Genomic DNA, 230,686 nt, shown 5'->3' with positions numbered 1-230,686 from the left:
CGGAGGGTTGTCCTTATTACCATCATATATATAATTGCTATTGCTGAATTTTAGAATTCATTATTTCGAGCCGCGTTCCGTGCCGGCTTTCATGCGTAATCTGGCGATGAAATCGAGAACTGGACGCTTGGTTTTGCTGATAAGGCCGATGACTTCTGCACCAATTTGCAGGAAGAACACCATAACAAAAATAACGACGAACGTAACCCAGTTAGCATTATACATAGCAGCAGACGACTGAATGATCGCTAGTACACCAAAGAATGCAGCGATAGCGTAGATAATCAATACAGTCTGACGGTGAGAGAAGCCCAGCTCACGCAAGCAATGGTGCAAATGACCTTTGTCTGGCGAGAAAATAGGTTTCTTCTGTCTCCAGCGACGTACAATGGCAAACAAGGTATCTGATAACGGAACACCGATCAGAATGAGTGGTGTTAGGAACGAAACGATCGCAACTTGTTTGAAACCTAGGAGCGAGAGCAAGGCGAGACTGAACCCGAGAAAGAGTGCCCCGGAATCACCCATGAATATTTTGGCCGGATGAAAATTAAAGAACAAGAAGCCAATAATGCTACCCAATAGCAATAAGCATAGAAGTGCAACGACGACGTTACCCATCAGGAACGCCATAACCGCAATCGTAGCGATGGCAATCGCTGACACACCTGCCGCTAGACCATCGAGTCCATCGATCAGGTTAATTGCATTCGTTACCCCAACAATCCAGATAATGGTGAATGGGATAGCTATCCAGCTCTCCACGGATGAATAGGAACTAAAAGGTATATTTGCAAACTCCAATTGAATGTTAAATCCAAATACTACTACACACGCTGTAACGATCTGATATACGAATTTTAATTTGGCTGGTAGGTCAAAACGATCGTCAAGAGCTCCCAGCAGTAACGTCATGGTGCCGCCGACGAGAAAGGCTTTGACGAAATTCACTTCACGAACAGAGAAGGTCTCGGGAATGAACGGTAGGAGTACAAAAAATGCGATAACAAAAGATAGATAAATACCCAACCCACCGAGTCTTGGCATAATACGCGTATGAACCTTGCGCGCATTAGGCACGTCAACAGCGCCGACCTTGATAGCAAACTTCTTCACGAGTGGCGTCAGCCCTACTGCCAAACCCATTGCCACAATAAACCCAATGGTGTAGATAATCCACATGTATATTTCAACCCCCAATTATTCTTGCCGGAATGAATTATACTCCCTTTAATAAGAAACACCAACCCCGCATTTAAGCAATATTACGCTGTTTTATGCGAAAATTCAATCATTTAGCCCATTTTAGTAATGTTTTCTCGTTCGCGCAACACCCAGAGTACAAATTTCGGTAGGGCAAGCATTCTTCTAAATCGAGTAGGTTCCTTCAAAAGTCGGTACAACCACTCTATTCTTAGCTTACGAAAGAACATAGGCGCTCGTTTCGTCTTTCCAGAAATTACATCGAAGCTGCCACCAACACCCATGATAATTGGAACTGATAACGCGGCTTTGTGTTTAGCAATCCACGGTTCCTGCGTATCCGCACCTCGTGCTACAAAGAGAAGGTCAGGCGATGCCTGTACAATTGCATCAATTACTTCTTGATCCTGGTCGGGGCCAAAATATCCGTCACGGAAACCAACAATTTCAGTGTCCGGATATTGTAATGTCAACCGCCGAGCTGCTTCTTGAATAACTTCTGGGGCGGATCCCAGCAAGTAAACTTTCCAGCGGCGGCGTTCTCCTTGCTTCATTAACTCATGAAGCAGATCGAACCCCGGCACCCGTTCAGTTAACGGATCACCGCCTATTTTGGCGGCCCAGACCACGCCGGTCCCGTCCGGTACGATCAAATCGGCTTGCTGCATCATCTTCTTGTAAGCCGGATCTTCCTTCGCCGCCATCACCATGATCGGATTTGCCGTAATGATCTGATGTGGTCGTCCCGAAGATACAATCTCGGTCAGATAGGAGACCGTATCCTGCATGCCAAACTTACAAAACGGGATACCAAACACGGATACAGTAGGTACGCCTTCCACTGGTTTTGCATTCACTTTGTTCACGTCGCTCATCCTTTGCTCCGTAAATATTCAATGATACTCCGCGCCGGAATTCGTGACTCTGCCTTCAGCTCCGCAATTTGCGTCGCATGAGCCGCACGCCACGCTTCCCCCTCTACTAAGAGGTGTTCACCTTGTTGAACTATATTCTGAGGATCAACCTCTTGGCTTGTCCCAACCGGTATGCTCCCGATTCGACCCAGAAAATGATCGATCTTCGGATCATAAGATATACCCAACATAGGTACATTTTGCGAGGCTGCATAGATCAAACTGTGAAGTCTCATCCCAATGAGCAGGCTACAACGACTAACTTCACGCAGCATGTCTTGGGGATGCTCCATTTCGGATGCAATGCTGACTCTGCTTCCATTTCCCTTCACATCTCCGATTAACTTCATCATATAACGTGAAGCCTCATCATCTCCTGGAAAATAGAACGGCAAGAACCGGATGTGGACTGGGGTGCGCAGGCTGAGTAATCTCAGCCCTTCAGCCAGTTCAATTAATTCTGTACGTTCCGGATTCCAGTGACGTACGGAAACTCCAATCATCGGAAGTCCTCCAGCAGAGAGTTCTTGTCTCAATGAATCTTCAGAACTCTTAGGAAGTTCTAAGCCCATTACAGGATCGGGAACTACTTGAATGTTATCACTTTGAATTCCCATGCTATGAAGTAATTCCGCAGATTCCACATCACGCACTGAAATATATTTACAACGCCGGAACACCGAAGCAATCATCCTGTGGTACAGCTGTCGATTGACCGGACCAATGCCTTGAGCGTATATAAAAGTAGGCTTTCTCATCCATTGAGCCAACTTGATGACACCCAGATAATAAGGAATCGATTTTGCACCCGTCGCGTCCTGCAAGAGACTTCCGCCTCCGCTGATCAGACCGTCGCTGTTCTTAATAGCGTTCCTAACCTCACCGAGTTTCATCCGGTGGACTGATCTCACACCATATGTCCGAGTAGTCCACTCAGGATCTATGGATAGGACGACTGGTTCTATTTTCACCCCGGTAGCTCGTCCTTCCTCCTCTAATGAAGTCAGAATGGATTTCAATACCGCTTCATCCCCGCTATTCCGAAATCCGTAATAACCGGATATTACTATCGTTTGAGTAGACGCGGTGACCATTTATCCCAGCACCTTTCAATGATATACCACACCAAGGTAAGCACTAATCCGAAAATCATGCCCAGACCCAAACCAAGCACACCACGAATCAAGGAAATGACTGCTGGCGTATGGATATGTGCAAATGTATCAACCATGGACAACTGACCAATTACCGCGATAATCATTACATAAATGGCAGGGCGGTAGCGGAAAGCAGCGAATATACCCACAAAGAACAAAGGATGAGCAAACAAAAATTCTTTGTTCCGTGGACGTACACCAAATGTATTCTCTAAGAAAGAACGCAGCGTTGCTTCGCCAGGAAGTAGGCTTCCCCCGTTACCTGTACGGGATAGATAAAATAATCCAGCCACACCTACGACTGCAATAACAACAACCCATAATAATGTAATGTGCATCTGCAACCATCTTTGAATTTCCTGCCAGACCGACTTCCCAAGGTAAAGGAATACGTATACAGCAGTAAGCAGGATCGGCACAAAGTGAAGCAGGCTGACACCTCGGAACTGATTAAGAACCAAGCTGTACGTAATATTGTTAAGTAATGCGATAACAAACGGAACTGCTGCAAGCGATATGATCGATGTCTTCAGATATAGAACGACAGTGTGAGCCAATCTACGTCCTGCTGACATATCTGGTATGGTCTCATTTACTTCCCTGATCTTCCGGATGGCCAATACCATAGCAATCGTTGGTGCACTAGTAGCAACCAGCAACGCTAAGGCTTGTTCAAGCAAGGTTGGTTTCAATACGTACAAACCTGCTGAGCCAACTAGACCCACAGCAAAAGAAATCAAAGTAAGCGGCGGTATAAATAATGAAACCAGCAGGGCGATAAACGCTACGCCACCCAAGACAACAAGGGCCTTCAGGTACTTCTGCCATGAAGAATCTACCACTTTAAATGCCTCTGCTTGTCCTAGCTCAAAGCCGTTATCCTGAATGGACGAAATGGCATTGCCCGGTTCAACCAGTGAGCCAATCAAATTATCAATCGGATTCGTGATTGTTGCCTTAGCTACATCCTTATTAGGGGAGGCATTTAAGTAAATCATGCGAATATTCCGATCCTTCGTAGCTAATACAAACTTATCAGCTAATTTCAACTTGTCCATGTTAGCGTCGGTATCGGGCAAGGAGAAGAGCCGAACCATATTGTAGTCTGTTAAATAGGCTAATTTGTTGAGCCCTTTTTGAGGGGCCTTCAAATTCTCTATAGTAACAAGCCCAATATCATGTTTCTTGAGCAAGTCAGCGAAACCTTGGAGGCTATTCATCGACTCATTATCTCTATAGCCCTTTACTGCATCTCCATCAAAAAGAATACGCTCTACACCGTTCTCCTTATAATAAGCCAGAAGCTCGTCTAGATCTGCCTGATTATAAGGAATATTGTCAGTCATACGGGGGAGGATGTTAAATCCTTTATCTCGTAGTTTGGCAATAGCTATCGGATCTGGCTGCATAGGTTTGAGGATGGCTTCATCATAACCTATTCCAAGGACTAATCCTGCTTGATTTCCATACGTCCAAGGGCTGACAGATACATTCAAGTCCTTGAAGGTCTTCTCGATAATCGGGCGAAGTTGCTGCTCATTATCCGAGCTTGTAAAAGCTATATACGTCTGGTTTGCGTTATCTGAAACAACAGACTGTTGCATTTTTGCTACATCTAGAGTATTGAACATCATAATCCGTCTAGCTTTGGACATTTCGTCAAGCGTGCTTTCAAACACCGCCATTGTGCCAACGCCGGCCTCTTTCAAACGGTCCAACTGTTCGTCCATAAACGCCGCGGGATTCCCATTATACGACGATATGTCCAGCAAACCGCGATAGTTGAAAACAAACTCAACTTTCTTCGCAGACGATTCCGTCTGAACCCGTTGATATATCACAGGCAAAGAAGCAACAATTCCGACTACTACCAACAACCATAACCATTTGCGGGAAGCGTTATTCCACCGCTGCCAACTCCGAATCACAAATGTACCTCCTCAATATAATTCCAATATAATTACTTTAAAATATGACAACACCATAGGTAAGCCCAGCCATACCATACATCTTGGCCTGGCTGGGCTTGCTAGTACTAGGCGTCTACACGTCCCAGCACTTCCTCCTGAAGTCCGGCAAGCCGGGCCTTAGCATCCTCATTCGAGGTGCCGCGCACAGCAAAATAGAATTTAATCTTTGGTTCTGTACCTGAAGGACGAAGCGTAAACCATGAACCGTCTTCAAGTAAGAATTTCAGCACATTCTCTTTTGGCAAACCATCTAATCCTAATGAGTAATCAAGTACATCCGTTACTTGAATCCCAGCAACTTCCTGTGGTGGATTGTTACGGAAATCAGTCATTAAGGCAACGATTTGAGCAAGACCGTCTTTCCCTTTCAAGGTGCGAGAGCTCAACGCTTCACGGTAGTAGCCAAAAGTAGCATATAGCTCTTCCAGTACATCGATTAACGTCTTGCCTTGGCGTTTATAGAATGCAGCAGCCTCACAAATGAGCGTGGACGCTACAATAGCATCCTTATCACGTGCGTAATTACCCGCTAGATAACCATAGCTTTCCTCATAACCGAACAAATAAGTATATTCACCGGAATTCTGGAACTCATTCATTTTCTCGCCGATATATTTAAAACCAGTCAAAGTGTTAAATACAGTCGCACCATAATGACGAGCGATCGTTGCGCCCAGTTCACTAGTAACAATCGTCTTCACTACTGCTCCATTCGCTGGCAGCTTACCTTGTTCTTTCAACTGGCTCAATACATAATGAACGAGAATAGCACCGGATTGGTTACCAGTCAAAATTTCATATTCTCCATCTGCATTTTTAACTACGGCACCCATACGGTCCGCATCTGGATCCGTACCGATTAGAATGTCAGCTCCAACCTTTTTCCCTAGCTCAATCGCTAACGTAAACGCTTCGCGTTCCTCAGGGTTTGGAGACTTCACCGTCGAGAAGTTCGCATCGGGCAATTCTTGCTCCTTCACAATATGCACTTGGGTGAATCCGAGTTTGTCTAATGCACGGCGTACAGGGACATTACCTGTTCCGTGTAGCGGTGTAAACACAACAACAACATCCTGTGCTGCTCCAGCAGCCATCAACTCACGGTTAACGCTAGTTGCTGCAACTGTCTCTGCAAAATCCTCATCCTCAGCTTCTCCAAGCCATTGGATCAGACCTTGTGTTTCTGCTTCTTCTTTAGTCAAGCGTTTCACTTGGGAGAACGATACTAATTCTTGAATGTTCGAAATTACATTCTCAGCTTCATGCGGTACGAGTTGGCCACCTGAAGCGTTGTACACTTTATATCCATTGTACTCCGGTGGGTTGTGACTCGCTGTCACAACGATTCCCCCCGTAGCTTCTAGTTTGCGAACGGAGAACGACAGCTGAGGTGTTGGACGAAGGGATGGGAACAACTTAGCAACAATCCCGTTACCAGCCAATACTAGTGCAGCTTCTAGTGCAAACTCAGGTGAGAAATGGCGGCAGTCATGCGCAATAACAACGGAAGGACGTCCTTCTTTATCACCATGCGCCTCGAGAATATACTTTGCAAACCCTTGAGTTGCCAGCCCAACTGTATATCGATTCATCCGGTTACTTCCGGCACCAATTACACCACGAAGTCCCCCAGTTCCAAATTCCAAATCACGATAGAAACGATCTTCTAGTTCAGCCGGATCATTATCCAGTGCACGAAGTTCTTGCTTCGTGTTCTCATCAATGGAAGGGTCTTGCAACCAGCTCTCCACTTTTTCTCTAATGGTTGGATTAATTTCTGACATGGTTTGTTTCTCCTCCTATATATTATTGACTAGTAATACTAATGGATATGTTGTAGTTGCATAAACTACACTTAATTTCTCGAAAACTCTTACTTTACACAGTTTAATTGTACAAACTACATCTAAACAAGTTAGATTTGGTGTTTCAAGAGTCTAACTTCTGCATTAACTGTATATTGTACAACTATTTCCATAGCAAAAGAGTTTCACTCTATTTTAACTGTAGTTTATACAACTATTTGGCTGACATGTATTGGGCCCCTTGTGGACAAGGAGCGAGGTGATCGGGCGTCTAAATATAGCCAGAACTTTATTGACACGCTAGAGCACCTCATGCACCTTAAGACAAAGCAAACATAATCTCGCCTTCAGCGACAACCTTGTCTTCAACTTTAGCAACCGCCCGTCCTTTGCCGAAGGTTCCCTTAAGACGGATGATTTCCACTTCAAGACGTAACACATCTCCAGGAACAACCTGCCCACGGAAACGGAAACCATCTAAGCTGGCAAGAAATCCGATCTTACCACGATTGCTTTCCACACATAAAATAGCGACGGCTCCAACTTGAGCAAGTGCCTCGGTAATCAGAACGCCAGGCATTACTGGGTATCCAGGAAAATGACCCGCAAAAAACGGTTCGTTAACTGTCACATTCTTAATGCCTACTGCTCTTTTGCCTTCCTCGAGCTCAATAATGCGATCCACCAGCAAGAAGGGTGGACGATGGGGAATAATCTCTTGAATTTGTTTTGAATCTAACATATGTACTACCCCTTTCATATTTTATCCACGAACCGCTCGTTCCGTATAAAAAAACTACAGGACGGTCACACTGTAACTATCCTTCGCATCTGCAGAAGCGAAGGTTAAGATAAGGGGCTTATCTGAATGCAGCCAAAGGTCGCGTCCAGATTAAGCCCTTTGAACATTAACTTACGTTTAAACCACATAATAGCCCATCATCATTATACATTTTCCTCGTTTAAAAAGAAAACTCCCGTTGCCGGGAGTCCGTGAACCAATTATTGTTATTATGGAGCAAAGACCAGATCGAATACATGCTTCCAAGTCTCTAAATCCGTAATACTCCCTACATCTTGTTTGCCAAGCACGACATAGCCTACAACAGCACCCACAAACAGCGCCAAGACAAGAAACAGTACGATTAGTACAAATTTCAATATTCCGACCCATGCCGGTCGTTTATCGGGAGCTTGCTTAGGGACTTTCTTAGGAGCTCTCTTGGGAGCTGAGCTTCTCTTCTCATTCATGAACTTTCCACCTATCCGCGCAGGTTATTCGCCAAGTTCATCATGGTATCACTGGAAGTGAGCGCGCGGGCCGCAAGCTGGTAAGCTCGTTGCACCTGCACCATATCCGCCATTTCCTTCGTGAGATCAACATTCGATTTCTCTAGCGCACCCTGTCTAATATGAGCAACTTGTTGCTCCTCTGGCAATCCCCATATATCAGTAAGTATATCATCTACATTGGAACCAGGAGCCAATACAAACAAGTTATCATCCTTCTGTATCAAAGCATCTGGGCGTTGTACAGATACCAAGTGAATAGTACCGATCGCAGTATCTGTATTCCCGACTTTTGCTGTAATGTTGCCATCCCGGTCTATTTGTAACTTAGAACCAGAAGGAACCTCAATGCGATCCCCTTCTACATTTAACAAATAGTGTCCCCGATTGGTTACCAAATAAGCGGTTTCTGGATCCTCAGGATTAGGTTGTAGTTGAAAATCACCTGCTCTTGTATAAGCTTGCACTCCACCTTCAGCTTGTACTGCAAAGAGCCCATTCCCCTCAATAGCGAGGTCTGTAAGATTTCCCGTATCTACGATCGATCCTTGAGAGAAGTTAAGCGTTGCGGTTGTCGCCTGTGCACCGAATCCCAGGTTGAATCCTGAAGGAGTTGCACGCCCTGGTAGCTTGAATTCAGAACTTTGTTCTTTGACGCGAGTCAATGTATCCTCAAATGATGCTTCCTTACGTTTGTATCCAACTGTATCTAGGTTTGCCATATTATCCGAAATCATATCCAACCGTTGTTGGATTCCACTCATGGATACCATGGCGCTAATCATGGAGTTATTCATAGGGCACCTCCTGTATTAATCGATAGTAGCATTATACCTTGCCAACTTCGTTAACCGCTCTATCCAAAGTTTTGTCGTAGTATTGAATAATCTTCTGATTGGATTCATACGCCCGTTGTGCTGCCAGCATATCTACCATCGCTTGAGTCGGATCTACAGTAGAGGATTCCAGATACCCTTGACGTAACTCGGCAGCATCTGTAACTTGCAAATCTCTGATGTCGGCAATATTCTCGTTCTCGGCACGGAATACCCCGTTCCCCTCACGAACCAGCTCTTGCGGACGATTTACAACTTTGATCCCCATAGCAATATTTAGAGGTAGTCCATCCTCAAATAGCTTACCCTTACTATCCACTGTTAACGTATCAACCGATCCATTTAATACAATTGGATTACCCGCTGAATCTAGCACACGATAGCCTTGAGATGTTCTCAACTCACCTGCTGAATTCACAGTAAAGCTGCCATCACGTGTATAACGAACGTTGTCCTTATTATCCATAATAGAGAAGAAAGCCCCCGGACGGTAAGTCACTTCCCCATTTGCATTCACATATTTACCTGAAGCATCAAAAGCCATAGCTTTGCCCGTATCAGGATCAACAAGATCCAGGCTGGATATTAGGGAGAAATCCGTGTTGTTGCCCGTCTCTCTAAGATCGCCTTGTCTGTATGACGACAAACTCTCTTCCGCAAATACCCCTGTAGTCAGTTTCCCGATCTTACGAGAAGCAGGAGACTCCTTATCACCTACAAGTGAAACCATCATTTCAGGAAAAGAGTGGGCCACACTATCAACCTGTTTGTATCCCGGTGTATTCAAATTCGCGATATTCTGTGTCACCGTATCATGACGCCGCTGCTGCGTGACCATCCCCGCTGCTGCGGTATAGAGTCCTCTTAACATGAAAAACCCTCCAGACATAATGACTATTGTCCGTTATTCGAACACCGTCACGTCAGTTTACATTCCTACATTATATATCGGCGAATTAGAATTTTTTCTTAATAACCCGGTCCAAATTGTCGAGCATAATACCTGTTCCCTTAACGACGCAATGCATTGGATCTTCCGCAATCAGCACGGGCACACGTAATTCTTCAGCCAGTAGCTCGTCCAATCCGTTCAGTAGAGCACCACCGCCAGTAAGTATTACACCTCGATCAATAATGTCCGCTGACAATTCCGGTGGTGTACGCTCAAGCACTGACTTAGCAGCAGTTACGATAGAGGTTACTGAGTCTGCCAAAGCTTCTTGAATTTCTCTTGAAGTAATCGTAACCGTTAGAGGAAGACCCGAGACCATATCCCGTCCACGGATATCGAGTTCGGCTATACGACCCATTGGATGCACCGTACCAATTGCAATCTTGATATCCTCTGCAGTCCGCTCTCCGATTAACAGCTTGTACTTTCCTTTAATATATTTAATAATGGCAGCATCAAACGTATCACCGGCGACTTTAATAGACGAAGCCGTGACGATGTCTCCCATGGAGAGCACCGCCACATCCGTCGTACCGCCACCAATATCAACAACCATGTTGCCACTCGGCTCATAAATATCCATACCCGCCCCAATTGCAGCGGCCTTTGGTTCCTCTTCTAGATAAACTTCCTTAGCACCACAGTGTTCCGCCGCTTCGCGGATCGATTTCTGTTCGACAGAGGTAATGTTTGTAGGTGCACAGATGAGAACACGAGGACGACTGTACCAATTTCTTCCGCCGACACGATCGATGAAATATTTCAACATCATTTCAGTAATTTCAAAATCGGCAATAACCCCGTCTCGAAGTGGACGAATCGCGACAATGTTTCCTGGTGTACGACCGACCATTCGTCTGGCTTCTTCACCGACAGCTAGAACGCGTTTCGCGTCACTATCAATAGCCACAACGGATGGCTCGTTGAGTACAACTCCCTTTCCTTTGACATGAATAAGCACATTAGCTGTGCCCAAATCAATACCGATATCCTTGCTCATCGTCTGTTGCTCCCCCAAAGCGTATTTTGTAACACTAGAAAGCCTTATATGGCTATATGGCAAAAGTTTCCCATCATTAAGAGGTTGTTATTCTACAAATGCTGCAAAAATCCTTTATAATTCGGGAGCCATGGATAAATTTCCACATTCTTGTACCATATTTTAAAATACCATACTTTGGGGGGAGTGTTCAATAACGATCCTGTTACGACATGAACTTATTACCTACTCATTAATTAACCGAGCTAATAACCTCTCTCTTCGTTTGCCCTTTTTTCTTGTATTTGATCTTTGTCGCCTCTCCTCCTCGTAGATGTCTAATCGACTTGTGATATTCGAGAATGTGCTTCACCTGATCTGCTAAATCCGGATTGATCTCCGGCAAACGCTCGGTCAAATCCTTATGCACCGTGCTTTTCGATACGCCAAATTCTTTGGCAATGGTCCGAACCGTGTGCCGAGTCTCCACGATACAGCGACCTATTTTTATCGTACGTTCCTTGATGTAATCGTGCACGCTCCCGCCTCCCTACTCGAGATAGTTTGGTACATTATATGAGGGGCGTGCCCATATATTCTTTGTTTCCAAGCATGACAAGCCTAGGCGAGGCCATTTATTTTTACAAATGAAGTGATCTCCCTTGATTTCATGGGCTGATTTGAGTAGAAATTGAGACGTTTGGACGGCACAAAAAAAGAAGCGGAGAGCTTTGGCTCTTCGCTTCTTCACACTCTAGATTAATTCTTCGGAAGTACAGATGCCGGATTGACCAATTCACCATTCTCATACACAGCAAAGTGTACGTGAGTGCCAAGGTCTTTCTCCTGCTCATTACGTCCAGCGGTAGCAATGGTATCTCCTTGCTTCACTTCGTCGTTCAGCTTCACCTTTACATCCGCTAAACTTTCGTACACGGTTTTCAGGTTGTTCGCATGCGTAATTTCTACGACAAAACCGAGCAATGGATGTTCTTGTACCGAAGTAACCTTACCACCTAATGCAGCAGTTACTCCAAAAGGCTTGTCATCTTCACGTGCCAGGTCAATCCCGGTATTTGGAGTGAAGGTGTCTTTGTACTGAACTAGCGCAGCTTGATGATCCTCAGCTGAGCCATCCTTCTCATAGAATGGTTTGACAATCGTAACATCAGCTACCTTAGCTACTGGCCATGCCAGGTCTTCATAAGTGGCGAGCGTCTCGACTGACTTACCGTCTTTGTCTTCCGCTTGGCCCAGCGTATCGCTGTCACCTGGAAGATTCAAAGAATCTGTAACACTAGCGGGGGTCGAATCCATTGGCTTTTGGCTAGCATCCTGGTAGACCCACACTAAGGTTAGTATAATTGCCGCTGCCGCCACATATGCTGCCGGGTATACCCATCTCTTTGACAACAGTCTTTTCCATGCGGATACCGGAGCTACCGGCTCTCCCATTCCTTTTTTAGGAGATTCCCCATGGGGTTGATTTTTTTGATTTTGTTCATTCATTTAGCATCACCTCAATAACCAGTGTTACCGGGTGCGACTCTTTTATACTTCGTTTATATCATTTTTTTGAAATATTAACTTTTGAGGATGTGAGAGGCTTGCCGAAAAGATATCCCCGTATAATAGTGTTTGAGAATTTGCGTGCAAGTATACCCTTCTTTAGCCATGCCATTTGCACCCCACTGGCTCATTCCAACTCCGTGTCCATAACCGTAAGTTGTGATATTTACATTTTCCCCGTCTAGCGCTAGCGTAAATTGACTGGAACGAAGTTTCAACTTTTCTCTCACTTCTCGACCTGTAAATACTTTTCCGCCGATAGAGATGTCCTTCACTTTATGTCCGGTAGTAACTGATAGAATCTTAAATAGCTTGTTCATCGTACGAGTCTCTTGCTCTACGCTAGTCGATGCCGATCGTGCTGGGACTCGCAAACCTAACTTGCCGAACATCTCACTTATTGGTAGTGTCACGGTTTCTTTGAAGCCTGGGTCTATGGTAGCTTCCCATGGGCTTGGCACACTGCGGAGGTAAGGGATTTGGGTGGTCCAGTACTCTTCCGAGTTCTCTGTATATCCTCCACTGGCGGAGAAAAAGGAAGCCGTAATCGGCTGGCCCTGATAGGTCATGATCAAGCCGCTTGTCTCTTGGACCGCTCGCTCAAGCTTGGCCAATTGCTCTGACTTGCCGCTTAACACCCACTGCTCCAGATCTTGCTTAGACAAATAAGCTTGATGGGCAACAGTATCGGTAACGTCCGCATCCAATGCAGGAACGCCGCTAGTATCTCCAGCTGCTAAGCGACGAATGATAAATGTTCGTGCTGCGATCGCTTGTGCTTTTAGTGCTTCTAGTTCAAACTCCGCTGGCATCTCGGCAGCCAGCACGCCTGTCACGTATTCTTCGAGCGGCAGGGTCTCGACGACGCCCGTATGTGTAAGATGGACGCGTACCGAGAGTTCCGGTGCCATAGGCACGAGGAAGGAGGGCAGCAGGGCCTTGGGAGCGGTGGCCTTCGCCACAGGCCCCGCTTGCACCGGCGCGGGCGGCCGCGGCGTGCTCCGGCTGGCGAGCAGCGCCGGCAGCAGCACCGCGAGCGCGGCGAGCGCCGCCAGAGCGGCCGCGAGCCTCCCGAAGCTCCTTCCGCGCCTGAGGCGGAAGGAACTTCGAAGCGGCGGCTGCGCGTGCGCGGGTGCAGCCGCGTGGGCCAGGCGCGCGGGCCGGGGCGGCGGCTGCACCGAGGCCGGGGCCGGGGCCGGGGCGGATAACCCGGCCGGCAAGGCGGGCTCCCGGGCCGCAGGCGCAGGCGCCGAGCCCACGCCCGCTTCGCCACGCGGCGTGGCTGTGCGCGGCGAGGCTGTATGCGGCGAACGCCTATCGCCGCTACTTCTATTTTGCATCAGCCTTGTATCTTCGAGCCGTTTCTCCTCGTTCACTACTTTTAAATGCGAATGATCCCTTGCTTCCGCCCCAGATACTATGGGGCTAACCTGTTCCTCTTTTCTGCGAGCCGCCAGATTTATTTTCAAAGGAGAGCCCTTGTGCTCCATTTATCCTTAACCTCCATCCAATTCATGCTGCTGTTGCTAGCTTGCTCTCATCAATTAGCTGACTCACGTGACCCTAGCGTTTAAGCTCCTTATATCTTTTGTTCGCTATACTTATAGATATGAGATTCTCTCTTTTGATAGAACTCAAAACAATCAATCCACACATCAATAGGAAAACTAATCTCTCACTTACTTGATCAAATATTTAATTGCACATACTACAACTAATTCTGATGTCCATTCGGTTTCGATCTCTTTTAAATACATAAATTACACTTAAAAAGTATGTATTCCGAAGTACTCTCTATTTACCTCGAATATAATTGCACTTTATACATCTATTTATGAATCAACGCCCCTATCTCCAAAATTAACTGCACTAAATGCAACTAGCTGCTCACTTCGAGTCTCATAAAAAAAAGACCAACCCGAGGAACTCGAGCTGATCTGATTTTTTATCACTCAGCATACTCATAAAACAAATAAAAAAGACCATACTTCGCAGTATGGTCTAATCGATAATTAAATGAAGAATTATTTCTGAATTCAAAATGTTCTGTATGCAGTTTAATGTGTGTTCGATTACGCCCAGGTTGGTTGAATCTTAAGTACAGGACGTTCCTCTTGTTGAGGTTGCAGTACCTTTCCAGATTCAACAGCTGGTTCTTCCATCGAGATGCGCCAAATGTCCGCTCCCAGTCCCGATAGCTTCTCAGCCAAATGAACATAGCCACGATCAATGTGATGAGTTCCACTCACTTCAGTTGTACCATCAGCCACTAAGCCAGCAATAATCAACGCCGCACCAGCCCGTAGGTCTGTAGCGCACACCTTAGCTCCACTTAGCTTCGCACCTCCGGTGACAATAGCCCCACGGCCTTCTACCTTAATCTCAGCGTTCATCAGACGGAACTGATCAACATGCATGAATCGGTTCTCAAATACGGTCTCAGTGACAACACTCGTGCCTTCCGATACCAGCAATAAAGCCATCATTTGAGATTGCATATCAGTCGGAAATCCTGGATACGGTAGTGTCTTCACATCAACTGCTTTCAGAGGCTTATCAGCACGGACACGAATACCATTCTCTTGCGCGTCTATACTTACGCCCATTTCCTCCAGCTTTGAAATAACGGGTCCCAGATGGTCTGCAATAGCCCCTTCTACAAACACGTCACCACCAGTCATAGCAGCTGCTATCATAAATGTGCCTGCTTCTACCCGATCAGGAATAACCGTATGCTCTACGCCATGCAACTTCTCAACGCCTTCAATCCGGATAACCCCTGTACCTGCTCCGCGCACAATAGCGCCCATGCCGTTCAGATAATTAGCCAAATCAACAATTTCAGGCTCTTTGGCAGCATTCTCAATCACAGTTGTTCCTTCGGCTAAAGTCGCAGCCATCATTATATTCTCCGTTGCACCTACACTTGCTACATCCAAATACACCTTAGCCCCACGTAACCGGCCTTCAGTTTTCGCCTCAATAAAGCCTTGACCCAGGTTGATCTCTGCACCCATGGCTTCAAAGCCTTTCAAATGCTGATCAATTGGACGTGTTCCAATTGCACAGCCCCCTGGTAACGAGATCCGAGTATAACCCGTGCGAGTTAACAAAGGTCCCATGACAAGAAATGATGCCCGCATTTTCCGTACCCATTCGTACGGTGCTTCACAAGAAGCGATGTTCTGTGCATTTACCATAATGACTTCTCGGTCATATGTAACATTCGCTCCAAGCGATTCTAACACTTTATTAATGGTCATCACATCATCAAGGGGAGGTGCATCACGAATAATGCTGATCCCTTCCTCACCTAACAAAGACGCTGCGATGATCGGTAGCACTGAATTTTTAGCTCCGCTTACTTTAACGTTCCCGGCCAAAACATTGCCACCGCGGACGATAAATTTGCTCATCTTGGTTCCCTCCGCGCGTTCATTTTCATCTGATTCCTTAATTTGGAAAAGATATCCGCTCGTTCACTAAATTTCATCATATCACCCATGGTTAAAGGCGCACAATGTCTTGTCATTGTCGAAAAAGTGCGCATTTCAGAGGAAATTGCCCTCTTCTAATTCGTAGATCCTAAATAACGTATCATAATCCCTATTCTTCATTGTTGACACATTGTTTTGATGTTATTCGACATTTTCAGCTGCCATATCATAGTCTAACACACTTTAACCAAAGACCTGGAAATTAAAACAAATAACGTAGCATTTGTGTATATCCCAAGTAATCCATGATAAAAGAGGCCACAAAATGCCCAAGTACTACAGAGAGCAGCAATTGGAGCAACTTGCCCTGCGGTCCCTTCGGATGACGTATGAACAAATCCAGCTTGAGATTCTGCATAGCCCACCAAGACAAGGCAATGCACACCAGTGATATGAGAATTGCCGTAAGGCCACTCACACCGACCTGAGCAGATACTGACTCGACTGGATTCACATGTACTTCCTCCCTGTCACGATTATATCTATGCCGCCAACCCGAAATCGGTTAACACTCTCTAAATATATTGGTCAGCACTCTGTAAAAATATAGACCTTATTTATCATACTTGGCAAAGTGACAATAATCCAGCTTTTCTTTTACATGAAAGTGTTTCCAATTCGATAAATCGTAAATTTTTTTTATAAAAAAGGTTTTTTAGGAAGGATAAGCCTATTCTTTGTTTCTTTACGTTAGGTTCTACACGGAATATGCTTTCTCCTTCATATTTCAACCTTAATTTTCCTAGTAACGGCAAATCAAGATTATTAAAGTTTTTCATATAGAAAAAGCCGGACACCTTTCAAGATGTCCGGCTAACTCTTAAGACTACTCCTTGGACTTGCTTGATACATTAATCCGAGTTATAGCTCTTTGTAACGCAAGCTCGGCACGACGATGGTCGACCCGATCTTGATTACTACGAGCAGCTAGCCGCCGTTCAGCACGTTCACGAGCAGCAACTGCCCGTTCGACATCAATCGCCTCTGGCAGTTCGGCACTTTCCGCAAGAACGATTACTTTATCACTCTGAACTTCGACAAAACCACCATGTACCGCAATCGACAAGTTTCTGCCTTCCGTCTTAACCACGATTGGAGCGACTTGAAGCGGTGTCACAAGTGGAATATGACTTGGTAATATCCCAAGCTCTCCTTCTACTCCGCGAACAGACAAGCTGTTCACTTCATGTGAGAACACCACGTGCTCCGGTGTAACAATTTCTAATAAAAAGGTGCTCATATTCATCCCTCCTGTTCGTGGGACAGTTCATTTCTGAAGCATCCGCCTTAACGGTGCGAATTACATTGTTTTTGCTTTTTCCACAGCTTCTTCAATAGTACCTACGAAGAGGAATGCTGCTTCTGGAAGATTATCATGCTTACCATCCAAAATTTCTTTGAAGCTACGAACAGTTTCAGCGATCGGAACATATTTTCCTTTCAAACCTGTAAACTGTTCTGCAACGTGGAATGGTTGCGACAAGAAACGTTCAACCTTCCGTGCACGTGCAACGAGCAATCGATCATCCTCAGACAATTCATCCATACCAAGGATAGCAATAATATCTTGAAGCTCTTTATAACGAGCCAATAGACGTTTTACAGCCTGAGCAACATTGTAGTGCTCTTCGCCTACGATTTCTGGTGCCAACATCCGAGAGCTGGAAGCCAGTGGATCTACGGCAGGGAAAATCCCTTTTTCGGAAATCTTACGCTCCAAGTTAGTCGTAGCATCAAGGTGAGCAAACGTTGTTGCTGGAGCCGGGTCAGTATAGTCATCCGCAGGAACGTAAATCGCTTGAATCGAAGTAACAGAACCTTTCTTCGTTGAAGTGATCCGTTCTTGAAGTTGACCCATCTCAGTTGCAAGTGTCGGTTGGTAACCTACCGCAGATGGCATCCGTCCGAGAAGGGCAGATACCTCAGAACCGGCTTGTGTGAACCGGAAGATGTTATCGATAAATAGCAACACGTCACGGCCTTCTTGATCACGGAAATATTCCGCCATCGTCAAACCTGTCAAGGCTACACGAAGACGCGCACCTGGAGGTTCATTCATCTGACCAAAGACCATTGCTGTTTTGTTAATAACACCGGAATCCGACATTTCGTGGTATAAATCGTTACCCTCACGAGTACGCTCGCCTACACCGGCAAACACGGAAATCCCGCCGTGCTCTTGAGCGATGTTATTGATTAACTCCTGGATAGCAACGGTTTTACCTACGCCGGCACCACCGAAGAGGCCGATTTTACCGCCCTTAGCATAAGGAGCAAGCAAGTCGATAACCTTAATCCCAGTCTCCAAAATTTCGGATTGCGTAGACAATTCTTCAAATGAAGGTGGTTGACGGTGAATTGGATTTCTAACATCCGTAGCCGCAGCACCTTTATTGTCGATCGTTTCACCTAGTACGTTAAATACCCGTCCAAGTGTCGCTTCGCCTACAGGGACGGAGATTGGTGCTCCTAAATCTAGCACCTCAGTTCCGCGTACAAGGCCGTCCGTTGTGGACATAGCGATACAGCGAACCTGATTGTCGCCCAGATGAGTGGAAACTTCCAGAATCAGATCTTCTCCACCATCCTGCGCGTCTTGTTTCAAAATTTTAATAGCGTTGAAGATTTCCGGCAGTTGTCCACGTTCAAACTCAACGTCAACGACCGGACCCATTACGCTAACAACGCGTCCTTTGTTCATCTTAGTTTCCCTCCTAGAAAGTCCCTACTATTAACTTTGCGCGTTCGCTCCAGCGACAATTTCCGTAATTTCCTGGGTAATTGCCGCTTGACGTGCACGGTTGTAAGTCAGAGTAAGCTCACCGATCATTGTCGTCGCATTCTTCGTTGCGCTGCCCATAGCCGTCATTTTCGCGCCAAGTTCACTCGCTTTACCTTCCAAAAGGGCGCCAAATATGAGAGTTTCCGCATATTTCGGCAAAAGAACTTCCAGTACCCCTTCAGGCGACGGCTCATATTCATAAGTCGCCGTCACACCGTGTTGATCAACACGATCGAATGGTAGCAAACGTTCAACGGTTGGAACCTGCGAAATCGCGTTAATGAATTTGCTATAGCAAATATAAACTTCGTCATACTTCTCTTCTTCGAAGCCTTGAACAGCTGCGTAAGCCAGAGACTTGATGTCAGCAAATTTGGGAGTATCAGATAACTCGGTAATTTCGCTCACAATGGGAAGATCCCGGCGGCTGAAATAATCCCGACCTTTACGTCCAATTACGAACAATCCATACTCCGATTTAGAAGAGTGACGACTGTTCAACTCATCCATTACCTTACGGAGAACGTTAGTGTTGTAACCACCAACAAGCCCTCCGTCAGATGTGATCACGATATAAGCGGTACGTTTCACAGGACGAGAGACCATCATCGGATGCGAGACCCCATCACTACCAGCTGCGATACTGGAGACAACCTCTCTCAACTTCTCAACATAAGGCCGAGAAGCCTGAGCTTTCTCCTGCGCTTTTCTGAGTTTAGCTGACGCTACCATCTCCATCGCTTTCGTAATTTGACGGGTATTCTGAATACTCTTGATCTGACGCTTTATTTCACGAATCCCTTTTGCCATGATTTCACCACCTTCAAACTTTGGTCAGAGACCAAAGTTAACTTCGAAAGCATCTACTTAAGTTTTGGCAGAGGCCAAAACTAACATCGTAAGCATAATCCTAAAACTTTGGTCAAAGACCAAAGTTAACTTCGAAAGCAACAACCCTGTTTGGCCGAGAGCCAAAATGGATATAAACTTTATAGAAACTTAAGGAATAGACCTTTGTGACTTAGAAACATCACCAAGAACCGGCATTTCAGCACCGCGCCAAAGCCGGTTCATGGAATTATTTTGCGGAAGTTGCAAAACCTCTTTTGAACTTCTCAATCGCGTCCTTCAACTTCGCTTCATTATCAGCAGTCAAGTCTTTGGTATCCACAATCGATTGCAGTACATCAGCATGCTGACTATCAATGAAAGACAAGAATTCAGCTTCGAAGCGATGTACGTCAGACAATGCGATATCGTCCAAGTATCCTTTTACTGCTGTGTACAGACTAAGAACTTGTTTCTCAACCGAAAGAGGTTGATTCACGCCCTGCTTCAGGATTTCCATCATCCGGGAACCACGAGTCAAACGCGCTTGTGTTGATTTGTCGAGGTCAGAACCGAATTGGGAGAACGCTTGAAGTTCACGATACTGAGCCAAGTCCAAACGAAGTGTACCCGCTACCTTCTTCATCGCTTTAATCTGAGCGGATCCACCTACCCGGGATACGGAAATACCGACGTTGATCGCCGGACGTTGACCGGAATAGAACAAATCGGACTCAAGGAAAATCTGACCGTCTGTAATCGAGATAACGTTTGTCGGAATGTACGCCGAAACGTCAGAAGCTTGGGTCTCAATAAATGGCAACGCCGTGATGGATCCTCCACCCAGCTCGTCGCTCAATTTTGCGGCACGTTCTAACAAACGGGAGTGCAAGTAGAAGACATCCCCTGGGAATGCTTCCCGACCCGGTGGACGACGAAGCAGCAAGGACAATTCACGGTAAGCCGCTGCTTGTTTAGACAAGTCATCATAGATGATAAGTACGTGCTCACCTTTGTACATGAAGTACTCAGCCATACTTACACCAGCATAAGGAGCGATGTATAGAAGCGGTGACGGATCCGAAGCGGCAGCCGTTACGACAATCGTATAATCTAGAGCTCCATGACGACGAAGTGTTTCAACTACGTTTACAACTGTGGATTGCTTTTGTCCAATAGCAACGTAGATACATTTCACGCCATTGCCTTTTTGGTTGATAATTGTATCGATAGCGATCGCCGTTTTACCTGTTTGGCGGTCACCGATAATTAGTTCCCGTTGACCACGACCGATTGGAACCATCGAGTCAATCGCTTTAATCCCCGTTTGCATCGGTTCGTGTACCGATTTACGGTCGATAACACCAGGTGCTTTGTTCTCTACTGGACGGAATTCCGTCGTAGCAATTGGACCTTTGCCGTCTACTGGCTGACCAAGTGGATTCACTACGCGACCAAGCATAGCTTCACCAACTGGAACCTGCATGATTTGACCCGTACGTTTTACTTGATCGCCTTCGCGAATTTCGGTGTAAGGTCCCAAGATTACAACCCCGACATTACTCTCTTCCAGGTTGAGCGCAAGACCAAATACGCCATTTTCAAACTCAAGCAATTCGTTGGCCATGGCGTTCTCAAGTCCGTGGACACGGGCAATACCGTCACCAACTTGAATAACGGTGCCGACCTCGGACACTTCAATTTCTGATTTATATTGTTCGATCTGACTCTTAATCAGTGTACTGATCTCTTCAGGTCTGATACTCAAGTGTTTCACCCCTATCTACAGTGCTTGTCTTCGAAAAGACTTCTCAAGCCGTTCCAACTTAGTGGATAAACTGCCGTCATACAGCGTGTCGCCAATTTTGACTTTCATTCCGCCGAGCAGCTCGCTATCAATTACATTCAGAACACGAATCTTCTTCTTCACAAGTGCGCCGAACTCGCTTTCGATCGAACGTTTCTCCTCATCAGAGAGAGGATAAGTCGAATAGACCGTAGCATCTGCCTGCCCTAATGCGTCACCCGCGATTTTTATATAGCTAGCTAAAAGCTCCGGTAAAATATCAGTTCTTCCTCTTTCTACCAGCATTTTAGCTAAAGAAACTACAGGACCTGAAAGCTTGCCTTCCAGTACACCTCCGAGTACTTCCCATTTCACTTGTTCGGAAATGTTGGGACTCAATATGAACATCTGAACCTCATGATCTTCGTTCACCGATTCTACGAGAGCTCGAATCTCCAGTTCAACCTCAAGTGTACGCCCTTCTTGAGCAGCAATCTCATACAAAGCTTTAGCATATCTTCTCGCTACGACAACTTCGCGGCTCATGATTTGCTACCTACTTCACCGAGATATTTGTTCACAAGCTTCTCTTGTTCTGCCGGATTGCTTTCGATTTCGCGTTCGATCAGCTTAGAAGCGATACTTACAGAGTAAGATCCAATCTCAGTACGAAGAGTTTCAACGGCTTTGTTACGCTCACTTTCGATATCACGAACAGCCTCGTTTTTCAAACGCAATGCATCAGCCTTAGCTTGTTCAAGCAAATCACGAGCTTGTTTGCTGCTGCTCTGTTTGGATTGTTCAATAATTCCAAGGGCTTCTTGACGAGCTTGTTTCAGAGCATCCTTCTGCTCTTCAACGTATACGTTCGCCTGTTCTCTTGTTTGCTTGGCTTCATTTAATTGACCCAGTACCAACTCGCGACGTTGCTCCATAACTGCAAAGAGTTTACCGAAAGCATACTTGTTAAGTAGCCAATAAAGAATACCAAACGCAATCATCGTAATAAGAATATTCTCCCACAGGATTTTCACCGATGTCACTCCTTTCCGTTAACACTACTGACATTTCTTGTTAAATCTCACAAAACGAAGGCGCGGATGGCATCGGCCCTCCCCGCCAAACCGTAACAATATTAAGAGAACATAATCAGGAACGCAATTACAGTTGCGGCAAGCGGAATAACTTCGACGATACCTACACCGATAAACATTGTTGTTTGCAATGCGTTACGTGCTTCTGGTTGACGAGCGATTGATTCTACCGTTCTACTCACGATTAGACCATTACCAAGACCTGCGCCAAGCGCACCCAAACCAACTGCAATTGCTGCTGCCAAATACTCCAAACCCATTTTTAATTTCCTCCTTTAATTGTTTGCATTTATTGATAGTTTACTAAATCTCTATAAGATGGGCTAATCAGCTCTTCTAATAAAGATTGCTAATGCTCTTCTTCATGAATCGTATACTGTGCGATATATACCATCGTCAGTATTGTAAATATATAAGCTTGCAATGCTCCGACAAATATACTGAAGCCTTGCCATACGCCCATAAATGGTATTCCAATGTAACCTAGTTTCATAATTACCGCGATGAGAACCTCACCCGCAAAGATGTTGGCATAAAGCCGGATAGCCAATGCGATCGGCTTCGACAAGTTCTCAATAATGTTCAACGGCAAGAAAATTGGGAACGGTTCAACAAAATGCTTGAAGTAATGCTTTGTATTGTTTTTCATCCCGAGATAGTTCATCAGTATAAAAACAATTATGGCTAGTCCCGCAGTCACGGAAATATCGGCTGTTGGTGACTTCCACCACATAATCTCCGCATGTGCTCCATCCGCAAGCCCTTTTGTCGCTTCAATCAGGTGTCCAAACACGGACACTTCATGATGTGCCTCAGTAATAATACCGAACGGCAATCCCAAAAGGTTCGATACGAAGATAAACAGAATCAGTGTTAGTCCCAGGGACAGATATGGTCTGCCTTTCTTCAAGTCCATCGCGCTGCCGATAAGCCCTTGCACAAACTCAACAACCCATTCCATAAAGTTCTGCATCTTGGAAGGATTCTCAACCGACAAGTTAGCTACAGCTAACCGGCACATGACGAATACGATAAGCATACTAACCAAAAGCATTACGACGGCAGATATATCCAGATGAAATCCGCCAAGCATAATAATCGGTGCGTCATGCATGTATATGTATTCACCCCTTTCCCGTTTGAGATGTTTACTCTTTGCTTCGAAGACCGATGACTATACTGACCGGAATGGTTAGCAGTTGCGGAATGAACAATCCGATAATAATAGTTTCCAACGAAAAATGTTCAATCTTCACACCAAACATAACCACCAGCAATGTCATACACAACCTAGTCAAGAAACCAAGACTAAGGCTTTTCTTCTCTGTAGTGACTACATAATTAACAAGGCCTTGAACTTTCCTGGATAGGTAACCCAAATTAAACAATCCGATCAACAGTCCCAGAATAAACCCGGCAATGTGCAATTTGTAGTCCGGGAGTAGAGCCCATCCAAGAAACATGACGGATAACAATAGCAATGTTACCCTATTCACGACCTTAACAATGGAGTTCATATCAATCATCCACTCTGCTCCCCCATTGAATCTGTAAATTAGGTTCAAGTGCTGATAAATGAAGTATTAGTTCAAATATGAAAAAACCAACAATTTTACCCTTTTTTCATACCAAGTAACCCCAACTCATTTTACTGAATATGACGACTTTTTGTCAATGTAAGCGTTAAATTCAGAAATAACATAACTTTATGACATACGTCACAGATAAATTGAAAAACCGTACAGTATAACTGTATGCTATCTGGTTAAAAAACACAATTCTCGTTCATTTCATTTTGTGAACTTTCTGTGAAAATTCTCAGGACGTTCGTTTATAATTCCGAAATGGTGACAAATAGCGTTGACAATTCTTTCTGATGCTTTTCCATCTCCATACGGGTTTGCGGCCCGGCTCATGGAATTATAAATCTCTTTGTCGCTGAGCAACACCTTTGTCCGCTCATACACCATCTCCTCATCCGTGCCTACAAGTTCTAACGTACCTGCCTCTACACCTTCAGGACGCTCTGTTGTGTCACGAAGCACAAGTACAGGAACGCCAAAAGATGGCGCTTCTTCCTGCATACCGCCAGAGTCCGTAAGTATAAGATGGGTGTGAGCATAAATATTATGAAACTCCACCACATCAAGAGGCTCGATAAGTTTGATACGGGGATGATTCCCCAAAGTTTCATAGGCGGGCTCTCTCACCGCTGGACTAGGATGAACCGGATAAACGATCGCCACATCTTCAAATTCATCAGCGATCCGCTTGACTGCACGGAATATATTCAAGTGCGGTTCTCCCTGCGATTCACGGCGGTGAGCCGTCATGAGAATAAGCCGCTTTCCGGCGGCCCAATCCAGCACGGAATCACTATAATTCGGCTGTACTGTATATTGAAACACATCCGTAACCGTGTTGCCTGTGATATATATACTTGACTCTGGCTTATTTTCTTTCCTTAAATTTCCAGCAGAAACCTCTGTAGGGGCAAAATGCAAGTCAGCAAGTACCCCGGTCAACTGCCGATTCATTTCCTCAGGAAATGGGGACAATTTGTTCCAGGTCCGAAGTCCTGCTTCAACATGCCCAATTTTTACTCCTTGTAAAAAGGCAGCGTAACTTGCCAGGAAAGTAGTTAACGTATCGCCATGAACCAATACAATATCAGGTTTGGCTTCACGAAGAACGTTCTCCAAGCCCTGGAGAACGCGTATAGTAATTTCATTCAAACTCTGGTTAGGTTTCATCACATCTAAATCGTAATCTGGAACTATCTTGAACACATCGAGTACCTGATCCAACATTTCACGATGCTGAGCCGTAACACAGACAATGGATTCAATATGCTCTGGATGTTTCTCCAATTCAAGAATGAGAGGAGCCATCTTGATGGCTTCGGGTCTAACTCCGAAAATCGTCATTACTTTAATTTTTGACATGATATATCCCTTCCTTGACTATTTTGTTCCGTATAAACGGTCGCCTGCATCACCAAGTCCAGGGATAATATATCCGTGATCGTCCAAATGATCGTCCATTGCAGCAACATAAATATCTACATCAGGATGAACAGCATGAACTGCTTTGACACCTTCTGGTGCAGCGATCAAATTCATCATTTTAATTTGTGTACAGCCGCGTTTCTTAAGCGCATCAATTGCCGCAATAGCAGAACCACCTGTTGCTAACATAGGATCAATAACGATCAATTCACGCTCTTGGACATCAGTTGGTAATTTAATATAGTATTCGACAGGTTGAAGCGTCTGCGGATCACGGAATAGACCGACATGACCAACTTTAGCTGCTGGAAGCAACTTCAAGACTCCATCTAGCATACCTAGTCCTGCACGAAGAATCGGAATGAGTCCGAGCATCCGTCCCGATATAACACGCGCCTGTGCTTCAGCAACCGGGGTCTGTACCGTGATCGACTCTAAAGGAATATCTCTCGTAATTTCATAAGCCATCAATGTAGCGACTTCATCCACCAATTCACGAAAATCCTTCGTGTTGGTCCGCATATCGCGAATGAAAGTCAATTTGTGTTGAATCAAGGGGTGATCGCATATCACCAATTTTTCCATAGTTTGTCCCTCCGGTAATTAAACTCAGTCTTCTCGTTTTTCATTAATGATGCCCAAATCCTATCTATTATATCACTGTATTTTTATGATTGCTACGAACTGCAACTGGCCAATGACCGCTCTTTCCGTCCATATAACGAAGATTTAACGACAAATAGCGCTCCTAATCTAGAAGCGCTATTTGTCATGCTAGTCTACTTATTCATTTATGGAGTTTCATCCTTCGTATCCAGCAGTTGCTGTCCACCCATCTGCATCGAAGCCATGGCTTCTTCAAGCGTCTTGGTACCACCCACTACTTCATTCAATTCCGTGTTAATAACCTGTTTTAGTAGATAGAAAAAATCATCAGGTGGTAATGCATAATAATCAGCAGGCATCCTTTTATCTTGAGGCTCTAGTGTGTAGAAAGCCTCTAACCGTCTCCCGTCAGGATTATAAATATATTCTGTTCTTGTAGATGGAGAAATCCCACTCGTTTTTGATCTTACCTTAGCCAATTCTTCACCATTAACTAATTTGATAAATTCCCAAGCAGCCTGCTGTTGGGTAGATTCAGCATTAATGCATGAAATATCTATAAGATTATAAGGATACGAATCACGACTTGATTCATTCACCGGCGCCGATGCCAAATCCCAATTAAAAGGCTTTGCCGAATTAAGATTGTTATTCATGTAATAATAAGGTTCTACTGTCATAGCACTGGTGCCTTGTACGAATGGATCATCATAATTCCCCGGTTCTAAGTCAGGCATCACTACTGCTTTTGATTGATAAGCATCGATCACCGTCTCAAAAATCTTCTTGTATGATTCCGTATTGATCGTCATTTTCATGTCTCTAACATTATACCAACCTAAATTGCCACTCGCCGCTAAATTCTCAACTAACACAGCCATATTTCTGATGTAAAGCCCACTCCCCCCATCCTCCACCGGGAACCGCTTCGCTAGTTCAATGATCTCCTGCCATGTCATCTTGTCTTGGGGATAAGGAATCTGGTATCTATCAAACAAGTCCTTATTGTAATAGATTGCTTCCGACGTGAAGCTTGGAGGAAGTCCATAGAGTTTGCCTCCTCCTACCCCTCTAAGAAGCTTAAGAAATTTGGGATTGATTCCATCGAGTTTAAAAGCTTCATTCTTAAGTATAGAGTCCAAATCATATAGCTTATTCTCCTGAATGAGCTGTTCATAATCCTGAACGTTTAACATCAGAACATCAGGTTTTTCAGCTTCCATTACTTTAGTCATGTTACTTCCGAAATAATTGACTATCTTTATGTCGACATTGGGAAATTTGGTATTAAACTTATCCCCGTAATCTCTCCTAACCGCATCCTCTTGATTCATGGTCATGATTGTCAATGTCGCCTTCATATCCGAATTACCTTCATACTTGATGGCTTCTTTGCCCGAAGAACACGCTGTAGAAAGAATAGACAATAGCATGGTTGCTACTAGCAAAATAGAATATCTTCTTTTCACCCATACATCCTCCTCTAAGGTTATCCGAATGCAAGCGCTTACCTAATAAGGTATGTTGTTACCATCTGGTAAGTATATACCGGAAATTATACCCTTCAAATGTTATAATTTCCTAGTATACATATTTACATTATCTGGGGTAAATTTCTCTAGATTAATATTAAAAAGGCCAACCAGCACAATCTGGTTGACCTAATAATATAGACTAATGACCTATCCTCAACAAGCAGTGAGATCTTATTCGTAGCTAAGTTCAGAGTATATCGGGAATTTATTCGTTAGCTCCTCAACTTGCTTACGAGCTTCAGTTAAGATGGCTTCGTCTTTAGAATTCTTCAATACGAGAGCAATGATCTTACCGATTACTTTCATTGCTTCTTCATCCATTCCACGTGATGTCACAGCCGGTGTACCGATCCGAATACCACTTGTAACAAATGGACTCGTAGGATCGAACGGAATGGCATTCTTATTCACTGTAATGCCGATAGAATCTAGAACATGCTCAGCGTCTTTACCTGTAATGTTTAAATTACGAGTATCGATAAGCATTAAATGGTTGTCTGTACCGCCAGATACAAGGTTCAATCCTTCTGAAATGAGGGACTCAGCCAATACACTGGCATTTTTCACAACATTCTGTGCATACGTCTTAAAGGACGGCTGTAATGCTTCACCTAGAGCAACAGCTTTGGAAGCAATAACATGCATCAACGGACCACCTTGTGTTCCAGGGAATACGGCCTTGTCGATAGCAGCTGCCCATGGTTGCTTACACAAGATCATGCCGCCACGTGGACCACGAAGCGTCTTATGTGTTGTTGTTGTCACGAAATGAGCGTGTGGTACTGGATTCGGATGAAGCCCCGCTGCAACTAGACCAGCGATATGTGCCATATCAACCATGAAGAGGGCACCTACATCGTTTGCGATAGCCGACAATTTTTCAAAGTCGATGATACGCGGATAAGCACTAGCTCCAGCCACAATCAGGCGAGGACGATGCTTAAATGCAGCTTTACGAACTTCATCATAATCGATGAGGAAAGTGTCTTCCTGTACACCGTAAGAGACAAAGTTATACAACAATCCAGAAGCATTCACTGGGCTACCATGCGTAAGGTGACCACCGTGTGCCAAATTCATGCCAAGCACAGTATCTCCTGGTTTAAGTGCAGTAAGGTATACGGCAAGGTTAGCCTGTGCACCAGAGTGAGGTTGTACGTTGGCATGATCTGCACCGAACAGTTCCTTGGCACGATCGCGAGCGATATCTTCTACGATATCTACATGCTCACAGCCACCATAGTAGCGTTTACCTGGGTAGCCTTCCGCATATTTATTCGTTAATACGGAGCCCATAGCCTCAATGACAGCTTCGCTCACAATGTTCTCTGAAGCGATTAATTCAATGTTGTTCCGTTGACGCTTCAGTTCCAAATTCATCGCCTCAAGTACTGCTGGGTCTTGCTTCTTCAAGTTATTCATAGTTCAATAGTCCTCCTTATATTTAAATGAAATTGTCTACTGACATTCTTGTGAATCTTGTACTTCAGGGAGAATATAAACGGCACGTTCGCCGCCGATCAACTTCGGCCGCGTCCAGGCCGCAGTAACACGAGCCTTACCAATGGTTCTGCGAGAAGGACGAAACGGAACGGCTACGCGCCGCAAATGCATGCCGATCAATGTCTCTCCGATGTCGATGCCAGCATGCGCCTCCAGGCTTTCTGCCAAACAAGGATCTTTAAGGTTTCTGTAGGCTACTGCTGCCATCGATCCACCCGCCTTGGGTACAGGTACCGCGTTAACCTCACAGAGCCTCAGCTCTTCAAGCAAACTTCGCTCCACAACAAGCGCTCGGTTCAGATGCTCGCAGCATTGAAAAGCTACGTTGAATCCGTACTTGGTCCTCACACTTTCAATTCCCAAGTACAATTCCTCAGCAATGCTCTCCGCCCCTCCTTTACCAATAGTAGCCCCTGCCACTTCACTGGTGCTAGTACCAATGACTACAAGATGACGGGTTCCTAACTTTGCCGCTACTACTAATTCCTCCAGTACTTCAGCAACCTGTTCCCGGACGTTTCCCAGATCCTGGTCTGTTTCCATAATGACAAGCTCCTTTCCTTCAGAAGAGTCGCACCTTTTGTAGAAGTCTGTCCTTATTATACCAAACAGTCTCGCAAGGAAATAATAATCTTCGAAGGATATCCTAATGACGAAAAAAGAGCAGGACGCAAAACATGCGTCGTGCTCTTTGCCCAGGCGACCGGCCGATATTCCGATGCTCCATCGTGGTTTCATCCACTCTCGTCGCCAGTTACATCGGATCTAAGAATCTATACTTAGAATAAAACATAGAGGAGACAATTGCAACCCGATTTTATGCCTAATTCACGGTATCCCCTAAAGGAGATTATCCTTCTTCAGCTTATCGAGTAATTTATCCAGCGCAGCGGCAATTTCATCTGCCGTCATATCGTAATCCGCTCGCGACCCTCCAAACGGGTCCGATATATCATATACCGGTATGTTTCGCAAAAGCTGATTAAGACGATTACTCTTTACTTCATCCAAAGTATTACCAAGCACTTTACTAAGCTCAAACTCGGCAATTAACTGATGTAATTCCTCCTGTTCAGCAAGAACAGTTTCGTTATCTTCTACGTATTCTTTTAGTGCATATGTTTTGTCTGCCGCAGCAGGAAAATATTGAATAACATGACGTTTATGACCTTGTGTCAAAGTAAGGATCAAGTCTGCCCACTCTGTAAGCTGCCCGTGTAGCGGTTTCGATGTCATGTTATCGGCAATCCCCTGACTCTTAAGCACGGCTTCAGCATGTCGTGAAATCGGGGTCCCATTAGACGCGGCTACGCCTGCGGATGTCACCTCCACATTTACTCCACGTTCCCGTGCCAGCTTACGCAGCAGTCCTTCCGCCATTGGGCTTCGGCATGTATTCCCCGTACAAACAAACAAGATTCTCATGACGTATTTTACCTCCAAGGTTGACTGCTTTGTACCTATCACATTTTATAACAGGTGCATACATTCATTTTATCAAAAGATAAACATTAGACCAAACGCTAGTAGAATAGCTCCACCGGCTGCTTCGCCGTAATCCCCTAGACCCCGGCTCATTTTGCGTCCCAAGGCTAGTCCAAGAACCGACAACAACCCACCCACAAAACCAAAGCTCAGTACAGATAACCACAAATTGCTATGGAACATCCCTAATGAGACACCAACCGAGAAAGAATCAATACTTACGCTGAGTGAGAATAAGAGTACGCCCAGAAATGAGCGATGATTGATCGACTGAATTCCACTACCCTTTATAGAGCTTACAATCATGTGAGCGCCAAGCAGAAATAATAATCCCCCAGCAACAAATCTTGCATATTGACCTAACAGTCCACCTACATACTGTCCAGCAAAAATGCCCAGTAACGGCATCAGCATGTGAAAAAGAGAAACGGCACTCCCGATACGAATAGCGTCATTTCGGCGGACTCCCTTCATTCCAATTCCAATACCAAGGGAAAAAGCGTCCATTCCCAATGCGACTGCAATTAGCATGATCGTTACCAGTTCTCCTAATTGTTCAAATGCGACTGCCATATAGCGATTCCCCCATGTCTGATTGTTAGTACAACCATATGCGGACAAGGGGAACTTCATGCCATTACTCTTCCTCACCTGGCTCGAGGATACCTGCTTCTAGATAATTAATGTACTGTCTCATCTTACCTGCAACAGTCCAATTTATTTCACCACTCTCGAACAGCGCCTGAACTTCGTTACGTTCAGCTTGGATGGCTTTGATCTTGAGTTCATTCTTGCGCTGATTGAACACATCTTCACTCTCAAATTTCCCAAAGCTAGTTTGCATCCGCTCAATGGATTCATTGTACTTAGCAATGACAGATTGAGCTGCTTCCCTGTTCTTATCATTAATCAACTCATGAATTGCTGCTATAGCAGCTTTGGATGTCTGAATTCTCACTTTCCGGAGCTGTTCAAAATCATCCATTTTCCCCTGCTTCTTAGGTTTCGTAATAGCGCGTTTAGAAAACATACGCCGTACACGTAATAACGTAACCGCCATTTGCATTTTAGAGCGGCTAGACATCACCTGTTCCATTTGATCAATGATCTCTTGAACTTGAACGGCCAATTCACCCGAGATATCACCATTGCTCAGCATGTTTTGGATTTCTTGACGTTCTGCTTGAATCCCCGCGTAACGTATTTTAAGTTCCAACCTGTTTTGCTTGGTGTCGGACCACTTTTCACCCGATCCATTCTGCAGCTTCGTTAATTCCCTCTTATACTCTGCAATGACAAATCCAGCAGCCATTCGATTCTCATCATTCGTCGCCTCACGCACCGCGTTAATCCCGGCTTGTATAATTTTGATCCGTGCCTTCTCTTCAAGATCGCCCTTCTTCTCACTCTCTGGACTCTTGGAGAGAATAGGCAACACGATACTTGCAATAACTAAAGAGAATAATATAACCCCTGCTGCTAGAAAAATAATGAGATCACGTTCAGGGAAAGGACTGCCATCCTGTAACACGTATGGAATAGAGAACGCAGCGGCAAGTGTCACCGCACCACGAACACCTGATAACGAGAGCAACACGGAAGAGGTTAACTTAGGCTTGCCCATCTGTTGCCCACTTCCCATAAGCCATGAGCCTTCCCAGAATACATAGACCCAAATAAAGCGTAATAATATCAAGCCCACCGAGATGATACCGATAAAACCAATAACTTGTAAATTACTATAGTCCGGACTTTGAAAAATCGTAGTTGTTGCATTCGGAATTTGTAGACCAAGGATAACAAATACAAGACCGTTTAATATGTATAAAATAACCGACCATGTATTATGAGACACAACCCGTAGCTCTGCTTGGCTCGATTCCGTATGGTCTCGTTCAATAGCATGGACAATGCCACCTGCAACAACGCCCAGAATTCCCGATAACCCTAGATGTTCCGTGACTAGGAAAATGACAAATGGCGTCAAAATTTGAAGCAACATATGAATAGTAACGTCTTCCATACCTAGTCTACGAATGAAAATGCGTAGCCAGACAATCAGGAAGGATACAATCGCCCCGCATATCAGCCCCCCAAGCGCAATCCAAATGAAACTGAGTGTAGCTTGTGTCAGAGAAAATACACCTGTTACCATAGCTGCCACTGCAAATTTAAAAGCAACTAGACCGGAAGCGTCATTCATTAATGACTCTCCCTCAAGCAACCGTAGAATCCCTTTGGGAAGCGAAATTCGGCCAGCTAAGGCCCCAACTGCCACGGCATCCGTTGGTGATAGAATCGCGGCAAGCGCAAATGCAGCTGGTAAAGGAATACTTGGGATCAACCAATGAATGAAGTATCCCCCAGCAAATACCGTTACGAACACTAGTCCAAGCGCAAGCAACAAAATCGGGGAGCGTAAATTCCACAGCTCCTCCCGTGGAGTTCGCTTGCCGTCATTATAAAGTAATGGCGCAATGAAAAGAACCATAAACAATTCGGTATTAAGCGTCATGTGAAGTCCTAGTGGCAACAGCGCAAACAAGGTTCCAAGTGCAATTTGAAATACAGGAACTGGAACGCTGGGAATAAATCTATTTAGAACGTTTGAAACACCAATGAGAGCCAACATGATTAGAACGAGTTCAAACATTTCCATCTTTACGACCTCCCCCTATGGTGTACTTTATTTAAGCGAGTGTTCAAAAAGTCAGATTTTCAGCACCAAGGCTTAAGCTTACGAAGCAGCGTTTTTTCAAAACGCCTCAGAAGATTGAATGAAGATAGGGACTGAGGAGCGGAGCTACACGTTTTCGGAGAAAACGACTTCGGAAGCATTCGCTAGCAAAACCTACGTGAGCACCTGAAATGTTTCCGTAGGGAACATACCTCGTAAGCATATGCTTAGCCCGGCTGAATTCAATATTCGATGTTGAATCCACTTCTTGATAAGCTTCGTGATCAAAAGATGACTTTTTGAACAACCTCTTTAAACGTCGATTACATTGTGGCCCGCCGCTTTCAGCAGGCGGTTCATGATGGCTGCACCGAGGCCTTCCTCTGGACAGGCCTCGGCCATAATGAACGTGACGCCGTCTTCATCTAGACGGCGGAGCGCTGCATAGAGACGGTGCGCAGCCGTCTCTAGCGAGTCTAGGCTGCCGAGTGAGAGCATCGTCTCGGCATGATAGAGCGAGAGATGCTCGTCGAATGCGAGCAATCCCGTGGTTTCCCCGCGCGCGGCAGCTGCATCGAGCGCGGCCTGGATATGGGCCGCCACCGCCTCGGGCGCGGCCCCTTTCACTATGCGCATAGCCCCGCGGGGCGCATAGTGGGTGTACTTCATGCCCGGCGAGCGCGGCGCCGGGCTACCTGGCTGGGCCTCGCCCGAACTTTGGAGGGCGAGGTCCAGCTTAACGCCGCCCGCCACTACGCGGGCGAGCTGTTCCGCCGTGATCCCGCCGGGGCGGAGCACGGTCACCGTCCCATCCTGGCTGACTTCCACCACCGTTGACTCCACGCCCACTCCCGTGGGCCCGCCATCAACGATGCCGTCGATCAAGCCGGCCAAATCCTCGCCCACGTGGCTTGCCAGCGTTGGGCTCGGACGTCCCGACCGGTTGGCGCTTGGCGCCGCCACCGGACATCCCGCTGCAGAAATCAACTGCAGCGCCACATCGTGGGCCGGCATGCGTACGGCCACCGTGGACAGACCAGCCGTCACACGTGATGAGACGGCACCTGGCATCGCTGGTAATACGAGCGTCAGCGGACCAGGCCAGAACGCCTCCATCAGTCGCCGCTGCGTCTCATTCACTTCAGTGACTAGCCCTTCCAGCTGTACCATATCAGCTATATGTACGATTAACGGATTATCAGAAGGTCGCCCTTTAGCGGAAAAAATACGTTCCACCGCCTCTGTGTTCGAAGCATCGGCTCCAAGTCCATACACCGTTTCCGTCGGGAATGCTACCGTTCCCCCTGACGCTAATACTGCAGCTGCTTCCTCAATAGCTGTATGAGCCTCAACTAACGACGAAGTCTCACCTTCCACTTCGTTGAGCTCCGTTACATCCCACCACTGGGTATCTCTCGGCTCGGTACCTATCATTTTATTATGGTTATTATTCATCATCCATCATCCCAAGCTTTCATTATTATCTTCAACAGGGGTAAACCATCATACAAACCCTGTCCGCAATATTTCCCCTACCTAGCCGGTCCCATCCAAAAACAAACAAATTATAACATGAAATACCTCTTGAATGCCCATCCTATCCGGAAAGGGTGGTTCTACAAGCAGCCTCATTCAGACGTAACCCAAATCCAAATGTAGGTATCCCTGCGAGAAAGCTCTGCTCTTGATAGCAGAAGTCTAATTGCATAAAGTGCAGCTCTTGTCCATGCTAGCTTGATTTCCATCGATTTAGTTGCATTACCTACACTTAATAGGCAGATATCACGCAACTATCTCTATCTACTCAGAAATTAATTGCACTTTGTACATCTACTCTAGAATTCCTCTCCACTTCTCCCTAAATTAACTGCACTAAATACATCTATTCTCTCTTGGCATGGGAGTCTTACATGTCCAAAAAGCCTGCTGTGCACTACGACACCCAAGGGTCTCGCAATATGTACAGCAAGCTTCTTTCAAGTCCCAAAATGAACTATTAGGCAAACAGACCGGAAATCCAATCCCAGAATTCTACTAGCTTGTCCCAGATGAAGAAACGAACCTCCGTATCCTTCGGCTCTACGGACGAAGCGGATGGTGCCTTATCATCCACAGCATTCTTCACCGCAGCCCCGTCTTTCGCAACGGCATCACCACTACCTGCGTCGACGAAACATAGCGGTGGGAATAACACGCACCACCAATTCTTCCCTAGCCCTTCACCAAGCGTAACGCGAAGTGCTTCGTAATTTCCCGCAGGATAGACTGCTCCTCCATACATTTTGGTTGGAAACGGAACAACTCCTAATTCTACATTGTAGCTATAATTTTTACCGCTGCTCTCTAGCGTATCATTTACTTGTTCTTTAATAGACTGTAGATGAGTGCGAATGATTCGGCGAGCCTCCTCCAAATCTTGAGGGTTCTCCAGTTCACTTACCCAACCGTTCATCTGTTCCACAACTGCATCACGAACACGTCGTTTAACAACTTGATCTGAAACTTCATCCGAATTCGCCAAAATTCTAAGCCGAATGGAATCCTGTGGAATAATACCTTCAGCGACAGCTGTATCTATCTTTTGAGCTTCCCAACACATCACAAGAATCATAAAACTAAAAATGATAAGTGCTACTTTCTTTCTCATCCTTGCCGCTCCCCCTAACAAAACTACTGATGTCTATCAGTATGTCCGTTTAAGAGAAACGTAAACCTATGAATCTAGTAAAGTGAGTATAAAAAGTCTACTATTTAGAATTAAATATCCTGAAACGAGCAGGCAAGATACTAGGAATGTCATCTTCCTCGTCACCATGTATACGAATACTCATCGCGAGTCCGATACTCGCCATGTTAATAACTAGAGAAGTACCACCGTAGCTAATAAACGGTAGCGTGATTCCTGTCAAAGGCATGAGTCCGATAAACATCCCAATATTCTCAAAAATTTGATACAGTAGCATGGCAACAATACCAACGATCATATAAGGTCCACATCGATCCCTACATTCAAGCGCGATTAAAATCAACCTGTGAATCAGTACGAAATACAACAGTAATAATACCGAACTACCGATAAAGCCAAATTCTTCAGCAATGACTACGAAAATCGAATCGGAGTAGGTTAACGGAACACGTTCTGACTGTACCGTCTCCCCTTTCATATATCCTTCCCCGGTCATGCCGCCTGAGGCGATAGCCAGCTTAGCATTCTTAGTATGATAAATCGCCTTAGCTGTTGCTTTCTCTGGCGCTAACCACGGATCAATCCGCTCAATCCAGTGTTCACGTCCGATCTCCACAAAGAAGTTATACACTTCATCATGATATATCTTATATGCACTAATCCCACCGATAAGCGAGCCTATAAATATGGCAGCAGCAATGAGAGCGTGAATATATTTAACATTACCGATCCACAGCATACCTGCCAAAATAACAATATAACTAAGCGCATTTCCTAAATCATTCTGCGCCATAACTGCAGCAAAGGGGATAAACGTAAACAGACCTAAAGGCACAACATCCCGCCAAAATTGCAACTGATTCTTGCGTTTACGAACCAGTATGAATCCTAAAAAAATAATCAGGAACAGTTTAAATAGCTCAGCTGGCTGCAAACTGAGTCCACCCGGGAGCGTTATCCATCCCGTCGCATTATAGTACGTATTCCCGACAAACATAACCACGACTAAAAGTCCGACACCTGCGATATAAATGACGGGGGCATATTTTACAAGTAGCCTAAAATCAATGAGGGAAAGAACTAAAAAAGCCAGAAATCCAACGACATAATACGCAATCATCCGGAGATGATAGCCTTGATACTGAGTATTCTCCGTCGCACTATATAACACCACAATGCTGATTCCCATCAGAAGCAACAATATGATTACAATTGCGATATCGATTTTTTTAAGTTTATTTAGCATATGTCACTTCTTTTTCATAGTATTCTTGTTGGGTAATATTCGTACAGGACCAGAGCAACACGTAAATAGATCTTAAATCATAACCCGATCTTGTTTCTTACTCTCCACAGGAAGAGGAAAATCATCCACTTCTTGGCCATATAACTTAATGCTTAAGACTAGAGCCAGACTAACCATATTAAGAATTAACGAGGTTCCTCCATAACTAATGAAAGGAAGTGTTATTCCTGTTAAAGGCATCAGACCAATGAACATGCCGATATTCTCAAATATTTGATAAAGAAACATCGCAACGATCCCCGTAATAATTAAGGGTCCCGCTCGTTCACGGCACTCCAATGCAATCAGAATCAAACGATAGATCAGAATAAAATACAACAGGATAAGTACTGATATACCTACAAACCCAAATTCTTCACCAACTACGACGATGATAGAGTCTGAATAAGTATAGGGTACCATCGCCGATTGTACCATATCCCCCTTCATGTAACCTTTACCAAACATACCTCCAGATGCAATAGCCAGCTTCGCATTCCTTGTATGATAGGAAGCATCTTCACTAGCTTCACTTGGGAGTAGCCATGGATCAATTCTGTTCAAATAGTGTGCTTTATTGGTTTTTTCAAGTGCAGCGACAATCTCATCGTGATGGGATATATAAGTCTTTACTCCACCATAAAAGGTCAGTGTAACTAAACCCAAAATAATTAATGTATGAGAATACTTAATATTTCCTACCCACAGCATACCAACCAAAATAATTAAGTAAGCAAGTCCATTTCCAATATCATTTTGTTTCATTACTAAAGCAAAAGGGATCAGTGTAACAAGTGCCAACGGTACAATGTCTTTCCAAAAAGAAAGTCCGAGTTTAGATTTCTTCATCAATAACGCGGCTAGAGACAGAATTAATACAATCTTAAATAACTCGGCCGGTTGTAGGTTAAGTCCTATCCCCGGAATCTTTATCCAGCCCTGCGCCCCGTTCAGTTCAGCTCCTATAAATAAAACAACCACCAGGAGTAACATACCAGCCATGAAAATAAACACGTGATACTTAAGGAGTATCCGGTAATCAATCAGGATCACACCGAAAAAGCAGATGAATCCAAGAATATAATAAAATACCATGCGGGTATCAGAACCTTTAAATTTCGGCCAAGCAGCTATTCCGCTATGAATAAGACAGACACTAATCCCCATGAACAACAATAAAATAATAACAATAGACCAATCAATTCTCTTCCATTTACTAATCATGAATGGCTCCTCTTAAAATTTCATCGTTATTCATACGTCAGTTCAATTCGTACGATATCTCTATCGTACACCATCTTAACATACATGAACAAGTTAGCTCACAGATCTGAAGTAAACGAAAAAAACTCCTCGCAAAAGAGCTAGCTGCAAGAGGAGTTTATGGTTCAAAAAATTGCAATACCAAGCACATGTCTATCGATTCCAGCAAAATCGCGAACAGTTATAATCTCCTGCCATATCCCCGTGCTCCGAAGTAGCTCCGCAACAGCTTCTGCTTGACCCATACCAAGTTCAAATCCAATCAGACGGGGCGGTTGTTGCAGCAATCCAAGCTGCTCCATCATCACCCGATAAGGTGCGAGACCATCTGGCCCCCCATCCAATGCTCCACGCGGCTCATAATCACGAACTTCACGCTGAAGCTCTAAGATGTCCGCCGCCGGAATGTACGGCGGGTTAGATACTACGATGTCCAGCGACTCGCCCTTAAACGGTTCAAGCAAATCTCCTTGCTTGAACTCTACATCTAGGCCGAGTCGCCGGACATTGTCCTGCGCCACCGCAAGCGCATCCGGCGAGATATCACTCGCCGCGAGTTGCCATGACGGGCGCAGGTGCGAGAGTGCAGCGGCGATTGCGCCGCTGCCTGTGCCGATGTCGGCGACCCGTGGTGCGCCGCCGGGCCAAAGGCGATCGCCCGCCTTAGCGATCGCCTCAACAAGCAGCTCCGTTTCGGGCCTAGGAATGAGCACAGCCGGCGTGACCCGGAAGGTCAAGCCGTAAAATTCCTGTTCCCCGATAATATACTGCGCTGGCTCACCCGCTGCCTTGCGGCGGATCGCTTCTTCCCACGCATCCTTGCGGTCTTGTGGGAAGGGATCGCGGAGTGCCGCCAAATAAGCGGCGTTCGTAAGCCCAAGCACATGACGGAGCAATAGCTCCGTATTAGATAAGGGCTCACTCACGCCTGCGGCTTCCAAAAAAGAAGAAGCCTCTCTACGGGCTTCTGAAATGTTGAGCGCTCCAGATAGAACATATCCGTCACCGTTCAAAATGTTATTCTCCTTTATCCATCATTTCTGCTTGCTCAGCTAAGGTAAGCGCCGAAACAAACTCCGTAATGTCTCCATTCATCACTTGATCCAATTTATGAAGAGTCAACCCGATCCGATGATCAGTTACGCGGCTCTGCGGGAAGTTATACGTACGGATACGCTCACTGCGGTCTCCTGTACCTACCTTACTCTTCCGTTCACCAGCATATTTTGCTTCCTCTTCCTGACGCATCATATCCGAGATACGTGCACGAAGCACCTGCAAAGCTTTGTCTTTATTGGAGTTCTGTGATTTGCCGTCCTGACACGTTGCCATAATTCCCGTAGGAATATGCGTGACCCGGACAGCTGATTTCGTCGTATTAACGGACTGACCACCCGCACCACTGGAACAGAACGTATCGACACGAATATCTTTATCGTGAATTTCAATATCCAGTTCCTCAGCTTCTGGCATCACGGAGACCGTTGAAGTCGACGTATGAATCCGTCCACCCGATTCAGTAGCTGGAATCCGTTGCACACGGTGTGCGCCACTCTCAAACTTCAGTTTGCTGTAGGCGCCCCGTCCATTAATCATAAAGATAACCTCTTTAAAGCCACCGAGATCACTCTCGTTCGTATCCAAGACATCCACTTTCCAGCCCTGAGTATCAGCAAAACGCGTATACATGCGGTACAAATCAGCCGCAAACAACGCTGCTTCGTCGCCACCAGCAGCCCCACGGATTTCCACAATTACATTCTTATCATCATTCGGATCTTTAGGAAGTAGGAGAACATGGATTTTTTCTTCCAATTCAGCCTGACGTCCAGTCAGATCATCGATTTCCATCTTAACCATTTCGCGCATTTCATCATCTAACTTCTCCGCCTGCATTGCTTTTGCGGCTTCAAGTTCTTCAACAACAGTCTTATATTCAACGAATGCCTCATAAGCAGGTTGTAAGTCCGATTGTTCCTTTGAATAATCTCGCAATTTCTTCGTGTCGTTAGTTACATCCGGATCACAAAGCAACTCACTGAGTTTCTCATAACGTCCAGCTAGGGATTGTAGTCGATCCAACAAGGGAGATCACCTCTCTTTACTTAACATGACAATTTCCTAAAAAAAGCCGTCCCTCCCCATTCAAGCAGGACAAGGATAAACGACTTTTTATTATAGCATACTTTTTAACCTCTGAATAGAAGTTGCAACCCACTATAATATGATTTTTTTCTTGATCGGTTACTACGGTCATATACATCAACAATTAACGCGACCATAAAAAAACAAGCAAGCTCACCGATAACGGCAAGCTTGCATTATATCCTAAAGCTCCGACGTTATCTATACATTGAACCGGAAATGCATAACATCGCCGTCTTGCACGACATAATCTTTACCTTCCAAACGTAGTTGACCACGTTCTTTAGCGACATTCATCGTACCCGCTGCTGCCAAATCCTCAAAAGACACAACCTCGGCACGGATAAATCCACGCTCAAAGTCCGTATGAATCACACCCGCTGCTCCTGGTGCCTTTGTCCCTTTACGAATCGTCCAAGCACGTACTTCTTGCACACCAGCAGTGAAATACGTATATAAGCCAAGCAAACGGTAAGCCGCAGTGATTAGACGGTCAAGACCAGACGCTTCCAAACCTAGCTCCTCTAGGAACATCGCCTTATCTTCGCCTTCCAGCTCAGCAATTTCAGCTTCTACTTTGGCACTAATCGGTACGACTTCAGCATTCTCCGCTGCAGCGAATTCTCTAACTTGTTGTACAAACGGATTGCTATCCGCTTCCGTAACCCCATCCTCGCTTACGTTCGCAGCATATAGAACAGGCTTAAGTGTCAACAAATGTAGATCACGTACAATCGCTTTTTCATCATCCGTAAGTTCTATGCTACGAGCAGGTTGGTCGTTATAAAGCGCCTCTTTAACACGTTCTAGCACTTCTACTTCTTGCGCATATTGCTTGTTGCCGCCCTTCATATTTTTGCGAGAGCGATCAATCTTCTTCTCTACACTGTCCAAATCAGCCAGAATCAATTCGAGATTGATCGTCTGAATGTCGCTGATCGGATTGATTTTACCATCAACGTGGGTAATATTCTCGTCTTCGAAACAACGTACAACGTGTACGATGGCATCAACTTCACGGATATGGGCCAAAAATTTGTTACCCAATCCTTCCCCTTTACTTGCGCCACGCACGAGTCCAGCAATATCAACAAATTCAAATGCAGTAGGTACCGTACGATTCGGAACAACAAGCTCCGTCAATTTATCAAGGCGCTCATCTGGAACCTCTACTACACCGACATTGGGATCAATCGTGCAAAATGGATAGTTCGCGGATTCAGCCCCCGCTTGCGTTATTGCATTAAACAGGGTGGATTTCCCTACATTTGGAAGTCCGACAATTCCCGCTTTTAAAGCCATATCTATGACAACTCCTCATTATTTGTATTGACTCATCTTCTTCAACCATAGTACATATACCCCGTCTATTTTTCAAGGAGGTTCCGCAAATATTCCCATACATTTAAACTTGGAACATTTCAACAGTTGCATATAATACAACTTAATTAGGCCAAGTCACCTAGTGCTTCACTTTAGTTGTACAAGATACATCTAGCCGCTTGAAACCCGGGGTGTGCAACTATGAAACAAAAGAAAGAAGAAGGTGCTTCATGACCGAAGCCCCTTCTACTTATAGCCGTTTAGACATTACGATGTCCGTAATCTCGTAGCCAACTTTCTGATATAACTGAAATGCTCTTTGGTTATGTCCAAACACATGAAGCGAAATTTTATCCACTCCCTGCTGTCTTGCCGCCTCATCTAGAGCAGCCATGGTCGCTTTACCGTAACCCTTACCTTGGTATTGTTCATGAATAAGAATATCGTAGATAAAAGCATTTCGTCCTGTTGGATCTTCGGTGATATTAAACCACAAGTATCCGACCGCAACCTCATGACCTTCTTCTTGCACCCATACCGTATAAAGAAAGGCATCCTTTGTATCCTTACCTTCCGGAAGGTATCTCTCAAACGATTCCTTGGACAGAGTCAATGCCTCGTCTTCACTCCAAGTACCTGCTTCAACCTTATCCTTCGCATAATCTTTCACAGCACCGCTCAAGAACACTTCATATTCATGGTCACTCATTACTTTCAATTGAACCGTAGCCATCTCATCATCCCCCATCAAAGTTCTACTCACGCCGCACAAGTCGCTGGGTGCCACAGAGCGCCGGAATATCCCCGGCGCCGATCCCAAACATGGCGGTGCGCAGCTCGAACTCAACGCGCTCCAAGAGCGCGTCAAGTCGCTCCTCCGAATGCACCGCCGGTTCAAGCAGCGCCCGACCGAATCCGGCCAGGTCCGCACCCAGCGCAAGCGCCTTGGCCGCGTCCACGCCGGTGTTCAGGCCGCCGCTACCGATGACGGCGGCATCAGGAACCGCCGCCCGCACTTCGCGGATACATTCGGCGGTTGGGATCCCCCAATCCGCGAAAGCCTCCGCGGCCACGCGGCGCACAGGATCCGCGCTGCGGAACTTCTCGACTTGACTCCACGACGTTCCGCCCGCTCCTGCTACATCAATAAAGGCTACACCTGCTCCACGTAGCCGTTTCGCCGTCCCTCCGTCGATGCCCCAACCGACTTCTTTAACGCCTACAGGAATAGGCAAGCTACGGCAAATATCTTCAATGCGGGACAGTAACCCGCTGAAAGCTTGGTTACCTTCCGGCTGAAATACTTCCTGCATACTGTTCAAATGCAATACCAGCATGTCCGCTCCGGAAATTTCCACGGCACGCATACAATCGGCGGCTCCAAATCCGTAATTCAGCTGGACTGCGCCCAAATTAGCAATAATCGGAATAGTCGGAGCTTTACGGCGCACTGCAAATGTTGTAGACAATTCATCACGCTCTACTGCCGCTCGAACGGAACCTACACCCATGGCCCAACCACGTCGCTCCGCTGCCTCTGCAAGGCGATCATTAATCATGGCAGCTAGCTCGCTGCCACCCGTCATGGAACTAATTAATAACGGGGTCCGAACAGGTGCACCTAGAAATATGGTGTTCAAACTGATCTCATCAAAGTTCAACTCTGGTAAGGCATTGTGCCGAAATCTATATTTTTCGAACCCTGTGCTGATCCCCTCCGCACCGACTTCTTCCTCCAAACAAAGACGGATGTGTTCCGTTTTGCGTCCCGCTATGTCGTCCACGATACCACTCCTCCTTTTACTTCAAACTGTCAACTTATAGCGATATATAATCTCCAACTCAGGTAGCAATCAACGTATTTATAACAGTGGTGAAAATAAACGTGCCGCAGATTCCATTAATCGAACGATCATTTTTTTCTGCTTAAAGGAATGGATATCTATCAATTTGGTCGAGATCAGATCTCGTTCAAAATCCTTCACAACTTTGGCTACACTATCACTTTGAACAAGCAGTGCGTTTACTTCAAAGTTTAAGTGGAAGCTACGCATGTCCATATTCGCTGTGCCAACTGTAGCAACCTCCCCATCTACAATAAGCAGCTTGGAATGCAGAAACCCCTTCTCGTACTCGTATATCTTAACTCCTGACTCTAACATTGCAGGGAAGTAGGAATGTGACGCCAGAAAAGGTAACCATTTGTCAGGCTTGGCTGGGAATAAAATACGGACATCTAATCCAGCTAGCCCTGCTACTTGTAATGCTGTGAGGATGTCTTCATCCGGGATGAAATATGGCGTTGCAATCCACACTGATTTCTTGGCTGTTGTAATCATCGAGAAGAATATATTCTTGAGTGTCCGGCTCTCATTATCCGGCCCACTCGGGATAATTTGTACCGCCCCACTGCAGCCTTGTTCGAGCTCTGGGGATAGGTACTCAATGTCCATAATCTTTTCACCAGTTACATACTGCCAATCCTGTAGGAAAATGATTTGCAACGATCTAACGGCCTCACCTTTCACCACCATATGCGTATCGCGCCAGAAACCGTAGGTCTTACTACGGCTCAAGTATTCATCCCCTACATTCAAACCACCAATAAATCCCGTATTGCCATCGATCACGACAATCTTACGGTGATTCCGATAATTCACACGGCTGGATAGAGCCAGAAAGCGCACCTGTCCAAAGATACCAACCATAACACCTGCATCCTCTAGTTCTTTAATAAACGATTTAGGCATACCTATGCTACCTACAGCATCGTACATAAATCGCACCTTCACACCTGCACGAGCCTTCTGAATTAAGGTCTTCTGTATTTCTCGACCAATGTCATCCGCACGGTATATGTAATATTCCATATGAATATGATGCTCCGCCATTTTCAATTCTCTCAAGAGCGAAGAGAACGTCTCCTCACCATTCGTTAGGACTCTTGTTCTTGTCGCCATGGAGAACGGTGTACGAGCCGTTCGCTGTGACATTTGCAGTAGTCTTTGCTGACCTGGAGTGAAATTCGATAAATCCCGTGGAAGCTTGCTTCCCATATGGTCAATCATTTCATAGCTCTTACGATCTTCCTCCGCCTTCTTATCAAATTTCCGGCGTTTGAAATAATTTTGACCCAGTAGAAAATAAAATAGAAGTCCAACCACCGGCAACAAAGCAAGTACTAAAATCCAAGCTACGGTGCTTGATGGATTACGATTCTCCATAAAAATAGCGAACCCGATCGTTACTACCGTCAGAGTCTGAAATATACTAATCAGAGTCCCGCCAAAGTGTCCGAAGACGCCGAATCCAAAATAATAAAAGGCAAATAAAATTGCCGCGATTAATAATAATTGTAATCCACGTCTCATACTTATGCTCCTCTTCACTGAGTTGATTCGTAATTGATTATATCTTACATGAATGGCAGGTTTCTTCCTAGCCAAATTATATTCCACATTACAGATTTGCTAACCATCTTAAATTTGTAATATAATCTTCCTGACTAATCGGTCATATTGAGAACTCCTAAGTCAGAAAGGGCGATGAATATCTATTGTCATCTAAGTCAGGGGATAAGAAAAATCTGATATTAAGAACGGCGATGCAGCTATTTGCTGTAAAGGGAGCATCCGCTACATCCATGCAGGAAATCGCCGAAAGCTGTGGGATGTCCAAGGGAAGTCTCTACCTGCAATTTAAGTCGAAAGAGGAATTGGAGAGCAGTGTATTTGATTACTGTTTCGAGCTTCTTCAAGATCATCTTCTTCAGGTGGAACGACAACTTGAATTGAGTCCGAGAGAAAAATTATGTAATCAATTTGAAGTGTTGCTGAATTTGGTTGTTGAACTTCGTGAATTTTTGATGATGCAGATTAAAGATTGGATTACAAATGGTGACCCTAATCGTAAGCATGATTACATAATGAAGCATAATGCTCAGTTACTGCGCTTCAGTAGGGAAAAGCTTATCAGTGTATACAGCTCAGATATATCACCCTATATAGCGGATATCCTTATGCTTGCGCACGGGATGATTACTTCTTACGCCCATTTGTTATTTAATCCTCAGATTTCTATCGAAACGTCTCGGTTAGCGCACCATCTTGTGGATGTCATCGATGTTGTTGCTGCTAGGTTTCTACAGGATTGCCCGAAGCCGCTCATATCAGAGGAGACTTTATCTGGTTTGGGTCAGGAACAGCCTTGCAATGTGCAACCTAAACGCCATCCACTACAGGTACTCAAAGAACTGAAGACCTTATCTGAAAGTCTGATTGTCGATCCATTGGAGAAGAAGCAGGCTATCGAATCACTAGAAATTCTAGAAGACGAAATTATAGCGCTTCGTCCACGCCAAGTCATCATTAATGGCATGCTGGGCAATTTAAGTGCATTCTCCTCCTTAGAAGATTATCTTCTAGAATTAAGAGTTTTATTACAACCCTATTTAAACACACATTAGTTGTGAAAGTTTATCTAATCATCTATTGAAACACAAAAACTAGAGAGTATAAAGAGAGGAGCAGAAATCAACGTATGAAAAACCTGATTCAATTTTCACTTCGCAACAAATTTGCGATCTGGCTTCTGACTATTATCGTCACCGCTGTAGGACTATACAGTGGCTTGACCATGAAACAGGAGACCATCCCGAATATCAATGTCCCTTTTCTTAGTGTAACAGCTATTTATCCCGGTGCAGCACCAGAAGGTGTCGTTCAAGACATCACCAAACCATTAGAGCAGAAGCTGCGTAATGTTGACGGTGTGAAAACATTGACCTCAACCTCAATGGAGAATGCTGCATCATTTTTTGTGGAATTTGATTATGACACCAATCTAGATAATGCTACTGCAGCCCTACGCGAAGCGTTAAATGATGTGAAGCTTCCCGACGGTGCACAGAAACCACAAATTACTAGATTCAGCATGAATTCGATGCCGATCATTTCCCTTAGCTTATCAGATAACAAATCCAGCGATCTGGAGAATTTGACTAGAACCGTTGAGACAGATATCAAACCGCTTCTAGAAGATCAGGAGGGGGTTGCCTCCGTTCAAGTCTCTGGTCAATTTGCTAAGGAAGTTACCTTAAAGTTCGATCAAGCTAAAATGAAGGAGCTTGGCCTTAGCGAAGATACTGTCAAAGGAATCGTACAGGCATCTGCGCTCCGTGTACCACTCGGTCTGTTTGAGATGGAAGAATCTCAGAAAGCGATTGTCGTTGATGGAAACATAACAACTGTTGAAGACTTGCAGAACCTTGCCATTCCAGTTATTCCTAGTTCAACTCAAGGTGCTACCCCAGGAAACGCTGGTAATACAGGCACTTCTGTATCCACAGGAGCACCTGAAGCGCCCACAGGAATGGCGATGGGAATTCCTACGGTAAAGCTTAGCGACATTGCTAAAATCGAAGTTATCGGTCAAGCTGAATCGATCTCCCGTACGAACGGTAAAGAATCGATTGGTATCCAGATTGTAAAATCTAATGATGCCAATACAGTCGACGTCGTTAACCTTGTTAAGGACAAAGTCGAGGAGCTACGACAACAATATCCAAATATTGATTTGACGGTCCTCATGGACCAAGGTAAGCCGATAACGGATTCCGTCAATACCATGTTGTCCAAAGCCGTATTTGGTGCACTATTCGCTGTACTTATTATCATGATCTTCCTACGTAATTTACGTTCAACTATTATCTCGATCATTTCCATCCCATTATCTTTGCTAATCGCCGTTCTCGCACTTAAACAGATGGATATTACGCTTAATATGATGAGCCTTGGGGCAATGACCGTAGCCATAGGTCGGGTTGTCGACGATTCCATTGTCGTCATCGAGAACATCTACCGCCGAATGTCTCTTACTGGTGAGAAGCTAAAGGGAAGTCAGCTAATAGTAGAAGCTACTCGTGAAATGTTCCTTCCGATTATGGCTTCAACGATCGTCACAATTGCCGTGTTTGTACCCCTTGCTTTCGTTAGTGGTATGGTCGGCGAATTATTCAAACCTTTCGCATTGACGATGGTATTCGCACTACTTGCTTCCCTACTGGTGGCTATTACTTTAGTCCCTGCATTAGCACATACATTATTCCGCAACGGACTGAATAAGAAACATGATCACGATAAGAAACCAAAGGGTCTTGCTCGCGTATATCAACGAGCACTTAACTGGTCTCTCTCTCATAAACTGATTACTTTTGGCTCCGCTGTCGTTCTGTTAGTCGGAAGCTTGTTCCTATATCCTCTCGTTGGTGTTAGCTTCCTGCCTGATCAAAGTGACAAGTACGTTATGCTTACGTATTCTCCTGCACCCGGGGATCGCTTAGAAGACGTAGAACAAAATATGCTTAAGGCAGAAAAATATATTTTGGATCAACCTGATGTCGAGAAAATGCAATATTCCGTTGGAGGAAGCAGCCCGATGGGGATAGGTTCTTCTAACTCAGCACTCTTCTATATTTCTTATAACGAAGACACAAAGAAATTTAACACAGTCAAAGAAGAACTCGTTAACGGTTTGAAAGCGCAAGTAGACAAGGGAACTTGGGGCGACATGTCCGAATTGATGTCAGGAGGATTAGGTGGCAGTTCGCTCAGCGTAAACGTGTTCGGCGACAGCCTGGAGGATATCAAACCTGTATCCGAGCAAATCCTCAAATGGATTGAAGCTGATACTGACAAATTCGAGAAAGGCTCCACCAGTCTCGCTGAAGCCTATGGTCAATATACACTAGTTGCAGATCAACAGAAATTAAGCTCACTTGGTTTGACTGCTGGACAGCTCGCTATGAAGCTAAGTCCATTACATGAACGTCCCGTTCTAACAGAAGTATCCGTCGACGGGAAAGATCACAAGGTATATATTGAAACGGACTCCAACACTTATTCAAGTATTTCAGAGATCGAGAATGAAACCATAACGTCTCCTCTAGGCATACAAGTACCAATTAAAGAAGTTGCGAAGGTTGAGAAAGGTAGCTCTCCAGATTCAATCATGCGCATTAACGGTAAAATGGTCGTAGAAGTAAGTGCAAAAATCACATCCAACGATGTGAATAGCGCTTCTAGCAGTCTGCAAGACAAGATCGACAAAATGGATAAACCTGATGGAGTAACGGTTAAATTCGGTGGTGTCACCGAGCAAATTAACGATACTTTCGGGCAGTTAGGTCTTGCCATGGCAGCAGCCATAGCGGTTGTCTACTTTGTTCTTGTTGTCACTTTTGGTGGAGGCTTGGCACCATTCGCCATCCTATTCTCATTACCGTTCATTGTTATCGGTACAATGATAGCATTACTAATTGCTGGCGAAACATTAAATGTATCTGCACTCATGGGTGTTCTCATGCTCATAGGGATTGTCGTCACCAATGCCATCGTGCTGATCGACCGCGTTATTCACAAGGAGCGCGAAGGATTATCTACGCGCGAAGCCTTGCTGGAGGCAGGCGCAACACGTCTTCGCCCAATTCTCATGACGGCGCTCGCCACTATTGGCGCACTATTACCGCTTGTCATGGGACTAGAGAACAGCGCCGGAATCATTTCACGTGGACTGGGTATTACCGTTATCGGTGGGCTCATAAGTTCAACCCTGTTAACACTCGTCATTGTTCCGGTAGTTTACGAATTCTTGATGAAATTAAGCCGCCGCGGAAAAACTTCGCAAAAGGCAAATTAATAAGAAAACCTAAAAAAGGGACTATCCATGGGATAGTCCCTTTTGCATCGCTAACTCAAACAGTTATCACTTCACTACAAAACCATCTAGCTCTTGCTCTAGTCTTGTTCAAATCACTACAGCAAAACTCTCCCGCCAAGCTTGAAGTTGCTTCAAATCCTGAGCCAAAAACTCCTTAATCAACAGTGCCAACCCTGTATACAATGGACTAGTTGTATTAGCCGCTAAATCGTCAGAAAATTGAGGTGTCCATTTCAGTAGATGAGATTCAAGGAACACGATCTGAGTATCCACCAGCTCAAGACAGCTTTGAGGTAAATTCCCCTTATTTAGCATTCCTTCTGCCAACACCGCCATAAACTCCAACTCTAGCGCAATATGGTCATCGCGTTCACCGTTCAGTTTATTAAAAACTACACCGCTCTGCGCATAAATCGTTCCGATCTCCGAGATACAAGCAAATGCGTCTGCACCTTCTGTTCTTGCTCGGTAGACCGCTTCACACGAGGCTAGCTTCGCATTATGTCCCATAAAAAGACGTTCAAATTCTTCCGCTTCTGCATAACACACCTTACGGAAATCCTCTTCAGCAATACTCGCTAAATAGGACTTCAATAATCTACCGCCTTCGCTTATTGGAATAGCATCTCTCAGCTCAACCACGCCGCGCCATTGTGCAATCAAAGACATACGTGGCGGACGGCCTAAAAAGTCCATCAGCAATTGGTATACCCATCCTCTTAAATCCAACCAACGAACTTGCTCAGTAGCTGTCTCAACAGGATTATTGATCAACATGGTCATCTTCGTCATCTCCCTGATTATTTATATCTAGTATGGTGAAGCAGTAGAACTTAGAATTGCTGCTGTATTACAAAAAAAAGATGATCCCCCTCATGTCGGAAATCATCTAATCCATATACCCGACACATGATTAAGGGGAACCATATATCGCTAATTACATTGTATCTCAAAATGAAAGCGCTTTATGTGATATATTTGACAAATTAACTAACTATTTGTACCCAAGCACCCACATTGTAATATAAGATTTTAACCAATTAAGAGCATGGTTTGATTAGATTCGGGGCTATAAGCCAAGCTTTTTGCAGAATTGTTGCTAAATTTGAAAAAAGATCGTTTGTATCCCCTTTCATCTCTGTGTTACATTTGGAACAGAATTACTTCATGATGACATGGACACGGTCGGAAAGGAATGGAGCGTTTGCAGAATAATACGAAGAAGTCTTCCTCTTCTTTACTGCCTTTAGGGCTACTAAACTTTTTCATTTACGGCACGATGGTCATATTCGCAGCATTCTTCCAATTATATTTACAGGATATCGGTTTGGACAAGCTAGAGATTGGTAGCCTAATGGCGATTGGACCCATCGTCTCTTTACTAGCCCATCCGTTCTGGAGATATTGGAGTGACCGAGAAGGAAATTTAAGAAATACTTTATTAATTATCATGATCGGTCTATTAATTACGATTCAGTTTGTTTTCAAGGTAAATACATTCCATATGCTGTACTTCAGCATGATTTTACTTTATTTTTTCCAAAGCCCCTTGCTCTCGCAAACCAACAGTCTCATTCTTGGGTATGTTGAAGGAGCTGAACAGAAATTTAAAATGTACCGTTTATGGGGTTCCTTAGGTTGGACCTTTGTAGCTTTGGCCGCTGGACCTATCATTGACTCCGTAGGACACTATGGAATCTCTCTCCTTTTTAGTGTCATGCTGATCATTGCAATTGGTTCTACGCTGCTCCTACCGAGCATCAAACATACAACGAGTACCCCTTGGTTAAAAACCACGGATATTCGGCGGACCCTACATAACCGGTACTTCATAGCTTTCATCATTTTTGGAATGTTCGTTTCCATCCCCAATGCAATCAATTCCACTTTTATGCCGCTATTTATTAGCGATCTGGGTGGTTCCCGATTACATGTTGGTGGTGCTATCTTCTTGTCCACTCTATTCGAAGCCGGTGCGTTTACGCTATTACATCGTTTCCTTAAGCAGAAGATCACCTACCTCATGGGCTGTATTACCCTGGTAAGTCTACTGTTCGCTTTCCGATGGTCTCTGATGTCTGTGGCTACCACACCAATGCAGATTATCTTAATTCAAGTATTGCATTCCGTTACATTTGGTGGTTTCTTCTATGTGGGGACACGGTTAACCGCATTATTCCTGCCCAGACCGATCCGCTCTTCAGGACAAGCTGTCTTCGCATTTGCCCTCAGTGGATTAGCAGGAGTCTTTGCCGGATTTATTGGGGGTTGGATATTCCAGAACTTCGGCGCTGTTATCATGTACAAAACAGGAATGATATTAACGCTATGTGGTGTAGGAGGATTTGGTGCGATGTGGTACCGAATTTATAAGAATGGTTATTCGCCTAACATTACGCATAAAGAACCATAATCGACGAAACATTAGCCCAGGCTCTTGAAAGGAGACTGGGCTTTTTTGTTGCGATGAATAAATTATTTATTTACCTGCGTTTTCCGATATTGCTTATTCGCTTTTAATGCAAAGATCAAATATAAAACAATAAGAACAGGGAAGAAGGCCCATAAATATCCTCTTATAATGACAAATGGTGTTTCAAAGAGAAATGATCTCCAAAAATGAACTCCAACTTTATCCCATAAACCAGGTGTATAATACAATAATTTCGGATTCAGCAGAGCTTTGCCATCGATCGTATTCGTTGAAACTAGTGCCACAAAAATAGGAATGAAGCAAGTGGCTAACGCGAGCCACATTTGCGATAATCTTTGATATCGACCGGCCTTGGAGTCAGCATCCGAGAAAATATCTTCACTTCCGTTCTCATTTATTTTTCTGAAATATTGAGCTCCCGAATTTTTTGTTCCTGCAATATGCTCCCAACCACTATCTTCAAAAAGAGTACAGTAATCCACAAAGTCTTCCTGTTTTTTAAATGTACGGTAATCGATTTTAATCGTCGTATTGTCAGGATTTGCGGATTGAAATCGATACAAGCTGGAACTCGATTTCTTTACTAGTTGATAACCTTGCTTGGCCATCTCATTAAGCCATTGTTCCTCTTTCTCGAAATTAATGAAACATTTATACTTCTTCACGGTTCTTCCCCTCCAATCCTCATCCCAAAATATCTTTCGTAACCTCAATCATGTGATTCATTCTGGCAACGTCGAGCCGTAGTATTTCTTTGCCTTTCTCTGTAATGACATAAACTTTGCGCCGGGAATCTTCACTTCGGATAGGCTGTATTAATTTTTGCTTCACTAGGTTTTCAATTGCTCCATAAAGCGTACCTGCCGCCATTCTTACCTGCCCGGCGCTTAGTTCCTCCACCTTTTGCATAATCAAATATCCGTGAGCTGGCTCCATTAAAGCTAAAAGAATATAATAAACGGTTTCTGTCAGTGGTAAATTTTTATCTCTGGTCATGCCCAACCTCCTTATGTACTCAGTCTCGCTTTATAAAGTTGTACTGTATAGTTATACTATATACAGTTTGACTGTATATAGCAACAAAAAAATTATCCCTTAACTCTTCAAATCGAAGGAGTAAGGGATAACCTCGTTTAATCTATTTATTTTGCCAATTGGAATGAACTCTTCAGCGAGACAATCAAGTTGAATACGGGATGCCCTGGGGTCGAATATTTGGAATCAACATTGAAGTAGCCATGCCGGAAAAATTGGAACTTATCCTGTGGCTCCACGTCCTTCATTCCCGGTTCAACAAACCCTTGCACAATTTTCAAGGAATCAGGGTTGATCAAATCCATGAACGTCTTCTCTTCGAGATTATCTTCTTCCGTTTCCTCCAGAATGATCGGTTCATACAACCGGAACTCAGCAGGCACGGCTTGACTTGCCTCAACCCAGTGGATGGTTCCTTTCACCTTACGGCCTGTAAATCCACTGCCACTCTTCGTTTCAGGATCGTAAGTACAATGGATCTCAGTCACATTACCTTCCGCATCCTTAATAACATCATTACATTTGATGAAATAAGCATTCTTTAGACGAACCTCGTTACCAGGGAACAACCGGAAATATTTATTCGGTGGATTCTCCATGAAATCTTCACGCTCAATATAAATTTCGCGAGAGAATGGAATTTGCCGATTCCCCATCTCTGGGTTCTCAGTATTATTCTCCGCTTCAAGCAACTCGGTTTGTCCTTCCGGATAGTTGGTGATGACCACTTTGAGCGGGTCGAGTACCGCCATCGTGCGTGGAGCTTTCAATTTGAGATCCTCGCGAATGAAATGCTCCAGCATCTTCAGATCGATGGAACCGTAGGCTTTGGAAATACCCGTTTCAAAGATAAAGGCTTTGATCGCCTCTGGCGTGTATCCACGACGGCGAAGGCCTGAGATCGTTGGCATCCGAGGATCATCCCAGCCATCCACGACACGTTCGTCAACAAGCTTTTTCAGCTTTCGCTTACTCGTAACCGTTTGTAGTAGGTTTAATCTGCCGAACTCATATTGATGCGGTACACTCGGCATCTCTGTTTCAGCGATTACCCAGTCATAAAATGGACGTTGGTCCTCAAACTCAGTGGAGCAGAGCGAGTGAGTCACGCCCTCAATGGCATCCTCCAGCGGATGCGCAAAGGTATACATGGGGTAAATGCACCATTTGTCACCGGTATTATGATGCGTCGAATGGAGTATCCGGTAGATAACTGGATCACGAAGATTAATATTCGGAGAAGCCATATCGATCTTAGCACGAAGCACTTTCTCGCCATCTTCGAACTCTCCAGCACGCATCCGAGCAAACAAATCTAAATTCTCTTCAATCGTCCGATCGCGATATGGGCTGTTCTGTCCTGGTTCTGTCAATGTCCCACGCGTCTCACGAATTTGATCCGCACTTAGGTCATCTACAAAAGCTTTGCCCTTCTTAATTAAAATGACAGCACGCTCATACATTTCCTCGAAATAATCTGAGGCAAAACGCAACTCTTCCCAATCAAATCCCAGCCATTTCACATCTTCTTTGATGGAATTAACGTATTCTATATCTTCCTTTGCTGGGTTCGTATCGTCAAAACGCAGATTCGTCTTACCACCAAACTCATCAGCCAGCGAAAAATTAATCCAGATCGCTTTGGCATGTCCGATATGCAGGTAGCCGTTAGGTTCTGGTGGAAAACGTGTAACCACAGTCTGAACTTTGCCGCTTTCTAAATCTTCAGTAATAATATTTTTAATAAAGTTAGGAGGTGTAGTGTTATGCTCCATGGGTATCAACCTTTCCATTCATTGAATATCTGCTATGTTTCCCGATTTTTCTTCTTATAAATATACCGATATCTTCACAATAGTTCAATGCCCGTTAATCGTTGGTACAAGTATACGTTAAAAAGTCAGGTTTTCAGCACCGAGAAGGTTGGATGAAGCTAGGGACTGAGGAGCGGAGCGTAGGCAAAACCTACGTGAGCACCGGAAGGCCCAGCTGAGTTCAAGATTCGATGTCGAATCTACTTCCTGTTATACTTCGTGACCAAAAGATGACTTTTTAACAACCACATCAAGTAATCGGACACCACATGAGGATATCGTCGATATACTGACCATCCAAATAAAACTCCCTTACAAGTCGACCTTGCTCCTGAAATCCACAGCTTTTATAAAAAACAACTGCTCCAGGATTTGTAGCTAATACACGAAGGGATAGTTTACATATCCCCTGTTCAGCAGCCATTATTTTGACGGCTTCCATCAATTTGCGACCTATGCCTTGCCTCTGATAAGAGGGATGAATGGCAATATTGAGGTCATATACATGACTGTTACTTGGTAACGGTGTCGGAGGGTCAAACCCCAAATATCCGCATATATCGTCGCCAATCCCAGCTACAAGTTGGCTCCCTGGTGGGCATTTCTGCAAATAATGCTCCCTAGAATTCCAGACAATCTGCGCAGGAGTAGAATGCTTGTCCCAACAGAGTGCGTCAAGCTCCATGAGCGCAGCCGCATCGCGGATTTCTGATAATCTAATCCACACTTGGTCTGACATGATGCTCGCCACCATCCTTCCTATCGATCCATCTTTACTGCCCTCCATTATACACCTGATTGACCCTGTCATACATCAGATCGTACGGAAAGCGGTATATCTCCAACATGATTACTGCCCCGATTTACGAATGAGTGGACAATGAATGATCCCACTGAAAGTACCGCGATAAAGACAGCTAAACCTGCTACAGGAACCAGTCCATTCCAGTCAAATAACATTCCCATTGTATAGGGACCAACCACTCTACCTGCCGATCCTATGCCACCAACCACTCCCAGATAGAAGGGGGCTGATTTCCCGGTCCGCTCCGCTATGAAGGAAGGTATCGCCGGGGAGATGAGCATTTCTCCAAATGTAATGAGAACCATCGCGAATATAAAACTTGGATATGTATGAAAACAAAGAATCGTAATATAACCTAAAAGATAAAATATGGCACTAGCCGTCATTTGCGATTCTGCGGAGCCTGTAAAGGTACGTTTCAACCATAGAATGAACGGTTGCCCAACGAAAATGAGCACCCCATTTAACGTCCACAATATACTATAATTCCACTCCGGCATACCCTTCAGAATCGTAAAGGGAGATACTCCATTATTCCATACACTATTACCTAGCCAGATGCAGAAAGATCCTAGACCCATAAACAAATATATTTTATATTGACCAAGTAGTTTCCACGCCTTTATATCCTCTGATGAATTTTTACGTTTTTCCAAATTCAGCTCACCCTGATTCTGCTGAATCTTATTCAAATAAACCAAGAAGAACAGCGCAAACACTGCTGAGATCGAGCCATTTATAATAAAGCTGAGGTTATACGAAATACTGGCCAGAAACCCGCTGACCGCAGTCCCGATTGCCACACCAATATTGTTAGCCACGTATACCACATTAAATAATTCTTCCCGACGTTCTACGAAACGGAATCCAATAAAAGCCTGAATTGCAGGCATCGACAATGAGTTGAAAAAACCAACCAATCCCATAAAAAACATAAATACATACCAATGTCCGCTGACGTAAGGTAGAGTGAGTAGAGATACAGCGCTCATACCTAACGCACCAACAATCAGCCTCTTCACTCCTACGCGATGATAGAGTGCCCCTCCAAGCAATTGCCCGAAAATACCACCCAGCGACATTACCAGGATTACAAGTCCGGCATCCGTCACTGTTCGGCCCAACTCTTTGAATACAAACATCGTGATTAAAGGCCACATCAAAGAGCCCCCGGCTGAATTCACTAGACTCGCAACCAGAAATACTTTGACTTCACGTGGATAGGATTGTAGCCATTTCATATTTATCTCTCTCCCCCCGTTAGATGCAACGGATAGCACTTTATAATGTCAAAAAAGGGGCCTATGTAAGGCCCCCATAACGTGTATATAACCGTAATTGCTGAATATACATGCTGCCCAGATTATGATAGTATCCCTTAAAAAAGAAGTCTAGGCAAGTACTTTTAGCACCGCTTTACATCAACAAAAGTAGAGAAAAAAATCCTCCCTGCGCTGAGTCTAGCTCTTGGCAGGAAGGACTATATATACCAAAGTCTTGTTACTTTGTTACGGATGTTGTTGCATTTCCATGTTGATCAGCCGTTTTATCAGATGCAGCATCTTTCAAGTAGGCTGTCCAGTAAGCTCCTGCTACAAATATCCCTCCGCCCACTAAATTGCCGAGCCAGACCGGAACGAAATTTCTCAAATAATCGCCCCAAGAGAAGTAACCTTCAAAGATCGCCGCTGGAATAAGGAACATATTAGCCACGACGTGCTGAAAGCCAATAGCAACGAATGCCATCGTCGGAAACCAAATTCCAAGAATTTTTCCGCTCATGTTGTCAGCCCCGTAGGATAACCATACTGCCAAAGCTACCAACCAGTTACAGCCAATACCTGAAATGAAGGCTTGAAGAAAGCTGTCATCCAGCTTATGGCCTGCCATATCAACTAGTTTATCTAAATAAGCTCCACTTGAAGTCAAGCCAACGACATGCCCAAAGAAGTACGCTACAAACAATGCTCCAACAAAATTGCTGATGGTAATCAGCACGATATTTTTAAACATCTCACCTGTTGTAATTTTCTTACTCATACGTGCTAACGGAACTGCCATCATATTACCTGTTAACAGTTCGCCACCAGCTAGCAGTACCATGATCAAGCCCACCGGGAACACAGCCGCACCGATAAAGCTTGCTATACTTCCCCATTCTTTAGGAGCACTACTGATAACTCGAATATCTAGCAAAAACCCAAGAGCAATAAAGGCCCCACCTAGGAATCCTAAAATTAAAACCGTTAACAGCGGGTTGTGCGCCTTCTTTACCCCATTTTCCACGGTGATCGCAGCAATCTGCTGAGGTTTGTAATAAGCCATGGTCCAATCTCCTTTTTGCCGAATGTCTATTTAATAGTATATTATAATCTCAAATATGATTGTATCGCGGTAGACATCGCCCGAAAAGTAACAAAGATCACGTTAACGCTTTCATTTAAGTGAATTAATTCACATCAATTACACATAAATCAACTTATTACATCGTGATGAACCTCAACTAACATCACACGGCCAGCTGTACTATTTGCTCTTTACAGTTGGCCGATGATCGTTAGTTCACCATAAACATTAGTTAAGCATGTGACACTTCACGCGATGGCACCGCTGGCAATGCTCCAAGACCTGCGCTATTCAAGAAATTCCATGGTTTGTTATAATGCGGTTGGAAGAAGAAATCGACAAATGCAAGCTCCTCCATCTTCATTTTATTCTGAATACAAACTGAGATCGTATTGATTGATTGCGTCAAATCCACCTTAGACATGATTTGTGCACCAAGTATTACTCTCGTGTCTTTCTCATACACTACCTTTAGCATGAGCGACTCGTGTGTCGGCATAAACTCAGGACGATAATGATCATTTATAAGTACGGCTTCTGCCTGTATCCCTGCAAGGGCTGCGGCTGTTTCCGTCATTCCAGTACCAGCGATGTTGTCTTCATAAATTTTAATTCCGGATGTGCCTTGAGTTCCCATATATTTTATCGTCGGGGATACCAAATTTCGAGCTACCAGTGTCCCCATACGAACCGCATTTGTAGCCAGTGGGATATAAGCATTCTTCCCCGTAGGATTATAGCGTATAGCACAGCTATCCCCAGCAGCATATACATCACGCTGACTAGTCTGCATATATTCGTTGACAATAATCGCCCCATTGTCCATCATCTCAACTTGTCCCTTTAGCAGCTCAGTATTCGGACGGAAACCGATACAAAGGATAACAAGATCGGCTTCGTATTGACCTTGATCAGTAATGACCTTACCTACTTTACCATCTGCTCCTTCAAATCGTGTTACTTTCTCCCCAAGTGCTAACGCAATGCCGTGATCACGTAAAGAGGCTTCAATCTTATCCGTATATTCAGGATCTAAATATTTACTAAGAATTCGATCCTCTGCGTCAATTAATGTGACTTGTTTACCATTCATTTGGAATGCTTCCACTAATTCTATGCCGATATAACCAGCACCAACAACAACAATATTACGTGCATTTTGTGCCTTCTCAATGATCGTATTAGAGTGATTAAAATTCTTGGAGAGTACAATGTTCTCTAATTCAATTCCTTCAAATTTCGGTATAATAGGCCAAGATCCTGTCGTAACAATTAGCTTGTCGAACGTCTCCTCCAATTCCTCACCTGTTTGTAGGTTACGTGCAGTAAGAGTTTTTAGAGAAGTGTTCACCGAGGTTACCTCATGCTGCATCTTCGTTGTTACTCCTAGTTCCGCAAGCTGCTGAGGGGAAGAATAGAATAGTCCGCTAGCATCTTCAACTACACCACCAACATATAACGCAATTCCACAAGACAAAAAAGATATATTATCATTTCGTTCATACACTGTAATTTCTGCCTCGGGGTACAATTTAGCTGTGTTTACAATAGCGGCAGTGCCTGCGTGAGTACATCCAATAACTGCTACTTTCATCATTTCATCCTCCTCTAAGATCCCTCAGTTACAGGGTCATGATGCCAAAAAATTATATTGTGAAATCGTTCACTTTGAAGCGTGTAGCAATGTGAAAAAAATCACCTTATATATGTATTATAATGTGATATTTATCACATTGCAAGAAAACGAGCACAGTTGGCAAAATGTTCATATGAAAAAGGCCACTTCCATTTGGAAGCAGCCTTTTACTGGATTATCATTTCATTAATTGCCAGACACCGGTACGGCATCATAATATTCTTCTAAAGTAATTCCTCTTTCAGCGATACTCGCCGCGATTTCTTTACCTACATAACGTAGATGCCACGGTTCATACTTGTAGCCTGTGATAGACTCTTGTCCATCCGGATAACGGATGATGAATCCATACTCCGTTGCGTGATCAGCAAGCCAATTGGCTTCCTTCGTACCGCCAAAACAATCCTCTGCCGCACATTTCCCATCACTACCTGATACGTCGATGGCGAGTCCCGTTTCATGTTCACTATGACCTGGTACAGCGCTGTAAGTTTTGGCTTTCTCTTCTCCGTCCCTCGCCACATATTGATTAAACAGTGTTGTCTGTCTACTATGGGAGCGATAAGCTGAAACACCAGCTAGATAGACGCCATCTTCCTCCGCGCCAGCAAACATTTCCTCCAGAGCCTTTGCAGCTTCTTTACGCATCATACGTTTCTCGATCTTCTCTTTAAAGGTAAACCTTACGTCTGGATATACCAAATCTGTAGGGTCGTAGTCATCCGGTAGGGCAAACTCCTTGTTCACCAACACCGCTATACTCTCAGGGTCAGTTGCCTCTGTTAGATCGGGTTCCTTATTCACATCAGGTGCCGAGGTCTGCTCCCCTGAAGAGGAATTACCATTTTGACCAGGAGTTGTGTTCGTTCCATCATTCTCTCCATTCTCAGGAGTAACGACATTTCCTTCACCCGTATCACCGGATTCACTCACATTTGTGCCGTTCACAGGTTGCGTCGAATTCTCATTCTTCTTACCACATCCAGCTAACAAAACAACCGCTACTAAAAGAATCAGGACCGTAGTTAGTGGCTTCAATCCCGCTCCCTTAACACCAGGTGCTTGAATCATCTTTCCTTTCTTTCTCCACAACAAGTTAATCCATTTGCTCAAGGTCGGTTCCCCCCTAGTTTCTCACCCTAAGCCACACATGTAACTTCTGGTTTTGTTCTATATATCCTTATATTCAATTAACGTCCGTTACGGCCTCCGCGCTCATTTCCACCATTGCGTCCACTACCTTGTCCACGTCCTGCGGAACCCGTTGATCCACCTTGACCGCCACGTTTGGCACCATCTGGTCTACTTTGTCCACGTCTTGCTTCACCTTGACCAACAGGGCCACGGCCTTCGCTACTACGACCTATACGGCTCTCGCCACCACGACCACCGCTACGACCTCCACTCCGTCCTTCGCCGCGTGTTCCCGCAGTGGATGAGCTGGAATTGCGCCGTCCACGAGAGTTGTCGTTACCTCCACGTCTGGATCTCTCCCGACCTGCTGGCTCACTCTTCGTCCGGCCTCCAGATCTATTACCCTCGCGAGTTCCAGCCGAAGCACTTCCTGTACGTTCTACATTCGTGCCGTTAAGGCTACCCCCTTGTCGCTCTAACCGCAGAGAAATTCCGCGCTCAATATTCCGTAGTGCTTCAATGTCCCGCGGAGAAGCAAATGTGACGGCAATACCCTTCTCCCCAGCGCGACCTGTTCGGCCAATCCTGTGAATATAACTATCCGCATCCTGCGGAATATCGTAATTGAATACATGAGTCACACCCTCAACATCGATACCCCGGGCAGCAACATCCGTCGCGACTAACAATTCCAACTTCGCTTCACGGAAAGCGCGCATAACCTGCTCACGCTTGGACTGTGATAAATCACCGTGCAGCTCGTCAGAAGCAAAACCAGCTTCCTGCAGCGCTTCATTAAGCACACTGGCCCGTCGCTTAGTCCGGCAGAATATAACGGCCAAATAAGGACGGTTACTGCGGATCATTTCGATAAGCGCTTGTTGTTTTCCCCGATCTGTCGTTTCAACAACAATTTGCTTAATACTATCCAGCGTTACACGAGACGTCTCGGCGATACGAATATCCTTCGGCTGATCCATATAGGTCTTCGCCAATCTCTTCACGTTATCTGGCATCGTTGCAGAGAATAACATCGTTTGACGATTTCTTGGTATCATACGGATAATACTTTCTACTTCTGCCAAAAAGCCCATATGCAGCATTTGATCGGCTTCATCCAATACCAACATTTTGATAGAACCTAGTGTAAGTGACCCGCGACGTAAATGATCCAGCAAACGGCCCGGTGTACCAATGACTAATTGCGTACCATTCTTCAGCTTACGAAGTTGTCTTTCTACATCCTGTCCTCCGTATGCAGCTAGGATAGACAGACCCTCTTTGGCATTCGTCAGCTTACGTGCCTCAGCCGTAATTTGAATTGCCAGCTCGCGTGTAGGCGTAATAATCATAGCTTGTGCGTCTTTACGATCCACACGGATCTTCTCAATGATAGGCAACAAGAATGCCAAAGTCTTACCTGTTCCCGTTTGAGCTTGGGCGATAACATCCTCACCCGACAGCAAAGCTGGAATAGCGGCCTCTTGGACCGGCGTAGGCTTTACGATGCCTTGTTTCTGTAATATATCAAGTAGGGCGGGGGAAAGGCCCCATTGGTTAAATGTTGTCAAAAGTACTCACCTCATATTTTGATAGATACGACTACTCGCATCTTCGTGCGCCTTTGTCCGTTAAAGAACGTGTTCAAAAAGTTAGATTGTCAGCACCAGAGTCTATGCTTTCGAAGTTGCGTTTTTTCAAAACGCTCGAGAAGGTTGAATGAAGATAGGGACTGAGGAGCAGAGCGTAGGCAAAACCTACGTGAGCACCTCAAATGTTTCCGCAGGAAACATACGACGAAATCGTATGCTAGGCCCGGCTGAATTCAAGATTCGATGTCGATAACACTCCATGATTTACTTCGTGATCAAAAGATGACTTTTTGAACTACCTCTTAAAAAAGAATGGTCGAACAAACAGGACCTCCCCTATTGTAACAGAGATTGCCCTGAAATACTTTGTAGCGTTGTAGAATGATACCGGTAATCTAGTTAAAACCTTCCCGACTTGTATATCGAATACAGCAACCAGATAACCATAAACGTAGCTACAACAAACCCAATTTCAATGGCAGGGAAGTCCCATAATAGAGTAGGCCTTCGTGTTAGTGAAGAGCCCACAATCAAACCAACCATAATAATACTAAAGGCTAAAAGTACGATGCTAAAAGATAACCGATTCCCGATCTGGTCCATTTTCCTCAGAATATGTTCCAATTCAGGTACATCCATCTCCACCTTAACTTTGCCTTTACTAAGTAGATTGGATAATCTCCTTGCTTGATGCGGTAGCTCGCTTATAGATTCCGCAAATTCACTGGCACCACTAAGTAGCTTTTTGTTGATTCGACTTGCACTATACTTCTCCCGAAGAAGCTTGCGACCAAAAGGCTCAGCCAGATCAAGGATTCGCAGCTGCGGATCTAAACTTAGTGCGACCCCTTCTACTGTCAGTAGTGCCTTTGCCAGCAGGAGTAAATCCGGTGGTAAGATAATACCATGTTGCTGAGCAGTAGCGAACAGATCCTGCAGCGCTTCACCGATGCGAATCTCGGAGAATGGAAGATCGTAATATTGATCATGCAATCGTTCGAGGTCCATCCTCAGTCCCGCTTCGTCCTCGTTGTCGCCAAGCAATCCCATTCGTTGAATTGCTCGTACCATCCCACTTGTATTACGCTGCATTAGCGAAATAACAAGTGAAGCGAGGTGGTCCTTCATTTTTGAATTCAACCGTCCGACCATTCCAAAATCAATAAACGCTAAATCACCGCTTGGTGTAACTAACAAATTACCAGGGTGTGGGTCCGCATGGAACACCCCTCCGATAAATATCTGCCGAAGCATGGCGTTAACAAGCCTCTCGGCAATTTCCTTAGGATCAACCTGTTTATACTCTTGCTCTTCGGAAAGTCGTTTCAAATGAATTCCTTCCACAAAGTCCATCGTCAATACTTTGGATGAAGTACAGTACCAATGAATACTAGGAATATAAATCCCCTTACTATCGTGTAGCTGTCTGCGAATTTTCTCCGTATTCCGGCCTTCATTACTATAATCAAGTTCCGCTATAATTGACTTGGAGAATTCATCGACCATCGCAGGAATTTGATATCGAACGATCCACGGCCAATGTTTCTGCGCCATGCTAGTCAAATGTTTGAGAATATTCAAGTCCTGCTGAATCAGGGCTGCAACACCTGGGCGCTGAACCTTAATTGCCACCACTTCACCGGTTAGCAGTGTTGCCTTATGAACCTGCCCAAGCGAAGCGGCAGCCAAAGGTATTTCTTCGAACTTTTCAAGCAGTTCATCTATCGGAATATCAAGCTCACTCTCTAGAATCTTAATGGCTTCTTGTGCCGAAAAAGGCGGCACTTGATCTTGTAACTTAACAAGTTCGGAGATGATATCCGCCGGAAGTAGGTCCGTACGGGTGCTAGCTAGCTGTCCCACTTTAACAAAAGTAGGCCCAAGTTCTTCAAGCACAAGACGAATTCGTACAGCTAACGTTAAACTCTCATGTTCACTTTTCCTCATCCGGTGGAACGGGGCTGACAATAGTTTCGTTAATCCAATTCCCTCCACAATATAACCAAAGCCATGGCGCCCTAGCGCCATGGCAATTTCCCGATAACGGCCGGTTTGCCGAACAAAGTTGCCCATGGCTTACGGCTGCTGGAGTTCAGCTACTTTGATTTCTAATTCAGCAACGCGCCTTGCGAGCTCCTCGACTTCTTTGGCAGAGGCAAGTCCCATATGCTGAAGCGTAGATTGGACCTGTTCATTCACCAATTTTTTGAGCCTCGTCTGCTCTTCCGCTCCTCTGTCGATTAACCGCTCCACAAATTGTTTAGACTCCGCAGGCTCGAGCTCACCCCGCTTCACCAAATCATCAACCAGGTCTTCCACCTTTTCCTTACTAACGATAGTTAGACCCCATCCTAATGAAATAGCTTTTTTCAACAAATCGGTCATGATTAACCACCCACCCTTTCCAAAATATGATCCTATAGCTTATACCCTATAAACCAGATTTTAGTCATGATGATCACAAAAGATTACTTTAGCTTGGACATCTCGCTGCCCATTTTGCACTTTGGAGAACTAATTTACGGTATTCCGGATGCTGAAACGCAGCCTGATCACGTCCCGGCAATAGATATACTACACGACCTAAGCCGTAAGCATGCGCCCATGCAGCGGGATGCCATTCTCCATCTAGATTATATTCCATAAGAATCGTTGTTTCATTAAATGGATCAAACTCAAAGCGATAAGGTTCATCTGAGATTTCAAATGGCTCGATGTCCTGCATGATATCATGCTCTGGATCTGTAATTCTCATATCCAATTTGCAAAATGACGGATGTACTGTATTTTTGGCCCCAATCATTTGAGCCAGTTCATACTTCTTCTGCAGCACAATGCCGTTATGAAGAACCAGCAACCCACCACCACCACTAACAAAGGACAATAGTCCAGCCGCCTGCTTTGAAGATACTTTCTCTGCCCAACTATCGTGATATGAAATACATAAATCAAAAGCTTCTATATTCCCTAGCTCGAGCATTTGTTTGTTCTCACTACACTGAACCGAAAGGGAATCATGTAAAATGTGAGTGATCTCTTCATCAACACCCTGAAGAGGATGAAATTTCGGATGGGTGTAATCCCCAATCAAAAGTGCTTTTTTCTTATTCGTCATATTAATGTCCTCCTATAACCTAAACCTGTTCACCGGTTGAGTCCGCTGACCTTTCTATAGATAAGGGCTGGGCTTCACCGGCATAATAACGAGTTAGCTCAATCATCATGCTGCCCATTCGTTCTTCCATAGGGAAGAGCACACGGGGAACCCCTGCCTCATATAATCCCTGTGCTGTTACTTTGCCTACCGCAACAGCAATAACTGGGCCATGCAGCATATTAATCAGTTCAGGCAAACACTGCTGTTTGTTAGCATACTCCAGCAGGAACCTAACTTGTGGGCCGCTTGTAAAGGTAACAGCATCAACCTTGCCTTCCATAATATCATACAGGAGCATTTCAAGCGCTCCCTCTGGTGGTGCTATATGGCGATAAGGAAGAATGGGAGTACATGTCGCCCCTTGATCCTGTAACCAATGGACTAAACGAGGAGCAGGATCTCCATGAAGCTGCAACATAATGGTTTTGTCATGTAAATCATATGCAGAAAGTCCACGAATCAAACCTTCCGTACTGCCATCATCATCACGCACCATAGGCGTCAGTTGACGCTTCTTCAAAGCGTTAGCTGTCTTATAACCCCGTGCCGCGATGGATGTCACTCTTAGGTTGTCCCAAAGTTGCTGAACTACTTCCATATCCTCTGCCATATCGAACATAGCCTCGAGTCCCATACCTGTTGTAAATATCGACCAGTCCGGAGGAGAATTTACCCATGAGAGTATGGCATTGCGAAGATCGATATCATCTAGAAGCACGGTTCCTTGTGCAGGTCGATACAACGGGATTCCACCCAAGTTTTCCACTAGCTTCCCCAATTCCTCTGCCCGACGTGGCCCTGTTAATGCAATCCTTTTACCTTCCAATCTCCGTGGCATAATACTCCCCCTGTATTCAACTGATTTAATATATGTAACTATCCCCTAGACTACTTAACCTAGCTCCAGCTTAAACGACACAAGAAGTGAAGTAAATAACAGAAAAGCCGTTCATCAATGATGATGAACGACCACTTTAAGTTGATAAGCTATAAGTAAGTGTTCAAAAAGCCAGATATTCAGCACCAAGAAGGTTGGATGAAGCCAGGGACCGAGGAGCGGAGCGTAGGCAAAACCTACGTGAGCACCAGAGGGCCCGGCTGAATTCAAGATTCGATGTCGAATCCGCTTCTTGATATGCTTCGTGATCAATAGATGGCTTTTTGAACTTCCTCTATAAGAATTTACTTAATCTGCTAAGCGATATCCTACACCACGTACAGTTGCAATATATAATGAATCGGCAGCGCGATCTCCCAGTTTCTTACGTAAGCTCTTAATATGAACATCAACCACGTTGCTTCCACCTAAGAAAGAGGTTCCCCACACTTGCTCCAACAATTCCTCACGCGAAAGGACACTACCTTCTTGTTCCAGAAGTTTAATCAATAGCTCATACTCCGTCTTCGTCAATTCAATCTTGTTCCCACTACGATAGACAGACATTTTCTTGCGATCTATCCACAGATCTTTGTAGATAGCTGGGGATGTACCTTCCAGCAAACGAGATGAAGAAGAGCGTTTCTCTCCACTTCGAATAATACGTTGAACATGATAGAGAACTTCCTGCGGGCGGGCAGGCCAAACCAACAGTTCCTGATTCATCAACCCTTGATCCAAACGAGCGAGCATCGATTCCTTCACTAGCATTAAGGAAGGAATTCCCCCTGTCTCCTGCTGTACTAAAGATTTCATTGCGATTTGTTCTTCTCTACTACCATATGGAGTTAGGTCAAAGATCAATAAGTCCGCAGCCAAGGCGTTACGAATCCCCTGCTCCCAGTGATGAAACACTAGAACATCAAAGCAACCATCCGATAGGTCCCGTACCAATTCGTGAATTTCACTCGGAAACGGGCTAACGATAATGACACGTTGTGTAACCGGACATGCGTTCATTTCAACAACAGATTGCTCCTGACCCATCGTGGATGCATCCATATCAACTGGATGTCGAAACGGTGTAATGTTCCCAGCAGGATAATCTGAATCCTTTATTTCTTCTGCTGACACGCTGGACACACCCCCCCGAATACGACATGAGCATGATGCACATCATATCCAGTCTCTTTAGAGACTTCGTTGGTCCAGTCTTCAGGAACTTTAGTCATTACCTCATCGACATGTCCACATATCTCACAAAGAATGTGTTGGTGATCATCCAACTTGGCGTCATATCGGCTGGCAGCCTCTCCCAGCTTCAATTCACGAACCATCTCTTTATCCACCAAATATCTTAGTGAGTTATACACTGTACCATAGGCAAAATTGTAGCCTTGCTCCACCAAACGGTTCATCACATCTGCCGCCGTCGGGTGATCATGCGTATTACGAATCACATCATATACGGCCTTGCGTTGTGTGGTTAAATTCAAAGCTCTCATTATATATATCATTCCCTAATGTATTATATTTTTAATTTAGAATTAGTATAAGTCTTATTTCATAATGCGTCAATGGGCTGATCTAACCTGTAATGTCTCCTTTCACGCATGTTCGTAGAACATTTTTCTCATACTATGAATAGTTCGTTCGATAAATATGCATCGATGATTACTTTCCATACCAAAAGGAGGAGCACAGCTTGAGGAAAGATCTACTTCAAAATTTGCCTGCTTTACCCCAATTCCCGGAATCGTTGTGGAGAGAAACCTCATCTCTACCTACCTTTCCGAAGTTAAGTAATGACATAAAAGTGGACGTTGCTATAGTCGGAGCGGGTATAACCGGCATTTCCACAGCTTATGTATTAACAAAAGCCGGTCTAAAAGTTGCGGTCCTAGATGCAGCTACGATTCTTGATGGGGCAACTGGCTATACCACCGCTAAAATAACCTCCCAACACGGAATGATGTACAGTAAGTTGATCCAGCATTTTGGTGAAGAAGCAGCCAAGCTGTATTTCGAAGCCAATGAAGAAGCGCTTCAATTCATTAGAGATACCGTAAAGGAGCATGAGATCGAGTGCTACTTGGAAGAGGAGGATGCTTATCTATACGCAGACTCTGATGAACAAGCTGAACAATTGCAGCAGGAATGGCAAGCATATGGGCAGCTTGGACTCCCGGGTGAATGGGTAGACACTGTTCCTGTTCCACTAACTATCAAGGGAGCCATCAGACTCAGAAATCAGGCTCAATTCCATCCCCTTCTCTACTTACGTGCCCTAACAGACTACATTACCACGCATGGTGGTTCATTATATGAACATACCTTGATGGAAGATTATGCGGAGCAAGGTGAAGATGAACGGCTTCAATTAAAGACTCAAAGTGGCCATATGATCTCCTGTAATCACGCTGTATCAGCATCTCACTTTCCGTTCTTCGACGGGGGTTCCTTGTATTTCACAAGGTTACATGCCGAACGATCCTACGCTATTGCCCTGGAAGCGAGAACTCGTTTTGAAGGGGGAATGTACATCAATTGTGGTGAACCAAAACGCTCCTTACGATCTGCCAAAATGAATGGTAAGCAAGTTATTCTAGTTGGTGGAGAATCTCACCGAACTGGAGATAGTCAGTGCACACTTCGTCATTACGAAGAGCTAGAGAAGTTTGGCGGATCATTATATGACCTAACCGGCATTCCATACCGCTGGTCTACGCAAGATCTCATTACGATTGATGAAGTTCCGTATATCGGTGTTCTTAACTCCAGACATCCTAATGTTTACGTAGCAACTGGTTATGGGAAATGGGGTATGACCACTGGAACACTCGCAGCACATCTGATTCACGATTTAATTCTCGGTAAAGATAACCGCTACGCGGAATTGTTCACCCCATCACGGTTCAAGATGAATCCTAGCATTAAGAACCTCGCGGTTCAAAATGCTACCGTGGCGAAAGAGCTAGTCTCCGGGAAAATAGGAACGGTATATATGAAACCAGATGATCTAAGGGCTGATGAGGGTAGCGTAGTTAAGCATTGCGGCAAAAGAGCAGGAGCTTATAGAGATAAAGAAGGTAAACTATATCTAGTGGATACTACTTGTACGCACCTTGGCTGCGAAGTGCAGTGGAATGATGCGGAACGATCTTGGGATTGCCCATGCCATGGATCAAGATTTGATTATAAAGGACATGTATTGGAGGGACCCGCCACACAAGATCTGAAAACACTAACCCCACAGCTTGAATTGTAGAAATGCTTCTAAATGCTTCCTACAAGTCTCATTAATCACAGCGCTTTAACGAGATAAAGTTTAGTTTTCCGAGTAGAATATAAATATTAATTTTTGTGCAAATTCACGCACAAACCGAACAATGGATGTTAGGTGTTTCCATATGAACCGCTTACAACCAAATTGTCACGAACGTTTATTAAACTACGGTCAATAACATCTGGATTTTGCGTATCTTTAATTGTATAATCAGAGTGGTCATACAGGCACTTCATGGTGCTGATTATGTTTTACACTCTGAAGGGGGAAAGTATAAATGAAAAAATCAATCAAACTAACTATGGTAATGCTGCTTGCAGTAACCCTAGTCTTGTCCGCTTGCGGCAAGAAGAACGAAACTGGCGGTAACGGAGCAACTTCCAACATTAAAGTTGGGATGGTTACTGACGTAGGTGGCGTTAATGACAAATCGTTTAACCAATCCGCTTGGGAAGGTCTTCAATCCATTAAAGAATCGGATGGAGTTAAAGTTGAGTACTTACAAAGTACTAAGGCTGATGATTACGTAACGAACCTTAATAAATTTGTAAAAGGCGGCTACGACCTCACTTGGGGTATTGGTATGAGCTTGGAAAAAGACATTAAAACAGTAGCCGATCAAAACAAAGATGCCAAACTGGCGATCATTGATGCCGTTGTTGATGCACCTAACGTTAAATCTGTAACTTTCTCTGAAAATGAAGGTTCTTTCCTTGTTGGTGTAGTTGCAGGTCTAACTACAAAAACCAATAAAGTCGGCTTCATTGGCGGAATGCAGCTTCCAGTTATCGAGAAGTTTGCAGCTGGATTCCAAGCAGGGGTCAAAGCCGTTAATCCGGATGCCCAAGTTATGATTAACTACACAGGCGCTTTCGACAAACCTGACCTAGGTAAAACACAAGCAGCAACTTACTATAATGATGGAGCAGACATCTTATTCCCAGCTGCTGGCGCTACAGGAACTGGTGTTTTCAATGAAGGTATCGCTCGTAAAAAAGCTGGCGCAGATGTTTGGGTTATTGGAGTCGACAAAGACCAATCCCTTGAATTTGGTGATGAAATCACTTTGACTTCCATGATCAAACGTGTAGACGAAGCTGTAAAACGTGTAAGTAAACAAGTTGTTGACGGTACGTTTACTGGTGGAACTGAAACGCTTGGTTTGAAAGATAATGGTGTAGGTATTGCTGATACTTCCAGCAAAAACGTTTCTGCAGAGATCCTTGCTAAAGTAGAAGATTATAAAGCAAAAATCATCAGTGGTGAAATCGTTGTTCCTGAGGCTCCAACTAAATAAGTTCTATTCCCAGCATTAGAATAATCAAATATAATTAATGACAAGGCTAGTTACTACAACTGGCCTTGTCGTTTGTTAAAGACCTGCTAGATGAAATCTAATAGAAGGGTGATCCTTATGAATGCATCCAACCCTGTCGTCGAGTTGAAATCCATTACAAAACGTTTTCCGGGTATTGTCGCTAATGATTCCATCAGCCTAAAACTGCATAAAGGTGAAATTCACGCCTTACTTGGTGAGAATGGAGCCGGAAAGTCCACGCTGATGAACATCCTGTTTGGGTTGTACCAACCGGATGAGGGTAGCATTGAAATCGATGGCAAGCCAGTTCAAATCGACAATCCAAATAAGGCCATTGAATATGGGATCGGAATGGTTCACCAACATTTCAAGCTGGTCCAACCTTTTACCGTAACTGAGAATATTATTCTGGGAATGGAACCTAAGCATGGAATCAGCCTGGATCATAAATCAGCCGCAACCAAAATTAAGAACTTATCAGAGCAATATGGATTAAAAGTCGATCCCTATGCCAAAATCCAGAACATATCCGTTGGTATGCAACAACGGGTTGAAATACTAAAAACATTATATCGCGGTGCACAGATTTTGATTTTTGATGAACCGACGGCTGTTCTTACACCCCAAGAAATTACTGAATTGATGGATATTATGCGACGGTTAGTTGCTGAAGGAAAATCTATCATTCTCATTACTCATAAATTGAAAGAGATTATGCATATTTCTGATACGGTGACCATCATTCGTCGTGGTAAGGTAATCGACACGGTCAAAACCTCGGAATCCAATCCTAGCCAGCTTGCTGAGAAAATGGTTGGAAGAAATGTTACATTTAAAGTGGATAAGCAGCCAGCAGAACCGGGAGAAACAGTGATGTCGGTGAACGATATCCAGTTAAAGCGTAAGGATGGGGTATCCGTCTTAAATGGCCTGAGTTTTGACGTAAAAGCTGGGGAAATCTTAGGGATTGCCGGTGTTGATGGTAATGGTCAGTCTGAGTTAATCGAAGTGATCACCGGATTACGCAGTCCTGATCAAGGTTCCGTTAAGGTTAGTGGCAAAGAAATCGCAGGTCGTACACCTCGATTTGTGGCTGAAAGCGGCGTCGCCCATATTCCAGAGGATCGACACAAGCATGGCTTGGTGCTTGATTTCTCGATGAGCGAGAACTTTGTACTTGAAACCTACTATAAAGACCCGTATAGCAAACGTGGATTTTTAAACTTCGATGCCATTAAAAAGCAAGCCCAACGCCTGATCGAACAATTTGACGTAAGAACACCGGGAATTACGACTTTAGCGCGTTCTTTGTCCGGAGGTAATCAACAGAAGGCCATCATCGCACGGGAAATTGATAAAGATCCCGATGTTCTGGTCGCTGCTCAGCCTACGCGTGGTCTAGACGTTGGTGCTATCGAGTTTGTACAAAAGCAATTAATAGCACAACGAGATAAAGGCAAAGCCGTGTTGCTGATTTCTTTTGAACTTGATGAAATCATGAATGTGTCCGACCGGATTGTGGTCATTTATGAAGGTAAAATTGTCGGGGAAGTCTTGCCAGAGCAAACCAATGATCAAGAATTAGGTCTGATGATGGCAGGTAGCCTTGCTGCTGGAGGTCAAAGAGGATGAATAAAATATTTAAGATTTTCTCCAGCAGCATTGTTGTTCCTATAACGGCTATTGTGATGGGACTTATTGTTGGAGCAATCATTATGCTTTTCGGAGGATATGATCCTTTATTAGCATATCAATCACTATTCTCGCAGGTGTTTGGAAATCTGTATGATTTCGGGGAAACTCTTCGTGAAATCACCCCCTTGATATTAACGGGACTGGCTGTAGCATTCGCCTTCCGTGCAGGTCTGTTCAATATTGGTGGCGAAGGACAATTTATCATTGGGATGACTGCTGCATCGTTTATCGGTATCAAATTGTCTGGGCTTCCTGCAATTATTCATGCTCCACTCGCTGTAATTGTAGGTGGGATCGCCGGTGGTTTATGGGCAGCGCTCGCTGGTTATATCAAAGCAAAACGTGGGGTCAATGAGGTCATCACAACGATTATGCTGAACTGGACAGCCCTGTATCTAGGGAATTATGTTGTTATGCATTTTCTTCTTCTTCCAGGACAACAACGTTCTGAAGACCTTCCAGAAAGCGCTTCTATCACTATCCAATGGATATCGGACCTATTCAGCAATGCTCGAATTCACTGGGGGATGCTCCTCGCTGTATTAGCAGCAGTATTCTTCTACATTTTCCTCTGGAAAACAAAGCAAGGGTACGAGCTACGTGCAGTTGGTCTCAATCCTCATGCAGCGGAATATGCAGGGATGAATGTAGGTAAAAATGTTGTAAAGGCGATGTTTATAAGTGGAATGTTCGCCGGACTCGCAGGAGCTTGTCAAGTACTCGGCGTGTTCCACTATCAATCCGTTCTGTCCGGAACACCGGGTATAGGATTTGATGGAATTGCTGTAGCTCTAATCGGTATGAATCATCCATTCGGAGTATTGCTAGGTGGAATCTTGTTCGGTGTACTAACGTATGGTTCTGCCGGAATGAGCTTCGGCGCTGGTGTTCCACCAGAGTTGATCCGAATCGTTATCGGCTCCATTATTTTCTTTATTGCTGCACCAGGTATCGTACGTTTCGTGCTTAAACCCCTTTACCTCAAACGTAAGAAAGGGAAGGTGTTGTAAATGGATTGGGTAACTACACTCGGTCAACTGATGAACACGACGCTGGTATTTTCTACAGCACTCATCTTTGGGGCCTTGGGCGGCATCTTCTCGGAGCGTTCCGGGGTTACGAATATCGGTATTGAAGGATTAATGACATTCGGTGCCTTCGCGGCAGCAGTTAGTACACACTTTGCCGGAGAGGCTGGTATGGGAGTAGCTTCGCCGTGGATAGGTCTCATCACTGCTCTGATCGTCGGGGTTCTCGCTTCACTCATCCATGCCCTAGCCTCCATTACCTTCAAAGCGGATCAGATTATCAGCGGTATCGTCATTAACTTCCTGGCAACAGGAAGTACACTCTATATGGTTAAGCTTATTTTTCACGGTGACGGCGAGACTGCTCTGCTTAAGAATGTATTCAATAAAGTGGCGATCCCTTGGCTTTCCAAAATCCCAATTATCGGTGAGGGCTTATTTCACAATTATCCTACTACCTATTTGGCGATTATTCTTGTGTTTGTTGCTTACTTCGTTCTATTCAAGACGCCATTTGGACTACGTCTCCGCGCAGTAGGGGAACATCCTAGTGCAGCGGATACGGCGGGTGTGAATGTTAAGCGCATGCGTTATATTGGTGTAATGATCAGCGGAGCCTTAGCGGCTCTTGGGGGAGCAACAGTAACACTCACAACAACTAGCACATTTGCTCACAACACCATTTCAGGACAAGGCTTTATTGCTATTGCTGCGATGATTTTCGGTAAATGGAATCCGATCGGCGCCTTTGGTGCTGCTGCATTCTTCGGTTTCTCGCAAGCCATCCGTAGCTATGTATCGCTCTTTGCCTGGTCAAACAGCATACCTCAAGAATTCATTTACATGCTTCCGTATGTACTAACTATTATCGTGCTTGTCGCTGCAGTAGGACGGTCACGTGCCCCTTCTGCCCTTGGAGAACCATACGATCCAGGGAAACGATAGGCATAGAAATGAATAAATTACAGCCGCTTGAGCAGCGCGTAGTTGATACGTTGCTGACAAGCGGTTTTTCCATTTGTGTGACACACTATATTGTATTAATCAGTACTGCGTGATATTATATAATCCAATACTAATTATTGTTCAGTAGTGTATATAAATTAACTAAGAAAATGAGGCGATGTTCTTTGGATATCAATATCCAATTCAAGAAAGGCGCCTTGGAACTTTGCGTGCTGGTGCTTATTCATGAACGGGACCGTTATGGGTATGAATTAGCCCAATCTGTATCTGAACATATCGAAGTTGCAGAGGGAGCTCTCTATCCATTGCTAAGAAGACTAGTCGTTGAGGGCTATTGTACTACTTACTTACAGGAATCTACGGGTGGTCCCCCGCGTAAATATTACAGACTGACATCTGCAGGAGAAATTCATATGAAAATGTTGGTGATCGAATGGAAACAATTCGTCAAAAGTGTGTCGACTTTGATCGAGAAAGGAACGCAACATTCATGAACAAAAGTCAATTTTTAGGCCTTCTACATTCCCATTTATCCGTTCTTCCACCTGAAGAATGCAATGAGCTTATGGAAGACTATGAAGCCCATTTTGCTTTTGCCCTTCAGAATGGTAGAACTGAAGAAGAGGTTATTCTCGAATTAGGCCACCCTGAGGAATTAGCGAGAGAAGCCCTTGGTAATCGATTCATTCCCAAAGAACCCGTCTATTGGTTTGGGGGACAAGAGGCACCCACTCCCGTGCGGCCACAAGTACCAGAGGTATCACTTCGTAATGGTTTTATGAAATCTATGGTCTATACTGGACTCTTTTTTGTAGATATCATCGTTGTCCCCTCGCTACTTGCGCTGTGGTCATTTTGGATATGCTTTCCAATCGTCGCCTTTGTTGGTATTATTAGTCCAGTACTATTGGGTCTAGATTATTTGACTGACGGGGTGTTTTACCCGGCTAAGGGATATGCTGTAATCGCACTTGTAGGTATCGGAATCTTGTTCACTATCGCCTCAAAAAGTACATTTAAGGTATTCAAGGATATGAGCCTAGCTTTTAAAGCATGGCATACACGGACAGTGAAGGGGGCTCTACGACATGAATAAAAGAAATTGGTCATTCCTTGCCGTCATCTTCATCGTGCTCGGTTTCGCGGGCATGGCTTATCAAGGATTCAAGTTTGGGGATGATCTCCCTTCCTACAATCACAAATGGGTATTTGACGAGCGAGAACTCAAATCACTAATTGTAGATAGTGACTACAACATCGATATGACGTTCATTGATAGTCCCGATGGCACGGATTACATTGAAATAAGCGGTGCAATGGAGCAGGAAACCATCGATAAACTGCAAGAAACAAAACTTTCTGAAGGCACATTAAACCTGCAATTAAAGGAAAATTTCCACATAAGTTTTCTTTCTATAAACTTTCAGTCATCCAAGCAGAATATAACCGTTGCGCTTGCCAAAGGAGAATCCTTGGATTCTATTGTGGCAGATCTAAGATCTAATAATGGATACTTTACAAACCTAAATGGTCAAAATATTGAGCTTAAGACTTCCTCCGGTAATATTCATGCGAGTTCGATCACTGGGCAAGAGATAAAATTGAAGGGTTCCTCTGGTGATATTAAAGCTACTCAAATCAAGGGTAATACCACCGCCTCGGTCACTTCAGGCAATATTAGAATAGACGATGTTACGGGTTCACTCAGTACCCATACTACATCAGGCAATATAACAGTCGATCAAGTTCAGGGGTTTGTCGATGCATCAGGGACCTCCGGCAACATCAAGTTTAGCAATTTCACCGGAGACGGAAAATTCAAATTGACTTCCGGTAACATCAAGATATCCGATCAACGATCCGATTCTCTAGATATTTCCATAAGTTCGGGCAATGTCTCGCTGTCCAAGGATCCAGAGTTCCAAGGCTTCTATGACCTCAAGACCACTTCAGGTAATATTAAAGCGCCTGAATCTCCTAGAGTAACGGATGATGTGATCAAAATCCGCGCCACTTCAGGTAATATTAAGATTAGTAATTAATCATCTGAATAATCAAAGAGGCTGAACTTGGTAGTGTGCTCTACCCTGGTTCAGCCTCTTTCTATATCTATTCCTCTGTAATGATACATCCGATTACCTTGCGGTTGAACGATCCAGTCGCTTCTCTAATCGATTCTGCAACGTCGATAAGACGGTGCTGAACAATAGATAGATGAGCGCAGCTTCAGAATATACTAGCAACGGCTCATAGGTTGTTGACGTGATTTGCTGGGCCTTACGAAACATCTCTGTATAAGTCACCATTGCCGCAAGTGAAGTATCCTTCACAAGACTGATAAATGAATTACCGAGGGAAGGCACTGCCACACGTGCAGCTTGAGGTAAAATGATAAACCGCATCGTCTTCATGCGTGTCATACCTAAAGAATAAGCAGACTCCCATTGCCCTTGATCAATAGACAAAATTGCAGCTCGAATAATTTCCGATCCGTAAGCCCCCACACTAAGCGTAAAACCGATAACCGCTGCCGGAAAAGGGCCTAACGTAACACCAACGGCCGGAAGACCATAGAAAATAATAAACAATTGCACAAGTAACGGGGTTCCCCTAATGATCCAAACATAGAAGCGTGCGATCAAGCGTAGTACCCTCCAGCCTGAAAGACGGGCAATTGCAGTAAGTATAGCTAGTGTTAACCCCAATACAAACGAAATAAGCGTCAATGGAATAGTAAAAGCCACCCCGGCTTTTAACAAGGGTAGCAAAGAATCGATAAAAATTTGTAGTTTTCGATCATCCATATTATTTTGATACATCCTCACCAAAGTATTTCTTGGATATTTCAAGATAAACGCCATCGCTCTTTATATCTGCAAGTGCTTGGTTAATGGCTCCAACTAATTCCGTATTGCCCTTTTTAAATAATGCTCCACTCTTTGCAGCATCAGGTAACTCATCGACCACCTTTAAGGCCACATCCGGCTTCTGCTTCTTCAAGTCGAGGTAAGACAAGTTATCATTCACAGTAGCATCAATTCGTTTGGAGAGTAACAAGTCGATCGCTTGGCTAAATCCCTCCGTTGCAACGATCTCCGCTCCATTCTCTTTGGCAATATCCGTTAAGTTGCTGGTGAGGGATTGCCCTGCCTTCTTCCCTTTCAAATCGGCAAACTTAGTGATATTCGTATTATCTGTAGGAACGATCAGTACTGCCCGGGAAACGATATATGGATCGGAGAAATCGTACTTCTCTTTCCGATCATCACGAATCATCACTTCGTTAAATACCGCATCAAACCGATTCGCATCCAGTCCCGCAAATATTCCATCCCATTGTGTCTCAATAAATTCAGGTTCTACACCAAGACGTTTAGCTACTTCTCGAGCAATTTCAATATCAAAACCGGTCAACTTTCCATCCGTATCGTGGTACGTAAACGGCGCATAGGTTCCTTCTGTTCCGATTCGAAGTTTGCCACTCGCTTTAACTGCTTCTAGAGAATTACTCTTTGTGTTATCTGGCTGAACCCCAGAGCCCTCATTTGCAGCTTTGTTGTTATTCTCGTTGCTTACGCAAGCGGCAAGTAATGTAGTCAGAACTATTGTTAGTAGCAGTAATGTTATTTTCTTCATCTTTATCAAATCCCCAATCTACTTTAATTTGGCTTGATTTATATATCTGAACCGCATATACTTTTAATATCTTTATTAAGAGGAGGTGGGTAGAGTGGATCGCAAATATGCATGGAATCGTGTTAGCCAGTTGCCGATGGCAATTTTTGGCATCGTTCATGATTTATCCTGTGATGGGATAAGTATGTCCATTTTCACTAACTCGATATCCAAACAAAATTGCGAAATGCCGCTCCTACCTTAACCTCACGGACGTAGTTCTCTGTGTGTAAGAAGGCTGCAGATTTCCTGCAGTCTTTTTTTGTTGTTTTAGGTGACTTTCGGTGCAGCGGCATAGGCCGAAGGAGAAATGAAATCATGATGATTCAATGTCAAAATATTCAGAAATATTACGGTGCCGAACTGGTACTGAGCGATATATCGTTCGAAATAAAAAAAGGTGAAAAGGTCGGACTCATCGGACGAAATGGTACCGGAAAGACCACACTGATGCGATTGCTCATGGGGAGTGAAAGTCCTGACCAGGGCTTACTTGCGATCTCTAAAGATGCCCGGATTGGCGCCTTGGCACAAATCCCTAATTACAGCGATCAAGCAACTGTCTACAGTGTTTTACAATCGGCCTTTAAGAACTTGCTCGATGCTAAAGATCAGATGCAACAACTTGAAGCAGAGATGTCTGCTGGCTCTACTAGCAGTGGGGAGTTGCTGCTGGAATCCATGCTTAAACAGTACGGTCGTCTGCAAGAAGTCTTCGAACGGGGTGGCGGTTATGAAATCGAATCTACCATTGAACGAGTCACAAGCGGGTTAAGCATTCCTTCTAGCCAATATGAACGTCCTTTCTCCTCCCTATCTGGTGGTGAGAAGACCAAAGTTGGACTCGCTGTGATCCTGTTGCAGAACCCGGACATCTTGCTACTGGATGAACCCACAAATCACTTGGACATGGCAGCAATCCAATGGTTGGAGTCCTTCCTACATCAATTCGAGGGTACTGTAGTGGTCATTTCACATGACCGTTATTTTCTAGATACCGTTGCCGGGAAGATCATTGAAATCGAGGACGGCGAGGCTTTCACCTATTACTGTAATTACAGTTCCTATAAGGTAGAGAAAGAACAAAAACTACTTCTACAGTTCGCCGATTATCAGGAACAGCAAAAGAAGATCAAGAAGATGCAGGACACGATAAAGCAGCTTATAGATTGGGGTAATCGTTCCAATCCACCCAATCCGGGCTTTCATCGACGGGCTGCATCGATGCAGAAGGCACTGGATCGAATGGTCAAGTTGAAGCGACCTATTCTGGAGCGTAGAGCTATTGACCTTCAGCTTCAGCAGAGTGACCGATCAGGGAAGGATGCCCTTGTACTTGCAGACGTTGGGAAATCCATAAGTGAACGACGGTTATACAGCGATGTAAATGTTAAGCTACGTTACGGTGAAATGGCCGTATTGATTGGTGCCAACGGAACAGGGAAAACCACTTTGCTCAAAAGTATTATTGGGATGGATTCCCCAGACGAAGGTGAGATCAAGCTTGGCTCCCGGGTAGAGTTCGGTTATCTGGCCCAGGAATCAGCACCTTCTGATCATGAAGAGACGGTACTGCAATATTTTCGCAAGGAAATTGGAATGGAGACTGGAGAGGCACGTAATCAACTTGCGCGGTTTCTCTTCTATGGTGCCGATGTCTTTAAGAAGGTCCGTAGCCTTTCCGGTGGTGAATGGACACGGTTAAGGCTGGCTATTTTAATGCACCAGCAACCTAATTTATTGCTATTCGACGAACCAACGAACCACTTGGATATCGATTCCAGGGAGGCACTTGAAGAAGCGCTTGAGGATTATCCAGGCTCATTACTGGCTATTTCTCATGATCGTTACTTCATCAATAAAATTGCAGGACAGATATGGTCGCTTGAGAACGGACAAATGAATGTGTACTTAGGTAATTATGATAGCTATCAGGCTGAACTGGTTAAGAAACACTATGTGAGTACGCCCTCTACTAACGATACGGTTAAAATAATTAAAGACAATTCGAGGAATATCTCTTCCAAGCAGATCAATCCGGCTTCACTCGAGAAACTAGAGCGAGATATCGGGGAAGTGGAGCTATCGATTGCCACGATTGATGTCACTATGACTCAACCAGAGGTCGTCTTTGATGCACAGCAATTAAGTCTGTTACAAGCTCAGCGGGATGAAGCTCAACAGGTGCTGGATGAATTGACAGAAAAATATTTTCAAATGTTGGAAAATGATGTAACATTGTAAGCTCTGAAAACGTTGAAAATAACGTGGCTGTTTCAAAACTTTTTCGCTAAGACGAACAAACAGGTAATAATTAGGGATATTTTGGATGAGTATATACTATGAGCTAAAAAAGAACGGAGTTGAGCTAATTGTTCTCACTGTCAGATGTACGTCGACCCGCCAAGATAGCGTTGCTTGGGATGATAGCCTTTGTAGGGATAGTCTCTTGCATTATCGTCCTTGTCTATAACGACTATTTTCTACTGGGAGATCCGATCAAACCAAATAATGACGATGTTAAATATATTCAAACGTCTCGCCTCCTCTTGAATGAGGGGGTGCTGGCGTATAATACAAAGGACAAACCTTCCGCATTTATTATGCCTGGACTACCGTTTATCTTATCGGGATTTATGGCTGTGTTTGGGCAAGATCAAGGCGGGGTGATCGCCTTTCGTATATTCCAATGCCTTCAGCAGGCTCTCTGTATTTATTTAATCTTCTGGATTGGTAGGCGTATCTTTAATACGCGAGTCGCTCTGATTGCCTGTGCAATAAGTGCATTATATCTTCCCGATTATTTCTCTTCGGGGGTCATCTTATCAGAGACGACATTCCGGACTTTGATCTTGTTGCTTGTCTGTGTAACGATCTTAGCCATAGAACGCAATAAAACTGTCTGGTACCTGCTGATTGGTATCCTGACCGCTGCAGCAGCCTACCTTAAGCCCCATGCATCGCTCTATCCCGCCGTATTCCTCGTGTTATGGTGGAAATGGAAGATTCCTTGGAGAGTCATGCTGAAATATACCCTATTGATGGCTGCCGTTTATATCGTGTTACTAACACCTTGGTGGATTCGTAACTGGGTTACATTTCACGAGTTCATTCTGTTCACCAACTCTGGGGGAAGCCCCTTTTTACTTGGCACTCGAATTTATGGACAGCTTCCACCCGCTGGTTTCTTTGAGGCTTATCCGCAATATGAACCGGAGACCTTGTTTCAAGGGTCGGATAGCACTGCCATTCAGAAGGGACTGGATATCATATCCTATGGATTCCGTCACGAACCACTGAAATATGCCTATTGGTTCACTATCGGAAGATGGGTAGAACTCTATTTCCATCCTTTCTACTCACGACCGATATGGCCTGTATCGAGACCACTTATGAATGTGCTGCAAATTGTACTTATGTTAATCAATATGGCTGGTATCGTGTGGGCTCTTTTGAAACATAACTTTACACGGCTGCTTCCGCTTCTTCTGGCATTAGGTTACTTCACGGTTATCTATTTGCCTTTCGTCGCATTTAATCGCTATGGTTATCCAAACATGGTCCTGTTGATATTGTTTGGTTCGTATTTTATTGACCAAGTAGTTACTATCTTCAGCAAAAATCGCCCTGACCGCTTAGAAGGAAGGAGGACAACTACTTCATGAAGACTCTAGTTATTATCCCCGCATATAATGAGGAAGGCAGTATCGCCTCTGTCATTCGGGATATTCATAGGTTCGCGCCGTCTGTTGACATTGTCGTCATTAACGACGGCTCTACTGATCGCACAAAGCAACGTGCGACAGAAGCTGGCGCAAAGGTACTTACACTCCCCTATAATGTCGGCATTGGCGGTGGTATGCAAACTGGCTATATCTACGCTAAGCAACATGGCTATGAAATTGCTATCCAAATGGATGCTGACGGACAACACCTCGCCAGTGAACTGCCGAAGCTAATTGCTCAGACCGAGCAATATGATCTAGTGATCGGATCAAGGTACGTAGAAAATACATCGTACCGTTCTTCTCTTCTGAGACGAGTCGGGATGGTCTTTTTCTCAAACTTGGTTACCCTGGTTACCGGGCAACGCTTCACAGACACGACCAGTGGCTTTCGCGCCGCAGGACCTAGGGTGATCGACTTATATGCTAAATACTACCCCATGGACTACCCAGAAGTAGAAGCGCTCATTTATCTCAAGCGTAAGGGTTGCCGGATTACCGAGGTAGCTACAGAAATGCGAAATCGCGAAACCGGAAAGTCATCAATAACCCCAATCAAATCCGTGTATTATATGGTGAAGGTGACATTATCCGTCCTCATGAGTGCAATCCGTTATGATAGAGCGGCGGTGTCTAAATAAAATGGCTATTTATGTTCTATCGGTCTCACTTGCATTCGCCTTTTTACTAATCGTTCTAGAGCTCGTACGAAGACAGAAGCTAAAGGAACAGTATTCGTTGCTCTGGATTCTATTCAGTGTGACACTACTTATTATTTCTTTTAATGTATCCTTTATCGAATGGATCGCAGACAAACTCGGTGTGAAATACGCTCCCGCCATTCTGTTCCTATTTGGACTTCTATTCAGCTTCGCATTGATACTTCACCTGACGATTGTGATCACCAGACTGACAAGCCAAGTATTACGTCTGGCTCAAGAAGTAACTATTCTGAAGGAGCGGGAGGTCCCTCATGGACAAAATGATTAGCTATCTGCTCTTACTAGGGAATATTCTGTTGCTCGTGACCGGTCAAGTCCTATTCAAGATCGGGCTGGGACGATCCGGTGGACTCCATTGGGACAAACTCATAACGTCTCCTGCAATCATTGGTGGCTTGATGCTCTACGGGATCGCTACCCTGCTCTGGTTCGCAGTTCTGACACGACTACCGCTTAGCATTGCCTATCCAATGCAAGCTTTTGCTTATGTTCTCTCCATGATTCCCGCTTACTTTTTATTCGGGGAAGACATTACAGCGACCAAAATAGCAGGTGTCGCCGTCATCCTGTGCGGTGTATATCTACTTGCCAGATAATCTTTAGCATTCTAATTGTTCATAACAAAGGGCGCCCCTATTCGGGAGCGCCCTTTGTTATTTCTATCGATTGTTTAGGTATTAGTGTTATCCTACCTCTAGATCAAAACCACCCTTGGAGAATTGGCTATTGTATAGATCAGCATAGAAGCCGCCTTGCTCTAACAATTCTTCGTGAGTTCCCTTCTCAATAACAGAACCGTGGTTCATCACGAGGATAAGATCGGCATCCTTGATTGTTGACAACCTATGGGCAATAACGAAGCTAGTTCTGCCCTTCATCAGTTCATTCATCGCCTTCTGGATGAAGACCTCTGTACGTGTATCAACACTGCTTGTCGCTTCGTCCAGGATGAGAATAGCTGGATCAGCAAGAATAGCACGTGCGATCGTTAGAAGCTGTTTCTGACCTTGGGATATATTCGATGCTTCTTCGTTCAGAATCGTGTCATAACCCATAGGAAGGGTACGGATAAAGTGATCCGCATGCGCCATTTTAGCCGCCCGTACGACATCTGCTTCTGTTGCGCCCTCTCGGCCATAAGCTATGTTATCACGGATCGTACCGTTAAACAGCCACGTATCCTGCAATACCATTCCAAACAAACTCCGTAAATCTCCACGTTTCATATGAGCGATGTTCACGCCATCGACAGTGATCGCCCCATCATTTACTTCATAGAAACGCATTAATAGATTGATCAATGTTGTCTTACCAGCTCCAGTTGGACCTACAATCGCGATCGTTTGACCTTGGGAAGCCGTGATATTCATATCTTCGATTAGCATATTCTTACTGTCATATCCAAATTTCACATGTTCGAAAGCTACGTTGCCATGTGGATTCTCCAAAACAATGGGATTTGTCTTTTCTGCCACTTCTTCCTCTTCGTCAAGAATTTCGAAGACACGTTCAGCCGAAGCTACCGTTGATTGAATGACGTTCGCAATATTTGCTGTCTGAGTAATTGGCATCGTGAATTGTCTGGAATATTGAATAAACGCTTGAATATCCCCGACGGTTATTCTTCCCTTGGTTACGAGGATACCCCCAACAACCGCGACAAGTACATAACCGATATTACCAATGAAGCTCATGATAGGCATAATGACACCGGAAATAAATTGCGCTTTCCAACCGGCTTCATATAGACGGTCATTAATTTCATCGAATTGCTCCAGCGATTTGCGTTCACGTCCAAACGCCTTAATCACCTTATGCCCCGTGTACATTTCTTCTACATGTCCGTTAAGTTGACCCAGTTCCTTCTGCTGTCTAATAAATTGCTTCTGTGAACGCTTAGCGATCGATGTGATCGCAATGACGCTAAGAGGCAACGTCAGTATTGCAATTAATGTCATCAGTGGACTAATGGTCAACATCATGACAATTACGCCGATGATAGTCAGAACAGCGGTAATAAGTTGAGTCATACTTTGCTGCAGTGTTGAGCTAATATTGTCGACATCATTGGTTACCCGGCTTAGAATTTCCCCGTGTGTCCGTGCGTCAAAATATTTCAGAGGTAGGCGTGATAACTTGTCATTTACATCTCGACGTAAATCGTAAACTGTCTTCTGGGCCACGCTAGCCATAATATACTGTTGGAAATAACTGAATAGCGCGCTGAGCAAATATAGTCCAAGCAAGATCATAATAATTTGCCATACGTACTGGAAGTCAATCTCCGCTCCAGGAATCCCCTTCATTTTCCCGATAATGCCTTCGAACAATTTCGTAGTTGCCTTACCCATAACTTTAGGACTCACAATGCTAAATATCGTACTCAGAACTGCCATAAGCAATACGGCAGATAATTGCAACTTATGGGGACGCAAATATTGAATCAAACGTTTTAACGTACCCTTGAAGTCTTTGGCCTTCTCAACAGGTCTTGACATACCACCTGCTGGACCACCTGGGCCTCCATGTCCGCCGCCTGGTCCGTGACCGCCTTTGCCCATGTTCCCACTCTTATTTTGCTGGCTCATGCGATCTCCTCCTCTGAAAGCTGCGAATACACGATTTCTCTATACACGTCGCAGGTCTCCATCAGTTCTTGGTGATTGCCAATACCCGCAACTTGACTCTCATTCATTACGATGATGCGGTCAGCATCCATTACGGTACTAACCCGTTGAGCAACAATAATAACCGTAGATTCCATGGTTTCTTGCTTCAATGCAGCACGAAGCTTAGAGTCGGTCTTGAAGTCAAGCGCTGAGAAGCTATCATCAAATATATAAACTTCCGCTTGTCGTACCAAAGCACGTGCGATCGATAGACGCTGTTTCTGTCCACCAGAGACATTAGAACCACCTTGGGCGATCACAGATTGGAAGCCTTCTTCCATTTCGGCGATAAAATCAGATGCCTGCGCGATTTGAGCAGCGTGTTGCACTTCTTCATCGGTTGCATCTTCTTTACCGTAACGAATATTCTCGTTAATTGTACCTGTGAACAACACAGCTTTCTGCGGAACAAGACCAATCTTCTTACGCAGCTCCTCCTGTGACATATCACGAACATCAACGCCATCCACTAACACGCGGCCACTATCGACTTCATAGAATCTTGGAATAAGACTAATGAGGGTAGATTTACCTGACCCCGTTCCGCCAATAATTGCCGTCACTTCACCCGGCTTAGCGCTGAAAGAAATATCTTGTATCGCAGGTTGCTCTGCGCCAGGGTAACTAAAGGTCACATTATCAAACTCAACATAACCTTTCATGCCAGAAGTCCCCTTCAGAACCTCAGCATCCTTAATAACTGGTTCCATATCCAGCACTTCGTTGATCCGAATAGCTGAAGCTGATGCACGAGGAATAAGTACAAACATCATGGACACCATCACGAGTGAGAACATAATCTGCATAGCATATTGTAGAAATGCCATGAGATCGCCGACAGCCATATGCCCACCATCAATGCGTATTCCACCGAACCAGATAATGGCTACAGAAGAGAAGTTCATAACAAGCATCATAATCGGCATCATTAGCGCCATAATTTTGTTTACTTTGATCGATGTATCGGTCAAGTCGAAGTTTGCCACCTCGAACCGTTTCTTCTCATGGTCAATTCTGTTAAATGAACGAATAACACGGATCCCGGTTAATCCTTCACGCATAACAAGGTTTAGCTTATCAATCTTTGATTGAATCGCTTTGAAGTATGGAAGTCCTTTTCTAGCAATAAGGAAGATCGCCAGAGCAAGCACAGGGATAACCACAATAAATACCAGAGATAAGGTTGCATCTTTGGATACTGCCATGATGATCCCCCCAATGCATAACATCGGAGCCATAATCATCATTCGCAGAATCATAATAAGTACTTGCTGCATTTGAGTAATATCATTTGTTGTACGTGTTATCAACGAAGCCGTTCCAACCTTGTCAAACTCCTCAAGAGAGAAATTCTCCACGTGGTTGAATACCTTACCACGCATTAATTTACCAAACCCAGATGCTGCCTTCGAGGAGAAATAACTCGCTCCAATGGAGCAGGCCATTCCGCCCAGTGCTACAAGGAGCATGAACGAACCAATCTTCCAAATATAAGTTGTATCACCTTTCACAACCCCTGTGTCAATAATATCTGACATCAGCGTCGGTAAATACAACTCAGAAAGTGACTGGAAGAATACCAGCACTAGCACCGCAATGACCAGTAAACGGTATGGTTTTAAATTTCGGAAAAGCTTTATCATTTCCCATCATCTCCACTTTCTCTTAATCAAACGTTGCGCTCTTCTTTCTGTCTCTCTAAGATATATTGGTGCACTTGTTCCAATAGCTCTGCGAGTTGAGCGCTTTTCTCTTCTCCTAAAAAATTATAAATACCTTGAAATCTCTCCTTCAAAGACCCAATGGCCTTGCGGATGAACTCTTCACCTGTTTCAGTCAATTGAACACGTACGACTCTCCGGTCTTCTTGATCGTTAAGACGCAATACTAGACCATTTGACTCAAGGTTTTTAATTAAGGGAGTTATCGTAGGTGAAGTAACACCCATCAAGGAACTTAGTGTAGATATGGTAACGCCTCTAGGATCAGTACGAAGACCCTGCTTAATAAAAAATAACACTCTAACCTCACTAAGTTTACAATTCCCGTGGGGCTGGGGCATTTTATGCCACTCTACCCGTCGTAAGCTGTTGAATGCGTCCAGCAGTCTCTGGGCTTTTAGATCGTCGCCCATGATCACAATTTTCATTCCTCCTTATTTATTTATACAGTTTAATAATTAGTAAACCTATTTATTCGTAAGGCTAATTATAAAAGCCTAAATATCCAAAGTCAACCGCCTCAAGACTGAGTAAAAATGGTTTAAAAAAACCTGGCGGAAGTTCCGTCAGGTCTTCATTAGGTACTACTAGATGTATGCGCATCCACTTTGTTTCCATGCGGTTACACAAACTACAACTATAGGATGGTCATCTTCCCGGGGGTTACTTTGCTTAATTAATTCCATTCGGTAAAAATGGGAAAACATCTCCGTGAAGCTGAGTCAAACTTTTAAATGCATATCCTTGGCGGCGAGCCTCATCGATTATTGACCCCAATGCCTCCGTATTGTCCTTGGAAACAGAATGAAGTAGAAGAACTGCACCTGGATGCAACTGAGAGACCACTTTTTGATAAGCATAAGAAGAGCCCTTCTGCTCCTTCGGATCCCAGTCCTTATAAGCCGCTGACCAAAAAACATTCGTATAACCCAGCTCTTTCGTGTACCGAAGCGTTCTTTCATTGAAAATACCCCGAGGCGGGCGAAGATAAGTCATTTCAGAATTACCCGTTAAAGCAGCAACCCCCTGCTTGACTGACTCTAGTTCCTGTTTGATCTTAGCATCCGATATCGTTGTCATATCAGGGTGGCTCCAAGAATGATTACCAATTAGATGGCCTTCTGCCGCCATTCGTTTGACCAGTTCCGGTTGATCCTTCACATAGTGCCCCGTTACAAAAAAGATAGCTGGCACCTTTTTCTGCTTAAGTGTATCTAGAATCGAAGCAGTATACCCATTCTCATACCCGTTATCGAACGTCAGGAACAACTCTTTACGGGTCGTATCTCCCAGAAAAATGGCACCGTGTTTATCAACAATTGGTTTGAACCCCTCTTCATTAATGGAAGGAAGCTTTCCGTCTACACTTCTCTTGAAGCCAAAATGATAAGCGCCATCGGCTGCGGAAACTACGTTGTCTCCAGCCAATGGAACAAGGCTAAAGAGAAAACAGGCCATCACCGCCGAAATCAAGGCACATTTCATACTGCATTCTCCCCTTAAAATCTTATAGTGTTCGTACTCTGCTTACTTTCTGCCTCTTTGGCTAGTAATATACATAAAACCGCCACGATTTCCCGTGGCGGCTAAATAAGAAGAATTAAACTTTATGATTTATTTTGCTTGCCCAATTCGCTGTGCCGATGACCGTATAAGAAATAAACAGCTAATCCAAGGGCCATCCAAATAAGGAATGCAATCCAGTCCGGCATGCTCAGCTGCTGCAACTCCAGTAAGCACAAAAATCCCGGTTCCGACGACACATCCAACGCCAAGCATGGTTAGATCAAATACGCCAAGTTCTTTTTTTAAAGTTCCTGCTCCTGAGTTACTTTTCTCCTGTAGCATAGAGGAAATTGTTTTCCTTCTAATAAAAGCTCATCTAAGATGTCCCCTAATTATTTTTTTCGAATGACGCACATTTCCTGCTAGTCTCCGATTTTCACAGTATAAAAATATACCTTATCTCAAATTGCATTTGAAGTACTAAATTCACCTAGCCCTTGTCGGACAACACATTCTCAGCAAATCGAATCCATTCTCTCGTCGCAAATGACAAGTACCTATCATCTCGCCAGATAATACCAAGCTCCCACGGAATTACGGGTTCAACTAAAGGAATGATCCGCACATGCTCCTCGTCAATTTCGCGACAGATGGTCTCAGGTAACAATGTAATACCTAGGCCTACGGCTACCATTTGGCTGATTAGATCCCATTGTGAGCTTTCATAGATCACATGCGGTTGAAAGCCGAGCTTGACACATTCTGCAATAATTCGATCATGGAGCGTAAAGTCTTCCCGGAACAGGACAAAAGGATCCTCGGATAACTCAGACAACTTAGCTTCCCTATTTACCGCAAGGCGATGCGTAGGATGAACAACTAAATTGAGCTTCTCCTCCACAAAAGGAATATTACTTAAGCCCTCCTGCCCCGTAGGTAATACAGCAACGCCCACATCAAGCAATCCATTGGCGACGTCTAATTCGACTTTCTTCGCCCCATCTTCAAATAATTGTATTTTGATGTCCGGATAACGATTGTGAAACTGTCCGATCACCTTGGGGAAGAAGCTAGCTCCTACCATAGGAGGAAGGCCAATACGGATGTGACCCTGTTTCAGATTTCGTAAGTCATCCAATTCGGCATTGAGGTTATGAAAAGAAGTTACAATCTGTTGTGCCTGATTCACAATAATTTGTCCTGCGTCCGTTAGCTGTATTCGCTTGCCACTTCGTTCAAACAATACAACCCCGAGCTCTTCCTCCATGCCTTTGATCGTTTTGCTAATTGTAGGTTGAGTAATATAGAGAGCATCCGCAGCCTTGGTAAAACTTTTGAGCCTGGCTACTTCAATCAGATATTGCAATTGACGAATATCCATTAGAAATCTCCTCTGCATTATCTATAGATAAATGGAATGTTATATATTCAGTATATTCATTTTACTCATGAAAACAATTGCTGTATTGTTTTCATTACAGACATTACAAGGAAGTGAAGCAACATGAATACAGTAAAGATTATAAGTAAGGGCGTTTTCCAAGTTGCAATTCTTTTCTTTGTATCCATAGCTATGAACAAATTATCTACTCTACTCCATTTACCGATCCCCGGATCGATTCTTGGCATCATTGTATTATTCACATTACTAAAAACAAAAATGATCAAGCTAGCCTGGGTCGAGCAAGGAGCCAACTGGCTATTAGCCGAGTTGCTACTCTTCTTCATCCCTTCCGCTGTTGGCGTTATGAAATATATACCGATGCTAGAGACCGACGGAGTACGAATCCTGATCGTTGTCATTTCTAGTACCTTGGTCGTTATGATATCCTCAGGCCTTATCGCCGTTAGGATTTCAAAAAGAAAGGATAGTAAGGCCCTATGATAACCGGAATGTTATATCTCATCTTCACACTTGCTATATACTTCGTTTCCAAACAACTATATAAAATTCGGCCGAGAGTTTACTTGTCACCACTACTGATTACTCCACTTTTCTTAATTATTGTTCTCATGTGGAACCAAATCCCATACGAGACTTATAACCAAGGTGGAAAATGGCTCAGTGCGATGCTGCAACCTGCAACGATTGCCTTTGCTATACCGCTCTACAAATATTATGACGTATTGAAGAAACACGCTGTCGTCATTCTGGTCAGCGTATTATCAGGCTCCATAGTGGCTATGTTCTCTTCCGCATTCATTGCAGAATGGATGCATCTTGACTCTACACTGGTCAGCAGCCTAATCCCACGTTCTGTAACGACACCTATCGCCATGAATGTATCACAGACCATCGGTGGTGTTCCAAATATCACTGCTGTTTTCGTCATCATTACAGGTCTACTAGGAACTGTAATTGGTCCAATGGTTATGAAATTATTTCGTATCGAGAATGAAGTTGCTCGTGGTGTACTATTTGGAACAAGTGCACACGGGACGGGAACATCAAAGGCTTTTGAGCTAAGTTCATTAACCGGAACAATTTCCAGCATTTCGATGATTTTGGCCGCCTTATTCACCTTAGGCGTGGCTCCCATGCTGATTACAGTATTAATAAAGTAAGACTAACAACATGGTTCCTCTTAATTCAAATAGTTTTCTCCGTATGGACCCTGCCTGAAAAGGCAGGGTCATTTTTTTATAAATACGACAAGAAAAAGCCCCGAGTTAGTCGGGGCTTTAAACAGCTTACATTAATCTGTGATTGTAACTGGATTACCGCTCAACGCTGATTCCAGGGCAGCGCAGGTAACCCTTTGCGTCTTCACCGCATCGACATAATCAGACAGTATTTGCGAGGTATCCCCCGTCCGTAAGGCGTGAATAAACGCTTCTGTTTCGGATACATATGGATTATTCCCACTTGTAAATGCCGTTCGAACCCCTTCTTCGATCACTTCAAGCCGATCCTGATTCCAATCCAGGATGCCTCCGTCTGTGTACAGACTCAATCCAGACTTACCTACACCACCAGGAAGAATACACGTATTCGAAATGTTAGCCACAGCACCACTCTTCAGCTTCAAAGTTACCGTACCAACATCAGGTACATTGACGTTCTCATATTTACTTTGAACGACACGATTGCCATACGCCGCATACACTTCTGCAACCTCACCAACCGTATATCGAAGCAAGTCGACGATATGCGTCGTCTGTTCGATAAACTGACCACCTGATCCTTCTTGTCTTCTCCACCAAGCTACACCAGGCATATCCCCCATCCAAGTACCGAGTGCCATACCGATCGTACGCCCCTGTAACAATTCCCTTAATAGTTGGATGGACTCTTTATATCTAAAATGATAACCGACGGAATTAATGAGTGGTTTCTGGTTCAATTGATCCAGAATGCCAACTGGAATATCCAAATTCATCCCAAGTGGCTTCTCTACAAAGAACGGAATCCCCCTCGTGATCAATTCCGCTTCGATCTCACCATGCGACATAGGCGGTACACAAATGTAGACAGCATCCAGCTTCTGCGCATCTAGCATCTCAGTCAGCACTGTATAACTCTTGGCTCCAGGATAAGCAGAGGCCATGTTCTGAGCTTTCTCGATGCTTGTCCCACATATCGCTGCAACCTGTACATCTTCCATCCCAGCTAGAATATCTCCATGAACCTTACTAAACCAGCCTGTACCAATAATACCGATGTTCAAGGACATTATCGTATTCCTCCTAAACGTATTGAAGTTATGTATCATAGAATATGCACCAAGCAAAACTTACTTCGTAAGCATCAAGCTTAGTTCTTAATACTTATCGTAGCGCTTACGAAATTAATTCACAAGAGCACTTCCCACTAGAAAGCTTCCGACTTTCAATAGAACTTACACCTACTTTGGGACTATTCCGCCTGCATACAAAAAAAGTGAACAGCCATGTACCACGCGCTGGTCACTTTTTTACGATGTTCATCATCTATCATTATGCCCAGGGAACCTGCATTTCAGGGACATAATTGTTCGCATAATAACAACTATGCTTGTCCGCTTTGCATCTTTTCTTAATTCGTGTAGATTCATTTACAATTTCCTCTTCACTCTCAAACTGTCTCCATTCATTCGTAACGACGGCGATTGAAATACCGACCAACGGAATTTTCTCCATTTCACCCGCTCGGTTCTCAGTCAACACATACTTCTGCCGCAAATGGATGTCACTATAAAACGATCCAATCATATCGTCAAAATGCTCGATGATCGACTGACTAAGTTGACGATAATCGTGATGGTTCACGATAGCAACGAAGTCATCGCCCCCAATATGCCCGACGAAGCTATCTGGCTGATAAATAAACCCTTTGAGGATTGTAGCCGTAGCCTGAATCAACTTGTCCCCTGCGCTAAAACCATATATATCGTTATAAGCCTTGAAATTGTCCAAATCAATGTAGAGCATACTAAACTGCTCCCACTCTAGAACCTGCTTCAACTTTTCCCTAATCGATAGATTACCGGGAAGCCCTGTAAGTGGATTTAGAAAAGTGGCGATTTGCGTCTGGATCTCTGCAAAATTTAATAGCAGATTACGAATACTAACAACACCATAAAACTCATCGTTTCTCGTTACGATCACATAATCATACAGTTCCTCTTCCGGTCTGTTCATCGCGAGTTTGCTCACCTCAGTAATAGAATGTCCATATTCAACAACAAGCGGCTCTTGCTTCATGATCAAATCGATCGGTCTGCCCATATATATGTTGTAACCATAAAGTGTACCCATTGTCTGATAAAATCGGGCTCTCATCACCAAGGATAATTGACTACCTTCTTTTCGAATGACAACAACCCCTTGTAACTGAGGGTTTTCTTTGAAGATTTGATTCACATGTTCACATTTTGTATCTTGAGGCACATGCGGAATTAACTCTGCAATCTCCCCGATCTGTGAAATCATTCAGATCCCTCCCCCTATGCTACAACCATAGCTCATAAATACTAACCCTATGTTAAAGCAATATTAATTTTTTGAACAAACCAAGTCTTTTTTTCTCCAAAATTTTCAAGTATAACCTTACATCGTTCGTAAAGTTCATCTCAAATAGTCATCAAGTTCATCTAAATAAAGATTTGTTTATATCTTACATAAACATTACAATTAGAGTTAGAGAAATCGTGAAAAATAGAACAAACTCATATGGAAGGTGGAGTCAATATCATGGCAATTACGCAAGAGTCAAAACCAACCCTTGATACTGCAAAACAATATGTTAACGAGGTATACGAAACGGTTAAGAAACGCAATCCTGGTGAGAGCGAATTCCACCAAGCAGTAAAGGAAATTCTTGATTCCCTCGTACCTGTATTTGCAAAAAATCCGAAGTATCAAAACAATGCCATCTTAGAAAGAATTGTTGAGCCAGAGCGTTTGATTACTTTCCGAGTGCCTTGGGTTGATGATCAAGGTAACGTTCAAGTAAACCGTGGCTTCCGCGTACAATTCAACAGCGCTATCGGACCATACAAAGGTGGCCTACGTTTCCACCCATCTGTTAATGCCAGCATTATCAAATTCCTTGGTTTCGAGCAAATCTTCAAGAACTCCCTTACAGGTCAACCTATTGGTGGCGGTAAAGGTGGATCTGACTTTGATCCAAAGGGTAAATCCGATAATGAAGTTATGAAGTTTACACAAAGCTTCATGACTGAGCTGTCCAAATACATCGGTCCTGATACAGACGTACCAGCTGGTGACATCGGTGTAGGCGCAAGAGAAATCGGCTACATGTTCGGTCAATACAAACGTCTTCGCGGTGGTAATGAAGCGGGCGTACTAACAGGTAAAGGCTTAACTTACGGCGGAAGTCTGACACGTACTGAAGCTACAGGCTACGGTCTGGTCTACTTCACACAAGAAATGCTTAAAACAAAAGGCGAAAGCTTCGAGGGTAAAACGGTTGTTGTCTCCGGTTCCGGTAATGTATCGATCTATGCGATTGAAAAAGCACAACAACTTGGTGCTACCATCGTTGCATGTAGCGATTCCAACGGATACATCTATGATAAAGATGGTATCAACCTTGAAACAGTTAAGACATTAAAAGAAGTAGATAGAAAACGGATCAAAGAATATGTAAATAATCATCCGTCAGCGCAATACTTTGAAGGCTGCGAGAACATCTGGACTATCCCTTGTGATATCGCATTGCCATGCGCAACACAAAATGAAATTAACGAAGAATCCGCTAAGATTCTAGTAGCCAATGGCGTGAAATACGTTGCTGAAGGTGCTAACATGCCTTCCACTTTAGAAGCTATTGAAGTGTACCTGAATAATGGAGTATACTTCGGACCTGCCAAAGCTGCAAACGCTGGTGGAGTTGCTGTATCCGCATTGGAAATGGCACAAAATAGTGCAAGACTTGCTTGGACCTTCGAAGAAGTAGATTCTAAACTAGTCCAAATCATGCAGAACATCTACAACAACTCAGTGAATGCAGCTGAAGAATATGGTCACGCTGGAAATCTCGTTGTTGGTTCCAACATCGCTGGCTTCTTGAAAGTTGCCGACACAATGATTGCTCACGGAGTTGTGTAAGCTGGGCTGAATCCACTAGGAATATAATATAAGGAGCTATCCCACGAGTAGTTATCTACTAGAGGGATAGCTCCTTCTTATTTAAGCAAAGAGTTTACTTATGACATAACCAAGCTTAATTTTTACTCCAAATCGCTATTTGGTAAGCCGAACATCGGCGATATGTCTTTCAAGAACTCGTAGAACAGCTTCTCCGTTGGAGGAAGTTCGCGGCTCAAAGGAATAATCACACCTACATCGCGGGAGACCTGTGGTTCAGTAATAGGAATGCTCACAATGGATGATGGTATGTACTCACTTATAGCAATTTCCGGTAACACCGTCAGTCCAAGACCCGCAGCAACCAAACCTTTGATTGCATCCAGATCATCACCTTCAAACGTTACCTTCGGATGGAAGCCTAGGTTGGCACAAGCCTTCACGACCAGCTCCCTTAATACAAACCCTTCAGGGAACAACACAAACAAATCATCCTTTAAGTCATTTAGCGATACGGAAGATTGTTTGGCAAGTTTATGACTAGAAGGCATTAGCGCCATAAATTTCTCTCGAAATAGCACCTCGCTTTTCACCTGGGAATCATGATGTGGCACTGGCCCCATAATCGCCAAGTTCATGTCGCCTTTAACAACCCATTCAATAAGCTCTTTATAAGAACCATGCTGCAATTGAAAATGAACCGCTGGATAACGATCACGAAAAGCAGAAACGACGCTTGGGATCATATGAGCCGCTAAGCTACTTGGAAAACCGATACGAACTGTACCCCGTTCAGGATCCAGAAATTCACTGATCTCTTGTTGGGCATTCTCCATTACTTTCATTAAATGTTCCATATGCGACAGAAATAATCGACCAATCGGTGTCAACTTCACTTTACGCCCTTCGTGAATGAACAAATCTACACCAAGCTCTGACTCCAGTTTAAAAATCTGTCTACTAACAGCCGACTGTGATACATGTAAGACATAAGAGGCCTCTGTCACATGCTCCAGCTTCGCCACTTCAATAAAATATTGAATCTGCCTCAGTTCCAACTTGTCACCTCCTCCTCTTACCATACCTGATCTTGCTGCTATTCATGTAGCTGATAATGAACAAGATGCTAATTTTATTGTAAATACTTCCACGTCATGTAATATTATTATTCCCCATTATATAGGCTAAACAGCCGGAAGAGAAGCCACTTTAGCGGAACTACAAAAAAACACTTATAACTCCACTCTAGTGGCGCTACAAGTGTCTCTTATTGTCTTCATTGATACAATGATTCTATAAAGAGCTTAAACCCCTGGACGATCCAGAGCGTATAAATTACGATATCTAGGTTCTCGCTCCATCAATTCGGCATGTGTACCCCGCATGAGAATAACACCATGCTCCATAAAAATCACTTCATCCATGCATTCGGCACCAACCAAATGGTGAGTAACCCAAATCAATGATTTCCCTTTAGTGGTACTGAAAATCGTTGACAGCAACTCCCGCTCCGTACGAGGATCGAGCCCTACTGTAGGCTCATCAAGGATGAGTACCGGATTATTTTGCAGCAAAATACGCGCTAAGGCAACACGCTGCCGTTCCCCTCCAGAGAAACGTTGGCCTGTCTCACGCATCGGCGTATCCAGCCCAGCCGGAAGAGATCGAACTAACTCGTCAAGCTGCGCTGACTTACTCGCCTGAATAATCTCTTCCTCCGATGATTCTGGACGACCCAACCGAATATTGTTTGCAATTGTCGTATCAAACAAATGTGGGCGCTGGTTCAATACAGAAATCACCTTTGAGATATCATCGCCGTAATTCATAGCAGGAAGGCCATTAATTGTAACCGAGCCACTAACTGGAGCGATAGCACCTTGAATTAGCTTCAGTAATGTAGATTTACCTGCACCACTGCGGCCAATAATCGCGATCCGTTTGCCCTGGGGAATATCCAAAGACACGTTATCAACAGAATTGGCATCATCCGAACTATAGGCAAACTTCACATTTCGCAGTTCCAGCGAGACACTGCGGGAGGCCTTGCTAAGTGCTTCTTGGCTTACGCCAGCTTCTGCCCTATTTTCAGTTAAAGATTCATTCCCTTGACCATCCTTTGATACGGAGGACTCCATATTAGATGATCCTGAAATACGATCCAACCTACTCAATGATTCCCGGTACTGAGGAATCCGTTCCATCGCTTCTGATACAGGAAGAAAGGCATCGGCAAGTGGAAACACGATTAGCACGAAGGCTACGATAAAAGTAGGATCAATGCTCCCAGCCGCCGCTTGTCCCGCAGACCAATACACCATTGAAACAACAATCGCAGCGACAACCATTTGCCCTATTAAGCTTCTCCATCTAGCCCAAGCCCGTAATCTTTGTTCTTTGCGAGCCACAATTTCTTCATCCCGCTCATACGATTCCACAAACTCCGCTTGTCGGCCACTGATTACCCAATCACTAATCCCCATCACAGCATCCGTAAGCTTCTGATAAAGTCCATTTCGCTCACGCTTCACTGCGATATTCGTTGCTCTAGTAAGCTTCAATGAGATATAGGGAAGTACAGCCACCAGAATGAAGATATAGATTGCAACTAAACCTGCGAATACAACATCAAACCCACTGAGTCCAATTACAGCAGCCGCATAAAGAATCAAAGCCACTAAACTTGGAAACACGGTGCGGATATATACATTTTGTAATTGTTCTATATCGTCAGCTAAGACGCTTAGAAGGTCTCCGGTCCGATAGCGTGAAGAAATAAACAACGCTTGCGGCTCAAGAATTTTATATAATTTGACTCGCATTTTCGATAAAATACGCAGAACCGTATCGTGTCCAACTAGCCGCTCCACATAATGAATGACCGCCCGACCAATACCAAACGTTCTCACACCAACAATCGGTACATATACCATGAGAATATTGTATGGCTGCAGCGACGACTTGGAAATTAAGAATCCAGAGGTGAACATGAGCATTGACGCAGAAAGTAGTGTTAGTGCACCCAAAATCAAATAGAGTGCAAACCGCCCACTATAGACCCGAAAATAAGGTCTTATCCATTGCTCCTGCTTCATTGTATCCCCTCCTGCTGTATGGCTATCAAATGATGATAAGCCCCTTTTTGGCCAATCAACTGCTCATGAGTTCCGATCTCCACCACGCGCCCTTGCTCCATGACGATGATGTAATCCATATCCCGCATCCAGTGCAATCGATGAGTAGCTAAGAATACCAGCTTATCCTCAAACAATGGCAACATCGTATCCTTTAGTTCATATTCCGTTTCGATATCCAGATGTGCGGTTGGCTCATCGAGCAAAATAATTGGACGCTCACTGAGTAGAGCACGGGCAAGTGCCACACGCTGCTCTTGGCCACCGCTTAGATCACGTCCACCCCCACCGATAACTTCATCATACCCGCTAGGTAATCCGCGAACTAATTGACCCAGCCCTGCAGCTGTAGCGGCTTGCTCTACAGCTTCGCGCGAAGCATTCGGTGAGTAGAAGCTTATATTATCACGTAGGGAACCACTAAAAATATATGGATTCTGCGGAATGTACGTTATTTGCTCCCGCCAAGATGAGTGAGTCAAATCGCCCACCGAGGCACCATTTAATTCAAAGCTTCCTGAAGTCGGGCGTAGAAAACCACCTAGTACATCGATCAGCGTTGATTTGCCGGCTCCACTTTCACCAATGATCCCAATTTTGCCTACAGCGCCTATCTTCAAATCAACACCTTCCAGGGAAGGCTTCCCGTCCGCTTCATGACGCACACCAACTGAGGACAAGGTTAATGTACTCTCTGGCGTCCAGGCCATAGGGCTTCCACCCAGGATTGCCGCTTTCTCAGCTGCTTCCTTCTCCGCCGCATCGATAATGGCTTCCATCGCTTCTCCCGCTTCTTTCCCATCCAAGGTGGCGTGATAATCAGCACCTACCATTCGCACGGGGAGGAAATACTCCGGTGCCAAAATCAGCACGGTTAGTCCCGTGAGTAGCGTCATTTTACCATCAACAAGGCGAAGTCCTAAACTGACGGCGACGGACGCAACGGATAACATCGTGAAGAAGTCCAGTGCGAATGAAGACAAGAAGGCAACTCGAAGTGTCCGCATCGTAGCCGAACGATAGGAATCGCTGACCCGATCGATGGAGTCGCTATGTTGCTTACTGCGTCCTAGAAACTTCAGCGTCTCCAACCCTCGTAATGAATCTACGAAATGATTGGATAACACCCGATAAGATTCCCATTGACGATCCATTTGCTTACGGGCTGTCATACCGACTAGAATCATAAAGATGATGAGAATCGGCATCGTGATCGTCAGAATGATTCCTGACTCCACATCCTGCATAAACACATAAGCCAAGATCAATATTGGTGTCATCCCTGTCGCCAACATCCGCGGTAGAAATAGCTCCAAATAATTACGGAATTTCATCACGCCTTCAATCACTAGCGTTACTAAATTCCCCGTGCCTTCCTTACCCGCATAACGAGGACCTAGCTGAAATAACTTTTCCATAACCTGCTTACGTAAATCTCTACCCGTTTGCTCTGCAAATTGATAAGCGACCTTCTGCTGAAGTAAGCTACATGCCTGCCTAACTATAAAAGAAAGCAGGAACAACCCGATCCCGCCGAGTTGCTCCTGCAGCTTAGCACCGCCAAACAGGGCGGAGAGAACCTCCGCCAGCCATTTGGCCTGCATGATAATCATGATACTTTGGAGGAGGGTCGAAACAGCCATGACCACAAGAACCGATTTGATCCCCGCCCATTTCATTAAGCCGCGTCCCATTAGTATTCTAGATGCTCCTTCTCGTGAACCCGTTTATGGAAGACAAAGTAGCTCCAAATTTGATATCCCAACACAAAAGGTAGTAGGGTCAGTGAAACAATGGTCATTACTTTAAGGGAATACTGACCTGAAGCTGCGTTATCTATCGTCAAAGAGAAAGCATCACTAATTGAGCTAACCATCACACGCGGGAACATGCCAATAAAGACAGAGGAGAAGCCCAATGCAATTAGTGCTCCGGTCATACCAAATGCCCATCCGTCTTTCTTCTTCGATATAAATCGACCCGCAAGCAGGAACACTACAACACCGAGAATTGCAATCACACTAAGTAGTAACCCACGAACCTCAAATACATCGGTTTGGAAGTATGTCATTACACCTAGCACCACGAATAACGCAGCTTGCGGAATGAGCAATTTATGAGCTAATTTGCGAGCACGCTCCTGCAAGCTTCCTGTCGTCCGCAAAGCTGTATACAATAAACCATGTACAAGACATAACATCACAACGGTGATTCCACCTACTAATGTATATAGGTTCACCATATCAAATAATCCGGCCTTCATTTCCATATCAGCATCAATCGGTAGGCCCTTCATCATGCCGGAGAATACGACACCAAGCAAGAACGGAGGCAGTAGACTACCTAGAAAAATGGACATATCCCATGTTTTCTTCCATTTCTCGTTCCCCACCTTTCCCCGGAACTCAAACGCGACACCCCGAGCGATCAATGCGAGTAATAATACGACAAGTGGTGTGTAATAGCCACTGAACATCGTAGCGTACCAGTTCGGGAAAGCTGCGAACATCGCGCCCCCTGCTGTAATTAGCCATACCTCATTTGCATCCCAAAAGGGACCAATCGTATTAATCAGTACTCTTCGCTCCATATCGTTCTTAGCTAAGAATCGCGTACTCATTCCGACCCCGAAATCGAATCCTTCCAGAAAGAAAAAACCTACAAATAATACTGCAACAAGTACGAACCAGAGCTCATTAAGAGACATGGTAACCCTCCTTACCAAATGGATCTGCCGAATGTTCATCATGACTATCTTCAGCAAATGGACCCTTCTTAATAACTTTGACGAACAAGTATACCATGACAGCTCCTAGTGCTGCATAAATCGTTGTAAAACTGATGACTGAGAATAAAATTTGCCCTGAAGTAACACTAGGCGAGATACTGTCTTTCGTTTGCATAAGCCCAAATACTGTCCATGGCTGACGACCAAACTCCGTCATAACCCATCCCGCTGTATTCGCGATGAACGGCAACGAGATCGACCATAGCATTAGTCTGTAATACCATTTGTTTGGAGATTCTAATTTTTTGCGTTTCATCAGATATATACCCCATAGACCAAGTACAATCATCAAAGATCCAGCAGCAACCATGATCCGGAAACTCCAGAACGTAGTGCGCACAGGTGGAATGTAGTTGCCTGGTCCATAAGTTTGTTCATATTCCGCTTGAAGCTCATTGATCCCTTTAACTTCACCATCGAAACTACTGTAGGACAAAAAGCTGAGCAAATAAGGAATTTGGATCTCGAAGTTATTTTTTCCACTGTCCGAATCAATATGGGCGTAAACCGTCCAAGGCGCAGGATCACCACTCTTACCCCACAAAGCTTCAGATGCGGCCATCTTCATTGGCTGTGTCTTCACCAAATATTGCGCTTGCTGGTGACCGAACAATGCTGTACCAAACGAAGAAATCAGACCAATAATAACGGCAATTTGGAATGATTTTTTGAAAAATTTCACGTCTTGTTTTCTCAATAATTTATAGGCACTGATACCCGTAATGAGAAAAGCCCCGGTTGCAAACGCACCAAGTACGGTATGCGGGAATTCCACCAGAAGCTGACCATTGGTTATCAGCGCGAAGAAATCGTTCATCTCTGCACGTCCGTTGTTGATCTCAAAACCAACCGGATGTTGCATAAACGAGTTAGCTGCTAAAATCCAGAAAGCTGAAACCGTAGTACCTATCGCAACGAGCCAAATGCAGAGCAAATGAACGCGTTTGGATAAGCGATCCCAACCAAAAATCCATAATCCGATAAATGTTGACTCCATAAAGAAAGCAAAAAGCGCTTCGACTGCGAGCGGCGCACCAAATACGTCACCCACAAACCTTGAGTAATCCGACCAGTTCATACCGAACTGGAATTCTTGAAGAATACCTGTTACGACCCCTACAGCAAAGTTAATCAGGAACAATTTCCCCCAGAACTTCGCCATACGTTTGTATTCTTCTTTCCCCTTTACAACATACATGGTTTCCATAATTGCAATTAGCAACGCCAGGCCAATGGACAGTGGAACGAAGAAGAAGTGGAAAATCGTTGTGACTGCAAATTGAAGGCGAGCAAGCATGATTGGATCCATAATATTCTTCCCTACTTTCTATCTTTGTTTATCTATTGTGAATTCTATCACGGAAATATTAAAACGAACGTCATAAAAGTAATAATTTTGTGACAAGAATCACATGATTAATGTCACTGATAATAAAAAAACTCAATATTCCGCGTCGTAGCGCGGTTTTCTCCACCTTGAAGTTTATGAAATTATTGTGAACAGCCCCGTTTAACGAAGTAAACGAGGCTGCGATATTGGGGTTCACACTTATTACATCTGAGCTCCACGCTGTAACATTTTCGGGGAAAAGGCCCACTTCCATGCAAATAGATTCGCAAGCACCAACACAATCATATACCCATAAATTCCATAATTAAAACTCAGCGCTAGCCAATGAAGTAATGCGAATCCAACTAGTATAAGCATAAATGGAATCATTCGTATGCTTTCCGTCTGCTGTCCTCCGCCAGTTGGTTCTGAGAAAGGAAGCGCTTTTCCCATATATGCGAAACAAATTACGGGATAGAGAATGAAACTTAAGACTACCACGATCATATCAGGGATTATTGCTTGGCCGAATAGAAATAAAAAGATACAACTATTCAGTAAAAATAAGGGCAATAGCAGGCGGACAATGCAAGCTTTCAGAGCACCCCTATAGATAGGTGCATGATCGCTTATCGGAGCGGCCTGATAAATCCAGGCAGCCTTGTATTTGCTAGAATACCTCATCATCATGACTACGCTCGGGACTAACATCGCGCAGAAATAGATTACTAGATACATTTGGGTACCCGCTAGCCCCTGAAGTCCATTCTTTGAGATACCACTAAACAGATATATATATGGGAATATAATCGAAAAACCCAGGTTAGGATATACTTTAAGCTTAAACTCCCGCTCCTTCCCCATCATCATCCAAGCAAATCGGAAAAACACCTTTTCTTGTGTTTCTTTGCATACTAAGTTTGTAATGCCCTTCAATAAAAAGCCATTCTTTTTCCGACTCCGACCACCGGGGTCTGACAGCTTTTGAAGATTTCTCTCCAGGGAAGGCATGAGTTTAAGATAGATAAGGAAGGCTGCAATCGGAACAAATAGGGCCAACAATGAAAACACAATAAATAAGGGTTCTCGAGCACCATGAAGTAAAGTTTCAAAGGATGCACCAAACCACACAGGTGGGAGGAAAAACTGCCACCACTTGGGCTGAAATACAACGCCCATATCAACGATACCAAATAACCGTACAAGCAGCTGATAACCAAGCGTAATTCCGATCGTCAGGCCGATTTGCACGTAGTTGATCATATCTTTGAGTTTCTCTCCGTCAAAGAACTTCAATACCGCTAAATATACTAACGCAGTAATAACAACGATTAACATATCCATAAGAATAATCTCAATCAAAAACACGAGGAAGAACCATATGCCATGCTTCACTAAGCCCACGATTAATGGGATAGCTGTAATGGCTCCGGTAAGGAAGAACATATAGATCAGGATATGCATGGTTTTGGCCATAGCTATTGTCTTACGATCAACTGGCTTGGTAGATAATATATTACGGTCACGAATATCTAGCAGCACGGAGGAAAAGTCGGAAATGAGTGAGGTCAGCAACATGAACATAAAGACACCGAACAACAAACTCATCTGAAAAATATAATTTTTCCCCATGAGAATAAATGGTATGCTCACCAGTCCAAATAGAATATATAACCATAATGACTTTACGAAATTATTACTAGTCTTCGTAGAGTTATCATCATTACTTGCATCCTTCTTCGAAGACTTACCAATGACCGTTGGTACTCTTCTGGCATCCATCGTCAGTTTGACCTGAAGGATGCGCCGCATAACGGGGTAATTCACTCCCGATTTCTGAAACAATCCACTAAACTTGTCCAACACCTTCAGTGAACGATAATCTCTCATCTGCTACACCTCTTGCACTATGGACACGAATTGTTCCGCGATATCTCGGTGTTCATTAAATCCGGTTAATTGATTAAAAATTTGCTCAAGTGAACCTTCATGGCTTTGCTCTTTCAGTTCTTCAAAACTACCGTCCGCAACAATCCGCCCGCCATCAAGTAATATAATTCGACTACTGATCTTCTCAACTACATCCATGATATGTGAGGAGTAAAAGATCGTCTTTCCCTTGGCTGCGAGTAACGCCAACATTTCCTTGACGACCATAACACTATTGGCATCTAAACCACTTAAGGGTTCATCCAAAAATAGAATATCCGGGTTATGCAATAAGCTTGAAATAATCAACACTTTCTGTTTCATCCCTTTGGAAAAGGTTGCAATTCGGGCATCATATACGTCTTTTAGCCCAAAACTCTCCATCAATTTGCGCCCCTTCTCCTCTGCAGCTTCTGCAGTCAACCCATACAACTCACCTATAAATGATAAATATTCCCTTGCAGACAATGTATCGTACATCTCTGCAATTTCCGGCACATATCCGATACGTTTCTTATACTCTACCCCACCATCACGTGGACTTTGTCCGAGTACGCTTACTTCACCACTAAAGCCTTCTACCAGCCCTAGCATTATCTTAACCGTTGTACTCTTACCTGCACCATTCGGGCCAATGTATCCTATGATTTGACCTGGATATACTTCCAGATCCACGCCGTTAAGTACATATCTATCTCCATACTTCATTCTGAGGTCAGCCATTCGGATTACTGGTTCATATGTATTAGTCACTATCACAACTCCTCCCTAAACTACTCCTAGTTTACCATAATTTCCTTAGGGTATTGGTGCTTCAACAGTAAATCAGATCAAAAAAAACGAAGCTCTCATCCTACAGAGAGCTTCGCCTTCTATTACATTTATATTAAACTACTGCCATGCAGTAGGTAATTTAATTACTCACTCTTCGGAGCACCTGACATAAATCCACTGATATCAATACCAAGTCCTTTAGCAAGACGCATACCATAATCTACATCGGCACGGAAGAAATTGCAGATCGCACGAAGCTGAATCTCCTCATTAGTCGCACGAAGATCATTCAACATGTTATCGATCAAATGATCACGCTCCTCCGGTGTAAAGCTGCGATACAGTTCCCCTGCTTGGGTAAAGTCGTCCGTCTTCGCAATTTTCTGACGTCCTGCTTCTCCCTTCAATGGCATAACACTGTCACGGTAAGTTGGATCTTCCTTTGGACTGCTATCCAGACTATTGGGTTCATAGTTAACTGGAGAAAGATCCTGGTTCACATTCATAGCACCATCACGCTGATGGTTTCTTACCGCTGCATACGGGCAATTGACTGGAATTTGCAAGTAGTTTGCTCCAAGACGATAACGCTGGGTATCCGGATAAGAGAACAATCGACCCTGTAGCAACTTATCTTCCGATGGTTCGATTCCTGGAACCATGGTACTAGGTGAGAATGCCGCTTGTTCTACTTCAGCAAAGAAGTTTCCTGGATTCCGATTCAATGTCATTGTACCGATTTTCTCTAGTGGATAATGATCTTCTGGCCATACTTTGGTTGGATCCAGTGGATCAAAGCCCCATTTATCCAGGTCTTCTACTGGCATTAGTTGCACGTGTAATTCCCATTGTGGGAACTCCCCATTGGCAATATGTTCATGAAGATCACGAGTTGCATGGTTGAAATCATTTCCTTGCACGACCTTAGCTTCTTCAGCAGTTAAATTGACAACGCCTTGCTTCGTTTTCCAAGTGTATTTCACATAAATTGCTTTACCTTCAGCATTGATCCACTTGTAGGCATGGACACTGAAGCCATCCATCTGACGGTAATTGGCTGGTGTTCCGTTATCCGATAATAACCAGGTCATCATATGCGTTGATTCCGGGGTCAACGTCATGAAATCCCAATAACGCGCTGGATCCTGAATGTTCGTATCAGGAGCTGGTTTCAAGGAATGCACCATGTCCGGGAATTTGATCGCATCACGGATAAAGAATACCGGTAGATGGTTACCTACAAGATCATAATTGCCTTCTTCAGTATAGAATTTCACGGCAAATCCACGCGGATCACGCGCCGTCTCTGGGGAACCTGTACCATGAATTACTGTAGAGAAACGTACAAATACCGGTGTCTCCCGTCCCACTTCCTGAAGGAAATGTGCACGAGTATATTGGGACATATCTCGCTCTGCCACAAACACACCATGAGCACCAGCACCACGCGCATGCACTACGCGCTCTGGAATTCGTTCGCGGTCAAAATGGGCAATCTTCTCAAGTAAGTGATAATCCTCAAGTAGCGTTGGTCCATTCTGTCCTGCTGTACGTGAATTTTGATTGTCTCCTACGGGTGCCCCTTGATTCGTTGTTAATCTTTCTTTCATATATTCACAGCCTTTCAAATTATTTAATATTGGATTTAGACTTAATCTAAGTTCTATAGTAAATTTTATCATGCATGCTTGCTGTTTTGCATGAAGATTTTATGAAAATAATATGAATAATACTCCCATCCGATTCCTCCCTTATCATGTCTTGTTCTATAACTATTCGGTTTAAATCAACCTCAGCACAAAAAACAAGCAACTAACGCAATTCTCGTCAGTTGCCTGTCAGCTGGGGACAGGTTCACGGCCCCTTGTCCCTGCTAAATTCTATTACTTAATGCCTTCTTGAACCCCATTCCCATACTCCGCTAACAGCAATTACAAGTGGATCAACTCACGTTCTAGGTGCGTTTTTTTGGTGCAATCATCACTCCAGCACCGATAGCAATCAACGCGATAGCTAGGACCGGTTGCCCGAAGATGACACTGTTGTAAAGTGCTCCGAAGGAGAACACAGCAAAAAATAGCAGCGACAATCCACCCAAGATGTTAATCGGTATCAGTAGCCATTTATTCCGATTTGTGAACCAATAAAATTCAAACAAGCCCACCGCCGGAGCTGCTATGAATCCTGGCCACAAGTATTGCCAACTATCAAACAAAGTTGCAAGCTGGCACACGATCCCAACGGTAAATAGAATGCCTCCTGGAATCAAGAGACCTGATCCTCTTCGACCCGTCATTGAGAAATACATCCAATGAAAGAACAAACCGAGCGGAATGACAAATATGGTTGGCCAAAAATTACCGAACAACGTACCCGCGTCGACAGCTTCCTTTCGGAAGAAGAACAAGTATATGCCAAGTAGGACTAGAAGTGGGCCGAGCCACGATCTTTTATTCATCTTACTTTCTCTCTCCTTTGCCTATGTAATAATCTTCCTATATCATACTATATTCTGACTGTATATTCTTCGGTCTCTAGGGGAGATAATTCCTAGACCTAAGTCCAGTTTCATTGGCGAAATCTTGACAGGTATAAATTCTGTAAAAATGCTAAATCCTAACGAAATACTCAAGGCCTATTTTTAATAACTAAGAGATAAAAAGGGGGTGTAGAGATGGTAAATAAAAGACAAGATCAGAACAATCACTCCGAGCAGGAGGAAGTTGACAATCAAACCATTTCCTCTTCTGGAACTAGTGGAGCAGGAGGAAACGGACGCCTGAGCCAATTCAAGAATCATAGCACCCAAGAAGGGGATACTCCAAATGAGTTCCTGTCCAGCGAAGAGTGAACGTAATTAAAAAATAGAGGCGCTCCCAGTTCAGTTGGGAGTCGCCTCTATTTTTACTTTTGCGTACCGTGCGGCTTGCTCGGAAGTTGTCCGGTGGGATTGCCTTTACCATTATGTTTTTTGTTCTTTTCTTGCTTCGCCTGTGTGTCATGAATCTTCTCTACAAAATCATGTAGGTTTTCCATAGGTCTTGGCCTCCTTTACGGGTGGTTTCTTCCCATGGTTACTATGCCCTATTCTTTAAATTGTCATTAACACCGCAATCCCCAAGGCGGCAATACGCGCAACATTACTCAGCACGAAATTTTTCACAGCAAGTCCAAAAGTATGTTGCTTTGTTGGATGAGCCGCGAATCGCCCAATATTGTTATGTACTGGGATAACCGTACAAAGGACAAGCAATAGAATGAATGGATTTACTCCTAAGAAGTAGAGCACGATCAAATCTAGGTAGGACGCATAATACATAAATCTAAATAACAGGAGTGCATTCGATTTGCCAATATAATGAGGCAGCGTATACCTCTTATTCTCAACATCATCCTCTACGTCACAAATATTATTCGCGAGCATAATGTTCGCAATGCATAGAATAGCTGGAATCGAGATGAAGAATACAAGTAGCACCTCCATAAGCTGGATTTGCAAGCTGACAACTCCATTTAGCAAGGTCAGCGAAGCAAGCCCATCTGAGGCGTGAATGAAAGTTGAAACAAAGATAATTACAAAACCCATAAATAGACCGGAGAATATTTCTCCAAGCGGCATTCTTGAAATGGGGATCGGGCCAAAGGAATAAAGAATACCCACTGCAAATGACAGACCTCCAAGTAACAGAACAAGAAGACCCGACTGTATGACTAACATAATACCTGCTCCAATAGCAAGCAATAATAGCCCAATAATCAACGCAAGCACTCTAGATGGCTTCATGTTATATTTAACTATTGCATTATGTACCTCGTAACCATAGCCTTTCTTCTTAACTGCCTTATGATAATCAAAATAATTATTGATCGCTGTAGTAGCCATATCAAAACTGAGCAGTGAAAGAAACATCAGTCCAAAGCTATAGAGCTGAAATTCATGAAACCGAAATACTGCATACACTGTACCGATAAAAAAAGGGATCATACTTGCCACTTTAGTTCTTAATTCTACTAATTCAAAAAATTTCTTCATTATCAAGTTCATCATCCTCATGAAGTATTGAAAGATATATCTAAAATGATGATATCTAATTTTCAAAGCATTATCTAGGGAAACTTGTCACAACAATCTAATTACTACATTACCTAATTATAGCCTGTTCCATCCCTGCACTATTCTATTTACTAAAACCATAACCATTTTAATTACAAAAAAACGAGCCCATTACTGGGCTCAATTTTTGCTATAGGCGATATTACCATATGCTTTGTGTTCGTAATCATTATTCTTCTTAGCGTCATACATAGCCCCATCCGCTTGTTGAATCATTTCCTCTAGAGTGCTATTTCCCTGGAGTGAAACACAAATCCCGATGCTTGCCCCAGCCGTCAGACTGAACCCATTATAAACAAATCCCTCAGTCAAGCTAGCTCTAATACGGTCAGCCACCCTAACTACTCGCGATTCATCCATTTCAGTCAACAGTACAACAAACTCATCTCCGCCTAGACGGCATACCGTATCCTGTTCACGCACAAGCTCCAACATGCGATCAGCTATATCCTTCAGCAATAAATCTCCAACAATATGACCATAAGTATCATTCACATCCTTGAAATTATCCAGATCAATGAACAATACAGCCAACGGAAAATGACCGCGCTTACTATATTCTTTAAATCTAATATTTAACAACGTACGGTTAGGCAATCCTGTTAGCTCATCATGATAAGCCAAGAACTGTATACTCTCTTCCATTTGTTTACGCTCCGTAATATCAATCAGAACACCTTCAAGTCGGGTCAAATTATTCAAATGATTGAACTGTGCCCTGCCGCGATTCTGAACCCACTTGATCTCCCCATTAGAACAAATGATTCGATATTCCTTGACCATGTCGGTATGTAATATCATCAATTCCTTCTGCCCCGAAACGAATAGATGCTGATCATCGGGATGGATAATCGCACGGAACTGCTCAGGATCTTTCCTAAACGTCTTAACATTATAGCCCGTAATTTTCTCAAAACCTTCCGAGACTTCAAACTGCATCATGTTCAAATCATACGTCCAAATTCCAACGGAAACGTCTTCTAATATCGTTCTAAGTTGATCCTCACTATTCTCTGCCCGATACCACAATCTCCTTGTCTCTTTGGTGCATATCACAGAAAAAACCAATATGAAAATGCCCAAAACAATAATATATGTCAAATGACTGGGACTTAATTCTTGGAAAATTTGATTCTCAAACTTATAGAAAAAGTAGCTACTTAACAACAAATAAAGACATCCAGACAACAGAACTGCTCGTAAATCAAGATAAAACAAACATATTAATGGTGCGATGCTTAGAAAAATATACCGAATCAAGTTAGGATCAACTGATATCAAAAGGTAAAAAAATAAAAACAGAAAACTTATTGTCAATAGCATGGTAAACTGCGGCCAGCGTCTGAGATACACAAACAGCGCCAACACCGACAGAAGAACCAAACCGATCGGCAAAGTTATATCAGGTAAACTTCCCCTTACTATTAAATTAACTGTGAAGCCCACTATGTAAAAAAACAATAGTAACTTCAACATCCATACATTCTTCTGATGTATCCGTTCCATCTCTCTGCGCATTGTCTTCACTCTTTCCCTAATATAGGAACAAAGAACTATACCTAAAGTAATAGTATACTAAATAGTAATCTTTTGCCATATCATTATCCCGGTATTAGCCAATTTATAGCAGAAAAAATTAATTTATAGATTATGCTCAATCCAACTAAACGAAGTAAAATTTGCCAGTAACTGCAGCATAAGTTACAATTTAAATATTGAAGTAATTAACTATCTGTCCATTTTTTTCTCATAATAATTAAGGAGGTATCGTTGATACCTAATGAAAATTTCAAGAAAATACATTTACTTATGTGCAGCTATCCTTCTCTTTATAGGAGCTGGGCTCTATTTTTACTGGAAATTAGAACCATCTCAACACTTTCGCAATACAGATATTCCTGTACTGGCTACACCGGATCAGAATATGAATACGGAATCTCCAATCCCCACCCCACCTGCACAAGACACCTCGAATAAAACTGACGCGGATAAGGAACAATCCAGCTTCAATATTCTACTTCTGGGAACAGACGCCAGAGACAACGAGGCCTCCCGGACTGATGTCATCATACTAGCCCATGTAAACCCCACCAAGAAGACCATCAATCTAATCTCTATCCCAAGGGATACAAGAGTCAATCTACCAGGTATCGGTTACACCAAAATCAATCACGCCCATGTACTAAGCGAGTTAAAGGGCGGGGAACACTCTGGAACAGAAGCATCCATTCAGGCAGTAAGTAATTTATGTTCTACTACTATTAATTATTATGTAAAGACGAATTTCGCAGGATTCGAGCATTTTATTGACACGATTGGCGGGTTAGATATCCACCTAGATGAAACGGTCAAGTTTACTTACGTGGATATGATACTTGAGGCTGGGGATCATCACTTAAATGGCACTGAAACACTGAACCTCGTTCGGGAGCGAAAATCTCTTTCTGAGGGAGATACAGGCAGACAAGCGAATCAAGCGTTGGTACTCAAAACATTAGCATATACCCTGCTCCAACCAAAGAACCTAAAGAATCTCCCTTCCCTCATCAGTCAGGTCAAAGAAGATATCTTGGATACTAATCTAAGTGATAGCGATATGATCAGTCTTGCTTGGATGGTTCAAGGAATTACAGAAGATCAGTTCCAATACACTCAATTTCCCGGGCAAAGTGGTAAAGAATTCGATCCAGTCGTAAAAACGAAGTTGTATTATTGGATGCCCGATATGGAGACATGGGCCAATGAATCCCAGAAACTATTAGGAGATTAAGAAATGAAACCGACTGTTAATATAAAATTTTTCTCTCTATTCATGGTAACAACTATTCTATGTGGTTTCATATTCTCATTCCCTGTTAAGACGTCTTGGGCAAAAGAGAACGATACTCCCTTTAGCGTAAACGTCAAGAAGCAAGGAGCAAAGGGTGATGGAGTATCCAATGATACTGATTCATTCCTCCAAGCACTTGAACTTGTTGCCAAGCATCCAGTTGGTGGGCAAGTCATTGTTCCTACAGGAACTTATTTGATCGACCTAGCTGAACCCTTATATGTAAATAGTAATGTTCAAATCATCGGTACCGGAAGCCCTACCCTCTCATTTAAGAACCTTTCTGGCAAAGAGGAGTTTGGTTATGAAGCGTTCTGGGTCACCGGAAACAACATAACCATCAAAGGAATTGTCATTGAGGGAAACAATAAATTAATACGTGGGATTGGCGTTCATAATGGGGCTCAAAATATTACTATTACCAACTGTACAATCAAGAATTTTACGCAACCTGCCGATACCCAAAGCCCACATTATAACGCCATAGTCTCCGGTATACTCATTTACGGTAAAACCATTGGAATAACGATTTCTAATTCTATAATCACTGGTATTTCCGCTATCCATCAGACAACACCTGTTGCACGCGGGATCATGATCTGGAGCGAACCGGATCAACCCTATGCCAAAGAGGTTCAAATCAACGGTAACACCATCTCTTACATTTCACCAAGGGAGGACGCCGACGGTATTTATTTTGATAAAGCACCAAGCGGAAGTATCCTTTCAAATTCTATTATCGAAGGAAACTCATTTCATCATGTCGGTAAAAGGGCAATCAAAATCAGAGCAGCAGGGGTCTCCATAAAAAATAATCATATTACCAACTCATATAATGGTAATAATCCTTATACATTCTATCCTATTGATAATTTTATTCCACAAGATATGTTCTCAGCTATTTCGGTCTATGCTAGTCATGTCAGCGTCACAGGAAATACTATTGACGGGGTAGGTAGTTACTATTCGGCAATTGAGGCTGATATGGGTACGTTGACTGACATCGTCATTGATAATAACAAGATATCCAATGGGGTGAATTCAAACATTAGCGATACCAACGGTATACGACTTGGAGATATACGCAACTTTGTCATTTCTAACAATATCATTAAGAATATGCGATCGGGCATTTTCTCCCCTATTAGCTCAATTCAGCATGGGTCCATTTCGCGAAATACCATTTCAAATGTTGAATTCGGTATTCTTTTCTTAGCTCCTACCCTCTCCTATACTGAATCAAAAGTGAAGGTACAGAACAACACGATCTCTGCACATCAGGACAAAATTATATCTATCCCTAATTTGGATTAACGGTTATCCGGAACTTATCAATATGATTCTTTTACCGCAGCGATCTCTAGTTGTGATTGTTGCAAGTACTTCTCTATACTTACCTCAGTTTCGCTTGTCGCTGGGTCCAATCCTTTGGACTGATCCCGTTGTAGAACCACAAGGATCGTCTGAAACAAAATTTTCAAGTCTAGTAATGGGGAATAGTTCTTGATGTACATCATGTCGTAACGCAATTTATCGGACGGTGAAGTCGTATAATTAGCCATGACTTGTGCAAGACCTGTCACCCCCGGTTTCACCATTAAACGGTAGGTGTAATGAGGTAATTCTTCCTTAAACTGCGCAACAAAGAACTCGCGTTCAGGTCTTGGACCCACCAAGCTCATATCTCCACGGATTACGTTTAACAACTGCGGTAATTCATCAATCCTTGTAGCTCTTATAAACTTCCCTAACCTCGTTATTCGAGAATCCGTAGCGCTAGCAAGAATCGGACCTGTACTCTTCTCCGCATTATCGACCATACTGCGAAATTTCAACACCTTAAATATTTTCTCATGCAAGCCAACACGCTCTTGAACAAACAGCGCTTTGCCTGAAGATGTAGCTGGAATTACAATGAGCATAAGTAGTAAAACGGGTGAAGTGATAATGAGTAATAAAATTGAAATCACAAGATCGATTCCCCGTTTGGCGAAGCGTTCCCAAAGTGTCAATTCTGGAGGCATCATGGAATATACCATTAAATCATCGATTTGCTGCAACTCAGCCTTCATCAAATACAATTCATAAAAGTCAGGAATCATAAGTACTTCGATATTTCGTTGTCCTGCCGAACGAATCAATCCCGTTTTGACAACGGCTGGAATTTCATGTCCCAGAACCAAGATATCAATTCCATCCCATGACGTAACAGATAGCTCCTGATGATGATCATTGGATACGAGTAGCACTCGCTGAATATCGAACCAAATTCCTCCTTGATCCCGTAGCTTCTCCAACGTCTTAACCGAAGAAGCATGTCCATTTACAACGAGTAACGCTCGCTTCTTACCTATTCCTTTGGTCTGTACGAAGAACAGTAACAATCGAAGGGTAAATGTCAAAGCAATTTGGATAATAAAGGCGATGATAACCACGCTTCGCGGTAGAGTGAAGGTTTTTAGCCAATAATGAAGCACAATTAATTCAACAACAAAGATAAGATGGGCTAACATGAGATTGGATAACCATTTCATAGGCTTTTGGCGACCTGCAAAATCATATAGATTAAAGAAATAATAAGTGATAGCCGTCAATAAACCTAGCCACGGGCCATAGTAAAAGAAAGAGTCCCATTGCTGAGCGGGTACCATTCCTTTGAATTTGATATTATAAGCGAGTAAATAACTCACATATATGAAGAGACAATCCAGAAACAGTACAAAAACCTTTGATCCACTAAATCGAATCAGTTTAATCACAATATCATCTCCACTTTACGAACTCTGTGATACTACCCTAGGTTCATATATGCTTGTCCACTGTTCTATAATGACATCCATATTAAAATACTGATCAACGTAATTACGGCCCCATTCTCCCATTTGCCGTAAGGCTGTAGGGGAATGTGACATTAATGCATTCATGTGATCACTTAAATGCTGACTATCATTAGGCTTAGCCAAATATCCGTTTGATCCCTCATGAACAACCTCTTTATTCCCTCCTACATCTGTTGCAACAATAGGAAGTCCACTGGCGCAAGCCTCCAAGAGAACCATGGGTAACCCTTCCCATTTCGATGACATCAAATAGGCATCCGCTTCGCTCATTAAGGAAGCTATATCTCTTCTTAAACCTAGAAATTTAACCTGCTGCTGTACTTGTAACGTATGACATAACTGCTCTAGAGCCTCGCGATCAGGGCCAATTCCGGCGATTAGCAGCACACTGTGAGGATGCTGTTTCAAGACTCTGGAGAATGCCGTTATCATGTTCTCATAATCCTTCACGGGTGCGAGCCTACCCACTGCTAACCAAACAAACTCATCACTACGTATGCCTAATTCCTGACGAACATGTCCTTCGCAATCAATAAGACCCTTAAATTGATCTACTACAATGCCATTAGGCACTAGTTTTATCTTATGTTTCGGAGCGACACGAATATCGATATATCGATTTACTGCTTCCTGGCTCACATTCGTTGTCAATTCACACAGGGGGTCAGTTAGCCGATAAAGTAGTTCTCTTAACCTTCCACCTTCATTAATATTATGAGCCGTACAAATGAGAAGTGGCATTCGCACAAACAATCTAGTAATCCGAGCCAATAAATTAGCATGAACTAAATGACTGTGGACAACATCTGGCTGAAAGCGAATAACCAGACGTCTAAATCTGGCAATGGCACGCGGGTCGGGGATCCCTTTGCTCATATCTAGTGAATATACTTCAACACCAAGCTCTTTCAACTCATCCAGATACGCAACCGGTTGAATCATACTTACTAGAGCAAGCTCATAATTTCTAGATCTAAGCCCCCTACAAAGGTGCATAATTTGGCTTTCGGCTCCAGCATAATCAAAACTTGTAATTAGAAATAATACCCTGGGCATGACTCTCTTCCCCCACTCTTTTGTTATTTGGTATCAAGGCTAGTGCTACTATTGAAATCAGTACATACTCGAAATTAAATCCAAAGTCCCCGCTTATTAGTGCTGTTCCGAGAGTCTGGAATAATAGCGCAAGAAGAAGACCGTTTCTTCGGGAAACCCAGATAGAGTATAGATAAGCAAAAGACCATAAGAGCAACCCGACCACTCCCATCTCACTGGCGATTTCCAGTACGACATTATGTGGAAAGTCCCTGGCAATCGGAGGAGTTACACTCCCCAACCCTCCACCAAAAAAGGGGTGATCCGTCCATTTATCAATTGCTTTACGCTGCAGGTCTAATCGACCGATAAAGTTATTATCACCTTGTAGCTCAGCCCGATCAAAGAATACGCCAAATCGGCTCCCGCCAACCCACTGATCTATCTCTCGCGAATACTGGGATGCTGTGATCACACCTGCTAGCAATATGAATATAGATATCACCACATATTTAGATAAGTGCTTAAATTCTCCATGCTTATATCTCTTATAGATGAAGAAAACAAGAACGATCAAATTAGCAATTACGAAGGCTACAATCGGTCCCCTTGATTGGGTTGCTAGAGCTGAGACGGTAGCGGCTGTAATCGTTATGATACGAATGTATAGAGGTATTTCCCGCCTCCATAGGCACACGGTGATTGTAATCAGCGACATCCGAGCATTTAATATCGGATTGCTACCTGGTAGAGATAACCTTCCAGGATACTCAGGTGAATACTCCCCTAAGAGTAAATGAACTAGTGCGAAGATTAATCCAAACAAAGCCAATGTTTTCCAAGAAAACTTGCCGTATTTCTTGTATAAGATATAGGCGTATATCCCTGGAATAATCGCATGGATAATCAGGATCGCTTCTTTTGACAGGCCCGCTGAACCATACGTGGTCCAAGCTAAAGAAACGATGCCGTACAGTAAAACAATGAACCATAACCAGATGCCGCCATCGCTTAATATTTCCCTCGCTTTTCTATCTTTACTGAACCAAGCGATTACCACTGGAATCAGCGGTACAGCGATTAATAGGAACAACGCATTTCCTGGCATTGCTAACTTATAGAAGTAACCAAACATGTCAAAATACAGGCAAAAACCAACAACATAGGCTGCATCTATTTTGACCTTCTTATACAGAAGATACTGGATAATAAAGATACCCATGCTTACCATCAACAGGAGCAACAAGATAACATGAATACTCACTTTCTGCCGCCGTTTTGCACAATATGCTTCATATAATCCACCCTAACAGCTTCTTTAACTACAGTATCCAGATGTGCAACTTGGCTTCGTTCCACACGTTTCTTATGCCACGCTGTAACGAATGTTCTAATTTCTTCCTGATTATTTCTCGTGTTATCCGGAGTATTGGGAATCTCCAGAATAAATGGAACCTGCTCTGGAAAATCCGTATCCGAGTAGCCAATAATTATTGGCAAACCATAAGCTAGATATTCCCTGACTTTTAGCGGCGAGGCTTCCTTCATTTGATTGCGGTACAAAGCTAGGGAGCCGATAGCAACATCCGCCTTTAACATTAAAGGCTCATATTCACGCCGGACCATACGTCCGTGAAAAGTCATATTATTCGGCAATTGACCTCCTATATCAGAGGATTGAATGCCTACAATATCAAAATGCCAATCCTGATTCATTTCCGCTAAAGCGACAATAGAATCTACCCCATGCCAAGGTTGGCCGGGCGTTCCAATAAAGAATAGCCGAATTCTGTCTTCAACCGTAGGTTCGGCAGGGGATACACCAGCCATGGCGAATCCATTGCCGATCACGACCTTGTCCCTCACATAGCGACTATAATGTTCTTCCTCTGCAATTTCCCCACTAACAAATACGAAACCCGTTGCAGCCCGAAGAACCATAGCACGGGTAAGCTGATGGTAGAGATACCTAGCTTTACCTCCAAATCGCATTTCGGTCAAATCATTTGAGTTGATTTCAAGTATTGATGGAGTGCTGCGTAATAATGTAGGTAGAGCAAAATAGTAGAGATCAAACCGATGGTATACGATATCAGGCTGCCATTCTTTCACTTGGCTAATCAGTTTACGGAATGCGGAGAAACGAGTTAATCCGGCACCGTAGGTCTGCGTCACCAAACGCAATTCAGGTAGATCGTCCTTCCACTCTGCTTCCCATCTATTTGTAAATAGAAAAAGAGTTACTTCGTGCCCAAGGAGGTTCCATTCCGTAATCTGACTAATTACTTTCTTAAATACGCCACTGTCAGGCCCGTCATTCCAATGAATCAGATAAGCAATTTTCATAGATTCCCCTTCTTCACGATTAGCGTTACATCAATTGCTCTATACACGCCTGATAGAGTGTAAGATGACTTGAACGTACTAAATAACTGTTATGCCACAATATGGTGAAATCCCCATTATATTTGGTGCACTGATGTCGATATCGACTTATAGCATCAAAAGCTTGCTCCATGTTCAACCCTGCATACTCACGATGAAGAAGCGTCTGCTCCATAACGATCAGAGGGCGTTCAATAAGCTTCAACGGTTGTCGAGTTAGTAGATTGAAGACTGGATATGGGTAACATACGCCGCAACGGAACCCTGGCATGTCCGAATAACCTAATGTACTATCATATTGAAGTCCGGCGTCTTCCCAGAATTGCCAAGTATCTGGAGCCCTCCATCTTAAGAAATGCTGCCTTCCACCCCAATTGTCTTGTACTATATTAGCGGCCTCAGCTGCGTGGCGTAGTCTATCAAATTGATGCTTAATTCGGTGACCTGACAGATAGGTCTGATAACTTGGATGGAGTCCGATCTCATGTCCCCGTTCATGAATGTTACGCATTAACTTCCCAATCTCAGGATCATCCAAACTGTAATTCCCATCTATCCCCGGTTCCGTCTGTTCCGTAATAAAATAAAAAGAGCTGCGGATGCCAGCTTGTTCACTTTGATCCATTAGCCAGTTAAACGTATTGAATGGATCCCTGTTCAGATTGGTTCTATTACCCCAGAGCATCCTAGCCTTCTTGAAGCCCATCTCAAACTGCCTACGACGTACAACATCGGCCAGACTCTCTTTGGCTATACTCAATCGACTTCGATTAAAAATAAAAAAAGGATAATCCACATCATGGCTGATCACATATGCGTGTTTTCTGATTTTACGAGTTAATCCAGGCCACATTCGCTTCATTAACGACCATAGTAATTCGGTATATTCATTTACGATCGGATAGTCTAAGAAGCCTTCACGATATGCTAAGGAATGCTTGGCGGAGAATCGATCATGTTGATCCCGATCTGCGATGACTACTTCTTCATATCTGGTTAACATGAAGAAGCAGCTTCCAAATACATCCACCCTACAGTGAATCATTTCACTATCCATATCAATCCAATGCTTATCTTCACTAGAAACTCCATAAATGACTGGGAGGTCAACTCCAACCTCCTCGATCACCATCCTATCCAATGGAGTTGAAGGCAATGAATCCAAAGTAAGCCATAATGCCTCTTCCGTTTGCAACAGGACATCCGAGAGAATTAGCTTATGTTCATTCTCTTCTGACATTGTCATTTCTAGATCAGAACGTTCTTCACATTTGAGTACAAAGGGAATCCCCAGAAATTCCTCAAGAATAACACGATAGATGTATTCTCTTTCAGGCAAATGCGATAATGGACAGCGTATAAGTAGCATATCTATATCCCCCTCTCCACCTCTTGAGTCTCCTCCTCGAGATATCGATACTTCTTAATCGCAGTCCAAGACATTCCAAAGTGGATTATATAGCCAAGGGTTGCCGCAGTACTGAAATACATCACCGCCGTTACAGCATCCTGGCCTGTATACTTCGCCAGTAATATCGCACCTAGCACAATCGTCGTACGGATAATCTCCCGGTATAAATGTAGGTCTTGTCTCTCCATGACATCAATCGTTGTACCAACGGAATTGGCTACAAACTGACTAAGATACATAAAACCAAGGATACGAACAAATTGACCTGACTTCTCCCATTCATTTCCGAATAAGAACGAGAAGGTCGAAGGGGCAATAAATACCATAACCAGAACGATAGCAACGCCAATCAAAAATACATTACGAGCAGTTTTTATAAATAGTGGATACATTTTATGAGGAGAATGTAACATGTATTGCGAAGACTCTGACAAATAAACACTCATTACAGATGTCGTGATAAGAGTCATTGGAGAGCCTAAAATTCGTTGACCCAAAGCAAACCAACCCGCCACTTGCGGCCCATAAAACGCAGCTAATAGAATCGTTGGCAAATAGATTCCCAAACTATTTAGTAAATTAGAAGCAGTCGAAAACATCGGAAATCTCCGATAGCGATAAGCACTCTCCTTTATCTCTTCTCTGGTGACCTTTATAGATTGCTTATCGATATCCTTGCGCCACAATCGCCATTGTGGGATTAATCCACCCAATCTACCAATAACATCCCCAATGATCAGACCTAGAGGACCCATACCAATACCGCTAAATATCAGTTGTGAGGATACGAGTGATATACTCTGTGTATACTTAGTCCGAGAAATCTGTTTAAAATATTTCTTCCGTATCGACCACGCATTGAGGATCTGATAGATGCCCCCGAATAGTAAACTAAAGAAAAAAAATGCGAAATACTCTTTAATATCCGGTTCATTTGTCCATACAGATAAGGGGTTGGCTAGGAAATAAACTCCGATTCCACCCAAAAGGCTAACGAACACACATATCCGTAGAGATAGACTTAATATACTGCTTGCTACACGGTCTTCTCTTGGCAAAGTAATCGCGTTCTCGTACGAAAAAGATACCAGCATAAGCATAATAGAGATAATGGAGGTATACATTGAGTACACACCATACTCAGAAGGATTATAGAATCGAGTTATTAAAGGAAGTGTCAATAAAATAAGGATCTGACTGATCACAGTTCCTCGTGCGAGAACTACAACATTCCGAAAGAAGCTATCCAAGGTAAATTTTTTTAAATACTTCAGCATCATCGTTCCTAACTATTGAAGTGCTTCTTTTATTTTTCCAGCGATATATTGCTGGGTTGAAGCCTCAATTTGCGGCCAAATCGGCAAGGATAGTACCTCAAACGATAATGTTTCGGCTACACTCATACTTGCATTTATAGATTCATAAACAGGAAGTTTATGGACTGGTACAGGATAATACACCATGGAACTGATACCATTCTCCTCAAGCTTAGCTTGCAATTCATCCCGTCTACCGTTCAATACTCTCAGGGTATATTGATGGTATACATGTCTAGAATAAGACACTTCCTCAGGCAAAATAATACCTTCCACGTCCCCCAATAGCTCTCTATAACGTGCAGCAGCCTCACGTCGGCCTTCATTCCAAGGATCAATATGTGGTAACTTAACTCCTAATATCGCCGCCTGAATCTCATCAAGCCGTGAGTTAAATCCAATCAGTTCATTGTAATATTTCTTCTTAGATCCGTGGGTGCGAAGCATCGCTGACTTTTCTGCTAGCTCTTGGTCGTTCGTGACTAGAAGTCCACCATCACCATAGGCACCTAAGTTTTTAGATGGAAAAAATGAAAAACATCCTATATCTCCAATAGTCCCAACTTTACGCCCTTTATATTCGCCCCCAAAAGCTTGAGCAACGTCTTCTACGACGATGAGGTTATGTTGTGCAGCGACCGCGAGAAGAGGATCCATATCTGCGGATTGACCAAACAAGTGGACTGGAATAATTGCCTTGGTTCTCGAAGTAATGGCGGATCCCAGTAACTGAGGGTTAATGTTATATGTATGAGGATCAATATCTACAAATACCGGAGTCGCTCCGATCCGACTAATCGCTTCAGCACTAGCAAAAAATGTGAATGGTGTCGTGATAACCTCATCACCTTCTCCAATGCCTGCAGCAAGAAGTGCGATAACCAAGGCATCTGTTCCAGAGTTCAGCGTGACGGCATATCGGACTCCCAAGTACTCGGCAACATTTCGCTCGAATTCTTTCACTTTTGGTCCCATAATAAATGCACCTTGATCTAGCACATCTTCTATTGCGTTCAAAATTTGTGGTTTCAAGTCCTTCATTTCATAACTTAGATCCAGTACAGGAATTCTCATGGTGGTAGATTCATTACGTTTGGTCATCGTCTACACATCCTTTGTTTTACGTACTATATCTTGATTTCGTTCGTATTCTCGGTCGCAATCATGGCACACGGATTTCTGGTCACGGAAGGTTAGGGTACTTCCACATTCACATACCCACCCCATACCCTTTGCTGGAACACCAGCCACTAGAGAATAAGCAGGTACATCTCTATTCACTACCGCCCCCGCTGCCACAAATGCCCATTCTCCAATCGTCACGCCACAGACAACAGTTGCATTGGCTCCAATCGAAGCGCCACGTTTGACTACTGTAGGTCGATAATCTTCACTTGTGTTACGTGGGAATGCAGATCTTGGCGTACGAACATTTGTAAATACCATACTTGGTCCACAAAAGACAAAGTCCTCTAGAATAACGCCCTCATATACCGAGACATTATTCTGAATTTTCACACTATTTCCAATCGTGACATTCGAAGCAACATATACATTCTGTCCCAGACTGCACTGTTCCCCAATTATCGTTTTCGGAGAAATGTGACTGAAATGCCACACCTTCGTCCCTTCGCCAATGCTTGCTCCTTCATCAATAATTGCTGTAGGATGTGCCCAATGATTCGTCATGCTTCCCGCTCCCCGCTATAACAAATGATATCTCTCTGGCTTCGTATTAAACTTCATCGCATTACGAGTATCGAATAAACTTTTGGATTCGCGGCCTATCATCTCAAAATCAAATTGAGAATGGTCAGTAGCGATAACCGTTATATCCGCCTCAGCAACTCGTTCTTCTGTCAATTCAATACATTCATAGTTTATTCCGCGGTATTTGAACGTAGGGACATGAGGATCGCTAACCCAAACGATTGCCCCTCGCTCCTGAAGTAATTCAATCATTTTGAGCACAGGAGACTCCCGATAATCATCAATATCCTTTTTGTAGGCGACACCAAGTAAATACACCTTTGACCCTCGAATAGGTTTCCCATCCTCATTCAGGATCTCACCAATCTTCTGAACCACGAATTCTGGCATGGAATTATTGATTTCTCCGGCAAGTTCAATTAAACGGGTATGGTAGTTATATTCTCTCGCTTTCCAAGTTAAGTAGAATGGATCAATAGGTATACAATGCCCACCCAGCCCTGGACCAGGATAAAATGCCATGAAACCATAAGGCTTCGTCTTCGCCGCATCGATCATTTCCCATACGTTTATACCCATACGATTACATAAAACGGCCATTTCATTGGCAAGTGCTATATTAATATGACGAAATGTATTCTCGTAGATCTTCTCCATTTCAGCGACGGCTGGACTGGATACAACGTACACCTCTCCATCTAGAACCTGTTTGTATAGCTCCTCGGCCACTTTCGAACACGCCTTCGTAACACCTCCGACTACTTTAGGTGTATTCTTGGTGTTAAATAACTTATTCCCTGGATCAATGCGTTCCGGAGAATAGGCTAAGAAGAAGTCCTCGCCGCATTTGAGTCCTGTTGATTCCAATATAGGTCTAACTAGCTCTTCTGTCGTTCCTGGATATGTCGTACTCTCCAATACAATCAGCATGCCAGGATGAAGATATTTTGCAATTTCCTGTGTTGATTTCTCTACATAGCTGGTGTCGGGTTGCTGATAAATATCAAGAGGTGTAGGTACACAAATGGCCACCGTATCCACCGTACTTAAAAATGAATAATCTAAAGTAGCCTCTAGAAGTCCACTATCGACCATACCTCTCAAATCCTCATCGATGACATCCCCAATGTAATTGTATCCACTGTTCACCATGTTGACTTTTTGCTCCTGAACATCGAAACCAATGACATGGTAACCTGCTTTCGCTTTTTCAACCGCCAACGGTAATCCGACATAACCAAGACCGATAACCCCAATCACTGCCGCTTTATTATGTAATTTGTTCATTAGTTCTGCGCTAAGATCATGAGTTTTGAACACTTCTCTATTCATGGATATCCCCCGATCTTATTAACAATACAACTCCGCTTTGCCCTTCGAGACGATGTCAACCACCAACTTGACTGCCTCCCGGCCGTCTTCTAACGTAATATCAGGTTCTATACCCTCTTGAATCGCATGGACTAGATTTTCTATAATACGCTGATGGCCTGAAACCCCAAACGGATCTAAATCTACCTCTTGAATTACTCGATTAATTTCCTCTTCCGTTATGGAGGCACTCTTCCATTGTTTGATCCAATTTGCCGTTCTGCCACCAATAACTGCATATCCATTCTCACCAAAAACAGAAATAGTTTCTTCTAAGTTTTGTTCATAAATGGTTGTGGTAGCCTCAACAATACCGAGAATGCCATTACTAAATCTAAGTACGGCAACTGCCGTGTCCTCAGCTTCAATATCACGAATCCGCGTATCTACAAATGACTTGATCTCAGCCACTGGACCAAACAACCAAATTAATAAATCCAAACTATGAATCGCTTGATTCATCAATACTCCGCCATCCATCGCATGCGTTCCTCTCCAGGAGGCTTGATCATAATAAGCCTGACCCCGGTTCCATCGCACAGCCACGTTCACGTGGCTAAGCTTGCCGAACGCATCCCGACTTAATGCATCCTGCAAATATCGAATAGCTGGGCGATACCGATTTGGATGAACAACTGTTGCCTTTACTCCATTTCTTCGCACAGCCTGGGTTATTGCATCGACATCATCCAGAGTTAATGCCATCGGCTTCTCGATCACGAGATGCTTACCTGCATTTGCCGCTTCTACCGCTAGCCCAGTATGTAATCCGCTTGGAGTACAAATACATACGACATCGATTGGAAGTTCTTGCTCCAGCATATCTGTCATGTTAGAGAATACAGGAACATTATTCCTTTCCTTCAGTTCAGAAAGCCTTGCTATATTCGTATCACAAAGTGCAGCCAACTTAGCCCCTTCAGTCATAGCAATGGCCTCAATATGCTTATTTGCAATATGACCGCAGCCCACAATAGCAAAATGAATCATAATCGCCCTCAACCCCATCACAGAATATATGCTTTGTTCGTCAATATATTAACTATAAATGTTGTCCGTTTTATCTTTGCGAGAACTCTTATGTAAGGACCTTCTTTTTTCCAAGAAAAGTGCAACGCTAAGGCCTGCAAAAAGGCCAATAAAGCTTCCTATCGCTAAATTAAATAGTTTCTTGGGACTTACTGGTATGGATGCATCCTCCATGTTGGCATAATCCAACACAATTACATTCGCGCTCTGCACAATTTTCCTTGATTTCTCAATAAACGATTCAGCGAATGCATTGGCAATTGCTACGGCATCCTTAGGATTATCATGAGTAGCAGATAACAAAATGACCAAAGTTCCTGGATCTGTTCTGACCGTAACTCGCTTAAGAAGTTCAAAGACGGTTTCGGAAGTCTCCAACTTCTTCTGTGCTTCGATTGCAATAAAACGACTCTGTATCGCATCTTCATAAGTCTTGGTTAACATTTGGCTTGCCAAAAATTCGTTATACGTCCCTGATTCGTTCGAAGCAATGGTCGCAACAAGACTAGCAGTTGCCAGATATTGCGGTTTAACCATGCTATTAACTAAAAAAACGCCCCCCACACACAATAGAAGCGTAAATCCAAACGCAATAAAATGCCGACCAATTACCCGCACTAGATTAAAGATCTCCAAATGTTTATTCACCTCAAACTAAAGTTACTCCAGTTACCGAACGAATCAATGCATAAAATTTTATGCAAAAAAGCTCCCCACACTTCATTGTCTAGGATAAAAGTCACCTGGAATTCATACTTATATTAACACAAAATAGAATACTTGGAATCCTCTTTTTTCCTTTTTATATTATATTTCTCTAATTATATAAAATAACCAATTTCACTAGAATTATATGACAAAAAAGACCCTTTTTCGATTAATCTCGAAAAAGAGTCTTTACTATAAAACTAGCTAGATTAACTGATCACTTCTACATTGACGTTCGTCTTAGCCAATTGAACGTTAAAGGCTTTGCCCTTAATTGTATTGTTACGAAGAACAATATTCTTTTGAGTACAATTCTCCACATATGTTGTTAAATCGATACCGCCTTGTGTGGCTTGAATCACATTGCCGACGATGGATCCCTTCTCAGCATTTTGCCAGGTCCAAATCCCTTTATCGGCGTTCTCAATTTGATTGTTAACGATACTAAAGTCTTTAGTGTTCCCTAATCGAATAGCCGTAGTTCCAACAGTAGAACTCTTAGCTCCCATTGTAATTTGGTTACCGTCAATCTTTACGTTATTAACCGTTTGCCAGGAACTCACTTCGATTGCAGCATAATAACTTCCTACGCCACCAATCGTATTATTCTTGATTGTATTGTTAGATCCATATACGCTTATACCCGCATACATATCAGGAGCCTGCTTGCCTTTATCATTTCCAGCATAATAATAGTTGTTCTTCAGATATGAATTAACGATACGATTATCTCTAACCGTAATACCTTGTGCATAAAGCTTAATAGCACGTTTCGCATTGTTATCAAATACGTTGTTAGCAATTAGACTATTTGTGTCTTGAGCCTTATCATTCTCAAGATTTCTATCTTCATAATAAATTCCATCACCATCATCAGCAGGACCAATATGATGGATATGAGAATTCGTAATAGATACGTTAGTCCCTACTTTTTCGTTCGATCCCCATGATGTCGTTACGTATATTCCCCTTGCAATAAGACTATCCGCTGTTAAGTTCACCGCCGAGATATGACTCACTTCCGTATTGTCTATCGTAATACGATCCGTGTTGCCGTATATCATAACCCCCGTCACAATTCCCGTATAATATTCACTCTGCGAATCTTTGCTATGAGTTGCATTTGAAAGGATACTATTACTCACTTTGATTGCTGAGCTGCCCGGGTCAATAACCAATATACGATTCACAGCCATATTACCATCCAGAACGATACCTTCGATTTCAATATCATGTCCATGTAGCCGCATCAGTTCCCAGCCAAAGTTATTATCGTTGGCTTTGATGATCGAGCTTGTACCATCGCCAAGTATCTTCGTTAAACTATTAACTAGTAAAGTCTTTGAAGGATTAATCATATAAGTTCCTTTTGGAAAATATACCGTCGCCCCGTTGCCATCTACAGAATCTAGTATTTGTTGAATGGCCGCCGTATCATCACTACGTCCATCTCCCTTAGCACCGTGGTCCTTCACATTGATTATATTCTGATTCGAGCCCGCTGAGGCTTGAACTGTATAACCAGGAGTACTATAAAATATGCTGATCATTATGGTAATTGCTATTACAGCTATTCTCTTAAAATAACGATTCATCATATCAATCACTCCAAATTCAATATGGATAAAAAAATAAGAAGATCCCTGTTCCAGGATCTTCTCAGTTTCATCCTGAAAACTTTCGGGAACTGGCTGGCATGTGATCTCTCACGAAGCCCCTTTAGTTTTGCGTCCCACACTTTCATGCGGTTTGCCATTTCGTAGCTTTCATATTCAATTTGAAATTACTAGCTTCAAAAATTATTTCGTAGAAAGAAAAAAAGAACCTCATTAACATTTGTCATGTCAAAGGTTCCTCAAAAACAGAACCTGAGCGTTTTGGAAACTGGCTAGCATGTGATTTCTCACGAAGCCCCTCTAGTTTTGCGTCCTATGCTTTCACATAGTTTGCCATTTCGACATATCAGGTGTAATAAAATTAGTAATCTATGGATAAATAGTAGCATGTAATCTATGAATCTGCAAACCTATTTTTTAAAATTTCTATATATAAACCCTAAAATATACAATTACCCTAAATAATCATAGATTTGTTTCACGATACTAACAGAAGCTTTTCCATCACCGTATAAATTGTCGATATAGGGTCCGCATTGATGGGCAGAAATGATGGCATTCAAGTCCATTGTTAATGGATCAACTAATGTGTTCCACCCACTCTCAACAGTCTCAACCCACTCCGTCTCATTACGCAATGTAAAACAAGGAACTTTAGCGAAGTACGCTTCCTTTTGAACGCCTCCAGAGTCCGTGATAATGGCTTTAGCATGGCGCTCCAACAGCAACATTTCCAAATATGAAACGGGAGGTATAAATCGAATATTACCCGAGGTTGCATCCTTTTCTATCAATTTCAAATCTCTCAACATTTTCTCAGTCCGTGGGTGAATCGGAAATAATACTGTCTCATTAAGAGCCAAGAGCGAATGAATAATGGCTTGCAATCGCGCAGGGTCATCCGTGTTACCAGCTCGATGTATCGTGCTAAGATAGTAGTTCCCTTGATGTACCCCAAATGTATCTAGCTTGTACTTTTCTTCTGTAAGATTATAGTTATGTAGTACAGCATCGTACATGACATCACCTACCAAATGCACACCCTTCGTGATATTTTCAGCCTGTAAATTTCTTACAGCCGATTCCGTAGGGGCAAACAACAAAGTAGACACATGATCAGTTAGGATTCTATTAATCTCCTCAGGCATCTCTTTATCATAGCTTCGCAACCCCGCCTCAATATGAAACAGTGGAATATGAAGCTTACTCGCCGCTAGAGATCCAGCCAAAGTAGAGTTGGTATCCCCATATACTAGAACAGCAGAAGGTTTCGTTTCCTCAATCAATCGCTCTATTTTGATCAATATATCGCCCGTTTGCTTACCGTGAGACGCAGAACCGACACCTAAATCGTAATCGGGACGTGGGATATGAAGCTCCTCAAAAAAGATTCCCGCCATATTATGATCATAGTGCTGACCTGTATTCACCAAGACTTCCTTATATCGTTTCCTTAATTCTCTGGATACCGGAGCAGCCTTTACAAACTGGGGGCGTGCACCAACAATCGTCATAATCGTCTTCATAGCCCTAACCCACCTCGCTCATTAATTGTTATGGAGCTGTCTTGTGATTTGAAAACAGCCTCCATATATATAGGAGTAACTTCATTTAACACTTTCAATACGGAATATTTCTCCGTTAACAGATCCCGTCGCTTACCGATTTCTTCACGCAGCAAGGGACTAGCGTAAAGCTCCAGAACCCGTTTAACGAATGCATTCTGGTCGTTCAATCCAATTAAGAATCCATGAACTCCCTCTTCTACTAGATCACGATTACCTCTTACGTTCGTAGCTACTACTGGAAGACCTGAAGCGATAGCTTCCATAATATTAACTGGTAATCCTTCTTGCGTACTGGATGAGACGGCAATATCGGCTAAAGAATAAATCTTGTCCATGTCCTTCCGATGGCCCAAAAATGTGACGGTATCCGTCAGATCCATTTCATGTGTCATTTTCTTGTAGTACTCCTCCAAATCGCCTTGCCCAGCAAGCAATAATTGTAGATTTGGAATGTGTTGCTTCAGTTGTCGTACCACCTCGAACAGCAGACTCTGATTCTTACGCTTACTTAGCTCAGCAGCATAAATCAGTACAAATTTATCCTGACCAATCTGATATGCCGACCGTAACTGCCGTTTTTCTTCAGCGGATACCGGTCTAAATTTGTCGAAATCGATTCCGACACCATGTACGAAGGTGATATTCTTAGCCTTGAAATGCCGACGTAAGACCCGAGTGTAATCCTCTTCATTCATTGTAATCAGGTAATCTGTGTATCGAGAAAGCATCTTCTCCACTGGATAATAGACTAACCAGTTAATTGACGAAGCTCCCGTAAAAAAATGAAACCCATGTGCCGTATAAATGACTTTTGTCCCACGTCGACGGGCTTTCCGAGCAGCAAGGCGTGTTAAAACTCCACCCATCGGTGTATGGCAATGAATAATGTCGTATTCATTCTTGTCTATAATTTTTTTCAATTCTATGTATGCTCTAAGGTTGTCCAACTTAAAAGGAGATCGCTGAATCGAAATGTTAAATTGTTTCTCTACGTATGGAACCGATGATTCCCCATGGGTCGCAGCATGAACTTCCCACCCCTGTTCTTTGAACCACCGCAAGTAAGGTTGGTGAAATGCAGTCAAATGGGATACCACTGTAGCACAGAATAAAACTTTCTTGGACACTCTGATCCTCCACCAATCAATTTAATCAACTCAGATCCACCCAAAATAACTAACGATGACGGATCGCCAATCCCGCTAGATCTCGGTATGACAATCGGTCACAACTAAATATATCAGCGGCAATTCAATATTACAATACTGACCATTTATAGTTAAATTTGAATGCCTGATAGATTACCATTTTGATAATTACCCTATTATATGAGATTTCTTCTTTAATTTCCTTGAATTGGTTTACAATATTTGCCTTACCATATATGATGAATCTAATAGACATTAACTCAACTTATTCGTTAGAGGTGACATTGTGAAAGTTTTAATAACCGGTGGCTATGGTTTTATCGGTTCATTTGTTGCGGAAAAGTTCTATCAAGAGGGTCATGATGTGATCCTTATCGATAACATGTCATCCGGAAATCTCAAAAACATTCAATATCAACATACATCCTATATTATTGATGTTGAGAGCCCCGCTTGCGAGTCCATATTCGAACAACATAAAATCGACGCTGTTATCCATCTTGCTGCGCAGATCAATATCGTTACTTCCATGGAAAACCCCTATGCCGATACCAAATCCAACATTCTTGGATTAACGAATATACTCCAACTATCCGCAAAATACCAAGTCAAAAAATTTATCTTTGCCTCTTCAGCTGCTGTATATGGGATGACTGATGAAGTCCCTTTGTCTGAGACCTTACACTGTCGTCCTGTGTCACCATATGGCATTAACAAACTGCTCGGTGAATATTATTGCGATAAGTGGAGCGAGCTTTACAACCTAGATACCCTATGCTTTCGATTCGCCAATGTGTATGGCCCACGCCAAGGCTCAGTCGGCGAAGGCGGCGTTGTCTCTATCTTCATGGAACGACTCCGTAACGGACAGGAACTACAGGTTTATGGTAGCGGGGATCAAACCAGAGACTTCATCTATGTAGAAGATATTGCCGACGCTATTTATACCGCCACCTTAGATCATTCTTTACAATCAGGAATCATGAACCTTTCTACGAATACGGAAAGTTCCGTGAACGACTTGATTGAAATTTTATCCAAGCTTCAACCACTCCCTGGGGTAGTTAATATGAGTCCTCGGCCTGGCGATATATTCCGCTCGACTTTGGATAATAGCAAACTACGCAGTGCCATGAATTGGGAACCTAAATTCAGTCTTGAGCTTGGACTCCGTAAAACTTACGAGTGGCTTATGCAATCAGATAATGTAACTCCACGTTCAGCAGATCCAGTAACCAGAAATGATTCATCTTTAAATGAAGCACATATTCAGAATGAACTCATCACCTCTTCCTTATCTCGCCATATTCGTAGCCTATATCTCAGTCAAAGCGAGCATTATTTAGAGGGAACTCCCGTACTCAAAACAGACATCTTCGATGCTGTTATTCGTTCTAGGGAACAGGCTAAGAAAAAATTTAATACGGACTATACCCTACTATCTTTGTTAAATTATGTTCCTTATGACGATAAATTACTGTACAATATAGAGAGCTATTTGCGCGAGACCGACTATATCGGTTTAACTCAGGATGGCGAACTACGCATTTTGTTATCCAATGCGCCCTTCAAAGAAGCATCAGTCGTAGTAGAACGTTTGAAGCAACAATCTATTGAAGCTATCATCCATCTAAGCTCAGACATACAATATAGTTAATTGCGATAGTGCAAGATTAAGGCAGAGAATTATTTTTACGAAAGGAGATCTCCATTCAGATAATGATTGAGCAAACACCTCTAGCTAGATGGGCAGAATTCAATCGTCAGAAATGGCAGTGCACCGTCATGAACACCCAGTTTCAGACCCCTCAGTCTGAGGCTTATGGTGAGTGTTTATTTTTTTTGAATAAACGTAACAACTTCTTCCTTCCACCTCAGAATCCTTATCATCCGATCATGTTCCACACCTCTTCAACCACTAAGCCCTACCGTATAAATAAGCAATGGCATATTGTTGCGAATCAGATGATTGATAAATTGCTTAAAGTACGCGGGTCTGTGATCCTTAACTTACCTCCAGACATTTCCGACATTCGTCCTTTTACATGGCGGGGATTTAGAGCGGACGTTAAATATACATACTGTGTTGATCTTCCGTATTCACTGGAACAGGCAAGTAAAGCCATACGTAACAAAATCAGAAAGGCGGAAGCAGCGGGTTATCGATCTATTAGGTCTGATAATATGGAGCACGTATATCAGTGCTTGATTGAAACCGAGAAAAGACAAGGGTTCAGTCACCAATTGTCCGTTCAAGACCTGATACTTGCAAGAGATTTAATGGGCGAAGACGCCTTCCGTTGCTACATTTGTTATTCAAAAGATAATGAGCCCGTCAGCGCAAATATCTCTTTAATCCTAAATCAATCCCAGGCGATCGGCTGGATTGCAGGATCCAAGAGTGCACATCTCTCTGGTGGCGTTGTACAACATTTGCAAGCCTATGAATTCAAAGATCTGGAGTCGATTGGAATTACTAGATTCGACTTCACTGGAGCAAATATTGCCTCCATTTCTGAATCCAAGTCAGATTGGGGCGGAACTCTGGTTCCCTATTACGTAATTAAGAAACCTGGCTTAAAGGAAGTATTACGCGCTGGACGATATTGGTATTACTTCATAAAAAGGCTATCCCAGAAGTAGATTCATTCTACTAACGGGATAGCCTTTCTTTGTAAAATAAATTTTTAGTATTTTAAGGGATGAATTGCTGTACGATACGAACCACTTGCCCATCCTTGATGGTTATATGATAAGGAAATTGACTTAGATCAATCAGTTCATTATGCGAGAAGATTTCTCCGAATTTCTCCAGACTAATGAGTTCATTCCATTGGATATCCATATCTTCCAAATTTCCAGTACGATCATATATCTGCATGAGTACTTCAGCATCTTTAGCCACAGGATAACGAGTCAGTTGCTCATCGTCGTTCACAATATAATATCCATCGGGAGGGCCATCGATTCCCGCATCAGGCTCATTCGCTTGAAAAGCCACTTCTGCTGCTTCACCTTCATACCATTGGATAGGGTCCACAGTTACCGTTCCGCCATCCTTATTTATATTTAATTGATCAATATACACAGTCAACGTGCTAGTACTAGCTCCCTGCGAAACAGCGATATCATCTGGCTGTGCCGCTCGCAAACCCGGTGTAAGAAACGAAGACATAGCAACAATCAGGACTAATGGCATCAATACTTTAATCAGTTTCTTCATCATCATGTTCCGCCTTTCTGGTGTTCGGTCTCTTCATATTTCTATTATATGATTTGGGCTCAGAAAAAGGGTCACAACAAAGTTAAAACGGATTACAAAATCTTTTTAAATTTGAACAAGAATACCCTAGATCCATCCACCAGTACGCTGATTTGTTAAATAATTTGTAGAATTTTGTCGGTAACATTTGGTACAGTGGACTTATACTACTCATAATATCCCGCTATATTTAAAATCGGAGGAGAAAAACAATATGATCAGCAACAATGCACAAAGTAAGACCGCCTTAATTACAGGTGCCAGTCGAGGGATCGGAAAGGCAATCGCCTTAGAATTTGCCAAGGCAGGTATGAACGTGATCATCAACTACTATGGGGATGAAAAAGAGGCAGCGGATGTGAAGCGTCAGGTGGAATCCCATGGAGTCCGAGCAGAGGTTCTCCCCGCAGACGTTAGTGATTCTTCCCAAGTGCGAGACATGTTCGTCATGGTAGATGAATTATTTGGCAAGCTGGACATTCTCGTAAACAACGCCGGGATCGCACAAACCGCTAAAGTTACGGAAATGACCGATGAACAATGGGATCGCATGATTAAGATCAATCTATACGGAACATTCAACACTTCACGCGAGGCTGCACGCCGAATGGTGGCACAAAGGTCTGGTAAAATCATCAACGTAACCTCTGATCTAGCCAGTCAAGGAGCTGCGGATTTGTCGCATTATGCTGCAGCAAAAGGCGGTATCACAGCCTTCACCAAATCACTTGCTAAAGAGCTCGCCCCTTACATACTTGTGAATGCAGTTGCTCCTGGAGGTACATTTACAGATATTCGTTCCTCATTAGAAGAAGGGCACGATAAAAATGAAGCTCATTATTTATTAGGGCGTCTTGCTTTCCCTCAAGAGATCGCTAGATCGGTCATGTTCTTAGCATCAGATGACGGAAATATTTATTCCGGTCAAGTACTTGGTGCGAACTGTGGTAGTGTAATGAACGGATAGTTTGTGCCAAATATGAAAAACAGGGTAGAATCCTTTCGGATTCTACCCTGTTTCATTTTAGTTACTTTTCTATTTTCGAGTATAAACTTTGTAGCGGGTGTTCAATTTTGATATGATAAGAATAGTAATATATAAAAGAAAGTAAATAACATAAATAATGTGCGTACTCTCGAAGCATTTTTTGCATAAACTCTACTTTCGGAAGTAACGCTAACAAAACTTGAAGGAGGCCACACATACAATGAGCCCAGACCATTCTGTAAGTCAGAACCTTACTCCTAAGCTTTCAGATATTCCTGTATCCATTCTTGATCTCGCGCCGATTACAGCAGAAGGCACGGCAGCAGACTCGCTGCGAAATACCCTTGATCTAGCACAACATGCTGATCAATGGGGATACAACCGATACTGGCTAGCCGAACACCATAATATGCCGGGTATCGCAAGCTCAGCTACATCAGTTGTTATCGGGCATGTCGCAGCGGGAACAACCAGAATAAGAGTAGGTTCCGGTGGAATCATGTTACCCAACCATTCCCCACTGGTCATAGCGGAGCAATTTGGAACACTGGAATCCCTGTTTCCTGGACGTATTGATCTTGGACTTGGAAGAGCCCCGGGATCAGACCAACTAACGTCTCAAGCATTGCGGCGTGGACCTGGAAGCAATGGAATGGACTTCCCAGAACGATTAAATGAACTTCGCAACTATTTCAACCCACCCGCGACTGGATCCTCTACGAGAGTTAGAGCGATCCCTGGCGAAGGCTTGAACATTCCAATTTGGTTGCTTGGGTCCAGTGGTTTTAGTGCAGAGCTATCCGGAAGACTTGGCTTGCCGTTTGCTTTTGCCAGTCACTTCGCTCCTGAATATTTGCTACCTGCTTTGGAAATATACCGCAGTCAATTTCGCCCATCTGAGGCATTAGCACAACCTTATGCTATGATTGGTGTAAGTGTTATCGTTGCCGATAGTGATGAGGAAGCGCGTAGACTAGCGACTTCACAAGAGCAGCAGTTCCTGAATCTGATTCGCGGACGTACAGGCCCGTTACAAGCACCGGTAGACAATATGGATACCCTTTGGAATGCCCAAGAGAAGGCTATTGTACGCAGTAAATTCAGTTATGCGGCAGTCGGAAGCCCAGATACCGTCCGTAAGATCTTGGAATCTCATTTACAGGAAACGGGTGCCGATGAAATGATCGTATCCGCTCAAGTATATGATCATAAGGCTCGTTTGCGCTCTTACGAGTTGTTAGCCGAAATGTTTAATAAGAAATAATTTATATATGTATCAAAAAAACACCGTGTATTGCTTAGTTAGTTGGCAATAACACGGTGTTTTTCCAAGTCTCAAAACTAGGCTAGTTCCTCATACTTTATTGTATTAGGACCGTTTGATACAATTAATAATCATAAAAGAGCTGCACTGTCTGTTACCCCATCTCAAATATATAAAGGAAGAAGCTGAGCACATTGAAAGAAGAATTGATCCGCAGATTTACCTCCTATGTACAAGTCGACACACAATCAAATGAAGATCAGGAGAGCTGTCCCTCAACCCCCGGACAATTAACACTAGCTCATCAACTGGTGGAAGAGCTGGGCGCCATTGGGATGCAAGATATTAGTATAGACGAGTATGGTTATGTCATGGCTACACTCCCTGCTAATACACAAAAAGAAGTACCGGTCATCGGATTCCTTGCACATTTAGATACGGCTCCAGATTTCAATGGCGCTAATGTATCTCCACAAATTGTCGAGAACTATGATGGCGGAGACATTATTTTAAATCAAGCACAGCGCATCGTGTTGTCACCCAAGAACTTTCCAGAGCTTCTTACATACAAAGGTCAGACGTTGATTACAACCGACGGAACTTCGCTGCTCGGGGCTGACGACAAAGCTGGAATCGCTGAAATCATGACCGCAATGGCCTATCTGAACGCACAGCCTGAAATCAAACATGGCACTATTCGGGTTGCTTTTACCCCTGATGAAGAAATCGGCCGAGGTCCAGAACGCTTTGATGTAGCAGCATTTGGGGCTAAGTACGCTTACACCGTAGATGGTGGGCAACTGGGTGAGCTGGAGTATGAGAGCTTCAACGCGGCCTCGGTAAAAATATGGTGCAAAGGAGTTAATATTCATCCTGGCTCTGCCAAAGGAACGATGATTAACTCCGCCAAAATTGCTATGGAGATCCAACGTCGTCTGCCTGCAGAAGAAGCACCCGAATCAACTGAGGGGTATGAAGGCTTCTATCATCTGGAATCCATACAAGGAAATGTAGAGCAAACCAAACTCCAATATATAATTCGAGATTTTGACCGAGATCGATTCGAAGAGCGTAAAGCTAATGTGCAGCGTATTGTGGAGGAGTTAAGAGGTATTTACGGTGAGGACAATCTCATTTTGGAGATGAAGGACTCGTATTATAATATGAAGGAAAAAATCGAACCTGTGATCGAAATCGTGCATATTGCCCGTGATGTTATGGAGGGTCTTGGCATCGAGCCTATCATAAAACCGATTCGCGGGGGTACAGACGGCTCCCAGCTTTCCTATATGGGACTTCCCACACCAAACTTGTTCGCAGGCGGAGAGAATTTCCACGGTAAATTCGAATATGTATCCGTTGAAAGTATGATCTATGCGAGTAAAGTGATCGTGGGAATTGTGGAGCAATTTGAGCAAAGAGCTTAAGTGTGAGGATAATTAAAAGGGGTGCTCCGATAGCCATTTACATGGTCTTTGGAGCACCCTCTTTTTTTAGCGTTAGAAAATAAGACAAGGAACCTATCCCTAATGAGCGACGTCTTCTATTGTTGTATGAACAGCGATTTTCTGTTCTTTACATACTTGCTCGAACCAGCCTTCCGGTTTCTTGTTCGTGATGACTCCTGTTGCCCGCTGCAATGGAATGATCGTAAACAGCGCACTTTTCTCGAGTTTGCTCTGGTCGAATACGGCATAAACTTGACTCGAACGTTCGATTAGAAGTTGGGCAATACGCGCCTCCAGCTCGGAATGCATCGTAAATCCATGAGCTTGAGAGACTCCATCTATACCTAGAAACATCTTCGTGATGTTGATCTTTTCAATAACGCTCTCCGCGAGCGGACCGCTAAGTTCATAGCTCTTAGCACGCATGACGCCGCCAATGACAACCACTTGAACGCCATCTGCATCCGCTAATTCAGAAGCGATATTCACCGCATTGGTGACAATCGTGATGTTCCGTTTCTTCTTCAAAGCTCTGGCGATGAAAAACGTCGTTGTACCTCCCGTGAGGCAAACGATGTCGCCTTCTTCTACCAGTTCGGCAGCCACTTCAGCGATTCGTTCCTTACCTTGCCGCTGAAAAAAACGTTTATCTGCAAAGGGCAACTCAGATGTTGTCTGCATAAGTGAGCCTTCATAGATGGCTCCCCCAATTGTCCGAATGATTTGCCCTGATTTCTCTAGCAAATCGAGATCGCGACGTGCGGTAGCTTCCGAGCACCCTATGGTCTCGATCATTTCTTGAATTGATACTTTACCATGCAATTTAATGAGTTCCAGAAGTTTGGACCTGCGTAACTCACTCTTTGAGTATTCCATAACTCTCTCCTTTGATGACTTGACGTCATCCATGCTAATCCTAATTTTGGAGGATGAAGGGCTAAATTGCAAGTGAGTTCGAGGGAATTGCAATAACCGCTACTAGCTACTTACACTTATAGGGCTGCGACTTGTACTTGTTTAACGTAATCTTGGAAAAGCGCATAATCGAAATGACCTGCTTTATCTGACATGGCATTGGCAGCCGCGACGGCTGAAGCTATGCGCAGCTTCTCAGCGGGAGAGTCTCCACGCTCTTCGGCATAGGCCATACCTGCAACAAATGAATCACCACAGCCAACTGTATTTACAGCCTGAATGGTTGGTGGAGTGATATGATATCCTTCACCATCAATAATAGCAATCGATCCACGGCTACCTAGAGTGACGCACACTTGAGCTATTCCCTCTGCTGCTAGTTTGTGCGCTGCCTCAGCCCACTCGGTTGGGGCTAGTTGATCTCGTCCTAGGAATGCAGCTAATTCATGTTCATTTGGCTTAACAAAATAAGGCTGAGCTTGTAGTCCACTATTCAGGGCCGCTCCGCTTGTATCCAGGAATACGCGTGCATGAGTTGACTTCACGATGTCGATAAGATCAGCATACAATTGGGCAGGTGCACCTGGAGGCAGGCTACCGGATAGGACGACAATACTCGATTGCAGTGCAAGTCTGTGTACCGTTTCTTTGATGTCCTTCACTGCTACTTGGTCGACAGACGGACCCTGTTCAAGTAACTCTGTTGAGCTTCCATTTGACTCATCGATAATATTTAAGCAAACACGTGATTCTCCAGGTACACGAACAAAGGAGGTTTGAATCCCCCTGTCCATCAGACTATTCTCAATAAATGAGCCACTACTACCTGCGATAAATCCAGTCGCTGCTACCTTACCACCAAGAAGCGAGATGACTTTAGCGACATTAATCCCTTTGCCACCGGGTTCGGCAATTTGCCGGGAGACGCGATGCACGTGTCCCGGCCCGAACTGACTTACATAGTACGTTTTATCGATGGCCGCATTAAGCGTAACCGTTGTAATCATTTCACATCGCTTGCTTTGCCGATACATCCACAAAGCTCCATTTTTTCAATCGCCAGACGCTTCACAGCTTCTTTGGCAGGAACCATATATTTACGTGGGTCATTCTCTTCCGGATTGGCAGCAAATACGTCTTTAATCGCATTCGAGAACGCGATACGTAATTCCGTAGCAACGTTCATTTTGGACATACCTAGAGCAACTGCTTTTTTCACCTGCTCAGCTGGAATTCCTGATCCACCATGCAGAACTAATGGAACATCAACGGTCTCAGCAATTTTTGCGATACGATCGAAGTCAATGTTTGGCTCGCCTTTATAAATACCATGAGCTGTACCGATTGCTGGTGCAAGTGTAAGTACACCTGTACGCTCAACGAACAATTTGCAATCCTCTGGGTCAGCGAGCATCGCTTCGTGATCAGCCACGACGATATCATCCTCAACACCGCCTACCTTACCAAGCTCAGCTTCTACGTTAACACCTACGGCACGAGCAAGTTCCATAACTTTAAGCGTACGTTCCACATTTTCTTCAAATGCAAACATAGATGCGTCGATCATCACCGAAGTATATCCTGCGCGGATACATTGAACAATTGTATCGAAATCTGTGCAGTGATCCAAATGCAAAGCGATTGGAAGCCCTGTACGATCAGCCGCAACCTTAGCAGCTGCTGCGATATAGTCTGGACCTAAGTGCTTAACTGTTCCAACAGTAGATTGAATGATAAGCGGGGAATTCGTTTCAACCGCAGCTTCAACAACCGCTTGCAGCATTTCCAAGGTATGAACGTTGAAAGCACCCACAGCGTATTTGTTTTTACGGGCAATTTGCAGCATTTCAGTAGATGAAATAAGTGACATAATAAGTTCCTCCTAAAAGTTTTGTGAGCATATGCTTCAATGGTTATCCTTCGAACAAAACTTGCATCGTAAGCATAGGCTTAATTTTGTGCCAGTAAGACTGGCTCTATATGGTGTAATTGATTAACCTTGTTTATTTCGATGTAATGCCCAAAGCGCACTACCGATGATCCCTGCATTGTCATTTAACTCTGCACTTTTGATAGCAAAATGATTGCGATAATCCTGCAGTATTCGATTATTTAATTCTTCTTTCATCGGTTCAAAAATATATTCGCCGGCTAATGCGCCCCCTCCACCAATCACAATGACATCAGGTGAAAGTGTCGGAACGACCCATGCGAGTGCACGTCCAAGTTCACGTCCCGTTTGTGCAAGGACATCACGTGACAACTCATCGCCTTCCTGACATGCACGGGATACATCGCTAGAGCGAATATCGTTTACATCTGCAAACCACTCCGTAAGCAAGCTTGCTTCGCCTTGTTCGATGCGGGTCCGAGCTTGCTTGGCGATCCCGGTCGCAGAGACGATCGTTTCGAGACAACCAATTTGACCGCAGCCACATTTAAAGTCCACATGATCGAGTGGTACATGTCCGATCTCGCCTGCCATGAAGCGATGTCCATGATGTATCTCTCCACGTTGTACAAACGCTGCTGCTAGCCCCGTGCCGATCGTAACGCCGTACACAAAATCATGTCCGCGGCCAGCACCTGCAATCGCTTCGCCATATATATACAGTCGTACATCGTTATCAATAAAGACCGGCTTACCAGTAAGTTCTCTGAGCTTAGCCGCCACTGGAACCTGATTCCAGTTCAGATTAACTGCCCGGACGCTAACACCTGCCTCGGGATCAACGAGCCCCGGAATGCCTAAACCTATGACTTCTAGATCTTCAGCAGCAATTCCGGCTTCTTCCCTAAGCTGTTCAAGTGTCACAGCGATACTCTCCAAAATAGCCCCCGCGCCTCTTTCAGGGGAGGTCGGGTATTTCCGTTTAAATAGGACATTACCGAGTTCATCTAATAAGCCGCATTCAATATTTGTACCACCAACATCAACGCCAGCTGCATATTTCAAAAGATGATCACTCCTCTCACTCTTCACATAGGATTAGGACTCACAATCAAAAACCCTACTGCCCTGCACAAATGTTTGGCATACTTTAAACTGCTCGTTCACAATAATAAGATCGGCATCCTTACCCAGCTCAATGGTTCCCTTCGTGTCTTGAACGCCGATTTGTGTAGCAGGATAAATCGTTAGCGCGGGAACAAGATCAGCGATGTCCATTCCTGTGAACTTCACGGCGTTAGCCAAAGCCTCGATCATCGTCAGCGAACTACCGGCTAAGCCACCTTCCGTTCCGTCTTCTTGCTTCAAATAGACTTTGCCTTGTTTCATGATGACAGGCAGTTTACCAAGCACATATTCCCCGTCGGATAGGCCCGCCGCACACATGCTATCTGTAATCAGAAGAACTTTTCCCTCCGGCTTTATGTCAAAAGCCCATTTGATCAGACTAGGATGTACATGAATGCCGTCGCAAATCATTTCAACCGCTAACTGATCCAACATGAGAGAGCCACCGGCCGCACCTGGTTCTCTATGATGTAACGGCCTCATTCCATTGAACAGATGGGTGACTTGTTTAGCTCCCCACTCCGTTGCCCTCTTCATCGTTTCGTAATCAGCATCGGTATGGCCTAAGGAAATAACGACGTCCTTATCCACGGCATGACGGATAACTTCTTCCGCATGATTCAATTCAGGAGCAATCGTCATTAACTTGATCGTTCCTTGCGAAGCTGACCAGAAGGCATCGAATTCTTCAATAGAAGGCTCACGAAGATCGGCAGGATTCTGTGCTCCACATCTTGATGGATTCAGAAAAGGACCTTCTAAGTGAGCGCCTAACAAATTCGCCCCATCAGGTTCACGCTCTTCCTTCATCGCTGTAGCAATACTATCCAGCGCGGAGATAATCTCCTCATGTGTCGCAGTAAGTGTCGTTGCTAATAAAGAAGTTGTTCCATTGGATGCATGAAATCGGCACATGCCGTGGACATGCTCCGTATTTCCCAACATGGCATCGTAACCACCACCGCCATGAACATGAATATCAATAAATCCCGGTAGCAGAAGCCTACCGTGAGCATCCACACTCACCTGTGCGTTACTCTCGTCTTCTAAAGAAGTTACAGAATCCATAATTTTCGAGATCTTGCCATTTTCAATAAGTAAGCTACCGTTCTTAATCCAGCCCTCAGGCGTTAAAATGTCTGCGTTATAAATTCGTGTCACTTTATGCTGCATCAACATCTCCCCCTATTCATGTGCGAGTCTTGGCTGATTTTTTATTTCATTTTCATGATCATAATAATCTTATTAATTGATTTTTTCAATCTTTTTTTGATCATATCGATAAAATAAACAAAAATATCTACGTTTTTTGCCGCAAATACGCCTTATATGATCATATTATGATTATAATTTTCTTTTTATGATTGAAATAATTACAAATTTGATTTACAGTTACAATACAAACATTTATCTAGGAGGCTATTATCCATGAGCTTAACTTATAGCGAAATTAAGCAACAATATACGGCTTTACAACAAACCTATGATTACATGCTATCTAAAAGACAAGAAATCGTTACCTTTGTACAATCACAATCCATCACTTCCGTTACCTTTGTTGGCTGCGGATCAAGCTACTGTCTAAGTGAATCTGCTGCGTTCTCCACACGATTGCGTGCAGGACTCCCAGCAAGCGCATTGGCTGGTGGCGATCTCATGCTTAACCCAGAACGGTACCAAGCTTTATTAGAGAACACTTTATTGGTAGCGCCATCGCGCTCTGGTAGCACAAGTGAAGTCGTTGAAGCACTTCGACTGCTTCAAACTGGTAAACCTATGGCTGTAATGACACTTTCTTGTGTAACGGATTCTCCACTGTCCAAACAGGCGAATCTATCACTTGAACTACCTTGGGCATTTGATAGTAGCGTCTGCCAGACTCGTACCGTAACCAATCTTTATGTAGCTAATCTGATGTTGACTGCTTTCATTGGTAACGATGAAGTCGTTATTGCTGATATCCAAAAAGCGATTCATCAAGGCGAAGCTTACATGGCACGTGTTGAAAATGACATTCGCAAAGCAGCCGATTTCGCCTGGACGAATGCCGTTGTGCTTGCTGATGGTGAACTTCAAGGCCTCGCTTCTGAGGGCGCTATCGCTTTGACTGAGATTGCTAAAGTTCAAGCACATTCCTACCATCTGCTCGATGTTCGTCATGGTCCGATGGTCACTGTTGGACCGGACACACTTGTGATCGCAGCGATCACCGGTAATGGAACTGACCATCAACGCAACCTGATGCGTGATATTAAAGGCAGAGGCGCGAAGATCATTGCTTTCGCTGATCACGCTGACGCAGTAGCGACAGAACACGTTGATCTTGCGGTTATCTCCGACAACACATTGGATGTTGCCGTACAAGGTATTCCATTTATCTTCATCCCGCAAATCGTCGCTTTGACTAGTGCTGATCGCCAAGGTATTAACCCTGACCAACCCGATGGTTTGGTTGCTTGGGTCAAACTATAAGTTAGCTACAACAAAAAGAACCTTCAGGGAAACTCCTGAAGGTTCTTTTTGTGTTGCTACCAACTACACAAAATTTCTTGTATCATTATTTCGGCCTATCTTATAAGCCGCAATTAGAAAGAAGACAACGGCAAAGGCAAGTATAACCACGAGATTAAACCATATACTGCTGAGGCTCTCTCCAGACTGCAGTTTGTTGATCGATTCCAATACCCAGCTTTGCGGCAGGAATTGAGCAATTCGTTGAAGGGGCTCCGGCATAATACTCATAGAGAAGAAACACCCAGAGAGGAGGCAAGTCGGTACGATGATCAGATTCTCCATCGCTCCTGAACCAGCCGAGCTTTTAGCAAAAGAAACGATAGCAAGAGAGATACTGACGGATACAAGTGCGAATAGAGTTAGTAAGCCAATCATCTCATGTATCGGAACACCCGGGTCCAGATTAAATACATATCGCATGATGAACAAGGTAACGACAATCTGAGCAATGATGACGATCAAATTCACGATAATATTGGAAAGCAAATACGTCCTTGCGTGGACGGGAGAAGATAAAACACGGAAGTACGTCCGATTCTCGCGATTTTTGAGCATTAGCTCCGATAAATTCACTGCAGACATCATCATGAACATGATGAGAAAACCAATGGATTGATAGCTCATTTCCTTTGTAGTGGAGGTATCATTCACAGCTCGAGTAGTTATCTTAAAATCTGCTCCCTGGTAACGATCGTATAACTCTTTAAATTTTGCTGCATCTCCTCCGGCTATTTTACTAATGGAAGTAACATTATCTATATATCCATACAACATAGATTTCATATAAGACGTTACCGTAGCGCCTTTCACCGACTCGATGGCAATATGGTTAGGATTACCCATAAGTACGCTTTCCGAGTAACCCGAATCAATCACTAGGCCACTGTCAAGCTTACTCGCGGCTAACTGTTGCTCCAATTCACTCTTGGTAACATTCACAAGCTTTACATTATCCAGACCCTGCACAAAACCGATGGTATCTACTGCGATCTGCTGACTCCCATCCCCATTAACAACTCCCACTGTGAGCTCTCTCGATCCTTGAGATCCATAAAGGAACATGGATAGTAGAACTCCCGCTATCGGAAGGCCAAAATACAATATCAGAGCGGAACGTTTACGAAATGTGGTCCGCAGTGTGCTTGTGACCAGAAACCATAGTTCATTCCACATTTACAATCCCTCCCTGCGTTTCATCATGATAATCGATACTCCAATAAATAATACGGATAAAGTCATATTCAGTCCGATGACAGGCCAAGCGGCGGACAGTGTATCTCCATAAATGACTTGTGTCAAAGCATGGTTTGCCACGCGAATCGGAGACAACTGAATTATTTTGCTCATGATGCCCACTCCTGTGTCATCACCTATTGGAAAATAGGCCCCACCGAAGATAGAGGCTAGTTGAACAATTAGCATCATCATCCCATTTGCCCCGCTTTTTAGTAGATAACCTCCTGCCAGCCCGAAGCTGATCGCCATGATGACTAGCGACAGTAGGACTAACAGCACGATTCCCAAATGAGTTCCCCAATACGCTTGGAATACATACTTGCTGAACAAGATGATAACAAGAATACATAACATATTAATCATAATGCTTCCCAGAACCTTACCTGTGAAAATCTCTCCCTTACTTACTGGTGCTGTTATTAGCCGGAACGCCGTCCCCTGTTTAACCTCGCTCTGGATGAGTCTTGCGGCTGACATTGCACTCCACATTGCGACCATAACGGTCATTACTAGAGCGTAATAATCCAGGGCGCCGGGTAAGCGATCGGCATTAATTGACGTCTCCTTGATATATTCATGACCATTACCACTCGCAAATACCATTTCAACCTTGGTCGGTTCAATCTGGGCCACAGCAACGGCCGCGTTGTATTTATCCGTAAACGAAGTCAACATCCCCTGTACAATATTACTTTCTATCGTGTTACGGCTACTACCGTAAAGGGATATTCCACTTTCTTTTAGCTCCACATAGTCTACGTATCGACCCTGCTCTACTTCGCGCGAGCCATCCATACCAGGCTTTAAGGTATCAAACTTCATGCCCACCTTATCCATTTCCTTGGTAAAGGCGGTGAATGCCTGAGATAACTGTCCATTGCCGCTTGTATCATTCACAAGTACCTTTAGTTCACCTAAATCCACATTGTTGCTAAATGCATTCGATAACGTTGATCCAAGGATCAGCATAAGCACAATCGGAAAGGCAAGCATCAACAGCAACGTGCGAAGATCTCGGAAATCTTGCTTGATTTCCTTTAATGCAATCGATATGATATTCACCCTATCATCCTCCTTGTCTACAGAAATACTTAATCCCGCAAATTACGACCTGTGAGCGTCAGGAACACGGTTTCCAGATTAGGCTCCTGTTCTTCAACCGCCCTAATCTCCATGCCTTCCTCCATCAGCTTTTTCAGTATCCGGTTTAAATTATCCACGACTGCATCACTTTGGACTCGAATCACATTCTCATCTTGTGTCACGTTTCGGATGCCTGGAATGGTCTTTAATCGCTCACCTTCCATTCCTACAGATGACTTCATCTCTATACGGATATCCTTCACATCCGTGATGGTCGCTTTGAGCTGTTCTTTCGTTCCTTCGGCGATGATCTTGCCATGGTCAATAATAGCAATACGTGAGCAGATCTCTTCTACTTCCTCCATGTAATGACTTGTATAAATAATCGTGCATCCACTCTCATTGAGCTTTCGAACGGAGGCCAGAATATAATTCCGTGACTGCGGATCAATACCTACTGTTGGTTCATCCATGATGATGAGTTTTGGCTTATGGGCAATGGCACAGGCAATGTTAAGCCGACGCTTCATCCCTCCCGAGAAGTTCTTCGGATAGTTCTTCACCTTATCGCTAAGGCCAACGAACTCAAGTGCCTCTAGCGTTCTCTCCTTCAACTTGGATCCCCTCAATCCATATAGTCCGGCAAAAAAGCTTACATTCTCATAAGCTGTCAAATCCTCGTAAATCGCCAGATCCTGTGGCACGATTCCTATATTAAGCTTCGCAAAACGACTGTGCTTCGTAATATCTTTATCAAGAATTTGAATCTCTCCACTCGATGGGCTTAGCAGTGATGACACCATGTTAATTGTCGTACTTTTACCAGCACCATTCGCACCAAGAAATCCAAAGATTTCGCCCTCCTGAATCGTGAGTGATATATTATCGACAGCGATGAAATCACCGAATTTCTTCGTAAGCCCGCGAATATTCAATATATTCATTGATCCTTCACTCCATTTCATTCGTATTTGATACTCTTATTGTAAGAAAAAAGGATGCCCTTATATCAGTGCATAAGTTCATCCTTTCGATATGAGAAACTTCATGTTTTTTATTAGAGATCAGAGGATCAAAGGTAAGATTACTCACTATGTTCCATAAGGAATAAGTGTCGTAACTGAAAATCCGTTACTGCCATCAGCAATGATCGTCCCATTCACGGCAGCCGCTCGCTCTTCCATCCCTACGAGGCCAAGTCCCTTAACGATCTTAGGAGTGCCTTGCCCGTTATCCGACACCACCGCTTTGATAAAATGGTTAAGAACCTTAATTTCGATATGAACCGCTGACGCCTTCGCATATTTAGCCGCATTGGTAAGCGATTCGTTTACGTTCTCGTAAATAATTCTCCATTGAAGCGGAGTAATAACCTCTATATCCCCTTCATGTACAACTGTCGTCATTAATCCTGTCTTGCCACCAAATGCCTCCACCGCTGTCTTTAATCGGCTTAACCCAAGCTGCTCCATAGGCGGTTTGTTATTTTTGAGTGTAAGGCGGATTTCTTCAATTCCCTCTTTGGAAATACCAATAGCATTCTGCAATAGCATCTCAGCTGTCTGCGGATCGTTATGCATCAGGCGCTTGGCAGCCTCCATTTGGATAAGGGAACCTGTCATTGAATGTCCGATACCATCGTGAAGTTCCTGAGCCAATCGATTCCGCTCCTCAAGCTTGACCATATATTCGGATACCTTAAGAAATTCTTGATTTTCATTCAGTCTCTTCACAAGACGTTGTCCGTCTTTACGCATACGCTCCATCTCATCATCCTGCTTGCTCACTCTCGCCATATATTTCCGTACCATGATGTAATTAAAAAAACTCAGCAGCGTGACAAAGCTATAGAGGATGAGCATGGTATTTCTCATGAACAACGCCGGTATCAACATAGCACAAAATAGATATCCATTACTGCGGGCATAAAAGGATGCCAGCTCATAGAAACTAAGTGGGAGTAGTAGTGCAAAATACGGATGACCATAAATGCTGCAACTGATCAGATAAATGATAATGAGCAAGATCATTCCCTGCTTGATCATGCTTGGTTTTACAATATGTAAGACTAAATTAAGTGCCAAATAAATAAGAAAGAAGAGTACTAGCCAGAGGTCCGGTTCTGTAACTGAGAAATAGGAAGCAATGATAGCGAAGAACAATACAATTGTCTTATTGCCAACAGTCCATAGTTCCATAATTCAATGTAGGATCCTTTCAATCAATGGATTTTGCCTGTCAGGTAGTAGATTGCGATCTGCGTACGATGTTGTAGTGCAGTCTTATTCAGAATAGAAGTAATATAATTTGCCGTCGTCCCTTCAGAAATGAACAGTTCTTTAGAGATTTCTTTGTTAGAGAGACCCTTCGCTATACCCGACATAACTTCTAGTTCTCTGCTTGTGAATAGGCTACAGTCGAAAGGATACTCTGTATGCTCGGATTTCACCCCTTTTACTCCAGTAAGGGGGGCGCTGGTATTCCCTACACTAGAGATTTCTTCATGAGTTGTCCCTTCCTTTGAAGGTGTCATGCCAGCCATACTCGATTTTAACTTATCTAACACCACATCCTGCAGCACATTGTTTCCACTATGTATACTTTTGATCGCATCACGAATGCGTTCCGGATCATTGTTCTTTAACAGATAGCCCTTAGCGCCGAACCGGATAGCATCCAGGATATATTCATCGTCATCAAATGTCGTCAAAATAAGTGGTTTTGTCTTCGTCTCCTCGGTCAGCAGCCTCGTTGCTTCCACACCATTCATGTTCGGCATGCGCACATCGAGCAGGGCCACGTCGACCTCATGTTCTTTGCAATATTCGACTGCTGCCCGCCCGTCATCGACCGTGGTTAGCACTTCAAATTCCTCGAATGTACTCAGGATAATCTTCATTCCCTCACGAACAAATGAATTATCATCGGCAATCAAAACTCTGATCTTCATATGCCTACCCCCTATTTAAACTATTTTACATGATCACGGGAAGTAATTGGAATAAAATACCGTATCAGGTGTAACCAACCGTTTGTCGCCGTCAAAAAAAGCATTTCAATTTCTCTTATCAGAAATGAAATGCTTCGATTGTGTTGCGCTCGTTGTATATTATGATCGGACTATTGCGACTGACTGATAAAGTACACTAACAAAAGAACAGCTGCGACACAAAATAGAGTGAAGAAGGTGATTTTCCAAGCACTCTTAGGAGCTTTACCCGAAACAGTACCTGTCTCTCCGTTCACCATATACCGGAATTGTTTGTTTTGGTAAGTGTAGATCGCATTCCAAATCGGCAATAGAATATGCTTGTAGGTCGCATCGGAATAATGAGTCCTTATGTTTAAGTTCCGCAGTTCGTCTCCACCAATTTGACGCCGTACATCTCCGTCGATCTCATTATCCATAACGTTAATGGCCCGATCCCAGCCTTGCCTGAGGGATACCGAATACCGCTCAGCTATGAACCCGCTGATATATTGAGGCTTATAACCTGCTAGACTTTTCAGATTAAAACCACCCAGATGCCCCAAGAGCTTCTGATCATATTGCCCAGAAGCCGGAATGAGCACATCATCAAAGAACCTGCTGTACGTACCGCTTGTATGATGCCATACAGTATAGCGAACTTGTTCGGTGTAAGTTTCTGTCTTGCCATCGACGGTTCGCGTCCTGGTTTCAGTCCGGTAATGGTAGGTACCTACCTCAGCTGTGTAGGCCGAGGAAGAGTCCGCATCATAAGTCCAATGGGGAATATATATGCCATTCAAACTGGACGTTACATTCTGCTTCTTGAACTGGTTCGGTGCAAACCAACGCTTTCGCTTCCACGCCAGGAATGAGGAAATAGCCTGATCCCGTGAGATCCGAAAGGGTAAAATCGATTCAGGACGAATGCTACTCTCGGCATCATTCTGCGGTAATACTTTGGGTGATCCGCAAAAAGGACAAATAACCGCCGTTTGAAGATTATTCAGTAACATCTGTCCCCCACAGTTGGAACAAGATAATGCCTGTTGCTCTGTTCCCCAATCCATAGTAGCCGCTTGCTCTAGCTCTGCGAAATTTAAACTGTGTTCTTGAGGCTCTGTCATGATGTTCTCAATTGTCTCTTCCCTGCCACAATATCCGCATTTCAGATTTTGACTGGCTGTATCGAACATCATCTGTCCACCACAGCTTTGGCATGGGAAATTGACCGTACTTGCTTCTGAATTCATGATCGATCCCTCATCCTTTATTGTTTAGTCCCACAGACAGAACAAAATTTACTATTTGGAGCTTGCTCCGAACCACACTGCGAGCAGTAACTTACTACTGCACTAGGTGTACCGCAATCGGAGCAAAATTTAGCCCCTGCTTGATTCGGGTGACCACAGTGTTTACAAGCCACAGTCCCAGCCAGAGGTGGAGTCGCCGGAGATGGAGCTGCTTGTGGGGCTGGGGGATTGGGATTGGCGTTGGAGTTTGAGTTATTCATTACCCCAGTGAACATTTGCCCCATAGCCATCGCAGCCCCCATACCTGCTCCTGCTCCCGCAATTCCATTATCGGGATTATTCGCTGCTTCACGAATCGCTTCGGCTGCTTGATACTTCATGTATTGATCGAGATTACCAGCGATGTTCATGGAGGATTTACGATCGATCATCTTCTCTACTTCTTCTGGTAAGGATAAATTCTCGATCACAAAACCGACAAGTAATAATCCGATATCATTAAAGCTTTGGTTAAGTCGCATACCTGCTTGATGGCTGAGTTCTTGGTAGCTTGCCGCAAGATCAGCTACAGGAATTTTGGATTCAGCTAATATATCGCTAATGGTAGAGACAATAAGTGTCTTGAAAAAACTATTGAGGTTATCCGCGCTAAAGCTTTCATTCGTCCCAAAGATCCCCCGCATGAACAATGCTGGATCATTAACTCTAAATGAATAATTACCAAAGCCACGTAGACGGATCATCCCGAATTCAGGGTCACGCATAATGACAGGATTGGTCGTTCCCCACTTCTGATCGGTGAAGATCGCGGTACTTACGAAATAGACATCTGCCTTAAACGGCGAGTTGAAGCCATATTTCCATGATTTCAAGCCTGTAAGCACAGGCATATTTTGCGTACTGAGTGTATGACGGCCTGGGCCAAAGATGTCGGCAATGACACCCTCATTCACAAAAATAGCTGCCTGTGACTCACGAACGATGAGCTGTGCACCCATTTTGATGGCATTATCATACACTGGAAATTTATATACTACCGAGCCTGTTGTATCATTCCATTCAATGACTTCAATAAATTGTCCCTTAATAAATGAAAAAAGTCCCAAAGACGTCATCCTCCTAAACCTTCTATATTTACATATATTATACGTTAGGAATTGTAATTCGGTATCGATAATATTGGCGAAAAACATGAAACTTTGTCATATTATTCGTATAATGAAGAATCAAATAGGAGGTATTGATCCCATGAACAGAACTGATCAAAATTCAACACCTGTCCGTTTTCTGGAAGGACCCTCGGTTTATTTGCGACAAGTAGAGCCTGAGGAGGCCGAACTTTACCAACAAACGTTGTTCGATCCCGAAGTGCGTAGACTCACCGGAACACAGCGAACGTTCACCCAAGGTCAAATCCGTACATATCTCGAAGCAAAAGGCGAGGACTCCTCATCACTCTTGCTCTGGATCGCTTTGAAAGACTCCGACAAACCTATCGGTGACATTGCTCTGCAAGATATCGACCGAAATAACCGCAGCGCAAACATCCGAATTGCCATTGGCGGCTCGGAACATAAGGGAAAGGGGTATGGTAGTGAAGCGTTATGTCTTCTACTCGACTACGGTTTTGGCATCTTGAACCTTCACCGCATCGAGTTGAATGTCTACAGCTTCAATTCCCATGCCCAGCATGTATATGAGAAGCTAGGATTTGTGCGGGAGGGTGTACAAAGGGATGCTCTCTTCTATGACCATGAGTATCACGATTCGATCCTTATGAGCATTTTAGAAGACGACTATCGGAGACTGTACAACAATAAATCAACAGAATAACAACTCAATATGAATGAAGCGTTATTCTTGTTCCGGAATATATTCCATAATATCCCCAGGCTGACAGTCGAGGATTTCACAAATCGCTTCTAGGGTTGAGAACCGGATCGCTTTAACCTTACCTGTTTTTAGATTGGATAGATTCACATTTGAAATGCCCACTTGGTCGGCTAAGTCGTTCAATCTCATTTTTTTGTCGGCCAAGACCCTATCCAAGCGGATGATAATCGGCATGATGTTCACCTCAGATTTTAGATTGTTGTGTCATGCTCCTCTTGGAGATAACCGCCATACTTAAATACCTCGGAAATAACGAAGATGAGCATCCCAATAATGATGCCTGTTATGGATATACCTGATAAATCAATAGAAAATATATGATTAACAAGAAGCCAGCAGAGCACATTTAAGATGAGCTTTGCCAATAGGGAATACAGGATTACGGCTACACCAAGTCTCTTCAATCGGTCGACATTCTCCTGAATAAACGGGCTGTTCCCTTTCATAATAGATCCAATTATATTTCTAATTTGCATAATACAATAGATGTAAGTAAGAAATGTAAGTATTATATGAGTAAATTCAGTGACCAGGAAGGCGGATTTTGCATTAAATCTGTCGGGGTCGATGGGTTGAAACAGCTTAAATGGAATCAATACCGAACGAGAAGTTGTATCTGATAAAGTGACGGAAAACGACCAGTGGGCGATCCCTTTCTCGGCCATGAACAGCTCTTGCGATTTAAAACTAAGCCAAATATCCCAACCCATGATCAACATAAAAAGAAGGATCCCTCCAAAGAACAGAATTTGAAGTAAGATATACATATTCCGAAAGTTCGGGATTTCTTTTATATTCATATTTTTCATCGACGAACCATCTCCCTTTGAACTATTTTCCAAAATTATACCAATGAAATTAATATAAAACAATATATATTTAATGATAAACGATAATTAATTAATGAAAACAGATGCAACCTGGTTGTTAGTTGCTAATTAAATCAGGTCCAGAACTGAATATTTTTTGTCTAAAAAGATGGATTTGGCCGACCTCCACCAGAAATAGTTGTACTTCATGCAACTATCGTATTGACTACTCCCGAAAATAAATAGAGACCATTCCTCTCTCCTCTAGGAGAAAGAAATGGTCTTTATTTCATCCAAGTTCGCTCGTGAATCATTCTGGGCGTTCAATCGAGAATATCTCACCAAGCTTGGAGTAGTTTGCCCCTGCAAGCCGGCTCACCGGCTGTAACTTTTCCGGGTCGATATGCCCGTTGTGATACAAGGACTCATCCACATGGAATCGTACAACACGGCCGATAAGTAAATCGGTAGCAGGTGCATCCTCCGTCCCACCAAGCGGAATAGCTTGCTCCAGCAGGCATTCCATTCTTATTTTAGCCTCGGCAAGACCAGGTACGCTAATCACTTCACTCGCAATCGGAGTAAGTCCAGCTAACATAACCTCGCTCTCGTCCGGGGCTAAGTTGGCTGCGGTGGTGTTAATCCCCTGAATGTAGGATTCATCCGATATGTGTACAACAAAGGCACCCGATTCGATGGCATTTCTTGAGGTATCCTTGAGAGCTCCTTGTTTCCTTTGTACAGAAACCGATATCAGAGGGGGATTTGCCGTTACGATATTAAAATAACTAAATGGGGCGGCATTCAATACCCCACTATTAGATACTGTTGTTACCATCGCTATAGGCCTAGGGATGATACTCCCGATTAACAGCTTATAATTATCTCGTTCACTCTGATTATTCGGATCAATGGATAACATGGTACATCTCTCCTTACCAGTAGTTGATTGTTAGATGGGCTGATCTATTGTTAAGCAAAAATTTGTTGATACCAAGTCCCAGCAGCAGCAACCTCAGTGGAGGTTAATTGATGACCATGGTTCTCCCAATGAACGGTTACTGTCGCTCCCGCTCCGGTCAAAATTTCGTCCAAAGCTTTGGTTTCATCAGGAGGGCACATGTTGTCGTTACTTCCTGCGCCAATAAAGACAGGAATCCCGGTGAGATCGGGCAGTTCAATCCCCCGACGTGGCACCATAGGATGATGTAGAATGGCTCCACGGAGCGCATTTGGATGATGGAATAGAAGACTTGCTGCGATATTAGCGCCGTTAGAGTAACCTACGGCTACCAACTGATTACGGTCGAATTCATATTCAGCTGCCGCCTGGGTCAGAAAATCATTTAATTCTTGCGTACGGAAGATCAAATCCTCCTCATCAAATACCCCTGCTGACAGTCGGCGGAAAAATCGTGGCATCCCATTCTCCAGCACATTACCTCTAACGCTCAGTACGGAAGATCCCGGTGATATGATGTCAGCTAACGGTAATAGATCGTTTTCCGTCCCTCCAGTACCATGTAACAGAAGTAACACCGGCGCATTTAGATCGGTTCCTTTTTGAAAAATATGCTTCATTATTAATCTCCTCCAACACCCGTACTTAAACGGGACTATATTATCTTCTATATTATTTGGCGATGTACTTATTAAAACTTGTCGTAACTGACGAATTCGGCAACAGGTTTGCGGTATCCACGTGGTCGCTGACTTGATGTGTCCTCTTTTCCAATTGCAATTAACATGGCTGGTACATAGGAATCAGGGATCTGCAGAATTTCACTCAGCGCCTGTGGGTCAAACCCAATCATCGGACAGGTATCCCATCCCTTATCCTTAGCAATCAACATCATCCCCATTGCCGACAAGCTAGCATTGCGAATCGCTTCATCACGCTGGAATGACTCCCCCCGAGTTTCATAAAATTCCAGTACACTGGATACGGTCATATCGTATTCTTGTTTACTTAGGATACCCAAATTGAGCATACCTTCATTAATTTTTGCGACATCCTTATATGCTTCTTTATTACCCAGAACCGCAACTACAGCTGAAGCTGTTTCAATCTTATATTGTTTGTTTGCTGCTTCGTACACCTTTTTCTTCTGCTCAGGATCTTTAACAACGACGTAGTGGGCATGCTGCAAATTGAAGGCTGATGGGACAAACTTCGCAAGCTGAAAAATTTCATCCAGTTCCTTGTCTTCAATAGTAACTCCAGTAATAAATTTATTTGCTGATCTGCGCGATTTCAGTAGTGTAGTAAATTCGTTCATGTAGTGTTCCTCCCAGGTTGATTAGTCTAAGTTATAGTTACATAATAGCGTCTATAGAGTAATCTCCGCCACCGATCAGTGCAACTCCTACAGCGAGCGCGATGACGATCAAGTTAAATTCATACCCGTTACCAGTGGACCAAAAGCCGTTTTTTCCATGCACTGTAACAATCGCGACCAACATCGTAATAACGATTAAGGCAGCTGCAATCGGAGTAAACAATCCTAATGTGAAGAGTAACCCTCCGATCAATTCTGAAAGGCCAGCCATGACTGCCATCAGAATCCCAGGCTTAATTCCAATGGACTCCATCCAACTCCCCGTTCCTTTTGGACCGTATCCTCCGAACCATCCAAATAACTTCTGTGCGCCATGTCCTACAAACGTTAAACCTACGACCAATCGAATAATTAATAATCCTAATGCTATACTCACTTTATAATTGCTCCTTTAGGTTTTTTTGTATTTTATATTTATATTAAGAATCTCTATGTTAAGATATTGCCTAAAAAGTAAGTAGTTATCTCCACAAAAAATAGATTATAACTACTTGAGGTATTCTTTTTTTCTAAATAACGATGTGGATGTAGATGGCCATTAGCCTATGCTATGAATTTTAGTAGCCAAAGCCTTCAATCGAACCGGATCTATCGGTGCAAGAGCTGAGCTATCCAAGCGCACAGCGGAACCAAAATGCACTTCGGTAACTCCAGTTGCTGCGATAAAGGCTTCAATCCCTTCGATTGTGAGACCATGACCTGCAAGAATTTGAAATGTATTCTCGCGGGTTCGGGCAGAGTTGGATAAGAAACCTCTTCCCCTGTCCCGGGTGATGCCAACGAGTTGCTGAATTTCTGCTACTGCTTGTGGTGCTGGCTTGAGTCCACCAGAGGTAAGGACACGCGATATTTGCGGGTAAGACATAAGTGTCTCCAGTCCGGCGGGCCTATTGTCCAATTCATCAAAAGCACGATGAAAAGTGACATCCATCTTCCCGGCAAGGGGGAGTAGTTGATCCAATAACGCAACATCAATATCTCCATCCGCCGTTAAAGCACCAATAACAATTCCTGCTGCACCTACTTTAGCAATTTCCTCAATATCAACTGCCATCGTAGCAATATCATGCTGTCCATATACAAAAGACCGACTATGCGGTCGCACCATAACATTGACTGGGATCTGAACTGCATCCACGACCTGCTGGATCATTCCAATACTAGGAGTCAAACCACCTTCAGTAATCGCGGTAATCAATTCAAGTCGATCCGCACCGCATTCTTCTGCCAGTAATGCATCTTCTACACAAGTTGCAATAACCTCAAGCTTCACCATCTAACAGAAACCCCCTGAATTATGAAATCTCCAACCGAATGCGCTACTCCTATTATCCCTTAAATATGGATTGCTACTTAAAACCACACTGAGCAAACTTACCCAACTTCTTCATGAGCTGTGCCGCCACAACTTTCTCTTCTGCAGAAAGCCCAGCCATCGCCTGCTCGATTACTGCGGTATGCTTTGGAAACACTTCTTCGATAAATTGACTTCCCGGTTCCGTTATCTCTGCATATATAAGACGTCTGTCTTCGGTCGAAGCCCGGCGACTAACGAAGCCCTTCTTCTCCAGCTTATCAATAACGTAGGTGATGTTCCCACTACTCATTAGAACCTTACCGCAGATTTGTTGTATAGGCTGCGAACCTTTATGATATAACAGTTCGAGAACGCCAAACTCAGTCCGAGTTAAACCATATTTCCTGATATCCTTATCGGTATGGGCATTCAGCCATTGGGTTGCTCTAGTCAATGCAACGTAGAGATCTAAGGAATCATTCTTAGCTTGGTCCATGTTGATTGCACCTCCTATATTTTGTATTATCTTTATGTGTAATATCTTAATATTAAGATACTTTATTTGTAGCTAGAAGTCAACAATATTTAACGAACTCCGTTATTCATTGATATATTGTGATACAAACAAACGATTTATTATACATTCTAACGAATTTCCGTCCCGCTTATAGACAACATGAGGTCCATTCGTTAGAATATCCCCATTATTCCTATTTTAAGGAAGGCGAGGGAGATTCATGAATGAGATTCCTGATGGCGTTCGTATTTACAAAGGGGCTATAGATATTGCTCCAGAGGAGGTAGGGCTCTGTTCTGAGCAATTAAACAAATTGAAAGCTCACTTCTATGGACTAATGGAACGTGGTGAGATTCAAGCCGCCAGTTATCTTGTTGCACGTCATGGGAAAATTGCTGTATGGAATTCAATGGGTAAGCTAGACGGTACGCAAGAACGTGGTGATTTACAACCAGATTCCATACGTAAATTGTCTTCCTTAACCAAATCATTCACGAATGTTGCGATAGGTAAATTAATCGAGGATGGTAAACTTTATTTGGATCAGCCAGTGGTTACGATTCTGGACGAATTTAATAACTCGACGCATCAAGATATTACAATCTTCCACTTATTAACGCATACATCTGGCATCATGCCTGTATCTGGTTATTTCAATGAGCCTTATCCACGAGAATGGTGGGGAGCACAAGGCTTTGACAATTGGATTCGCAAAGTGTTACAAGGTACCTTGGTATGCGAGCCGGGTACAGCTTACAATTATTCAACAGTCGGCTATGCATTACTTGGGGAAATCATTGCTCGAGTATCAGGTGTACCATATGAACAATATATTACTGAGCATATTCTTCTTCCATTAGGTATGAGTCGAACTTACTTCGATATCCCACAAGAGTTGCACGCTGAAGTACTTATAGTGGATGAGCATGAACTGGGTTCGCTTTTAAATCCGCAGGAACAAAACGGCAGACCTCCGAGATCTGATAGCGGACTTCATTCTACTTTATTTGATTTATGGAAGTTCGGACAAATGCTCTTGAATGGCGGCACTTTCGAAGGGCAGCGAATTCTAGGACGCAAGACAGTCGATTTATTAACACGTCGTCATCTGTTCAATGTCCCTGCCTACCATTGGGGTGGAAAAATTAAAGACAAAGGCCAAGCACTCGGCTTCGACCTCGCTATCGATCATATGTCTTTTGAATCAGTGGGTACGTATCAATTAGAGGGGGCCGGTCGTTCAGCCTTATTTGTTGACCCTGCAGAGCAAATGGTAGTCGTCTTCTTTGTACCATCCCCTTATTCGTGGGTACCTCTCTCCGTACTGGGTACCAAGCAGATCATATGGTCAAGTTTATTGTAAATAGGACATTAAATTTTAAAGTGCACCCTGTGAGTCTTCTGCGGGGTGCACTTTATTTTAAGAATATTTACAGTTATTTATTTCGCAGCATATCCGCCGTCAATTGGAAGCTCGATGCCCGTAATATAGGAAGATTCATCTGAAGCCAAGAATAAAACACCTTTTGCAATATCTTCAGCTTCGCCAAGACGTGGAAGAGGTGTCATTGACAAGAACCAACCCTTCATTTTTTCATCGTTCATCATTTCGGTCGTCATCGGCGTTCTGATGAAGCCTGGATGCACAGAATTTGCCCGAATGTTATGTTTAGCATAATCCACAGCCGTTGCTTTGGTAAGCATCCGAACTGCGCCTTTACTTGCAGTATAAGGTCCTGTCCCGCTCCCACCTGTTAATCCAGCGATCGAAGAGATGTTCACGATGGATCCTCCACCTTGTTTGATCATATGAGGGATGACCTCTTTTTGACCTAGAAAAACACTTGTCAGGTTGATGTTCATAACCTTATTCCATAGCTCAACATCCGTTTCAAGAAACGGAGTTGCACTTGAAATGCCTGCATTGTTAACAAGAATATCTACTTTGCCAAAAGTAGCAACAGCTTCATCTACCACACGTTTCCAGTCTTCTTCTGAAGTTACATTGTGAGCCAAACCAATTGCTTCTCCGCCGTTATCTGCAATCTCCTGTGCAACTGCCTTTATCTTATCTTCCTGAATATCTGTTAGGATAAGCTTTGCTCCCTCTTCCGCAAATAAAAGCGCATCGGCTTTACCCATTCCTCCAGCTGCACCAGTAATAATAGCTACTTTGTTTTCTAATCTTTTCAAGTGAATCCCTCCTTATGATAAAAGTCACTATGATAAAAATCACATTGAGTACCATACACCTTATTTTCTGTTGGCACAAGCCTTTTACCTAATTTGCCCTCTAATGCATACATTAATTAATTTTTCGTTTGTCCATTTTATTACATAACTTCCGCTACCCTTACTATTACCCCGTATATAATATAAAATGAACATGTACACTATAGAAAATCAATGTGGAGGAGATCAAACATGCAACTTACTAATAAAACAGCCATCATTACGGGGGCAGGTAAAGGCATTGGCAAATCAATCGCGATTGCTTTGGCAAAAGAAGGCGTGAATCTCGGACTCATTGCACGAACAGCTGCTGATCTTGAATCACTGCAAAATTCCTTAAAGACAGAACACTCCGTAGACGTACATATTGCTACGGCGGATATCTCCAATCAACAAGAGGCTGAGGCTGCCGTCTTGAAACTCCAAGCGCAACTCGGATCTATCGATATTCTGATTAACAATGCGGGAATCGCCGAATTTGGTACTCTCGTAGACATGGAGCAAAGTACTTGGGAACGAATCATTCAAGTGAATCTGATGGGTACTTACTATATCACCCGCGCAGCACTTCCGTTCATGCTGAAGCAAAATAGCGGAGATATTATCAATGTCGCATCAACTGCCGGAGAGCGTGGATTTGCTACAGGTTCCGCCTATTGTGCATCTAAATTCGCCGTGCTTGGCCTAACTGAATCTCTATTGCAAGAAGTACGCAAATCGAACATTCGGGTCGTTGCTCTTACACCTAGCACAGTAGCTACTGAATTAGCACAAAATGCCGGATTGAAGATAGGTGATGAAGACCGGATGATGCAACCAGAAGATGTTGCGGAACTCGCTTTGGCTACCTTGAAACTACCAGCACGAGTATTTGTTAAAACGGCGGGTATCTGGACAACTAACCCCCAATAGGAACATGCCATAACGTATAGAACCCTCGCTGTTTGAGCGAGGGTTCTTCTTATAACAGCTTTGTTAAGCGAATCTATTTAACTTTCTTTCTGTTGTAATTATAGATTCCATCAGATCCGCTCCACGCTGATGATGAAGCAATCTAAAATAAAGACTTCGCAGGAAATTTTTTGTATTTGTTCGGGTTTTATACATACTACGGCTCCGCGGCCAGTCACAACATTGCTCCAATTGACCAAACCACGCAGCAATCAATGAAGGCGATAATAGTTCCTGTTCAATTATCGTAACCACAATACTGGCAATACGGTCATCCTCATCATCACTAAATACATAATCCCCGTTATACAACATTCGCTGAATTGCTGCTAGTACTTCCAGTTGTACGTCTTGATCACTCTCGCTGCATTGCACTAATTCTTCCAGGGCATCCGCTCCATGGGCTGCAGCATGGGCCCAACCGCCCTCGGTTACATAACCTCGTAAATCCATCTCTTCAACATAGTATCGAATCAAGTTTTTCTTCAAATGGGTGAATTCTGCTAGAGTCAGAAAAGACTGCTCCCTATGCCGCTGCAATATCAACACCACAACAAGTACAGAGAATGTTCTTGTAAATACACTCTGATCTTCCTCGCTACCCAAATGATAAAACAGATGTTCATCATCGAGGATAGTAGATAAAATCTCGCGCAGCTCATTTTCATTAAATAACTTCCGTCCACTGATCCATTCAGCAAAAGTAGCATAGATCAGATTGTCGCGTAATTCCGGCTGAGGGTCTCCGATATATTGGAGCATCCAAGTGATGTAATCCCATGCGACTTCACCTTCATTAAGGTGATAATCATTGTCCTCTATTCTTTGCAGGTCAATCATTAGTTGCTCTCTTGTCACCATCTTACCTCTTCCCCATTATGACTATAGAATAAAGGGGCCTTCCCAAAAAAATCCTTTTGAGAAAGCCCCTTCTATGTACTAGACTCGTTCGGAAATTTTACGCTTGAAACGTATGTGGTGCGTTACTTTTTGCCTTCTTAGCAGCTGTTACCATCAAGAAGATACCGGATAGCAAGTGTAGAATCCAGCCTACAATTGGAACCCAAGCGACCAATGAAGTCACGATTCCAATCACCGATCCGTATTTTGGTTCATTATTCTGTGAAGAAAGAACTAACGTTACAATATGTAGGATTAACATAATTCCTAGGGCCGTATAAAAGCTCCCTATTACAATGGCTGCTCCGAAAAGCGGAATGGCTAAGACGATTTCTAATGAACCCGTGATCCACTTCATTACTCTAGAATTTGTCAAACTCATCTCTCCTTTGGGTATATTATCCTAAATAGTATAACAAACATCCCAGATTTAGGACATAATATTTATTCATTTTTTGTAATATTTTACTCATTTATTTCAACTCTCCGTGTACCTTCCATATCAGTCCTTGGATCATTTCCGATCATATTTATCAGTGCAATTTGGCTTATTCCTTTTACTTTGATAATTACTTATTTACATACTAACGAACGTTAGTTACAATAACTACATTGGAAAAAATTATGAACACTGAGGTATATGATATGAACCTACCGCTAACTCCGCATACTTTTGTAGATATCCACAATAATCCTATGAAGAACACAACCAAGATCTCCATTCTTCATACATGTATCGAGCTCTTTTCTAACGCTGGTTATAGTGCCGTCTCTATTCGAGAAATCACACGTAATGTTGGGATCAAGGAGAGCTCCTTGTATAATCATTTTCGCACTAAAGATGAAATCATCGAAACCATCTATACCAACTACCGATTGGAATTCTCGCGGATTCTACCCTCCATGGAGATCTTAGATGAATTGCTTACGAAGATGGAACCGGAGGCATTCATGCAGCAGGGGTTCACTTTATTTAAGATGAGCTACAACAACCCCACAATTGAAAAAATGTGGCGAATTGTTCAGATCGAACAGTTTCGTGATGTCCGCGCTAGAAATATTTATCTGGACGATATCAGTAACAATACGCTGCTTTTCGTGGAACAGGTATTTCAAAAACTCATCCACATGGGCAAAATGAAACCCCTGGATCCTGCCGATTTAGCCGCAGTTTATCAATATCCCGTATTTGCGATGATGATCGAATATCAGATTCTGAAATGTGATCACAAGGATACGAGCCTACTTGAGAAACGCATGAACAACCATATTCATCGATTCTTTCAAAATTATTCAACTAGTTAGAGAAGGGTATTTTGCCGTCGGCCCAGTGGAATTTATTGCAGAGGAGAATGTGATATGGGAGTTTATTGGGCTAAAAAAGACTTTGTTGTCCCCCCCACCGGGATCAGCAAAGTCGAACAGCTTGTTATTGGTGGTATACAGCAATACATGTTAATCCAATCGGAGGATGTAAACAATCCAATCTTGCTGATGCTACACGGGGGGCCCGGTCTACCTCTGCCGGGCGTATCCAATCGCTCCAGGGATTATGCGCTAGCGACAACAACCAAAGACCTAGTCAAGCATTTTACTCTTGTATTCTGGGATCAAAGAGGTGCCGGCAAATCATACTCTCGTCATATTCCTGAAGACACGTTTAACATTGCTCAATTTATAGCGGATGCCAAAGAGGTCGTCCACTATCTCAAGAATCAGTTCCAGAAAAATAAAATATTCATCGCTGGTCACTCATGGGGAAGCATTCTTGGCCTACGATTGGCGCATGAGAACCCTACTGATTTCTACGCTTATATCGGCATTTCACAAGTGATTAATTGGGCAGAGAATGACGCTTTATGTTTGCGGTGGGCCTTAGATAAAGCCATATTGGCCAACAACCAAAAAGCAATCCGGGAGTTAACGAGCTGTGGAGAACCACCTTTTGTAACGAGTGTGGAGCAATGGACAACGTTAAGAATATGGCTCGGTAAGTACAACGCTATGATTTACTCAGATGATCAAGTTAAGTTTCCAGGCATGAAGCTAGCCCTCAGCATTCTTATGCGTTCCCCTGATTACTCCATCAAGAATACCATGAATACGTTCAAAGGCTTCAAAGCCAACTACACACAAGCGATGATCGAGGATTTTGCAACGATTAATTACGAAAAGTCGATCACGCAAGTTGAAATTCCAGTCACTTTCATTCATGGGACCAAGGATCTCCAAGTTTATGGAGAGTTGCTTGAACGATATTATCAATCGCTCGAAGCTCCCGCAGGCAAGCAACTCATATGGATGGAGCATTCATCGCATATGTTTCATCCCGATGATGCTAGAGCAATCGAGAAAGAAATCATTAAGCTCAAGCATTTGAGCAACTGAGTATAGAAGCATCTCCTTCTATTTACCTATCTCGTACTCCCTTTCCAACCACCATGCGGTCACGCCATTCCGCCGGTAGCAGTGCTGCATAATGCGGCTGGAGATAGCGGTCATCTACTAGTACGATTACACCACGATCAGTTTCAGAGCGGATGAGCCTACCTCCGGCTTGCAACACCTTATTCATCCCAGGATAAACATAAGCATAGTCAAATCCATCCTTACCTACCTCGTTAAAATAATCCCTAATAATATTGCGCTCTAAACCGATTTGAGGTAATCCAACACCAACTACAACTACCCCTGTCAACCGATCACCTACCAGGTCGACCCCTTCGGAGAAGATCCCCCCCATCACAGCAAATCCAATGAGAGTTCTCCGGTTATCCGCATCGAAGGCGGACAGAAACCCATCACGTTCCTCTTCCGATAAATTCCCACGCTGTAACAACACCCTTGCGTCGGGTTCTTTCGCCATAAAAGCATCATAAATCTGATTCATATACGCATACGACGGGAAGAAAAATAAATAGTTTCCCTTCCGATTTGCCGTCAGCTCCATTAATAATTGCGACAACCGACTTTTGGTTGCTTCCCGATCAAGATAACGTGTTGATAAAGGTTCCAGGTGCACGTCCAATTGCTCTGGACTGAAGGGCGAAGGAATCGATAGACTATAATCCTCCTCATCAGCCCCTAGCATATCGCGATAATAGCCCAGCGGTGATAAAGTAGCCGAGAAATAAATGTGCGAACGGAAGCTCTTACCCACTTCTCCCAGTAAATATGAAGGGTCCAGACAAAACATCTTGATCGTTACTTCCTGCTGAATCACTTCCACATACGTTACATACCGTTCATCATATAGCTTGCTAATTCTCACAAAGTTCTGGGCTGCAAAATAAGTCTCCAACAACAGTGGATTCTGCTCAGTAAGACCGGTAGAAGCCAATTCCTGCTCAGCTAATAAGACAAAGGACTCCACCAACATAATGAAATCCGCGGGTGGTTCCTTAAGAATGAGAGGTCCTTCTTCCGCTTGTTTACGAAGCTTAATGAAATGGTCGTTAAGCGCTTTGGTCACATCATATATTCCATTGTTAACCTCTTTATATTCCTGCTTCAGCTCAAGAAAGCTGAGTTTATTTAAAGTGCTAGAGAACATCTCTCTTGCCCGATCCACTAAGTTATGAGCCTCATCCACCAGTAACGAGGTTTGACTTTTCTGCTCTGCGAACATTCTTTTTAGAGAAATACGCGGGTCAAAAATATAATTGTAATCGCAAATAATAGCATCGGATGCATACGAGATATCCAGCGAGAACTCAAACGGACATACCCGATGCTTGCGGGCATACTGCTCGATGACTTCCCGGTTCATTTGTGTTTCATTGGACAGGATGTCGAGCACAGCTCCGTTAATCCGGTCGTAATAGCCATCCGCGTAGATGCAGTCTTCTTTACGGCAGCTAACCTTCTCTTGGAAGCAGATTTTCTCCTTCGCCGTAAGGGTCACGGTATGTAGATGAAGTCCCTTGGACTGCATCAAGGCAAAAGCCTCTTCCGCAGCAGTCCGAGTAGTCGTACGAGCAGTCAAATAAAACATCCGTTCCAACAGGCCCTGACCTATCGCTTTAAGTGTCGGAAAAGTGGTAGATATCGTCTTCCCAATTCCTGTAGGAGCCTTGGCAAACAGACTAACCCCCTCTTCGATCGTCTTATAGACCGATCCAGCCAGCTTTCGCTGACCCGCCCGATATCCCGGAAATGGAAATCCGAGCCCCTGAATACTTTGGTTTCGCTTGGTCCGATGGCCCTGTAACATCTCTGCATAAGGAGCATAGTGTTTCACGATTTCAAAGATGAATTGTTCTAGCTCAGCAAAGTCTAATTTTTGCACAAACGACTTCTGCTCTGCTAGATCGAGATCCACATAAGTTAATTGAATGCTCATTGCGGGAATTCCATGTTCTTTAGCATACATATAGGCGTAACACTTGGCCTGCGCCCAGTGCACGGGATACGACTCTTCCGTGATCAATCCGATGTCTGCTGCCGTCGACTTGATCTCATCAATCGTATAGGTCCCATCTTCCGAGAGCAAAAGTCCATCACAACGCCCATCTATGACAAAGAGGAGATCCCCGTAGGGAATCTCCACCGATAAATACACTTCGCTCTGATCTAATTCACTGTATTGTTTCTGCACCTGTTGATGCGCTCTTGTTCCCTCAACCATGGTCCCGGTACTACGGAATCCACTCTCTAAACTCCCACTGCTATACACATACTCTACTAGCGGTCTCACTGCAATCTTTATCGGGTCGCCCATACGATCCACCTACCGATTCAATATACTTAAATTATAGAACATTCGTTCTATTAGTATACCATGGGATCCCCCGATAAATATATTACTGAGCTATTGAGATTCCATAATCCTTCTTCAAGTATTTATGGATACGCTTGAAATCCTCTTTCGTCAGTTCATTTAACCGCTTGTTCTGTTTCAGCTCACGTCCCAGAATAATTCCTATTGTCTGGGCAGCTAATGCTGTTGTAGACATGATACGCGCACTACCATAAGCTTTGATGGTCGCACCAATATTTTTTCCTGCCACAAGAACATTATCATAAGACTTCAATGTAAAAGAGCGTAACGGAATACCATATCGATCTGGCTTTCCGAACCCCATTCCCAGCGGCATAGCCCTCGTGCCTTGTAAATCTACGGGATAACCACCCACACTGACGTTATCCCAGAACATCTTGCTCGACATCACATCTGGGTAATCCAATACATATTCCGTCTCGAACCGATTGTAATCCCGAATATACAGGTATTCAGGAAATCCGTTTAGCTCAGCCTTCGCAAATCCAGGAATCGTTTTACGCAAAAATTTTTGAATATATGGCGCTTCTGCCTTGCCTTTACTAATCGCAGATTGAACTGACTTAGGATCAGAAGGATCTACATCATAAATCAACAACGCGTTGATGATCACTTCCCCATCCTTTTGATTCGTGCAGTTAAGCCCTCGCAGCTTAAGCTGGCGATCTTGTGATTTATAAGTATTCATCAAATTGCTATACCCTGTGGCATAATTCCAATCTACATATGTATTCGGTCCGTATTTCTTCTCCAAATTAGCAAGTGGATACTCGTCAATTGTAGACTGATGCAACTTTGCCCAATCGATATTCTTGAATTTAAGCATAAAGGTCGCTGTCATATAATCTGGCTTTTTGCCTTTGTATAGACTCTCCATTCCTGGAATCCGCTGTACATCAAGCTTCCCCGTCAATGCATTAAAATCGGTATTCTCGACCCAGTACTCCGCTTGAATCGTAAATTTAGTTCCGTCCTTTGTATGATAGGTTAAAGACTTCACCGACTTATCCTTCTTGATTGCGGCGATATCGATATCATCAATTACGATCCCACTCTTCATCGGTATACCTTTGATCATCTTCTGGTAATAACGCTCAAAATCCACCGCTTTACGGATCGTCCCGTTCTCATAACCGTTGAACAGCTTCTTAAATTCACCTTGAACTAGACTTCTGCCCTGTTTGTCATTGGGTTTATCAAGAACTAGCATCTCCCCTTGAATCAATTCACCGCCGGGCTTCGTGCGTGGATCGAGAATGATCACATTCAATCCCAGGTCGCGGGCTGCCTTAGCAAGCAATACCCCTTGAATCTCGCTTCCAATCACGACGACATCATACTTCAAGGCTTGGGCTCTGGTTATCTTAGGGAAAGAAACTGAACTAAATAACTGAGCGATTAGTGTCAAAATAATTAGTAAAATTACAGATGGTAGATTTACCTTTAACTTTTTCATAACGTTGTATTGTCTCACTCCTCGTACAATCACTATTTACATGAAACACCTTATTAATCAAACAAATCCATTTATAAGCTAATTTATCCAGAAAAATTTAACTGTTATAAATGTCGCTTAAAAGGTGTTGACGTGAACGGATAGGACTTATAATTTCACTATAATCAATAAAAAGATGGTCCTTGCTGAAAGAAGCAAGGCCATCTTTATTTTAGTTCGCATTTATTTTCTCTTGATAATATCTCAGTAAAATTTAATAATAGTTACTTGGACTTACTTTTTTACAGTAGACAAAGAAAGGTTGAACCCACAACATGAACTCATCTCAGACCATTCAAGGAAAAAGTCAGGTGCCACGCGCCAGACCATCCTTCCCGATTTCTATTCTATCCCTTACCTTAGGCGCTTTCGCCATCGGTATGACTGAATTCGTCATTATGGGTATTCTCCCGAACGTTGCGGAGGATTTGCATGTATCCATTTCCCAAGCAGGGCAATTAATTACTACCTATGCGCTGGGAGTAGCCGTCGGTGCACCCATTCTAACGATCTTAACCCATCGACTCCCGCAAAAAATGTTACTTTGTCTCCTTATGATCCTGTTTGTAATCGGCAACGGGATTGCTGTTATTGCTCCCAATTACACGATTCTGATGGGAGCTCGCATGATTACCGCGCTTACTCATGGGACATTCTTTGGCGTTGGGGCGGTCATTGCCTCCAATCTTGTACGTCCAGACAAAAGGGCTGGAGCCGTCTCGATCATGATGGCTGGACTAACTATTGCTAATATTATCGGTGTTCCTATTGGCACATTCATCGGTCAAAATTTAGGTTGGAGAGCCTCTTTTGGCGCAATTGCGATAATGGGCGTTATCGCATTCTTTGGCATCCTTGTGTTCATTCCTCATATTAGACAGGAAGAAGGATCCAGTCTGGTTAAACAGATAAAAGCGCTAGCTCAATCCAAACTGTTACTGGTGCTGCTCATCGGGGCCCTAGGTAATGCAGGCTTATTCACCGTATTTACCTACATCACTCCTATGCTCGAACAGATTACCGGATTTGCAGAACATAGTGTCACCTGGATCTTAGTATTATTCGGTTGTGGTGTAACTATGGGTAACATCGTTGGCGGTAAGCTGGCCGACTGGAAGCTGATGCCTACCATTCTAGGACTGTATTTGACGATTAGTGTTATACTCGCTATTTTTACATTCACCGTTCACAACCCTATCGCTGCAGTCATCACCATCTTCCTATGGGGAGCTGCCTCCTTTGCGGTTATGCCAGGACTACAGGTGCGAATTATGAATCTGGCACAAGAAGCACCTGCGCTAGCATCCACCTCGAACCATTCGGCAGGAAATCTTGGTAATGCCGCTGGAGCTTTTCTCGGTGGCTGGATCATCACACATATGGGCCTCTCGTCGCTACCATGGATGGGCTCCCTACTCGTAGCAGTCGGCTTAGTTCTAGCTATAGCCTTGTATGTTAACGAGCAGAAACCAGCCAAGAAAGTTGCCTAATCTACTCCGCTTCTCGTAATCTTTCGACGATTGTTGCTTTGGAGAGCATTCGATAAGCAATGATCGTCACTACATAAGCGATGCCAAATAGGATGACTATAACGCCAACAATTGGCCAAACATTCATGCGGAACACAGTAAATGCCATATTATCCGATATCGTCTTGGCGATGCTATAGGTCAGGAACATCCCTAGTGTTCCTACAATAAGAGCTGAGAACATGATGCTATAAAATCCTTCGTATACCAACATCCGCTTCATCTGCTTCTTCGTCATCCCGATACTCTCCAAGATCGCAAACTCATTGCGACGGGAAACTACCCCGGTAATAACGGTGTTGATATAGTTAAGTACCCCGATCAATCCAATAATAAAGCTTAAGCCATAACCAATTGTTTTAAATATATTCATAAAACCAGCCAATTCCTGCTTATAATCGTCCCTAGATCTCACAGTGAGTCCCTTACTAGCATCGGCAAATGCCCTTACGGTACGGTCTACTTGATCCAACTTAGCAGGATCTGTATGCAGGGTGACAGACAAAATCTGTGATTCAGTAAAGGTTGATTTCAACTCTTTAGCAGGGAAATAGACGTTACCACCCGATGAAAAAGACATCGTTCCAGCCGCAATCAATGCTTCGGATTTCAATACCGCCATCACCTCATAACTTTTCCCCTTGTCACCTAGCTTAATCTTATCGCCCGGATGATAATAACTGGCTTCTTCATCCTCAGCCAACGTTGCTTGGCTCACCATGATATAATCCCCGGACTCAAACTTATCACGGTCAAACGTTCCTTCCAAAATATCGCTCTGCTTAAGTACGTCATACCAACCTTTATCAATACCATATATATATTGCTGAATTGACCCACTTTCCAAAATATATGAAATATACGGGTCAGGACTCGGTGCAGCACTAAGCGGTTCAAGTACCGCCGCAATCGTATCATCAATGGGAAGTGTATTAAATTTAAAATAAACCTTATCTAAACTCTCAACCCCATCAATTGTCCTCAAAATATCTGCAACCTCTTCTGACAACATGTATTCATCTGTAGTACTCGATCCCCTTCGATCAAAGGATTCTTCCTTCACTACAAAGTCACCTGATATAAATGTGTTCAAGTATTTATTCACGTCAAATGAAGCAATCACCGTGTAGATAATACTGAACAAAATAATGCTTAGAGATAAGGAAGCAAGCATCAGAAACAGCTTTTTCTTGTTTCTTAGTAAGTTGCCCATAGACATTCTGGACAGCTTGGCCCCGCCCAGCGATCTCTTGATCTTCTTGCTACTATTGCTGCCACTTATTCCGGCATATTTAACTGCCTCTACAGGGGAAATTCTTGATGCAGTCCTACCTGGTTTGCTAGCCGCGATACGTACTGTCAGATAAGAGAATAAGGCTGCACCAATGAAAATGATTGGATTGACGGAATAACTTGCTTCCATCTCTATACTTGAAAAAGAGGTTGCCAACATAGGAGTTAACCAGTAGCCTACGCCATAACCCAAGATCAACCCAATAGGTAATCCGACAATATATAACCAATTGGCTTGAATCGAGATGAGCTTCCTAAGCTGCTTCGGTGTTGTCCCAATCGTCTTCATTAACCCATAGAACTTAATATCCCTGACAACAGAAATATGAAAGATATTATAGATGAGTAGGTATCCGCTCAGCATAATGATTAAGATAAGCAGAACATAAGGAATGATATTCGTCCAATCATCAAATATAGATACACTGGAATAGGCCCAATTCACGCCATAGGGTACATCTAGTCCAGTATCAGAGAGTACCTTCTGTATTTTCCCCTCAATATCCAATGAGTTATTAAACATCACTTCGAGTCTAGTCGTATTCGTATAGGACCCGTTAGCCTTCGACTGAGCTGGATCGATATCCGCAATATTCTGCTTCACAAATGCTTCCGATACAAAAGCCAAACCTGACATGGCGACATATTGATCCGCTTCGAAATAACCAGATAAGACAAAATCCTGTGATATAACTTTATCACCTGTAGAGCCATCTATGTCGATGTCAAGACTCACCGTGGTACCCAACTTGTGAGGGGCTCCTAGTAAATCGAGCTCCCAGGTATTCATAGCGATCTCATTCTCGCCTGAAGGCAGACCACCTTCCGTAAAATGTATAAAGCTATGTTCAGGATAGTTCTCGTCTACATAGTTAATTTCTATCCTATTAGACTTAAATGCACCACTACTAACATCACCAACCACTGTCGCCCTACTATATTCCTTGATCGAGGGATGCTGAATCAGCTTATGAACCTCATCTTGGTTCAGATATTTGAAGCTACCATGATAATCACTTCCTGACGTCTTCATACTGGCCGATTCCATGGATTTGTTAATACTCAACGCCAATGTAAACACCGAAGTTAGCAGAAGCGTGGTGAGCACCACGGCACATACGATCATAAGGCTACGCATTCGGTTAGCCTTGATACTTTTCTTAGCAATGCGGGAAACGGTCTGCCTATTGCTTGTTGTGATCATAAGCTTACCTCCCGCCAGCTTGGGAACGGCTTACGACTTGACCGTCCTCAAGGCGGATAACTCGATCAGCGGTTTGGGCGATCTCCTCATTATGAGTAATCATCACGATCGTCTGATTAAACTTCTGACTCATTTGTTTCATGAGAATGAGCACCTCTTGGCTTGTCTTGCTGTCCAGATTCCCCGTTGGCTCATCAGCCAATACGATGGAAGGCTTCGTAGCTAATGCTCTGGCAATCGCTACCCGTTGCTGTTGTCCCCCGGACAGATTCGCTGGCAGATTGTTTATTTTTTCTTTCAATCCCAACGTTTCAATAACTTGATTTACATAGCCTTTATCTATTCTCGCACCATCTAACTCAATCGGAAGCACAATATTCTCATACACGTTAAGAATCGGGATCAGATTATAGCTCTGAAACACAAACCCTACCGATCTTCGTCTAAAAATCGTCAGCTTATCATCATCCATAGCAAAAATATCATTTCCATCCACGTGAACTTTACCTTCCGTTGCGCGGTCAAGTCCACCGAGCATATGGAGTAGCGTACTCTTCCCACTTCCACTGGTGCCAACGATGGCGACAAATTCTCCCTTCTCCACCGTTAATGAAATACCATCTAACGCCTTTACGACATGTTCACCTTTACCGTAATATTTCTTCAAATCTTGGATTTGTAATATCGTCATATGCTACATCTCATCTCCCTCATTCAAAAAAAGTCCGTACCCTTAGCTAGGTACAGACTAAATCTATCAAATCAATCTGACATTACCATGTCTGAAATATAACAGTGTTGACACAATCGTAGCGAAACTTTATCAGTTGAACTATTCATTGTGATTAGGCTTCGAGAACGAAATGTTCTTACGATCGCTGTTGTCCCCGAATTCCCTGATTGGATTATGAAAGGTTGGAATTCGTGGACAAAGGCGAACGCTTCGCTTCTTCAGAATCATTTCGCCCTCTCCGCTATATCAGCTTACTTTCATTCAACTGAATCAACTATATCCGCAGCAAATAGACTGAAAATGTCGATCCCTTTCCGACAGTGGAAGTGGCCATGATATATCCCCCTTGAGAGGATATGATTTCTCTGGCCAGAAATAAGCCGATGCCCACGCCTTCATATTGCGATGTCGCCTTACATCTATAGAAACGCTTGAATATATCGTTAAGCTCGCTCTCTTCAATGCCGATACCCGTGTCTGAAATATCTATGCGGGTGAACATTTCATTCGCTTGCGCCGAGATATGTATGTTTCCCCCAGGGGCACTATATTTAACTGCGTTCTCCAGGATATTGAACAGAGCTTCGCTAGTCCACTTCATATCGTGACGGGCTGTAATCGCTTGATCGCAGGCTATGCTTATTTCAATCTGATTCTGTTCCGCACGGGCATACACCTGTGACATCGCCTTGGTTATACTCTCAATCACGGGATTGATCATGGCATGAATCGAAATGATGCCCGTCTCTAGCCTGGACATCTTGATGAGGGATTGGATCAACCAATCCAACTTGTCTGATTGCGACTTGATCTGCAATACATACCCTCGGGTAGACTCATCTAACTGGGGAAGCTCATCCAAAAGCTGACTATACAGTACGATGTTCGATAGCGGTGTCTTGGTCTGATGCGAGATGTCGGATATCAGCTCTTTAATTTTATTCTTCTCAGCTTCTACCTTCGCATCATGAGTCGTAGATACTTCGATATAGCGAATCAACTTATTCTCAAGGGATGAAATATTGGTCTCGGTATATCCTGTAACCCGTTCTGATCCTTGTCCGGTGATGGCACTATCAATCACATCGTCTAGCGTCCTAATGACTCCGGTAATTTTGTATTTCAGCGTCCACACCCACGCTCCTCCGACAATAAAAATCAGTACCAGGAACACGGCAGAAATCCAGAGGATACGATGATCCATGTCAGCTATATACAATATCACCCCAGTATAGCCAACTACCACCACCGTTAATAGGAACGCAAATACCAGATAGACTCGATTAAAATGATGCTCGTTGCCCTTATCCATTCGCATGGCTACCCATTGCCCATACATAACCTAGTCCATAGACAGTCTTGATGTATTTAGGTTCCGATGGCTCGTCTTCAATCTTGCCACGCAACCGTCGAATGGTCACCGTCAGGGCATTCTCATCAACGAACTCCGCTTCATGGGTCCAAATTTTATCCATCAACTGCTCACGAGTCAGAATATTTCCTTTATTCGTTACAAGCATCTTCAATAACTTCTGTTCTGTCTTGCTCAGCGTTATTGCTTGATTATTCTTCCGAAACTCCATCTTGCCAAAATCAAATGTCATATGATCAATGATTAGCTTGTCCTCGTTATATTGATCAGATCTTCGCAATACCGCCATGACTCTAGCACGCAATACCATCAAACTGAATGGTTTGGTAATGTAATCATCCCCGCCAAGTTCAAAGCCAGTTACAATATCACATTCCATGTCGTTTGCGGTCAGAAATATAATCGGCACCTTCGATACACGACGTATTTGCTCACAGAAATCAAGCCCACTACCATCAGGAAGATTGACATCCAGGATGATCAAGTCAATCCCGCCCGTAGCAAATAGAGCCTCGGCTGTTGCCAGATCGTAGGCTTGTTTTATCTTAATATCGTTCTGAGCAAGCGTCAGCGCAATCCCCTTATTCAGACTGATATCGTCTTCTACTATAAGTAAAGTTGTATCCATTTTTGATTACTCCTTGAGAAAGACTTATTCCATTTGATTATACTGTTAAATTCGCATCGAAAAGGAGATATTTGTTATGTCTTTTGGAAACAATACTATAATCTTCATTTGGGTGAGTAAATTTCCAGCCTAATTAAATTGTTAATTTTGGTGATAAATATTATAGTAGGGTACGTCGATAAAAAAGATAATTTAAGCTGATAATAATAATTTATTACATACTCTATCTCAGAAAAGAAGGCTAAGGCGATATGAATCTCGATAAATATCCACCGCTCCTAAGTAAACCGATCAAAGCTTCCCTCAAACCTGCCGAAGAAGTTGCTATTATTCTTATATCCTCACTTCTAGTCGCTGCCGGAGTCAATCTGTTTCTGATACCGCATCAGCTTCTATCCGGTGGAGTAACAGGTGTGGCGTCGATCGTCGGATATTTAACAAATTGGAATATTTCTATCCTGTATTTCATTATTAATGTCCCTCTCATCATATGGGGCTGGAAATCTGTAGGAAGACGGTATATCATTCTAAGCTGTATCTCCGTCGTCAGTACCTCCTGGTTCATGTCGATTATCCCTCAAGTCCAAGTAACCAAAGACCCCATTCTCGGCGCTGTGTTCGGAGGAATCATCTCTGCCGCAGGTATTGGCTACTCACTTCGTGTTGGTGGTTCAACCGGAGGTTTTGACATCGTTGGATCGATTGTAACCCGTAGACGAGATGTTCCGATGGGGAACATTCTGTTCATCCTTAACGGAGCTGTTATTCTAGCTCTGGGATTCTACAAAAGCTGGGACCTTGCGCTTTACTCCATGCTATCCACCTTTGTCAAAGGGAAAGTCGTAGACATGATCCATGTCGGACATATTAAGGTCACCTGCTTTATCGTTACCAAGAAAAAAGATCAGATGCTCTGCCAATTACGTAAGCTTCATCATGGGATTACTTGCGTACATAGTGAAGGTGGGTACAGCGAAGAAGAGAATCATATGCTGATGACGGTGACAACCCGTTATGAGTTAGCCGCCGTCCGCAAGACGGTTGCGGAAACTGACAATCAAGCTTTTATGAATGTGGTCCAGTCCACGGAAATACTCGGACGATTCTCCAGACCACTTAAATAATATAGATCTACTAATAATGGGATACACTGTCCAAACCGCGACAGAGTATCCCTTTTTCGTGAGGATAAATATAGTTCTTGATTATTAACGTAGTGCAGGGAGAATATATTTCTCCATCAATTCATTAGGATCAGATACCTCGGAGGATGCGATATTTGAGGTAATAACAACCACCGTATTCAATTCTGGAATTACCCGAATGTGCTGCCCTCCATAACCAACTGCCTCATAAGCGGATATCTTATTCCCTTGTCCATCGCTCATCATCTTTAACCAAAATAGATAACCATAGTCATTATCAGCATCTACATTGATTTGTTTGCGCGTAGATTCGTCCACCCAGGCTTCAGGTATAATCTGTTCTCCTCTCCACTTTCCATGTTGCAGGTACAGATATCCCAGCTTCGCCATATCCCTCGGCAACATCGATAAATTTGTACCACCGTTGTACATCCCAGTAGAGTCCTGCTGCCACTGGTAATTCACAATATCCAATGGACCAAACAGATTTTGATCCGCGTATTCTTTCGTAGACATACCCGTAGTTCGAGTCAAGATCACCGACAGCATATGCGGAAGACCCGTGCTATATTTAAAAACAGTTCCCGGATCGCTTACCATGGGCTTATCCATTGCAAATTGAAGATAATCTGGGCTTTGAATCCAGTTCTCAAAATCATCATCAACGGACGCAAGCCCCCCTGACAGTGTCAGTGCATCGTGTATTGTAATATTCATTTTCTGGCTATCCGATTGCTTCGACATCTCCGTTAGCACCGAAGATAATTTCTGATCAGTCCCCGTAATATACCCTTGTTCTATGGCAATTCCAGTTAAGGCGGAAATAATACTTTTGGTAATGGAGAACACACCCGTTGTCATCTCACCGCTTTTCCCATTGAAATATTTCTCATACACCAAATAACCATTTTTGATAATAAGCAGACTATCTATTCTTCTATGATTTGATAGGATTTGCTCTTCCGCTTGTGTTAAGCGCTCTTGGTTCATCCCCTGCTCTGATGGCGTTGATTCCGGCCAAACAAAAGCTTTCCCCTCATTCTGTCCCATACTACCTATTGAGTTTTTAGGTCCATTATACATACACCCAGTTACTATCATTGCCATTAATAGAATGAACACGGTGATCCATTTCAATTTTCTCATGGGACATCTCCTTTATGGAAAATAGTGGATATATACTAACTATATATTTGATAGGTCGCTAAGAACAAGGTGAAATACTACTTTTACATACTACAAGCTCTACGTTAAAACTGGGAAAACAATAACCCACTAAAGTTAAATATAGACAGAAACAACAACAAACAGAAAAAAAACCACAAATTCAGTTTGGGAGGAAAGACAATCCATGAAGAAGAGATGGTCAAAGGGTACGGGGGTCGTTCTGACACTTGCGCTAGTTACGGTTCTGTCAGCTTGCTCGGGGGGAAATAAAGACACGGCAAATGTTGCTTCGGCAGGTGGAAACTCCACTGGTCAGGTGATCAGTCTTGAAGAGTTAACTAAGCTAGCTAAGGAAGAGGGCAAGGTTGTCAGTGTGGGAATGCCTGATAGCTGGGCAAATTGGAAGGACACCTGGTCCGACATCACAACAAAATATGGAATCGACCATCAAGATACCGACATGTCTAGTGCTGAGGAAATCGCTAAGTTCGATGCGGAGAAGAATAAGCCAACTGCTGACATCGGCGATGTCGGGGTAGCCTTTGGTCCTGTAGCGGTTGCACAAGGCGTAACACAACCTTACAAAACGGCTAATTGGGATGAAATTCCTAGCTGGGGCAAGGATGCCGACGGTCATTGGGTTGTAGGATACCAAGGGACCATCTCTTTTCTAACAGATAAAAATTTAGTCAAGAACGCACCAACAAGCTGGGAAGATCTCAAGAACGGCGATTATAAAATCGTTGTCGGAGATGTAACCAAAGCGGCACAAGCGCAAATGGCTGTTCTTGCAGCAGCAATCGCTTTTGGTGGGGATGAAAGTAATATTGAGCCTGGCATTAAGTTTTTCGAAGATTTAGCAAAACAAAAACGTATCTCCCTTTCTGAAGCATCTCCCGCAAATATCGAGAAGGGTGAAGTACCTGTAACCATTCTCTGGGATTTCAACTCCCTTGGATACCGGGACCAATTTGACAAGGATCGCTTCGATGTAACGATTCCTAAGGAAGGTAGCGTTGTAAGTGGCTACGCAACCATTATTAATAAATATGCACCCCACCCTAATGCAGCTAAGCTGACAAGAGATTACATTCTCAGTGATGAAGGTCAAATCAATTTGGCCAAAGGCTATGCTAGACCGATTCGTGCGAGCGTTAAGCTTCCAGAAGATGTAGCTGCCAAACTGCTCCCAGCAGATCAATATACGAATGCTAAACCCGTAGGCGATTACAAAGTATGGGAAGAAACAGCAAAGACTTTACCACAACTTTGGCAGGAACGTATTCTTGTTCATTTGAACTAATCTCATTCTACTCACCAGATACAGGTAACCAGAGCTAATCGAGCTCACAGTAGCGCCTTCGCGAGGGGGCGCTCTCTGTTATTTTGCATAGTCCATTATTTCAGGAATGTGGTGATTTATTGTGAAAAAGAAACGTGGGCGACGTGCATGGGTCCTGTTAGGACTACTGCCATTTGCCCTGTTAATCATAGGGTTCCTGCTAGTGCCTGTTCTCTCCATGTTAACTGGAAGTTTCATGAACGATGATGGTAATGCCTTCAGTTTAGAACAATATGTAACGGCATTGACTAACGCTTTTTATTTCAAAGCCATTCAGAATAGCGTGCTCATCTCATTCTTCTCCAGTCTAGCAGGGATCATAATCGGCGCATTAGCTGCCTATTCTATCACCCGCTTCTCCCCAGCAGTCCGAAACCGGGTGCTATTGATGTCTAACATGACCTCCAATTTTGCGGGAATTCCGCTGGCTTTCGCTTATATTATTCTGCTTGGAAATAACGGCATCTTCACCCTGCTGTTCCATGAATGGGGCTGGGATATCTTTGCTGGATTCAATCTATATAGTTGGTCGGGATTAACACTGGTCTATGTGTATTTCCAAATTCCACTGGCGATTCTACTCGTCTACCCTTCTTTTTATGGCATTCGTGAGCAGTGGCGTGAAGCTTCTTATTTACTAGGTGCCTCCCCCGCTAAATTCTGGATTACAGTTGGACTGCCTTGTATCGCTCCGGCCTTACTAGGTACACTAGGCATCCTGTTTGCCAATGCGATGGGTGCTTATGCTACGGCTTACGCCCTCGTTGGTAGCAACTATAATCTGCTAGCTGTGAGAATCAGTTCGCTGGTCACCGGGGATGTCGTCACCCGGCCACAGCTAGGTTCAGCACTTGCCGTATTACTGGCTGTCACCTCCATAGCAGCGGTGTGGATCAACAGCATGATGACTCGTAAGGTTGCCGCTTTTACGGCTGGGCCTTCGGAGTCCCCTCAGTCGAAACGTAAAACAAGATTCCTATCCACTAAGAGAGCGCCTATAAATAAGACATCCTTATCCGGGAGGGAATCAGCATGACTCGTAAAATGGGATATCACCGCATCCTCATCGGCTTCCTGCTGGTATATTTGCTGCTCCCATTAATCGCAACAGCGCTGTACGCTTTTGCTGGCAAATGGGATCATACCATTCTACCGGAGACGTGGACGCTAGATTGGTTTCGACAGATGTCGCTCGACGCCAGATTTCTAGAATCGTTATGGAATTCCTTCTATCTATGTGGCATTAGTGTCCTACTCAGTCTGGTTGTCATGTTACCGACCGTGTTTATCGTCACCGTTTATTTTCCACGCTGGGAGTTCCTGTTCAAAAGTTTGGTGGTTCTCCCCTATGCGATTCCGGGTATTGTTGCTGCTGTGGGACTTATTCGTGCTTACTCCAGTGGCCCCATCGCCATTTCCGGCACAGCTTATATTCTCATCGGAGCTTATTTTGTCGCCATCCTACCTTATATGTACCAAGGGCTGCGCAACAGTATGTTGACTGTAGATGCCCCTGCGCTACTGGATGCCGCTGAAATGCTCGGTGTGAGTAAAATAACTGCCTTCCGTACCGTGATCCTCCCCAATATTTTGCCTGGTGTGACGGTATCGATCCTGTTGTCCTTCTCGGTGCTCTTTGGTGAGTTTGTACTGACCAACATGCTGGTTGGCGGTCAAATTGAGACGGTTCAGATCTATTTATATAAACGACTCGCGGAAAGCGGGCACTTAGCTAGTACGATCGCCATTCTTTATTTTTCATTTATATTGCTCGTTTCGATTGGCTTAACCAAAATAGGCAACTTAATGAAAGGAGGGCTCCGACTATGAGTTATCTTCAGCTCAAAGGTATTACTAAGAAATTTAACGACAACACCGTACTTCACGATATTCACTTGAATGCAGCCAAGGGTGAAATGATTACCCTGCTCGGCCCTTCTGGCTGCGGCAAAAGTACCCTACTTCGCTGCATATCGGGGTTAACCGAGATTGAAGAAGGATCTATTATACTGGATGAACGTGAACTCACTCCCCTCGCTCCCCGCGATCGCGAAGTAGGGATGGTATTCCAGTCATATGGGCTGTTTCCTAATCTTAATGTGAGCCAGAATATCGGGTACGGTTTAAAGATGAAAAAAATCCCCAAGGAGCAGCGGACGAAGAACGTAAATGAGTTATTGCAGCTCGTCGATCTATCGGAGAAAAGTAATGCTTATCCGCATGAACTGTCCGGCGGGCAGCAACAACGAGTAGCGCTTGCGAGATCCCTAGCTATGCAACCGAAGCTAATGCTACTGGACGAACCACTTAGCGCACTTGATGCGAAAATCCGCAAAAATTTGCGAATGGAAATCCGTCAGTTGCAGAAACGATTAATGATGACGATGATCTTCGTTACTCATGATCAAGAGGAAGCACTCATGATCTCAGATCGTATTTGTGTTATGCGAGATGGAGTCATTGTTCAAGAGGGTAGTCCAGAACAAATTTATTCAGCCCCACGCACTGAGTTTGTAGCGAGATTCATAGGCAACTATAATGTGCTGACACCGGATCAAGCAATGCTATTGAACGGATTGGTCCGGGTACCGGGTACAAGCTATGCTATCCGTCCTGAGTCCATTATCCTGCTGCCAGGCGAAGGGGCAGAGTCTGCATGGAACATGGCTAGCACTAGCGAAATGATCAGTGCCACTATAACCGCTGGTTACCCAACGCCGGCGCTGACTGGTGGAGATGTCCCGCTGTATTGGAAAGGTAAAGTTATATCCATGATTATGCTCGGTAACATCCTCAGATATAGCGTGGAGTCGGCAGGTGTTCTGCTGTCTGTCGATGTACTTGCTGGTCAGGGGACCTTTCGGCCAAGTGAACAATCAGAGGTTACGCTATGTGTGTATACTTCACAATGCATTCCTTTGGAGAAGGATGGTGCCTGATTCTTGTCCATTCTGGCAGAGCAACGTCAGCAGATCATTATGGAACAGCTAAGAAGTGCTGGGCAAGTAAAAGTATTGTCCCTCGCCGAACGACTTGGCGTCTCAGAAGAAACCGTGCGAAGGGACCTGAAGCAATTGGAGAACGACGGTCTGCTGAAACGTGTTTATGGTGGTGCTATTCCGCAAAAATATAGTAATTTTGAGCCTCCATATCTCCAACGTCAGGCACTGCGGATAGATATCAAACAACGGATTGGTGAGGCTGCAGCCGAGCTAGTTAAATCCGGTGACACCATTGCCGTCGATGTCGGTACTACCTTACTAGAATTCGCAAAAGCGATTCAAGGTCTTCAGCGTCTTACGATCCTGACAAATTCACTCGCCGTGTCTTTTTGCTTGATGGAGTCGCTGAATATGGGCCGTTTTACGGGAAGAGTTATTGTCATCGGAGGAGAATTAAATCCTGAACAGCAATCACTCTCAGGTGTAACGGGAGAAGAGATGATGAAGCAATTCACTGTAGATAAGGCATTTCTCTCTGCTGGAGGGATAACCACGCAGCGAGGAGTCAGCGATTACGATATCCATGAATCCCGTATGTCTAAGCTGTTTGCCGAATCGGCAGATGAAGTCATTGTGCTTGCCGATCATAGTAAGCTTGGTCATGATGCCTTCGTACAGATCATTCCGCTGGAAGCCGCACATATCATCATCAGTAACACACCTCCTCCTGAGACCTGGCTTCCCGTGCTGAATGAATACCAAATGAGATGGATACAGGCTTGAGACTATGGAAGGGAGAATATAATTATGGTGAATCAAAATGGTAATAGTGGAATGGGTGGAAAAAGAACGGAAGCTGGGGCTCGTCTGATTACTGTTGTTCTGGATGGACTCCGCTATCAAGGGGCTACACAATGGTTGGGTTATGTAGAACATCTAGTCGAATCAGGGCATGCCGCCCGCTACAAAGTAATCTCCGAGCTTCCCAGTTTGTCACGTCCTCTATATGAAGTATTATTAACTGGAACACCCGCGTGTGAGAATGGAATTACCTCCAATCAGGTTGTAAGACTTAGTGGAGAGGAAAGCATATTTCATCTTGCAAAAAATGCAGGCCTCATCACCGCCGCCGCGGCTTATCACTGGGTGAGTGAGCTTTACAATAAGGCGCCGTTCAATCCCCTGCGGGATCGTCACCAGCATGATGAACAGCTTCCGATTATGCACGGATCGTTCTATTTCGAGGATCATTATCCAGATTCGCATCTGTTTGCTGACGCTGAATTCCTGAGACAAACCTACAATCCTGACTTTCTGTATGTGCACTCGATGAACATTGATGATGCCGGGCATCGCTTTGGGGGCGGAAGCAAGGAATATGAGGGTTCTGTACGCATTGTAGATAGTATTCTAGCCTTGGCTGTGCCCCAGTGGATCGCTGCTGGGTATACCATAATCATTACAGCAGATCACGGGATGACTGTATCAGGACAACACGGTGGAACCACACCAGAAGAACGCGAGGTTGCTTTATATGGAATCGGGCAACCCTTTGAGCCTGGAGTGTATGAGGAACCCATCCCACAACTAGCCATCGCTCCGCTCATGGCAGGATTACTGGATTTTGCTCCATCTCCGCGAATGAAGCCAACCCCGATAATCCCGGGTCTACACGTGCCAGCTTTCGGAAGTGTATGAACCAAGAATGATTACTGGATAACTTATAAGACAAGATGCTGCGTTTTACCAAACGATAACGGGAGAACCTCCAGTTAAATGATAGAGTGAACGATTTGTTCCTCGACATAACTGGAAATTCTCCCGTTATTTCAATCCATTACCTATTACTTTTGTTTTCAGCCGTAAATTAAATGGAGACATTCCAGTTCAGGTTCGTCTCAGCTTGTTACCGATAAGCCCAATTAACACCACGGAGATCACGATAATCACTCCGCTGAACCACGGCTTCGATGCGAACCCTTTTGGCGCTGGGGCAGGTTCCTTTGTCTCCTCTGATATAACCATCTGCTCTCCAAGTGATCCAAGCGCCACACCCTCTTGCTCGATATGACTTTTAAAGTTCACGATATCATACTGTGGTTTGACTACATTATCATTTCCATACAGTAAATGATAAGACTCAGATCCTCGGTCTTCAAAAACAACCTTATCCAGATTATATTTAATCTGAATATCTGAAATATCTAACGGCAAGTCATCCTGATTGTTGATTCTAACTTTGAAACTAGATGAGGTAATCGGCAGAGCCGCAGTGATCGTAGTGTCAGCGATAGTCGCATCTTTGAAATTCAGGCGGAACAACTCCGCAACTCCTTCTGTTTCGATGTGCTCCTCATCCGGACCTAATACCTCATAGTTTCGCTTAAAATTCCCTGCAGCCAAAAGCTGCACCTCTTTGATCTTCAAATGGTCCGCGTTCTGTATGATAATATCCGTGGAGCCAGGCTTCTGCTTCATTTCATAAGTTGGCTTGGCACTTTTTTGATAATCCTGCCATTGTATGGCCGAGGTGTTGTAACTCAATTGTAGTTGAGAGAAATCTAAGCCCTCTACATTGTTTAATATTTTTAAACGGTAATAACTATAGGTATACGTATCACTCAGGTCGATCGTGTCTTTTTTCAGCGATTCGGTCCTATACAGATCACCCTTCTGTACAAATTCCCATGCCGCTGCGTCGTAACTCCCGAACACCTCTACATGCTTCAGAAAATAATCCTGTGGTAGAGATATCGTCAAGATATTCCCTTGGATATCTACATGCTCCCCAAGAGGGGTCACCTTGAAATCTAGCACCGAGGTATCCTTTTCTTTCTTGACTGTACCTACTAGTTCAGAGGCATACTTCACCTGACGTTCTGCGGATTCTTCGTAGCCGCTATCGATGTAGTATGGAACAAGCTGTCCCTTCCCGTCCACGATCCTCAGGTCCCTTAAATCTTGGGTCGCACCCGCATATACTTGTTCATCTAGAAACACAGCGCGGTATGAACTGCCATTTGCTTCGAAATTTAGCGGTTTGGAGAACTGCCAGTCTTGCTGCCCATCTTGTTCAGCAGAATGTACGCTGACCCCATCACCTACATAGAAGAAAAGGCTCCCTAGTAAGGTCACAACTACGATCAGAATACCCTTACCCTTGCGAATCAACGCTTGTTTCTTTCTCATGATGCTCCCCCATCTTACTTGATACTCTCTGATAAATATAAGATATGGCAAGTAGCAGCAGGCCAAAGCAGAAATAGGCAATGATCTTGCTACCGGTAGTTAGGTAGCTCAAGTCGTACAACAGCATTTTTCCCGTGGAAAATAACGTTAAACCCAGCCCCATTCGCCGAATATATACGTATTTATTGCGGAAGCCGTACATGATATAGGAGATGGCAAGCAGTAGATACATCAGACTGAATACCAATGCAACATCCCCAAGCCGGAATTGGATACTCAAGAAAGCAGTAAGGATGCCCAGCAGATAAACTCCCAAAATCGTGGAATATAACTCTATGTTCTTAAATTCCCGGCGAATCAACGTCATGAGTAAATCTCTACCACTTAAAAATACAAACACATTAAAGCCGATTAGTATAAACAATGCCAGATAATGCGACAGCGTGTTCTGACTATAATCAGACTGCAGCGTCGGAATAAATAAAGTCACGCATATACAGAGGAAGTACCCCACCATATTGAGGGATAAGCTGTAATATTTGACGAATTGGTCATATAACACATTTACCTTGGTTACTGAGTATGCGAGAAGTATTGTAATAAAGGCAATGAGTAATGTTCGATAGAACCCATACTGGGCAAAGTCTTGAGGCACTATCAAGCGGTACACTTGGTTCAGTTCATATAGTAAATAGAACCATAGGTTAACAAGGGCTACATATTTAGACACGGAAATGATCGTGATCTCCCACCGCTTGTGGCTCAGGAAAGCCTCCTTCTCCCTATGACGGTATGCATAATACAATGAAATGAGTAACAACCCTATAGAGATCGAGCTATATTTCAGAGCAAAATGCTCCCTGTCCATAAATAAATAATTGCCTAGATCAGTAAGTATAAAGGCACATAGACACAACCCTACGATTCCCCAGCCGACTCTCTCCAATGATTTAGATAAGCTACGACTACCAAATATCGTTAAGATCATTCCCTCGATAAGCCAGCCAAGTGCTACCCACTGGATGCCGAACTGGAATGGAATCATAAGCAGCGCGAATGTAAGCGAAGTCCCATAGAATAGCAGTCTTGCCTCCTTTTCCTGCTCCAGATATTTAAATGCAAGTCGACCTAGCGCCATATAAACCAAACAGAAAATCAATGCCAGCAAACCCTTAAAATCGTTCAATTTAGCATCAGCTAACAGGGTGTACAAGGTTCCACAACTAATGATTGTATTGAGCGCTAGTAGGGAGAAGTCCCACCAGGATAGCTTCGAACGATACTTAAATGGATACCACAGCGTGATGCCAAGATACATCAGGAATGTAATAATGGCATAAATCATACTTATAGATTCGCTCTCACCACGCGATATCAATGCCAGCATGGAAGGAGCATTCAATAGAAAGCTGATGTAATTCACAATGACCCAACGCTTTCTAACTGAAATCAATAACATGAAGCCATTTAAAAGAAGTAAGTAAAACATAGCTATGTAAACTGCATTTCCTTGAAGGCCAAATGCCTGCATATAGGAGAACAATGGTAAGTAGCCACCAACCAGCGCCAACGAGCAGATGGTCCGTGATTGATATCTTAGCGATAACAAGGCCGCGGCTACTGTCACCAGTACCGATAGGCCTAACCCTGTATAGATACCGATAATCTCCAGTAGAAAATAACTGTAAAAGATCGACCCATACAATACGGAAATTCCACCACCAAGTAACCCTAATGCAAAGGTTCCTCTCCCTTTGCGAAACAACCACTCCCCTCCCGCAAGCATTAATGCTCCCAGCAAGAAGAAGGCGCTCCCCTTCATGTATCCGTTAAACCATGTAGAATATGAAAATTTGAAAGCAGCCCCTACCCCAAAAATAATGAGGAGAATGCCAATTTTGTTGATCCAGTTCAATCCGATCTTCATCTCGATTTGATTCTGTTTGATTCTTCGTTGCATCGTTTCTTCGCTGATATCTTCCGCTGCTAACTGATCCAATGCACTTGTACTGTCATGATGAATCCGCTTCTCCGTATCTGCCAACTGCTGACGGTGATGCCATAATCGTTGTTCCAATTCAGTAGATACTGCTTCCAGCTTCGCCGTTATTTGTTCTTTACTATCACCTAAATGGCGCTGAGCCCGGTCATACAATTGCTGAAGGTCATTCTTAACCTTATATTCCACAGCCTCCAACCGATTCATATGAGCGCCTTGCTTCGTTCCGAAATAAGTATTCACTTTTTCTCTCGAAACCCCAATCATATTCATCTTCTCGTCGATCATTTGTTCAGTTAGAGCTTGACGTAATCCACCGTTCTCCGTTTCCATTTGCTTCAATTTAGCTTGTAACGAGTTAACTCGTAGCTTATATTCCTCAAGCTTCTGACGGATCACTTCATTCTCACGAATCAGATCATGTGATTCATATTCCTCGATTAGTATCTGATATTCCTTGATCAGCTTTTTCTGACTATCTTGAATGGAAAATAAAGTATCCCTGAATTCTTTCATTTCACTCCTCCAATATTGTCGCCTATTATTAAAACCATTCTACTATATAGGAGTAACACACAAATAGTGCTAATTTGGAAATATAAAACTTAATACCAATTATTTTTCCATAATAACAGGTCTAGGACCCACCCTAGACTAGGGTCCAGATACAAATATGACAAAAGCCGGTATTTATAACCTAATTTGTACTGTATACTGGGAAACATAGCCATGAGTCAAATGGACAGATAACACTTCATAGTTGGCATACTTTTTTTATGAAGGTGAGGATTATTATATGAAGACAGCTTCACGTTATAAACGCTCCATACAAGGCTTATGGATGGGGTGGGAACGTGTATTTGAATGGTCGACCACACTCAGGTCGAGTTACTCAGGAAACTTTGGTATATGTAAAATGTTCGTGACGAAATATCACGGGAAAGACATTCAATGTGAGGATGGAACTGTTATTCAATCGGGAGATTGGGTCGGGGAGCTTCATTTAGATAATCATAAAATATTACATATGCTACAGGCTAAGGGGGCTAATCGAGTTGCGTTATCCGTTGCCCGAATGGCACGTGTCTCATTACGAGATATTTGCGCGGAAATGATCACAGACCCGAAGCTTAGTCAGGTCAAAGCACTACAAGGAATTACATTGTTACATAGAGGAATAATTCATGGATTAGGTTTTGAGACTCACCCGCTTGAAAGGGGTAAATTCAAAGCGTTCACTACTTCATATCTGCGTGTATTACTAAGTGTCTTCCATCCAAGCAGTCGAGAGCGAATCAACCCTCATTCAGAGAAACTAGTCCCGATGAGGCTTGTCTTGAGTAGGGATTCACTCATCGACCGCTTTTCCGAAAAACAAGAAGAATATGTCGGTTAACCTAATGCCACCTGCAATTCAACCTTAGCTTGGGACAGAGCACCTGAGGCTAAATTCATATCCTCAATCGCAGCTAGCGGATGAGCAGTTAAGTTAGAAAAAATAGCCCGAGTCCCCCAAATCAGGGGCCCGGGCTAACGATCTTTTTATTGATTAATCTACGTATCCTGCAAGTCCTTTTTCCATTAAATAATCCATTTCTAAATCCAGGATCATTTCCACGGTCAATTCATCTAGCTTAATATCCGGACGACTTAGCACATAATCTACTAGCTCATCACTATCGATATCGACTTCATCTTGTGCACCCTTATGTGCATTAGTGATAAATGTCGCCTCATGCTTCAAAACTAAGCGGATTTTGTCGGGTTTGGCACCAGTATGGCTAGCAATATAATCAACTAGCTCTTGCTCATTTAATTCCTCACTCATAAATTTCAGCTCCTTGTTATACTTCGTGATCAAAAGATGACTTAATGATTATTATAGCACGACCTCATAAATATAAACCTTTGTCCGATACATATCTCTACACGTGATAACTTCTCTCGGTTCCCAACCCGGTAGAGCGAAACAGATGCTAATTATCTTAGTCCCCGGTACAAGCTGTTCGCGAAAAATAGAGCTCAACCGCTTCATAGCACTCGGATAAAGATAACACAAAATAACGTCAGCTTGCTTATAGGAATAAGCATATAGATCGCCTCGTATAAAAGTAACGTTGTCCGCTGAATTCAATCGAGCGAACAACCGGGACACCCACAGGGGGATGAGTGAGTTCTCGATCCCTGTAATTCGGAAGTTCACGTCCTGACCCGATAAATGCAACGCAAGTGTTCCCCAACCAGAACCTGCCTCCACAATATTCCGCGCTTTGCCTATTCGTTTCATCGCTGACGTTACCTCCCGCCGCACGGGAGCGGACGTTGGCATGGGAGAGATGCCGTTCCTCCAGCTTGTATACACAATGGACAGCACCGCAAATAAGGTGGCTGTGATCAACAAACCTGATATGATTTCAAAGCTGATGTTCGCCATGATGTGCTCCTCTTTTATTATGAAAAGTATATAGAATTGTTATGCTGAACTAAGCTGCATCGTATATCGTTCGGCACTCCTATTATTTTCGTTGATTTATACGGAATTCCTTTATTGCTATACCTCTGGACCAAATTTATATGGAAATCCTCCTGTTATATTGTTAAGACTCCCCATCTTCTCCCCTTTACCCGGAATAACTCCTGTTAATCCTTCTAATCTATCGCTACTATTGCTCAAACTATCAAATTAGCGGGAGGAATTCCAGTTAAGCCCACCAGCTGATAGCATCCAAGTCACAGTAGATGGAGAATTTCCAGTTATCCGTTGCCTCCATTCAACAAATCTGGCTTGGTTACGTCACCACGCAACAATAAAGCCCTCCTCACCTTGTGAGAAGAGCTTCGATATGTTCTACTTAGTCTTGATCTATACCACCATAAAACAAGAGGTAATTCTCCATTTGACTGCTCCAATAAGCATCGTCATGATGACCGCCTGGGCCCAGATGGAATTCATAGGATTTTACTTTTTGCCCCTTCAACACTTGGTCTAATTTCTTGCCCGCTTCCTTAAAATCATCTTGGTCACCATAGTCTACGTAAATACTTACTTTATTCAACTTCTGACTTGCGGCTAGCGCGATAGGATCGTTATTTTGTCTTGCCTCTTTCGTCGGGAACACCAGCTTTTCTAAAGGAGCCCACATCTCTCCGACGAACAAAGCAGGGGAATGCCCCCCTATTTTGCTGAACAACCCCGGATGACGAAGTCCAATATGAAGTGCAGAAAATCCCCCCATGGATGTACCGCCGATATAACGACTCTGCCGTGACTTGATTGTATTAAAATGGGTATCCACGTACGATATCACATCATTTGTTACATAGTCCTCATACTTACCGGTATATAAAACCCCTTCATCTGTAGGATTGCCGCTCTCCTTAATAAAGCCCGTTTGTTCGGAGGAATTGACACCAAAGCTGTTATCGATTCTTGGGGCGACGATGATCATCGGCTCGATCTTGCCACTGGCGATCAATTCATCGGCTTTCTCCGTAATTTTCAAGTCATTAAACCAATGGTTCTCATTCAGCTTATAAGAATGTAACACATACAAAACAGGGTATTTATCTTGAGCATCGTAATTGGGTGGCAAATAAACATTTAAATTCATGTCCTTTTTCAGTGATTCACTATAAAACTTAACGTTCATAGTTGAGGAGGTCCGGGGGTTATTGGACGACGCAGCGATACTGGTCTGCTGCCCTACTCCTACAACGAGTAGGATCACCAACACACATAAAAGGGCTTTAAATAACTTCATACATTCATCTCCCATTAGTCGTTTTGAACTTTCATGGAGATTGTATCAAGCCCGCGTTCCCCCGTGTATTGCTTATCGGCAGCAGTTTCCTGCAAATCGACAGTTAAAAATGTGCTTATCGCTTAACTCGTTCCATTCAACATCCAACAATATTTACTCCGGTATTCAGCTGGGGAATAACCGGAGTACTTCCGAAAATTCCGCAGAAAATGGGCATCATCATGAAACCCGATCCTTTCCATAATCTCTGTAGTCGGTAACGTCGTATTTCGGAGCATGGAATCCGCCATTTGCATCCTGATTTTATTAAGGTAGGCGATAAGGGAAAGTCCGGTTGATTTCTTGAAATGCTCGTTTAGGGTTGTTTTATTCGCATGAAATATCGAAGTTAAGTTATCGAGTTTGATCTTCTGCTTATAATTTGTATGTAAATATTCAATAACCTGCTTGACTGAATCGGGTACGGCATGGGGTACGACGCTTGGCACAAAATCCGTAGTTTGATATAAGCGTCGAATTAAAAATAACAGTTCCATCAGAAAGGAACGACTTCGACAAGGCCAATTGATATCAGACTGCTCAGCTAAATTTTGACCGATTTGATGAAACAGATCCTCGGCATGCTTGGCGACTGTAGGGTCAAGTGGCACCCCCCCATAATAACCATCGGTCCGTTCGATAAAAGGCTCCATACACCATAAATCCTGAATTTCAGTTGTTTCCATCTTCTGTCCTTCAACATGCTGAACTTGAATTAAGTCACCCAGGCGATAATTAACTACACTGGGTCGAAAGCGTATGGACTCTGCTCGTAGTGTTGTCCCTGTAATAAGATTTACTGTTTCCTTATCGTTAAAGCTATATATCCCCGGTGCGATGACGGGATATATATTGTCTCCCACCTGTAAGATCCCCGTTCCTTCCTTAATCAAAACAATACAATACACAGAGGGCACACTTTCATGATCAGATAGCAATTCCTCCGGATTATAGGTAACGCCTAAACGATATCCGGAGTGATACACCCTTCCTTCAGTCCAAAGCAGCATGATTGCAACCTCACTTTTCAAAATTATCCTTAAAATACCATTTCAATCTATTATATGAAGATATCACCCGGCTGTATATCATCCTCTATTAAAAAAATAAAACCCAGTCTAACACCTTCGTGTTATGACTGGGTTGGTTAAGCCAGTGGAGTTCTGCTCTTAGCCTGCTCTTCCCGCATCCATTCCGACAATTGTCGCTTGAGCTTCAGGAACTCAGGGGAATCAGCAATCTCTTCCCGACGTGGCCTTGGGAATGGAACTTCAATCTTGTGCAAGATCGAACCCGGACGACCGGAAAATACATAGATACTACCCGAGAGCAGCAGCGCTTCTTCGATATTATGAGTAATAAACAAAACGGAGCGGCGGTTCTCCTCCCACAGCTTTAGTAGCCAGCTCTGCATTTCGCTACGGGTCAGCGCATCAAGTGCACTGAAGGGCTCATCGAGTAGCATAAGTTCCTGTGGGGCTAATAATGCCCTCAAGAATGCAGCCCGTTGCTGCATACCACCTGACAGCATATGCGGATAAGCCCTTTCGAACCCACCTAAGCCGACCTTTTCCAACCAATGCCTAGCAGCTTCACGTGCAAGATCATTAGCAGCACCTTTGAGTTCGCTACCAAGCAATACGTTATCCTCAATAGTCCGCCATGGGAACAGCGCAGGTTGCTGCGGCATATAACTGATCTTGCCACGTTGTCCTGTGACCGTATTCCCATTCATCTTGATGACTCCGACATCCGGCTTAACCAAACCTCCGATAATATGAAATAAAGTGCTCTTGCCACAGCCCGAAGGACCAATAATCGAGACGAATTCCTGCTGTTCTACGGTGAGTGAAACGTTATCGAGTACACTTGTCTCACGCCGACGGTGCGAGAACGCTTTGGAGATGCCGCTTACTTCAAGGGCGGGTGGTACGTTATTCACCTTGGATGGGACCGAGACTTCAGTTGTTATGTGCTGATCTTGCGTTTCTTGAATCATTAGTACACCCTCCTCTCTATGAATTACGACGCGGTTTCCAGCGTACAAGCCATTTCTCCAGCAATGCGATGAGCGCAAAGAGGACCAGACTAAGCAGCACGATGATGACGATCGCGACGAACATCCGATCTGTACGATAGGCGGATTTCTGTAGAAGCATATAATAGCCAATCCCTTTGTCCGCACCAATCCACTCGGCAACCACGGCGCCCATTACCGCATAGGTTGCGGATATTTTCACACCAGAGAATAAGGATGGCAAGGAATGAGGCAGTTCTAGCTTGGTGAATATCTGCATCTTGCTCGCCCCAGCCATTTTCATATAATTCATCATCACACCGTCACTTTGTGCTAACCCACCCATCGCAGCAACCGCTACGGGGAAGAAGCAGACGAGTGTGATCAATACAATCTTAGGAAGTAATCCGAATCCAAACCAAATCACCAGCAACGGCCCCAGTGCGATAGAAGGAACATTCTGACTCAGAATGAGCAGTGGATAAAAAGCACGTTTGACCCCAAGAAGCAGATGCAGCAATAGAGCGACAACTAGACCAACAGCTGTACCAATAGGAAAACCTATCAGTGTCAAGCGCAGCGTTGCCATGGTATGGTCCCATATTCCGGAGGCATTGTTCGATGACTCACGAGCGATATCTAGCGGACTTGGCAAAATCCACTTTTCAATATGAAATACGGAAACGGCTAGCTGCCAACCGATCAATAAGAAGATGACCGCCACAAGGGGCGGCCATATTTGCTTCCAGGTCGATCTCACGGCCGATATTTCTCCGTCAATTTATCCATACTCATTCCTTTAGGGTTATGGGCAATTTTGATCTGCGAAATGCAGCTTGGGCTTCCTGCTTCAACCAAGGCTTCATGCATCTGACGCACGACTTCAAGCAGCTCTGTAAGCTCCCCTTCCATCGTCGTATCCAATGGATTCACTTGATGTTTAACGCCGGATTTCTGAATGACTTCAATTGCTTTATCTACGTAGGGGATGGAATCCTCATTATTCGGAGTCTTAGGAATTACTTGAATGCTTAATAGTGTATTTGCCATTATAATCAATCCTCTCAGTTTGTGTAATATATGTTGTATATTGTATTACTGGCTATCTGGTAAAAAATCATTCGTAAACGCACTTGCTGCTTCCAGCGGTTTATCCAGCAACTTCAACCCGTACATCCAGTCGGCATAATTCTGCCATACTTCCGCCTTTTGCTCACCCCAGCGAGCAGCATCGTCCTTGTATTTCGGACTAAGCCACTTCTGACTAGCGAGTACAAGTTCGGCATCCAGATCAGGTACAGCTTTCGTTAGAATAGCCGCCGCTTCCTCTGGATGATCGATGGCATATTGATAGCCTTTCGACGTAGCTTTCAAGAAGGCCTTAACCAGCTCAGGATTTTCGGAAATCTGTTTCTCACTTGTGATCAGAACAGGAGTGTAATAGTCCAATTGCGGTGCGTAATCCTTCAGATACAACATATCCACGGGCTCTCCTCGCAGTTCTGCCTCGATACCAGTCCATGCGTAGAAAATCCAAGCAAAATCAATATCACGCTTCACGGCGGTGAAATAATCAGCATCCCCGATATTCACCAGTTTAACCTTCTTCACATCACCACCTTCAGGGTCCATGATCGCCTTCATGGATGCTTCTTCAGCTGGGGAGCCCCAGCCACCGTAAGTTTTGCCTTCAAAGTCCTTAGGAGTTTTGATCCCCTTGTCTTTCGGTGCGGCAAATCCGGAGGTATTATGCTGAATGATGGCTGCTATAGATACAAGCGGTACACCTTGCAAGCGAGCTAAGGTTAATCCCTCCTGAGCACTGATACCAAATGCTGCTTCGCCTGATGTTACCATCGTATCGGAACCCGCTGCACCTGGCTGCACAATGTCAACATCCAGACCCTCTTCTGCAAAATATCCAAGTTCCTTGGCAACATAGAGTCCCGTATGGTTCGTATTCGGCGTCCAATCCAATGCAATCTTAACCTTGGTTAACTCTTTTGAAGCATCATTTCCCGCCGCTGTTTCAGGAGCAGTTATGCCATTACTCCCCTTGTTATTTCCGTTACTGCTACCGCATCCGGCAACTGCTATAACAAGCATACAGATGATACCTAACATAAGTACTCTCTTGATCCTCATAGACTTCTTCTCTCCTTTATTCTGCCATACCTATACCCTCATCCTTCATCTATCTACCCTGAAATATACCCATGAAAAAAGCGCCCCGAAGGATCGGGACGCTGGCTTGGCGCAACAACAGTAAGGGTCACAAGAGCACCTATACTAAATGGCGATTCCTACGCTGGCATTATCCAGATCAGGTATAAGGGTCAGTATCTTGTGGGATACAATCTCAGCCGGCCAATTCCAGCACCCCTGATTCTATGAAGTTATCGGGTATTGCTATGTTCTTACGGTGTATTATAAACATCTAAATCCGAGTTGTCTAGTAGCTTATTTTAAATTTGATCCTTTGACGACCACTCTGCCCCCGTACTGTTGCGATCAGACTTTTACCTTTCCACAGGAGAATTTACACTTTGAATAAAATATTCAAAATTTTACAAAAGATTATTATTGCCCTGACTCTTCCTTTACAAACCTTTTTTATAGTAAACATGTACCTAAAATATATAAATCGTGGAGGTCATACCTGTTGAGAAAAATCGCCAAATTTATTTTACCTTTATTCTTGTCCATTTCATTTATTAGTGGCTGTGGTTCTAATGCAGAAGTAAACGGCACTAATAAACAAGCTGCGGCTAACAGCAGCACAACAAATGCTCCAGCAGCAACTGCAGAACCAACAGCTCCAGCTGAAACTGGATATGTTCCTGAAACCTTAACCGTACAATTTGTCCCTTCACAAAATGCGGATACGCTAGAAGCCAAAGCTAAACCACTTGAAAAATTATTGTCGGACCAACTCGGCATTCCTGTCAAAGTAAGCGTGTCGACAGACTATAACGTTATTGTTGAAGCTATGGCTTCCAAAAAAGTGGATGTCGGCTTCCTTCCTCCAACAGCTTATGTTCTAGCTAAGGACAAAGGTGCAGCTGAAGTCATCCTTCAAGCTCAACGTTTCGGCGTACAAGATGACACTGGCGCTCCAACAGATCAATTGGTTGATTTCTATAAGTCGATGATTATCGTTAAGAAAGATTCTGATATTAAAACGGTTGCTGATTTGAAAGGCAAACGTATCGCTTACCAAAACGTGACTTCATCAGCTGGTTTTGTATGGCCTGCTGCTAAATTGATGGATGCTGGACTTGATCCACTTAAGGATGTTCAAGCCATTACTGTAAAAGGACATGACCAAGGTGTGCTTGCTGTATTGAATGGCGATGTAGATGCGGCTGCTATTTTCCAAGATGCTCGTAACATCGTAAAGGGTGACTACCCGAAAGTATTTGAAGATACTCGCGTTCTAGCCTTTACAGAGAACATTCCAAATGACACAATCGCTGTTCGCACGGACATGAACTCTGAGTGGGTTCAGAAGATCCAAGATGCCTTTATCGCTATTGGTAAAGATGAAGCGGGTCACGCTATTATCAAAGATATTTATTCCCACGAAGGTTATGTAAAATCGCAAGACAGCATCTTCGATATCGTACGTGAGTACAATGAAAAAGTAAAAACGGAGTAGTCTTCTACCCCGTGTGTCTCCTGCCTCGGATGATGCAAGCCAGCAGGATAAGAGCCAGTCGGAGTGCAACTGCACTGCGACTGGCTTGCTATTTTATACGATAACCTCTAAAGGACTGATATCCGAGTGATAGAGATAAACAATGTATCCAAAACATACCCTAACGGAACCAAAGGTCTTAATGGAATTAATTTATCCATTGCCAAGGGAGAATTCGTTGTCATTGTCGGGCTATCTGGCGCGGGTAAATCTACCTTACTGCGATCGATCAATCGCCTTCATGATATTACCGAAGGAGATATTGTGATTTCCGACAGTTCGATCACAAAGGCTACAGGGAAGCAGCTTAGAACGATTCGCCGAGATATCGGTATGATCTTCCAGAGCTTCAACCTCGTGAAACGAACGACGGTGCTTCGCAACGTGTTAGCAGGCCGAGTGGGATATCACTCAACGCTACGCACCATAGTAGGGCAATTCCCCAAAGGTGATATCGAACTGGCTTTTCAAGCGCTGGATCGGGTCAATATCGTAGAAAAAGCTTACTCGCGGGCGGACCAGCTCTCGGGTGGCCAACAACAACGTGTGGCGATTGCCCGTGTATTAGCTCAGGAGGCGAAGATCATTCTGGCTGACGAACCCGTCGCTTCTTTGGACCCCCTAACAACCAAACAAGTCATGGATGATTTGAAACGAATCAATCAAGACCTTGGCATCACGACGATTGTAAATTTACATTTTATTGATTTGGCTAGGCAATATGCCACCCGAATTATTGGCTTGCGGGCCGGAGAAGTCGTATTTGATGGTCCCGTCTCGGAGGCAACAGATGAGGTGTTTGCTGAAATTTACGGACGCCCGATCCAGCGGGACGAATTGCTGGGGGAAGCCGCCGTATGAATACCAAGCTAGAACTAAAGCGCCCAAAAGCGCCTAGTCGATTCAAACATTATTTAACTGCGGTTATTGTGCTGCTCTTGCTCTGGGGTAGCGCTGTGCAGACTGAATCCTCGTTCAATGAGCTGATTCAGGGACTTCCGAATATGCTGGATCTTCTAAAAGAAATGTTCCCACCTAAGTGGAGCTACTTCGACAATATTGTCGATGCCATGCTGGAGACGATTCGGATGGCTCTAGTAGGTACAACACTTGGTGCCATTATCGCTATCCCCGTAGCCTTATTATGTGCCAGCAATTTATCCAAGCGAGTGATTATCTATTATCCCGCTCGAATCATCCTCAATTTGATTCGGACAATCCCGGATTTACTCTTGGCGGCTATCTTTGTCGCTATATTTGGACTGGGTGCCTTACCTGGAATATTAGCACTTACCGTATTCTCGGTAGGACTGATCGCCAAACTAACCTACGAAGCGCTAGAGACCATCGACCGAGGCCCACTCGAAGCGATGACCTCCGTTGGTGCTAATTATGTGCAGGTGATTCTGTATGGAGTCATTCCGCAAATTCAGGCCCATTTCGCCTCCTATGTGCTCTATACTTTTGAGATCAATGTACGTGCGGCCGCTATTCTCGGTCTAGTTGGCGCTGGTGGTATTGGTCATTATTATGAAGTAACGTTGGGATTCCTGGAGTACGACAAAACGTGCACGATCATTATTTTCACATTAGTCATTGTGTTAATTATTGATTACATCAGCTCTAAATTACGGGAGAAATTACTATGATAAATTCTTGGAATGATAGAGTCCAAAAGCCAAAGAAAAACCGCTATCGCTGGCTCATTTATGTTGCTATTGCATTAGTCTATATTTGGGCATTTGCGGGCATCCCGTACAATGGCATTAAAGAAACAGCCGGACAAATTTCCAAAGCCATTATATCCGGCATATTCTCACCTGACTGGGGATATGTCTATTTACCGGATGGTGAGGATTTATTGCGCGGACTATTGGATACCTTGGCTATTTCTATATTAGGCACCGTGATTTCCACCGTAGTCTGTGTTCCGTTCGCTTTCTGGGCTGCCGTCAATATGAGCAATACGAAGTGGGTCTCCGGTTCAGGTAAAATGGTGCTGAGCTTCATTCGGACGTTCCCGGAAATCGTCATGGCGCTCCTATTTATCAAAGCCGTTGGTCCTGGCTCCTTTGCCGGTGTGCTAGCGCTTGGTCTACACTCCGTCGGTATGCTCGGAAAGCTATTCGCTGACGAGGTAGAGAACATGGAGCATGGCCCTGTTGAAGCTTTGATTGCCACCGGAGCCAATCGCATGCAAATTTTATGGTTTGCCGTTCTTCCTCAAGTCTTGCCTGGCTTTCTATCCTATACCTTATACCGTTTTGAAATTAATCTCCGCTCCGCTACTATCCTCGGTATCATCGGCGCAGGGGGCATCGGTACCCCATTAATCTTTGCGCTAAGTTCACGTGATTGGGATCGTGTCGGCATCATTCTCCTAGGCATCATTGTCATGATTACGATCATTGATATGATCTCAGGAGCCATTCGCAAGAAGCTAGTGTAAGGAACCGAAACTGTTGTGCATATAGAAAGATAGAAGAAAGCGAATACCTCGATGATCAGGCATTCGCTTTCTTCTTATGTTTAATATGACTGACATTTATCTAACGGGTCGCTGAGATGCGTTACAACCATTCCCAATCCTCTTTGCATCAATTCACGGTCCAGTGCTAGATTTTGCATCTTTATTATATACGTACAATCTTATCGAGAATAAACGTTTCTACTACTTTCGCCACGCCATCTTCCATGTTGGTATCCGTCACATAGTTAGCGATCTCTTTAATATCATCAGGGGCATTGCCCATAGCTACGCCAAGTCCAGCAAATTCAATCATGGCAAGATCGTTGTAGCTGTCCCCAATCGCAATAACCTCTTCTTGCTGAATGCCTAATTTCTGAATGAGATGGTGCAAGCTTGTCCCTTTGTCTACACCAACTTCAGTAAATTCTAAGAAAAATGGCTTTGAACGTATGACATTTAGCTTGCCTTCAAGTTGCTGTTGTAGTTTTTTCTCCAAAATAACCAGTCTTTCGGGTGCCTCGACCATCAACACTTTTACAACAGGTTCTTGGATCGCCTGGACAAAATGTTTCTCTTCTACAATCGGCATTCCTGTAATTTCAGCTTCGATATCCGTATATTTATTATTTGCTGGAGTTACGATATCATCCCCTACGTAAGTGTGGATCCCTACTTCTTCTTGCAGGCTAATATGGTATAACTCATGTACCGTCTCAGGTGATAAGGTACTGCTAAATAATTGTTCTCCCGTTGTACAGTTCGTAATCTTAGCCCCGTTAAAAGATAGGATGAAACTCCCGTATTTCTCAAGCTCCAATTCCTTCGCAATATGCGTCATCGCATATGTAGGACGGCCTGAGGCAAGAACGACTTTCACTCCTACTTCTTGTGCGTCCATCAATGCTTGCTTGGTGCGTGGTGAAATGGTATGGTCGTCACGCAATAGCGTATCGTCCAAATCAAGTACGATCATTTTATAATCGATCACTCTAATTCCCTCCAAATAAATCCGTTATGAGTGCAATTAAATAAATATAAAGGCACCTGCTAGAGGTGCCCTTGAATCTTCTTATATGATAAAGCAAACCGACCTATTTGTTAACTACCATTCGTAAGCAAATCTGAGATATGACTAGCGATTTGAGCGGGTGTATCTTTTGGAGCAAACCGTTTCACGACCTGACCTTGTTGATTCACCAGAAATTTCGTGAAATTCCACTTGATAGATTTCGTACCAAACATACCAGGAGCCTTATCTGTAAGCCATTGAAATAACGGGTGAGCATCTTTCCCCTTCACATCTACCTTAGCAAAAAGCGGGAAGTTCACGCCGAAATTCAACTCGCAGGCCGCGGCAACCTCTTCATTTGTCCCTGGCTCCTGATTGGCAAACTGTCCGCAGGGGAAACCCAATACAGCAAAGCCCTGATCTTTATACGTATCATACAATTCCTGAAGACCTTTAAACTGAGGAGCGAAGCCGCATTTCGTTGCCGTATTCACGATTAACAGCACCTGCCCGCGGTATGACTCCAGCGTTTGAATGTCTCCCTTGATGGTCTTCACTTCAATGTCGTACAGCGTCATAATCATCCTCCGCTCTTAGGATTTTATTTCGGTAATCACCACTTTATTGTGTCATGCTCTTGGCTGGTTTACAAGCTTATTAACAGCAGAAGGACCACTCGGCTATCGAATGGTCCTTTGCTTATCCCCTAACAACTATTCCTTGCTATTGTTCTCAGCGAATACACTCATCGCCTCACACATAAACTGTGCCAATCCTTCGCCGAATTGATCAATATTCTTCGTGAATCGTTCATCATCGACATACATTTGTCCTAGTCCTTTGAAAGCCTCCGAGGAGTAGCTACCTAATCGATTCAGGAAGTCATACCATTCTCCAATGGCTGCTTGGGCCTCAGCAGATTGAGGTGAAGTACCTCGGAGATTCGCAAGCTTCCTATAGATATCATTCATACCTTCGGATAATGCTTCTTGCCCCGATTTAGACATTTTACCTACCTTATCATTGGCTTGTTCAACGGCTGCATTTCCCCAACGTTCACGTGCTTCTTGTTCATAAGGATTTGAACTAAAGTCAAAACCAGCAAATTTCTCTTTATCTGTCATTTCAATTTCTCCTTTCGAATGTTGAATCGTTTTGTCAATCGTAGCAATAATCCCATCTAATCGACGACGACGTTCCAGCAGCATTTTTCGATGCAGCATTAGCGCTTCCTGTCTGTCAAAGGATGGATCGTTAATGATTTCACCGATCTTTCTCAAAGGGAAGCCGAGTTCCTTGAAGAATAAAATTTGCTGCAGCATCGTAAGATTGTCCTGGGAATACTTCCGGTAGCCGGCTTCCGTAGTCTCCTCCGGGATCAACAATCCGATCTCGTCATAATGATGCAGTGTGCGCACACTGATCCCAACCAAATCAGCAACTTCCTTCACTCTCATGGCGTGATGCCCTCCCTTCGATATTTACTATAGAGTATCACGTAACGTGAGAGTCAATACTATATTTTGAACAAAATAAGGGTCTGCTATATAGGCTCAATCTAAAAGTCAGTGATTAACTGTACGAGTGAACAGAGCGAAGGGTCGGAGGGATTCTGAAGACTAAAAGCTTTCCTTAGGAAAGCTACATCGGAAGCGTAAGCTGTGTTCGCCTTTAAAGCCCTATTTCAACCGATAATCCTTTTTATTCAAGAAATAGGGCTTTAACAGCGATCGTAAGAACACTCCGAGCCCGTAGCAATTCATTCAAGAGGCCGTTTTCTTACGATCACTGTATAGTGGGCACAGCCTTACTTTTGTACTGCAACTATATTGGGCGAATTACGTCATAATAAAAAAGGAAAATAATCATATATTTCCAAATGGCCAGAAAGGGGTTATACAGGTGACACAGCAAGTAATGATAGATGAAAAAGTTGCAACAGCAGCTAAGAGGCTGTCCCATTGGGGATGGGTAACGATGATAGTCCTATTCACCGTATTGGCATCATCAGTATTTATGATTCCTGATAAGGCAATAGCCGCTGAGCAGCGTGAGACTTCGACCTCCAAGGAATTCATCCAAGTAGAGGGTGGTTATTATTATACGGTTGCATTGAGAAACGATGGTTCCGTATGGACATGGGGTCGCAATTTGATGGGCGAGCTGGGTTTGCAAGATACGGTAACCTTCAGTAGAACGGATGCACCGGTGCGCTTGCCGGAACTTGAAGACATTAAGAGTATCTCCGTTGGCATAGGAATGGCGCATAATTTGGCAGTTAAATCGGATGGAACCGTCTGGCAATGGGGTACAGCTACGGGATATGAAGATTACAAGCAACATTCACTAAGACCCACTCCAATCGAGGGGATTTCGGATGTGACTCAAGTTGCTGCTTTATCGACTTCTGGTATTGCACTTCGTACAGATGGCAGTGTCTGGTCTTGGGAAAGATATTGGAAGACAGGAGAACAGAACAAGTCTCGTAAACCAGCGGCTGTAAAGGGATTGACCGGGGTCATCCAAGTAGCTGGGAGCGGTAATACGGGCTATGCCGTGAAAAAGGACGGAACGGTGTGGAGTTGGAATGAAGCTTCTTCTTCCATTTATTGGCCGCAGTCGGTAGCGACAAAACCTATAAAGTTAGCGGGCTTATCCAACATTCGTCAGGTATCCTCTCTTGGGGAAAAATTACTTGCCCTTGATGCAAAGGGGAAGGTATGGACACTAAATCAAAAAGGCAAGGCAGTCGCCTTGAATAAAGAATTGACGGTCAAAGAAGTGGTGTCTGGAGACCGTTATTGGCTTCTGTTATCAAAAAGTGGTGAAGTGTTCAGCTATGGTAATACCGTGACCGGGAAGCAAGGTAAAGTGAATCACTTACCCAAGATCAAAACAATTGGGGCGGGCATTTATCACAATGTGGCTATATCAGAAGATGGAACAGTCTGGAGCTGGGGACATAGTAAATTCAACGAAGTAGGTAAACCGCCAGTATCTGCTGATGGCATGATATATCGTCCGGTTCAGGCGCGGGCTGACATTGATGTCAGGATCAATGGAAATCTGCTGAATTCTGTATTTCCCGCAGTGATCACAGAAACAAGCGTTCAACTCCCTATTAAAGATGTAGCTAACATGCTGGGAGCAAAGTTTACCGCGCTACGAAATGAAGACTCCATGAGATATTCACTTGAATATGAAGGGCGTTCCGTTACATTCAAGAGTTTTGAAAATCAAATATCGATTGGAACGCAGAATTTGGAATTGCCGGATCGGATATCAAGTATTTCAGGCTCAATTAGTGTACCCTACCAGCTTCTGGAGCAGGGATTCGGGTTAGATATAACGTGGGATCCGAAGCTTCGTGAACTAGACATTACAACCAACACGAATCCATAAATTTATCGTAATATAAATAGTGACCCGAGAGATAGACACTTTGCATGAAGTCTCCGCCTCCCGGGTCTTTTACGATCATCATGATCTTGTTATAAATTGTACCCGCCACTCTTTGGCTTTGTTGGATTTGTGATAATTCCGAGTGTTGACAGTAGACCAAGCACCACATCCACAATCGCTAGAATGTTCTGCTTCATCAGATCGATTAAATCAAAGGCTCCTGTTAAATGTCCAATCAATTGAACCAATAAAATAACTTGCGATGCTATACTAACCTATAGCGCATAGTTTTTAAAACTAGGTCACAGCCACTCCCCCTAATTAGAGCGTCTCAACCAATTTCTGAATCTTTGAGTGGGAAATTAAATATACATTGCCTATAATGTCGATTTTGCTCCCCTTTACACGTACAGCGCCATCTTGGTCTGCCGCCACATAAATATCCATTTTCTCTGATAAAGGAAAACGTTCCTCTATCAGCGCGGTGTTATCATGATTAAAATGAGCTTCAAAAGAAAAGTGATTAAGAGCCATACCTTTATAAACAGTGCATTTATCCACATATTCATCGGACATGTTCATCCCACCAGCACTTGTTCCCATTACAACAGCATTACTTTTTTTAATCCAATCCGATAATTCATATTCCGTCAAAAGGTCCATTTGGCGCCAAGGGTTTCCGCCACATAAAAAAACGACAGAGGCGTTTTGAATTAATCGCTGGGCATCTTCCTTCTGCGTACGGTGATCAATTAAATAATATTCATCAAAAAAAATGTTAGCTTGATCAAACCATGTCCTTTCAAAAACATCATCAATATTAATTTGCTCATCTTTATCATCAGACGATTTAGCGCTAATCATAACAAGCGATTTTCTGTCTGTTATATCCTCATGCAACACGTTGACTAACTTCTCAGAAAAGCCCTTATCATAAAACCAATCTAAGTAATAGTGGGTTTTCATACAAAATTACCTCCATATGTATTATCTACATTCATCCATTAAGCTTATCAAAATCCATAGCGCTAAGCGAGATAAGAATGTCTATAGTAATATAGCTTTTTTAGTCATAAAAATAGACACCATCCATAAGGATAGTATCTATCTGTTTCTTGCTAGAATTAAATTTACGTGCCAATTCTTTATAAGTTGTACCCGCCACTCTTTGGCTTTGTTGGATTCGAGATAATACCGAGTGTTGATAGTAGACCAAGCACCACATCTACAATCGCTAGAATGTTCTGCTTCATCAGATCGGTTAAATCAAAGGCTCCTGTTAAATGTCCAATTAATTGAACTAACAAAATAACTTGCGATGCTATACTAACCCATAGCGCATAGTTTTTAAAACGTTGTTTTTGGAACATGGATCTGCCTCCCTCTTTTTTCTACTATATATATTCAGAGGTTGTCTAAAAAATTGCGGCAGCTCGCCTTAAGAGAAATTCTTTTTGTCCAAATGTATCAAAAGACCCACTTTACTTCAAAGCCTTATGAACTTTCAGCTGTTTGCCCTTAATTGTCGTATCCTTCATCACTTTTAGAACAAGTGGACCCTTACCATTCAATATTTCCACGTAAGAGACATTATCCTGAATCGTAATAATCCCAATATCATCTGCTGTTATACCTTCAATTTTGGCAATCGTTCCAACGAAATCGACAGCTCTAAGCTTCTTTTTCTTACCCCCATTGAAGTACAGCTTCATAATTCCTTTATTCAATTGCTCACTCTTATCTGGTTTCCAGGTGGGTTGAATCCCCATTTTCCCTGCAAAAGACTTCTTCTTACTTGCTACTTCCTCTGGGGAAGGTACGCTCATTCTCGGGATACTAAATCCGATATATCCTTCAATCTCACTCAGAAATTTATCTTCAAACGGTGTCACAAAGCTAATAGCCTTGCCACTTTTACCCGCGCGTCCAGTTCTCCCGGTACGATGTACATAACTTTCCTTCTCCAGCGGCAGATCATAGTTGATCACATGCGTGATGTTATCAATATCGATTCCCCTTGCAGCCACGTCGGTAGCCACAAGATAGCGGAATTGGCCTCGCTTGAAATCATTCATAACTTCAAAGCGGTCTACTTGCAGCATGCCCCCGTGAATTTTCGAGCAAGTATAATCAGCGTTGGTTAATTGCTCACTCACCTGATTCACATGTTCTTGAGTCCGGCAGAAAATAATGCAGCTATCCGGGTTCTCTATTACGGTAATATCTTGGAGTAGAGCAAATTTGTCCTTGTCCTTCACTTCGTATAACGTATGCTCAATCGTATTTGTCGTAATTCCAGTAGCCTGAATTTCAATATGACTAGGGTCTCTCATATATTTATGACTCAGATTCTCCACATCGGAAGGAAGTGTAGCTGAGAATAACATCGTAGTTCGCTCACTTGGTAGCTTCTGAATAATTGCCTCAACTTGCTGAATGAATCCCATGTTAAGCATTTCATCGGCCTCATCAATGACGAGGTATTCCAATCGCTCCAGCGAAAAAGTTCCTCTCTCGATATGATCCAGCACTCGCCCTGGAGTTCCGACCACCACATGACTCTTCTGTTTCAATTCTGCGGTTTGCTTGGCATATGGAACCTTACCGAACAGAGCTGTCGCCTTAATCCGCTTAAAGCGCCCAATATTCGTAATATCCTCTTGCACTTGAACCGCTAATTCACGAGTAGGAGTTAGAATTAACGCCTGCGGTTTATTCTCCTGCCAATCTACTAGATCACAAATAGGAATACCGAAGGAAGCTGTCTTACCACTACCTGTTTGTGATTTCACTACCAGATCCTTCTTGGTTAATGCGAGCGGGATCACTTCACGCTGTACTTCTGTTGGCTGATGATAACCCAAACTTTGTAACGCAGAGATGATTTCCTCACTTAGTGCATAGTCTTTAAAATCTTGAATACTCATCCTTTAACCTCTTCTGCTTCGCAGATATCAATCTACTCATGCTTTCATTTTTTGTTCATTATTGCGTACTTCAATTAACTCTACAAGAGAATCGCATGAACAAAGAGTATCACATCCATCACTTATTGTCTGCTGATCCAGGGCAACGATGATATGATCCTGAAGATGTCCTCATTATATGTAACAATTCAAATCGCTATCCACGCCCGATGATATTGAAATTGGTGAGTGCTTGTTTTTTAAACACTTCCTCGCTTTTGTCTAAAAACCAAACACTCCGCCATCACTGTCTATAGAGATCATCTCCCTATTGTCCTATTGTAAAGGTACGCAAAAAGTATCATCCATTTTTAAAATCCTAAATACATGGAGGCTAATATGATGGAACAAAACAAGGACAACAGACAGGTTTATTTTGTAGGAGGCGGTCTTGCATCACTCGCTGGTGCAGCCTATCTGATTAGGGATTGTGGATTCTCGGGGAAAAATATTCATGTGCTAGAGGGAATGAATATCCTTGGTGGAAGCAACGATGGAGCAGGTAGTCCAATCCAAGGTTTTGTATGTCGCGGCGGGCGCATGCTGAACGAAGAAACCTATGAGAACTTCTGGGAATTGTTTAATTCTATTCCTTCCATTGAACAGCCTGATATATCGGTAACAGATGAAATTCTTGCTTTTGACCATGCGCACCCCACTCATGCGAATGCAAGATTAATTAACAAAGACGGCGAGGTTCTAGATGTGATGTCTATGGGCTTCAACACCGCTGATCGTTTGGCCCTTGGCAAGCTGATGATCGCACCTGAAGAGAAACTCGACAATCTGCGTATCTGTGATTGGTTTGCGCATACACCGCACTTCTTTGAAACGAACTTCTGGTATATGTGGCAAACGACCTTTGCCTTCCAAAAATGGTCCAGCCTTTTCGAATTTAGACGTTATATGAATCGTATGATGTTCGAATTCTCACGTATCCAGACGCTTGAAGGTGTGACTCGAACCCGTTACAACCAATATGAATCTGTTATCCTGCCTTTGAAGGCATATCTAGATAAATTCGATGTAGATTTCGGTCTAAAATGTACCGTTACTGACCTAGACTTTGATGAAAATGAAGGCATTACCGTTACAGCTATTCATTACACACAGGACGGTACAAAGGATAACATCATTCAATTGCATGAAGGTGACCTTTGTATCGTTACCAATGGCTGCATGACGGACAATGCTACACTTGGAGATTTGCATACAGCTGCCCCATTGATTGCTGACAAACCTATGTCAGGTGAGCTTTGGGCAAAAATAGCCGCCAAAAAAGAAGGCCTTGGCAATCCTACACCTTTCTTTGGTCGTCCTGAGGAAACAAACTGGGAATCGTTTACCGTCACTCTTCAGGGTAACAAGCTACTTAAGATGATCGAGAAATATTCCCGCAATGTGCCAGGCAGCGGTGCGCTTATGACCTTTAAAGACTCGAGCTGGTTGATGTCCATTGTGGTGGCGGCACAACCTCACTTTAAGGATCAACCTGCTGATCAAACCATCTTCTGGGGATATGGGCTGTACACGGATAAAGTTGGCGACTATGTGAAAAAACCTATGCGCGACTGCACAGGTGAAGAGATGCTCATTGAATTGCTACACCATCTACATTTCGAAGATCAACTGGACGAAATTCTAAGTGATGTTATCAATGTCATTCCATGCATGATGCCTTATATTGACGCCCAGTTCCAGCCGCGTAAAATGACAGACCGCCCAGCGGTTGTTCCTGCTGGATCTACCAATCTTGCGATGATCAGTCAGTTTGTTGAGATCCCAGAGGATATGGTGTTCACAGAGGAATACTCCGTCCGTGCTGCTAGAATAGCTGTCTATACCCTGCTCGGTCTTGATAAGAAAGTTTGCCCTGTAACGCCACATCAATACGACGTAAGAACCTTATTCAAAGCATTAAATACTACTTATCGCTAAGAGGGACGTATTGATGATAATACGTTGAACAATATATAAATCACGTTTAGCAACCCAACTGTCGTATAGCAGTTGGGTTGCTTTCGTGAAGAAATATCTTGCCTTTCCATTCCTTAAATTGAAATATCAATGCTGCCTTCGGTATTCGCGACATTAACACCAAGCTTAGCCGCATTAACATCCTTCTTACTATTGTTATCTTGCTGCGTACTTGCGCTTGATGCATTGCTCTGCTTCTGTGCAATTTGGTTCTGAATTTGCTGAATCTGTTGCTGTAATTGCTGCGTCTTCAATTGTTTCGTCTTAGCATCTTCTTTACTTGCAGCCAGTTCCTTCAGCTCAGCCGTATATTTCGCTAATTGCTTCTCTAAGCTCGCGGTATCGCTGGCCGTTGAACTAGCATAACTGCTGCTACCTGATACGGATGAAATACTCAAGATCGACTCCTCCTTATAGGGTTATGTACCTCCACAAGTATAATTTATCAGTCTTGCTGGAACCTGAACCCAGACTGAATGTTTGCTGAAAATGTCGAAGGATGTCCTTGTTCGCCTCCGAATGAATATATTAGCAACTCTTTTTATATCTAAATGTGGTATGGTTGAGGCTATCCATCAACATGCCATAACTTAAAGGATGAACTTGATTTGAATAATCTTAACTCGCTCGCTAACTATATTTACACTTACGCTTGCCGTGAGGAGGAGCAATCCTTATGCCAATTAGAGCTACGCTCCCTCTTTGATATGCAGCCCCCTGCTAATCTTTTTAGAAGCAACATTTTCATAGATCCTAGTCGCAGCCCTTTTATCAAAGAGCGCATTGAACTGCTCTATGAGGGCGATAGCCTGTCCGATATACTAGAACAAGTCCAAGAGATCGACATGCTGGAAGCAACCTTTAAAGTCATCTTTGTCAAAACCAATGATCTAGAAGCTTCAGACAAAATAGAATTTGCAGACCGCCGCGCGATTGAACGAGAGATGGGCCTGCAGATTACCGGTGAATCTGACGTTCATCACCCAGATCATCAGTTTGGTCTTGTAACCCTCGGAGGACGCTGGTACTTTGGCCACTATGTAAAGAATAAAGCAGTTTGGCTTCACCATATGAAGAAACCACGCAGTTATTCCATTGCCCTTAGTACACGTGTTGCCCGAGCGGCGGTCAACATAGCCATTCCCAACCCAGACGGGATCAAAGCCATTGATCCTTGTTGCGGAATCGGGACCGCGCTTATTGAAGCCCTCTCTATGGGTATCGATATTGTCGGAGGAGATATCAATCCCTTTATCGCTCGCGGGGCCCGTGAGAATATTGCTCATTTTGGATTTCAATGTGAAGTTACTCTAGGCGCTATAGCATCAATTTCTGAACATTACGATGTAGCTATTATTGATATGCCTTATAATGTTCTATCTACAACGACGCCAGACGAACAACTATCGATCCTTCTGCATACACGACGTATTGCGACTAAGGCGGTCATAATCACCAGTGAAACGATCGACGACATGATCGCTGACGCAGGACTTACGATTACAGATCGCTGTGAGGCCAAGAAGGGCAACTTCACTCGGCAGATATTGGTCTGTGCGTGAATTTACCGCAATCATCAATACAAAAGAGACTGACCCTAAGGCAGATACGATCTACCTTAACGGGCCAGTCTCTTTGTTATCATAGTTAATGAACAGTCTCTGTCGTGTTCTTAATTTGTTTGCTTCTTAATTGTCCACAAGCGGCATCAATATCTGTACCGTGTTCTAGACGTACCGTACAATTTACCCCTTGCTTCTTCAATGCATCATAAAAAGCCAGGATGGATTCATGCTCACTTCGTTGATATTGGCTGTGCTCATCCACCGGATTATATGGAATTAAGTTCACGCTAGCCAACTGTTGTTTATCACGAATCAGTTCAGCAAGCTCTAAGGCATGTTCAACCTTGTCGTTTACATCTCTTAGCAAAATATACTCGAACATCACTCTACGATTCGTCTTCTCCAAATAGTAATCAACGGCTTCCATTAATTTTTCAATAGGAATCGCACGGTTGATCTTCATGATCCGCGTACGCAGTTCGTTATTTGGCGCATGCAGAGAGATCGCTAAATTCACCTGTGTATTAGCATCAGCAAACTCTCTGATCTTATCTGCTAGACCACTAGTAGATACCGTGATACGTCTTCCAGCAATAGCGAGTCCTTTGCGGTCCTTAATCACATCGATAAAATCAATCAGGTTGGTAAAGTTGTCAAACGGTTCGCCAATCCCCATAACGACCACGTGAGTTACCAATTCATCTTGTTTGACTTGATCTAGGTGGAGTTGGACTTTCATAATTTGCTCCACAATCTCCCCACTGGTGAGATCACGGCTCTTCTTAAGCAAGCCACTTGCGCAGAAACTGCATCCGATATTACAGCCTACTTGCGTTGTGACGCAAACGGACAATCCAAATTTCTGTCTCATCAATACGGTCTCAATCAAATTGCCGTCCGTTAATCTAAATAGAAACTTAATCGTTCCATCGGCTGATTCTTGCTTCACGTGTTCTTCTAGCGTTTGGATGACAAAATGATTCTCCAATAACTCCGTACATTCTTTATTAACATCGTCCATTGCCGAGAATTCCGTTACTCGCTTCTTATATAGCCAATCCCAGACCTGAGATGCCCGGAATTTCCGATGCCCGTGCTCCATAAGCCATGCTGTCAATTGATCAAATGTTAATCCATAAATGGATTGTTTATTCATTCATTTATCCTCTTTTCAAGCGTTAAAATTCTGTACTTATTGTCCCAAATTTTTAATATTAAAACAAGGGCAGTTATCGCCAATTCACAAAAAGAAATCGTCAAACAAATAAAAGTGCCCTTATACTCCCTTTCGGTAGCACGAGGACACTCCAGACTAAATCCATTTATTTGATTTCAAGCAATTCATACTTAATGATACCCATAGGTGCGTTAACACTAATAATATCACCCAGTCTCTTCCCTAGTAGTTCCTTACCTAAAGGACTCTCATAGGAAATTTTGTTATCAGCCACATCTGCTTCAGCAGGGCCAACAATTTGGTATACAATCTTCTCTGAAAATTCAATATCATCTAGGACAACCGTAGAACCAATACCGACCTTCCCTTGTTCGACACCATCTGCATCCACAATTTTTGCATTCGTCAGCATTTTCTCCACGATTAGAATCCGAGTCTCCATGAACGCTTGATCATCCTTAGCAGAATGATATTCACTGTTCTCTTTCAAATCGCCATAACTAATAGCTAACTTAAGCCGAGCCGCTAACTCTTTACGCTTATGTCCCTTCAGTTCCTTAAGTTCAGCTTCTAGCTTAGCTAGACCTTCTTTGGTTAAAATTACTTCTTCATTTGCCATTTTTACAACTCCCATTTGTCTTGCATTACTCAATTCTAAACTATTTCCACTACAGACTGTTAATAAACTTATAAAAAAGCCTGAGGTAAATTATTGAATTGAACAAATTGGGGTTTATAAAGGAGTAAACATACACCGAATGAGAAGGTTACATTGGAACATATTAATCAATAGTTACAGACTGCAAGCCTCTAGATTTCTCCTCGGAGTCAAGCTTTGAAAGATATTCCTCGGCCGAAGCATGGATACCTTTTACAATGGTTGACTCAACTTCCCGAACAGATTCACAAAGTGACTTTGGCAGGGCATCGATCAGCACGCTCATTCCTTCTAATTTCCACTTAAGCGCACGTATTAGCCATTTTTCATCCATGTCCATCAGCTCCCAAAACGTATTTTTAAAGTCTCTTCCACAAACTCTGCACCCTTAACGGCCAGGCTTTGTAATGTTCGCGGTAATGTGATGATTCTCTTTACATTGCCAACTTTGATAATTAACTCATCGAATTTTTGATTCAAGGACAAATCCTGCTTTTCTGCAAACGGCAAATGAATCGAAAAAATATATTCCTCGCCCTCCTTCACTACCTTCTGCGTTCTCAGATTTGTCTTAATTTCAATTGGATTATCATTGGCATGGAACATCTCATTTCCCATTCGCTTCAGCATTTCAAGCCCCACCACCTCCTGATCAAAAAGCGGAGCATAGTATATCGGTAGCGGCGAAAAGCTATCTTGAATTAGTTCTTTATAGCGGGCATGGGCATCTTTCCAGGCTTTGAAGTAAGGGTCTGTAACCGAATCAGGTATGACCCGATTGACGACAATCGCATCCACATTAAAATCATAAATATTGAGATAGGTGAAACTACGTTGGGCTTCTTTAATGACCATTTTCTCAGGATTCACTACAATTCTAATACTCGTTGTCTCACGATCAGCAATAATTTGTCTCATTTCATCTAGTTGATAGAACACATGATCAAATTCATCCATCACAGTGTCAGAAGGCATCGGGATACCGGTTAAAGGCCCAATGACAGGTCTGGCTACCTTTAGCATTTTCTTTTTGATAGGGAATAACTTCTCCATCCACCAGCGAAAAATATCAGGGAAACTGAGTAAGGCTAATGTCTCTCCTGTAGGTGCACAGTCAATAATGACGACATCAAACGTCTTCTCCTTGTAATATTGCAGGATTCTTAACAGGCTCAGCAGATCCTCCATCCCCGGAAAGACAGTTAACTCTTCGGTCGTAATATCCTTCACGGCTTTTGAAGTCAGTAATGTCGTCATATATTGTTGGATCTTTCCCCAACCCTTCTCCACCTCATGAATGGTATCGATCTCTTGTGCCCACAAATTCTCTGCAATTTCTATTGGCTCCGAAGATAGCTGTCTGTCTAATGAATCACCTAAACTGTGAGCAGGATCCGTACTTACGACTAACGTTTTTAATCCTTGCGCAGCACTCTGTACAGCAGTTGACGCAGCAACACTCGTCTTACCAACGCCACCTTTTCCCGTATACAAAATAATTCTCATTTTGATATCCCTCCAGTTTATTGTCTCGAAGCGCTAAACAACTTGATTAAATTTCGCGTTCAGTATATTTCGTATGTCGAAATATTATTTATATATAAAGCCCACATGGTGGGCGAATGATTCTGCGAGTGATTTCTAATCAATTTTGATCTTGGTTAACGCAGGTGGTTGCTCTGCTGGTGCGGCACCCATACTCTTCTCACGAAATAGTTGACTGATCTTGATAAATAAGTTGAACAACAAGCTTTTCTCCTCATCGGTTAACGCTTGATCGATCATCGTCACATATTCCGAAATCTGTTTCTTAAGTTCACTGACTAACTTCTCACCCATCTCCGATAGGGCAATGACAACAATTCTACGATCTGCTTCACTTCTGTTGCGCTTCATATAACCCAGCTTCACTAGACGGTCTACAATTCCTGTAGCTGTACTCATTGGAATATTGGAGTATTCCGCCATTTGACTCATTGTGATCTCCCCATACCTATCCAACATAATCATCATCAGGAGCTCTGTCTTGGAAAGCGTGAGATCTAAGTTAATGATTTCTTCCGGGAAGAGGATGGGTCTGATATTGTCAAATATCAGATCAAGTAATTTGTTCAGGTCTGACATTTATTCACCCTCCGAATATTTTGAATGCCGAAATAAATGATTAAGAGCATCTTACTGCTCTTTGAGGCGGCTGTCAATAACCATAATTATTTCATTAGTTTGACTATACAAAGTTACAATGGCAGACCATTCTCCAGTTTCGCCAAGGCCTCATCTAATACGGTGGCAAAATCGGCTTCGGGATGATCGGCACAATAGATCATCACCGAAATATTCACGCCAATGATCGACCCAGCAAAAGTACGTACACCTATATCATCCGGCTCACGACCGATTCGCCCAGCAACCATCTCAGCGATTAACTGCATCATCTGGGTCAGATTGTTCAGCATCGCCGCTCGTAGCTCAGGAACCATCATGATCAGTTGGTTTCGTTCACGCGCCATGGCCAGTTCTTCCTTAGGCGTATCAGCAACCTCCGAGATCATCGCGCCACGGATAGCTTGAAGCGGGCTTAAATGTGCCGGCTGATTTTCAAATGCCCTAACAAGGAGTGGATCATAGTTATCACTAATCACCACATCCTCTTTAGTCGAAAAGTATCTGAAGAAGGTGCTGGGAGAGATCTCAGCTGCATCCGCAATTTGTTCTACCGTAGTTGCTTTGTAACCTTGCTCACGAAATAGTCGCATGGCATGCATTTGAATCGCTGCCATGGTCTTCGCTTTTTTGCGTTCACGCAGTCCTATGATCTGTTTATCATCTGATGACACTTTGCTCACTCCCCAATGGTAGTTTGCTCGACCTCCGTTTTTGCGTGTGAATTTACTCGCGGTTGCAAGCAAGTTAACGTTAAAACGACCCCAAGCACGGCAACGCCTCCGCACACCCACAGTGTAATACCCATACCGTGAATGAAGGCAGACCGCACCGAATCAAGCAAACTCTCTGAATTGATTTGTTGTGCTGCTGCCGCGCCAGCTGATACGCTTCGTCGTACCGCATCCGCAACTTGACTCGGAAATCCATCCAAGTTCAGTTTAGCACGATAACCCGTACTAAGTAAGGTCCCTAGGATGGCTACTCCCATTGTCCCCCCGACTTGGCGCAAGGCCATGATCAGTGCGGAGCCTACGCCACTCCGCTGGGCTGATAGTGCAGAAATGGCTGCATCCATAACCGCTGGAAGCGCAAATCCAATGCCAAGTCCGGCAATGGTGATCCATATCGAAGTAAAGCCGTATCCACTGGCTATACTGGTATTCGTTCCAACTATCAGACCGATACCCAGCGCCAGAAAACCCAGCGCAATGGGAGTCTTAGCACCAAATCGTGATTGAAGTTGGTCCGATATTTGTGATCCAACTAGAAGACCTCCTACAAGCGGTAGTAACTGCAACCCAGCTCTTTGCACATCCACGCCTCCGACAGCCAGAAAATACTGCGGCATCAGGAACAACACCCCGAACATGGCAAAAGATATGACTGTAGCTAATATCGTACCCCAAGTAAAACTAGAAGAACGGAATAACGATAAATCAATGAGTGGGTGACTCACTCGCCGTTCCCAAAGTACAAAACCCACAAGGACTAGTACACCAGTAACCAATGTGATCAGCGTTAAGGGATCCCCCCAGCCTCTCTCTCCTATTTCAATTACACCATATGTTACACCAACCAAGCCAAGGCTTGAGGCTAACACCCCAATGAAATCTACCCGTTGCTTTGCCTCACTACGGGACTCCGGTAACAATATAGAAACTGCGAATAAAGCGACAATAACTAATGGGATGTTGATCAGGAAGACGGAACCCCACCAGTAGTTGTTGAGCAGCCACCCGCCAACGATTGGTCCAAGCGGAATTCCAATTGCATTAGCCATCATCCAAATTCCAATTGCCTTAGGACGCTCCTTTTCAGAGAATAACACCGGGATGATGGACATGGACAATGGTACCAATAGTGCAGCCCCAAGGCCCAAAAATGCACGCCCAGCTATCAATTCAGCTGCCGAACCTGCATAAGCACATACCACCGAGGCCACTCCAAATACAATCAACCCGCTAATTAGCATCTTCTTACGTCCTAAGCGGTCACCAAGCATCCCTGCTGGAAGTAACGCAGCAGCAAAGACCAGATTATATGCATCGGCAAACCATTGGAGTTCTCCGTTCGTTGCATGCATGTCTGTAGCTAAAATAGGTAAGGCCAAATTAAGAATAGTCATGTCTAACCCAACTGCAAGTATGCCGATGGCAAGTGCACCTAGTACCCACCATCTGCGATTTCCTAGATTCTTCATGATAGTTACCACCTTTATCCATTAACTTTATATTGGGATTCTATATCATTTGATAGTTACTGTCAAATTAATTAATGGAGTCCACAAAGTTCAACTCTGCACATGAAATGATTAAAGGCCGGAAACCTCTTAACGGGTTTCCGGCCTTTAGGAAAATTATTCTTTAGGTTTCAAACTCACTTAAATTTATTGGGGAATTGTTTGATAATTCCATCCGCAAGAACATCAGCAAACATAATCATATGGTCTATACCCTTATCATAAGCACTAATGCTACCGTCCCAATCCTTATGGAGCCTTGCCGTAACATCATCCGTTATTAATTTCAAATGCTCATAGAACATGTCCTGCAATTCTTTTTTGGACCAATTAGGGTTCGCCTTACTAAGAAAATCGGCGATATCATCAGCATTTCTATGCCATTCTTTGTTGTACTTCTCTAGATCGGCCTGATTTCCCGCCTTTGCTGCATCCAGTACTTTCCCTGCAAGAAGGATGTGCTCCTTCAATATTTCAGCCAGTTTATTCCCAGCGGCTTCCCCATAATAAGGTTTGATCGCATCACCAATATCCTGCTGATTCTTCAACAGTCTTGCTAGCACTTGTTGCTGGTCCTCCAAACCTGCTATAGCGCTTACGATATATTGTCTCGTCCATCTAACATGGTCAATCCATAGTTTTCTTAAATTCCACTTCAGATCTACCATCGATGGGGTTAAACAATTTTTTTGCGCAAGTGCTGGTACTGGTACCGGTTCGACTCCATTGGCCTCAGCCATAGCATTCATGGGGACCAAATTCAAAACTAAGAATATACTCAACAATATTAGTTTGAGAAACTGCTTATTCATCCGTACCTTCTCCTTTATATATATCGAACTGAACATCCCATTTATTATGTAATTGTTCTGTCCATTTCATTCAGGTCCATCGGTTACGGTTACTTCGTTATATGTTCTCTTCAATAAGTTCTTGCTTCAGAAATTGATATAGTCTTGATCCCGCTAGACTCAAAGGGTACTCAGAGATCTTGCAGAGAATACCGAATGCCATATTTATGGCACCGCTGTTATCCATGGCTCGAATCGTTGTGCCTGATGGTACGGGATCTAGTGCTATATGGGGTACAAAAGCAATACCTAAACCACTCTGAACATAGTATTTCAAAGCAGTCATACTCCCGATCTCCATCGTATCCAGTGATACACTTCCTGCCTCCTGCAATATCATCTCTAGTTTTCTACGATACGGACATGTAGAAGATGTAACGAGCAGACGATGTCCTTGAATATCGCTTACTGTAAGGATCTCCTGCTTAGCTAGCGGATGGTCTTCCGGCATCAAAACTACAAAACTTTCCTTAAACAATGGCTCAAAATAAAGTTCAGTCCCCACATCAGGTGCCGAACAAAGTGCTAAATCAATCTCCCCCTTGAGAATTTGCTGACTCAAGGTGGGTGTATTCGCAAATTCGACAGAAATACGGATTTGGGGATACTGCTCTTGAAATCTCTTTAAAATATCCGGTAATCGGTAACTGGCAGTTGGCTCTGTCACTCCGAGACGAATGTTTCCTGCATAACCCATTTGCATATCGGATAGTTTGGTTTGTAATTGTTCCATGCTCTTTATAATGTGTAAGCTTTGCTCATGAAACAGCCTTCCAGCTTCAGTTAAGCTAATTTTCCCATCGCGGTTAATTAACTGAACACCTAAATCCGACTCAAGCTTTTGGATTTGCATCGTAACGGTGGATTGGGCATAATTCATCGCTTCGGCTGCACGGTGAAAACTTCCGTATTTCACGATCATCTGAAACGTTCTTAATGTTTTAAGGTCCATATTGTCCCTTTCTTATTCGAATTCAATATTATTGAAGTTAATGTTCATTTTATTCAATTATACAAATCAGAGAAGGCTTCTTACAATATGAATAACAGGGACAAAGGGGATGAGTTCATTGCATATACAAAATAAAGTTGCGCTTGTTACCGGCGGTGGAACAGGGATCGGTCGGGCTACTAGCATCGCATTAGCATTACGAGGAGCCATCGTTGTTGTAAATTATTCGCGGTCTAAGGTAGAGGCGGATGAAACCGTGCAATGGATCATAAATGGGGGCGGGCAAGCAATCGCTGTGCAAGCTGATGTCTCCAAAGACAAGGAAGTAAGAGAGATGGTTGATACGATTGTTCAAACATTCGGACGTGTAGATTTGCTTGTTAATAACGCCAGCATCACGCGCCATATACCACTGGATGATCTCGAAGCAGCAACGGACGAGGTTTGGGACGAACTGATGAATGTCAATGTTAAAGGTATGTTTTACTGCGCGAGGGCAGTGGCTCCCTTCATGATAAATAATCATCAAGGAGCCATCGTCAATCTCGGAAGCATCGCAGGACAAACAGGGTCCGGTTCGTCACTACCTTACGCCGTATCCAAATCGGCCGTTCACGGTCTTACCAAATCCTTAGCGCGTGCTTTGGCACCGGGGATAAGAGTCAACTGCGTTGTACCAGGTGCCGTCGCTACCAGATGGTGGGCTGGACGAGAGGAACAAATGAAGCAGCTCGCTCCTAATTTACTGCTACAACAAATTGCATCACCAGACGATATCGCAACACTAATTTGCTCTGTTTTGGAGCAAGAAGCTATGACGGGTCAGATCATAACAATAGATAGTGGTCAGACGTTATAAAAATCGGTTCAGGGTGATGGGTAAGTTTCCTTTGTAGAAAGACCCCCGCTTAAGTTACAATAGTAATAAATTTATTTCACGGGGGATTGTTATGAAATACATCAGCACTCGGGGACAAGTATCCCCTACAGGGTTTATTGACGCGATTCTGATGGGGCTCGCCGACGACGGCGGTCTACTCGTTCCGGAGCAAATTCCGCAATTGTCGAGTGATACCCTCAAACAATGGCAACGGCTATCCTACCAGGAGCTCGCTCTAGAGATTTTCTCATTATATATAGGCGACGAGATTCCACGGGCTGATCTGAAGAAACTGGTTGACGATAGCTATGCAACATTCCGCCATGAGGATGTAACACCTGTGCGGCGTGTAAACAACGGTCTTCATGTGATGGAGCTATTTCACGGTCCGACCTTTGCCTTCAAGGATGTTGCGTTACAATTCTTAGGAAACCTGTATTCCTACGTCTCGAAAAAGAATAATTCCATCATCCACATTCTCGGAGCAACTTCAGGCGACACAGGCGCTTCGGCAATTGAGGGCGTACGTGGCAAACAAGGTATCCGCATCTGTATTCTGCACCCTCACCAAAAGGTAAGTAAGGTACAGGAGCTGCAGATGACCACTGTCAATGACTCCAATGTGCTTAACCTAGCCGTTGAAGGTACCTTCGATGACTGTCAACGCATTATTAAGGAACTGTTTGCTGATGTAGAGTTCAAGCACCAATATCACCTGCGTGCGATTAACTCAATCAACATTGCGCGAATTCTTGCCCAAACGGTATATTACTTCTATGCTTATTTTCAATTGGCCAACCAAGGCCATACCGAAAAGGTGAATTTTAGTGTACCAACAGGCAATTTCGGTGATATCTTTGCTGGGTTCTTGGCTCAAAAAATGGGACTTCCAATCAACAAGCTCATTCTAGCGACTAACGAGAACAACATCTTGGCTCGTTTCGTAAATGAAGGCGTGTATCAGCCAGGCGAATTTAAAGGAACGTACAGTCCATCCATGGACATTCAAGTAGCAAGTAACTTCGAACGTTATTTGTTCTACCTCTATGGGGAGGACTCTGGAATCATTGCTACTCTCATGGAGCAGTTCAAAACAGAAGGCAGTATCACTATTCCTGGAGATGTGCTGCAGCGTGTACAGAGTACATTCTCAGCTTACAGCGTAGAAAATGAAACCTGCCTAGATACGATTAGTGAGTATTATGAGAAATACGACTATCTGCTAGATCCTCACACCGCTTGTGGCGTGGCAGCAGCTGATAAACTGATGGCAGATGGTGAAATAACTGTCGCATTATCGACCGCTCACCCAGCTAAGTTCAACGAAGCTATCGAGCTGCGCAAAATTGAGCAGACCTATCCGAAGCAAATTCAGGCATTGTTCAATAAGCCGCAATTCCAACGCGTTGTTGGTGGAAGTAATGAAGAGATCAAGGATCAGTTAGTAAAGTTCTTTTAAACTATGAAATGCGCCCTATACTGGGCGTACATACAAACAGCCTGCGGAGTATGAATTACTCCACAGGCTGTTCTTTTTTCACCGATTATTATCCAATGTCCGGTTGATCTACGAAGGTAACCGCAGGCTCAGAAGTGCCATGTAATTCAAAGATGACAATCTCATTGTCTCCTTGTTTCAATAAAGGACCCGGTACATACAATGTTTTCTGCGGTCCGATATTCCAATAGCGCCCAAGATTGAACCCATTGATGAACACGACTCCTTTCGTCCATCCTTCCAAGCTCAAATACGTATCACAAGGTTCGTCAACAACTAAAGTCGAGCGGAAGAAGCTAGGCTCTGTCTGCTCAGACAGATCTTCAAACTTCAACCCAGACAAATCCGTTAATGGCAATGTATACGTCGTCCATTCCGACAGAAACTGCCGTCCAAAACGAACCCCTTCGGTAATCCCTTTACAATCTCTCATAAAAGGTCCGTAGTTGGTGCGACCTAAATTCTCCACAAGTATACTTACATGTAGTCCTTCGGCCGGAACCTCGAACTCAAATTTCACCTCTGGATGCATACGATCTAAGGTTGCAGCGAACTGTCCATTCAGAAAGACTTGTGCGCGGTCACGTAAATCCTGGATGAAGAATTCATCTTTTGGACGAGGTCCTGTAATGAACGTACTGTAATGAATAAATCCATAACCCTGACCTAATTTCTCCATCGTTTCAGGATATGCACTGTGAATAGGCGTTGAAATGCGATCCAAATTCGCTGTTAGGGAGGTTTGCTCCTTCATCTGGAGTCGCCCATATGCTTTCTTCGCAGCGGGAGCCGGCAACTCACATGGTTCAATATCCACATATTTCGCGATCACTTTACGAACTGCATCATATTTAGGTGTTGTTTCACCAGATTCAGTAAGCAATGCATCATAGTCATAACTTGTAATCGTTGGTTCATAGCTCTCCAACGTATGACAGTTGGCCCCATTGTAGAATCCAAAGTTGGTTCCACCATGGAACATATAGAAATTAACGGATGCCCCTAAACTGAGCATCTCATCCAATACTTCTGCGACATTATCAGCAGGGCGCGTATGATGCTCTTCACTCCAGTGATCGAACCAACCATTCCAATATTCCATACACATGATTGGAGCATCCGGTTGATATTCACGCAGTTTGTTGAAAGCTTCTACTGGACGCGATCCAAAGTTTACTGTCTCCAGTACACCTGGAACCATGCCGCCCTGAAGCATAGCATCTTCAGGTCCATCGGAAGTGAACAATAGAACATCGATCCCACGGGAAATCATGCTATCTTTCAGATGAGTCAAATAACGTTTGTCATTGCCGTAGCTTCCATACTCGTTCTCGATCTGCATGGCAATGATCGGGCCGCCGTTTGTACATAACAGTGGTTTTAATTTAGGTAGCAATACATCGAAATAAGCATCCACATGATCTAGAAATGGCTTATGGAAGCAGCGAAGACGCATATCCGAGTCAGCAAGCAGCCAAGCTGGTAGACCTCCAAATTCCCACTCTGCACAAATATAAGGCGCAGGGCGGACAATGACATGCAGGCCCAAACCTCCAGCCATTTCAATAAATCGGACTACATCTGCCATCCCTTCAAAATCAAATTGGCCCTTCTTCGGCTCATGTAAATTCCAGGCTACATAGGTCTCAACCGTATTGAAGCCGCAAGCTTTTAATTTGATCAGACGATCTTCCCAATGCTCCGGTAGCGTCCGGAAATAATGGATAGCTCCTGAGATAAGACGTATCGCTTGATCGTTATAATAAAAGGCAGATCCTGAATAATGAAAAGTTGCCATGTTCTCTACACCTCATAATTATGTCATTGTTAAGTATGTTATAAGTAATAAAGCCACAGCTAGGAACTACTGCGGCTTTATTGTTTATTGCTTCGTAAAAACTAAAACGTAATGCTTGCCTTTTCAACTTGTGAAGCTGTTCATTTGGCGCCTGCTGGCCAGGTTGGTGCTTCGGTATTTACTGGTTCTGAGTAAATTCTACTTTCAGCGCCAGGTTCTGGAATACATTGTCGTCCAACTGGGCCCGAACCATGATTTGTTTGCCTAGCTCGGCGTTTGATGCGGCGGTCAGATCGTTACCGGACAGTGTTATGCCACTGAGGCTCAGGTCCACGGTCTCTCGGAGCGTGACGTCTTTGGTAAGGACGTACCTCAGGGTCTGACCGGGCATCGGGTTATTGTACTGATCATACACTGTGGCCTTAACGCTGATAGTCTCGCCCGGCGCGATGGTCATCACAGGATGATCAAAGAAGATGCGATGCGGCTTTGGAGCTTCGCCGGAAACCTTAATGTGTTTGGTCTCCTGGATCTTACCCCGATTACGATTCGTTTCATTAGCCGCATTATCGCTAGCGACCGTGAGTTTGCCGCCGTAGTAACCGCTTTGGTTGCTAGAATCAGCCAGATAGGCGGTCAGGAAGATGTCCTGATTCTTGGCGGCGTCTGCCGCAACGGTCAGCAAACCGGTATTTGCATTTAAGTTAAGGCCAGTCATTGTGGTCGCGCTGTAATTCGCAGGATAGGTCACTTTGGCCGCGCCAACCAGATCCACGGTACCGCCCGTCAGCTGCTTCGAGCCGCCGATGTCGTTGGAGAAGCGCCACTTGATAGACAGGTTCGGATTGCCGGAGATATCATAAGGTACTCCGAACTGATCCAACACCGTCGCGGATAGGTTAACGGTCGATCCCTGCTTAAAATAGTCCCACGATGTGTTGTAGCGGCCTTTCACGGGGTTACCTTCCGCGTCCTGTAGGCCGTTGATCACGATAGAGGTGGGAACTGGATCCTTCTTTTTGTAAATACGGAAGTAGTCGAACATAGCTTCCTTAGGCCAGTAACCGTGGTCGTGCCCGTATCCGTCGCCCTCACCGTTGCGTCCCAGATAGATGCTGAGAATCGTCTGCATGCGGTAGTCGGCGGTGCGGCTGGAGACATAGACCAGATGGCCGTCGATGTACATCCTAGTGCCGGTTTCGTCCCACTCAAAGCCATATACGTGGAACTCCTGGTACGCATCGCGGCCCCCTGTGTAACCGTCCTCGGTGTGTTTGGTGTAATCATACCGTCCGTAAGGGCTTGTCGCTGAGTTCGGCGTGGTACTTACGTCAGAACCAGCCCACCAGCGCCCGTTGGCAGGGTTGGACGGTGATAAACGGGAGCCATTCTTGTGGATGACTGGCAACCAGCGGTTGTATTCCCCGTTGGGGCTGTTCTTGTCAGCCGTGATCTCCAGAATGTCATACTCCACGCCCTGGTCGGAGGTGTAGAACACGTAGTTACCCCAGTTGCCGGGCCCGAAGTCGTACTTGTCAGACGCTGTGCCAGCCCCATGTTTGGTGCCGGTAGGTTCCGGTCCTGACAAGGCCTGGGTCGGATGCGAGTCGTCCTGCGCGCCGATCATCCACCAAGCGAAGTGTGCACCGTCGCCTGTACTAGGCAGGCGCAGGCGTGTCTCAAAATAGCCGTACTTGGTGGTCACGAGGCCATCAAAATCAGGTAGGTCCGGATCTAAGGCGTCGCCACGTCCGTCCTCCAGTAAGTGTTGGTGATGGCGGTCGCGCGAAGTGAGCGCGACGATGGGCTGGTCGCCGCCATCATTGGTGCCGTTGAATCCTTCGGAGAAGTCGGGCCGCTGCTCCTTAGCTCCCAACGCCAGATAGCCGTTACCCGTCTCGTCTTTCACGAACTCATATTGGGTTTCGCTGTTATCCTTGTTGATCGCCCAGCTCTGCAGGTACTGAGGGACCCAGGCGGTGGCATCCAGCTCTGGCCCGCTGAAATCGTCGTTGAAGTACAGCTTCCAGTCGTTGGCGTTCTTGCCTAGGGGGCCATCCTCCGCACCGCGAGTCGGCCAATCCTTAATGTTCGCATTCTTGATGATTCGCACGTTGCGCGTTACGGACACAGGTACCCCATCCACCGTCGCGGAGACAGTGACTGCAATCGTCATCGATGCCCCGGTATCCGGGCGGACATACAGCATACCGTCATTTCCAATGGTGATGCCGGAGATATTGGTCTGTCCCTTCACATTGGAGGACACTCCCTCGTATGAATAAGTGACTGCCGGGTCGCTCACCAGGTTGCCGGTGGAGTCAACCACCTTGACAGGGAAATTACGCCGCTGAAACAGTGATTTAGGTACAGTGATCGCGTACTTGTCATTGTCCAGATCAGGCGTGGTCATGTAGATCTGCGGCTCCGGTGCTCCCTCGGTAAGCCGTACGCCATGAACGCCCATGTTCCCACTGGTGTTGTTCAGGGAGAACTTGACGGTCATAGGATTTTCACCCGCGTCGCCCGCATAGGTGAACGAAAATCTGGCGGCGTACCGCCCGCTGGTCTTACTGATGGTATCCATTTTGACCAAGTTCTCAGTTTTGGTGTACACGTAGTTCCCACCGCCCTGTTTGGGCATGGTGGCGCTGATGGTGAGCGTCCGGGCATTTGTCGCCTGGAACGTGAGATACACATCCAGTGTGCGCTCGATATTCTCCATGGACGGGGCGGTGAACTCAGCGGTCGTCGTCCCGGTGCGCACCACGCTATAGCTGCTGCTGTCTTCCGCTGGGCTTGTGCCGTCAAAATAAGCCAAGCGAATATTTTTGCGTTCCTCGTTCTGCCCGTGGGAGCGAGTATTACTCACTGTGCCCGCGAATTTAGCTGTCAGCAAGCCAGCGCCAGCCTTGCGATTTTCTTTTGCGCCGGAGCCGTTGTTGGTAAAGCGCATCCAGTCAAGGACGTTCGGGGCGCTCAGATTGTCGTCAATCTGCGGTACACCCGGAACGGCGGTGTTATTAGAAATGTCGGAGAACGAAGTTGTCCCGGCTACAGGGTTCCTTGGTTCACCCGCAGAATGCTTGGAGAACAGGAAGTCATTGTACTTCTTCGTGCCCGTTTGGGAATCCTCATTGTTCTTGATCCCGGGCTCAGTTGTGCTTTTCACTCGGTAATCCACACCGATTTCCACCTCCGCATCAGGCATCACGAAAGTCGTCGTGCTCGCGTTGGGATCGGCAAACGTAACGCCTGAGATGTTGTTGACTATTTTCCAGTTTTTAAAGACTTGACCTTCGGGTGGCGTTCCGGCTTTAAGTGTGATCGTACTACCTACATAGGCACGGATGCTCTCTCCTGTGTTGGACCCGCCGACCTCTTCCGCCGTGCCGCCGGTCACCGTTACGGATCTCGTCGCCATGTCCTTATATGTAGCGGTGAGGGTCACGGGATGGTTGGGCATGGTGAACGTGGTCATGGCGCTGTTTGGGTTGTCAAACAGCGATGCATCCTCACCCGTCCACGCATCAAACACCTTGCCGAACGGCGCGTCAACAGCGGTCAACTTAATGGTTCGACCCGACAGGAACTCGCTGGTGTCACCCGGCTTGCTGAACTGTTTTTCATATGCCGCCGTACCGCCGGTCACGTCTAAAGTGTTTGTAGTCCCGTCAAGGATGCACGCGGCCACAGGGCGCAGGCCGCTCCAGTCCTTGTTGTCGCCAGCAGCCAAAGTAAATTTAACTACCAGCGGATATTCATTTTCATCACCCGTGTAGGTGAACACGTATTTTAGCCCAGTAAGTTTATTTGTACTGGCAGTAGTATCTTCTACTCTTCTATCAAAAGCAGGGACCGTCGCTACAGAAGCACCGTTCATGGTAGCCGTAGCGGTCACATTTTGTCCGCCGTTCACGGCTAGATAAATCTCCAGCGTACGGGATGAACCGTTCGCGGATGGCGCGGTGAATGTAGCGGTGGCATTGGTCCCAGTAAAGGCTGGATGTGCCCTGCGCATATTCACGTTCTCGGTTGAGTTTACCCCGGTGCCTCCGGACAGTAGGACTCCATCCGTATATTTGGGGCCGAATAGCCCTAAATCGGCATAGTTGCCACCATTTTTCGCCGAACCGTCGGCACCGTTGATGTCCAAACGGTCGCCGTCCACTCCGCTCTTGACGTGCTTCACTTGGCCCAAGGCGCCGGTCAAGTTTTCTCCGGAATTGGCGCCGTCCCTGCTGACATAGTGAACCCAGTCAAGGATGTTTGGCCTTGTGAAGTCCGCCAAGCCAGGCGACCCGTCCAAAAGCGCATGGAACTCCGGTTTATTTGCCACATTATGCCCGGATCCTATCGCTTGTTTTAGTTGCTCTGCCGTCGCATTGGTGTAAACATCCCTACCAACATACAGAGCCTCGCCGGAACCGGGCGCCGCCTGTGCGAGTGGTGGGGCATAAGGAAAACTAGTGACCGCCATCAGCATGACGAGGGTAAGGGATAATCCTTTACGTGCGAGTTTCAGTTTCAAATTTACTCCTCCTTAATAACTTCATGTTGTTTCTGTTGTTGAAGTCCTTCATAAAGGGTCTGAGCAAGGTGTAATTAAAACAAACACGATAAATATTGGAGTTATGACCCGGTCACACTCGAAGAAAGCAAAGCGGCACACCCGGGGATGCCAGGACCTCAGTTTCCCCACCTGAATAGACGAAGCCATCCCATCCCTGCCATTTGCCTGCGGGCAGAAACACTTTGCGGGAGGTCTGTCCCTTTTTCAGCAGGGGCGCCACCAACAGACGTTTTCCCACCATAAACGTGTCCATAATGCTCCCGCACTCCTCCTCGGGGAACTCGTAGAGCAATGGGCGGAGCACAGGTTCTCCGGTAGCGCGGCAGTCAGCTAAGGCATCGTCCAGGTAAGCCTGCCAGTGCACCCTTGTGGCCACCGTCTGCCTGACTAGTTCAAAGCTCTCAGGGGACAGCACGCGCCACGGAGCGGCGGAAAACTGCATAACCGGCATGAGGCAGGCCACCTCGGACCAGCGCAAGAACAACTCCTCATCCACGGCATCCTGCTGCAGGAAACTCTGATACTCGCCGCCGCCGATCATGTCGGGACAGACGTAGGGGTGGCCCGTCAGCCCAGCTATGATGGCGTCGGGTACCAGGGCATCGAGTCCCCGTTCGTCCCATGTGGGGTGCTTGTCGCAGAGCCGCTGCATCAGCGGAAGCCCCCCAGCCAGCCAGGAAGCTCGGAACTCATTGAGAGGGTAAGTCGTGCCAAAGCGAGCCCAAGCCGCACACTGTACATCTCCATCCTCCGGGTAGTAGATGCTATCACCTGCGTCGAATTTGAAACCATCCACCCCGATTTTTTCAAGCTCACCCAGCCGATCCCGCAGCCATTCAGCCGCCTCGGTTTTGCGCAAGTCGAGCAAAGCCGACCAGCCGTTCCACCAGCGGGCAATATGGACTTCTCCCTCGGCCGTGCGGACCAGAAGATCCCGTTCCTCTAATGCGCGGTACTCCAGCGTGTCGGGGGTGATGAAGGGACATACCCAGACCATGATCGTGAATCCCATTTCATGGAGCTGGCGCAGCATACCCGGCGCGTCAGGGAACTTCTCGCGATCGAAGCTCCACCGGCCGTAATAGGAGGACCAACCATCGTCGATCATCAGAACGCCTGGAGGCAATCCATGGTCTAGGATGTCCTGGGCGTACTTCAGCACTCCCTGCTGGCTCTGATGAAAGATTAGCTCGATCCATGTGTTATAGACTGGCCCCGAGAAGAAGCGTGAGTCCGGCGCCCCACCGGCAAAAGGAAAGTGGCGCTTCATGGCGGCCAGATAAGCTCCTCGCAGGGTCCGCTCCTCCGCGCTCGCTAGCTCTACAGCCACGTCGCATTCGATTGCGCCGCCGACGAAGCGGACAATGAAGCCGTCCTCGCGCCAGAGATACCGGCCCTTGCTGGAGAGCAATAGTGGCATGCTCTGGTTGGGTGTCTCATTCATGTGGAGCCTGACCTCGCACTTGCTGGTGGCGGTGTAGGGCTGGTCGATACCGTGGCATACCGCGCCACCGTACCAGAGCTCCTTGTCTAATAGTGGAATTCTCATCTGCTCACCCCTTGCTGATATGTCGGTCCAGTTAGTGGAGATGTCTCTCCAATAAGTGCAGTCGCACAACGATAAAATTCATGATCCGGCACTTTTTCAGCAAATACCTTAGCTAATGAGATTAATACCATCGTTTACTTCACCTCTTCATCACGGCAAACACTTTGGGCAAAATCTTTCAGAACAATGCTGTTACCCTCAATTCGAGATTGCTCTGCTGCAAAGGCCATGAGGTGACTTTGAACGGAATGATTGGCTGATGTAAGACCTTGAAGCTTCCCATCCGCTCGAACTAGTTTAACGAAATCTTTAATTAAGCCCATATCTCCGCCGCCATGACCAACATGGCCTCCCGCATTTTCGAACGAAATTCTCTCAACCTTACCACTACCGAAATGGATCACTTCAATCTCATTCTTCTCCATGGCTCCGCGAATTTCTCCTGTAGTACCCATAAGCTTGATCGTACGACTTACGTCTTTGGTAAACGCACTCATTGTAAATGCTATAGTCACGGAATTAGCGAATTCTAGGTTTACCACTTGATGATCGACGACATCATTATCACAATGATAGACGCATCGACCATAAGGTCCTTCTTGAAGGGCCTTCAAGCGGGCATCATAACTTGGATCATCACTAATTGCCGATGTAGGCCAATCCGTATCTTCCGTTAAATATTGATTAGGAGCATAATAGAGACATTTATCTGATATTGGGCATCCATCCGTGCAACGTAATGGCGCCCCTTCCGGTGCCTCACTTGATTTGAAATGAGATAATGAACCGAAGGAAGACACTCGAACACATTCTGAATCTGTTAACCAGGATAGAATGTCTAGATCATGACAAGACTTAGCGAGAATCATTGGGCTGGACTCATCTTTTCTTCGCCAATTCCCTCGTACGAAGCTATGAGCTTGGTGCCAGTAACCCACGTTCTCGTTATGTTGAATGGACATCAGCTGTCCGATTGCGCCACTTTCCAGTAGTTCCTTGATCGTTGAGAAGAAATTGGTATATCTCAATACGTGGCATATTGAGAAGACACGATTCACTTTAGTGGCCATTTCCCCCATCAGTACGCATTCTTTAGCATCAGGAGACATCGGCTTCTCTAGAAGAACATGATACCCCGCCTCTAGTGCTTTCATAGTCGGTACATAGTGCTGATTGTCTTGAGTACAGATGAATACCGCATCTGCTATTTTCGGGGAAGCAAAGAATTCATCCCAATTTGTAAAACATACGTCATCGGCTAATTTATGTCTGGCCTTAAATTTATTTCTCCGTTCGGCATTTGGCTCTGCAACAGCTACAACTTGAAGCTCATCAGGATGCTGAATAGCATATTCTGAATAGTTTATTCCACGTAGACCCGCTCCAATTAACGCAACAGTAACTTTTTTCATCGCACTCTGCTCCTTCATATATGTGACTTATAATTTGTGTCTTAATTCTATTTTTATATTAAATTTCTTTACTCTATTTCTTTATTCTTTAACACTACCAACCGTCATACCTTTCACGAAATACCTTTGTAAGAACGGATACACGACCATAATTGGCAATGCGCCCATGAATATTTGCGCTGTTCGGATGGTCTTCTCACTCAGATTTTCCATCACCTTGAGCTGCTCAAGAGACATCGATGACATCTGAGCATTGAGAGACATGATCAATGTAGAGAGATAAGTCTGCAGTGGATAACGCTCTGGTGAATTTAGATAAAGAATACCATCAAACCAAGCATTCCAGTGCCCAACAACCGTGAACAATCCAATGGTAGCAATGGATGGAAGGGATACTGGTAAATAAATTTGCCAAAGAACTCTCCAATGTCCGGCACCATCAATTGTAGCCGCTTCATCTAATTCTCTTGGGATATTTCTGAAGAAGTTAAGCATCAGAACCATATTCCATACATTCAAGGCACCTGGTAATATTAGCGCCCAGATCGAATCAATGAGACCTGTATTTTTCACGATGATATAAGTAGGAATTAAGCCGCCCCCGAAATACATCGTAATGGCAAAGATCCAGACATACACGGTTCTAAATTTAAACTGATCATTTGATTTGGACAGCGGAAAAGCCGTAATAAATACTAGCAGCAAGTTAATTACTGAGCCCAGCAATACCCGCTCAATCGAGACTCCCAAGGAACGGAAGAACTCTACCTTTTCTCCTAAATATACATAAGCATCCCACGTAAAACCGACAGGCCATAGCTTAACTTCTCCAGCCATCGCCGCTGTATTCGAGCTTAGTGAGACGGAGAGTAAGTGAACAAACGGTATGATGCCGAGTATGGTGATACATGATAACAATAAGACGTTGAACACAACAAATATTTTTCTACTGAATGATTGTTTGTGTAGCACAGTATTCTCCACCTCCTAGAATATGCGGTAATTGTTGAATTTGTAAGCTGCATAGTAAGTCGTTGATACCATAAATAAGGATATTATCGATTTAAAAAGACCAACTGCTGCCGCAGGTCCAAATTGTTGGCTGAACATCCCCAATCGATAGACAAAGGTATCAATTATATCTGCGCCTGCATATACAGTCGGATTATACATAATTAAGATCTGCTCAAAACCTGCGTTCAGAATGCCACCGAGACCTAATACACTTAGTAGAATAATAATCGGCGCTATACCTGGAAGCGTAATATTAAGCATCTGCTTCCATTTCCCTGCACCGTCTACCTCTGCCGCTTCATACAGCGTTCCATTAATCCCTGTGATCGCAGCAAGCATGATGATCATATTGTAGCCCATGCCCTTCCAGACATCAGATCCAATGACAATACCCCGGAACCAACTATTATCAAGCATAAACATGATAGGTTCTAAGCCAATGGAGGAAATCAAACCATTAATAGGTCCATTTAAAGAGAATAATTCGATAATGACGCCCCCAAGGACAGTCCATGAAAGGAAGAACGGGAGGAAAATAGCGGATTGAACAAAACCAGAGAACCATTTTTTAGTAATCTCATTAAGTAACAATGCTAGAATGAGCGGGACAAGCAAGGACAATACCATTTTGATAACGGCTATAAGTAGCGTATTCCACAGTACTTGCTTGAAGTCAGGTAGATTAAATACATAACGGAAGTTATCTAG

At 43.9% G+C, this 230,686-nt stretch carries 210 protein-coding genes, 2 pseudogenes and 4 riboswitches (1 of these 216 running past the window's edge); of the genes and pseudogenes, 52 read left to right on the top strand and 160 right to left on the bottom strand.

Features of this window, described 5'->3' with window-relative positions; genetic code table 11:
* Nucleotides 1-60: 60 nt before the first annotated feature.
* The 42 genes from IEW05_RS18780 to cls form a co-directional block, all read right to left on the bottom strand.
* Nucleotides 61-1,182 carry a glycosyltransferase family 4 protein gene (locus IEW05_RS18780; RefSeq protein WP_188541370.1) on the bottom strand — a complete coding sequence of 374 codons (1,122 nt, stop codon included), beginning with the start codon at nt 1,180-1,182 and terminating at the stop codon, nt 61-63.
* A gap of 113 nt (nt 1,183-1,295) precedes the next feature.
* On the bottom strand, nt 1,296-2,078 hold the full coding sequence (locus IEW05_RS18775; protein WP_188541369.1) for a WecB/TagA/CpsF family glycosyltransferase: 783 nt from the start codon (nt 2,076-2,078) through the stop codon (nt 1,296-1,298).
* Nucleotides 2,075-3,211, bottom strand: coding sequence for a polysaccharide pyruvyl transferase CsaB (csaB, locus tag IEW05_RS18770; RefSeq protein ID WP_188541368.1), 1,137 nt, complete (start codon nt 3,209-3,211; stop codon nt 2,075-2,077). Before csaB ends, IEW05_RS18775 begins: the two co-directional genes overlap by 4 nt.
* The gene (locus IEW05_RS18765) at nt 3,184-5,202 is read right to left on the bottom strand and encodes a DUF5693 family protein (protein ID WP_188541367.1); all 2,019 of its coding nucleotides are present in this window, start codon (nt 5,200-5,202) and stop codon (nt 3,184-3,186) included. The genes csaB and IEW05_RS18765 overlap by 28 nt, the downstream gene beginning before the upstream one ends.
* Nucleotides 5,203-5,309: 107 nt before the next feature.
* Nucleotides 5,310-7,028 carry a phospho-sugar mutase gene (locus IEW05_RS18760; RefSeq protein WP_188541366.1) on the bottom strand — a complete coding sequence of 573 codons (1,719 nt, stop codon included), beginning with the start codon at nt 7,026-7,028 and terminating at the stop codon, nt 5,310-5,312.
* 340 nt (nt 7,029-7,368) lie between these two features.
* Nucleotides 7,369-7,791 carry a 3-hydroxyacyl-ACP dehydratase FabZ gene (fabZ, locus tag IEW05_RS18755; protein WP_188541365.1) on the bottom strand — a complete coding sequence of 141 codons (423 nt, stop codon included), beginning with the start codon at nt 7,789-7,791 and terminating at the stop codon, nt 7,369-7,371.
* Nucleotides 7,792-8,060: 269 nt separating this feature from the next.
* Nucleotides 8,061-8,300, bottom strand: a complete 240-nt coding sequence (locus IEW05_RS18750; protein ID WP_188541364.1) for a DNA-directed RNA polymerase subunit beta — start codon at nt 8,298-8,300, stop codon at nt 8,061-8,063.
* 11 nt (nt 8,301-8,311) lie between these two features.
* Entirely contained in the window at nt 8,312-9,136 is an 825-nt protein-coding gene (locus tag IEW05_RS18745; protein WP_188541363.1) for a flagellar hook-basal body protein, read from the bottom strand.
* A 31-nt stretch (nt 9,137-9,167) separates the two neighbouring features.
* A complete protein-coding gene (locus IEW05_RS18740) occupies nt 9,168-10,046 on the bottom strand; it encodes a flagellar hook-basal body protein (RefSeq protein ID WP_188541362.1) in 879 nt (292 codons plus the stop codon).
* 85 nt (nt 10,047-10,131) lie between these two features.
* Nucleotides 10,132-11,127, bottom strand: a complete 996-nt coding sequence (locus IEW05_RS18735; protein ID WP_188541361.1) for a rod shape-determining protein — start codon at nt 11,125-11,127, stop codon at nt 10,132-10,134.
* 232 nt (nt 11,128-11,359) lie between these two features.
* Complete coding sequence (spoIIID, locus tag IEW05_RS18730) at nt 11,360-11,644, bottom strand: sporulation transcriptional regulator SpoIIID (RefSeq protein ID WP_127194012.1); 285 nt, start codon at nt 11,642-11,644, stop codon at nt 11,360-11,362.
* 221 nt (nt 11,645-11,865) lie between these two features.
* Nucleotides 11,866-12,615 carry a M23 family metallopeptidase gene (locus IEW05_RS18725; protein ID WP_188541360.1) on the bottom strand — a complete coding sequence of 250 codons (750 nt, stop codon included), beginning with the start codon at nt 12,613-12,615 and terminating at the stop codon, nt 11,866-11,868.
* 74 nt (nt 12,616-12,689) lie between these two features.
* Nucleotides 12,690-13,730, bottom strand: a complete 1,041-nt coding sequence (gene spoIID, locus IEW05_RS18720) for a stage II sporulation protein D (protein ID WP_268238758.1) — start codon at nt 13,728-13,730, stop codon at nt 12,690-12,692.
* Between the two features lie 1,017 nt (nt 13,731-14,747).
* Nucleotides 14,748-16,091 carry a UDP-N-acetylglucosamine 1-carboxyvinyltransferase gene (murA, locus tag IEW05_RS18715; protein WP_188541359.1) on the bottom strand — a complete coding sequence of 448 codons (1,344 nt, stop codon included), beginning with the start codon at nt 16,089-16,091 and terminating at the stop codon, nt 14,748-14,750.
* 283 nt (nt 16,092-16,374) lie between these two features.
* The gene (locus IEW05_RS18710; protein WP_188541358.1) at nt 16,375-16,626 is read right to left on the bottom strand and encodes a DUF1146 family protein; all 252 of its coding nucleotides are present in this window, start codon (nt 16,624-16,626) and stop codon (nt 16,375-16,377) included.
* Between the two features lie 372 nt (nt 16,627-16,998).
* Complete coding sequence (locus tag IEW05_RS18705) at nt 16,999-17,412, bottom strand: F0F1 ATP synthase subunit epsilon (RefSeq protein ID WP_188541357.1); 414 nt, start codon at nt 17,410-17,412, stop codon at nt 16,999-17,001.
* A 60-nt stretch (nt 17,413-17,472) separates the two neighbouring features.
* Entirely contained in the window at nt 17,473-18,873 is a 1,401-nt protein-coding gene (atpD, locus tag IEW05_RS18700; protein WP_188541356.1) for a F0F1 ATP synthase subunit beta, read from the bottom strand.
* A gap of 30 nt (nt 18,874-18,903) precedes the next feature.
* The gene (gene atpG, locus IEW05_RS18695) at nt 18,904-19,764 is read right to left on the bottom strand and encodes an ATP synthase F1 subunit gamma (protein WP_188541355.1); all 861 of its coding nucleotides are present in this window, start codon (nt 19,762-19,764) and stop codon (nt 18,904-18,906) included.
* Between the two features lie 268 nt (nt 19,765-20,032).
* Complete coding sequence (gene atpA, locus IEW05_RS18690; RefSeq protein ID WP_188541354.1) at nt 20,033-21,550, bottom strand: F0F1 ATP synthase subunit alpha; 1,518 nt, start codon at nt 21,548-21,550, stop codon at nt 20,033-20,035.
* A gap of 15 nt (nt 21,551-21,565) precedes the next feature.
* Complete coding sequence (locus tag IEW05_RS18685; protein ID WP_188541353.1) at nt 21,566-22,114, bottom strand: F0F1 ATP synthase subunit delta; 549 nt, start codon at nt 22,112-22,114, stop codon at nt 21,566-21,568.
* A complete protein-coding gene (gene atpF / locus IEW05_RS18680; protein WP_188541352.1) occupies nt 22,111-22,602 on the bottom strand; it encodes a F0F1 ATP synthase subunit B in 492 nt (163 codons plus the stop codon). Before atpF ends, IEW05_RS18685 begins: the two co-directional genes overlap by 4 nt.
* Nucleotides 22,603-22,703: 101 nt before the next feature.
* On the bottom strand, nt 22,704-22,916 hold the full coding sequence (gene atpE / locus IEW05_RS18675; RefSeq protein ID WP_373285848.1) for a F0F1 ATP synthase subunit C: 213 nt from the start codon (nt 22,914-22,916) through the stop codon (nt 22,704-22,706).
* A 95-nt stretch (nt 22,917-23,011) separates the two neighbouring features.
* Entirely contained in the window at nt 23,012-23,776 is a 765-nt protein-coding gene (gene atpB, locus IEW05_RS18670) for a F0F1 ATP synthase subunit A (RefSeq protein WP_188541350.1), read from the bottom strand.
* A gap of 34 nt (nt 23,777-23,810) precedes the next feature.
* Nucleotides 23,811-24,188, bottom strand: coding sequence for an ATP synthase subunit I (locus tag IEW05_RS18665; RefSeq protein WP_188541349.1), 378 nt, complete (start codon nt 24,186-24,188; stop codon nt 23,811-23,813).
* 264 nt (nt 24,189-24,452) lie between these two features.
* Nucleotides 24,453-25,607, bottom strand: a complete 1,155-nt coding sequence (wecB, locus tag IEW05_RS18660; protein WP_188541348.1) for a non-hydrolyzing UDP-N-acetylglucosamine 2-epimerase — start codon at nt 25,605-25,607, stop codon at nt 24,453-24,455.
* 18 nt (nt 25,608-25,625) lie between these two features.
* Nucleotides 25,626-26,255, bottom strand: coding sequence for a uracil phosphoribosyltransferase (upp, locus tag IEW05_RS18655; RefSeq protein ID WP_188541347.1), 630 nt, complete (start codon nt 26,253-26,255; stop codon nt 25,626-25,628).
* A gap of 206 nt (nt 26,256-26,461) precedes the next feature.
* A complete protein-coding gene (locus IEW05_RS18650) occupies nt 26,462-27,745 on the bottom strand; it encodes an ABC transporter substrate-binding protein (RefSeq protein ID WP_188541346.1) in 1,284 nt (427 codons plus the stop codon).
* A 237-nt stretch (nt 27,746-27,982) separates the two neighbouring features.
* The gene (glyA, locus tag IEW05_RS18645) at nt 27,983-29,233 is read right to left on the bottom strand and encodes a serine hydroxymethyltransferase (protein ID WP_188541345.1); all 1,251 of its coding nucleotides are present in this window, start codon (nt 29,231-29,233) and stop codon (nt 27,983-27,985) included.
* Nucleotides 29,234-29,269: 36 nt separating this feature from the next.
* A complete protein-coding gene (locus IEW05_RS18640) occupies nt 29,270-29,857 on the bottom strand; it encodes a TIGR01440 family protein (RefSeq protein WP_188541344.1) in 588 nt (195 codons plus the stop codon).
* A 143-nt stretch (nt 29,858-30,000) separates the two neighbouring features.
* A riboswitch (ZMP/ZTP riboswitch) is annotated at nt 30,001-30,082 on the bottom strand.
* A 72-nt stretch (nt 30,083-30,154) separates the two neighbouring features.
* Complete coding sequence (locus IEW05_RS18635) at nt 30,155-30,739, bottom strand: low molecular weight protein arginine phosphatase (RefSeq protein ID WP_188541343.1); 585 nt, start codon at nt 30,737-30,739, stop codon at nt 30,155-30,157.
* Between the two features lie 72 nt (nt 30,740-30,811).
* Nucleotides 30,812-31,372 (bottom strand): manganese efflux pump MntP, encoded by a 561-nt coding sequence (locus IEW05_RS18630; RefSeq protein ID WP_188541342.1) that lies wholly within the window; start codon nt 31,370-31,372, stop codon nt 30,812-30,814.
* A gap of 64 nt (nt 31,373-31,436) precedes the next feature.
* Nucleotides 31,437-33,458 carry a Na+/H+ antiporter gene (locus IEW05_RS18625; protein ID WP_188541341.1) on the bottom strand — a complete coding sequence of 674 codons (2,022 nt, stop codon included), beginning with the start codon at nt 33,456-33,458 and terminating at the stop codon, nt 31,437-31,439.
* Nucleotides 33,459-33,788: 330 nt separating this feature from the next.
* Entirely contained in the window at nt 33,789-34,934 is a 1,146-nt protein-coding gene (locus IEW05_RS18620; RefSeq protein WP_188541340.1) for an L-threonylcarbamoyladenylate synthase, read from the bottom strand.
* Between the two features lie 538 nt (nt 34,935-35,472).
* Entirely contained in the window at nt 35,473-36,123 is a 651-nt protein-coding gene (spoIIR, locus tag IEW05_RS18615) for a stage II sporulation protein R (protein WP_188541339.1), read from the bottom strand.
* Between the two features lie 100 nt (nt 36,124-36,223).
* Nucleotides 36,224-37,408, bottom strand: coding sequence for an FtsW/RodA/SpoVE family cell cycle protein (locus tag IEW05_RS18610; protein ID WP_188541338.1), 1,185 nt, complete (start codon nt 37,406-37,408; stop codon nt 36,224-36,226).
* Nucleotides 37,409-37,480: 72 nt separating this feature from the next.
* Complete coding sequence (locus IEW05_RS18605; RefSeq protein WP_188541337.1) at nt 37,481-38,671, bottom strand: FtsW/RodA/SpoVE family cell cycle protein; 1,191 nt, start codon at nt 38,669-38,671, stop codon at nt 37,481-37,483.
* 164 nt (nt 38,672-38,835) lie between these two features.
* On the bottom strand, nt 38,836-39,723 hold the full coding sequence (gene prmC / locus IEW05_RS18600; RefSeq protein ID WP_188541336.1) for a peptide chain release factor N(5)-glutamine methyltransferase: 888 nt from the start codon (nt 39,721-39,723) through the stop codon (nt 38,836-38,838).
* A 4-nt stretch (nt 39,724-39,727) separates the two neighbouring features.
* On the bottom strand, nt 39,728-40,795 hold the full coding sequence (prfA, locus tag IEW05_RS18595) for a peptide chain release factor 1 (RefSeq protein ID WP_188541335.1): 1,068 nt from the start codon (nt 40,793-40,795) through the stop codon (nt 39,728-39,730).
* 261 nt (nt 40,796-41,056) lie between these two features.
* Complete coding sequence (gene ychF / locus IEW05_RS18590) at nt 41,057-42,157, bottom strand: redox-regulated ATPase YchF (protein ID WP_188541334.1); 1,101 nt, start codon at nt 42,155-42,157, stop codon at nt 41,057-41,059.
* Between the two features lie 271 nt (nt 42,158-42,428).
* Entirely contained in the window at nt 42,429-42,941 is a 513-nt protein-coding gene (locus IEW05_RS18585) for a GNAT family N-acetyltransferase (protein ID WP_229753518.1), read from the bottom strand.
* Nucleotides 42,934-43,962 (bottom strand): type 2 isopentenyl-diphosphate Delta-isomerase, encoded by a 1,029-nt coding sequence (fni, locus tag IEW05_RS18580; RefSeq protein WP_188541333.1) that lies wholly within the window; start codon nt 43,960-43,962, stop codon nt 42,934-42,936. The genes IEW05_RS18585 and fni overlap by 8 nt, the downstream gene beginning before the upstream one ends.
* A 78-nt stretch (nt 43,963-44,040) precedes the next feature.
* Nucleotides 44,041-45,549 (bottom strand): cardiolipin synthase, encoded by a 1,509-nt coding sequence (gene cls, locus IEW05_RS18575; RefSeq protein WP_188541332.1) that lies wholly within the window; start codon nt 45,547-45,549, stop codon nt 44,041-44,043.
* Between the two features lie 185 nt (nt 45,550-45,734).
* Here cls and IEW05_RS18570 point away from each other — a divergent pair, with 185 nt between their 5' ends.
* Together IEW05_RS18570 and IEW05_RS18565 are read left to right on the top strand one after the other, a co-directional pair.
* Nucleotides 45,735-46,643, top strand: coding sequence for a TetR/AcrR family transcriptional regulator (locus tag IEW05_RS18570; protein ID WP_188541331.1), 909 nt, complete (start codon nt 45,735-45,737; stop codon nt 46,641-46,643).
* Between the two features lie 74 nt (nt 46,644-46,717).
* Entirely contained in the window at nt 46,718-49,873 is a 3,156-nt protein-coding gene (locus IEW05_RS18565; protein ID WP_188541330.1) for an efflux RND transporter permease subunit, read from the top strand.
* Between the two features lie 108 nt (nt 49,874-49,981).
* Here the strand turns inward: IEW05_RS18565 and IEW05_RS18560 are convergent, their stop codons facing one another.
* Nucleotides 49,982-50,677 (bottom strand): TorD/DmsD family molecular chaperone, encoded by a 696-nt coding sequence (locus IEW05_RS18560; protein ID WP_188541329.1) that lies wholly within the window; start codon nt 50,675-50,677, stop codon nt 49,982-49,984.
* A gap of 412 nt (nt 50,678-51,089) precedes the next feature.
* Here IEW05_RS18560 and IEW05_RS18555 point away from each other — a divergent pair, with 412 nt between their 5' ends.
* Nucleotides 51,090-52,307 carry an MFS transporter gene (locus IEW05_RS18555; RefSeq protein ID WP_188541328.1) on the top strand — a complete coding sequence of 406 codons (1,218 nt, stop codon included), beginning with the start codon at nt 51,090-51,092 and terminating at the stop codon, nt 52,305-52,307.
* 62 nt (nt 52,308-52,369) lie between these two features.
* On the opposite strand, the gene IEW05_RS18550 is transcribed toward IEW05_RS18555, so the two are convergent.
* The 15 genes from IEW05_RS18550 to IEW05_RS18480 form a co-directional block, all read right to left on the bottom strand.
* Entirely contained in the window at nt 52,370-52,993 is a 624-nt protein-coding gene (locus tag IEW05_RS18550; protein WP_188541327.1) for a DUF2812 domain-containing protein, read from the bottom strand.
* A 19-nt stretch (nt 52,994-53,012) separates the two neighbouring features.
* Complete coding sequence (locus IEW05_RS18545) at nt 53,013-53,324, bottom strand: PadR family transcriptional regulator (protein WP_188541326.1); 312 nt, start codon at nt 53,322-53,324, stop codon at nt 53,013-53,015.
* 146 nt (nt 53,325-53,470) lie between these two features.
* On the bottom strand, nt 53,471-55,138 hold the full coding sequence (locus tag IEW05_RS18540) for a glutamine--tRNA ligase/YqeY domain fusion protein (RefSeq protein ID WP_188541325.1): 1,668 nt from the start codon (nt 55,136-55,138) through the stop codon (nt 53,471-53,473).
* A gap of 289 nt (nt 55,139-55,427) precedes the next feature.
* Nucleotides 55,428-55,916 carry a GNAT family N-acetyltransferase gene (locus IEW05_RS18535; RefSeq protein WP_229753516.1) on the bottom strand — a complete coding sequence of 163 codons (489 nt, stop codon included), beginning with the start codon at nt 55,914-55,916 and terminating at the stop codon, nt 55,428-55,430.
* Nucleotides 55,917-55,984: 68 nt separating this feature from the next.
* On the bottom strand, nt 55,985-57,223 hold the full coding sequence (locus IEW05_RS18530) for an MFS transporter (RefSeq protein WP_188541324.1): 1,239 nt from the start codon (nt 57,221-57,223) through the stop codon (nt 55,985-55,987).
* A gap of 259 nt (nt 57,224-57,482) precedes the next feature.
* Nucleotides 57,483-58,307, bottom strand: coding sequence for a formate/nitrite transporter family protein (locus tag IEW05_RS18525; RefSeq protein ID WP_188541323.1), 825 nt, complete (start codon nt 58,305-58,307; stop codon nt 57,483-57,485).
* 253 nt (nt 58,308-58,560) lie between these two features.
* Nucleotides 58,561-59,922 carry an FAD-dependent oxidoreductase gene (locus IEW05_RS18520; protein ID WP_188541496.1) on the bottom strand — a complete coding sequence of 454 codons (1,362 nt, stop codon included), beginning with the start codon at nt 59,920-59,922 and terminating at the stop codon, nt 58,561-58,563.
* Nucleotides 59,923-60,150: 228 nt separating this feature from the next.
* A complete protein-coding gene (locus IEW05_RS18515; RefSeq protein ID WP_373285845.1) occupies nt 60,151-61,077 on the bottom strand; it encodes a M15 family metallopeptidase in 927 nt (308 codons plus the stop codon).
* A gap of 77 nt (nt 61,078-61,154) precedes the next feature.
* Nucleotides 61,155-62,669: a DEAD/DEAH box helicase gene (locus tag IEW05_RS18510; RefSeq protein WP_188541322.1), complete on the bottom strand. Its 1,515-nt coding sequence runs from the start codon at nt 62,667-62,669 to the stop codon at nt 61,155-61,157.
* Nucleotides 62,670-63,089: 420 nt separating this feature from the next.
* Entirely contained in the window at nt 63,090-64,763 is a 1,674-nt protein-coding gene (locus tag IEW05_RS18505) for an ABC1 kinase family protein (protein WP_188541321.1), read from the bottom strand.
* 3 nt (nt 64,764-64,766) lie between these two features.
* On the bottom strand, nt 64,767-65,075 hold the full coding sequence (locus IEW05_RS18500; RefSeq protein WP_188541320.1) for a phasin family protein: 309 nt from the start codon (nt 65,073-65,075) through the stop codon (nt 64,767-64,769).
* 88 nt (nt 65,076-65,163) lie between these two features.
* On the bottom strand, nt 65,164-65,805 hold the full coding sequence (locus tag IEW05_RS18495) for a ThuA domain-containing protein (RefSeq protein WP_188541319.1): 642 nt from the start codon (nt 65,803-65,805) through the stop codon (nt 65,164-65,166).
* 19 nt (nt 65,806-65,824) lie between these two features.
* Nucleotides 65,825-66,685: a uroporphyrinogen-III synthase gene (locus IEW05_RS18490; protein ID WP_188541318.1), complete on the bottom strand. Its 861-nt coding sequence runs from the start codon at nt 66,683-66,685 to the stop codon at nt 65,825-65,827.
* Nucleotides 66,686-67,033: 348 nt separating this feature from the next.
* Nucleotides 67,034-67,858 (bottom strand): response regulator transcription factor, encoded by an 825-nt coding sequence (locus tag IEW05_RS18485; RefSeq protein ID WP_229753515.1) that lies wholly within the window; start codon nt 67,856-67,858, stop codon nt 67,034-67,036.
* A complete protein-coding gene (locus tag IEW05_RS18480; RefSeq protein WP_188541317.1) occupies nt 67,840-68,229 on the bottom strand; it encodes a Fur family transcriptional regulator in 390 nt (129 codons plus the stop codon). Before IEW05_RS18480 ends, IEW05_RS18485 begins: the two co-directional genes overlap by 19 nt.
* Before the next feature lie 200 nt (nt 68,230-68,429).
* Between IEW05_RS18480 and IEW05_RS18475 the strand changes: the two genes are divergently transcribed.
* From IEW05_RS18475 to IEW05_RS18440, 8 genes are all read left to right on the top strand, one after another.
* Nucleotides 68,430-69,992, top strand: a complete 1,563-nt coding sequence (locus tag IEW05_RS18475) for an FAD-dependent oxidoreductase (protein ID WP_229753513.1) — start codon at nt 68,430-68,432, stop codon at nt 69,990-69,992.
* 295 nt (nt 69,993-70,287) lie between these two features.
* Complete coding sequence (locus IEW05_RS18470) at nt 70,288-71,307, top strand: BMP family lipoprotein (protein ID WP_188541316.1); 1,020 nt, start codon at nt 70,288-70,290, stop codon at nt 71,305-71,307.
* Between the two features lie 117 nt (nt 71,308-71,424).
* Nucleotides 71,425-72,960: an ABC transporter ATP-binding protein gene (locus IEW05_RS18465; protein WP_188541315.1), complete on the top strand. Its 1,536-nt coding sequence runs from the start codon at nt 71,425-71,427 to the stop codon at nt 72,958-72,960.
* A complete protein-coding gene (locus IEW05_RS18460) occupies nt 72,957-74,033 on the top strand; it encodes an ABC transporter permease (protein ID WP_188541314.1) in 1,077 nt (358 codons plus the stop codon). Before IEW05_RS18465 ends, IEW05_RS18460 begins: the two co-directional genes overlap by 4 nt.
* Nucleotides 74,034-74,996 carry an ABC transporter permease gene (locus IEW05_RS18455; protein WP_188541313.1) on the top strand — a complete coding sequence of 321 codons (963 nt, stop codon included), beginning with the start codon at nt 74,034-74,036 and terminating at the stop codon, nt 74,994-74,996. It abuts the gene before it with no gap.
* Nucleotides 74,997-75,181: 185 nt separating this feature from the next.
* Nucleotides 75,182-75,511 carry a PadR family transcriptional regulator gene (locus IEW05_RS18450; protein ID WP_188541312.1) on the top strand — a complete coding sequence of 110 codons (330 nt, stop codon included), beginning with the start codon at nt 75,182-75,184 and terminating at the stop codon, nt 75,509-75,511.
* Nucleotides 75,508-76,113, top strand: a complete 606-nt coding sequence (locus IEW05_RS18445) for an HAAS signaling domain-containing protein (protein ID WP_188541311.1) — start codon at nt 75,508-75,510, stop codon at nt 76,111-76,113. Before IEW05_RS18450 ends, IEW05_RS18445 begins: the two co-directional genes overlap by 4 nt.
* Nucleotides 76,106-77,059, top strand: a complete 954-nt coding sequence (locus IEW05_RS18440) for a DUF4097 family beta strand repeat-containing protein (RefSeq protein WP_188541310.1) — start codon at nt 76,106-76,108, stop codon at nt 77,057-77,059. The genes IEW05_RS18445 and IEW05_RS18440 overlap by 8 nt, the downstream gene beginning before the upstream one ends.
* 93 nt (nt 77,060-77,152) lie before the next feature.
* On the opposite strand, the gene IEW05_RS18435 is transcribed toward IEW05_RS18440, so the two are convergent.
* Together IEW05_RS18435 and IEW05_RS18430 are read right to left on the bottom strand one after the other, a co-directional pair.
* Nucleotides 77,153-77,821, bottom strand: coding sequence for an amino acid ABC transporter permease (locus tag IEW05_RS18435; protein ID WP_188541309.1), 669 nt, complete (start codon nt 77,819-77,821; stop codon nt 77,153-77,155).
* A 1-nt stretch (nt 77,822) separates the two neighbouring features.
* Nucleotides 77,823-78,653 carry an amino acid ABC transporter substrate-binding protein gene (locus IEW05_RS18430; protein ID WP_188541308.1) on the bottom strand — a complete coding sequence of 277 codons (831 nt, stop codon included), beginning with the start codon at nt 78,651-78,653 and terminating at the stop codon, nt 77,823-77,825.
* A 94-nt stretch (nt 78,654-78,747) separates the two neighbouring features.
* Between IEW05_RS18430 and IEW05_RS18425 the strand changes: the two genes are divergently transcribed.
* The 6 genes from IEW05_RS18425 (at nt 78,748) to IEW05_RS18400 (ending at nt 83,735) form a co-directional block, all read left to right on the top strand.
* On the top strand, nt 78,748-78,897 hold the full coding sequence (locus IEW05_RS18425; protein ID WP_188541307.1) for an RAxF-45 family protein: 150 nt from the start codon (nt 78,748-78,750) through the stop codon (nt 78,895-78,897).
* 113 nt (nt 78,898-79,010) lie between these two features.
* Entirely contained in the window at nt 79,011-80,936 is a 1,926-nt protein-coding gene (abc-f, locus tag IEW05_RS18420) for a ribosomal protection-like ABC-F family protein (protein ID WP_188541306.1), read from the top strand.
* A 128-nt stretch (nt 80,937-81,064) separates the two neighbouring features.
* Nucleotides 81,065-82,357 carry an ArnT family glycosyltransferase gene (locus IEW05_RS18415; protein ID WP_188541305.1) on the top strand — a complete coding sequence of 431 codons (1,293 nt, stop codon included), beginning with the start codon at nt 81,065-81,067 and terminating at the stop codon, nt 82,355-82,357.
* Nucleotides 82,354-83,058 (top strand): glycosyltransferase family 2 protein, encoded by a 705-nt coding sequence (locus tag IEW05_RS18410; protein WP_188541304.1) that lies wholly within the window; start codon nt 82,354-82,356, stop codon nt 83,056-83,058. The genes IEW05_RS18415 and IEW05_RS18410 overlap by 4 nt, the downstream gene beginning before the upstream one ends.
* A gap of 1 nt (nt 83,059) precedes the next feature.
* Entirely contained in the window at nt 83,060-83,407 is a 348-nt protein-coding gene (locus tag IEW05_RS18405) for a DUF2304 domain-containing protein (protein ID WP_188541303.1), read from the top strand.
* A complete protein-coding gene (locus IEW05_RS18400; RefSeq protein WP_188541302.1) occupies nt 83,391-83,735 on the top strand; it encodes an EamA family transporter in 345 nt (114 codons plus the stop codon). Before IEW05_RS18405 ends, IEW05_RS18400 begins: the two co-directional genes overlap by 17 nt.
* 87 nt (nt 83,736-83,822) lie before the next feature.
* Here the strand turns inward: IEW05_RS18400 and IEW05_RS18395 are convergent, their stop codons facing one another.
* The 6 genes from IEW05_RS18395 to cidR form a co-directional block, all read right to left on the bottom strand.
* Nucleotides 83,823-85,727 (bottom strand): ABC transporter ATP-binding protein, encoded by a 1,905-nt coding sequence (locus IEW05_RS18395; RefSeq protein ID WP_188541301.1) that lies wholly within the window; start codon nt 85,725-85,727, stop codon nt 83,823-83,825.
* On the bottom strand, nt 85,724-87,451 hold the full coding sequence (locus tag IEW05_RS18390) for an ABC transporter ATP-binding protein (RefSeq protein WP_188541300.1): 1,728 nt from the start codon (nt 87,449-87,451) through the stop codon (nt 85,724-85,726). The genes IEW05_RS18395 and IEW05_RS18390 overlap by 4 nt, the downstream gene beginning before the upstream one ends.
* A 26-nt stretch (nt 87,452-87,477) precedes the next feature.
* Nucleotides 87,478-87,957 carry a MarR family winged helix-turn-helix transcriptional regulator gene (locus IEW05_RS18385; RefSeq protein WP_229753505.1) on the bottom strand — a complete coding sequence of 160 codons (480 nt, stop codon included), beginning with the start codon at nt 87,955-87,957 and terminating at the stop codon, nt 87,478-87,480.
* Nucleotides 87,958-88,201: 244 nt separating this feature from the next.
* The gene (gene pdaA / locus IEW05_RS18380; protein WP_188541299.1) at nt 88,202-89,014 is read right to left on the bottom strand and encodes a delta-lactam-biosynthetic de-N-acetylase; all 813 of its coding nucleotides are present in this window, start codon (nt 89,012-89,014) and stop codon (nt 88,202-88,204) included.
* 122 nt (nt 89,015-89,136) lie between these two features.
* Nucleotides 89,137-89,211: a hypothetical protein gene (locus IEW05_RS26130; protein WP_373285847.1), complete on the bottom strand. Its 75-nt coding sequence runs from the start codon at nt 89,209-89,211 to the stop codon at nt 89,137-89,139.
* Nucleotides 89,212-89,525: 314 nt separating this feature from the next.
* Nucleotides 89,526-90,416 (bottom strand): cidABC operon transcriptional activator CidR, encoded by an 891-nt coding sequence (gene cidR, locus IEW05_RS18365; protein ID WP_188541297.1) that lies wholly within the window; start codon nt 90,414-90,416, stop codon nt 89,526-89,528.
* A gap of 123 nt (nt 90,417-90,539) precedes the next feature.
* On the opposite strand from cidR, the gene IEW05_RS18360 reads away from it, so the two are divergent.
* Together IEW05_RS18360 and IEW05_RS18355 are read left to right on the top strand one after the other, a co-directional pair.
* Nucleotides 90,540-90,920 carry a CidA/LrgA family protein gene (locus tag IEW05_RS18360; RefSeq protein ID WP_188541296.1) on the top strand — a complete coding sequence of 127 codons (381 nt, stop codon included), beginning with the start codon at nt 90,540-90,542 and terminating at the stop codon, nt 90,918-90,920.
* Nucleotides 90,917-91,600 (top strand): CidB/LrgB family autolysis modulator, encoded by a 684-nt coding sequence (locus IEW05_RS18355; protein WP_229753503.1) that lies wholly within the window; start codon nt 90,917-90,919, stop codon nt 91,598-91,600. Before IEW05_RS18360 ends, IEW05_RS18355 begins: the two co-directional genes overlap by 4 nt.
* A 131-nt stretch (nt 91,601-91,731) precedes the next feature.
* On the opposite strand, the gene IEW05_RS18350 is transcribed toward IEW05_RS18355, so the two are convergent.
* Both IEW05_RS18350 and IEW05_RS18345 read right to left on the bottom strand, forming a co-directional pair.
* Nucleotides 91,732-92,709: a Gfo/Idh/MocA family protein gene (locus IEW05_RS18350; protein WP_188541295.1), complete on the bottom strand. Its 978-nt coding sequence runs from the start codon at nt 92,707-92,709 to the stop codon at nt 91,732-91,734.
* A 262-nt stretch (nt 92,710-92,971) separates the two neighbouring features.
* Complete coding sequence (locus IEW05_RS18345; RefSeq protein ID WP_188541294.1) at nt 92,972-93,946, bottom strand: GGDEF domain-containing protein; 975 nt, start codon at nt 93,944-93,946, stop codon at nt 92,972-92,974.
* Between the two features lie 261 nt (nt 93,947-94,207).
* Between IEW05_RS18345 and gdhA the strand changes: the two genes are divergently transcribed.
* The gene (gdhA, locus tag IEW05_RS18340; RefSeq protein ID WP_188541293.1) at nt 94,208-95,587 is read left to right on the top strand and encodes an NADP-specific glutamate dehydrogenase; all 1,380 of its coding nucleotides are present in this window, start codon (nt 94,208-94,210) and stop codon (nt 95,585-95,587) included.
* Between the two features lie 122 nt (nt 95,588-95,709).
* Here gdhA and gltC read toward each other — a convergent pair whose 3' ends face one another.
* From gltC to IEW05_RS18295, 9 genes are all read right to left on the bottom strand, one after another.
* Nucleotides 95,710-96,624: a glutamate biosynthesis transcriptional regulator GltC gene (gene gltC, locus IEW05_RS18335; RefSeq protein ID WP_188541292.1), complete on the bottom strand. Its 915-nt coding sequence runs from the start codon at nt 96,622-96,624 to the stop codon at nt 95,710-95,712.
* Between the two features lie 246 nt (nt 96,625-96,870).
* The gene (gene cydC, locus IEW05_RS18330) at nt 96,871-98,661 is read right to left on the bottom strand and encodes a thiol reductant ABC exporter subunit CydC (protein ID WP_188541291.1); all 1,791 of its coding nucleotides are present in this window, start codon (nt 98,659-98,661) and stop codon (nt 96,871-96,873) included.
* A complete protein-coding gene (gene cydD / locus IEW05_RS18325) occupies nt 98,658-100,394 on the bottom strand; it encodes a thiol reductant ABC exporter subunit CydD (protein ID WP_188541290.1) in 1,737 nt (578 codons plus the stop codon). Before cydD ends, cydC begins: the two co-directional genes overlap by 4 nt.
* Nucleotides 100,394-101,407, bottom strand: a complete 1,014-nt coding sequence (gene cydB, locus IEW05_RS18320; RefSeq protein WP_188541289.1) for a cytochrome d ubiquinol oxidase subunit II — start codon at nt 101,405-101,407, stop codon at nt 100,394-100,396. Before cydB ends, cydD begins: the two co-directional genes overlap by 1 nt.
* On the bottom strand, nt 101,397-102,797 hold the full coding sequence (locus tag IEW05_RS18315) for a cytochrome ubiquinol oxidase subunit I (protein ID WP_188541288.1): 1,401 nt from the start codon (nt 102,795-102,797) through the stop codon (nt 101,397-101,399). Before IEW05_RS18315 ends, cydB begins: the two co-directional genes overlap by 11 nt.
* Before the next feature lie 243 nt (nt 102,798-103,040).
* Nucleotides 103,041-104,708: a hypothetical protein gene (locus tag IEW05_RS18310; RefSeq protein WP_188541287.1), complete on the bottom strand. Its 1,668-nt coding sequence runs from the start codon at nt 104,706-104,708 to the stop codon at nt 103,041-103,043.
* Between the two features lie 3 nt (nt 104,709-104,711).
* Entirely contained in the window at nt 104,712-105,470 is a 759-nt protein-coding gene (locus IEW05_RS18305) for an ABC transporter ATP-binding protein (protein ID WP_188541490.1), read from the bottom strand.
* Between the two features lie 194 nt (nt 105,471-105,664).
* Nucleotides 105,665-107,131 carry a catalase gene (locus tag IEW05_RS18300; protein WP_188541286.1) on the bottom strand — a complete coding sequence of 489 codons (1,467 nt, stop codon included), beginning with the start codon at nt 107,129-107,131 and terminating at the stop codon, nt 105,665-105,667.
* Nucleotides 107,132-107,475: 344 nt separating this feature from the next.
* A complete protein-coding gene (locus tag IEW05_RS18295; RefSeq protein WP_188541285.1) occupies nt 107,476-107,979 on the bottom strand; it encodes a hypothetical protein in 504 nt (167 codons plus the stop codon).
* Nucleotides 107,980-108,195: 216 nt separating this feature from the next.
* Between IEW05_RS18295 and IEW05_RS18290 the strand changes: the two genes are divergently transcribed.
* Complete coding sequence (locus IEW05_RS18290; protein WP_188541284.1) at nt 108,196-108,372, top strand: hypothetical protein; 177 nt, start codon at nt 108,196-108,198, stop codon at nt 108,370-108,372.
* 53 nt (nt 108,373-108,425) lie between these two features.
* Here the strand turns inward: IEW05_RS18290 and IEW05_RS18285 are convergent, their stop codons facing one another.
* The 3 genes from IEW05_RS18285 to IEW05_RS18275 all read right to left on the bottom strand — a co-directional run bounded on the left by IEW05_RS18285 (nt 108,426) and on the right by IEW05_RS18275 (nt 110,664).
* Nucleotides 108,426-108,557, bottom strand: a complete 132-nt coding sequence (locus IEW05_RS18285; protein ID WP_188541283.1) for a DUF4023 domain-containing protein — start codon at nt 108,555-108,557, stop codon at nt 108,426-108,428.
* Nucleotides 108,558-108,612: 55 nt separating this feature from the next.
* Nucleotides 108,613-109,560, bottom strand: a complete 948-nt coding sequence (locus tag IEW05_RS18280; RefSeq protein WP_188541282.1) for a 1,4-dihydroxy-2-naphthoate polyprenyltransferase — start codon at nt 109,558-109,560, stop codon at nt 108,613-108,615.
* A gap of 195 nt (nt 109,561-109,755) precedes the next feature.
* Nucleotides 109,756-110,664: a sensor domain-containing diguanylate cyclase gene (locus IEW05_RS18275; RefSeq protein WP_188541281.1), complete on the bottom strand. Its 909-nt coding sequence runs from the start codon at nt 110,662-110,664 to the stop codon at nt 109,756-109,758.
* A 751-nt stretch (nt 110,665-111,415) separates the two neighbouring features.
* Between IEW05_RS18275 and IEW05_RS18270 the strand changes: the two genes are divergently transcribed.
* Together IEW05_RS18270 and IEW05_RS18265 are read left to right on the top strand one after the other, a co-directional pair.
* Nucleotides 111,416-112,405 (top strand): LCP family protein, encoded by a 990-nt coding sequence (locus IEW05_RS18270; RefSeq protein WP_229753501.1) that lies wholly within the window; start codon nt 111,416-111,418, stop codon nt 112,403-112,405.
* Nucleotides 112,406-112,408: 3 nt separating this feature from the next.
* Nucleotides 112,409-113,779 carry a glycosyl hydrolase family 28-related protein gene (locus IEW05_RS18265; RefSeq protein WP_188541280.1) on the top strand — a complete coding sequence of 457 codons (1,371 nt, stop codon included), beginning with the start codon at nt 112,409-112,411 and terminating at the stop codon, nt 113,777-113,779.
* Nucleotides 113,780-113,796: 17 nt separating this feature from the next.
* Here the strand turns inward: IEW05_RS18265 and IEW05_RS18260 are convergent, their stop codons facing one another.
* The 14 genes from IEW05_RS18260 to IEW05_RS18195 form a co-directional block, all read right to left on the bottom strand.
* On the bottom strand, nt 113,797-115,224 hold the full coding sequence (locus IEW05_RS18260; protein ID WP_188541279.1) for a sugar transferase: 1,428 nt from the start codon (nt 115,222-115,224) through the stop codon (nt 113,797-113,799).
* Nucleotides 115,225-115,239: 15 nt separating this feature from the next.
* Nucleotides 115,240-116,361, bottom strand: coding sequence for a glycosyltransferase (locus tag IEW05_RS18255; RefSeq protein WP_188541278.1), 1,122 nt, complete (start codon nt 116,359-116,361; stop codon nt 115,240-115,242).
* Nucleotides 116,327-117,571, bottom strand: coding sequence for an O-antigen ligase family protein (locus IEW05_RS18250; protein ID WP_194434140.1), 1,245 nt, complete (start codon nt 117,569-117,571; stop codon nt 116,327-116,329). Before IEW05_RS18250 ends, IEW05_RS18255 begins: the two co-directional genes overlap by 35 nt.
* A gap of 29 nt (nt 117,572-117,600) precedes the next feature.
* Nucleotides 117,601-118,686: a glycosyltransferase family 4 protein gene (locus tag IEW05_RS18245; protein WP_188541276.1), complete on the bottom strand. Its 1,086-nt coding sequence runs from the start codon at nt 118,684-118,686 to the stop codon at nt 117,601-117,603.
* Between the two features lie 25 nt (nt 118,687-118,711).
* Nucleotides 118,712-120,094, bottom strand: a complete 1,383-nt coding sequence (locus IEW05_RS18240; RefSeq protein ID WP_188541275.1) for a polysaccharide deacetylase family protein — start codon at nt 120,092-120,094, stop codon at nt 118,712-118,714.
* 2 nt (nt 120,095-120,096) lie between these two features.
* Complete coding sequence (locus tag IEW05_RS18235) at nt 120,097-121,416, bottom strand: lipopolysaccharide biosynthesis protein (RefSeq protein ID WP_194434139.1); 1,320 nt, start codon at nt 121,414-121,416, stop codon at nt 120,097-120,099.
* A gap of 9 nt (nt 121,417-121,425) precedes the next feature.
* Nucleotides 121,426-122,553 carry a DegT/DnrJ/EryC1/StrS family aminotransferase gene (locus IEW05_RS18230; RefSeq protein WP_229753499.1) on the bottom strand — a complete coding sequence of 376 codons (1,128 nt, stop codon included), beginning with the start codon at nt 122,551-122,553 and terminating at the stop codon, nt 121,426-121,428.
* Nucleotides 122,554-122,556: 3 nt separating this feature from the next.
* Entirely contained in the window at nt 122,557-123,141 is a 585-nt protein-coding gene (locus IEW05_RS18225) for an acyltransferase (protein WP_188541273.1), read from the bottom strand.
* Between the two features lie 15 nt (nt 123,142-123,156).
* The gene (locus tag IEW05_RS18220) at nt 123,157-124,494 is read right to left on the bottom strand and encodes a nucleotide sugar dehydrogenase (RefSeq protein WP_188541272.1); all 1,338 of its coding nucleotides are present in this window, start codon (nt 124,492-124,494) and stop codon (nt 123,157-123,159) included.
* Between the two features lie 18 nt (nt 124,495-124,512).
* Nucleotides 124,513-125,523, bottom strand: a complete 1,011-nt coding sequence (locus tag IEW05_RS18215) for a Gfo/Idh/MocA family protein (protein WP_188541271.1) — start codon at nt 125,521-125,523, stop codon at nt 124,513-124,515.
* A 48-nt stretch (nt 125,524-125,571) separates the two neighbouring features.
* Complete coding sequence (locus IEW05_RS18210; RefSeq protein WP_194434138.1) at nt 125,572-126,099, bottom strand: YveK family protein; 528 nt, start codon at nt 126,097-126,099, stop codon at nt 125,572-125,574.
* A gap of 380 nt (nt 126,100-126,479) precedes the next feature.
* Nucleotides 126,480-127,868: a glycosyl hydrolase family 28-related protein gene (locus IEW05_RS18205; protein WP_188541269.1), complete on the bottom strand. Its 1,389-nt coding sequence runs from the start codon at nt 127,866-127,868 to the stop codon at nt 126,480-126,482.
* Between the two features lie 81 nt (nt 127,869-127,949).
* Nucleotides 127,950-128,034, bottom strand: a riboswitch (cyclic di-GMP riboswitch).
* Nucleotides 128,035-128,146: 112 nt separating this feature from the next.
* Nucleotides 128,147-128,231, bottom strand: a riboswitch (cyclic di-GMP riboswitch).
* A gap of 107 nt (nt 128,232-128,338) precedes the next feature.
* Nucleotides 128,339-129,412: a non-hydrolyzing UDP-N-acetylglucosamine 2-epimerase gene (wecB, locus tag IEW05_RS18200; protein WP_188541268.1), complete on the bottom strand. Its 1,074-nt coding sequence runs from the start codon at nt 129,410-129,412 to the stop codon at nt 128,339-128,341.
* Nucleotides 129,409-130,581, bottom strand: coding sequence for a glycosyltransferase family 4 protein (locus tag IEW05_RS18195; protein WP_188541267.1), 1,173 nt, complete (start codon nt 130,579-130,581; stop codon nt 129,409-129,411). The genes wecB (IEW05_RS18200) and IEW05_RS18195 overlap by 4 nt, the downstream gene beginning before the upstream one ends.
* Nucleotides 130,582-130,888: 307 nt before the next feature.
* Here IEW05_RS18195 and IEW05_RS18190 point away from each other — a divergent pair, with 307 nt between their 5' ends.
* Both IEW05_RS18190 and IEW05_RS18185 read left to right on the top strand, forming a co-directional pair.
* Nucleotides 130,889-132,259, top strand: a complete 1,371-nt coding sequence (locus IEW05_RS18190; RefSeq protein ID WP_188541266.1) for an NAD-dependent epimerase/dehydratase family protein — start codon at nt 130,889-130,891, stop codon at nt 132,257-132,259.
* Nucleotides 132,260-132,321: 62 nt separating this feature from the next.
* Nucleotides 132,322-133,245, top strand: a complete 924-nt coding sequence (locus tag IEW05_RS18185) for a GNAT family N-acetyltransferase (protein WP_188541265.1) — start codon at nt 132,322-132,324, stop codon at nt 133,243-133,245.
* A gap of 52 nt (nt 133,246-133,297) precedes the next feature.
* Here the strand turns inward: IEW05_RS18185 and IEW05_RS18180 are convergent, their stop codons facing one another.
* Nucleotides 133,298-133,831, bottom strand: coding sequence for a hypothetical protein (locus tag IEW05_RS18180; RefSeq protein WP_229753497.1), 534 nt, complete (start codon nt 133,829-133,831; stop codon nt 133,298-133,300).
* A gap of 247 nt (nt 133,832-134,078) precedes the next feature.
* On the opposite strand from IEW05_RS18180, the gene IEW05_RS18175 reads away from it, so the two are divergent.
* The 3 genes from IEW05_RS18175 to pepT all read left to right on the top strand — a co-directional run bounded on the left by IEW05_RS18175 (nt 134,079) and on the right by pepT (nt 137,543).
* On the top strand, nt 134,079-134,831 hold the full coding sequence (locus IEW05_RS18175; protein WP_188541264.1) for an SDR family NAD(P)-dependent oxidoreductase: 753 nt from the start codon (nt 134,079-134,081) through the stop codon (nt 134,829-134,831).
* Between the two features lie 241 nt (nt 134,832-135,072).
* On the top strand, nt 135,073-136,116 hold the full coding sequence (locus tag IEW05_RS18170) for an LLM class flavin-dependent oxidoreductase (RefSeq protein ID WP_188541263.1): 1,044 nt from the start codon (nt 135,073-135,075) through the stop codon (nt 136,114-136,116).
* Nucleotides 136,117-136,310: 194 nt separating this feature from the next.
* Nucleotides 136,311-137,543 carry a peptidase T gene (gene pepT, locus IEW05_RS18165; protein ID WP_188541262.1) on the top strand — a complete coding sequence of 411 codons (1,233 nt, stop codon included), beginning with the start codon at nt 136,311-136,313 and terminating at the stop codon, nt 137,541-137,543.
* Between the two features lie 99 nt (nt 137,544-137,642).
* Here the strand turns inward: pepT and IEW05_RS18160 are convergent, their stop codons facing one another.
* The 5 genes from IEW05_RS18160 to nagA all read right to left on the bottom strand — a co-directional run bounded on the left by IEW05_RS18160 (nt 137,643) and on the right by nagA (nt 142,671).
* Entirely contained in the window at nt 137,643-138,440 is a 798-nt protein-coding gene (locus IEW05_RS18160; protein ID WP_188541261.1) for a DeoR/GlpR family DNA-binding transcription regulator, read from the bottom strand.
* Nucleotides 138,441-138,556: 116 nt separating this feature from the next.
* Nucleotides 138,557-139,513, bottom strand: coding sequence for a 1-phosphofructokinase (gene pfkB / locus IEW05_RS18155; protein ID WP_229753496.1), 957 nt, complete (start codon nt 139,511-139,513; stop codon nt 138,557-138,559).
* On the bottom strand, nt 139,483-140,349 hold the full coding sequence (gene fba / locus IEW05_RS18150; RefSeq protein WP_188541260.1) for a class II fructose-1,6-bisphosphate aldolase: 867 nt from the start codon (nt 140,347-140,349) through the stop codon (nt 139,483-139,485). Before fba ends, pfkB begins: the two co-directional genes overlap by 31 nt.
* 123 nt (nt 140,350-140,472) lie before the next feature.
* Nucleotides 140,473-141,435, bottom strand: a complete 963-nt coding sequence (locus IEW05_RS18145; protein WP_188541259.1) for an ROK family protein — start codon at nt 141,433-141,435, stop codon at nt 140,473-140,475.
* A 33-nt stretch (nt 141,436-141,468) separates the two neighbouring features.
* Nucleotides 141,469-142,671: an N-acetylglucosamine-6-phosphate deacetylase gene (gene nagA / locus IEW05_RS18140; RefSeq protein WP_188541258.1), complete on the bottom strand. Its 1,203-nt coding sequence runs from the start codon at nt 142,669-142,671 to the stop codon at nt 141,469-141,471.
* Nucleotides 142,672-142,926: 255 nt separating this feature from the next.
* Here nagA and IEW05_RS18135 point away from each other — a divergent pair, with 255 nt between their 5' ends.
* Nucleotides 142,927-143,970 carry an SIS domain-containing protein gene (locus IEW05_RS18135; RefSeq protein ID WP_188541257.1) on the top strand — a complete coding sequence of 348 codons (1,044 nt, stop codon included), beginning with the start codon at nt 142,927-142,929 and terminating at the stop codon, nt 143,968-143,970.
* 63 nt (nt 143,971-144,033) lie between these two features.
* Here the strand turns inward: IEW05_RS18135 and IEW05_RS18130 are convergent, their stop codons facing one another.
* The 8 genes and pseudogenes from IEW05_RS18130 to IEW05_RS18100 all read right to left on the bottom strand — a co-directional run bounded on the left by IEW05_RS18130 (nt 144,034) and on the right by IEW05_RS18100 (nt 151,658).
* On the bottom strand, nt 144,034-145,185 hold the full coding sequence (locus tag IEW05_RS18130) for an ABC transporter permease (protein ID WP_188541256.1): 1,152 nt from the start codon (nt 145,183-145,185) through the stop codon (nt 144,034-144,036).
* Nucleotides 145,186-146,310 carry an ABC transporter permease gene (locus IEW05_RS18125; RefSeq protein WP_188541255.1) on the bottom strand — a complete coding sequence of 375 codons (1,125 nt, stop codon included), beginning with the start codon at nt 146,308-146,310 and terminating at the stop codon, nt 145,186-145,188.
* Between the two features lie 29 nt (nt 146,311-146,339).
* Nucleotides 146,340-147,275, bottom strand: coding sequence for an ABC transporter ATP-binding protein (locus IEW05_RS18120; RefSeq protein WP_188541254.1), 936 nt, complete (start codon nt 147,273-147,275; stop codon nt 146,340-146,342).
* Between the two features lie 147 nt (nt 147,276-147,422).
* Nucleotides 147,423-148,529, bottom strand: a complete 1,107-nt coding sequence (locus IEW05_RS18115) for a sensor histidine kinase (RefSeq protein ID WP_188541253.1) — start codon at nt 148,527-148,529, stop codon at nt 147,423-147,425.
* A gap of 23 nt (nt 148,530-148,552) precedes the next feature.
* A pseudogene (locus tag IEW05_RS26125) lies at nt 148,553-148,753 on the bottom strand (response regulator transcription factor); the annotation flags it as partial.
* A gap of 122 nt (nt 148,754-148,875) precedes the next feature.
* Nucleotides 148,876-149,281: pseudogene (locus tag IEW05_RS26120) on the bottom strand (response regulator); the annotation flags it as partial.
* Between the two features lie 170 nt (nt 149,282-149,451).
* The gene (locus IEW05_RS18105) at nt 149,452-150,552 is read right to left on the bottom strand and encodes a TFIIB-type zinc ribbon-containing protein (RefSeq protein WP_188541251.1); all 1,101 of its coding nucleotides are present in this window, start codon (nt 150,550-150,552) and stop codon (nt 149,452-149,454) included.
* 17 nt (nt 150,553-150,569) lie between these two features.
* The gene (locus tag IEW05_RS18100) at nt 150,570-151,658 is read right to left on the bottom strand and encodes an SPFH domain-containing protein (RefSeq protein WP_188541250.1); all 1,089 of its coding nucleotides are present in this window, start codon (nt 151,656-151,658) and stop codon (nt 150,570-150,572) included.
* Between the two features lie 142 nt (nt 151,659-151,800).
* On the opposite strand from IEW05_RS18100, the gene IEW05_RS18095 reads away from it, so the two are divergent.
* Entirely contained in the window at nt 151,801-152,385 is a 585-nt protein-coding gene (locus IEW05_RS18095) for a GNAT family N-acetyltransferase (RefSeq protein ID WP_188541249.1), read from the top strand.
* A 21-nt stretch (nt 152,386-152,406) separates the two neighbouring features.
* Here IEW05_RS18095 and IEW05_RS18090 read toward each other — a convergent pair whose 3' ends face one another.
* From IEW05_RS18090 to IEW05_RS18055, 8 genes are all read right to left on the bottom strand, one after another.
* The gene (locus tag IEW05_RS18090; RefSeq protein ID WP_188541248.1) at nt 152,407-152,619 is read right to left on the bottom strand and encodes a helix-turn-helix domain-containing protein; all 213 of its coding nucleotides are present in this window, start codon (nt 152,617-152,619) and stop codon (nt 152,407-152,409) included.
* 17 nt (nt 152,620-152,636) lie between these two features.
* On the bottom strand, nt 152,637-153,245 hold the full coding sequence (locus IEW05_RS18085; RefSeq protein ID WP_229753493.1) for a DUF2975 domain-containing protein: 609 nt from the start codon (nt 153,243-153,245) through the stop codon (nt 152,637-152,639).
* A gap of 319 nt (nt 153,246-153,564) precedes the next feature.
* The gene (locus IEW05_RS18080) at nt 153,565-154,176 is read right to left on the bottom strand and encodes a flavin reductase family protein (RefSeq protein WP_188541246.1); all 612 of its coding nucleotides are present in this window, start codon (nt 154,174-154,176) and stop codon (nt 153,565-153,567) included.
* A 50-nt stretch (nt 154,177-154,226) separates the two neighbouring features.
* Nucleotides 154,227-154,835 carry an alpha/beta hydrolase gene (locus IEW05_RS18075; RefSeq protein ID WP_188541245.1) on the bottom strand — a complete coding sequence of 203 codons (609 nt, stop codon included), beginning with the start codon at nt 154,833-154,835 and terminating at the stop codon, nt 154,227-154,229.
* Between the two features lie 71 nt (nt 154,836-154,906).
* Nucleotides 154,907-155,533 (bottom strand): nitroreductase family protein, encoded by a 627-nt coding sequence (locus tag IEW05_RS18070; RefSeq protein ID WP_188541244.1) that lies wholly within the window; start codon nt 155,531-155,533, stop codon nt 154,907-154,909.
* 37 nt (nt 155,534-155,570) lie between these two features.
* Nucleotides 155,571-155,969: a DoxX family protein gene (locus IEW05_RS18065; protein ID WP_188541243.1), complete on the bottom strand. Its 399-nt coding sequence runs from the start codon at nt 155,967-155,969 to the stop codon at nt 155,571-155,573.
* Between the two features lie 162 nt (nt 155,970-156,131).
* The gene (locus IEW05_RS18060) at nt 156,132-156,866 is read right to left on the bottom strand and encodes a copper homeostasis protein CutC (RefSeq protein ID WP_188541485.1); all 735 of its coding nucleotides are present in this window, start codon (nt 156,864-156,866) and stop codon (nt 156,132-156,134) included.
* Between the two features lie 76 nt (nt 156,867-156,942).
* Nucleotides 156,943-157,386 carry a MarR family winged helix-turn-helix transcriptional regulator gene (locus IEW05_RS18055; RefSeq protein ID WP_188541242.1) on the bottom strand — a complete coding sequence of 148 codons (444 nt, stop codon included), beginning with the start codon at nt 157,384-157,386 and terminating at the stop codon, nt 156,943-156,945.
* Nucleotides 157,387-157,627: 241 nt separating this feature from the next.
* Between IEW05_RS18055 and IEW05_RS18050 the strand changes: the two genes are divergently transcribed.
* Nucleotides 157,628-158,770, top strand: a complete 1,143-nt coding sequence (locus IEW05_RS18050; protein WP_188541241.1) for a serine hydrolase domain-containing protein — start codon at nt 157,628-157,630, stop codon at nt 158,768-158,770.
* Nucleotides 158,771-158,847: 77 nt separating this feature from the next.
* Here the strand turns inward: IEW05_RS18050 and IEW05_RS18045 are convergent, their stop codons facing one another.
* Nucleotides 158,848-159,600, bottom strand: a complete 753-nt coding sequence (locus IEW05_RS18045; RefSeq protein WP_188541240.1) for an SDR family NAD(P)-dependent oxidoreductase — start codon at nt 159,598-159,600, stop codon at nt 158,848-158,850.
* A gap of 231 nt (nt 159,601-159,831) precedes the next feature.
* On the opposite strand from IEW05_RS18045, the gene IEW05_RS18040 reads away from it, so the two are divergent.
* On the top strand, nt 159,832-160,551 hold the full coding sequence (locus tag IEW05_RS18040; RefSeq protein WP_188541239.1) for a 3-ketoacyl-ACP reductase: 720 nt from the start codon (nt 159,832-159,834) through the stop codon (nt 160,549-160,551).
* 63 nt (nt 160,552-160,614) lie between these two features.
* Here the strand turns inward: IEW05_RS18040 and IEW05_RS18035 are convergent, their stop codons facing one another.
* Together IEW05_RS18035 and IEW05_RS18030 are read right to left on the bottom strand one after the other, a co-directional pair.
* Entirely contained in the window at nt 160,615-161,451 is an 837-nt protein-coding gene (locus IEW05_RS18035; RefSeq protein WP_229753491.1) for a DUF2785 domain-containing protein, read from the bottom strand.
* 97 nt (nt 161,452-161,548) lie between these two features.
* Nucleotides 161,549-161,866, bottom strand: coding sequence for a hypothetical protein (locus tag IEW05_RS18030; protein WP_188541238.1), 318 nt, complete (start codon nt 161,864-161,866; stop codon nt 161,549-161,551).
* 248 nt (nt 161,867-162,114) lie between these two features.
* Here IEW05_RS18030 and IEW05_RS18025 point away from each other — a divergent pair, with 248 nt between their 5' ends.
* Nucleotides 162,115-162,795 (top strand): TetR/AcrR family transcriptional regulator, encoded by a 681-nt coding sequence (locus tag IEW05_RS18025; protein WP_194434137.1) that lies wholly within the window; start codon nt 162,115-162,117, stop codon nt 162,793-162,795.
* A gap of 54 nt (nt 162,796-162,849) precedes the next feature.
* Nucleotides 162,850-163,878: an alpha/beta fold hydrolase gene (locus tag IEW05_RS18020; RefSeq protein WP_188541236.1), complete on the top strand. Its 1,029-nt coding sequence runs from the start codon at nt 162,850-162,852 to the stop codon at nt 163,876-163,878.
* 22 nt (nt 163,879-163,900) lie between these two features.
* Here IEW05_RS18020 and IEW05_RS18015 read toward each other — a convergent pair whose 3' ends face one another.
* Nucleotides 163,901-166,210: an ATP-dependent DNA helicase gene (locus IEW05_RS18015; protein WP_188541235.1), complete on the bottom strand. Its 2,310-nt coding sequence runs from the start codon at nt 166,208-166,210 to the stop codon at nt 163,901-163,903.
* An 82-nt stretch (nt 166,211-166,292) separates the two neighbouring features.
* The gene (locus IEW05_RS18010; protein WP_188541234.1) at nt 166,293-167,726 is read right to left on the bottom strand and encodes an FAD-dependent oxidoreductase; all 1,434 of its coding nucleotides are present in this window, start codon (nt 167,724-167,726) and stop codon (nt 166,293-166,295) included.
* 314 nt (nt 167,727-168,040) lie between these two features.
* Between IEW05_RS18010 and IEW05_RS18005 the strand changes: the two genes are divergently transcribed.
* The gene (locus IEW05_RS18005) at nt 168,041-169,255 is read left to right on the top strand and encodes an MFS transporter (protein WP_188541233.1); all 1,215 of its coding nucleotides are present in this window, start codon (nt 168,041-168,043) and stop codon (nt 169,253-169,255) included.
* A 1-nt stretch (nt 169,256) separates the two neighbouring features.
* Here IEW05_RS18005 and IEW05_RS18000 read toward each other — a convergent pair whose 3' ends face one another.
* The 4 genes from IEW05_RS18000 to IEW05_RS17985 all read right to left on the bottom strand — a co-directional run bounded on the left by IEW05_RS18000 (nt 169,257) and on the right by IEW05_RS17985 (nt 174,524).
* The gene (locus tag IEW05_RS18000; RefSeq protein ID WP_188541232.1) at nt 169,257-171,791 is read right to left on the bottom strand and encodes an ABC transporter permease; all 2,535 of its coding nucleotides are present in this window, start codon (nt 171,789-171,791) and stop codon (nt 169,257-169,259) included.
* Nucleotides 171,792-171,795: 4 nt separating this feature from the next.
* Nucleotides 171,796-172,482: an ABC transporter ATP-binding protein gene (locus tag IEW05_RS17995; protein ID WP_188541231.1), complete on the bottom strand. Its 687-nt coding sequence runs from the start codon at nt 172,480-172,482 to the stop codon at nt 171,796-171,798.
* Nucleotides 172,483-172,798: 316 nt separating this feature from the next.
* Nucleotides 172,799-173,836, bottom strand: a complete 1,038-nt coding sequence (locus tag IEW05_RS17990) for a sensor histidine kinase (RefSeq protein ID WP_188541230.1) — start codon at nt 173,834-173,836, stop codon at nt 172,799-172,801.
* Nucleotides 173,829-174,524 (bottom strand): response regulator transcription factor, encoded by a 696-nt coding sequence (locus IEW05_RS17985; protein ID WP_188541229.1) that lies wholly within the window; start codon nt 174,522-174,524, stop codon nt 173,829-173,831. Before IEW05_RS17985 ends, IEW05_RS17990 begins: the two co-directional genes overlap by 8 nt.
* A 251-nt stretch (nt 174,525-174,775) precedes the next feature.
* Between IEW05_RS17985 and IEW05_RS17980 the strand changes: the two genes are divergently transcribed.
* Complete coding sequence (locus IEW05_RS17980) at nt 174,776-175,648, top strand: YitT family protein (RefSeq protein ID WP_188541228.1); 873 nt, start codon at nt 174,776-174,778, stop codon at nt 175,646-175,648.
* Nucleotides 175,649-175,732: 84 nt separating this feature from the next.
* Here IEW05_RS17980 and IEW05_RS17975 read toward each other — a convergent pair whose 3' ends face one another.
* Nucleotides 175,733-176,815, bottom strand: a complete 1,083-nt coding sequence (locus IEW05_RS17975; RefSeq protein WP_188541227.1) for a serine hydrolase domain-containing protein — start codon at nt 176,813-176,815, stop codon at nt 175,733-175,735.
* 205 nt (nt 176,816-177,020) lie between these two features.
* Here IEW05_RS17975 and IEW05_RS17970 point away from each other — a divergent pair, with 205 nt between their 5' ends.
* The 6 genes from IEW05_RS17970 to IEW05_RS17945 all read left to right on the top strand — a co-directional run bounded on the left by IEW05_RS17970 (nt 177,021) and on the right by IEW05_RS17945 (nt 182,818).
* Nucleotides 177,021-178,139, top strand: a complete 1,119-nt coding sequence (locus tag IEW05_RS17970) for an ABC transporter substrate-binding protein (RefSeq protein ID WP_188541226.1) — start codon at nt 177,021-177,023, stop codon at nt 178,137-178,139.
* A 121-nt stretch (nt 178,140-178,260) separates the two neighbouring features.
* Nucleotides 178,261-179,214, top strand: a complete 954-nt coding sequence (locus IEW05_RS17965; protein ID WP_373285844.1) for an ABC transporter permease — start codon at nt 178,261-178,263, stop codon at nt 179,212-179,214.
* On the top strand, nt 179,211-180,008 hold the full coding sequence (locus IEW05_RS17960) for an ABC transporter permease (protein WP_188541225.1): 798 nt from the start codon (nt 179,211-179,213) through the stop codon (nt 180,006-180,008). The genes IEW05_RS17965 and IEW05_RS17960 overlap by 4 nt, the downstream gene beginning before the upstream one ends.
* The gene (locus tag IEW05_RS17955) at nt 180,005-181,117 is read left to right on the top strand and encodes an ABC transporter ATP-binding protein (protein ID WP_188541224.1); all 1,113 of its coding nucleotides are present in this window, start codon (nt 180,005-180,007) and stop codon (nt 181,115-181,117) included. The genes IEW05_RS17960 and IEW05_RS17955 overlap by 4 nt, the downstream gene beginning before the upstream one ends.
* Before the next feature lie 3 nt (nt 181,118-181,120).
* Entirely contained in the window at nt 181,121-181,903 is a 783-nt protein-coding gene (locus tag IEW05_RS17950; RefSeq protein ID WP_188541223.1) for a DeoR/GlpR family DNA-binding transcription regulator, read from the top strand.
* A gap of 24 nt (nt 181,904-181,927) precedes the next feature.
* Nucleotides 181,928-182,818: an alkaline phosphatase family protein gene (locus IEW05_RS17945; protein ID WP_229753476.1), complete on the top strand. Its 891-nt coding sequence runs from the start codon at nt 181,928-181,930 to the stop codon at nt 182,816-182,818.
* A 189-nt stretch (nt 182,819-183,007) separates the two neighbouring features.
* Here IEW05_RS17945 and IEW05_RS17940 read toward each other — a convergent pair whose 3' ends face one another.
* Together IEW05_RS17940 and IEW05_RS17935 are read right to left on the bottom strand one after the other, a co-directional pair.
* Entirely contained in the window at nt 183,008-184,309 is a 1,302-nt protein-coding gene (locus IEW05_RS17940; RefSeq protein ID WP_188541222.1) for a DUF3999 family protein, read from the bottom strand.
* Nucleotides 184,275-186,824, bottom strand: coding sequence for a DUF2339 domain-containing protein (locus tag IEW05_RS17935; RefSeq protein WP_188541221.1), 2,550 nt, complete (start codon nt 186,822-186,824; stop codon nt 184,275-184,277). Before IEW05_RS17935 ends, IEW05_RS17940 begins: the two co-directional genes overlap by 35 nt.
* A gap of 280 nt (nt 186,825-187,104) precedes the next feature.
* On the opposite strand from IEW05_RS17935, the gene IEW05_RS17930 reads away from it, so the two are divergent.
* A complete protein-coding gene (locus IEW05_RS17930) occupies nt 187,105-187,704 on the top strand; it encodes a YkoP family protein (RefSeq protein ID WP_188541220.1) in 600 nt (199 codons plus the stop codon).
* Between the two features lie 153 nt (nt 187,705-187,857).
* Here IEW05_RS17930 and IEW05_RS17925 read toward each other — a convergent pair whose 3' ends face one another.
* From IEW05_RS17925 to IEW05_RS17890, 8 genes are all read right to left on the bottom strand, one after another.
* On the bottom strand, nt 187,858-188,136 hold the full coding sequence (locus IEW05_RS17925; RefSeq protein ID WP_188541219.1) for a hypothetical protein: 279 nt from the start codon (nt 188,134-188,136) through the stop codon (nt 187,858-187,860).
* A 51-nt stretch (nt 188,137-188,187) separates the two neighbouring features.
* Nucleotides 188,188-188,742 carry a class I SAM-dependent methyltransferase gene (locus tag IEW05_RS17920; RefSeq protein WP_188541218.1) on the bottom strand — a complete coding sequence of 185 codons (555 nt, stop codon included), beginning with the start codon at nt 188,740-188,742 and terminating at the stop codon, nt 188,188-188,190.
* A gap of 418 nt (nt 188,743-189,160) precedes the next feature.
* The gene (locus tag IEW05_RS17915) at nt 189,161-190,069 is read right to left on the bottom strand and encodes an alpha/beta hydrolase (RefSeq protein ID WP_188541217.1); all 909 of its coding nucleotides are present in this window, start codon (nt 190,067-190,069) and stop codon (nt 189,161-189,163) included.
* A 122-nt stretch (nt 190,070-190,191) separates the two neighbouring features.
* On the bottom strand, nt 190,192-191,118 hold the full coding sequence (locus tag IEW05_RS17910) for a helix-turn-helix domain-containing protein (RefSeq protein ID WP_188541216.1): 927 nt from the start codon (nt 191,116-191,118) through the stop codon (nt 190,192-190,194).
* Nucleotides 191,119-191,255: 137 nt separating this feature from the next.
* Nucleotides 191,256-192,107 carry an ABC transporter ATP-binding protein gene (locus IEW05_RS17905; protein WP_188541215.1) on the bottom strand — a complete coding sequence of 284 codons (852 nt, stop codon included), beginning with the start codon at nt 192,105-192,107 and terminating at the stop codon, nt 191,256-191,258.
* 16 nt (nt 192,108-192,123) lie between these two features.
* Entirely contained in the window at nt 192,124-192,885 is a 762-nt protein-coding gene (locus tag IEW05_RS17900; protein WP_188541214.1) for an ABC transporter permease, read from the bottom strand.
* Nucleotides 192,882-193,175 carry a thiamine-binding protein gene (locus tag IEW05_RS17895; protein WP_127194137.1) on the bottom strand — a complete coding sequence of 98 codons (294 nt, stop codon included), beginning with the start codon at nt 193,173-193,175 and terminating at the stop codon, nt 192,882-192,884. Before IEW05_RS17895 ends, IEW05_RS17900 begins: the two co-directional genes overlap by 4 nt.
* A gap of 45 nt (nt 193,176-193,220) precedes the next feature.
* Entirely contained in the window at nt 193,221-194,270 is a 1,050-nt protein-coding gene (locus tag IEW05_RS17890; protein ID WP_188541213.1) for an ABC transporter substrate-binding protein, read from the bottom strand.
* A 138-nt stretch (nt 194,271-194,408) separates the two neighbouring features.
* A riboswitch (TPP riboswitch) is annotated at nt 194,409-194,519 on the bottom strand.
* A gap of 265 nt (nt 194,520-194,784) precedes the next feature.
* Here IEW05_RS17890 and IEW05_RS17885 point away from each other — a divergent pair.
* The 4 genes from IEW05_RS17885 (at nt 194,785) to phnE (IEW05_RS17870) (ending at nt 198,271) form a co-directional block, all read left to right on the top strand.
* A complete protein-coding gene (locus IEW05_RS17885; RefSeq protein WP_373285846.1) occupies nt 194,785-195,783 on the top strand; it encodes a phosphate/phosphite/phosphonate ABC transporter substrate-binding protein in 999 nt (332 codons plus the stop codon).
* 126 nt (nt 195,784-195,909) lie between these two features.
* Nucleotides 195,910-196,683, top strand: a complete 774-nt coding sequence (phnC, locus tag IEW05_RS17880) for a phosphonate ABC transporter ATP-binding protein (protein WP_188541211.1) — start codon at nt 195,910-195,912, stop codon at nt 196,681-196,683.
* Complete coding sequence (gene phnE, locus IEW05_RS17875; RefSeq protein WP_188541210.1) at nt 196,680-197,471, top strand: phosphonate ABC transporter, permease protein PhnE; 792 nt, start codon at nt 196,680-196,682, stop codon at nt 197,469-197,471. The genes phnC and phnE (IEW05_RS17875) overlap by 4 nt, the downstream gene beginning before the upstream one ends.
* Nucleotides 197,468-198,271 carry a phosphonate ABC transporter, permease protein PhnE gene (gene phnE, locus IEW05_RS17870; protein WP_188541209.1) on the top strand — a complete coding sequence of 268 codons (804 nt, stop codon included), beginning with the start codon at nt 197,468-197,470 and terminating at the stop codon, nt 198,269-198,271. Before phnE (IEW05_RS17875) ends, phnE (IEW05_RS17870) begins: the two co-directional genes overlap by 4 nt.
* 184 nt (nt 198,272-198,455) lie before the next feature.
* Here phnE (IEW05_RS17870) and IEW05_RS17865 read toward each other — a convergent pair whose 3' ends face one another.
* The 3 genes from IEW05_RS17865 to IEW05_RS17855 all read right to left on the bottom strand — a co-directional run bounded on the left by IEW05_RS17865 (nt 198,456) and on the right by IEW05_RS17855 (nt 200,758).
* Entirely contained in the window at nt 198,456-199,277 is an 822-nt protein-coding gene (locus IEW05_RS17865) for a Cof-type HAD-IIB family hydrolase (protein ID WP_188541481.1), read from the bottom strand.
* A 113-nt stretch (nt 199,278-199,390) separates the two neighbouring features.
* Entirely contained in the window at nt 199,391-199,879 is a 489-nt protein-coding gene (locus IEW05_RS17860) for a glutathione peroxidase (protein WP_188541208.1), read from the bottom strand.
* A 135-nt stretch (nt 199,880-200,014) separates the two neighbouring features.
* Complete coding sequence (locus IEW05_RS17855) at nt 200,015-200,758, bottom strand: MerR family transcriptional regulator (RefSeq protein ID WP_188541207.1); 744 nt, start codon at nt 200,756-200,758, stop codon at nt 200,015-200,017.
* 445 nt (nt 200,759-201,203) lie between these two features.
* Between IEW05_RS17855 and IEW05_RS17850 the strand changes: the two genes are divergently transcribed.
* On the top strand, nt 201,204-202,703 hold the full coding sequence (locus IEW05_RS17850) for a stalk domain-containing protein (RefSeq protein ID WP_188541206.1): 1,500 nt from the start codon (nt 201,204-201,206) through the stop codon (nt 202,701-202,703).
* Nucleotides 202,704-202,792: 89 nt separating this feature from the next.
* Here IEW05_RS17850 and IEW05_RS17845 read toward each other — a convergent pair whose 3' ends face one another.
* The 4 genes from IEW05_RS17845 to IEW05_RS17830 all read right to left on the bottom strand — a co-directional run bounded on the left by IEW05_RS17845 (nt 202,793) and on the right by IEW05_RS17830 (nt 205,630).
* Entirely contained in the window at nt 202,793-202,972 is a 180-nt protein-coding gene (locus tag IEW05_RS17845; protein ID WP_268238756.1) for a phage holin, read from the bottom strand.
* A 52-nt stretch (nt 202,973-203,024) separates the two neighbouring features.
* A complete protein-coding gene (locus IEW05_RS17840; protein ID WP_188541204.1) occupies nt 203,025-203,669 on the bottom strand; it encodes a Type 1 glutamine amidotransferase-like domain-containing protein in 645 nt (214 codons plus the stop codon).
* Between the two features lie 179 nt (nt 203,670-203,848).
* Complete coding sequence (locus tag IEW05_RS17835; protein ID WP_188541203.1) at nt 203,849-204,073, bottom strand: phage holin; 225 nt, start codon at nt 204,071-204,073, stop codon at nt 203,849-203,851.
* Nucleotides 204,074-204,184: 111 nt separating this feature from the next.
* The gene (locus tag IEW05_RS17830; protein WP_188541202.1) at nt 204,185-205,630 is read right to left on the bottom strand and encodes a DEAD/DEAH box helicase; all 1,446 of its coding nucleotides are present in this window, start codon (nt 205,628-205,630) and stop codon (nt 204,185-204,187) included.
* A 381-nt stretch (nt 205,631-206,011) separates the two neighbouring features.
* Here IEW05_RS17830 and IEW05_RS17825 point away from each other — a divergent pair, with 381 nt between their 5' ends.
* A complete protein-coding gene (locus IEW05_RS17825) occupies nt 206,012-207,607 on the top strand; it encodes an oleate hydratase (protein ID WP_188541480.1) in 1,596 nt (531 codons plus the stop codon).
* Nucleotides 207,608-207,720: 113 nt separating this feature from the next.
* Here the strand turns inward: IEW05_RS17825 and IEW05_RS17820 are convergent, their stop codons facing one another.
* Nucleotides 207,721-208,044: a FlxA-like family protein gene (locus tag IEW05_RS17820; protein WP_188541201.1), complete on the bottom strand. Its 324-nt coding sequence runs from the start codon at nt 208,042-208,044 to the stop codon at nt 207,721-207,723.
* 210 nt (nt 208,045-208,254) lie between these two features.
* Here IEW05_RS17820 and IEW05_RS17815 point away from each other — a divergent pair, with 210 nt between their 5' ends.
* A complete protein-coding gene (locus tag IEW05_RS17815; protein ID WP_188541200.1) occupies nt 208,255-209,208 on the top strand; it encodes a TRM11 family SAM-dependent methyltransferase in 954 nt (317 codons plus the stop codon).
* Between the two features lie 85 nt (nt 209,209-209,293).
* Here IEW05_RS17815 and rlmN read toward each other — a convergent pair whose 3' ends face one another.
* The 9 genes from rlmN to IEW05_RS17770 form a co-directional block, all read right to left on the bottom strand.
* Nucleotides 209,294-210,367 (bottom strand): dual-specificity RNA methyltransferase RlmN, encoded by a 1,074-nt coding sequence (gene rlmN, locus IEW05_RS17810; protein ID WP_188541199.1) that lies wholly within the window; start codon nt 210,365-210,367, stop codon nt 209,294-209,296.
* A 166-nt stretch (nt 210,368-210,533) separates the two neighbouring features.
* The gene (gene greA, locus IEW05_RS17805; protein WP_188541198.1) at nt 210,534-211,007 is read right to left on the bottom strand and encodes a transcription elongation factor GreA; all 474 of its coding nucleotides are present in this window, start codon (nt 211,005-211,007) and stop codon (nt 210,534-210,536) included.
* A 163-nt stretch (nt 211,008-211,170) separates the two neighbouring features.
* Entirely contained in the window at nt 211,171-211,380 is a 210-nt protein-coding gene (locus tag IEW05_RS17800) for a hypothetical protein (protein WP_188541197.1), read from the bottom strand.
* Nucleotides 211,381-211,385: 5 nt separating this feature from the next.
* A complete protein-coding gene (locus IEW05_RS17795; protein ID WP_188541196.1) occupies nt 211,386-212,552 on the bottom strand; it encodes an ArsA family ATPase in 1,167 nt (388 codons plus the stop codon).
* A 135-nt stretch (nt 212,553-212,687) separates the two neighbouring features.
* The gene (locus tag IEW05_RS17790; protein ID WP_188541195.1) at nt 212,688-213,170 is read right to left on the bottom strand and encodes a MarR family winged helix-turn-helix transcriptional regulator; all 483 of its coding nucleotides are present in this window, start codon (nt 213,168-213,170) and stop codon (nt 212,688-212,690) included.
* Nucleotides 213,171-213,283: 113 nt separating this feature from the next.
* Entirely contained in the window at nt 213,284-213,883 is a 600-nt protein-coding gene (locus IEW05_RS17785; RefSeq protein WP_229753474.1) for an acyl-CoA-like ligand-binding transcription factor, read from the bottom strand.
* Nucleotides 213,884-213,888: 5 nt separating this feature from the next.
* Nucleotides 213,889-215,412: an MFS transporter gene (locus IEW05_RS17780; RefSeq protein ID WP_188541194.1), complete on the bottom strand. Its 1,524-nt coding sequence runs from the start codon at nt 215,410-215,412 to the stop codon at nt 213,889-213,891.
* Nucleotides 215,413-215,588: 176 nt separating this feature from the next.
* Nucleotides 215,589-216,263: a glycosyltransferase gene (locus IEW05_RS17775; protein WP_188541193.1), complete on the bottom strand. Its 675-nt coding sequence runs from the start codon at nt 216,261-216,263 to the stop codon at nt 215,589-215,591.
* A 97-nt stretch (nt 216,264-216,360) separates the two neighbouring features.
* Complete coding sequence (locus tag IEW05_RS17770) at nt 216,361-217,254, bottom strand: LysR family transcriptional regulator (RefSeq protein ID WP_188541192.1); 894 nt, start codon at nt 217,252-217,254, stop codon at nt 216,361-216,363.
* A 118-nt stretch (nt 217,255-217,372) separates the two neighbouring features.
* Between IEW05_RS17770 and IEW05_RS17765 the strand changes: the two genes are divergently transcribed.
* Complete coding sequence (locus tag IEW05_RS17765) at nt 217,373-218,113, top strand: SDR family NAD(P)-dependent oxidoreductase (protein ID WP_188541191.1); 741 nt, start codon at nt 217,373-217,375, stop codon at nt 218,111-218,113.
* A 91-nt stretch (nt 218,114-218,204) separates the two neighbouring features.
* Complete coding sequence (gene thrC / locus IEW05_RS17760; RefSeq protein ID WP_188541190.1) at nt 218,205-219,593, top strand: threonine synthase; 1,389 nt, start codon at nt 218,205-218,207, stop codon at nt 219,591-219,593.
* Between the two features lie 88 nt (nt 219,594-219,681).
* Here thrC and IEW05_RS17755 read toward each other — a convergent pair whose 3' ends face one another.
* From IEW05_RS17755 to IEW05_RS17730, 7 genes are all read right to left on the bottom strand, one after another.
* A complete protein-coding gene (locus tag IEW05_RS17755) occupies nt 219,682-221,430 on the bottom strand; it encodes a glycoside hydrolase family 35 protein (RefSeq protein ID WP_188541189.1) in 1,749 nt (582 codons plus the stop codon).
* A 178-nt stretch (nt 221,431-221,608) separates the two neighbouring features.
* Entirely contained in the window at nt 221,609-225,961 is a 4,353-nt protein-coding gene (locus tag IEW05_RS17750) for an InlB B-repeat-containing protein (protein ID WP_188541188.1), read from the bottom strand.
* Between the two features lie 112 nt (nt 225,962-226,073).
* On the bottom strand, nt 226,074-227,552 hold the full coding sequence (locus IEW05_RS17745) for a glycoside hydrolase family 31 protein (protein ID WP_188541187.1): 1,479 nt from the start codon (nt 227,550-227,552) through the stop codon (nt 226,074-226,076).
* Nucleotides 227,549-227,683, bottom strand: a complete 135-nt coding sequence (locus IEW05_RS25955; RefSeq protein WP_268238753.1) for a hypothetical protein — start codon at nt 227,681-227,683, stop codon at nt 227,549-227,551. Before IEW05_RS25955 ends, IEW05_RS17745 begins: the two co-directional genes overlap by 4 nt.
* A gap of 3 nt (nt 227,684-227,686) precedes the next feature.
* A complete protein-coding gene (locus IEW05_RS17740) occupies nt 227,687-228,964 on the bottom strand; it encodes a Gfo/Idh/MocA family protein (protein WP_188541186.1) in 1,278 nt (425 codons plus the stop codon).
* Between the two features lie 81 nt (nt 228,965-229,045).
* Nucleotides 229,046-229,936 carry a carbohydrate ABC transporter permease gene (locus tag IEW05_RS17735; RefSeq protein WP_188541185.1) on the bottom strand — a complete coding sequence of 297 codons (891 nt, stop codon included), beginning with the start codon at nt 229,934-229,936 and terminating at the stop codon, nt 229,046-229,048.
* A gap of 15 nt (nt 229,937-229,951) precedes the next feature.
* Nucleotides 229,952-230,686, bottom strand: partial view of an ABC transporter permease gene (locus IEW05_RS17730; RefSeq protein ID WP_188541184.1) — the 3' portion only. 156 nt of this gene lie beyond the right edge of the window; only the last 735 of its 891 coding nucleotides appear in the window; the start codon falls outside the window, past its right edge — the gene reads right to left on this strand; it ends in the stop codon at nt 229,952-229,954.

Source organism: Paenibacillus segetis (genome assembly GCF_014639155.1).
Taxonomy (GTDB): domain Bacteria; phylum Bacillota; class Bacilli; order Paenibacillales; family Paenibacillaceae; genus Fontibacillus; species Fontibacillus segetis.
Note: the sequence above shows the minus strand (reverse complement) of the source record. Positions and strands in the feature narration are given on the sequence as shown.

Bases quoted from the DNA above. Each gene is read 5' to 3' on its own strand.
- cydC (WP_188541291.1), bottom strand. From the start codon at position 98,661: ATGAAGCAGGAGCAATGGATAAGACCTTATTTTCGGGTCTATAGTGGG.
- IEW05_RS18560 (WP_188541329.1), bottom strand. From the start codon at position 50,677: ATGACCATGTTGATCAATAATCCTGTTGAGACAGCTACTGAGCAAGTT.
- phnE (WP_188541210.1), top strand. From the start codon at position 196,680: ATGAATACCAAGCTAGAACTAAAGCGCCCAAAAGCGCCTAGTCGATTC.
- IEW05_RS17915 (WP_188541217.1), bottom strand. From the start codon at position 190,069: ATGAAGTTATTTAAAGCCCTTTTATGTGTGTTGGTGATCCTACTCGTT.
- IEW05_RS18160 (WP_188541261.1), bottom strand. From the start codon at position 138,440: ATGGAATACTCAAAGAGTGAGTTACGCAGGTCCAAACTTCTGGAACTC.
- IEW05_RS18300 (WP_188541286.1), bottom strand. From the start codon at position 107,131: ATGAAAGAAAGATTAACAACGAATCAAGGGGCACCCGTAGGAGACAAT.
- IEW05_RS17920 (WP_188541218.1), bottom strand. From the start codon at position 188,742: ATGGCGAACATCAGCTTTGAAATCATATCAGGTTTGTTGATCACAGCC.
- atpG (WP_188541355.1), bottom strand. From the start codon at position 19,764: ATGGCAAAAGGGATTCGTGAAATAAAGCGTCAGATCAAGAGTATTCAG.
- IEW05_RS18050 (WP_188541241.1), top strand. From the start codon at position 157,628: ATGAATGAGATTCCTGATGGCGTTCGTATTTACAAAGGGGCTATAGAT.
- IEW05_RS18405 (WP_188541303.1), top strand. From the start codon at position 83,060: ATGGCTATTTATGTTCTATCGGTCTCACTTGCATTCGCCTTTTTACTA.
- IEW05_RS17910 (WP_188541216.1), bottom strand. From the start codon at position 191,118: ATGCTGCTTTGGACTGAAGGAAGGGTGTATCACTCCGGATATCGTTTA.
- phnE (WP_188541209.1), top strand. From the start codon at position 197,468: ATGATAAATTCTTGGAATGATAGAGTCCAAAAGCCAAAGAAAAACCGC.
- IEW05_RS18360 (WP_188541296.1), top strand. From the start codon at position 90,540: ATGAATACAGTAAAGATTATAAGTAAGGGCGTTTTCCAAGTTGCAATT.
- IEW05_RS17860 (WP_188541208.1), bottom strand. From the start codon at position 199,879: ATGACGCTGTACGACATTGAAGTGAAGACCATCAAGGGAGACATTCAA.
- IEW05_RS18185 (WP_188541265.1), top strand. From the start codon at position 132,322: ATGATTGAGCAAACACCTCTAGCTAGATGGGCAGAATTCAATCGTCAG.
- IEW05_RS18120 (WP_188541254.1), bottom strand. From the start codon at position 147,275: ATGAATATATTGAATATTCGCGGGCTTACGAAGAAATTCGGTGATTTC.
- IEW05_RS18750 (WP_188541364.1), bottom strand. From the start codon at position 8,300: ATGAATGAGAAGAGAAGCTCAGCTCCCAAGAGAGCTCCTAAGAAAGTC.
- IEW05_RS17930 (WP_188541220.1), top strand. From the start codon at position 187,105: ATGAAGACAGCTTCACGTTATAAACGCTCCATACAAGGCTTATGGATG.
- cidR (WP_188541297.1), bottom strand. From the start codon at position 90,416: ATGGATATTCGTCAATTGCAATATCTGATTGAAGTAGCCAGGCTCAAA.
- IEW05_RS18170 (WP_188541263.1), top strand. From the start codon at position 135,073: ATGAGCCCAGACCATTCTGTAAGTCAGAACCTTACTCCTAAGCTTTCA.
- IEW05_RS17830 (WP_188541202.1), bottom strand. From the start codon at position 205,630: ATGAGTATTCAAGATTTTAAAGACTATGCACTAAGTGAGGAAATCATC.
- greA (WP_188541198.1), bottom strand. From the start codon at position 211,007: ATGGCAAATGAAGAAGTAATTTTAACCAAAGAAGGTCTAGCTAAGCTA.
- IEW05_RS18180 (WP_229753497.1), bottom strand. From the start codon at position 133,831: ATGATGATGAAGAAACTGATTAAAGTATTGATGCCATTAGTCCTGATT.
- IEW05_RS18565 (WP_188541330.1), top strand. From the start codon at position 46,718: ATGAAAAACCTGATTCAATTTTCACTTCGCAACAAATTTGCGATCTGG.
- IEW05_RS18390 (WP_188541300.1), bottom strand. From the start codon at position 87,451: ATGATAAAGCTTTTCCGAAATTTAAAACCATACCGTTTACTGGTCATT.
- IEW05_RS18685 (WP_188541353.1), bottom strand. From the start codon at position 22,114: ATGAGCCGCGAAGTTGTCGTAGCGAGAAGATATGCTAAAGCTTTGTAT.
- IEW05_RS17775 (WP_188541193.1), bottom strand. From the start codon at position 216,263: ATGAATAAGCAGTTTCTCAAACTAATATTGTTGAGTATATTCTTAGTT.
- IEW05_RS18175 (WP_188541264.1), top strand. From the start codon at position 134,079: ATGATCAGCAACAATGCACAAAGTAAGACCGCCTTAATTACAGGTGCC.
- IEW05_RS18400 (WP_188541302.1), top strand. From the start codon at position 83,391: ATGGACAAAATGATTAGCTATCTGCTCTTACTAGGGAATATTCTGTTG.
- IEW05_RS17980 (WP_188541228.1), top strand. From the start codon at position 174,776: ATGAATCTCGATAAATATCCACCGCTCCTAAGTAAACCGATCAAAGCT.
- IEW05_RS17800 (WP_188541197.1), bottom strand. From the start codon at position 211,380: ATGGATGAAAAATGGCTAATACGTGCGCTTAAGTGGAAATTAGAAGGA.
- IEW05_RS17780 (WP_188541194.1), bottom strand. From the start codon at position 215,412: ATGAAGAATCTAGGAAATCGCAGATGGTGGGTACTAGGTGCACTTGCC.
- IEW05_RS17745 (WP_188541187.1), bottom strand. From the start codon at position 227,552: ATGAGAATTCCACTATTAGACAAGGAGCTCTGGTACGGTGGCGCGGTA.
- IEW05_RS18350 (WP_188541295.1), bottom strand. From the start codon at position 92,709: ATGTCCTTGAACATCGGTATTATTGGTACAGGCTGGTTTAGTAAGGTT.
- spoIIR (WP_188541339.1), bottom strand. From the start codon at position 36,123: ATGAGAAAGAAAGTAGCACTTATCATTTTTAGTTTTATGATTCTTGTG.
- upp (WP_188541347.1), bottom strand. From the start codon at position 26,255: ATGGAAAAATTGGTGATATGCGATCACCCCTTGATTCAACACAAATTG.
- IEW05_RS18540 (WP_188541325.1), bottom strand. From the start codon at position 55,138: ATGGAGCATAACACTACACCTCCTAACTTTATTAAAAATATTATTACT.
- IEW05_RS17960 (WP_188541225.1), top strand. From the start codon at position 179,211: ATGACTCGTAAAATGGGATATCACCGCATCCTCATCGGCTTCCTGCTG.
- IEW05_RS18210 (WP_194434138.1), bottom strand. From the start codon at position 126,099: ATGGTTAAACCGCAATATCTGGCAACTGCTAGTCTTGTTGCGACCATT.
- IEW05_RS18080 (WP_188541246.1), bottom strand. From the start codon at position 154,176: ATGTTATCCATTGATCCGAATAATCAGAGTGAACGAGATAATTATAAG.
- IEW05_RS18395 (WP_188541301.1), bottom strand. From the start codon at position 85,727: ATGAGCCAGCAAAATAAGAGTGGGAACATGGGCAAAGGCGGTCACGGA.
- IEW05_RS18245 (WP_188541276.1), bottom strand. From the start codon at position 118,686: ATGAAAATTGCTTATCTGATTCATTGGAATGACGGGCCTGACAGTGGC.
- IEW05_RS18105 (WP_188541251.1), bottom strand. From the start codon at position 150,552: ATGAATTCAGAAGCAAGTACGGTCAATTTCCCATGCCAAAGCTGTGGT.
- IEW05_RS18040 (WP_188541239.1), top strand. From the start codon at position 159,832: ATGCAACTTACTAATAAAACAGCCATCATTACGGGGGCAGGTAAAGGC.
- IEW05_RS17945 (WP_229753476.1), top strand. From the start codon at position 181,928: ATGGTGAATCAAAATGGTAATAGTGGAATGGGTGGAAAAAGAACGGAA.
- IEW05_RS18285 (WP_188541283.1), bottom strand. From the start codon at position 108,557: ATGGAAAACCTACATGATTTTGTAGAGAAGATTCATGACACACAGGCG.
- IEW05_RS17925 (WP_188541219.1), bottom strand. From the start codon at position 188,136: ATGAGTGAGGAATTAAATGAGCAAGAGCTAGTTGATTATATTGCTAGC.
- abc-f (WP_188541306.1), top strand. From the start codon at position 79,011: ATGATGATTCAATGTCAAAATATTCAGAAATATTACGGTGCCGAACTG.
- IEW05_RS18665 (WP_188541349.1), bottom strand. From the start codon at position 24,188: ATGATTGATATGAACTCCATTGTTAAGGTCGTGAATAGGGTAACATTG.
- thrC (WP_188541190.1), top strand. From the start codon at position 218,205: ATGAAATACATCAGCACTCGGGGACAAGTATCCCCTACAGGGTTTATT.
- IEW05_RS18025 (WP_194434137.1), top strand. From the start codon at position 162,115: ATGAACACTGAGGTATATGATATGAACCTACCGCTAACTCCGCATACT.
- IEW05_RS18470 (WP_188541316.1), top strand. From the start codon at position 70,288: ATGAAAAAATCAATCAAACTAACTATGGTAATGCTGCTTGCAGTAACC.
- IEW05_RS17825 (WP_188541480.1), top strand. From the start codon at position 206,012: ATGGAACAAAACAAGGACAACAGACAGGTTTATTTTGTAGGAGGCGGT.
- IEW05_RS18235 (WP_194434139.1), bottom strand. From the start codon at position 121,416: ATGATGCTGAAGTATTTAAAAAAATTTACCTTGGATAGCTTCTTTCGG.
- IEW05_RS18315 (WP_188541288.1), bottom strand. From the start codon at position 102,797: ATGGATCCAATCATGCTTGCTCGCCTTCAATTTGCAGTCACAACGATT.
- IEW05_RS17790 (WP_188541195.1), bottom strand. From the start codon at position 213,170: ATGTCAGACCTGAACAAATTACTTGATCTGATATTTGACAATATCAGA.
- IEW05_RS17840 (WP_188541204.1), bottom strand. From the start codon at position 203,669: ATGAAAACCCACTATTACTTAGATTGGTTTTATGATAAGGGCTTTTCT.
- IEW05_RS18020 (WP_188541236.1), top strand. From the start codon at position 162,850: ATGGGAGTTTATTGGGCTAAAAAAGACTTTGTTGTCCCCCCCACCGGG.
- IEW05_RS17935 (WP_188541221.1), bottom strand. From the start codon at position 186,824: ATGAAAGAATTCAGGGATACTTTATTTTCCATTCAAGATAGTCAGAAA.
- IEW05_RS18010 (WP_188541234.1), bottom strand. From the start codon at position 167,726: ATGAAAAAGTTAAAGGTAAATCTACCATCTGTAATTTTACTAATTATT.
- IEW05_RS18265 (WP_188541280.1), top strand. From the start codon at position 112,409: ATGAAACCGACTGTTAATATAAAATTTTTCTCTCTATTCATGGTAACA.
- IEW05_RS17975 (WP_188541227.1), bottom strand. From the start codon at position 176,815: ATGAGAAAATTGAAATGGATCACCGTGTTCATTCTATTAATGGCAATG.
- IEW05_RS18385 (WP_229753505.1), bottom strand. From the start codon at position 87,957: ATGAAAATTGTGATCATGGGCGACGATCTAAAAGCCCAGAGACTGCTG.
- IEW05_RS18725 (WP_188541360.1), bottom strand. From the start codon at position 12,615: ATGAATGAACAAAATCAAAAAAATCAACCCCATGGGGAATCTCCTAAA.
- IEW05_RS18735 (WP_188541361.1), bottom strand. From the start codon at position 11,127: ATGAGCAAGGATATCGGTATTGATTTGGGCACAGCTAATGTGCTTATT.
- IEW05_RS18075 (WP_188541245.1), bottom strand. From the start codon at position 154,835: ATGAAGCATATTTTTCAAAAAGGAACCGATCTAAATGCGCCGGTGTTA.
- IEW05_RS18705 (WP_188541357.1), bottom strand. From the start codon at position 17,412: ATGAGCACCTTTTTATTAGAAATTGTTACACCGGAGCACGTGGTGTTC.
- atpB (WP_188541350.1), bottom strand. From the start codon at position 23,776: ATGCATGACGCACCGATTATTATGCTTGGCGGATTTCATCTGGATATA.
- glyA (WP_188541345.1), bottom strand. From the start codon at position 29,233: ATGAATAACTTGAAGAAGCAAGACCCAGCAGTACTTGAGGCGATGAAT.
- IEW05_RS18455 (WP_188541313.1), top strand. From the start codon at position 74,034: ATGGATTGGGTAACTACACTCGGTCAACTGATGAACACGACGCTGGTA.
- IEW05_RS18435 (WP_188541309.1), bottom strand. From the start codon at position 77,821: ATGGATGATCGAAAACTACAAATTTTTATCGATTCTTTGCTACCCTTG.
- IEW05_RS18465 (WP_188541315.1), top strand. From the start codon at position 71,425: ATGAATGCATCCAACCCTGTCGTCGAGTTGAAATCCATTACAAAACGT.
- gdhA (WP_188541293.1), top strand. From the start codon at position 94,208: ATGGCAATTACGCAAGAGTCAAAACCAACCCTTGATACTGCAAAACAA.
- fabZ (WP_188541365.1), bottom strand. From the start codon at position 7,791: ATGTTAGATTCAAAACAAATTCAAGAGATTATTCCCCATCGTCCACCC.
- IEW05_RS18530 (WP_188541324.1), bottom strand. From the start codon at position 57,223: ATGAAATGGCTACAATCCTATCCACGTGAAGTCAAAGTATTTCTGGTT.
- IEW05_RS18005 (WP_188541233.1), top strand. From the start codon at position 168,041: ATGAACTCATCTCAGACCATTCAAGGAAAAAGTCAGGTGCCACGCGCC.
- IEW05_RS18240 (WP_188541275.1), bottom strand. From the start codon at position 120,094: ATGCTACTTATACGCTGTCCATTATCGCATTTGCCTGAAAGAGAATAC.
- IEW05_RS17835 (WP_188541203.1), bottom strand. From the start codon at position 204,073: ATGTTCCAAAAACAACGTTTTAAAAACTATGCGCTATGGGTTAGTATA.
- IEW05_RS18000 (WP_188541232.1), bottom strand. From the start codon at position 171,791: ATGATCACAACAAGCAATAGGCAGACCGTTTCCCGCATTGCTAAGAAA.
- IEW05_RS18220 (WP_188541272.1), bottom strand. From the start codon at position 124,494: ATGAATAGAGAAGTGTTCAAAACTCATGATCTTAGCGCAGAACTAATG.
- IEW05_RS18505 (WP_188541321.1), bottom strand. From the start codon at position 64,763: ATGGGCAACTTTGTTCGGCAAACCGGCCGTTATCGGGAAATTGCCATG.
- IEW05_RS18740 (WP_188541362.1), bottom strand. From the start codon at position 10,046: ATGTTAAGAGGACTCTATACCGCAGCAGCGGGGATGGTCACGCAGCAG.
- IEW05_RS17905 (WP_188541215.1), bottom strand. From the start codon at position 192,107: ATGATTCAAGAAACGCAAGATCAGCACATAACAACTGAAGTCTCGGTC.
- IEW05_RS17990 (WP_188541230.1), bottom strand. From the start codon at position 173,836: ATGGATAAGGGCAACGAGCATCATTTTAATCGAGTCTATCTGGTATTT.
- IEW05_RS18635 (WP_188541343.1), bottom strand. From the start codon at position 30,739: ATGAGAATCTTGTTTGTTTGTACGGGGAATACATGCCGAAGCCCAATG.
- IEW05_RS25955 (WP_268238753.1), bottom strand. From the start codon at position 227,683: ATGGTATTAATCTCATTAGCTAAGGTATTTGCTGAAAAAGTGCCGGAT.
- IEW05_RS18545 (WP_188541326.1), bottom strand. From the start codon at position 53,324: ATGACCAGAGATAAAAATTTACCACTGACAGAAACCGTTTATTATATT.
- IEW05_RS18625 (WP_188541341.1), bottom strand. From the start codon at position 33,458: ATGGAAATGTTTGAACTCGTTCTAATCATGTTGGCTCTCATTGGTGTT.
- IEW05_RS18290 (WP_188541284.1), top strand. From the start codon at position 108,196: ATGGTAAATAAAAGACAAGATCAGAACAATCACTCCGAGCAGGAGGAA.
- IEW05_RS17895 (WP_127194137.1), bottom strand. From the start codon at position 193,175: ATGGCAAATACACTATTAAGCATTCAAGTAATTCCTAAGACTCCGAAT.
- IEW05_RS17770 (WP_188541192.1), bottom strand. From the start codon at position 217,254: ATGGACCTTAAAACATTAAGAACGTTTCAGATGATCGTGAAATACGGA.
- IEW05_RS18410 (WP_188541304.1), top strand. From the start codon at position 82,354: ATGAAGACTCTAGTTATTATCCCCGCATATAATGAGGAAGGCAGTATC.
- cls (WP_188541332.1), bottom strand. From the start codon at position 45,549: ATGAGACGTGGATTACAATTATTATTAATCGCGGCAATTTTATTTGCC.
- nagA (WP_188541258.1), bottom strand. From the start codon at position 142,671: ATGCAGCATAAAGTGACACGAATTTATAACGCAGACATTTTAACGCCT.
- IEW05_RS18230 (WP_229753499.1), bottom strand. From the start codon at position 122,553: ATGACCAAACGTAATGAATCTACCACCATGAGAATTCCTGTACTGGAT.
- IEW05_RS18295 (WP_188541285.1), bottom strand. From the start codon at position 107,979: ATGAATAAAAGATCGTGGCTCGGCCCACTTCTAGTCCTACTTGGCATA.
- IEW05_RS18440 (WP_188541310.1), top strand. From the start codon at position 76,106: ATGAATAAAAGAAATTGGTCATTCCTTGCCGTCATCTTCATCGTGCTC.
- pdaA (WP_188541299.1), bottom strand. From the start codon at position 89,014: ATGAAATGTGCCTTGATTTCGGCGGTGATGGCCTGTTTTCTCTTTAGC.
- csaB (WP_188541368.1), bottom strand. From the start codon at position 3,211: ATGGTCACCGCGTCTACTCAAACGATAGTAATATCCGGTTATTACGGA.
- IEW05_RS17795 (WP_188541196.1), bottom strand. From the start codon at position 212,552: ATGAGAATTATTTTGTATACGGGAAAAGGTGGCGTTGGTAAGACGAGT.
- IEW05_RS18495 (WP_188541319.1), bottom strand. From the start codon at position 65,805: ATGACGAATAAGAAAAAAGCACTTTTGATTGGGGATTACACCCATCCG.
- IEW05_RS18070 (WP_188541244.1), bottom strand. From the start codon at position 155,533: ATGAACGAATTTACTACACTACTGAAATCGCGCAGATCAGCAAATAAA.
- cydD (WP_188541290.1), bottom strand. From the start codon at position 100,394: ATGGGACGCGGCTTAATGAAATGGGCGGGGATCAAATCGGTTCTTGTG.
- IEW05_RS18775 (WP_188541369.1), bottom strand. From the start codon at position 2,078: ATGAGCGACGTGAACAAAGTGAATGCAAAACCAGTGGAAGGCGTACCT.
- fba (WP_188541260.1), bottom strand. From the start codon at position 140,349: ATGTCACTTATTTCATCTACTGAAATGCTGCAAATTGCCCGTAAAAAC.
- IEW05_RS18205 (WP_188541269.1), bottom strand. From the start codon at position 127,868: ATGATGAATCGTTATTTTAAGAGAATAGCTGTAATAGCAATTACCATA.
- IEW05_RS18620 (WP_188541340.1), bottom strand. From the start codon at position 34,934: ATGATGAATAATAACCATAATAAAATGATAGGTACCGAGCCGAGAGAT.
- IEW05_RS17940 (WP_188541222.1), bottom strand. From the start codon at position 184,309: ATGAGAAAGAAACAAGCGTTGATTCGCAAGGGTAAGGGTATTCTGATC.
- IEW05_RS18555 (WP_188541328.1), top strand. From the start codon at position 51,090: ATGGAGCGTTTGCAGAATAATACGAAGAAGTCTTCCTCTTCTTTACTG.
- ychF (WP_188541334.1), bottom strand. From the start codon at position 42,157: ATGGCTTTAAAAGCGGGAATTGTCGGACTTCCAAATGTAGGGAAATCC.
- IEW05_RS18525 (WP_188541323.1), bottom strand. From the start codon at position 58,307: ATGGCTTATTACAAACCTCAGCAGATTGCTGCGATCACCGTGGAAAAT.
- IEW05_RS17740 (WP_188541186.1), bottom strand. From the start codon at position 228,964: ATGAAAAAAGTTACTGTTGCGTTAATTGGAGCGGGTCTACGTGGAATA.
- IEW05_RS18760 (WP_188541366.1), bottom strand. From the start codon at position 7,028: ATGTCAGAAATTAATCCAACCATTAGAGAAAAAGTGGAGAGCTGGTTG.
- IEW05_RS18610 (WP_188541338.1), bottom strand. From the start codon at position 37,408: ATGCTAAATAAACTTAAAAAAATCGATATCGCAATTGTAATCATATTG.
- IEW05_RS18520 (WP_188541496.1), bottom strand. From the start codon at position 59,922: ATGAAAGTAGCAGTTATTGGATGTACTCACGCAGGCACTGCCGCTATT.
- IEW05_RS18215 (WP_188541271.1), bottom strand. From the start codon at position 125,523: ATGATTCATTTTGCTATTGTGGGCTGCGGTCATATTGCAAATAAGCAT.
- IEW05_RS18605 (WP_188541337.1), bottom strand. From the start codon at position 38,671: ATGATTAGTAAATGGAAGAGAATTGATTGGTCTATTGTTATTATTTTA.
- IEW05_RS18225 (WP_188541273.1), bottom strand. From the start codon at position 123,141: ATGACGAATCATTGGGCACATCCTACAGCAATTATTGATGAAGGAGCA.
- IEW05_RS18135 (WP_188541257.1), top strand. From the start codon at position 142,927: ATGAGCTTAACTTATAGCGAAATTAAGCAACAATATACGGCTTTACAA.
- IEW05_RS18090 (WP_188541248.1), bottom strand. From the start codon at position 152,619: ATGCCGATTATCATCCGCTTGGATAGGGTCTTGGCCGACAAAAAAATG.
- IEW05_RS17995 (WP_188541231.1), bottom strand. From the start codon at position 172,482: ATGACGATATTACAAATCCAAGATTTGAAGAAATATTACGGTAAAGGT.
- IEW05_RS18270 (WP_229753501.1), top strand. From the start codon at position 111,416: ATGAAAATTTCAAGAAAATACATTTACTTATGTGCAGCTATCCTTCTC.
- wecB (WP_188541268.1), bottom strand. From the start codon at position 129,412: ATGAAGACGATTATGACGATTGTTGGTGCACGCCCCCAGTTTGTAAAG.
- wecB (WP_188541348.1), bottom strand. From the start codon at position 25,607: ATGTCAAAAATTAAAGTAATGACGATTTTCGGAGTTAGACCCGAAGCC.
- IEW05_RS18780 (WP_188541370.1), bottom strand. From the start codon at position 1,182: ATGTGGATTATCTACACCATTGGGTTTATTGTGGCAATGGGTTTGGCA.
- IEW05_RS18500 (WP_188541320.1), bottom strand. From the start codon at position 65,075: ATGACCGATTTGTTGAAAAAAGCTATTTCATTAGGATGGGGTCTAACT.
- IEW05_RS18460 (WP_188541314.1), top strand. From the start codon at position 72,957: ATGAATAAAATATTTAAGATTTTCTCCAGCAGCATTGTTGTTCCTATA.
- cydB (WP_188541289.1), bottom strand. From the start codon at position 101,407: ATGTCTCTTAATGAGCTCTGGTTCGTACTTGTTGCAGTATTATTTGTA.
- IEW05_RS17955 (WP_188541224.1), top strand. From the start codon at position 180,005: ATGAGTTATCTTCAGCTCAAAGGTATTACTAAGAAATTTAACGACAAC.
- IEW05_RS18445 (WP_188541311.1), top strand. From the start codon at position 75,508: ATGAACAAAAGTCAATTTTTAGGCCTTCTACATTCCCATTTATCCGTT.
- rlmN (WP_188541199.1), bottom strand. From the start codon at position 210,367: ATGAATAAACAATCCATTTATGGATTAACATTTGATCAATTGACAGCA.
- atpD (WP_188541356.1), bottom strand. From the start codon at position 18,873: ATGAACAAAGGACGCGTTGTTAGCGTAATGGGTCCGGTCGTTGACGTT.
- IEW05_RS18255 (WP_188541278.1), bottom strand. From the start codon at position 116,361: ATGCCCAGGGTATTATTTCTAATTACAAGTTTTGATTATGCTGGAGCC.
- IEW05_RS17755 (WP_188541189.1), bottom strand. From the start codon at position 221,430: ATGGCAACTTTTCATTATTCAGGATCTGCCTTTTATTATAACGATCAA.
- IEW05_RS18085 (WP_229753493.1), bottom strand. From the start codon at position 153,245: ATGAATATAAAAGAAATCCCGAACTTTCGGAATATGTATATCTTACTT.
- IEW05_RS18345 (WP_188541294.1), bottom strand. From the start codon at position 93,946: ATGATTTCACAGATCGGGGAGATTGCAGAGTTAATTCCGCATGTGCCT.
- IEW05_RS18055 (WP_188541242.1), bottom strand. From the start codon at position 157,386: ATGGACCAAGCTAAGAATGATTCCTTAGATCTCTACGTTGCATTGACT.
- IEW05_RS18745 (WP_188541363.1), bottom strand. From the start codon at position 9,136: ATGAATAACTCCATGATTAGCGCCATGGTATCCATGAGTGGAATCCAA.
- IEW05_RS18535 (WP_229753516.1), bottom strand. From the start codon at position 55,916: ATGTCAGACCAAGTGTGGATTAGATTATCAGAAATCCGCGATGCGGCT.
- IEW05_RS18480 (WP_188541317.1), bottom strand. From the start codon at position 68,229: ATGAGAGCTTTGAATTTAACCACACAACGCAAGGCCGTATATGATGTG.
- IEW05_RS17890 (WP_188541213.1), bottom strand. From the start codon at position 194,270: ATGAGGATCAAGAGAGTACTTATGTTAGGTATCATCTGTATGCTTGTT.
- IEW05_RS18015 (WP_188541235.1), bottom strand. From the start codon at position 166,210: ATGGGCGACCCGATAAAGATTGCAGTGAGACCGCTAGTAGAGTATGTG.
- IEW05_RS18095 (WP_188541249.1), top strand. From the start codon at position 151,801: ATGAACAGAACTGATCAAAATTCAACACCTGTCCGTTTTCTGGAAGGA.
- pfkB (WP_229753496.1), bottom strand. From the start codon at position 139,513: ATGTATCGGCAAAGCAAGCGATGTGAAATGATTACAACGGTTACGCTT.
- IEW05_RS18355 (WP_229753503.1), top strand. From the start codon at position 90,917: ATGATAACCGGAATGTTATATCTCATCTTCACACTTGCTATATACTTC.
- IEW05_RS18035 (WP_229753491.1), bottom strand. From the start codon at position 161,451: ATGGTGACAAGAGAGCAACTAATGATTGACCTGCAAAGAATAGAGGAC.
- IEW05_RS18305 (WP_188541490.1), bottom strand. From the start codon at position 105,470: ATGGCTGACCTCAGAATGAAGTATGGAGATAGATATGTACTTAACGGC.
- IEW05_RS18430 (WP_188541308.1), bottom strand. From the start codon at position 78,653: ATGAAGAAAATAACATTACTGCTACTAACAATAGTTCTGACTACATTA.
- IEW05_RS18250 (WP_194434140.1), bottom strand. From the start codon at position 117,571: ATGGTAAGCATGGGTATCTTTATTATCCAGTATCTTCTGTATAAGAAG.
- IEW05_RS18115 (WP_188541253.1), bottom strand. From the start codon at position 148,529: ATGGAACTATGGACTGTTGGCAATAAGACAATTGTATTGTTCTTCGCT.
- IEW05_RS18640 (WP_188541344.1), bottom strand. From the start codon at position 29,857: ATGGAAACAGACCAGGATCTGGGAAACGTCCGGGAACAGGTTGCTGAA.
- murA (WP_188541359.1), bottom strand. From the start codon at position 16,091: ATGAGCAAATTTATCGTCCGCGGTGGCAATGTTTTGGCCGGGAACGTT.
- IEW05_RS18310 (WP_188541287.1), bottom strand. From the start codon at position 104,708: ATGAGAGATTATCGTTCACTGAAGGTGTTGGACAAGTTTAGTGGATTG.
- IEW05_RS17855 (WP_188541207.1), bottom strand. From the start codon at position 200,758: ATGAGAGTGAAGGAAGTTGCTGATTTGGTTGGGATCAGTGTGCGCACA.
- IEW05_RS18630 (WP_188541342.1), bottom strand. From the start codon at position 31,372: ATGGCAGTCGCATTTGAACAATTAGGAGAACTGGTAACGATCATGCTA.
- IEW05_RS18490 (WP_188541318.1), bottom strand. From the start codon at position 66,685: ATGCCACGGAGATTGGAAGGTAAAAGGATTGCATTAACAGGGCCACGT.
- IEW05_RS18130 (WP_188541256.1), bottom strand. From the start codon at position 145,185: ATGTGGAATGAACTATGGTTTCTGGTCACAAGCACACTGCGGACCACA.
- IEW05_RS17970 (WP_188541226.1), top strand. From the start codon at position 177,021: ATGAAGAAGAGATGGTCAAAGGGTACGGGGGTCGTTCTGACACTTGCG.
- IEW05_RS17985 (WP_188541229.1), bottom strand. From the start codon at position 174,524: ATGGATACAACTTTACTTATAGTAGAAGACGATATCAGTCTGAATAAG.